General features: G+C 43.4%; 182 protein-coding genes, 2 tRNA genes and 5 pseudogenes (1 of these 189 cut by a window edge). 98 read left to right on the forward strand and 91 right to left on the reverse strand.

From position 1 onward, the window contains the following. Positions 1-175, reverse strand: a pseudogene (locus B1A85_RS26255) (photosystem II q(b) protein); the annotation flags it as partial. Between the two features lie 267 nt (positions 176-442). On the opposite strand from B1A85_RS26255, the gene B1A85_RS16730 reads away from it, so the two are divergent. From B1A85_RS16730 to B1A85_RS24795, 3 genes are all read left to right on the forward strand, one after another. Then, entirely contained in the window at positions 443-679 is a 237-nt protein-coding gene (locus B1A85_RS16730) for a hypothetical protein (RefSeq protein ID WP_104548064.1), read from the forward strand. Between the two features lie 100 nt (positions 680-779). Then, a complete protein-coding gene (ppc, locus tag B1A85_RS16735; protein WP_104547888.1) occupies positions 780-3,854 on the forward strand; it encodes a phosphoenolpyruvate carboxylase in 3,075 nt (1,024 codons plus the stop codon). Continuing rightward, complete coding sequence (locus B1A85_RS24795; RefSeq protein WP_210404528.1) at positions 3,854-4,507, forward strand: hypothetical protein; 654 nt, start codon at positions 3,854-3,856, stop codon at positions 4,505-4,507. The genes ppc and B1A85_RS24795 overlap by 1 nt, the downstream gene beginning before the upstream one ends. A gap of 55 nt (positions 4,508-4,562) precedes the next feature. Here B1A85_RS24795 and B1A85_RS16745 read toward each other — a convergent pair whose 3' ends face one another. Beyond that, positions 4,563-4,949: a hypothetical protein gene (locus tag B1A85_RS16745; RefSeq protein WP_104547889.1), complete on the reverse strand. Its 387-nt coding sequence runs from the start codon at positions 4,947-4,949 to the stop codon at positions 4,563-4,565. 145 nt (positions 4,950-5,094) lie between these two features. Here B1A85_RS16745 and B1A85_RS16750 point away from each other — a divergent pair, with 145 nt between their 5' ends. From B1A85_RS16750 to B1A85_RS16775, 6 genes are all read left to right on the forward strand, one after another. Continuing rightward, complete coding sequence (locus B1A85_RS16750) at positions 5,095-5,394, forward strand: DUF4090 family protein (RefSeq protein WP_104547890.1); 300 nt, start codon at positions 5,095-5,097, stop codon at positions 5,392-5,394. Between the two features lie 154 nt (positions 5,395-5,548). Next, positions 5,549-6,706 carry a glutamine-hydrolyzing carbamoyl-phosphate synthase small subunit gene (gene carA, locus B1A85_RS16755; RefSeq protein WP_104547891.1) on the forward strand — a complete coding sequence of 386 codons (1,158 nt, stop codon included), beginning with the start codon at positions 5,549-5,551 and terminating at the stop codon, positions 6,704-6,706. A gap of 161 nt (positions 6,707-6,867) precedes the next feature. Further along, complete coding sequence (locus tag B1A85_RS16760) at positions 6,868-7,188, forward strand: STAS domain-containing protein (protein WP_210404529.1); 321 nt, start codon at positions 6,868-6,870, stop codon at positions 7,186-7,188. 304 nt (positions 7,189-7,492) lie between these two features. Beyond that, positions 7,493-7,927, forward strand: coding sequence for a Mini-ribonuclease 3 (locus B1A85_RS16765; protein WP_371681687.1), 435 nt, complete (start codon positions 7,493-7,495; stop codon positions 7,925-7,927). Positions 7,928-8,021: 94 nt separating this feature from the next. After that, the gene (gene rlmB / locus B1A85_RS16770; protein WP_104547894.1) at positions 8,022-8,963 is read left to right on the forward strand and encodes a 23S rRNA (guanosine(2251)-2'-O)-methyltransferase RlmB; all 942 of its coding nucleotides are present in this window, start codon (positions 8,022-8,024) and stop codon (positions 8,961-8,963) included. 104 nt (positions 8,964-9,067) lie between these two features. After that, the gene (locus tag B1A85_RS16775) at positions 9,068-9,367 is read left to right on the forward strand and encodes a DUF1816 domain-containing protein (protein ID WP_104548065.1); all 300 of its coding nucleotides are present in this window, start codon (positions 9,068-9,070) and stop codon (positions 9,365-9,367) included. A gap of 94 nt (positions 9,368-9,461) precedes the next feature. On the opposite strand, the gene B1A85_RS16780 is transcribed toward B1A85_RS16775, so the two are convergent. Continuing rightward, entirely contained in the window at positions 9,462-10,310 is an 849-nt protein-coding gene (locus tag B1A85_RS16780; protein WP_104547895.1) for an alpha/beta fold hydrolase, read from the reverse strand. A 277-nt stretch (positions 10,311-10,587) separates the two neighbouring features. Here B1A85_RS16780 and gatA point away from each other — a divergent pair, with 277 nt between their 5' ends. The 8 genes and pseudogenes from gatA (at position 10,588) to B1A85_RS16825 (ending at position 26,284) form a co-directional block, all read left to right on the forward strand. After that, positions 10,588-12,039, forward strand: a complete 1,452-nt coding sequence (gatA, locus tag B1A85_RS16785) for an Asp-tRNA(Asn)/Glu-tRNA(Gln) amidotransferase subunit GatA (protein WP_104547896.1) — start codon at positions 10,588-10,590, stop codon at positions 12,037-12,039. A gap of 91 nt (positions 12,040-12,130) precedes the next feature. After that, positions 12,131-13,012: an alpha/beta hydrolase gene (locus B1A85_RS16790; RefSeq protein WP_104547897.1), complete on the forward strand. Its 882-nt coding sequence runs from the start codon at positions 12,131-12,133 to the stop codon at positions 13,010-13,012. A gap of 78 nt (positions 13,013-13,090) precedes the next feature. Next, a complete protein-coding gene (locus B1A85_RS16795) occupies positions 13,091-13,681 on the forward strand; it encodes a Uma2 family endonuclease (protein WP_256387473.1) in 591 nt (196 codons plus the stop codon). 38 nt (positions 13,682-13,719) lie between these two features. Then, positions 13,720-14,337: pseudogene (locus B1A85_RS26260) on the forward strand (Type 1 glutamine amidotransferase-like domain-containing protein). Between the two features lie 235 nt (positions 14,338-14,572). Further along, a complete protein-coding gene (locus tag B1A85_RS16810; protein WP_104547899.1) occupies positions 14,573-18,130 on the forward strand; it encodes a DNA polymerase III subunit alpha in 3,558 nt (1,185 codons plus the stop codon). A gap of 594 nt (positions 18,131-18,724) precedes the next feature. Beyond that, complete coding sequence (locus tag B1A85_RS16815; RefSeq protein WP_104547900.1) at positions 18,725-21,532, forward strand: Ig-like domain-containing protein; 2,808 nt, start codon at positions 18,725-18,727, stop codon at positions 21,530-21,532. Between the two features lie 34 nt (positions 21,533-21,566). Next, entirely contained in the window at positions 21,567-23,714 is a 2,148-nt protein-coding gene (locus B1A85_RS16820) for a kelch repeat-containing protein (protein WP_104547901.1), read from the forward strand. Between the two features lie 62 nt (positions 23,715-23,776). Next, positions 23,777-26,284, forward strand: coding sequence for a malectin domain-containing carbohydrate-binding protein (locus tag B1A85_RS16825; RefSeq protein WP_104547902.1), 2,508 nt, complete (start codon positions 23,777-23,779; stop codon positions 26,282-26,284). A 228-nt stretch (positions 26,285-26,512) separates the two neighbouring features. On the opposite strand, the gene B1A85_RS16835 is transcribed toward B1A85_RS16825, so the two are convergent. From B1A85_RS16835 to B1A85_RS16865, 7 genes are all read right to left on the reverse strand, one after another. After that, on the reverse strand, positions 26,513-29,050 hold the full coding sequence (locus B1A85_RS16835) for a type I secretion system permease/ATPase (protein ID WP_104547904.1): 2,538 nt from the start codon (positions 29,048-29,050) through the stop codon (positions 26,513-26,515). A 268-nt stretch (positions 29,051-29,318) separates the two neighbouring features. Then, positions 29,319-30,077, reverse strand: a complete 759-nt coding sequence (locus tag B1A85_RS16840; RefSeq protein WP_104547905.1) for a peptidylprolyl isomerase — start codon at positions 30,075-30,077, stop codon at positions 29,319-29,321. A gap of 740 nt (positions 30,078-30,817) precedes the next feature. After that, positions 30,818-32,620, reverse strand: coding sequence for a glycosyltransferase family 39 protein (locus B1A85_RS16845; RefSeq protein WP_104547906.1), 1,803 nt, complete (start codon positions 32,618-32,620; stop codon positions 30,818-30,820). A 333-nt stretch (positions 32,621-32,953) separates the two neighbouring features. Further along, positions 32,954-33,262, reverse strand: coding sequence for a DUF6464 family protein (locus tag B1A85_RS25300; protein ID WP_104547907.1), 309 nt, complete (start codon positions 33,260-33,262; stop codon positions 32,954-32,956). A gap of 240 nt (positions 33,263-33,502) precedes the next feature. Further along, on the reverse strand, positions 33,503-33,970 hold the full coding sequence (locus tag B1A85_RS16855) for a hypothetical protein (RefSeq protein WP_210404530.1): 468 nt from the start codon (positions 33,968-33,970) through the stop codon (positions 33,503-33,505). 399 nt (positions 33,971-34,369) lie between these two features. Beyond that, positions 34,370-35,713, reverse strand: a complete 1,344-nt coding sequence (locus tag B1A85_RS16860) for a glutamine synthetase family protein (protein ID WP_104547908.1) — start codon at positions 35,711-35,713, stop codon at positions 34,370-34,372. Between the two features lie 14 nt (positions 35,714-35,727). Then, entirely contained in the window at positions 35,728-36,372 is a 645-nt protein-coding gene (locus B1A85_RS16865) for a pentapeptide repeat-containing protein (RefSeq protein ID WP_104547909.1), read from the reverse strand. A 132-nt stretch (positions 36,373-36,504) separates the two neighbouring features. Here B1A85_RS16865 and B1A85_RS16870 point away from each other — a divergent pair, with 132 nt between their 5' ends. Then, on the forward strand, positions 36,505-38,247 hold the full coding sequence (locus B1A85_RS16870; protein WP_104547910.1) for an ABC transporter ATP-binding protein: 1,743 nt from the start codon (positions 36,505-36,507) through the stop codon (positions 38,245-38,247). A gap of 245 nt (positions 38,248-38,492) precedes the next feature. Here B1A85_RS16870 and crtD read toward each other — a convergent pair whose 3' ends face one another. The 3 genes from crtD to fmdA all read right to left on the reverse strand — a co-directional run bounded on the left by crtD (position 38,493) and on the right by fmdA (position 41,630). Continuing rightward, positions 38,493-39,998, reverse strand: a complete 1,506-nt coding sequence (crtD, locus tag B1A85_RS16875) for a C-3',4' desaturase CrtD (RefSeq protein WP_104547911.1) — start codon at positions 39,996-39,998, stop codon at positions 38,493-38,495. A 71-nt stretch (positions 39,999-40,069) separates the two neighbouring features. Further along, positions 40,070-40,330 carry an FmdB family zinc ribbon protein gene (locus tag B1A85_RS16880; protein ID WP_104547912.1) on the reverse strand — a complete coding sequence of 87 codons (261 nt, stop codon included), beginning with the start codon at positions 40,328-40,330 and terminating at the stop codon, positions 40,070-40,072. A 124-nt stretch (positions 40,331-40,454) separates the two neighbouring features. Continuing rightward, entirely contained in the window at positions 40,455-41,630 is a 1,176-nt protein-coding gene (fmdA, locus tag B1A85_RS16885; RefSeq protein ID WP_104547913.1) for a formamidase, read from the reverse strand. Between the two features lie 444 nt (positions 41,631-42,074). On the opposite strand from fmdA, the gene B1A85_RS16890 reads away from it, so the two are divergent. Then, on the forward strand, positions 42,075-47,720 hold the full coding sequence (locus B1A85_RS16890; RefSeq protein WP_104547914.1) for a PAS domain S-box protein: 5,646 nt from the start codon (positions 42,075-42,077) through the stop codon (positions 47,718-47,720). A gap of 1 nt (position 47,721) precedes the next feature. Here B1A85_RS16890 and B1A85_RS16895 read toward each other — a convergent pair whose 3' ends face one another. Then, on the reverse strand, positions 47,722-48,138 hold the full coding sequence (locus tag B1A85_RS16895) for an anti-sigma regulatory factor (RefSeq protein WP_104547915.1): 417 nt from the start codon (positions 48,136-48,138) through the stop codon (positions 47,722-47,724). 148 nt (positions 48,139-48,286) lie between these two features. Between B1A85_RS16895 and B1A85_RS16900 the strand changes: the two genes are divergently transcribed. Continuing rightward, the gene (locus B1A85_RS16900; protein WP_104547916.1) at positions 48,287-49,459 is read left to right on the forward strand and encodes a PP2C family protein-serine/threonine phosphatase; all 1,173 of its coding nucleotides are present in this window, start codon (positions 48,287-48,289) and stop codon (positions 49,457-49,459) included. A gap of 132 nt (positions 49,460-49,591) precedes the next feature. Here B1A85_RS16900 and B1A85_RS16905 read toward each other — a convergent pair whose 3' ends face one another. After that, positions 49,592-49,915 carry an STAS domain-containing protein gene (locus tag B1A85_RS16905; RefSeq protein ID WP_104547917.1) on the reverse strand — a complete coding sequence of 108 codons (324 nt, stop codon included), beginning with the start codon at positions 49,913-49,915 and terminating at the stop codon, positions 49,592-49,594. A gap of 424 nt (positions 49,916-50,339) precedes the next feature. Here B1A85_RS16905 and B1A85_RS16910 point away from each other — a divergent pair, with 424 nt between their 5' ends. The 4 genes from B1A85_RS16910 to B1A85_RS16925 all read left to right on the forward strand — a co-directional run bounded on the left by B1A85_RS16910 (position 50,340) and on the right by B1A85_RS16925 (position 53,071). Next, the gene (locus tag B1A85_RS16910) at positions 50,340-51,206 is read left to right on the forward strand and encodes an urease accessory protein UreD (RefSeq protein ID WP_104547918.1); all 867 of its coding nucleotides are present in this window, start codon (positions 50,340-50,342) and stop codon (positions 51,204-51,206) included. A gap of 6 nt (positions 51,207-51,212) precedes the next feature. Further along, entirely contained in the window at positions 51,213-51,515 is a 303-nt protein-coding gene (gene ureA / locus B1A85_RS16915) for an urease subunit gamma (RefSeq protein WP_104547919.1), read from the forward strand. Positions 51,516-51,797: 282 nt separating this feature from the next. Further along, on the forward strand, positions 51,798-52,109 hold the full coding sequence (locus tag B1A85_RS16920) for an urease subunit beta (RefSeq protein WP_104547920.1): 312 nt from the start codon (positions 51,798-51,800) through the stop codon (positions 52,107-52,109). 302 nt (positions 52,110-52,411) lie between these two features. Continuing rightward, a complete protein-coding gene (locus B1A85_RS16925) occupies positions 52,412-53,071 on the forward strand; it encodes a response regulator transcription factor (protein WP_104547921.1) in 660 nt (219 codons plus the stop codon). Here B1A85_RS16925 and B1A85_RS16930 read toward each other — a convergent pair. The 4 genes from B1A85_RS16930 to murC form a co-directional block, all read right to left on the reverse strand. Then, a complete protein-coding gene (locus B1A85_RS16930; protein WP_104547922.1) occupies positions 53,063-53,545 on the reverse strand; it encodes a low molecular weight protein-tyrosine-phosphatase in 483 nt (160 codons plus the stop codon). The two genes, B1A85_RS16925 and B1A85_RS16930, sit on opposite strands and share 9 nt — an antisense overlap. Before the next feature lie 349 nt (positions 53,546-53,894). Beyond that, positions 53,895-54,245, reverse strand: a complete 351-nt coding sequence (locus B1A85_RS16935) for a YbaB/EbfC family nucleoid-associated protein (protein WP_073550002.1) — start codon at positions 54,243-54,245, stop codon at positions 53,895-53,897. A gap of 143 nt (positions 54,246-54,388) precedes the next feature. Further along, positions 54,389-55,408: a UDP-N-acetylmuramate dehydrogenase gene (gene murB, locus B1A85_RS16940; RefSeq protein ID WP_104547923.1), complete on the reverse strand. Its 1,020-nt coding sequence runs from the start codon at positions 55,406-55,408 to the stop codon at positions 54,389-54,391. A gap of 88 nt (positions 55,409-55,496) precedes the next feature. Then, the gene (gene murC / locus B1A85_RS16945; RefSeq protein WP_104548067.1) at positions 55,497-57,017 is read right to left on the reverse strand and encodes a UDP-N-acetylmuramate--L-alanine ligase; all 1,521 of its coding nucleotides are present in this window, start codon (positions 57,015-57,017) and stop codon (positions 55,497-55,499) included. Positions 57,018-57,309: 292 nt separating this feature from the next. Here murC and nadD point away from each other — a divergent pair, with 292 nt between their 5' ends. Next, complete coding sequence (nadD, locus tag B1A85_RS16950; protein WP_104547924.1) at positions 57,310-57,960, forward strand: nicotinate (nicotinamide) nucleotide adenylyltransferase; 651 nt, start codon at positions 57,310-57,312, stop codon at positions 57,958-57,960. A 127-nt stretch (positions 57,961-58,087) separates the two neighbouring features. Continuing rightward, on the forward strand, positions 58,088-59,101 hold the full coding sequence (locus B1A85_RS16955; RefSeq protein WP_104547925.1) for a type I glyceraldehyde-3-phosphate dehydrogenase: 1,014 nt from the start codon (positions 58,088-58,090) through the stop codon (positions 59,099-59,101). Positions 59,102-59,172: 71 nt separating this feature from the next. On the opposite strand, the gene thiL is transcribed toward B1A85_RS16955, so the two are convergent. The 3 genes from thiL to B1A85_RS16970 all read right to left on the reverse strand — a co-directional run bounded on the left by thiL (position 59,173) and on the right by B1A85_RS16970 (position 62,580). Further along, the gene (gene thiL / locus B1A85_RS16960; RefSeq protein WP_104547926.1) at positions 59,173-60,183 is read right to left on the reverse strand and encodes a thiamine-phosphate kinase; all 1,011 of its coding nucleotides are present in this window, start codon (positions 60,181-60,183) and stop codon (positions 59,173-59,175) included. Next, positions 60,167-60,865 (reverse strand): 2-C-methyl-D-erythritol 4-phosphate cytidylyltransferase, encoded by a 699-nt coding sequence (gene ispD, locus B1A85_RS16965; protein ID WP_104547927.1) that lies wholly within the window; start codon positions 60,863-60,865, stop codon positions 60,167-60,169. Before ispD ends, thiL begins: the two co-directional genes overlap by 17 nt. 197 nt (positions 60,866-61,062) lie before the next feature. Beyond that, on the reverse strand, positions 61,063-62,580 hold the full coding sequence (locus tag B1A85_RS16970; protein ID WP_104547928.1) for an AGE family epimerase/isomerase: 1,518 nt from the start codon (positions 62,578-62,580) through the stop codon (positions 61,063-61,065). Between the two features lie 580 nt (positions 62,581-63,160). Here B1A85_RS16970 and smpB point away from each other — a divergent pair. After that, entirely contained in the window at positions 63,161-63,625 is a 465-nt protein-coding gene (gene smpB / locus B1A85_RS16975; RefSeq protein ID WP_104547929.1) for an SsrA-binding protein SmpB, read from the forward strand. Between the two features lie 210 nt (positions 63,626-63,835). Beyond that, a complete protein-coding gene (locus B1A85_RS16980) occupies positions 63,836-64,141 on the forward strand; it encodes a WGxxGxxG family protein (RefSeq protein ID WP_104547930.1) in 306 nt (101 codons plus the stop codon). 163 nt (positions 64,142-64,304) lie between these two features. Here the strand turns inward: B1A85_RS16980 and B1A85_RS16985 are convergent, their stop codons facing one another. From B1A85_RS16985 to B1A85_RS16995, 3 genes are all read right to left on the reverse strand, one after another. Next, on the reverse strand, positions 64,305-65,711 hold the full coding sequence (locus B1A85_RS16985; protein ID WP_104547931.1) for an IctB family putative bicarbonate transporter: 1,407 nt from the start codon (positions 65,709-65,711) through the stop codon (positions 64,305-64,307). 201 nt (positions 65,712-65,912) lie between these two features. Continuing rightward, entirely contained in the window at positions 65,913-67,481 is a 1,569-nt protein-coding gene (locus B1A85_RS16990; protein ID WP_104548068.1) for a GAF domain-containing sensor histidine kinase, read from the reverse strand. A 184-nt stretch (positions 67,482-67,665) separates the two neighbouring features. Then, positions 67,666-68,382: a GUN4 domain-containing protein gene (locus B1A85_RS16995; RefSeq protein ID WP_104547932.1), complete on the reverse strand. Its 717-nt coding sequence runs from the start codon at positions 68,380-68,382 to the stop codon at positions 67,666-67,668. 366 nt (positions 68,383-68,748) lie between these two features. Here B1A85_RS16995 and B1A85_RS17000 point away from each other — a divergent pair, with 366 nt between their 5' ends. Both B1A85_RS17000 and B1A85_RS17005 read left to right on the forward strand, forming a co-directional pair. After that, positions 68,749-70,170, forward strand: a complete 1,422-nt coding sequence (locus B1A85_RS17000; protein ID WP_104547933.1) for an NADP-dependent isocitrate dehydrogenase — start codon at positions 68,749-68,751, stop codon at positions 70,168-70,170. A 105-nt stretch (positions 70,171-70,275) separates the two neighbouring features. Next, positions 70,276-70,611 (forward strand): four-helix bundle copper-binding protein, encoded by a 336-nt coding sequence (locus B1A85_RS17005; RefSeq protein ID WP_104547934.1) that lies wholly within the window; start codon positions 70,276-70,278, stop codon positions 70,609-70,611. 180 nt (positions 70,612-70,791) lie between these two features. Here B1A85_RS17005 and B1A85_RS17010 read toward each other — a convergent pair whose 3' ends face one another. Continuing rightward, positions 70,792-71,034, reverse strand: a complete 243-nt coding sequence (locus B1A85_RS17010; protein ID WP_210404531.1) for a hypothetical protein — start codon at positions 71,032-71,034, stop codon at positions 70,792-70,794. A 71-nt stretch (positions 71,035-71,105) separates the two neighbouring features. After that, positions 71,106-71,240 (reverse strand): hypothetical protein, encoded by a 135-nt coding sequence (locus B1A85_RS25680; RefSeq protein WP_256387471.1) that lies wholly within the window; start codon positions 71,238-71,240, stop codon positions 71,106-71,108. A 265-nt stretch (positions 71,241-71,505) separates the two neighbouring features. Between B1A85_RS25680 and B1A85_RS17020 the strand changes: the two genes are divergently transcribed. The 6 genes from B1A85_RS17020 (at position 71,506) to B1A85_RS17045 (ending at position 78,139) form a co-directional block, all read left to right on the forward strand. Further along, a complete protein-coding gene (locus B1A85_RS17020) occupies positions 71,506-72,156 on the forward strand; it encodes a Uma2 family endonuclease (RefSeq protein ID WP_104547936.1) in 651 nt (216 codons plus the stop codon). A gap of 44 nt (positions 72,157-72,200) precedes the next feature. Then, a complete protein-coding gene (locus B1A85_RS17025) occupies positions 72,201-72,914 on the forward strand; it encodes a Uma2 family endonuclease (RefSeq protein ID WP_104547937.1) in 714 nt (237 codons plus the stop codon). Positions 72,915-73,127: 213 nt separating this feature from the next. Next, positions 73,128-73,628: a 2-oxo-4-hydroxy-4-carboxy-5-ureidoimidazoline decarboxylase gene (gene uraD, locus B1A85_RS17030; protein ID WP_104547938.1), complete on the forward strand. Its 501-nt coding sequence runs from the start codon at positions 73,128-73,130 to the stop codon at positions 73,626-73,628. A gap of 14 nt (positions 73,629-73,642) precedes the next feature. Beyond that, on the forward strand, positions 73,643-74,452 hold the full coding sequence (locus B1A85_RS17035) for a xanthine dehydrogenase family protein subunit M (protein WP_104547939.1): 810 nt from the start codon (positions 73,643-73,645) through the stop codon (positions 74,450-74,452). A gap of 2 nt (positions 74,453-74,454) precedes the next feature. Beyond that, a complete protein-coding gene (locus B1A85_RS17040; RefSeq protein ID WP_104547940.1) occupies positions 74,455-77,172 on the forward strand; it encodes a molybdopterin-dependent oxidoreductase in 2,718 nt (905 codons plus the stop codon). Further along, entirely contained in the window at positions 77,165-78,139 is a 975-nt protein-coding gene (locus tag B1A85_RS17045) for an XdhC family protein (RefSeq protein ID WP_104547941.1), read from the forward strand. The genes B1A85_RS17040 and B1A85_RS17045 overlap by 8 nt, the downstream gene beginning before the upstream one ends. Positions 78,140-78,200: 61 nt before the next feature. On the opposite strand, the gene hisC is transcribed toward B1A85_RS17045, so the two are convergent. From hisC to B1A85_RS17060, 3 genes are all read right to left on the reverse strand, one after another. Then, positions 78,201-79,250 (reverse strand): histidinol-phosphate transaminase, encoded by a 1,050-nt coding sequence (gene hisC, locus B1A85_RS17050; protein ID WP_104547942.1) that lies wholly within the window; start codon positions 79,248-79,250, stop codon positions 78,201-78,203. Positions 79,251-79,323: 73 nt separating this feature from the next. Beyond that, positions 79,324-80,589, reverse strand: a complete 1,266-nt coding sequence (locus B1A85_RS17055) for a bifunctional sterol desaturase/short chain dehydrogenase (RefSeq protein WP_104547943.1) — start codon at positions 80,587-80,589, stop codon at positions 79,324-79,326. 138 nt (positions 80,590-80,727) lie between these two features. Beyond that, positions 80,728-81,510 (reverse strand): Uma2 family endonuclease, encoded by a 783-nt coding sequence (locus B1A85_RS17060; RefSeq protein ID WP_104547944.1) that lies wholly within the window; start codon positions 81,508-81,510, stop codon positions 80,728-80,730. A gap of 144 nt (positions 81,511-81,654) precedes the next feature. Between B1A85_RS17060 and B1A85_RS17065 the strand changes: the two genes are divergently transcribed. Then, the gene (locus B1A85_RS17065) at positions 81,655-82,254 is read left to right on the forward strand and encodes an NTP transferase domain-containing protein (protein ID WP_104547945.1); all 600 of its coding nucleotides are present in this window, start codon (positions 81,655-81,657) and stop codon (positions 82,252-82,254) included. On the opposite strand, the gene B1A85_RS17070 is transcribed toward B1A85_RS17065, so the two are convergent. From B1A85_RS17070 to hslO, 3 genes are all read right to left on the reverse strand, one after another. After that, positions 82,251-84,026, reverse strand: coding sequence for an ABC transporter ATP-binding protein (locus tag B1A85_RS17070; protein WP_104547946.1), 1,776 nt, complete (start codon positions 84,024-84,026; stop codon positions 82,251-82,253). The two genes, B1A85_RS17065 and B1A85_RS17070, sit on opposite strands and share 4 nt — an antisense overlap. A 227-nt stretch (positions 84,027-84,253) precedes the next feature. Then, a complete protein-coding gene (locus B1A85_RS17075; protein ID WP_104547947.1) occupies positions 84,254-86,272 on the reverse strand; it encodes a chromosome segregation ATPase in 2,019 nt (672 codons plus the stop codon). A 187-nt stretch (positions 86,273-86,459) separates the two neighbouring features. Next, positions 86,460-87,365 (reverse strand): Hsp33 family molecular chaperone HslO, encoded by a 906-nt coding sequence (gene hslO / locus B1A85_RS17080; RefSeq protein ID WP_104547948.1) that lies wholly within the window; start codon positions 87,363-87,365, stop codon positions 86,460-86,462. Between the two features lie 185 nt (positions 87,366-87,550). Here hslO and B1A85_RS17085 point away from each other — a divergent pair, with 185 nt between their 5' ends. Together B1A85_RS17085 and B1A85_RS17090 are read left to right on the forward strand one after the other, a co-directional pair. Continuing rightward, entirely contained in the window at positions 87,551-87,937 is a 387-nt protein-coding gene (locus tag B1A85_RS17085; protein WP_104547949.1) for a hypothetical protein, read from the forward strand. A 1,205-nt stretch (positions 87,938-89,142) separates the two neighbouring features. Further along, entirely contained in the window at positions 89,143-89,379 is a 237-nt protein-coding gene (locus tag B1A85_RS17090; protein ID WP_104547950.1) for a HetP family heterocyst commitment protein, read from the forward strand. Here B1A85_RS17090 and B1A85_RS17095 read toward each other — a convergent pair. Then, positions 89,376-90,632, reverse strand: a complete 1,257-nt coding sequence (locus tag B1A85_RS17095; protein ID WP_210404532.1) for an HlyD family efflux transporter periplasmic adaptor subunit — start codon at positions 90,630-90,632, stop codon at positions 89,376-89,378. The genes B1A85_RS17090 and B1A85_RS17095 overlap by 4 nt on opposite strands. A gap of 496 nt (positions 90,633-91,128) precedes the next feature. Here B1A85_RS17095 and B1A85_RS23995 point away from each other — a divergent pair, with 496 nt between their 5' ends. Next, a complete protein-coding gene (locus B1A85_RS23995) occupies positions 91,129-91,296 on the forward strand; it encodes a hypothetical protein (RefSeq protein ID WP_168192421.1) in 168 nt (55 codons plus the stop codon). Positions 91,297-91,471: 175 nt separating this feature from the next. Further along, positions 91,472-93,619 carry a peptidase domain-containing ABC transporter gene (locus B1A85_RS17100; RefSeq protein WP_104548069.1) on the forward strand — a complete coding sequence of 716 codons (2,148 nt, stop codon included), beginning with the start codon at positions 91,472-91,474 and terminating at the stop codon, positions 93,617-93,619. A gap of 77 nt (positions 93,620-93,696) precedes the next feature. Here B1A85_RS17100 and B1A85_RS17105 read toward each other — a convergent pair whose 3' ends face one another. Together B1A85_RS17105 and hisD are read right to left on the reverse strand one after the other, a co-directional pair. Further along, complete coding sequence (locus B1A85_RS17105) at positions 93,697-94,125, reverse strand: universal stress protein (protein WP_104548070.1); 429 nt, start codon at positions 94,123-94,125, stop codon at positions 93,697-93,699. A gap of 29 nt (positions 94,126-94,154) precedes the next feature. After that, positions 94,155-95,495 carry a histidinol dehydrogenase gene (hisD, locus tag B1A85_RS17110; RefSeq protein WP_104547952.1) on the reverse strand — a complete coding sequence of 447 codons (1,341 nt, stop codon included), beginning with the start codon at positions 95,493-95,495 and terminating at the stop codon, positions 94,155-94,157. 211 nt (positions 95,496-95,706) lie between these two features. Here hisD and rpsT point away from each other — a divergent pair, with 211 nt between their 5' ends. The 5 genes from rpsT (at position 95,707) to B1A85_RS17135 (ending at position 106,950) form a co-directional block, all read left to right on the forward strand. Continuing rightward, positions 95,707-96,012 (forward strand): 30S ribosomal protein S20, encoded by a 306-nt coding sequence (rpsT, locus tag B1A85_RS17115; RefSeq protein ID WP_104547953.1) that lies wholly within the window; start codon positions 95,707-95,709, stop codon positions 96,010-96,012. Positions 96,013-96,062: 50 nt separating this feature from the next. Further along, on the forward strand, positions 96,063-96,845 hold the full coding sequence (locus B1A85_RS17120; RefSeq protein WP_104547954.1) for a TatD family hydrolase: 783 nt from the start codon (positions 96,063-96,065) through the stop codon (positions 96,843-96,845). A gap of 706 nt (positions 96,846-97,551) precedes the next feature. Further along, positions 97,552-100,851, forward strand: a complete 3,300-nt coding sequence (gene rpoB, locus B1A85_RS17125; RefSeq protein ID WP_104547955.1) for a DNA-directed RNA polymerase subunit beta — start codon at positions 97,552-97,554, stop codon at positions 100,849-100,851. A 110-nt stretch (positions 100,852-100,961) separates the two neighbouring features. Beyond that, positions 100,962-102,836 carry a DNA-directed RNA polymerase subunit gamma gene (locus tag B1A85_RS25685; RefSeq protein WP_104547956.1) on the forward strand — a complete coding sequence of 625 codons (1,875 nt, stop codon included), beginning with the start codon at positions 100,962-100,964 and terminating at the stop codon, positions 102,834-102,836. A 64-nt stretch (positions 102,837-102,900) separates the two neighbouring features. Continuing rightward, a complete protein-coding gene (locus B1A85_RS17135) occupies positions 102,901-106,950 on the forward strand; it encodes a DNA-directed RNA polymerase subunit beta' (protein ID WP_104547957.1) in 4,050 nt (1,349 codons plus the stop codon). A gap of 357 nt (positions 106,951-107,307) precedes the next feature. Here the strand turns inward: B1A85_RS17135 and B1A85_RS17140 are convergent, their stop codons facing one another. Further along, a complete protein-coding gene (locus B1A85_RS17140) occupies positions 107,308-108,999 on the reverse strand; it encodes a cellulase family glycosylhydrolase (RefSeq protein WP_104547958.1) in 1,692 nt (563 codons plus the stop codon). A gap of 568 nt (positions 109,000-109,567) precedes the next feature. On the opposite strand from B1A85_RS17140, the gene B1A85_RS17145 reads away from it, so the two are divergent. Beyond that, positions 109,568-110,296, forward strand: coding sequence for a hypothetical protein (locus B1A85_RS17145; RefSeq protein ID WP_104547959.1), 729 nt, complete (start codon positions 109,568-109,570; stop codon positions 110,294-110,296). A gap of 163 nt (positions 110,297-110,459) precedes the next feature. Here B1A85_RS17145 and B1A85_RS17150 read toward each other — a convergent pair whose 3' ends face one another. Then, positions 110,460-111,269, reverse strand: a complete 810-nt coding sequence (locus B1A85_RS17150) for a hypothetical protein (protein ID WP_104547960.1) — start codon at positions 111,267-111,269, stop codon at positions 110,460-110,462. 316 nt (positions 111,270-111,585) lie between these two features. On the opposite strand from B1A85_RS17150, the gene B1A85_RS24800 reads away from it, so the two are divergent. The 5 genes from B1A85_RS24800 to bcsA all read left to right on the forward strand — a co-directional run bounded on the left by B1A85_RS24800 (position 111,586) and on the right by bcsA (position 123,122). Continuing rightward, on the forward strand, positions 111,586-113,796 hold the full coding sequence (locus B1A85_RS24800; RefSeq protein ID WP_210404533.1) for a carbohydrate porin: 2,211 nt from the start codon (positions 111,586-111,588) through the stop codon (positions 113,794-113,796). After that, positions 113,793-116,093, forward strand: a complete 2,301-nt coding sequence (locus tag B1A85_RS17160; RefSeq protein WP_104547961.1) for a tetratricopeptide repeat protein — start codon at positions 113,793-113,795, stop codon at positions 116,091-116,093. Before B1A85_RS24800 ends, B1A85_RS17160 begins: the two co-directional genes overlap by 4 nt. Positions 116,094-116,677: 584 nt before the next feature. Continuing rightward, a complete protein-coding gene (locus tag B1A85_RS17165) occupies positions 116,678-117,973 on the forward strand; it encodes a glycosyl hydrolase family 8 (protein ID WP_104547962.1) in 1,296 nt (431 codons plus the stop codon). Between the two features lie 24 nt (positions 117,974-117,997). After that, entirely contained in the window at positions 117,998-120,571 is a 2,574-nt protein-coding gene (locus B1A85_RS17170; RefSeq protein ID WP_104547963.1) for a cellulose biosynthesis cyclic di-GMP-binding regulatory protein BcsB, read from the forward strand. A gap of 4 nt (positions 120,572-120,575) precedes the next feature. Further along, entirely contained in the window at positions 120,576-123,122 is a 2,547-nt protein-coding gene (gene bcsA / locus B1A85_RS17175) for a UDP-forming cellulose synthase catalytic subunit (protein ID WP_104547964.1), read from the forward strand. Positions 123,123-123,383: 261 nt separating this feature from the next. Here the strand turns inward: bcsA and B1A85_RS17180 are convergent, their stop codons facing one another. Continuing rightward, positions 123,384-124,565 (reverse strand): HhoA/HhoB/HtrA family serine endopeptidase, encoded by a 1,182-nt coding sequence (locus B1A85_RS17180; RefSeq protein WP_104547965.1) that lies wholly within the window; start codon positions 124,563-124,565, stop codon positions 123,384-123,386. Positions 124,566-124,901: 336 nt separating this feature from the next. On the opposite strand from B1A85_RS17180, the gene B1A85_RS17185 reads away from it, so the two are divergent. From B1A85_RS17185 to B1A85_RS17205, 5 genes are all read left to right on the forward strand, one after another. Then, positions 124,902-125,741 carry a carbohydrate ABC transporter permease gene (locus B1A85_RS17185; protein WP_246841456.1) on the forward strand — a complete coding sequence of 280 codons (840 nt, stop codon included), beginning with the start codon at positions 124,902-124,904 and terminating at the stop codon, positions 125,739-125,741. A gap of 10 nt (positions 125,742-125,751) precedes the next feature. Beyond that, on the forward strand, positions 125,752-126,585 hold the full coding sequence (locus tag B1A85_RS17190; protein WP_104547967.1) for a carbohydrate ABC transporter permease: 834 nt from the start codon (positions 125,752-125,754) through the stop codon (positions 126,583-126,585). A gap of 75 nt (positions 126,586-126,660) precedes the next feature. Further along, complete coding sequence (locus B1A85_RS17195) at positions 126,661-127,413, forward strand: YebC/PmpR family DNA-binding transcriptional regulator (protein ID WP_104547968.1); 753 nt, start codon at positions 126,661-126,663, stop codon at positions 127,411-127,413. A 73-nt stretch (positions 127,414-127,486) separates the two neighbouring features. After that, positions 127,487-128,728, forward strand: coding sequence for an FAD-dependent hydroxylase (locus B1A85_RS17200; RefSeq protein ID WP_104547969.1), 1,242 nt, complete (start codon positions 127,487-127,489; stop codon positions 128,726-128,728). Positions 128,729-128,773: 45 nt separating this feature from the next. Next, the gene (locus B1A85_RS17205; RefSeq protein ID WP_104547970.1) at positions 128,774-129,625 is read left to right on the forward strand and encodes a DUF72 domain-containing protein; all 852 of its coding nucleotides are present in this window, start codon (positions 128,774-128,776) and stop codon (positions 129,623-129,625) included. 685 nt (positions 129,626-130,310) lie between these two features. Here B1A85_RS17205 and B1A85_RS17210 read toward each other — a convergent pair. From B1A85_RS17210 to B1A85_RS17220, 3 genes are all read right to left on the reverse strand, one after another. Continuing rightward, positions 130,311-131,021, reverse strand: a complete 711-nt coding sequence (locus tag B1A85_RS17210) for a M15 family metallopeptidase (protein WP_104547971.1) — start codon at positions 131,019-131,021, stop codon at positions 130,311-130,313. 20 nt (positions 131,022-131,041) lie between these two features. Continuing rightward, entirely contained in the window at positions 131,042-132,661 is a 1,620-nt protein-coding gene (locus B1A85_RS17215; protein WP_104547972.1) for a malectin domain-containing carbohydrate-binding protein, read from the reverse strand. Positions 132,662-132,763: 102 nt separating this feature from the next. Further along, on the reverse strand, positions 132,764-133,831 hold the full coding sequence (locus B1A85_RS17220; RefSeq protein WP_104547973.1) for a WD40 repeat domain-containing protein: 1,068 nt from the start codon (positions 133,829-133,831) through the stop codon (positions 132,764-132,766). A 650-nt stretch (positions 133,832-134,481) separates the two neighbouring features. Here B1A85_RS17220 and B1A85_RS17225 point away from each other — a divergent pair. Then, positions 134,482-136,617 carry a serine/threonine-protein kinase gene (locus B1A85_RS17225; RefSeq protein WP_104547974.1) on the forward strand — a complete coding sequence of 712 codons (2,136 nt, stop codon included), beginning with the start codon at positions 134,482-134,484 and terminating at the stop codon, positions 136,615-136,617. A gap of 5 nt (positions 136,618-136,622) precedes the next feature. On the opposite strand, the gene yidD is transcribed toward B1A85_RS17225, so the two are convergent. Further along, on the reverse strand, positions 136,623-136,838 hold the full coding sequence (gene yidD / locus B1A85_RS17230) for a membrane protein insertion efficiency factor YidD (protein WP_210404534.1): 216 nt from the start codon (positions 136,836-136,838) through the stop codon (positions 136,623-136,625). Between the two features lie 61 nt (positions 136,839-136,899). Between yidD and B1A85_RS17235 the strand changes: the two genes are divergently transcribed. Both B1A85_RS17235 and B1A85_RS17240 read left to right on the forward strand, forming a co-directional pair. Beyond that, the gene (locus B1A85_RS17235) at positions 136,900-137,595 is read left to right on the forward strand and encodes a diacylglycerol/polyprenol kinase family protein (protein ID WP_104547976.1); all 696 of its coding nucleotides are present in this window, start codon (positions 136,900-136,902) and stop codon (positions 137,593-137,595) included. 118 nt (positions 137,596-137,713) lie between these two features. Continuing rightward, positions 137,714-138,676 (forward strand): aldo/keto reductase, encoded by a 963-nt coding sequence (locus tag B1A85_RS17240; RefSeq protein WP_104547977.1) that lies wholly within the window; start codon positions 137,714-137,716, stop codon positions 138,674-138,676. A gap of 442 nt (positions 138,677-139,118) precedes the next feature. Here the strand turns inward: B1A85_RS17240 and B1A85_RS17245 are convergent, their stop codons facing one another. Further along, a complete protein-coding gene (locus B1A85_RS17245; protein WP_104547978.1) occupies positions 139,119-140,048 on the reverse strand; it encodes an alpha/beta fold hydrolase in 930 nt (309 codons plus the stop codon). A 112-nt stretch (positions 140,049-140,160) separates the two neighbouring features. Here B1A85_RS17245 and B1A85_RS17250 point away from each other — a divergent pair, with 112 nt between their 5' ends. Beyond that, positions 140,161-141,024: a shikimate dehydrogenase gene (locus tag B1A85_RS17250; RefSeq protein WP_104547979.1), complete on the forward strand. Its 864-nt coding sequence runs from the start codon at positions 140,161-140,163 to the stop codon at positions 141,022-141,024. A 23-nt stretch (positions 141,025-141,047) separates the two neighbouring features. Here the strand turns inward: B1A85_RS17250 and B1A85_RS17255 are convergent, their stop codons facing one another. Beyond that, on the reverse strand, positions 141,048-141,668 hold the full coding sequence (locus B1A85_RS17255) for a hypothetical protein (RefSeq protein ID WP_104547980.1): 621 nt from the start codon (positions 141,666-141,668) through the stop codon (positions 141,048-141,050). Positions 141,669-141,801: 133 nt separating this feature from the next. Here B1A85_RS17255 and B1A85_RS17260 point away from each other — a divergent pair, with 133 nt between their 5' ends. Then, a complete protein-coding gene (locus B1A85_RS17260; RefSeq protein WP_104547981.1) occupies positions 141,802-142,233 on the forward strand; it encodes a hypothetical protein in 432 nt (143 codons plus the stop codon). 15 nt (positions 142,234-142,248) lie between these two features. Here the strand turns inward: B1A85_RS17260 and B1A85_RS17265 are convergent, their stop codons facing one another. From B1A85_RS17265 to upp, 3 genes are all read right to left on the reverse strand, one after another. After that, the gene (locus B1A85_RS17265) at positions 142,249-142,521 is read right to left on the reverse strand and encodes a YggT family protein (RefSeq protein ID WP_104548071.1); all 273 of its coding nucleotides are present in this window, start codon (positions 142,519-142,521) and stop codon (positions 142,249-142,251) included. 118 nt (positions 142,522-142,639) lie between these two features. Further along, positions 142,640-142,978 (reverse strand): hypothetical protein, encoded by a 339-nt coding sequence (locus B1A85_RS17270; RefSeq protein ID WP_104547982.1) that lies wholly within the window; start codon positions 142,976-142,978, stop codon positions 142,640-142,642. A gap of 145 nt (positions 142,979-143,123) precedes the next feature. Continuing rightward, a complete protein-coding gene (gene upp, locus B1A85_RS17275; protein ID WP_104547983.1) occupies positions 143,124-143,774 on the reverse strand; it encodes a uracil phosphoribosyltransferase in 651 nt (216 codons plus the stop codon). A gap of 11 nt (positions 143,775-143,785) precedes the next feature. Here upp and B1A85_RS24000 point away from each other — a divergent pair, with 11 nt between their 5' ends. Continuing rightward, positions 143,786-143,935: a hypothetical protein gene (locus tag B1A85_RS24000; RefSeq protein ID WP_168192422.1), complete on the forward strand. Its 150-nt coding sequence runs from the start codon at positions 143,786-143,788 to the stop codon at positions 143,933-143,935. A 379-nt stretch (positions 143,936-144,314) separates the two neighbouring features. Here B1A85_RS24000 and B1A85_RS17280 read toward each other — a convergent pair whose 3' ends face one another. The 3 genes from B1A85_RS17280 to B1A85_RS17290 form a co-directional block, all read right to left on the reverse strand. Further along, positions 144,315-145,934 (reverse strand): bifunctional diguanylate cyclase/phosphodiesterase, encoded by a 1,620-nt coding sequence (locus B1A85_RS17280; protein WP_210404536.1) that lies wholly within the window; start codon positions 145,932-145,934, stop codon positions 144,315-144,317. A 415-nt stretch (positions 145,935-146,349) separates the two neighbouring features. Continuing rightward, on the reverse strand, positions 146,350-148,557 hold the full coding sequence (locus B1A85_RS17285) for an ATP-binding protein (RefSeq protein ID WP_104547985.1): 2,208 nt from the start codon (positions 148,555-148,557) through the stop codon (positions 146,350-146,352). A 154-nt stretch (positions 148,558-148,711) separates the two neighbouring features. Beyond that, positions 148,712-152,395, reverse strand: coding sequence for an NB-ARC domain-containing protein (locus B1A85_RS17290; RefSeq protein ID WP_104547986.1), 3,684 nt, complete (start codon positions 152,393-152,395; stop codon positions 148,712-148,714). An 819-nt stretch (positions 152,396-153,214) separates the two neighbouring features. Here B1A85_RS17290 and B1A85_RS17295 point away from each other — a divergent pair. From B1A85_RS17295 to mnmA, 5 genes are all read left to right on the forward strand, one after another. Then, positions 153,215-154,348, forward strand: coding sequence for a HetZ-related protein 2 (locus tag B1A85_RS17295; RefSeq protein WP_210404537.1), 1,134 nt, complete (start codon positions 153,215-153,217; stop codon positions 154,346-154,348). Positions 154,349-154,520: 172 nt separating this feature from the next. Further along, a complete protein-coding gene (locus B1A85_RS17300) occupies positions 154,521-155,474 on the forward strand; it encodes a hypothetical protein (RefSeq protein WP_210404538.1) in 954 nt (317 codons plus the stop codon). 92 nt (positions 155,475-155,566) lie between these two features. Then, positions 155,567-157,354, forward strand: coding sequence for a M61 family metallopeptidase (locus B1A85_RS17305; protein ID WP_104548074.1), 1,788 nt, complete (start codon positions 155,567-155,569; stop codon positions 157,352-157,354). A 200-nt stretch (positions 157,355-157,554) separates the two neighbouring features. Continuing rightward, on the forward strand, positions 157,555-157,992 hold the full coding sequence (locus B1A85_RS17310; RefSeq protein WP_210404539.1) for a DUF1622 domain-containing protein: 438 nt from the start codon (positions 157,555-157,557) through the stop codon (positions 157,990-157,992). A gap of 68 nt (positions 157,993-158,060) precedes the next feature. Next, entirely contained in the window at positions 158,061-159,128 is a 1,068-nt protein-coding gene (gene mnmA / locus B1A85_RS17315) for a tRNA 2-thiouridine(34) synthase MnmA (RefSeq protein ID WP_256387474.1), read from the forward strand. 4 nt (positions 159,129-159,132) lie between these two features. Here mnmA and B1A85_RS17320 read toward each other — a convergent pair whose 3' ends face one another. Further along, positions 159,133-160,485, reverse strand: coding sequence for a nitrate/sulfonate/bicarbonate ABC transporter ATP-binding protein (locus B1A85_RS17320; RefSeq protein ID WP_104547988.1), 1,353 nt, complete (start codon positions 160,483-160,485; stop codon positions 159,133-159,135). A gap of 12 nt (positions 160,486-160,497) precedes the next feature. Next, positions 160,498-162,222, reverse strand: a complete 1,725-nt coding sequence (locus tag B1A85_RS17325; RefSeq protein ID WP_104547989.1) for an ABC transporter permease subunit — start codon at positions 162,220-162,222, stop codon at positions 160,498-160,500. A 176-nt stretch (positions 162,223-162,398) separates the two neighbouring features. Here B1A85_RS17325 and B1A85_RS17330 point away from each other — a divergent pair, with 176 nt between their 5' ends. Further along, positions 162,399-163,775, forward strand: coding sequence for a DUF2252 domain-containing protein (locus B1A85_RS17330; protein WP_104547990.1), 1,377 nt, complete (start codon positions 162,399-162,401; stop codon positions 163,773-163,775). 112 nt (positions 163,776-163,887) lie between these two features. On the opposite strand, the pseudogene B1A85_RS26265 reads toward B1A85_RS17330, so the two are convergent. The 9 genes and pseudogenes from B1A85_RS26265 to B1A85_RS24005 all read right to left on the reverse strand — a co-directional run. Then, a pseudogene (locus tag B1A85_RS26265) lies at positions 163,888-163,962 on the reverse strand (UPF0016 domain-containing protein); the annotation flags it as partial. A 337-nt stretch (positions 163,963-164,299) separates the two neighbouring features. Beyond that, positions 164,300-164,863 carry a Crp/Fnr family transcriptional regulator gene (locus B1A85_RS17335; protein ID WP_104547991.1) on the reverse strand — a complete coding sequence of 188 codons (564 nt, stop codon included), beginning with the start codon at positions 164,861-164,863 and terminating at the stop codon, positions 164,300-164,302. 10 nt (positions 164,864-164,873) lie between these two features. Next, positions 164,874-165,254 carry a hypothetical protein gene (locus tag B1A85_RS23670; protein WP_146087194.1) on the reverse strand — a complete coding sequence of 127 codons (381 nt, stop codon included), beginning with the start codon at positions 165,252-165,254 and terminating at the stop codon, positions 164,874-164,876. 51 nt (positions 165,255-165,305) lie between these two features. After that, complete coding sequence (locus B1A85_RS17340) at positions 165,306-165,698, reverse strand: magnesium transporter MgtE N-terminal domain-containing protein (protein ID WP_104547992.1); 393 nt, start codon at positions 165,696-165,698, stop codon at positions 165,306-165,308. Positions 165,699-165,766: 68 nt separating this feature from the next. Next, the gene (locus tag B1A85_RS17345) at positions 165,767-166,318 is read right to left on the reverse strand and encodes a hypothetical protein (protein ID WP_104547993.1); all 552 of its coding nucleotides are present in this window, start codon (positions 166,316-166,318) and stop codon (positions 165,767-165,769) included. Between the two features lie 389 nt (positions 166,319-166,707). After that, positions 166,708-168,081, reverse strand: coding sequence for a magnesium transporter (gene mgtE, locus B1A85_RS17350; protein WP_104547994.1), 1,374 nt, complete (start codon positions 168,079-168,081; stop codon positions 166,708-166,710). Between the two features lie 433 nt (positions 168,082-168,514). Then, on the reverse strand, positions 168,515-168,853 hold the full coding sequence (locus B1A85_RS17355) for a magnesium transporter MgtE N-terminal domain-containing protein (RefSeq protein WP_168192424.1): 339 nt from the start codon (positions 168,851-168,853) through the stop codon (positions 168,515-168,517). A gap of 27 nt (positions 168,854-168,880) precedes the next feature. Continuing rightward, complete coding sequence (locus B1A85_RS17360; RefSeq protein ID WP_210404541.1) at positions 168,881-169,150, reverse strand: hypothetical protein; 270 nt, start codon at positions 169,148-169,150, stop codon at positions 168,881-168,883. A gap of 647 nt (positions 169,151-169,797) precedes the next feature. Then, positions 169,798-169,935 carry a hypothetical protein gene (locus B1A85_RS24005; protein ID WP_168192425.1) on the reverse strand — a complete coding sequence of 46 codons (138 nt, stop codon included), beginning with the start codon at positions 169,933-169,935 and terminating at the stop codon, positions 169,798-169,800. 988 nt (positions 169,936-170,923) lie between these two features. On the opposite strand from B1A85_RS24005, the gene B1A85_RS17370 reads away from it, so the two are divergent. From B1A85_RS17370 to B1A85_RS17385, 4 genes are all read left to right on the forward strand, one after another. Then, a complete protein-coding gene (locus B1A85_RS17370) occupies positions 170,924-171,211 on the forward strand; it encodes a hypothetical protein (RefSeq protein ID WP_104547996.1) in 288 nt (95 codons plus the stop codon). Between the two features lie 142 nt (positions 171,212-171,353). After that, positions 171,354-172,532: a sulfate adenylyltransferase gene (gene sat, locus B1A85_RS17375; RefSeq protein WP_104547997.1), complete on the forward strand. Its 1,179-nt coding sequence runs from the start codon at positions 171,354-171,356 to the stop codon at positions 172,530-172,532. Positions 172,533-172,674: 142 nt separating this feature from the next. Continuing rightward, positions 172,675-174,945, forward strand: a complete 2,271-nt coding sequence (locus tag B1A85_RS17380; protein ID WP_104547998.1) for a caspase family protein — start codon at positions 172,675-172,677, stop codon at positions 174,943-174,945. Positions 174,946-175,081: 136 nt separating this feature from the next. After that, a complete protein-coding gene (locus B1A85_RS17385) occupies positions 175,082-175,864 on the forward strand; it encodes an ABC transporter ATP-binding protein (protein WP_104547999.1) in 783 nt (260 codons plus the stop codon). Between the two features lie 649 nt (positions 175,865-176,513). Here the strand turns inward: B1A85_RS17385 and B1A85_RS17390 are convergent. The 4 genes from B1A85_RS17390 to B1A85_RS17405 all read right to left on the reverse strand — a co-directional run bounded on the left by B1A85_RS17390 (position 176,514) and on the right by B1A85_RS17405 (position 181,371). Beyond that, a complete protein-coding gene (locus B1A85_RS17390; RefSeq protein WP_104548000.1) occupies positions 176,514-177,197 on the reverse strand; it encodes a hypothetical protein in 684 nt (227 codons plus the stop codon). 385 nt (positions 177,198-177,582) lie between these two features. After that, positions 177,583-178,665: an ABC transporter ATP-binding protein gene (locus B1A85_RS17395; protein ID WP_104548001.1), complete on the reverse strand. Its 1,083-nt coding sequence runs from the start codon at positions 178,663-178,665 to the stop codon at positions 177,583-177,585. A gap of 17 nt (positions 178,666-178,682) precedes the next feature. Continuing rightward, complete coding sequence (locus tag B1A85_RS17400; protein WP_210404542.1) at positions 178,683-180,281, reverse strand: iron ABC transporter permease; 1,599 nt, start codon at positions 180,279-180,281, stop codon at positions 178,683-178,685. Positions 180,282-180,579: 298 nt separating this feature from the next. After that, positions 180,580-181,371 (reverse strand): RNA methyltransferase, encoded by a 792-nt coding sequence (locus B1A85_RS17405; RefSeq protein WP_104548002.1) that lies wholly within the window; start codon positions 181,369-181,371, stop codon positions 180,580-180,582. Positions 181,372-182,182: 811 nt separating this feature from the next. On the opposite strand from B1A85_RS17405, the gene B1A85_RS17410 reads away from it, so the two are divergent. From B1A85_RS17410 to B1A85_RS26275, 3 genes and pseudogenes are all read left to right on the forward strand, one after another. Beyond that, the gene (locus B1A85_RS17410) at positions 182,183-182,821 is read left to right on the forward strand and encodes a Uma2 family endonuclease (protein ID WP_104548003.1); all 639 of its coding nucleotides are present in this window, start codon (positions 182,183-182,185) and stop codon (positions 182,819-182,821) included. A 337-nt stretch (positions 182,822-183,158) separates the two neighbouring features. Further along, positions 183,159-183,254 (forward strand): annotated as a pseudogene (locus tag B1A85_RS26270) (DUF2281 domain-containing protein); the annotation flags it as partial. A 13-nt stretch (positions 183,255-183,267) separates the two neighbouring features. Next, positions 183,268-183,622 (forward strand): annotated as a pseudogene (locus B1A85_RS26275) (hypothetical protein); the annotation flags it as partial. A 54-nt stretch (positions 183,623-183,676) separates the two neighbouring features. Here B1A85_RS26275 and B1A85_RS17430 read toward each other — a convergent pair. Beyond that, positions 183,677-183,758: transfer RNA gene (locus B1A85_RS17430), tRNA-Leu, on the reverse strand. Between the two features lie 353 nt (positions 183,759-184,111). Between B1A85_RS17430 and murA the strand changes: the two genes are divergently transcribed. The 4 genes from murA (at position 184,112) to B1A85_RS17450 (ending at position 187,949) form a co-directional block, all read left to right on the forward strand. Beyond that, on the forward strand, positions 184,112-185,455 hold the full coding sequence (gene murA / locus B1A85_RS17435) for a UDP-N-acetylglucosamine 1-carboxyvinyltransferase (protein ID WP_246841457.1): 1,344 nt from the start codon (positions 184,112-184,114) through the stop codon (positions 185,453-185,455). A 185-nt stretch (positions 185,456-185,640) separates the two neighbouring features. Next, a complete protein-coding gene (locus tag B1A85_RS17440) occupies positions 185,641-186,516 on the forward strand; it encodes a M48 family metallopeptidase (RefSeq protein WP_104548005.1) in 876 nt (291 codons plus the stop codon). Next, a tRNA-Leu gene (locus B1A85_RS17445) sits at positions 186,495-186,578 on the forward strand. Before B1A85_RS17440 ends, B1A85_RS17445 begins: the two co-directional genes overlap by 22 nt. Before the next feature lie 705 nt (positions 186,579-187,283). Next, positions 187,284-187,949, forward strand: a complete 666-nt coding sequence (locus B1A85_RS17450; RefSeq protein WP_104548006.1) for a M23 family metallopeptidase — start codon at positions 187,284-187,286, stop codon at positions 187,947-187,949. 193 nt (positions 187,950-188,142) lie between these two features. Here the strand turns inward: B1A85_RS17450 and ftsH are convergent, their stop codons facing one another. Next, positions 188,143-190,032, reverse strand: a complete 1,890-nt coding sequence (gene ftsH, locus B1A85_RS17455) for an ATP-dependent zinc metalloprotease FtsH (RefSeq protein WP_104548007.1) — start codon at positions 190,030-190,032, stop codon at positions 188,143-188,145. Positions 190,033-190,427: 395 nt separating this feature from the next. On the opposite strand from ftsH, the gene B1A85_RS17460 reads away from it, so the two are divergent. Continuing rightward, on the forward strand, positions 190,428-190,973 hold the full coding sequence (locus B1A85_RS17460; RefSeq protein WP_104548008.1) for an NADPH-dependent FMN reductase: 546 nt from the start codon (positions 190,428-190,430) through the stop codon (positions 190,971-190,973). Positions 190,974-191,507: 534 nt separating this feature from the next. Next, a complete protein-coding gene (locus tag B1A85_RS17465) occupies positions 191,508-192,089 on the forward strand; it encodes a Crp/Fnr family transcriptional regulator (RefSeq protein ID WP_210404543.1) in 582 nt (193 codons plus the stop codon). A gap of 28 nt (positions 192,090-192,117) precedes the next feature. Here the strand turns inward: B1A85_RS17465 and B1A85_RS17470 are convergent, their stop codons facing one another. The 4 genes from B1A85_RS17470 to B1A85_RS17485 form a co-directional block, all read right to left on the reverse strand. After that, on the reverse strand, positions 192,118-193,251 hold the full coding sequence (locus B1A85_RS17470; protein ID WP_104548009.1) for a ferrochelatase: 1,134 nt from the start codon (positions 193,249-193,251) through the stop codon (positions 192,118-192,120). Positions 193,252-193,441: 190 nt separating this feature from the next. Next, positions 193,442-194,836 carry a magnesium transporter gene (gene mgtE, locus B1A85_RS17475; RefSeq protein WP_104548010.1) on the reverse strand — a complete coding sequence of 465 codons (1,395 nt, stop codon included), beginning with the start codon at positions 194,834-194,836 and terminating at the stop codon, positions 193,442-193,444. A gap of 257 nt (positions 194,837-195,093) precedes the next feature. Beyond that, the gene (locus tag B1A85_RS17480; protein WP_104548011.1) at positions 195,094-195,444 is read right to left on the reverse strand and encodes a hypothetical protein; all 351 of its coding nucleotides are present in this window, start codon (positions 195,442-195,444) and stop codon (positions 195,094-195,096) included. 45 nt (positions 195,445-195,489) lie between these two features. Beyond that, positions 195,490-196,761 carry a cell wall metabolism sensor histidine kinase WalK gene (locus B1A85_RS17485; RefSeq protein WP_104548012.1) on the reverse strand — a complete coding sequence of 424 codons (1,272 nt, stop codon included), beginning with the start codon at positions 196,759-196,761 and terminating at the stop codon, positions 195,490-195,492. A gap of 118 nt (positions 196,762-196,879) precedes the next feature. On the opposite strand from B1A85_RS17485, the gene B1A85_RS17490 reads away from it, so the two are divergent. Next, a complete protein-coding gene (locus B1A85_RS17490; RefSeq protein ID WP_104548013.1) occupies positions 196,880-198,031 on the forward strand; it encodes an MFS transporter in 1,152 nt (383 codons plus the stop codon). A gap of 9 nt (positions 198,032-198,040) precedes the next feature. On the opposite strand, the gene rppA is transcribed toward B1A85_RS17490, so the two are convergent. Beyond that, positions 198,041-198,733 carry a two-component system response regulator RppA gene (gene rppA, locus B1A85_RS17495; protein WP_104548014.1) on the reverse strand — a complete coding sequence of 231 codons (693 nt, stop codon included), beginning with the start codon at positions 198,731-198,733 and terminating at the stop codon, positions 198,041-198,043. Positions 198,734-198,823: 90 nt separating this feature from the next. On the opposite strand from rppA, the gene B1A85_RS17500 reads away from it, so the two are divergent. Both B1A85_RS17500 and B1A85_RS17505 read left to right on the forward strand, forming a co-directional pair. Further along, positions 198,824-199,225 carry a hypothetical protein gene (locus B1A85_RS17500; protein WP_104548015.1) on the forward strand — a complete coding sequence of 134 codons (402 nt, stop codon included), beginning with the start codon at positions 198,824-198,826 and terminating at the stop codon, positions 199,223-199,225. A gap of 101 nt (positions 199,226-199,326) precedes the next feature. Then, positions 199,327-200,721: a glycoside hydrolase 100 family protein gene (locus B1A85_RS17505; protein ID WP_104548016.1), complete on the forward strand. Its 1,395-nt coding sequence runs from the start codon at positions 199,327-199,329 to the stop codon at positions 200,719-200,721. Between the two features lie 55 nt (positions 200,722-200,776). On the opposite strand, the gene B1A85_RS17510 is transcribed toward B1A85_RS17505, so the two are convergent. Beyond that, positions 200,777-201,115 carry a J domain-containing protein gene (locus tag B1A85_RS17510; protein WP_104548017.1) on the reverse strand — a complete coding sequence of 113 codons (339 nt, stop codon included), beginning with the start codon at positions 201,113-201,115 and terminating at the stop codon, positions 200,777-200,779. 56 nt (positions 201,116-201,171) lie between these two features. Here B1A85_RS17510 and B1A85_RS17515 point away from each other — a divergent pair, with 56 nt between their 5' ends. Beyond that, entirely contained in the window at positions 201,172-202,293 is a 1,122-nt protein-coding gene (locus B1A85_RS17515) for a tocopherol cyclase family protein (RefSeq protein ID WP_104548018.1), read from the forward strand. 213 nt (positions 202,294-202,506) lie between these two features. Here the strand turns inward: B1A85_RS17515 and B1A85_RS17520 are convergent, their stop codons facing one another. Beyond that, positions 202,507-203,244: a hypothetical protein gene (locus B1A85_RS17520; RefSeq protein ID WP_104548019.1), complete on the reverse strand. Its 738-nt coding sequence runs from the start codon at positions 203,242-203,244 to the stop codon at positions 202,507-202,509. 813 nt (positions 203,245-204,057) lie between these two features. Between B1A85_RS17520 and B1A85_RS17525 the strand changes: the two genes are divergently transcribed. Next, positions 204,058-204,585 (forward strand): YdcF family protein, encoded by a 528-nt coding sequence (locus tag B1A85_RS17525; protein ID WP_210404544.1) that lies wholly within the window; start codon positions 204,058-204,060, stop codon positions 204,583-204,585. Positions 204,586-204,684: 99 nt separating this feature from the next. Here the strand turns inward: B1A85_RS17525 and B1A85_RS17530 are convergent, their stop codons facing one another. From B1A85_RS17530 to plsX, 6 genes are all read right to left on the reverse strand, one after another. Next, on the reverse strand, positions 204,685-204,978 hold the full coding sequence (locus B1A85_RS17530) for a DUF2288 domain-containing protein (RefSeq protein ID WP_104548021.1): 294 nt from the start codon (positions 204,976-204,978) through the stop codon (positions 204,685-204,687). A gap of 116 nt (positions 204,979-205,094) precedes the next feature. Beyond that, positions 205,095-206,132 (reverse strand): AI-2E family transporter, encoded by a 1,038-nt coding sequence (locus tag B1A85_RS17535; protein ID WP_104548022.1) that lies wholly within the window; start codon positions 206,130-206,132, stop codon positions 205,095-205,097. Between the two features lie 35 nt (positions 206,133-206,167). Continuing rightward, the gene (locus B1A85_RS17540; RefSeq protein ID WP_104548023.1) at positions 206,168-206,806 is read right to left on the reverse strand and encodes a 1-acyl-sn-glycerol-3-phosphate acyltransferase; all 639 of its coding nucleotides are present in this window, start codon (positions 206,804-206,806) and stop codon (positions 206,168-206,170) included. A 65-nt stretch (positions 206,807-206,871) separates the two neighbouring features. Continuing rightward, positions 206,872-207,750 carry an ACP S-malonyltransferase gene (gene fabD, locus B1A85_RS17545; RefSeq protein ID WP_104548024.1) on the reverse strand — a complete coding sequence of 293 codons (879 nt, stop codon included), beginning with the start codon at positions 207,748-207,750 and terminating at the stop codon, positions 206,872-206,874. Positions 207,751-207,780: 30 nt separating this feature from the next. After that, positions 207,781-208,773, reverse strand: a complete 993-nt coding sequence (locus tag B1A85_RS17550) for a beta-ketoacyl-ACP synthase III (protein WP_104548078.1) — start codon at positions 208,771-208,773, stop codon at positions 207,781-207,783. Positions 208,774-208,883: 110 nt separating this feature from the next. Beyond that, the gene (gene plsX, locus B1A85_RS17555) at positions 208,884-209,930 is read right to left on the reverse strand and encodes a phosphate acyltransferase PlsX (RefSeq protein ID WP_104548025.1); all 1,047 of its coding nucleotides are present in this window, start codon (positions 209,928-209,930) and stop codon (positions 208,884-208,886) included. 310 nt (positions 209,931-210,240) lie between these two features. Between plsX and B1A85_RS17560 the strand changes: the two genes are divergently transcribed. After that, positions 210,241-211,551: a D-alanyl-D-alanine carboxypeptidase gene (locus tag B1A85_RS17560; RefSeq protein ID WP_104548026.1), complete on the forward strand. Its 1,311-nt coding sequence runs from the start codon at positions 210,241-210,243 to the stop codon at positions 211,549-211,551. 24 nt (positions 211,552-211,575) lie between these two features. Here the strand turns inward: B1A85_RS17560 and lptC are convergent, their stop codons facing one another. The 3 genes from lptC to metG form a co-directional block, all read right to left on the reverse strand. Further along, entirely contained in the window at positions 211,576-212,733 is a 1,158-nt protein-coding gene (lptC, locus tag B1A85_RS17565) for an LPS export ABC transporter periplasmic protein LptC (protein ID WP_104548027.1), read from the reverse strand. Between the two features lie 24 nt (positions 212,734-212,757). Continuing rightward, positions 212,758-213,411, reverse strand: coding sequence for an NYN domain-containing protein (locus B1A85_RS17570; RefSeq protein WP_246841459.1), 654 nt, complete (start codon positions 213,409-213,411; stop codon positions 212,758-212,760). Between the two features lie 162 nt (positions 213,412-213,573). Then, complete coding sequence (gene metG, locus B1A85_RS17575; protein WP_104548029.1) at positions 213,574-215,172, reverse strand: methionine--tRNA ligase; 1,599 nt, start codon at positions 215,170-215,172, stop codon at positions 213,574-213,576. Between the two features lie 395 nt (positions 215,173-215,567). On the opposite strand from metG, the gene B1A85_RS17580 reads away from it, so the two are divergent. Further along, a complete protein-coding gene (locus B1A85_RS17580) occupies positions 215,568-216,317 on the forward strand; it encodes a 1-acyl-sn-glycerol-3-phosphate acyltransferase (RefSeq protein ID WP_104548030.1) in 750 nt (249 codons plus the stop codon). Positions 216,318-216,403: 86 nt separating this feature from the next. Beyond that, positions 216,404-217,222: an alpha/beta fold hydrolase gene (locus B1A85_RS17585; protein WP_104548031.1), complete on the forward strand. Its 819-nt coding sequence runs from the start codon at positions 216,404-216,406 to the stop codon at positions 217,220-217,222. 87 nt (positions 217,223-217,309) lie between these two features. Here B1A85_RS17585 and B1A85_RS17590 read toward each other — a convergent pair whose 3' ends face one another. Then, positions 217,310-218,782: a CIA30 family protein gene (locus B1A85_RS17590; RefSeq protein ID WP_104548032.1), complete on the reverse strand. Its 1,473-nt coding sequence runs from the start codon at positions 218,780-218,782 to the stop codon at positions 217,310-217,312. A gap of 101 nt (positions 218,783-218,883) precedes the next feature. On the opposite strand from B1A85_RS17590, the gene B1A85_RS17595 reads away from it, so the two are divergent. From B1A85_RS17595 to B1A85_RS17610, 4 genes are all read left to right on the forward strand, one after another. Continuing rightward, positions 218,884-219,327 (forward strand): MarR family winged helix-turn-helix transcriptional regulator, encoded by a 444-nt coding sequence (locus tag B1A85_RS17595; protein WP_104548033.1) that lies wholly within the window; start codon positions 218,884-218,886, stop codon positions 219,325-219,327. 50 nt (positions 219,328-219,377) lie between these two features. Beyond that, complete coding sequence (locus tag B1A85_RS17600; protein ID WP_104548034.1) at positions 219,378-219,977, forward strand: hypothetical protein; 600 nt, start codon at positions 219,378-219,380, stop codon at positions 219,975-219,977. Between the two features lie 130 nt (positions 219,978-220,107). After that, entirely contained in the window at positions 220,108-220,986 is an 879-nt protein-coding gene (lipA, locus tag B1A85_RS17605; RefSeq protein ID WP_104548035.1) for a lipoyl synthase, read from the forward strand. Positions 220,987-220,989: 3 nt separating this feature from the next. Continuing rightward, positions 220,990-221,955: an NAD(P)H-dependent glycerol-3-phosphate dehydrogenase gene (locus B1A85_RS17610; protein WP_168192428.1), complete on the forward strand. Its 966-nt coding sequence runs from the start codon at positions 220,990-220,992 to the stop codon at positions 221,953-221,955. A gap of 314 nt (positions 221,956-222,269) precedes the next feature. Here the strand turns inward: B1A85_RS17610 and B1A85_RS24810 are convergent, their stop codons facing one another. After that, positions 222,270-222,476: a hypothetical protein gene (locus B1A85_RS24810; protein WP_104548037.1), complete on the reverse strand. Its 207-nt coding sequence runs from the start codon at positions 222,474-222,476 to the stop codon at positions 222,270-222,272. A 703-nt stretch (positions 222,477-223,179) separates the two neighbouring features. On the opposite strand from B1A85_RS24810, the gene B1A85_RS17620 reads away from it, so the two are divergent. Beyond that, on the forward strand, positions 223,180-223,914 hold the full coding sequence (locus B1A85_RS17620; protein ID WP_104548038.1) for a glutathione peroxidase: 735 nt from the start codon (positions 223,180-223,182) through the stop codon (positions 223,912-223,914). Between the two features lie 68 nt (positions 223,915-223,982). Here the strand turns inward: B1A85_RS17620 and B1A85_RS17625 are convergent, their stop codons facing one another. Beyond that, positions 223,983-224,426: a protein tyrosine phosphatase family protein gene (locus tag B1A85_RS17625; protein WP_104548039.1), complete on the reverse strand. Its 444-nt coding sequence runs from the start codon at positions 224,424-224,426 to the stop codon at positions 223,983-223,985. 140 nt (positions 224,427-224,566) lie between these two features. Next, positions 224,567-225,385, reverse strand: a complete 819-nt coding sequence (locus B1A85_RS17630; protein ID WP_104548040.1) for an NADPH-dependent oxidoreductase — start codon at positions 225,383-225,385, stop codon at positions 224,567-224,569. 550 nt (positions 225,386-225,935) lie between these two features. Between B1A85_RS17630 and B1A85_RS17635 the strand changes: the two genes are divergently transcribed. Both B1A85_RS17635 and B1A85_RS17640 read left to right on the forward strand, forming a co-directional pair. After that, entirely contained in the window at positions 225,936-227,183 is a 1,248-nt protein-coding gene (locus tag B1A85_RS17635; protein WP_104548041.1) for a nuclease-related domain-containing protein, read from the forward strand. Positions 227,184-227,416: 233 nt separating this feature from the next. Beyond that, entirely contained in the window at positions 227,417-227,983 is a 567-nt protein-coding gene (locus tag B1A85_RS17640) for a Uma2 family endonuclease (RefSeq protein WP_104548079.1), read from the forward strand. Positions 227,984-227,995: 12 nt separating this feature from the next. Here B1A85_RS17640 and B1A85_RS17645 read toward each other — a convergent pair whose 3' ends face one another. After that, positions 227,996-228,676 (reverse strand): DevA family ABC transporter ATP-binding protein, encoded by a 681-nt coding sequence (locus tag B1A85_RS17645; RefSeq protein ID WP_104548042.1) that lies wholly within the window; start codon positions 228,674-228,676, stop codon positions 227,996-227,998. Positions 228,677-228,738: 62 nt separating this feature from the next. Between B1A85_RS17645 and B1A85_RS17650 the strand changes: the two genes are divergently transcribed. After that, positions 228,739-229,101: a four helix bundle protein gene (locus B1A85_RS17650; protein ID WP_104548043.1), complete on the forward strand. Its 363-nt coding sequence runs from the start codon at positions 228,739-228,741 to the stop codon at positions 229,099-229,101. A 139-nt stretch (positions 229,102-229,240) separates the two neighbouring features. Here the strand turns inward: B1A85_RS17650 and devC are convergent, their stop codons facing one another. After that, positions 229,241-230,401 carry an ABC transporter permease DevC gene (devC, locus tag B1A85_RS17655; protein WP_104548044.1) on the reverse strand — a complete coding sequence of 387 codons (1,161 nt, stop codon included), beginning with the start codon at positions 230,399-230,401 and terminating at the stop codon, positions 229,241-229,243. 97 nt (positions 230,402-230,498) lie between these two features. Continuing rightward, on the reverse strand, positions 230,499-230,686 hold the 3' end of the coding sequence (locus B1A85_RS17660; RefSeq protein ID WP_104548045.1) for an N-acetyltransferase. The gene runs 427 nt beyond the window's last position; only the last 188 of its 615 coding nucleotides appear in the window; its start codon lies off the right edge, out of view; it ends in the stop codon at positions 230,499-230,501.

Below are 230,686 nucleotides of genomic sequence, written 5' to 3' on the forward strand. Positions count from 1 at the left end.
CTACTGGCGGTGCGGCGATGAAGGCGATGATGAAGCAGGTTGTTGCTGCTAACAGTGTTGGGATCATCAGTACGCCAAACCAGCCTACGTATAGCCGGTTGTCTGTTGATGTTACCCAGTTGCAAAATCGCTCCCACAATGATGCGCTTTCGCGTCTTTGTAGAGTTGTTGTCATCTTTCTATGATTGCTTTTGATAACTACAAGTGAGTTATGAAGAAATAATCAGACAAGATGAATTTGCCTGTTCCTACAATTTACATTACTTTACTCGATTTAATCTATATCAAAAGGATTAATTTGTTAAATATAGATAATAAGATTGCATTATGAGTTGTAATATTTGCAAAAGTACAATGACATACAAGGCGAGTTCGAGTTCTATCAAGAATGCCAGCTTCGCGAGAGCACACTGAGAGAGATTAACCAGGAATGCAAGCAAATATGACACTTCAGCGTCAGGATAGAAAACAACAGGGAATAGATTTATTCTTTGTGAGTCTTAGTCCTAAAGTTTTGTTACAAATTAGTACGGGGCCAGTATTGTTGGCAATGTTAGGTGCCAAAGCCTACTTAGAATTGATTCAGTCGCTCGGACAAGCAACCGAAGAAATTTTGCGCGGCGATCGCTTGCCAGTACTACCATTTCCAGAACCGCAGAAAACTGAGCAAATTGAGTAGGCGCATAACTCAATTCCAAAGTTTGTTGTTTGTGCAACTACTTGAGGGGAATTTGCCCCATAAAATTATTTATATTCCTGGCTTTACTAGAACAGACACTATGAGTTCGCTCATCAACCTATCCTCTGATGAGGCATTGACTGTGCCTTCACCCCTAGATTTATTTCTCCGGCAACGCCTCGATTTGGTAGAGGACTTATGGGAGTCTGTGCTTAAACAAGACTGCGGTCAAGAATTAGTTAATCTTTTGGGTCAGCTACGCGATTTGTGTTCTCCAGAAGGACAAGCGACAAACGATCGCGCAGCAGAAGTGACTAAGTTGATTGCACAACTCGATCTCAATGAGGCAATTCGAGCTGCACGCGCTTTTGCTTTGTATTTTCAGCTGATAAATATTGTCGAGCAACACTACGAACAGCGGCTGCAACTCGCGCGCGCATCGCAGCTTACAGCGCTTAGCAAACAAGCAGCATCAATGAATGGTCAGTTGCTTGACTCGGAAAAAACGCTCAATGGGCAACCAGGAGCGGATATGCTCGAAAAAAGTTGGCAAGCAATTCAGTTGGACGATCAAAAATATAGTACCTTCCACGCTTTATTTCCGCACTTGAAAAAGCAGAATGTACCACCTCAGCAAATTCAACGTCTGATTGACCAACTCGATGTGCGTATGGTCTTTACGGCACATCCAACCGAAATCGTGCGCCCGACGATTCGCGAAAAACAGCGGCGCATGGCAAAGTTACTTCAAAAGTTGGATCAGCTAGAAGAAAAGCAAGGTCTCAACAAAGCAACTTCTTGGGAAGCCGCACAGCTACGCGAACAGCTTACCGAAGAAATCCGCCTGTGGTGGCGGACAGATGAATTGCATCAGTTCAAACCTACTGTGTTAGATGAAGTCGAGTATGCACTGCACTACTTCCAAGAAGTTCTCTTTAGTGAGATACCCCAGCTGCATCAACGATTTAAACACGCACTTGCTAGTTCTTTTCCTCGACTGAATGCACCGAAGCACAATTTCTGTAAGTTTGGGTCGTGGGTAGGTGCAGACCGCGACGGAAATCCTTCTGTGACTTCTCAAGTGACTTGGCAAACCGCTTGCTATCAACGGCAAATGGTTTTAGAGAAGTATATTCAGTCGGTGAAGAACTTAATTAATTTATTAAGTTTGTCGCTGCACTGGAGCGATGTCTTGCCAGAATTACTCGAATCGCTAGAGCAAGATCAATCGCAAATGAGTGAAGTTTACGAGGCACTAGCAGTACGCTACCGACAAGAACCGTATCGCCTCAAACTATCCTATCTACTTAAGCGTTTAGAGAACACGCGCGATCGCAATAGTCGTTTGTATAATCGCGATTTACGACAACGCGAAATAGTTGAGAGTGAAAGCGACGCGCGGGGAATTTATCGCTCTAGTGCAGAATTTTTAGCAGAATTGCGCTTAATTCAGCGTAACCTAGAAGCAACAGGCTTAACTTGCCGCGAGTTAGAAAATCTCATTTGTCAAGTCGAGATCTATGACTTCAACTTAGCACATCTTGATATTCGCCAAGAGTCGTCGCGTCATGCGGATGTATTAGAGGAAATTTTACAGTATTTGCAAATAGTACCGCGCTCGTACAAAGAACTATCGGAAGCTGAGCGCGTTGCTTGGTTAGTCTCAGAATTGCAAACGCGTCGTCCACTCATTCCTGCTGAATTGCCTTTTAGTCCGCAAACAACCGAAGTTATCGAAACATTTCGGGTTGTGCGCTCGCTACAACAAGAGTTTGGTCCTAGTATTTGCCAAACTTACATCATTAGCATGAGTCATGAAGTGAGTGACCTCCTCGAAGTTTTACTTCTTGCCAAAGAAGCAGGATTGTACGACCCTGCGACAGGCACAAGCACCCTACAAGTCGTGCCACTATTTGAAACTGTTGAGGATTTATTGCGAGCGCCAAGGGTAATGCAACAGTTGTTTGAACTACCCTTGTATCGTGCCTTACTAGCAGGTGGCTATCACGCGCAGTCATCAGAAAGCTCGTCAACCGCTACAGCACCACCCCCACCACCTTCAACATTAACGCCGAATCTCCAAGAGGTGATGTTGGGGTATTCTGATAGCAATAAAGATTCAGGATTCTTAAGCAGCAACTGGGAGATTCACAAAGCCCAAAAAGCACTTCAACAAATTGCCGAACAATTCGGCTTGCAGTTGCGGATTTTTCACGGACGCGGTGGCTCAGTTGGTCGTGGTGGCGGTCCAGCTTACGAAGCTATTTTGGCACAGCCTGGACACAGTATTAACGGTAGAATCAAAATTACAGAACAAGGAGAAGTCCTCGCTTCAAAATATTCTTTGCCTGAATTGGCGATCTACAATTTAGAAACGATTACAGCTGCTGTTGTACAAGCAAGTTTATTGCGGACTGGATTTGACAATATTCAACCCTGGAACGAAATTATTGAAGAAATCGCCGCGCGATCGCGCAGTCATTATCGCGCTTTAATTTACGAGCAGCCAGACTTTATCGACTTTTTCCATCAAGTAACGCCCATCGAGGAAATCAGCCAGTTGCAAATTAGCTCTCGACCAGCCCGTCGTCAAGGTGGTAAAAAAGACCTAAGCTCATTGCGTGCTATTCCTTGGGTCTTTAGCTGGACGCAAAGCCGTTTTCTTCTACCCGCATGGTACGGCGTAGGAACTGCATTACAAGAATTTGTGAACGAAGAACCCGAAGAACATCTCAAGCTGCTGCGCTATTTTTACCTCAAATGGCCTTTCTTTAAGATGGCGATTTCTAAAGTCGAAATGACTCTAGCAAAAGTAGATTTGCAAATGGCAAAGCACTACGTGCAGGAATTATCTCGACCCGAAGATTTAGCTCGCTTTGAAAGACTATTTGAGCAAATTGCTAATGAATTTTACCTAACGCGAGATTTAGTGTTGACAATCACTGGTCATAAACGCCTTCTTGATGGCGATCCTGTTTTGCAAAAGTCTGTCCAGTTACGCAATGGCACGATTGTACCCTTAGGCTTTTTACAAGTTTCTCTGCTCAAGCGGCTGCGTCAATGCACGAACACAACATCAGGAGTCATTCACTCGCGTTACAGTAAAGGAGAACTGCTGCGAGGTGCATTGCTCACAATCAATGGGATTGCTGCTGGTATGCGGAATACGGGTTAATGAGCAAATTTTGGCAACCAAAACGAGTTTTAGCTTGTACTTTAGTAGCGCTGACCTCTGGAATTATCAGCGCTTATTTTGGAAGTCAAATCAGCTTACAAATTCAAAGTCAAAAATGCCAAAACCAACCTTGGGGCTTAAAAACAGCTTGTCATGCTTGGGTGACACCTGGTGCAGTTTGGCAAGGCGGTATAACAGGACTTTATTTAGGAACGCTGCTAGGTGGAATTATTAGTATCTTAGGAACGATTACAGCAGACTGCACAACAAAGACAAAAAGTCAAGACCAAATAAATGAAAATTTAGCATTATTTGCAGATGAATTAGAACTAACACCTACTCAACGAGTTGTACTACAACGCTTCCTAGTACTAATTACATTAAAATTAGCGGCATCTAGCCAAACAACTTCTCAAGAAGACACGGTCTTATCGATAGAAGAGTTACAACAACTGCTGGCGATCGCCAAGCACAAGCAACTACTCAAGCACCATTTGACCTCAGCACAAATTGCTCAATTATTAGAAGAGATAAGCATTGGCTCTAACACGTCAAGCGATTCTCCTTTTAAGAAGTCTATGCATATCCCTTCGCAGGCTCAAGACAACTCATTAAAGCCGATAAAATCTACCCAAAATACTTCAGCATTTTGAGGTAACAATTCTATAAAAACTTGACGAAAAGTTAATAACACTATTTTTGCAAAAATTAGCTATCGGTCGAAGCTGTGGGAAGTTGTAAATTTTCCCACGTTTTCCAACTATTACTTTCTGTATCAAAACATCGCCAAGTCGCAAGCGCACTATCTTGATAACAAATCAAAACTCGCCTACTTGCAGGGTAACTCGAAGAAAAGCCCTCGCTAAACTGCTGTAAAGGATAGGTTTTGCGGCTGAGGCGTCTAGCAACTGCTTGATTTGGACACTCGATCGCTAAAGCAGTTTTTCCCCCGATGTGAGTGAGTGAAAAAATACACATTCTCAAAATTGCCCGCAGCCAGCTTTCAGAGTAATCAAAATACTCGTCAATCAACTTGTTAGTAAATGCTTTTTGCAGCGATCGGTCTTGTGAGTCGGGAATAGGAAAGTCAGACATAGCAGAACTGTTGTGAGGGTACGTAGTTGGCTTGAGGTTAGATCAAAAGCTTTGACAGTGACAAGTGTTTGAATACCCAATTTTGCCAAAAAAAGAAGCGATCGCTTTTGATAAAATGCAACCGTAGCTGTGATTACTGCAAACCATGAATTCGCAAAATTCTCCGTCTCAAACAACAGGTGCTGATGCTGTTGATGTCGCGATTGCCTCAGGAATCGATTTTGATGGTACCCCGATTCCTCCTGCCAAACTCGAACTCTATCGCCAAGTAATGGCACTTGAAGCAGGCAGACAACGTAGCGGTGTTTCCAATACAATGCGATCGCGAATTGTACGGATTGGCGCGAAACATATTCCCCAAGATAAATTAAATCAAATGCTCATTGATGCGGACTTTGCGCCGCTTAAAGATAAAGAAATTGCTTTTTATTACGGTGGGAAGTAATAAAAACTTACGCAATATCAAGAGAATTTTTATGCGAGTTTTATACGTTTCAGTCGCGAAAATGCGATCGCATTCTTACATAGTCATACCAAGACATAATTGACTCGTGGCATAATTAGCCTGATGCCAGTCAGAGCCTTGAGATTAATTGCTTATGTCCCTATTTGACGCTAAACCAGCGCTGCTTGTCCTTGCTGATGGAACTACTTATCGTGGTTTTTCGTTCGGCGCTACCGGAACCACAATTGGGGAAGTTGTTTTCAATACTGGCATGACAGGCTATCAAGAAGTTTTAACAGATCCCAGTTATTACGGACAAATTGTTGTCTTCACCTATCCTGAACTCGGTAACACAGGCGTAAATCCAGACGATGAAGAATCGCATAAACCGCAAATCCGAGGCGCAGTAGCGCGCAACATCTGCTACAAACCGAGTAATTGGCGTTCGACAGCTAGCTTGCCAGATTACCTACAACAGCATAACGTTCCTGGCATCTACGGAATTGATACTCGCGCCCTTACTCGTAAAATTCGGGCTTTAGGTGCGATGAATGGCGGAATCTCTACCGAACTAGACGAAGCTGAGTTACTAGAGCAAGTTACCGCAGCACCTAGCATGAAAGGCTTGAATCTCGTGCGTGAAGTAACCACGGCTAACGTTTACGAATGGTCCGATCCCACAACGGCAATTTGGGAATTTAAGCCAGTTAATCAAGAGGCTACAGAACCTTTAACAGTTGTTGCGATTGACTTCGGGGTGAAGCGTAACATTCTCCGCCGTTTAGCCAGTTATGGATGTCGGATTGTTGTTGTGCCTGTCAGCACTCCTCCTGAAGAAATTCTTAAATACAACCCTGATGGAATTTTTCTTTCTAATGGTCCTGGCGATCCCGCACCAGTCACTGAAGGAATCGAAACAACAAAAGCACTCCTCGCTAGTCAAAAGCCAATGTTTGGCATTTGTATGGGACATCAAATTTTAGGTCACGCACTCGGCGCAGAAACCTTTAAGCTCAAGTTTGGGCATCGTGGTTTGAACCAACCGGCAGGTTTAAAGCAACGTGTAGAAATCACAAGTCAAAACCACAGCTTTGCGATCGACGCTAATTCCTTGCCGGATGCAGATATTGAGATTACTCACCTCAACCTCAACGACTTAACAGTTGCGGGATTGCGACACAAATCATTACCGCTATTTTCCGTGCAATATCACCCAGAAGCTAGTCCTGGTCCTCATGACGCCGATTATTTATTTGAGCAGTTTGTAAAATTGATGCGCGAAGCCAAGCAGAAATCAGCAACCAAGCGCTAGTTCTTTTCGCTCCGCAATTTCTGCCTCATGATAGTAGACAACGCCTCAAAAAACGCTCTATACTTGAGCCTCGACTTTAAACATCGCATTTAAGGTAGTAAGAGGAGGGTATTATTGCTGAACCACTGAATATTACGGTTAGTCTGCGAGGAACCCGTGAAGTGCGAGACAATTACCAATTGTTTCGATTTACAGGGTTACTAGATGCTTTCTCTGAGCCAACCTTTCGTAAGGTTATCAGCAAATGTATCGAAGAGGGACCAAAAAATATTATTTTGGATCTTTCCCAAATCGACTTTGTTGATAGCTCAGGTTTAGGAGCATTGGTTCAACTTGCCAAACAAGCACAAAGTGCTGGCGGCACTTCACAAATTGTGACTAATGCCCGCGTGACTCAAACAGTTAAGCTAGTTCGTTTAGAGCAATTTCTCTCGCTGCGTCCCTCAGTGGAAGTCGCGCTAGAGAACGTTAAACAGTCATGATCTGGCAACAGAAGCAAGGCTGATATAGCTATCCGGTTGTATTATCTGGGTAGCTTGATTTTTGCTTATAAAAAATGTTTATTAAAGCAGAACGGGGGAACTCGCTGCTAGACAAATCCTGTCTATCACGCAGCCAACTGCGATCGCATTAACTTAAGGAGAATACAGGGATCGAAGATAAAAAGAAGTTACTAAAACTAGCTCGGTAGTTTTGCCAAATTTATAAACACTACCAATCCAAAGAGAAAGGAAAATCCTAGTTGTGAATCAAAAGGAGGAAGAGCTACTCGATGGCTCATCTATAATAGAAGGCGAACTAACTGTTAGGTTAGAGCAACTGACACCAACCTTGGCTGAAGACTTATCACAGCTACAGCAGGTCTCTCCGAGTGCTTTGGCATATTTAGGAGATGCAGTTTATGAACTTTATATTAGGCGTTATTACCTACTGCCACCAAAGCGCTCGCGTGTTTATCATCGTTTAGTAGTGGCACAGGTAAGAGCCGAAGCACAAGCATTACATTTGCGCTCGCTGACTCCCTACCTTACCAATACCGAGTTAGATATAGTTCGTCGCGGTCGAAATGCGACAACGAAGCCGCCAAAGCGGATCGAACCTGAAATTTATCAACAAGCATCAAGTTTAGAAACCTTAGTCGGCTACCTATTTCTCACTGATTGTCAGCGTCTGACTCAGTTGTTGCACAAGCTACACTTTGAGCAAGATAAAAATGAGTGATAGAAATTGTCTTTCTATACTGAAATTGGCTATTCTTCTCAGTTAAAGTCGAGAAGTAGGGATGCCCAAAGAATTTAACACTGTAACTATATAAATGGCGAACAAACAACAAAAATTTAGATCTACGGGCAAAGCAAAGCATGACAAGCCAGTCAGAATCAGACAAAGCTCCAAGCCTTTGCTGAAATCTCTGAATCAGAGTCGCACTGCATCAACAAAACCTTCAGTTAATTATGCTGTCAATAGTACGCACTCACAACCTTTAGCAGAAGAAAGCGATCTTATCTACGGTCGTCACCCTGTTTTAGCTGCTTTAGAGAATCAAAGACATCTGAATCGGATTTGGATTACATCGCGATTGCGCTACGATCCCCGTTTCCATTCTTTGATTTCCCAAGCTAAAGAAAACGGAACAGTGATTGACGAAGTTGAACCAAAGCGTCTAGATCAAATTACGCATTATGCGAATCACCAAGGAGTCGCAGCGCAAATTGCACCCTATGCATACACCGATCTCGATGAACTGATTGCTCGCGCCAAAGCAATCGCCGAATCACCCGTGATTGTAGCAGCAGAAGGTATTACCGATCCCCACAACTTAGGAGCAATTATTCGGACGGCTGAAGCGATCGGAGCGCAGGGACTTGTTATCCCCCAAAGACGAGCCGCAGGAATTACATCGAGTGTGATGAAAGCAGCTGCTGGTGCTTTGGAGCAATTTCCTGTCGCGAGAGTCGTTAATTTTAGCCGCGCTTTAGAAGAACTCAAGGAAGCAGGATTTTGGATTTATGGTACAGCCGCAACCGCAAGCCAACCATTGCATACTGTCCAATTTACAGGACCAATCGTTTTGGCGATTGGTGCTGAGGGTGAGGGCTTGAGTTTGTTAACACAACGCTGCTGTGACGTGCTAGTGTCCATTCCACTTTCGGGAAATACTCCAAGCTTAAATGCCTCAGTCGCAGCAGGAATGGCTTTGTACGAAATTTTTCGCCAACGTTGGTTAAATATGCTTCATTTAGAAAAATTAAAATAAGATAATTTGAAAAAAGAAGCGTAACAGAGTATAACAAAGTGTGAAGTAATTAGAAGCAGCAGCAGACCGCGTCACATCTGTAACCAATGGACAAAACAGCAAATATGAAAACATTTTGGGATAGTTTTAAAGAAGTTTTAACTAATCTCTTTCACAGCATTGGCTGGGCTTGGTGGGTAGAAATTGTTACACAAAATCCGCGCTGCACGTACTACTTTGGTCCTTTCTTGAGCGTTAAGGAAGCAAACGCTGCTAAGACTGGGTATCTTGAAGATTTAGAACAAGAAGGTGCGCAAGGAATTACAGTGAAAGTCAAGCGTTGCAAGCCCAAGAATTTGACAATTGCTGACGACTTGGGAATGATTCAGCCGAAAGCGACACCAATATTTAGCGGTCAGATGTAAAAGCAAGTCAAGTTAGTGGCGGGTGTTCGGTGCCAAAGACGAAACTAACTTAAATATAGACTCTGCGGCTTGCTGAGCGCTCGTCACTGGCAATTTATTTAAACTTGACAACATCGGGATACTGCGCAATCCACTTATCAATATCGCTGAGTACCTGCTGGGGAATTTCCCAAGGGAAAAGATGGGCGGTATTGGGATAGCATTGCCATTGACAGTTTTTCAAGTACCGAGCAGTTTCATGACTTGATTGGGCAGTGATATGGCGATCGCTTGCTCCAGCGAGCATCAAGCTTGGACAAGTAATTTTGTGTAAGTCGGCAAGGCGATCGTAACCGGATCGCAACGCTGTATTCAACGCGCGTTGTGCAGCAGCAGAAGTTTGCAGGTACGCGGCGATCGCATCAGTGGCAAGATAGCGATAGGCAGTCGGCGAGTGTTGTTGAATCAGGTAGCGATAGAGCGATCGCTTACCAAACGTTTCAATATTCCACTGCCAACTTGGTTGCAACCAATTAAGAATAGACGCTACACCAGTATACACATTATCTTGCCAGCTAATTGGTGGATGATTACCTCTAGGACGCGCTGCAGTGGCGACAAGGATTAACCCGCTAACTCTGTCAGGCAATTTGAGTGCGAGTTCCATTGCCAATATTCCTCCCAACGACCAACCAAGGACTAAGCAGCGCTGAATTTTGAAGCTATCTATCAGTGCTTCTAAGTCAAGTAAGTGGTCGTTCATGGCAAAATTTTGTTGCGTGCGACTGCTACCATAGCCGCGGAGATCGGGAGCGATCGTACGGAAACGCTGCGATAAATGGTCAGTAAAAACTGATAGACTGCGCCCTGAACCTGGATGACCGTGTAAGCAAAGAATGGGAAAGCCGTTTCCTTGAATGCGAACGTTGAGCTTGACAGGTTGAGAGTTTTGAGATGTGGACACTAGATAAAAATTAACCGCAATATATTTACTATAAGATTTATAGAAGTCAGTCAGGGAGACAAGAAAATATAAAACTTACAATAAATATCACTAGAGCTTATTTATCGATGAAGCTTCCTCGAATACCTTGCACAGAAAGCAGAAAGAGGAACGACAACACTTATCAATCGTTCTCTAGCCTCCGATCCCTGACATCCGATCCTTTTGAAGAAGTCACTTTTTACGTAAGTCCTGAATTAAACTAAATAATCTGGATTACAAGTCAAAGGAGCAAACAATGGCATCCATCCGCGAGTTGCACCAACAACTGGTGAGCAAAGAACGCTCTGCGGTTGAAATTACTCAAGAAGCCTTGCAGCGCATTGCAGCATTAGAGCCGAAATTACATAGCTTCATATCGGTAACAGCAGATACGGCGTTAGCACAGGCGCAAGCAGTGGATGCCAAAATTGCTGCGGGAGAGGAAATTGGGTTACTCGCAGGAATTCCAATTGGCATCAAAGACAATCTGTGTACCAAAGGAATTCGGACAACGTGTGCTTCTAAAATTTTGGAGAACTTTGTCCCGCCGTACGAATCAACCGTGACGCAAAAGCTAGCTGACGCAGGTGCTGTCATGGTGGGAAAAACGAATTTAGATGAATTTGCGATGGGCAGTTCTACAGAAAACTCCGCGTTTCAAGTCACCGCCAATCCTTGGGATTTAGAACGAGTCCCTGGTGGTTCTTCTGGTGGTTCGGCTGCGGCGGTAGCAGCGCAAGAATGTGTTGTTGCCTTAGGATCTGATACCGGAGGCTCAATTCGTCAACCCGCGTCGTTTTGTGGTGTAGTAGGAATGAAACCTACTTACGGATTGGTATCGCGTTACGGTTTAGTCGCGTTTGCTTCATCGTTAGATCAAATTGGACCATTTGGGCGCACTGTAGAAGATGCCGCGATTTTACTCGGCGCGATCGCTGGATACGATCCTAAAGACTCGACAAGTCTCAAAGTCGAAATTCCAGACTATACGCAAGCTTTAAAACCCGACGTGAAAAACCTCCGCATTGGCATTATCAAAGAAACCTTTGGCGAAGGGTTAGATCCGGCGGTGGAACAAGCTGTCACCAAAGCAATTGAACAACTTAAGGATTTAGGCGCAGAAGTTCAAGAAGTTTCCTGTCCGCGTTTTCGCTACGGGCTACCAACTTATTACATCATTGCGCCCTCAGAAGCTTCGGCAAACTTAGCGCGTTACGACGGTGTAAAATACGGTTTCCGCGCTCCAGATGCCGAAAACCTCCTCTCGATGTACAACCGAACTCGTGCTGCTGGTTTTGGTACTGAAGTCAAACGGCGGATTATGGTAGGAACTTACACGCTGTCGGCAGGCTATTACGATGCGTATTATTTAAAGGCACAAAAAGTCCGCACGCTGATTAAGCAAGACTTTGAGAATGCGTTTGCGAAGGTCGATGTTCTAGTGTGTCCGACTGTACCAACAACAGCATTCAAAGCAGGAGAAAAGACGGACGATCCCCTAAGCATGTATTTAACGGATTTGATGACAATCACCGTCAATCTAGCTGGTTTACCAGGAATGAGTGTTCCTTGTGGTTTTGATGACAAGGGTTTGCCCATCGGACTACAGTTGATTGGCAACGTATTGCGCGAGGATTTGCTATTTCAAGTCGCGCATGCTTACGAGCAAGCAACAGAATGGCATAAAAAGACTCCAAAGTTGATATAGCGATCGCCACCCTTAGGGCTAATCAACTGATGCACAGTGCGGAGTTCTTATCATTGAAGTTGTGTATTTGTACGCGCGTAGAAGGATATCTATGCTCAACAAATTCTCTTTGAGGTGGCTGCTGAGTGCTGGGCTAATGGCTGCACTTTTTTATATCGGGACTAGCATCTATCTGTTTTTCCAGCAAACTCGCTTCATTTTTTTTCCTTCACCTGTTATTCAAACGACACCAGAGTTTTTCAATCTCCGCTATCAAGAAGTGTGGCTACCTGTCACTACAACCACAGGGCAAATCGAACGCATTCATGGTTGGTGGATTCCCGCAACTCAAGCGAATGAAAAAGTTTTGCTCTATCTGCACGGTAACGGTATTAATATTGGTGCAAATGTCGATCGCGCCCATCGGTTTCACCAGATGGGCTTTTCAGTACTCCTCATTGATTATCGCGGCTACGGACGTAGTGAAGGAGCTTTTCCGTCAGAAGCGACTGTTTACCAAGATGCTGCAGTAGCGTGGGATTATCTCGTTAATGAACGACAGATCGATCCAAGCCAGATTTTTATTTATGGGCATTCTTTAGGCGGTGCGATCGCCATTCACTTAGCACTGCAACAACCCAACGCCGCTGGATTAATCGTCGAAAGTTCGTTTACTTCGATCCGTGCCATGATCGATTTTCAACGTGCCTACCGCATATTTCCCGTCGATCTAATTTTACGCCAGCGCTTCGACTCAATCAGTAAAGTTAGCGCACTACAAATCCCTGTCTTATTCATTCACGGAACGGCAGATTGGCAAGTTCCCGCGCAAATGAGCGAACAACTCTACGCTGCTGCACCCGAACCGAAGCAATTAATTCTGATTCCTGGTGCGGGACACAACAATGTCGCGGAAGTTGCAGGTTCTCAATATTTTCAAGTCGTGCAAAACTTTGTTCGACAAGTCTCAACTCAACAGATGGCGGAACGCTGAAACATAGGAAGGTAAAAAGTGCAACTACAACTAAATCAGTAAGATGTTAAGCCAGGGCAAAGAGTACTACTACGAAATATTAACTGGAGCGAGTTTGAGCAGATTTTAGACGAGTTAGGTAACTCGCGTGCTTCTCGGCTTGCCTACTACAGAGGAATCCTAGAGATTATGGTACCGCTGGCTGAACGCGAAGATGGTAAAATCCTCATCAGTAACCTAGTCGAGATTTTATTAGAAGAACTCGATATTGAATTCAGAAATCTCGGTTCTACTACCTTTAAGCGTCGGGACATGGCGAGTGGTGTAGAACCTGATGCTTGCTTTTATATTCAACATGAAGCAGCAATTAGAGGTAAAAGTAAAATCGATGTTAACTTCGATCCACCGCCTGATTTAGCTATTGAAATTAATATTACAAGTGCTTCCGAAATCAAGAAAAGTAGCTATGAAGCTTTAGGCGTTCCTGAGTTGTGGATTTATGACGGGCGATCGCTACAAATACATACACTGCAAAATCATCAGTATGTAGCAACAAATCAAAGTCAGATTTTTCCCAACTTGCCAATTATAGAAGTTATTCCCCAGTACGTTGCCGAAAGTAAAATCCAGGGAAGAAACACTGCAGTTAAAGCTTTCCGCGCTTGGGTACAAAAGGTGTCATTTCAGTGAGGCGATCGCCTATCGTGTTATGCCGACAAATTATAGCCATGGGTGGCGGTGTCTCAAAAGAAAAGCCAAAATGCTTCCTTCCTACCGCGAGTGGCGATGCAGCAGATTACATTGACAGATTTTATGCCTTTTACTCAACATTACCATCCACATCATCGCATTTATCACTATTTAAACCGCCAAACACTGACATAAGAACTTTAGTGCTAGAGCAAGACATTATTGATGTAAGAGGCGGAAGTACCAAGAACTTACTGGCGTTTTGGTAAGAATGGGGACTCGACACAGTTCTCAAAGCAGCTTGGGAAACCGGTGTCATCCTTACTGGCTTAAGAGCAGGTTCGATTTGCTGGTTCGAGCAAGGAGTTCCCTCACTTTTTGGAGAATTTTAACCGTGTTACTTTGTCTTAGCTGGCTCCAGGGCAGCAATTGCCACCATTATGATGGAGAATTAGAAAGAAAACCTGCTAACCCTCGTTTATTTTCTCTAGGAAAAATTATTGACGGATATGCCGTAGATGATGGCGAGGCGCTGCATTCTATTAAGAATAGACGAGAGCAGTAGTTCTCGCCCTTATGCAAAAGCTTATCGATTGCAAAAGTTGAATGGAGCAGTGCAAGAAACTCCCCTATCTCTAGGATACTTGGGTACGTGACAACGTTAAAGTAAAGAATACGTCTAGTGCATGCCTATGAGTCTTTCTGAGGGGGAGCGTTTTGTCATACTCGCGGAGATACCTGTGAAGAAGTGCTGAAAAATGCTCGAGAAGTGTTAGAGGTTGTGGTTGAATCGGCATAGAAGATGGTGAAACTTTGCCAGAACCTTTAACCGTAGGCAAGTCTTTTGAAGTGGCTTGAAGTACAATCTTTAATTCTCTGATTATAAAGTTTATGTCTTTCGTAGGTTTACATATTCATAGCGATTACAGCCTACTCGATGGTGCAAGTCAAATACCAGCACTCGTTGAGCGAGCTCATGAGTTAGGAATGAAAGCGATCGCACTTACCGATCATGGCGTGATGTATGGTGCGATCGAACTTATTAAAATTTGCCGAAATAAGAACGTCAAACCAATTATTGGCAATGAAATGTATGTCATTAATGGAGATATTGAGGAAAAGAAACGTCGTCCTCGCTATCACCAAGTTGTTTTAGCAAAAAACACAAAAGGTTACAAAAATCTTGTTAAGTTAACAACAATCTCGCACTTGAAAGGTATTCAAGGCAAAGGAATTTTCTCGCGTCCTTGTATCAACAAAGAGCTATTAAAAGAGTATCGTGAAGGATTAATTGTTACGAGCGCTTGTCTAGGAGGAGAGGTTCCGCAAGCGATTTTGCGAGGAAGATTAGACATTGCACGTAAAGTTGCACAAGAATATAAAGATATCTTTGGAGATGATTACTATCTAGAAATTCAAGATCACGGTTCGCAAGAAGACAGAATTGTTAATGTTGAAATCGTTAAAATTGCCCGAGAATTAGGAATTAAATTTATTGCGACAAACGATTCGCATTATATTTCTTGCTTTGATGTAGAAGCCCATGACGCGTTGTTGTGCATTCAGACAGGAAAATTAATTTCGGAAGACAACCGCATGCGCTACAGCGGGACAGAGTATCTCAAATCAGCAGAAGAGATGAGTCAACTGTTTCGCGATCACCTACCCGATGACGCGATTCAAGAAGCGATCGCAACGACAGTAGAAATTGCTGACAAAGTAGAACCATACCATATCATGGGCGAACCGCGAATTCCCAATTATCCGGTTCCCGCAGGACACACCGCCGATACTTTTTTAGAAGAAGTCGTCTGGGAGGGAATGCTACAACGATTTAATCGGCGATCGCGTAATGAAATTGACCCCACATATAAAGAAAGGTTGGATTATGAACTAAAAATGATTCAACAAATGGGCTTTTCTACTTATTTTTTAGTTGTTTGGGACTATATTAAGTACGCGAGAGATAATCAAATTCCGGTTGGTCCTGGGCGAGGTTCGGCTGCTGGTTCTTTAGTTGCTTATGCTTTAAGAATTACAAATATTGACCCTGTTCATCATGGCTTGTTATTTGAGCGGTTTTTGAATCCTGAGCGTAAATCAATGCCGGATATTGATACAGATTTTTGTATCGAAAGGCGCGATGAAGTTATTGAATATGTTACGCGAAAATACGGAACAGAGCGAGTTGCTCAAATTATTACTTTTAACCGCTTGACTTCCAAAGCTGTCTTAAAAGACGTGGCGCGGGTACTAGATATTCCCTATGGTGAAGCCGATCGCATGGCGAAGCTGATTCCGGTTGTGCGGGGTAAACCAACTAAACTTTCTGTGATGATTTCTGATGCTACTCCAGCACCAGAATTTAAAGAAAAATATGAAAACGATCCCAAAGTCCGCCACTGGGTTGATATGGCAATTCGCATAGAAGGAACTAACAAAACCTTCGGCGTTCATGCAGCGGGAGTAGTCATTTCTTCTGAACCGCTAGACGAAATTGTTCCACTACAAAGAAACAATGATGGTTCAGTGATTACCCAGTATTTCATGGAAGACTTGGAATCGCTGGGATTACTGAAAATGGACTTTTTGGGATTGAAGAATTTAACACTCATTCAAAAAACCATTGAATTAATTAAACAAAATCAAAATATTGATATTGACCCCGACTATTTACCTTTGGAAGAAAGAAAGGTTCAAAAAATCTTAGCCAAGGGCGAAGTCAAAAAAATGCCAAGAGAAGTCGAAAAAACCTACAAAGTTCTTGAAGAAGGTGAACTTGAGGGGATTTTTCAACTTGAATCTTCGGGAATGCGACAAATTGTACGCGATTTAAAGCCTTCGTGTATCGAAGATATTTCTTCAATCTTAGCTTTGTATCGTCCTGGTCCTCTTGATGCTGGGCTGATTCCCAAATTTATCAACCGCAAGCACGGTCGCGAAGCAATAGAATACATCCATCCACTTTTAGAGCCAATTTTAAACGAAACTTACGCGGTCTTGGTGTATCAAGAACAAATCATGAAAATGGCTCAAGATTTGGCAGGATATTCCTTAGGACAAGCAGATTTGTTACGCCGCGCTATGGGTAAAAAGAAAGTTTCCGAGATGCAAAAACATCGAGAAGCTTTTGTGGATGGTGCAGCTAAAAATGGTGTCAGAAAGCAAGTGGCTGAAGAATTGTTCGACCAGATGGTCAAATTCGCAGAATACTGTTTTAATAAATCGCACTCGACGGCTTATGGTTATGTCACCTATCAAACTGCGTATTTAAAAGCAAACTATCCTGTCGAGTACATGGCAGCTCTGCTGACGGCAAACAGTGGCGATACCGATAAAATTCAAAAATACCTGTCTACGTGTCTGAATATGAATATTCAGATCGAGCCACCAGACATTAATCGCTCTGGCGTCGATTTTACACCGGTAGCAGGCAAAATTTTATTTGGCTTATCAGCTGTAAGAAATGTCGGACAAGGTGCGATCGCGTGTATTTTAGAAGCCCGTGAAAAGGGCGGTGAGTTTCAATCGCTCGCTGATTTGTGCGATCGCGTTGATTTACGCGCTGTCAACCGTCGTACTTTAGAAGCTTTGATTCATTGTGGTGCGTTTGACAAACTCGAAGCAAATCGCAAGCAACTGATTGCAGATCTTGATTTGGTAATCGACTGGGCGCAATCGCGGGCGAAAGATCGTGCTAGCGGTCAAGTTAATTTATTCGATTGGAGCGGGATAGCAAACAATGACAATAACACTAATTACGAATTAGCACCCAAAGCCCCACCCGTAGCAGACTATCCGCCAATGGAAAAACTGCGATGGGAAAAAGAACTTCTTGGTTTTTACGTTTCGGATCATCCGTTGAAGTCACTGCGAGCGCGTACGCGACTTTTATCACCGATCAGTTTATCCCAACTCGGCGATCAGCACGATCGTACTTTACTTTGTGCTGTCGTGATGTTGACCAGTATTAAACCAGTGGTCACTAAAAAAGGCGATCGCATGGCAATCTTACAAATCGAAGATTTAACCGGACAAACCGAAGCTGTTGTTTTTCCGAAAGCTTACGAACGAATTGGCACATCACTTGTAGCCGATGCCCAAATGGTAGTCTGGGGTAAAGTCGATCGGCGTGACGATCAACTTCAGTTGATTGTAGAGGATGCTGAACCGATTGAGACGGTACAGTTAGTTATGGTAGAACTCGATCCTCAACAAGCAGCGACGCTTGATTATCAACACCGTTTAAAAAGCATCTTGCAAGAACAGCTAGGAGAGAAAGACAAGGCAAAAATCCCAGTTCTGGCGTCTGTGAAATTGGGCGATCGCAGTCAATTAGTACGCTTTGGGCGACAGTTTTGGGTTCAAAACAGCCAAGAAACCGTCGAAATGCTCAAATCAGCTAGCTTTTCTGCTTATACACGACCAATTAGTCAAATATTAAGCTAAGTATTGATTGCCGCATGTTCTTTGCTAGTTGGTGGTTGAGCGTTGGTCGATCGACCATTAACAGCCCTGAGGCTATGTTTGTTCGCGTACCAACTTATAAAGTTTTTGTAAAGATCTTTCAGCTTTATGCTATTTAGAATACTAACTCTATTGAAATTTTAAGTAATTTTACTGGTAAAATGTCAGGAATGTGTAAAGTTACCAGGTATTGCGCGACAAAAACATGAAGATTTAGTAAAGATTTCTCGAAGATGGTGCGACGTTTTTGGTCGCTCTGTGAAGATTCAGTGAAGATTGCGCTCATAAGGCTATATTTACTCTCTGCATAGAGGAGTATCTACGTCAAAATACTACGTATGCCCTATCGGGTTATGTGAAATTAAGCTAACCATAATTGGTAAAACCTGAGCTTACGTCAAACAAAGATTATTTGGCGTGGCTGAGATCGACGGATTGAAAATGAGACATCAGCGATTCAAAACCTGAACTTATCTTACTTTTTTCAAAGCCGTAATCGTGGCTTACTCATCATGACACTGCCCTAAAAAATCAGCCAAAGCAGTATCAGCTATGTCAAATAATTAGGAATTTGTGATGCTAAACCTTGATTTTTCTTTTGCTCTTCCTAACACAATCCCAGATAAGGATGGTCAAGGCACCGGATTTACTTCTGTCAAAAAAAACAGTAGTGGAGATCAATACCAACCTAGTGATATCGATCTCGATACTGCTGCGAAAACTCTCACACTCACTGCAAATAAAGGCAGTAGTGCTTGGTCAAGTAATTCGCTAAAAAACGCACTCCAGCATGGAATTGACGACACTAAGCCCTTTGTTATTAGTACTCGGTTGAAAGGATCGCCACAGAAGTTAACAACCGCATTCCAGCAAGGTGGAATATTCTTTGGCTCGGATCAAGATAACTATGTCAAGCTTGTCTTAATTAATACTGGCGGTACTAACGGTTTAAAGCTTCAGTTTTTTAAAGAGGAAAACGGAAGTGGCTCAAGCATCAGAGAAATTAATCATTTTCAGTGGGGCAAGATTAATACATTCGATCTTTTCTTGATTGGAGATCCTGCAACTAGAACGTTTCAAGCAGCATACCGCGTTAACTCCAACACAGCACCGCCGATTGTTGTCAACAAGTCCACGACGATTAACGCAAGTACGCCCTTCTTTCTAGAGAATTCCAACAATACCGCTGCGGGAATTCTCGCTTCAACAACAAACGCCCCGAAAGTGGCAGTCACATTTGATAACTTTGGGATTGCTCAAGAGATCAAAGTCAACTTTCAGCCAAATGCCGCCAATCTGCCATCAGGTTATATCAAAGATAGTGGTGCTGCGTTTAGTAATGCTCGCGGCTATGGTTGGGTAAAAAGCGGCACGCGCACGCCTTTAAATATTGCGCAATTTGCTCGCGATCGCAATCGCCCAGGGGTTGACCAACGCATCGATACGTTACTGCACATGCAGTACTTCAACAATCCGGCGGCGGCGTGGGAAATAGCAGTTCCCAATGGGACGTATAGCGTGACTGTCAGCGTGGGTGACGGACCAAACCCAAATGGCGTTTATGACAGCAAACATACAATTCGAGTCGAAGGCGTAACTGCCATCGACAAATTTCAGAGTACTCCACAGCAAGAGTACAAATTAGAAACCGTCACAGTTAATGTCAACGATGGTAGGCTGACAATTGACGCGATCGGCGGGACAAACACGAAGATCAACTTTCTAGAAATCTTCAATGTCACTCCAGGTAAACATCCTACGGTTACGGGATTTGCTGTTGACCGCGATCCTCAAGGTAAAGCTTATCTCAACACATCAATTAATGTAGATATAGCACTGGCACAATCAGGGATTGGCGTTGAACCCACTAGCTTAAATTCATCGACTGTCAAGCTATATCGCACAAAGGATGGTCAACAAGTTTCTGGAATTGTCGGTACGAGTGGCGGCAATGATGTCATTGTCTTTCAACCAAACCAGAACTTATCGCCAAACACTAACTATACCTTTATTGTCACAAATAACGTCAAAGACGAATCTGGAACAAGATTCAATACCAATAGCTTTACATTCAATACCGGTAACACTACGACCAATCCAATTGACTCGAAAGTCAACTTCACCAAACAGTCTGTATATCAAGGTGCACCGCTAGCAAGTTTAACGCTTGGTCCTGATGGCAAACTCTACGCTGCTGGACTTGACGGTAAAATCCGCCGTTGGAACATTGAGGCTGGATCGGGTCAGCTATCAAACCTCCAGACTTTTGCCCCAGCGAAGCTAGATGGTCGCGCAATTATTGGTATTACCTTTGACCCCAAAAATCCGAACCATCTTTGGATTTCGCATAACGATCCGCTATTTCCGCAACCAGCCAAAGATTTTACAGGAGCAGTCTCCAAGCTTGTTCTTAACTCCAATACAAACTCATTTAATGCAAGTATCCAAGACTACGTTGTTGGCTTACCCCGCTCAGCTAAAGATCACCTCAGTAATAGTCTTGCCTTTGGTCCAGATGGTAAGCTTTACCTGACGCAAGGTAGCAATACTGCTGTGGGAGCGCCAGATACGGCATGGGCAAATCGCCCTGAGCGCTTGCTGAGTGCGGCTATTTTGCAAATTGACCCCTACAGAAATGCGCCAGCGGGCGGCTTTAATGTTCAGACAGAAAACTACGGCGGTAAGCAGGGTAACTACAATCCCTTTGCTGTCAATGCGCCCGTCAAAATTTATGCAACTGGCATTCGTAATGCCTATGACTTAGTTTGGCACAGCAACGGTAACTTATACGTTCCTACAAATGGAAGTGGTGCCAACGGCAACACTCCCAATGACCCGCGAACCTCAATAAATGAAGCACTGCAGAAAGTTGGTACGCAAAATGACTACTTATATAAAGTAGAGGAGGGCGGTTATTACGGTCATCCTAATCCCAAACGCGGAGAGTACATTCTCAATGGCGGTAATCCAACAAGTGGAGTCGATCCAGCCGAAGTTGTAAGCTATGTCGATCCTGTGACCAAGGTGGCGTATGCTGGCTATCCGGTAGGCGTCAAACCAGATCCTAACTATCGCGGTTATGCGTACGATTTTGGCAGAAATAAATCACCTAATGGTGTCATTGAATACCAAAGTAATACTTTTGGGGGTGCACTGAAAAACAAGCTACTCGTGACGCAGTACAGCGGTGGTAATGACATTCTTGCCCTTGAACCTGGTGCAAATGGCAATGTTCCCAGAGGAAATGTGACCCGGATTGTTTCTGGGTTAAACGATCCTTTGGATTTAGTAGAAGACACAAAGACTAATGCGGGCAACTTGTATGTTGCAGAACTTATTAAGGGGGGTGTTGCAGGACAGATTTCCCTACTAAAAGTAAGCTAGCGAAAATACGGCGATCGTCAAAGGAGTATCTATCATGCCTGCTGATTTGAGCTTTGATTTTTCAACACCAATTCCTGGAACGTTAGCAGACAAAAATGGTCTAGGCACTGGATTTACCTCCGTACAACCCAATAGCACGGGTGATGCTTATGACTTAAGTTTGATTAACCTAGATACAGCAAGCAGCAGCCTCGTATTAACAGCAACACAAGGTAGCAATGCCTCAGCTAATAATCTCAAAAATGCACTGCAAGTCGCTGTTGATACCATTACTCAGCCATTTAGAATTAGTACGCGCATTAAAGGTCCGGTGACTGGACTCGATGCAGCTTACAAGCAAGGCGGTATTTTCCTAGGCTCAGACCAAGATAACTATGCCAAACTTGTGGTAGTGAATGATGGTAAAAATCTCAAACTGCAGTTCTACAACGAGCAAAGCGGCGTAGGAACAAGTGTTGGCGAACTTACAGGCTTAAACTGGGCAGGCATTAATACTCTTGATTTATACTTAACAGGCGATCCGCAAACTAAAACGCTGCAAGCAGCATACCGCGTTAACTCTGATACAGCCCTACCAACGAGTCTACAAACTTTGCAGCTGGTCAGTCCTCAAGGTTCATCTTTGTTTGCAGACTCCACAACTTCGCGAGCAGGTATTCTGGCTTTTACAGGTCAGTCATCAAACGTCAATGTCACTTTTGATTACTTTGGGGTGAAACCAGTGACCGGTATCAACCCCGACTTTAATCAAATTAATTGGAGTAGTGGGACAGCGATGCCAGTAGGCAGAACTGAACCTGGAAGTGCGATCGCTGATGGCAAATTATTCGTCTTTGGCGGCTACAGTGGTCAATGGCAGCCGAGCGTCCGCTCAGATGTCTACGACCCCCAAACTAACACCTGGTCGCGAATAGCAGACTTGCCTAAGCCTGTCAATCATATTGTCCCAGCCGTAGACGGCAGAAATATCTACATCGCAGGTGGCTATGTCGGAAAAGAACCAAGCGGACAGATTTATGCCACTAAAGATGTCTGGAAATACAATATTGACACCAATTCTTGGTCGGCAATGCCAGCACTCCCTGCAGCACGCGCATCGGGTGGGTTAGCCGTTGTTAATGGCAAGCTTCACTTCTTTGGTGGTGCTAACATCAATCGTCAAGATCGAGGCGAGCACTGGTTTTTAGACTTAAACGGAGGAACCAACTGGCAATTAGCAACTCCTTTACCCAATCCCCGCACGCACTTAGGAGTTGCCGTTCTTGGAGGTAAAATTTACGCAATTGGGGGTCAGCATGATGTTGACGAGAACTTAGTGACTCAAAGTTCTGTACACGTGTGGGATCCTGCGAATCCTAACCAATGGAAAGAAGTTGCCAGCTTACCGAAAGCGCGATCGCATATTTCTAGTGCAACTTTTGTGATGAACGGTAAGATTATTGTGGCTGGAGGCGAAACCGCACACGAAGCTTACATTGCTGACGTCACCGCATACGATCCTTTGTCCAATTCGTGGCAGGAACTTACGCCATTACCACAACCAAGGCTGGCAGGCGTTGCTGCCAATTTTGGTAACCAGATTTTCTTTACCGGCGGACACCCAGGTTTTAGTGCAACTTCCTTCCAGGGCATACCGGTCACAAGTAATCAACAAGCCTTGTATCGCATCAACGTAGGTAGCAGTACGCCATACACGGATAGCAACGGCAATACTTGGTCGCCAGATACAGGACTATTCCAGCCTCAGAATGCGGTCGCACTCAATGGCGGTCCAATTAACCCCACTCCCGCGATCGCTAATACAGTTGATGACACGCTATATCAAACGTTCCGAGGCAAAATTGGTGACAGTAGTACCCCCATGGCATCGCGCGTTTTGTCATTGAACTTACCAATTAGCACGCCCCAAAATGTAGATATCCGGTTACACTTTGCTGAGTTGTATCATGGTGCACCAGGACGGGCACCTGGAGGTTCAGGTAAACGAGTTTTTGATGTAATTGCGGAGGGCAAAACTGTACTCAATGACTTTGATATTTTTGCTGCAAGTGGTGGTGCACTCAAAGCAGTTGTTGTGCCAATTAACGGAATTCCAGTCAACGATGGAACATTAAATTTGCAGTTTAAAGCTGAAAAAGATTTTGCTTCGATTGCCGCAATCGAAGTTTTAGCAGCTACCTAAGCTGCAGCCAGTGAAATTTTGACTACCGTATACTTTTTTGGCACTTTACAGTCGAGCAAACCATGGCGACCGATCTACTCAATCCTTCTATTAATTCAACAACTGATCTCACTCTCAATCATTCAACGAGTTACAGTAGTTTGCAGGCAACTCAGGCAGATCCCTATAACTTCAGTAGCTTCAACCAAAGTAATGCCAGTGGGAGTAGCCTACAAGTCCTGACCCCAGATGCTAATATCGTCCCCAACAGAATGGTATTTAGCACTGTTGCAGGAGAAGTCCGAGCCCCAAAAACCTTAACGCTGACCAACACAGGAAGTACACCGCTAACCGTTACGCTAAATCTTGGTGATTCGCAAGAAAAAAGCAATGCTGTTAGACCGCTAGACCATCAAAGGGCTGCCGATTTTCAGATCTTAGATGCCCCTACAGGGCAACCGTTTGTCCTAGGAGCAAATGAAACGCGCAATATTGCAGTTCAATTCGCCCCGAAGCGACCTGCAAAATTAAGTACTACCCCCACAACACACACCTTTAATGGGGAAAACTACGCATCGCTGACAATTAACACCAATGGTCAGCCAGCAAAAACGGTCAATCTTGCAGGATTGAATACAGCAAACTACGAAGGAAATAATGAAGCTTCTGTCGCTGAAATTACTCGGATCTTTGGCTGGACAACGAATATCGGTAGTGAAAGCAATATTTTGGGCGGTCAGAAAAGCCTCCTAGGAGATGAAGTGTACTCGCCTTATTGGGTACGTGCTGACAATTCCAAACCAGTTCAATTGTGGCCTTTAGCAGTATATAGCGGTCGTAGCGATGGCTCTCATGACCCTATTCGATTTCAGGCAAAACCTGGTAGTGGTGGAAGAAGCGGTCTACTTTATCAACATGCTGGACGATTGCAGGCTGATAACGTACCTGGTAGCAACGATTTAAGTGGTGGTGAAAATCAAAAACTACTCCCTAAAATCTTAGTTGGCAACGCAAGTATCACTCCTACACCTGAGAAAGTAAGCTTCATTCCTAACAGTCCCTTTGCACTAAACCGCAGTTTTCAATTTAATAGTAACGAAGGTGCTTGGACAGATTACACCCAAAATCTTCCTGACCAAACGCACAACTGGCGAATGTATCCAATTCGCGATGCTCAAGGTACCTTGATTCCTCATACTTGGCTAGCTGCTTCCGATCCTGGAAATAGCCTTGTTGGTCTAGGTAAAAACTTCGACTACAACGACAATGTTTATTTGTTGGTCAACGCTAAACCAGAAAACCCAGCGTTAGATCCCTCAGTAGGCGGTAGAGTTCCTGGTTCGCCTGACTTGCTATTTTACTTCAACAAAACTTATGAGAATGTCTTTGCTAACGGGTTGAAGGACAAAAATGGCAAGAATATTGGATTTACCAAAACACAACTGAATAAAAACGATACTTTTACCTCAATAACTTCTTATAACCCGAACCTGATAGACCTCAATACAAGTGGTTCAGGAACATTGAAGATTACAACGACCAGCGGTAGCAATGGCGGTCAGGACAATACACTCGTCAACGGATTGCAAACTGTCTTTGATGGTCGAGCAAGTAAAGCGGTGATTAGTACCAAACTACTCGGTCCATTCAACAACATTCAAGCAGGTTACCAGCAAGCAGGCGTGATGCTTGGTCCAGATCAAGATAACTATATTAAAGTCGTCGCGATCGCCCGCCAAGATAACCAATTGGGTATCCAATTCTACCAAGAAAACAGGGGAGTCGGGCAAACAATCGGGACGGCAGCGATTCCTAATCCTGGTAATTTGCAGTCTTTAGAGTTGAAGTTGTTTACCGATCCACAAGCTGGAACAGTCCGCGCTGGCTATCGCGTAGGTAATAACAATGTTGTTCTCCTACCAGGTGTTGTATCGCTCAAAGGCGGTCAAATTGGTAGCTTTTTTGCTGCTCAGAGTAAAGCTGGGCTAATTACTACTAATAAAGGCTCGACACCATTCACGGCAACTTTTGACAACTTCTTAATTTCCTCGAATGAAACCACAGCACAACGGCAAGTTCTCCATCGCATTAATGTAGGTAGTAACTCGCAATACAAAACTCCTGGTGGTTTTGTGTGGTCAGCAGATACAGGTTTATTTAGTCCGTCAAATGCCTCGCCCGAAACAACGCTAGGCACACCTAATATTCAAAATACAGTGCTCGATCCTGTTTACCGTACCTATCGAGCAAAAATTGGCAATGGTTCAATCCCGATGTCTTCTCGCGTACTTTCCTTTGCATTACCTGTTCAACCAGGTAAGGTTGACCTCCGGTTACACTTCTCCGAAAACTACTGGGGTGCGCCAAATCGCGTCCCTGGAGGTGTTGGCAAACGCGTGTTTGATGTCATTGTGGAAGGTAAAACAGTACTCCACAACTTTGATATCACAGCTGCTGCAGGTGGGGCTTTGAAGGCAGTAAGAGTACCAATTGAAGGCATACAAGTCAATGACGGTCAACTCAATATTCAACTCAAGGCAAAAACGGATTTCGGTGCTATTTCGGGAATTGAAGTTTTCCGTTCGGTGTAGAGTGTTTGAGTATTAAGTACAACATTGCGTTTGTCTTTAGATTGAACAGTCTCTCAAAGAGTGCGTGACTTCTAGCTAGCTCTTTGAGAGATTTGACTAAAAGCCATAGCAATTGCTCTTTAATAAGGTTTGCATTTTGCGGAGGAAGCCTGCGCCCCTCTTCTAGCTTTTCTCCCTGAATCCTACTATCTATAATAGGCAGTAGTAGCTTGAGAGTTGTCATTGGACTCAGTGATTTTGTTGACGCTGGTACAGCGACCAGTACAATCCTTTTTTCTGCATTAACTCGGCGTGCGTTCCCTGTTCCATCAATACACCTTTTTCTAGAACCAAAATCAAATCTGCTTTTTTGAGTGGTTCAAAGCGGTGGGCAATCATAAAAACAGTACGGTTTTTGGCAATATCTTGGATATTTTGTAAAACTTGCTGTTCTGTTTCACTGTCTAAGGCAGTTGTTGCTTCATCTAAGATGAGAATGGGAGCGCGTGATAAAAACATTCGTGCTAACGCAATTCTTTGCCGTTGACCTCCTGATAATCCGGTACCGCGTTCGCCAATGGGAGTTTCGTACCCTTGTGGTAATTCACTGACAAAATCATGGGCGGATGCCATCCGCGCTGCTTTGACAACCTCCTCCGCAGTAATATCAGGATTACCTAAAGTAATATTTTCTAGAATCGAGCCATTGAATAAAAAGTCTTCTTGAAGAACGACACTAATTTGTTGACGTAATGAGGCAATATCAGCACTTTTAATATCAAAGCCATCGATGAGAATGCGACCAGACTCTGGGAGATAAAGGCGTTGTAACAGCTTAGAAAGCGTGCTTTTGCCCGAACCACTACGCCCGACAATCCCAACAAACATTCCGGGCTGGACATTAAACGAGATCCCGCGCAAAATAGGTTCTTGGTTAGGGCGGTAACGGAAAAATACTTGGTCAAAAGTGACTTGTCCTTGCAACGCTGGTAGAACCAAGCCAGAACCAGGTTCAGCTTCGGGTGCAACGTTCAAGACGTCTCCAAGGCGATCTACCGAAAGAAAAACCTGCTGTAAGTTTTGCCACAGCTGTACCAAGCGCAATAGTGGACCTGTAACCCTAGCAGATAGCATTTGAAATGCGACCAATTGACCGACTGTCAGCTGCTGATCGATCGCTAATCTTGCTCCAAACCAAAGAATGAGTAAGTAGGACAAACTTGTCAAAAAAGTACCAATATTACTCGTAATTTTGGAAGCTGTCGATGCTTTAAAATTAGTGCGGATATAACGGGCAAAAAGTCCTTCCCAGCGTTCGCGCGAGGTACGTTCTGCGCCGTGCGCTTTTACCGAATGAATTCCTGTAATCGTTTCGACTAAAAACGATTGGCTATCAGCACTTTGATTAAAAGCTTCATCAAGCCAGTTGCGCAGAATAGGAGTAGATGCCAGAATCAACAGCGCAAATAGCGGAATGACAGCAAGCGCTACCCAGGTGAGTGGGATACTGTAGTAAAACATCAGCGCTAAATACATCACCACAAATAAGCTATCGAGAACCACGGTTAAAGTCGTCCCCGTAAGAAACTCGCGGATATTTTGTAATTCCTGAACGCGTGCGGCTGTATCTCCAACGCGTCGCGACTCAAAATAAGCTAGCGGTAAGCGCATCAAATGACGAAATACTTGCGCTGATAAACTTAAATCGAGTCGGCGGGCAGTATGCGTAAAAATAAATATTCTGAGAATACCGAGAATTGCCTCAAATAGCGCGATCGCCAATAGCGCGATCGCCATTACATCTAGAGTAGAAAGGCTTTCTTGCACTAAAACTTTATCGATGATCACCTGGGTAATGACAGGTGTCGCTAAGCCAAATAGTTGTAACGTAAACGAAGCTAAGAGAACTTCCCCTAGTAGCCTGCGATAACGCCATACTGCTGGCAAAAACCAACTGAGATTGAACTTATCGCGTTTTTGAATCAGTTCTATCTGCCAAAGTTGCCCATTCCATGCTGTCTCCACAATGCTGCGCGGAATACTTTCGCAGGTTTGACTCGGATTAAGCGGATTCGCAATTATCAAGCGATCGCCTTTAACGCCGTACACAACAACCCATGACTCTTGTTGCCAATGTAGCAAAGCTGGAAATGATAGCTGCCGTAAGTCACTCCAACTGACTTGGATTTTTTGTAATTGCAAACCAACTTTTTCTGCGGCTTCCACAATATATTTAGGGCTTTGTCCGCGTGTTTGCCGTTGTACCCACTCTAGCTGCGCCGGATGTTGCAGGTGTTGTGTCACCATTGTCAAACACGCCGCTGCTGTATTCAAACTGGCTACAAAGGGATAACCCAGTATTGGCTGCGGTTGCGGTTCTTGCTGGGGTTGATAGCGCGATCGCACTGCTGCCCAAAACTGCTTTACTTGAGGCGATGCAACTGTTGTCCAAAAATCTGCCTTCCAGTGTAAAACAACGACCTCTCGACTTGATACTCTGGCTTTCCACCTTCCTGAAAGTTCTAACAAATCGCCTAGCCAATCTCCTTGCTGCAATATAATTGATTCTCCGTGCTCTGGTACTAGGCGCACCTTGCCAGCTAAAATCAAAATTTGGCTTCCAGAACCTTGAATTCGCTCTTCACCGTCAGTAGACCAAATAATTTCACCGACGACATAGCTGCGCGTTTCAGCTTGATGTTGGAATTGAACTTGTTCTTCAGAAGTTAAACACGATAAGGGCACTTTATCCCACATCAAGTTTTGAATTTCATCTGTTGTAATCATATAAACCTCACGGAAGCTGAAACCTGCGATCGCAGTCAAGGAAAGTCACCTAAAATACAATTGACTGTAGCAAACTTGAAAAGTTTTTAGAGCTACTCAATATTTCCAGTTTTGCCAGTAGTTAAGTGCGTTGCAACTAGGGCTACAAAACTTATTTTTTGAAATTCTTCCATTGAGTTCCGCATTATCCTTTAGAGATTAGTCACCCTAACAAAATTTATTCAGTTTCAAGCTGTTAAGTATGCTATAATAACCTGATATCTGCCCTTTATGAATTAACTTGCAGCTTAATATTTAGCTTTTGCATTTTCTCACCAAGCCATTGTTCAAAAAGCTGATTTTCTAATTCTTGTTTTACCGCTCCCTCCAAGCTAGCAGGAATAAATTGTTCCACGCGAAATAAACAATACCATCCATCAATTTCTATAGGACCTACGACTTCGCCAGGATTGACCAACTCAATTAAAGCCCGCAGTGCGTCAGGTAGTTGACCGCGACTAATTGGTCCCATCATTCCATTGACAATGCGATCGTCTGTTACCGAATATTCTTGAGCTAGTTGCTCAAATCTAGCCCCTTCCAAAATCTGGCTTTTCAGTTCTTCTGCTAATTCCTGTTCCTTCACCACAATCCGAGAAAGCACTACGCGATCTAGAAAAATCTTCTGCTCGATAAAGTACTCTTGAATTCGCGGTTCAGTAATAATATTTCTCAGTTTTTCTAGTTTGAAGTTAAAAACTACTTGTTGATGAAAAGTTGGATAGTCCAAACCATTATTTATTAACCACTCTTGAAAGATATTTGGATCGGTAAGTTGCTGTTGCAAGCGAAAATCAATGATGGCTTGCTCAATGACTCCAGGATTGATTTCAAGATCTTCGCGCGTATTTAATTCTGTTTCCAAAATTCTTTGTCGGAGGATTTCTAAGATAAAAGGTTGGAGCTTGCCAGATGTTTGTAGATATTTCAGAGCTTGAGAAAGAGTAATTGGTTGGTCGTCAACTATTAAAAATGATGTAGATTCCATGTTTTGCTTACAATGAACAGTATTTAAATAGCTTCTATTTGAGGCTGAAGTCTTGCCCTTGTCAAAATGTAAGAAGTAGTAAATCAGTTACTTATGGTTGTATTAATCTAGTTTCTCATATAACATAGCTACTGCTAATCAGATTAAGCTTAGTAATAAAATCAATAGACCGAAATCTTTTCATTTTGTTGCTATTTACTTTGTGTTTCTATAATTTCTTGCACGTCAATATATCCTGTTGTCACAATATATAGTTGATTTAGTCTAGCTTGAGCCTGATACTTCTCCAATAACCTAAGCAGCGAACACATGAGCTTCACAAGTAGTCACGTATTTACAACGATCGTACAGCGGCATGGAATTATCGAATCCAACAGAATCATTCAGACATAACTAAAAGTTGACAGGTAACAAAGCATATATACGTATATTAAAGTATATTTTATAACTCGATATTCGCTGTGGCGAGTACTATACAGATTTTTGATGAAAATACTGAGTTCCATGAAGTAGGTTACTAAAAAAACACAGTTACATAATTGCTAGGTGCGGTAGAGACTAGGTAAAAGAATAATTGTTCTTAAATTTCACCTGTGAATTCTGACACTAGAAACATAAAATAGCAAAATAGTTTTTTTACAAATTTTGATGATAGATGCTTAATATTTACTTGATGATTCTCATTTTTATGTATAAGCAAAACTCATGGTATATCCCACATAACTTAAGAATAAGATAATTTATAAACAATGGTAAAGTCGATATTTATAACCGTTCATTTTCGGTCTAGCTTCAGAGTCGATTGAGCAACCTTTTAGTTTTGGTTCTATAGTAGGAAAAAAATTAACTACCCATAAAGTTAGAGGCTTTGGTAATTGTAATATAGTTTTTTCCAAAACTTTAATAGATGAAGGATTTTGTTCTAGGCAAGCTAGAAGAAATAAAGGAGAATTAGTAGCAGAAAATTGATAAGAATAATAATTTTTGAACTCTAACGCCAACCCCATCATTTCACCGATTTGCTCGTGAGTAAAGTGAGTTGTCGCAATGAGAGTAGAATTTTGCGAGTCTTTATTTATAATAGGAATTAATAGATCGGGGCGATCGGGTTTTTGATAAGCAAAGTTGTAAATAACTGTAAGACTTCCTAACAATCCTGCGAAAAGTAGCAAAATAACTATTTTTTTGCCTTTTAATTTTGGCGAATACACGAACAGTATTTGGCGAATTCTTACTGATAATGAATAATTTAAAACTTTATTAGAATCCCAATAAATAGAGATTGCTGCTGCCAATAAAACTAGAACAACAGGAAAGTAAAAGAATTGATATCTTGCGGCAATAGTTAAATCGGCATCAAAGATAAAAGAAATAATATAAACAAGTGCGATCGCGGCTAAAAGAAATTGCAGTAAAGCTAGACATGCCCATCGAGTTGGAGGATAGCTAATTTGCACTTGAATACCTTGTATAATAGCTGGAAGCAGCCAGATAAAAAATCCGAATAATAACGCACCAAAGAAAAGTATTATAAATATATTGACACCCTCAATAGGCAGCAAGGCGAACATTGTAATTATCCAAGCTAGAAGTTGAAGAATACTTTCTAGAAGATTGAAGGAATTATCGTCAAAAATCCATTGAGTTGTTTGTTTATTTGGGATACTTTGCCATACTGGAAGCCAAACAAAACTAGCAATCAAAGTACCAATGACTACGGCAAATAGACGGTACCAATGTGCAAAAGAAAAGTTTTGAAGGTGATTTTTAGATTTAATCCAATTATAAAAATCTGCAAGCCAAAAGCTCAGAAGCACTAGCGTTATTGCACAGATGAATAAGAAAAAGAAGTAGTGAACTGCAATACCCAAAGCGTTAATAAATACCCAAAGTAATGCTACCCAGCCTGCCAAACATTCGCGGCGCTGAAGATGACGAATAGCTAAGATGAAACAATACAAAGATGCAATAACAAGTAGAATAGCTAAAGTATAATGACGGGCTTCTTGCGCTTGATAAATTCCGTACGGCGAAACTGCCATCAGCGCAGCCGCAATTTGTCCGACAATTAACGAACGAAAAGCTAAATAACCTAAACCAAACATTGCTGGAATCGCCGCAACTCCGAAAAAGACACTCAGCGATCGCGCTACCCAAAATAAAGCGAATTCATCACTGGGAGAAAATAATTTCATCCACAGGTGCGTTAAAACAAAATAGACTGGTGGATGCGTGCTTTCAATCATTAAATGCTGAATGACATGACTAACTTCAGCATTCGGATTAAATTGTAGCGGTTGTAAGAGAGTGTCTAAAGCGATCGCTTGGTTGAGGGGAACAGTACGAAAACTATTTCCTAGGCTAAACACCGCAGTAGCAAATTCATCGTTCCAGGGGGGTTTTGTTGCTAAATTGGTCAACCGCAAAACACTGCCAATGATTACCCATCCCACTAAAAGAAATACTTGCAACTGAATGGGAGAAGCTTGAAAAAGCCGTTGATATAAATTAATATCCTGAGGCTGGCGAGATTGTGGTTTCATCAAATTCAACTATTGCAGTAAGAGCAAGCCGAAAATTTTGATTTTTGGTCTTGTTAGCAAAGTTTTCTCACCATTGTTGCTTATTATTGCAGTATATTATGGTATGAAGTCTCAAGTGAAATGCTAAACGCGTGACAGAATGTAGTTTACCGGCTTAATAGCTAGCTTTGACAAAAACATTAAGATATGATACTGCCATATACGTGTTTTTAGCATTACAATTTTGAAAATTACCGCGATTTCTAGTGTGCTTTTATTTTTGAGCGTTTGATGCTAGGTGTCGGCGATTGCAGACTATACAGTCCAGGTTATCTTTTTAGCTTCTGCTATAATTTAAAGTCCCTTGTTTGGTTCGTAGTGACGACATCTTTGACACGGACCTTCCGGATTGACAGCGCAGCGAATATAGCGAGATCTTGCATTAAATTTGCAACTAATATCACCAATGAGATATCCAACTCCTTCTAAGTAATAGCTGTCTAGAGGTGAAGAAACTGGGTAGCGCCTAGCCCTCATTCTGTTTGTCACTGTCATTGCCCGTCTCAACTGAGCTTGCACTCTTTTTTGAGTACGGCGCACGATCCATACTGAAAGTAAAGGCGGGATGAAACCTACAGCAATAATCCAGAGTAGCGCTAACACTGTATACCTCAAAAGGCTTCTAAGCTCCGTGTCGTCGTTTCTTCTTGTATCTAGGATAGATAAATTTTGCTCAACAGTGGTTATAGAAGTTGAAGGGGTGCTTATGACATGTATCTTAACTTCCGACCTCTGACCCATACTATAGTAACTTGTATCCTAGCGATCGCTATCTCATACAAGGTTGTTTGCATTACATAATTGCGAATAGAGTCTTTTAGCTTTGGTACAGAGCTTGTTTCGCTACGGTACTGTTGACACGAGTTTTCCACGCTTTTTGGCAAAGCTGCGTAATGAGTTTGCTAATTGTGTCGCTTCGCGTTCTGCACGAAATAAATCAACTTGGCGAGTTGTGAGCACAAATGTACCAGCTTTGCGTTTAACACAAGGAACCGATGCTTGATGGTATTCGCAAGAACTTTTAATTTGATTTTTGTTAGCAAGGCGATCGCAATTCACTTCAGTGGCGATCGCTTTCAGTTCTAATATTGCATCTTCTAACTCTGCCGCTATTTGATTGATTCGTTGGGCTTGTGCGGCTAAGCGCTGCCATCCTGTTGCCCGTTGTGATATTTGTTCGTGTACTAGCTGCAGTTGTATAGGTTTGATAGCGTTGTTTTGCTGCGGTTGGCAGATTGGTAATTGAGGCGATCGCTTACAGGGCGTGCTTTGCCTAAAAAGGTATTTGCGTCTTGCTCTAATTTTTCTCATGCTAGCTGAAGACAAGATTAGGTAAATTGCTGAGTCATTGCTATAGTAGTACAAATGAACTATTACGTCACGCTTAAAAGCTGAAATTTTCGAGATTTAGGCAGAAAAGACCTTAGGAGGTATAAACTTCATCGACAGTTTGTAAATAGTGTAAATCTAGTCATAAAAATTCTTGCCATCACAATAACGCTGTCAAAGCTAGTTTCTACGTGTTTTAAACGAGTTTTAAGTTGTCCATTACGCACCCCTACTATGCGCGTCAATAGCACCAGTCAATACATCTTTAGTTGTAGGAATTTCCGATCGCCCTATAACAAACAAAAAACCTCTAGCTTTAATTGCATAAGGAAATGGACATCAAGGCGGTAAAGTACCATTCGAAATGGGGGTTGACATTATCTAATATCGCTCTAATAAAAGCTTGACTTCTGTGGCTAAATCGAAATCTTGCATTGCTTCGCATTCAGCTTGACGTACGGCTAAAAATGCCTGCGCTAATTTTGGATTTAAGGAAGTAATGAGCGTGGTATTTTGTTTGAGGTGGGCGATCGCTTCGCCCAAATTTTCTGGTAGTCGGTCAATACCGCGTTTTTGTCGTTCGGTTGGAGATAAATTTCCAGGATCGACATTAATTGCTTCTTGAAGAGTCAAATTACGGCGTACGCCATCAATTCCAGCCGCGATAACAGCACCCAAAGCTAAGTAAGGATTCGCCGCAGCATCCACAGTTTTGAGTTCAAAATGAGTCGGATATTTGTGTAATGGATCGCTAGGAACTCGAATGGCAGCTTCGCGGTTATCAATTCCCCAACAACGAAACGCGCCACTCCAACTGTGCGGACGTAGGCGACGATAAGAATTGGGACTAGGAGTTGCGATCGCCATCAGTGCTGGAAGATGGTATAAAATTCCTGCAATAAATGCTCTTGCCACAGGTGATAGACCGTCTGCATCATGGGGATCTGGAAGTAAATTTTTACCATCACGCCACAAGCTTAAATGTAGATGACAACCACTACCTGCAGCATCGGGAAAAATTTTAGGTAAGAATGAGGCTCTGAGGTTGTGTTGGCGGGCGATCGCGTGCACTGTCGCGCGAAAAGTAATTTGGCGATCGGCAGCAACTAGGGCTGGGCTATAGCGCATCGAAATTTCGTGCTGTCCAGGACCCGATTCAGGATAATATTGCTCAACAGGAATACCTTGCGCGATTAAAGCTTCCGCAATGTCATCAATAACCTCGCGGTTGATATCCATTGCTAAAAGCGCGGCAAAAAGCGTTTTGTCTACGGGTACAATATCTGCGTGCTGTAATAAATAAAACTCATTTTCAAACGCGGCTTGAATTTCGATACCCTCACGAGCTGCACTAGCAATTCTTTGTTTCAGGAAATTACGCGGACACAATGTCCAGGGTTGTCCGCGGTCGATCATATCTCCGATCGCTTGAGCATGACCGCGCGCATACGGTAAATGTGTCAAATTAGACCAATCTGGAACTAAACGAATTTCTCCTACAGGACCTAGCCCACTTGCTGATATAACCGCATCATACATCGCAGGAACGCCTTGCTGCCCCGCAGAGATCCCGATACCGTGCTCGATGTAATGTGATAGGATATCTACGTGTAAAGCTTTGCTGCGAATAATGTTGGCATTGTCACACCAGAGAATCCGCACAAATCGGATACCATCAGCTGCAAGCGATGCGATAAAGTCGTGACTTAGGCTATTTATAGGCATTTACTAATTACCCATTACTGATGAACTGTACCATCAGGCATAATCGTTCCTCTTAAACACGCACCAGTAAGCTTTACCAAAATGCGATCGCCAACTTTGATCCGCGCCCCGCGCAAATCAGCACCGCTCAAGTCAGCACCACTCAAGTCAGCACCCACTAAATTGGCTTCTCGAAGATTGGCATGGCTGAGGTTAGCTTGCAAGAGATTTGCGCGAAACAAATTAGCTTGAAACAAATTTGCTCCACTAAGGTTAACTTTGTGCATAAACGCATCGCTCAAGTTCGCACCTGTAAAATTTGCATTGCGAAAGTCTCGACCTGAGAGATCTTTTTCTTTCAAGTTAGCGCGTTTAAAATCCGCACCCCAATAGCGAGTATCTGTTGAAGATGGGCGAGGCGGGCGATATGACGGTGGTGGTGAGGGGGGAGGTGGAGTAGCAATTTTCTGTTTTTGTTGAAGATGCGATCGCAGGCGATCGCGTGCTGTATTAATTTCTTTAAGAAACTCGTTTGCTTTTTGCTGCAGTCGCGGATTATCTTTAGGAATCCGATCCGGATGCCAAATAAATGCCAAATCTTTATAAGCTTGGTTAATTTCTTCGAGTGTTGCCCCTGGTTCTAGTCCTAGAACTCTGTAGTATCGCTCGTTGGCACTCATCTGCGTTCTTTACCCTGCGTGTTGCTATTTTTTATCTAGCATGATTTATTCGTGCAGCAATCATCGATCGCTCAACTTGCCCGAAGCGGCTCGCATTTCATTATAAATATAAGGTGTAATACACTTTATTTTATGCAATCTCTTAACCGCGTTCTCGGAAGTCTCGCACACTACTGGCTCATTGCCACTGGGGCATTAATTAGCTTACTACTGCTGACAGCAGCAAATGCTATTACTCCACAACTCTTTCGCTGGGGTATCGACCAAGGTATTGCTCGCTTTGACTATCAAGTTATTTTTGAAGTGGCTGGCGCGATGGTGTTAGTCGCGATCGGGCGCGGCTTGTTTAATTTTGGACAAACTTTTTGGGCAGAAAAGGTTTCTCAAGGCGTCGCCTACGATTTACGCAATAAAATTTTTAGGAAGATCCAAAATCTCAGTTTTAGCTATCACGACCAAGCACAAACTTCGCAGTTACTGACGCGGATTACGAGCGATGTCGAACAAATTCGGACTTTTATCGGTACAAGTTTGATTCAAGTGGTTGGTGCTGTCGTCACGTTAGTAACCATTGCAACAATTCTGATTGTGATGAACTGGCAATTGGCATTAATTACTTTGGGTTTGGTTCCGATTGCTGCCACGATCTTGGCACGGTTTCTCATTAAAAATCAAAAGTTGTTTGGTCAAGTGCAAGAACGACTCGGAGACCTCAATGCGGTTTTGCAAGAAAATATTTTCGGGGTTCGTGTTGTCAAAGCTTTTGTGCGCGAACCGATAGAAATGGCGCGATATACCAAGCTCAACGATGACTTGATAAAAGTCAATATGAAGACAATTTCCGCAATTCGCAATACCTTCCCGTGGATCTTTTTACTCAGTAACTTGACTACCGTCGTTGTTGTTGGTGTTGGTGGAATTCAGGTGATTGGCGGAACGTTTTCGATCGGTGAATTGGTTGCATTTAATTCTTATTTATTGTTTATTCTGCAACCAATTTTACTTATCGGTTTTGCCGCCCCTGCGATCGCCCAAGCTGCTGCTTCTGCTGAACGCGTCTACGAAGTTGTTGACGCAGAAATTGAAATTCGCGATCGCCCTCATGCTGTGCCGTTTGAAAAATGCGGGGGTCGGATCGCGTTTGAAAATGTCCATTTCCGCTACCCAGGAGCGACGACAGAGGCTCTTAAAGGCATTTCGTTTGAAACCAAACCTCAAGAATTAATTGCCATCCTTGGCATGACAGGTTCGGGTAAAAGTACGATTATGAATCTAATTCCTCGCTTCTATGATGTCACCGCCGGTGCAGTCCGCATTGACGGGCGTGACGTGCGCGATTTTCAGCTAGAAAGCTTGCGATCGCACATCGGTATTGTCTTTCAAGAAACAACACTGTTTTCTGGGACAATTCGCAACAACATTGCCTACGCAGCACCCGATGCACCATTAGAAAAAGTTATCGAAGTTGCTAAAACGGCTCAAATCCATGATTTTATCGCAAGTTTACCTGATGGCTACGACACCATTGTCGGCGAACGCGGCGTAGGATTATCAGGAGGACAAAAACAACGAATTGCGATCGCGCGGACTCTCCTGACCAACTACCGCATTCTCATTCTTGATGACAGTACCTCAGCAGTTGATGCCAAAACAGCGGCTGCTATTCAAGAAGCTTTAGACGATTTAATGCGCCGCAAAACTTGTACTTCATTCGTAATTGCCCAAAGAATCAGCACTATCCGTAACGCGGATCGCATTTTACTGATGGATAAAGGACATTTAGTTGCACAAGGAACGCATGAGGATTTGATGCGTACAAGTCCACTTTATGGCTCAATTCTCGAATCGCAAATGAAGCAACCGACAACAGCCTAATGAGGAGTGATAAGTTTTGAGCGATGAGTTTTGAGTAATTAGTGAGTAATTAGTGGCTAGTGAATAGTGATAAATTTTGAGTGATGAGTTTTGAGTTATATAAAATACTATTCTTCCTCTGCCCCTCTGCCCCTCTGCTTCCTCTGCACGTCTGGCTCTCTGCCCCTCTGCCCCTCTGCTTCCTCTGCACGTCTGGCTCTCTGCCCCTCTGCTTCCTCTGCACCCTCTGCTTTTCAAAACCCTCTTCAGCCAATCTGCCTAACGACTGTTAATGCCGAGTAACTGACACCCGCAGTTCCTTCACCAGGATGCGTTGAGTCGCCGACTAACCACAAATGCGCGATCGGCGTCCGATTCGCAAAGCCAAATGGACCAAAAGTCGGTATCCGCTGACCAATACCGCCAACAATACCTCGATCTCGTGCTGTATATCGGGCAAAAGTGCGCGGTGTCGCGGCTTCTACGTGAATAATCGTTTCTGGTGTTAAATCAAAAAATTGACCAAGTTTAGAAATTGCCTCTTGCGTATACTTCGCTTTCATTGCTGTATAATCGCGACAGCGCCACCACGGTAACGGATCGACAAACGAAGAAGCAATAATCGTTCTTTTACCTACAGGGGCGCGACCATCCCCAGGACGACTAACCGAAACAAACAACGAGTTATTCTCTCCAATCGGACCATCAGCATCATACATAAATTGCAGATGCGGCGGACATCCAGCCGGAATCGCATTTTCCTCGACGCCCAAGTATATGACAAATGCACCCGATGCTTGTGGCAATTTATCTACGCGTTTTTTGTAACCACTAGGAGCATTTTCACCCAACAACTGTACTAAGTTTTGCACCGTAACATTAGCAACAACATGGTCAGTTGGTTCTGTCCAGGTTTCACCCGTTTTTTGGTCGCGGATAACGACACCAGTTGCTTTATTATTTTCTACTTGGATTTTTTCTACTGTATGGCGCATGAGGAGTTTGCCGCCATCTCTTTCTAAAGCAGTTACGAGGCGATCGCTCAACACCTGCATACTGCCTTCTAGATGGTACAATCCTTGTGGTAGCTGCGATACGCTCAACGCTGTCGCGGCATAAAGTAACGCGGTTTCTTCTGCCTCTACCTGCGAATAAAGCTTGAGTTGCAAATCTAAGAATGTTCTCAATCTTTGATCGTTTCCTAAGCCATATGCCCGCAACGCATCGCCTACCGTCATCAAGGTAAATGGTAAAGTGACTAAAGTTCCAGGACGTATCGCCGTTGCGAGTTGCCACAAATCCCAAAGATTGCGCGGAGGTAAAACCGGATCGCGTCCCTGAAATGCCCAGCTTGCTTGAAATAAAGTTGCGATTAACTGCCAAAATGGTTCGCTACCAGGAAATTGTCGTTGACGTTCGATTTGCCACTTTTCGGCATCGCGCCATACGTTAATTGGCTGGGTTTCGCCTGGAAGATAAACTGCACAAGCCGGATCGCAAGGCGTTGCGTGTGGTAAATCAATTTCAAGTTCGCTAAAAATGCGATGATGAATTCCACCAGGTTCGAGTCCGGCTACTTGCGTTGCACCTACATCAAACGTGAATCCTTTGCGCTTAAATGTAGAAGCACAGCCTCCTGGAACCAACGCCTGATCGACGACTAAAACTTGATAGCCGCGATGCGCTAATAATGCACCTGCGGTGAGTCCACCAATTCCAGCACCAATTACAACAATCCGAGATTTGCTATTGCCTTTCTGACGGCTTGGCATGGGTTGAGCGATAGTATGAAGTTACACTATCTTAATATTAAGTTATGTTGCAAAGATTAATCTTCTCCTCGCTAATGACCGATCATCCAAGGACGCCCTTGTTGATGGTTGTGATGATGCGAGTGCGAATGACGCTGTTGAACTTTCGGTTCTGCACTTTGTTCAATCCGGCGGCTCAACGCCGAAGGCGTAAAAATCAAACCTGCAACAGAGTAAATTCTTTTTGCTAAAGCATCACAACTCGGACACAGCATCGGTTCGCTAGCTTGTGCCATACTGCGCCAGGTTTCAAAAGAGCCACAGGTATCGCAACGAAATTCGTATAACGGCATAAATACTTCTCTGGAAATGGGTAATAGGTGATGGGTAACGGGTATATTTGCCAATGACCGATGACCAGTTACCAATTACCAGCCTTTAAGTTGTTTAAATTACGTCTATTTCTATCTATTTAGCTTATGATGGCAAAACATTTCTTTCAAAAATTGCGGTAGGAATGGCGATCGTGCAGCAAGCATTGGGAATATCAACAATTCCGCTAATTCGTCCTTCAACAGGCGCAGAACCTAGCAAAAGATAAATTTGTTCGCCAGTGTAGCCAAACTTTTTAAAATACTCGATCGCATTTAAACAGGCGCGGCGATAGGCAACGTGCGCATCTAAATAATACTGTTCCCCCGAAAATTCATCGACAGAAATACCTTCAAATACTAAGTATTCAGAATAGCGCGGTTCAACTGGACCTGGTTTAAAAATAGGATTTGTGAGTCCGTATTTAGCAACACCGCCTTTAATTAAATCGACATGAAGATCGAGATACCCTGCCATTTCAATCGCGCCACAGAAAGTAATTTCGCCATCACCTTGCGAAAAGTGAATATCTCCCATCGAGAGTTTTGCGCCCTCAACGTACACAGGGAAGTAAATCCGCGAACCTTTTGATAAATTCTTGATATCGCAGTTACCGCCATGTTCGCGGGGTGGGACAGTTCTTGCGGCTTCTTGGGCTACTCGGTCATATTCTGCACCTTTAAGCGAACCGAGAATTGCATTTTTTGGATTGGGTAAATTTGCTAAAGGTGGAATGCGGTTCGGGTTGGTGGCGACTAGATCGGCTTCGCGCTTATTCCACTGGGCAAGTAATTCTGCTGACGGGGCGCACCCGATCAAGCCAGGATGCGGAATTCCGGCAAATCTGACATCAGGAATGTGACGCGATCGCGCGTAAATCCCTTGAATATCCCAAATTGCTTTTTGCGCAGTGGGAAAGTGTTCTGTCAAGAAGCCACCGCCATTTTCTCGTGCAAAGATTCCCGTAAAACCCCATTCGTAATTGGGTAGCGTTCCTACATCAAGCAAGTCAACGACAAGAATATCTCCAGGTTCTGCGCCATTCACCCAGATTGGTCCGCTCAAAACATGAACCACACTCAAGTCAACATCGCGCACGTCGTCGGGACTATCGTTATTGCCAATTTGCCCGTCAGTCCAGTCTTTGCACTCAATCCGAAATACAGACCCAGGATTTACCGAAGCAACAGCAGGAATGTCAGGATGCCAGCGATTATGACCTACTAAATCTTGCTCAGTAAATGGCTTGTTTAGGTCAACTTTGAAGAGAACTTCTGGCATAGCATCCTCCACCAAACACTGATGAAAACGTGATGGAGATAATCGTGCAGCAATCAACACTTGTAAACCGTAGCTTTAGTTACCAAATATTGCAGAAAACTTTTGATTTAACCGCGAATTGTGCTGCAGCAATCTCGCAGACAGAATTTATTTGATTTAGATGTGAGAAATTAACAATTTAAGGGAATTATGAACTTGTTAGTGCCAGTTTTCGCCTCTGACTGTGAATTTACTGACTGCCATGCAACCACCTCGTTTACTGCTCTTATTATCGCGTGAAATTGGTATAGCTCGCACTTGTCTCGTTCATCAGCTATCGATTACAAGCCTTAATTTGAGCACATTGTATAGCTATGGAAATAAAGGCTAGGACATTGTAGAAGTTCCGATATTATTGCTCCCTACAAACTTTTACGCCGGATCTCTGCTATACATAAAGGTTTCATGAAAGCACCACTACCTCACAACGAAGCACAACGAATTGAAGCACTGTTGCAATATAAAATTCTGGACACGCCTAACGAAGCTGCGTTTGATGAACTGACTCGTCTGGCTGCGTATATTTGCGGTACTCCCATCGCGTTAATCAGCCTTGTAGATGCCGATCGCCAGTGGTTCAAATCAAAATTCGGCATAGACGTGGAACAAACACCACGCGATCTTGCTTTTTGCGCGCATACCATCTTAGAAACCGACATCTTGCTTGTACCCGATACGCTAGCTGACGAACGCTTTGCCACTAACCCATTTGTCACATCAGACCCAAATTTAAGGTTTTATGCTGGCGTACCCTTGACAAATACTGAAGGATATGCATTAGGTTCGCTTTGCGTGGTCGATCGAGTACCGCGCGAACTTAGCCCCGAACAAGTAGAAGCACTCAAGTTACTCGGTCGCCAAGCCCTCAAATTACTGGAACTGCGCCGCAACTTAGCTGATTCATTATTGGTTCGCACTCAAAATAAAAAAACTAGTTTGCATAAAACTCGCCAACAGTTATTCAAAAAAGTTGCTGGCGGGTTTGGCTTGGCATCTTTAATTCTCGTTTTAATTGGTGCTGTTGCATACCAAAGCATCAAAGGATTGATTGACAATAGCGATCGCGTAGCGCAAACTCAAGTAAAAATTTACACTCTAGAAGAACTACTTTCTTACGCCAAAGATGCTGAAACTGGGCAACGCGGTTATATTCTTACAGGACAAGATGCGTACCTAGAGCCATACTATACGGCGCTCGAAAAGGTACCGCAAAAAATTCAGGAACTAAAACAGTTAACAACTGAGCAACCTGAGCAACAAGCACAAATTTACAAAGTTGAATCGCTGATTACTCGCCAACTAGATTTATTAAAAACAACGATTGACTCGCGCCAACAGCAAGGATTTGCAGCAGCTTCAAAATTACTGGCAACAAATCAAGCCAAGTCTGTTATGGATGCAATTCGCGCGTCTGTTCGTGAAGTCGAAAATATGGAAAAAATGCGATTGCAGCAACAAGCAAATGCTGAACAAGCGAGTGTCCGCAATACATTAATGACGCTGGCGATCGCCATCTTTGTCATTTTCGCAATCCTTGCCTATGTTTACTACTTAATCTATTGCGAATTTACGCAGCGCAAGCAAATCGAAGAGTCACTCGAAACAGAACGTAACTTTATTTCTGCGGTGGTTGACACGGCTAGCGCATTAGTTGTCGTTCTCAACTCGCAAGGGCAAATTGTGCGCTTCAACACTTCCTGCGAACAGATAACCGGTTACTCCTTTGATGAAGTCCGAGGTAGATATTTCTGGAATGTACTGCTGTTACCTGAAGATGTTGAAACGCTCAAAGCTGCCTTCAACACTATCAAAGCAGAGCAGTTTCCCAATGAATACGAATGCTGCTGGATAACAAAAGATGGACGTTACCGCTGGATCGTATGGTCGAGTAACGTGCTGCTTGATTACCAAAATGAAATTGAATATGTTATCAGTACTGGTATCGACATTACCGATCGCAAGCGAGCCGAACAGAGGTTATTCATACAACATGCTGTCACGCAAGTTTTGGCAGAGTCGGCAACACTGAGTATAGCGGCTCCCAAAATTCTGCAAGCAATCTGTGAAAGTGTTGAGTGGGATTTCGGTGAATTGTGGAGCGTAGATTCACAGACAAGTACACTACGCTGCGTGCAAACTTGGCATTCACCATCACTTGCAGCAGCAAAAGAATTTGCCGCGATCGCACAGCAGACAACATTTACCGCTGGAGTTGGACTCCCAGGAAGGGTTTGGGCTTGTGGAGAAGCGATTTGGATTAAGGACGTCAGCCAAGAACCAGCATTCTGTCGTACAGAAATTGCACTCAAAGTAGGGTTGCGCAGCGCGTTAGCTTTCCCAATTCACAGCGGTAGCGAACAGCTTGGCGTTATGGTTTTTTTTAACCGCAAAATTCAGGAACCAGATGCAGATTTGCTACAAATGATGACTGCAATTGGTAGCCAAATCGGTCAGTTTATCAAGCGTAAATTAGCAGAGGAAACGCTGCAACAAACAATGACACTGCAACGTGCAATTTTAGACAGCGCCAACTATGCGATTATTTCTACTGATTTAAATGGCACAATTACGACATTCAATAAATGCGCGCGGCAATGGTTAAAATACACTCCTGCAGAAGTCATCGGTCAAACAACACCTATTATATTTCACGATGTCTATGAAATTGCCCAATTGATTGGCGAGTCTTCTGAATCGACTAATGTCATGAGTTTATTGTTTGATGAACTCTTAACCAAAGCACGGCATGGCGAAACTGAGGAATACAAGCTATCTTACATTCGCAAAGATGGCAGCCGCTTTCCAGTTATGTTATCCATCACGCCCTTACGCGATTCTAGAGATAATATCACTGGGTTTGTCACAATTGCGAGCGATATCACCGAACGCGAACAAGCTTTAGCAGCACTGCGTGAAAGCGAAGAACGCTTCAAAACCTTTATGAACAACAGCCCTGTTACTGCATTTATTAAAGATGCCCAGGGTCGCTATCTCTACATCAATGAACCACTGGAGCGAGCATTCAACGTCAAACTTAGTGATATACAAAATATGATAGATGCCAATTGGCTGCCCCCAGCAACAGCACAACAGTTGCGGGAAAACGATCTTGCAGTTCTTGCCATTGGGCAAACAGTTGAGTTCATCGAGTATATTCCTACTCCCGACGGACAGTGGCGCTACTGGCTATGCTTCAAGTTTCCGATGAAAGATGCATCCGGACAGCAATTAGTAGGCGGAGTGGCAATTGATATCACCGAACAAAAACAAACTGAGGAACAACTACAACTGCAAACGCAGCGATCGCAACTTTTCACCGAAATCACGCTCAAAATTCGTCAGTCGTTACAAATTGAAGACATTCTGCAAACGACCGTTACGGAAGTCCAAAAGATTCTCCAAACTGACCGCGTTCTCATTTACCACGTTACGCCCGATGGTATTGGTAACGTTGTTGCTGAAGCTGTTGTTCCTGGATTACCGACGATTCGCGGGCAACATCTTACTGATTCCTACTTTCAAGAAGAATATCTCCAGCAGTATCACCTTCAGCAATATCGTCGAACAAAATTACAAGGCATCACCGATGTTGAAATTACCGACGTTCAACCGAAACATATTGAACTCCTCGAACAATTTGGTGTCAAAGCCAATTTAGTTGTCCCGATTCTTTTAAAAGAGGAATTGTGCGGCTTGCTGATTGTTCATCAATGTTCGGAGCTCCGACAATGGAATCGCTTTGAAATCGATCTGCTCAACCAACTTGCCGATCAAGTAGGTATTGCCCTTGCCCAAGCCCAGCTTCTCGAAGCTGAAAAGCATCAGCGTCAAGAACTCGAAATCGCGCATCGCAAAGCCGAGTTAGCATCCCAAGCAAAAAGCTCTTTTCTTGCTAATATGAGTCACGAAATTCGGACTCCGATGAATGCAGTGTTAGGGATGACAGGCTTACTTTTGGATACTCCACTGACACCCGAGCAGCGAGATTTTCTCCAAATAATTCGCACGAGTGGCGATGCACTCCTCAGCTTGATCAACGAGATTTTGGACTTGTCAAAGCTCGAAGCTGGCGAAATGGAATTAGAAACACTCAATTTCGATTTATCCACGTGTATCGACGAAGTACTAGAACTACTGGCACCGCAAGCCCATGCAAAGAACTTAGAAATTGCCGGACTTATTTATCGCAATGTTCCTACACACCTTCAAGGTGATGCTGGAAGGTTAAGACAGGTTTTAACCAACTTAATTGGCAACGCCATCAAATTTACCAGCAAGGGAGAGGTTGTCGTCCGCGCTGAGTTACAATCAGAAACTTCTACTACGGCGAGAATCCGCTTTACAGTTGCAGACACAGGAATTGGAATTAGCCTGGAAGATCAACGCAAACTTTTTTCCCCATTTACCCAAGTTGATGCTTCTACAACGCGCAAGTATGGTGGTACAGGATTAGGACTTGCGATTTGTAAGCAGCTTGTCAATTTGATGGGCGGAGAAATCGGCGTTGAAAGTCAATTAGGGCTAGGCTCAAAGTTTTGGTTTGAAATTCCTTTTACTAAACAAATCGATCCAGTTCAACCACTACAATGCCTCAAGGATTTGCACAAACTGCGCTTGCTCGTTGTTGACGATAATGCAACCAATCGTAAAGTGATTTACCATCAAGCAACGCGTTGGGGTATGCACGTCGATGAGGCAGAAAATGCTGCGGTTGCCTTAGATATCTTACACTGTGCCTTACAGCAGAATACTCCGTACGATTTTGCCTTAATTGATATGCAAATGCCCGAAATTAATGGGTTAATGCTGGGCGAGCAAATTAAAACTCACCCTCAATTGGCAGATTTAACACTGATTATGCTCACTTCTACAAATCAGCATGATGAAGTACAACGGGCAAAAAAAATTGGATTCGCAGCTTATTTGGTGAAACCTGTAAAGCCTTCGCGTTTACTTAACACAATTATTAATTTAGTTGAAAGTAGATGTCATCTTGGTAGTGTCATAAATTCTGTTTTGCCTTCTCAGGAGAATTCAACAATCGCTATTCGTACCAATCCTCAACCAATTCTTCAGCAATTCCACAGTTTGAGTTACACCGCAGATATTGCTACAAACAGCAAAGAAATGTTAGCACTACTAGAAAAAATTCCCTATAAATTGCTGAATACTATTGTGAATTGCTGGGAAAATCAAAATGAACTAAGGTGTTTCATTAGTGCCAATAATACTATTACCTGTTTACAGTCGCCTACAAGTGCATTACCACATAACTCTAAACCTAAGCTCAAAATTTTACTAGCCGAAGACAATCTAGTTAATCAAAAAGTCGCTCTGAAGCAACTTCAATCTTTAGGATATACGGCTGATGTTGCTGCTAATGGACAGGAAGTTTTGGAATTACTAGAAAAAATTCCTTACGATTTAATTTTGATGGATTGCCAAATGCCTATTCTTGATGGTATCGCAGCAACGTTAGAAATTCGGCGCTGGGAAAAAAGTCGTTTGGCTAGTCAACGTCAACCGATCATTATTGCAATGACAGCTAATGCAATGCAAGAAGATCGACAAAAATGTTTAGATGTAGGAATGAATGATTATCTTAGCAAACCAGTTATTAAAGAAAAATTAGCTACAGTTTTAGAGCGATGGAATTGTCATTTAAAATCAATAGAAACTGAACAAATAGAAACAATTGCTCGTGATGATTCTCTTGAGAGCTTAATTAATTGGCAACAATTGTACCAACTTTCAGAAGGTAGCAAAGAGTTTGAAATTGAATTACTGCAAATGTTCGTCGAAGACACTCAAGCACGTTTAGAAATTTTAAAAGCGGCAATTGCTAACGCTGATTTACAAAAAATCGAGCAACAAGCCCATCATCTTAAAGGCGCTAGTGCTAATGTAGGAATAATACCTGTGCAAAAAGTGGCTGCCACGCTTGAACAAAGAATGCGCGATCGAGATATGACAGGTGCCGACCAGCTAGTCACAGAAATAGAAGAATTTCACAAGCAAATTCAAGATTTTTTAAGGCAACAAACTGTTTGAGTTAGGTGTTTTTTTTCATATACAAGCAGTAGCGATCGCCTGCTATTTGTTTATAGCTGATTTCATCTGCAAGCAAAGACATAATTTTTAAACCGCGTCCTCTTTCACCCTCTATTTCTTCAATATCAGGAAGTTCTTTCAGTTTTTGTTCTAAGTCAAAAGCTATACCAAATGCCCAAATATAAATTTCTATTGCCTCGCTATTTCTAATTGCTTCAAGTATAATTGGAGTTTCTTGTGGAAGTCCTCGATGTGCATGTTCGACAATATTTGTAAAACCTTCTTGCAGCAATGTTTGGCACTGCCACCATATTTTGATATCAGTAACTGGCGGATGATTTAATTGCTCAAACCATGAAATGACCTGCAATGTAGCTGCAAGATCTGTATTAACTTGAAGCTTTATTTTCTTAAACAATTGTCAACCAACCAAAAATTAAATTAATATCAATATATAGAATATAGCAAATTAAAGTAAAAATATTTATTTTAACAAAAAAGATAGTATTTGAATCTATCAATAAAGTTTCAAGCTAAATACCTTTAAAATTACCTAGCCAATTCTTATGTTTAAAATTCTGATTATTGATGACGATCCGACAATGCGGGCAATACTCAAAAGAGCATTACAAAATCAAAGCTACGATGTGACGGTTGCTAGTGATGGTGAGGTGGGAATTGCACAAGCACAACAAATACAGCCAGCATTGATCGTCTGTGACTGGATGATGGAAGACTTAAATGGACTTGATGTCTGTCGTCTAATTAAAGCCAATCCAAAACTAGCAACAACTTTTTTTATTCTGCTTACTGCACGCCAAGAAGTGGAAGATCGAGTTATGGGACTTGATGCAGGAGCCGATGATTTCTTAGCTAAACCAATTGATATTAATGAATTAAAAGCCAGAGTACGAGCAGGATTGCGCTTGTATCAACTCAATCAAGACTTACAAGCTCAAAAACAAGCTTTAGAAACACTCAATCAAGATTTACAACATCAAAAACAACTTTTGGAAACTGAGTTAGCCGAAGCTAGTAGCTACGTGCGATCGCTTCTTCCCACACCCTTGATAGGATCTGTAACAACCGAAAGCTTGTTCATTCCATCTGCACAACTTGGTGGCGATTGCTTCGATTACTATTGGCTAGATAACGACCATTTAGTATTTTATTTACTCGATGTCTCAGGACATGGAGTCGGTTCAGCGTTAGTATCTGTCTCAGTACTTAATATACTGCGATCGCAATCTTTACCTAATACAAACTTCTATCAACCTAGTGCAGTTTTAAAATCACTTAATGATACGTTTCAAATGAGCGATCGCGACGATAAATACTTCACCATTTGGTATGGAGTATACAATCGCGCTCAGCGTCAACTTTACTATGCTAGTGCTGGTCATCCACCTGCTATCTTATTAGCAGGTACTACAAATCTGCAAGTTAAGCACTTAGATTCATCAGGTTTACCCATTGGCTTTTTACCTGATGCTATGTTTGAACAAGACGTTATATCTTTACCAGAAAGTAGTACCATATACATTTTCAGTGATGGCGCTTACGAAATTCCGCAACCTGATGGTAGAATTTGGGGAAAAGAAGCTTTTGTCCAGTTGCTCGTTACTTCACATCAACAGAATACATCTTTAAAACACCTTCTGAGCCAGCTACAGGTACTTAATCATACTCATAATTTTGCTGATGATTTATCTATAATCAAAATTCAATTTAATGTTTGAAATATTACTTCGAAAATACAAATTATTAACTCCTGAATCGATTTTCTAATATCTTTGCTAAAAGCACTCACAAGCAAGATAACTGGTTTGATTTATAAGTTAATTTTCTTAACTTGAACCATTAAAAATTAATTATTTGGTCGCTAAAAATTTTTGATTAAACTCATTTTGATTATCAAAGATTTCAAAAACTCGATCCATTTTAGTTAGCTCAAATAACATTTTTACTTGATCGTTCACTGAACAAATAAATAACTTGCCACCAGCGCTGCGCACTATCTTCATTGCAGAAACTAAAGCTCCCAAACCAGAACTATCAATAAAAGTGACTTCTTGAAGGTCAATTAAGACAATATCAGCACCAGCAGCTACCACATCACTAACTTCACGTCGAAATTGATTGCCTTTCATACCATTTAAAATTCCAGAAGGCTGCACAACTTTAATAGTACTCATTTTGTCTCCTTTATTGAAATTATTTTGTTTTGCTATTTTGGCAATTTATTTAAGTTGGCGACAAGGTATAATTACGGAATATAGGCAGTAAAAGTCTAAATCAACTATGAAGAAAAAAATAATATATAACTAGCAAAAAACCTAATAATTAATCAAAATAGCGAATTAGCAATTGCCCGCGTACTACCGAAAGGTAAGCTACAGAGTTAATCAAATTGCTAAGCATAAAATGATAGAGATCTCAGGAACAGTTAATTGTGATACGATTAACATTCACCTGAATAGGTAAAGTATGCAACCGAATTTTTACTGAGAGATCGCGATCAGTTGATAAGTGTCAACTCTTAATTAAGTGAACTTACGCTATAGAATTTAAACAATTTATGTTTTACATGTCACGCTACCTGCATCAGGTTATCCAAAAATGTCACGTTTGCTAGGACTCAAAAATTCTCAGAAGCCTAATTCTTGGCACGGTAGTTTAAACATGGTATATACCAGTGTCGGCGGTACTACTACGGTGACTCACCAGCAAATGCAAGCACCGTTGAAAGTCCAAAGACCGTTTTATCCAGAAGGCACAGAAGTGTGTCATAGCATCATTTTACACACTGCTGGTGGTGTTGTTGGTGGTGACAAGCTTTCCCTGAATTTGCACCTGCAACCACAAGCTCATACACTGATCACAACCGCCGCAGCAAGTAAGATTTATCGTAGTAATGGATGGGAAGCTAGACAGAATATTCAGGTAACAGTAGATAGTCATGCTTGTTTAGAGTGGTTTCCGCAAGAAACAATTGTATTTAATGGTGCAATCTATCGGCAGGATTTACGCATAGAATTAGCACCTGGTGCTACCTGGGTAGGCTGGGAAATTACCCGCTTTGGTCGCAGTGCAAGAGGAGAAAAGTTTTTACAAGGAAACTGGCGATCGCATACCGAAGTTTGGCAGCAACAACGTCCTTTGTGGATAGACCGCCAGCGGTTGCGCCCAGATGCGGAAGTTATCAATAGCCCCCACGCATTAGCTGGAAAACCGATAATTGGCAGTTTTGTTTGGATTGGACAATCTGTACCACCTGACGTGGTAGAAAAGGTGAGAATGCTATCCACGCTAGACCAAGGCGAAGCAGGCGTTACGCGCTTAACGACAGGTTTATTATGTCGCTATCGCGGTGACTCGACAACTGAGGTGCGCCAATGGTTTACTGAGATTTGGCATTTGCTACGATTATCTTTTCTAGGAAAACCAGGCTATCAATCGCGAGTCTGGCAAATTGAAAGGAACTGACATTTTATGCAACTGACACCACAGGAAAAAGATAAGCTACTTATTTTCACTGCTGCTTTACTCGCCGAACGACGCAAACAACGAGGATTAAAATTAAATTATCCCGAAGCTGTAGCTTATATTTCTGCGGCAATTTTAGAAGGCGCGCGCGACGGACGTACAGTTGCAGAATTGATGAGTTTTGGCACAAATTTATTGACCCGCGAAGATGTTATGGATGGTGTTGCAGAAATGATCCTAGAGGTACAAGTTGAAGCCACTTTTCCTGACGGAACTAAACTGGTCACCGTTCACAATCCCATTCGCTGATAGAAACTGTACGCATTTGTTTTTTTAAACTGAATGACATAAGAAGGATAATTGCATGTGGAAGTTTCCTCTAACTTTGAATTTTTGTATTTCCTAAAATAGGAAATTGATTAATTACAGCAAGTAAATAGTTGTAACAAAGTAAAATACTCTCCTGATATAGTGGAGATAAAGTAGTTTTGGGCAAAAAAGCACTATTAGTTAATTAAGTGCTATGAGTTTGTACTGAAGTAAATACAAGAGTAGAATTCAAGAACGTCAATATTATTAATTACCAAAGCAATGATTCCAGGAGAGTTGTTAGTACAACAAGGTGATATAGAACTCAATGCGGGACGTCCAACTGTACGAATCAAGGTTGCTAATCGTGGCGATCGCCCAATTCAAGTAGGTTCGCACTTTCATTTTTATGAAGTCAATCAAGCATTAGACTTCGATCGCGATCGCGCGCGCGGGATGCGGCTTGATATTCCAGCAGGTACAGCAGTACGCTTTGAACCAGGAGATGAGAAAGAAGTGGTATTAGTTCCTGTTGTTGGTACTCGTCACATCTATGGATTCAATGGCAGAGTCAACGGTGCGTTAGACGACTAAACTGTACATTCAATAATTGAGCGCAATCATATCAATCAGCTTTCCACTTGATTTTTGTATTGATTTTTATCGAGTGGTAGTTTTTTATTAAAGTATCACTCGCGACTATGAGCGGAAACGATCGGCGTGAAGAGTGATTTTTAGTTTAATTTTCAAACCTAACCTTCGTTAGAAGATGAATTATTCGCTTTAGTTTAGGATTGTTAATACAATGTATGAACAACCTTTATATTTATTTACGGTTGTAGAATGCAGCAATATCAATTTGTTCCTTGGTTAGAAATGCTAACTACGTATTATCCATGCCTTTGACGCTTCTCGTTGTTGATGACGATCTCGGAACTCGTTTATCGATCAGCGACTACTTGGAAATGTCTGGCTATTCAGTGCTAACAGCAGCTGATGGTCAAGAAGCGCTGGCGATGGTAGAAACGTACCATCCTCACTTGATGGTGACAGATATTGTCATGCCACGAATGAATGGCTACGAGTTAGTGCGTCACGTGCGTCAGAATCCCAAGTTTCGCTTACTACCAGTTATATTTTTAACAGCAAGAAACAAAACAGAAGAAAGAATTGCAGGCTATCAATCAGGTGCTGATTTATATCTACCCAAACCTTTTGAGTTGAAAGAACTAGGGGCGGCGATTCGGAATTTACTAGAGCGATCGCAAATTATTCAATCAGAGGCGCGTTTATCGTACGAAGAAGGTTTGCGGGCTAATTCGCACACTGTAGGACAAGCAGGGGAAACGCTAGAAGTTCCCATCAAGTTAACTCAACGCGAACAACAAGTCGCCGTTTTACTAACGCACGGTCTTTCTAACGCTGAAATTGGTAGTCGATTGCATCTTAGTCCGCGTACGGTTGAAAAATATGTAAGTAGCCTATTTCGGAAAACCTCTACGAGTAATCGTGCCGAATTAGTTGGTTTTGTGATGAAATATCGCTTATTACAATGATTGCACGTCTTTAACTTCTTGAAGTAAGCCAGTGCAAGCATCGAGGAGAATATCGATCGCGTAATTAAAGCCTTGTGCGCCTCCATAATACGGGTCTGGAACTTCTTTGACGTTATGCTGCGAGCAATAGTCACAAATTAACCGTACCTTCTCGCGATACTGACCAGTGCGGTCGAGCGCGAGGATATCTTGGTAATTTTCGCGATCCATTGCCAAAATCAAATCAAACTTTTCTAAGTCAGACTTTTGTAACTGCCGCGCACTACCTTGGAGTTTGATTCCCAGCTTACTCGCTGCGGCGATCGCCATGCGTCGATCCGGTGGACTACCGATGTGATAACCACCTGTACCTGCTGAGTCACAGATAATACTTCCGTTGAGGTTTTCCTTGTCAAGTAAATGATTCATGATATTCTCCGCCGCCGGAGAACGACAGATATTTCCAAGACAAACAAATAGCAGTTTGTAAGGCATTTTGAGGAGTCAGAGGTCGAGGGTTAGAGGAAGCGGAGGATACTGGTTAGAGTGATGAGTTATACCGTTTCGCTTTAAAGTTTCTACAAATAGACCGCAGAAGAAGCAGAGGAAGCAGAGGGGCAGAGGGGCAGAGGGGCAGAGGAGAAATTAATTGTAGTTCTTATTTAGAGAAATGGAGTTACTCGTTAAGTAGTGATGAGTTTAAGAGAGTTAAGAGTTAAGACACTTCTTTTAATAAAGGTCTTTGGCACCTTTTTTGCTTTCCAAAACTCAAAACTTAAAATTTAAAACTCTTTCACTAGCCACTAGCTACTCTTTCACTCATCCCTTGCTCCTCGCCCTTAGTTTACATTCCCATTCCTGGCAATTCTAAGCCACTTGTCAATTCTTCCATGCGTTCGCGCATTGTTGCGGTAGATTTGTTGTATGCGTCCTTCATGGCAATAGTTACCAGATCCGAAAGCACTTCTGCACCTTCATTAAGTGCTTCTGGTGCAATTTCAACACTCTGAGGCTCTTGATTACCGCTAAGGACGACCTTAACTAGCCCACCGCCAGCTTCTCCAGCGATCTGCATTTGCTCAAGTTCTTCTTGAAGCCTTTTAGCACCTTCTTGTACTTGTTGTGCCTTTTTGAAAGCATCGGCTAGTTCTTTCATTTTTCCTATGCCGAAGCCAAAACCTTTTCCTTGTGTCATATAAAACCGCGTTGCAAATTGGATACAAAGTTCCATTAAATTATAGATGCCCTGATATCGAGTTGAGAGGATCTAGTAAGGGGTCAGAGATCGAAGGTCAAAGGTCAGGGATTACACAAGCGTCAGGAAAGTGATTCTTGCTTTTACTCAAATTCACCCAAAATTTTTACTTCTGGCTCTAACAAAATTGACCAATGCTGCTGTACTTGGTCTTGAACGTAGTTAATTAGCTGCAAAATGTCGCTAGCTTTAGCTCCGCCACAGTTAAGAATAAAGTTAGCGTGGCGTTCAGCGATTTGCGCACCACCAATTTTGTAGCCTTTGAGACCTGTTTGCTCGATTAACCATCCAGCAGTGTACGGCAAAGGATTGCGGAACACGCTACCACAACTTGGGAGATGGTACGGTTGAGTCTTGCGGCGTTGTTCGAGATGTTGGCTAGTCGTTGCTAAAACTTGTTCAGGGTCAGCACCTGGTTGCAGTTGAAAGGTGGCTTGAGTTACTAAACGCAAAGGTTTACCCAAACTAGCAGCAATGTTTGCTTGTAGTGCAGATGTCCGATAGCGGTATTCTAGTTGCTCTGGCGTAAGCGTTTCTACCTCACCGTTAGGAGAAAGAACCTGAGCGCTTACTAAGATATCAGCGATACAGCTTTTATGCGCGCCAGCGTTCATCACTACCGCGCCTCCAACGCTACCAGGAATACCCACAGCCCATTCTAAGCCTTGCCAGCCACGTTCAGCTGCTTGCCATGCTAAACGCGGTAAAGGTTCTCCCGCAGCAACTGTGACTTGACCAGTTATGAAGTTGAATTCAGTATGACGCAAATGGCGCGTACCAATGACTAATCCAGGAATACCGCGATCGCTGACGAGTAAATTAGAACCTGCACCTAATAGTGTTACTGCTAAACCTTCGGCGTTAGCCCATGCAAAACTTGCTTGTAACTCTTCTAGATTACGCGGTGCTACATACCATTGTGCAGGACCGCCAACGCGAAACGAGGTCAGCGTTGCTAGCGGAATTTGCGATTTTATAACACAGTTAGTATTAGGTAAATATATAGATTTGACCTCACTAGCGCTTAATTGCTGCACTTTAGTCACAATTAAAGGCGAAGCCTTGCTATCGATAGAATTCAGATTTGCTTGCGAAATATTCATAACAGCACAATAATTCGAGGTGGAGGTATGAGGAGAATGAATTTAAACCACGAAAGCGAACAATTAATACGTCAAGTTTTCTTGCGGATCAAAGCTCCTCGGCTCCCCTAGATAGGCGAATCGAGTTCATCACCTCTGGAATAACTTGATTCAAGTTTCCAGCCCCAAGAAATAGAGCCATATCTCCTGGCTGTAAAGTTTGAGTGAGGTATTCACAAATTGCTGTTAAAGTAGGCTGAAAGCTAACGTGCGGATGATTTTCAGCAACCATCGCTGCAAGTTGCTCCCCACTAATTTGCCCTGGATTCAGTTCGCCTGCACTGTAAATTTCGCTGATGACTGCAATATCAGCATGGTTAAACGATCGGGCAAACTCTGGTAAAAATGCCAGCGTGCGGCTGTAGCGGTGCGGTTGAAATATCGCCACAATCTTGACGTTTTCTTTTGCCTGTAAACGAGCCGCAGCTAAAGTAGCGCGAATTTCGCTTGGGTGATGCGCGTAGTCATCGATAAACAAAATACCGTTTATTTCTCCGCGCAGTTCAAAGCGACGGCGAGCGCCTGTAAACGAGGCGATACTGGCGGAAATCGTGGCAAAGTCTAATCCCAGTAATCTACCAACTGCGATCGCAGCTAGCGCATTGCTAAGGTTATGTTGACCTAATAAACGGAGGTTAAGGACACCTAGTACTTCTCCTTTTTCCCAAACGCGCGCAATCGTACCAGATGCACCATACTCGATATCGGTAACAGTATAGTCGGCGTTGGTATCAGGATTGAGGCTATAGCTAATTGCGGGGTGGAGGCGATCGCGTACAGTTTCGCAATCAATGCACCCGACTAACATTTGACAGCGATCGGCAAAAACTTGGAACGTCTGCACAACTTCTTCCAACGTCCCGTAGTGATCCGGATGATCTAATTCGATATTAGTAACAACACCAATCGCTGCAGAAAGCTTAATGAGCGAACCATCAGATTCATCTGCTTCAGCGACAAGATATTCGCTTTGTCCTAATCTGGCATTCCCTTCCCAAGCATTCACTTCGCCACCAACCACAATTGTTGGGTCAAGTCCTGCTTGCAGTAGCATATAACCAATCATGCTACTTGTTGTTGTTTTACCGTGCGTTCCCGCAACAGCAATACTTCGATAATCTTTAATAAGTGCTGCTAAAAGGTCTGCGCGATGAAATATAGGACACCCTAAATCAAGGGCGGCGCGATATTCTAAATTACTTGTATTAATAGCAGTTGAACAAATAACTTGCGGTAAACTCGTGCGTGTATCGGTCACTAGACTTTCTAGTGAGCTATAAGGTGTTAGTAGTACTGAAGTACTATTTGCTCGGCTTCGTGGCGTTAACAATTCTTGACAATCGGGCGAATTTTGTGGCAAGAAAAATGTCAGATTTGTTGCTTCTTGCTTGTCAAAAATATTGACTCCTAATGCCTGCAATCGTTGCGTTATATGACTTGAACGAATATCCGAACCTGATACAGGTATGTTCCGCTTAGCAAGAATATACGCAAGAGCAGACATACCGATGCCGCCAATACCAATAAAATGAAATGGCTTACCGCTAAAATCAACAGAATTCAGTAGCATTTTTGCTCCTTCCACACCACACCACAGCATACTGCACAAATGTTAGGCGATATCATATCAAGAATTTCTTTTTTTCGGGAACTCTCTTACTTGAGATTTCTTACTCTACGTAGAGTTATATTTATTGCTACTTTTTCGGCTTCAGTACACTCCTTAAGAAGTACGAAGTCACTTTTCTGGCAGTTCAATAGTTATTGCTATACCCCGAGCTAAATCATTTGCCCTGTATTAAATCACTAAAGTTAAAAATTAGCGATACTAACTTTTGAACCTTAATGCGCTACGCGATTCAATGCAGTACTCAAGGCATAAAGTAGGAATTTTGGGAGGCACTTTCGATCCAGTACATTGGGGGCATTTGCTGATTGCAGAAGCTGCTGTCAGCCAAGCTAATCTCAAGCAAGTTATTTGGGTTCCTACGCGCTATCCGCACTACAAAAATGCAACAGCATTCGAGCATCGTTGGCAAATGGTGCAGATGGCGATCGCTGATAATCCCGCATTTAAGATTGCTCCAGCAACGGTAAATAGTACTGAAAAATCCTATGCGATTCAGACTCTCATCGACCTCAAAACGCTTTACCCCAACAATCAATGGTCTTGGATTGTTGGTTTAGATGCATTTGAAACTTTGCCGCGTTGGTATCGTCGCCAAGAACTCATCACTGAGTGTCAGTGGTTAGTAGCCCCTCGACTGCCAGCGACACTTAAGCTAGAGCAGTCTAAAGCGATCGCCACCCACAGTCAGTTATTTTGCGAACAAATTGTGCAAAAATTAGAATCGCAAGGATTAAGCATTGACTGGCAAATTTTGCATCTACCGTATGTCGGAATTTCATCGAGCTTGATTCGGTCACTGTGCCGCGATCGCTTATCAATTCGGTATCTGGTGCCAGAAGCCGTACGGCTCTATATCAACAAATACAAGCTCTACTCGCGTTAATTTTTGATAAATTCTAATATTTCTTATCGTCTTGCCGCGCGCAAGTTATAATGTATCACCCTTTGCGATATGATCTGCTTCAAGAATAGGTAATCATTGTTTAGTAGATACCAGAGGGCAAGACGCTGTGATTAGAGTCGCGATCAACGGTTTTGGACGCATCGGGCGTAACTTTATGCGCTGTTGGATAGGTCGAGAAAATAGCAATATCGATCTCGTCGCTATCAACGATACTTCTGACCCACGAACCAACGCTCACCTGCTGAAGTATGACACTATGCTGGGGACGTTGAAAGATGTCGATATCAGTGCGGATGACAATTCGATCGTCGTTAATGGCAAGACCGTTAAATGCACATCGGATCGCAATCCAGAAAACTTGCCTTGGAAAGAATGGGAAATTGACCTGGTTATTGAATCAACAGGTGTTTTTACCAGCAGAGAAGGGGCAACGAAGCATTTAAACGCTGGCGCCAAAAAAGTTCTAATTACTGCTCCAGGCAAAAATGACGATGGTACTTTTGTTGTTGGTGTAAACCATCATGAATACGACCACGACCAACACACTATTATCAGCAACGCGAGTTGCACAACAAACTGTCTTGCGCCGATCGCCAAAGTTCTCCATGAGAAATTTGGCATCATTAAAGGCACAATGACCACCACGCACAGCTACACTGGAGACCAGCGTTTACTTGACGCGAGTCACCGCGACGTGCGCCGAGCCAGAGCAGCGGCAATGAACATTGTCCCGACTTCGACAGGAGCTGCTAAAGCAGTTGCACTTGTCTTGCCAGATCTCAAAGGTAAGCTCAATGGCGTTGCATTGCGCGTACCCACTCCCAACGTATCCATGGTAGATTTTGTCGTTCAAGTTGAGAAAGAAACTTTTGCAGAAGAAGTTAACCAAGCGCTCAAAGACGCTGCGGAAAACTCGCTCAAAGGTATTTTGGCATACAGTGACTTACCACTTGTTTCCTCGGACTATCAAGGTCATGATGCCTCATCAATTGTCGATGCTAGCTTAACCTTGGTTATGGGTAGTGATATGGTGAAAGTGATGGCATGGTACGACAACGAATGGGGCTACAGCCAGCGCGTATTAGACTTGGCTGAGCTTGTTGCCCAAAAGTGGAAATAGGTAGTGTGGGAGGTCAGAGGTCGGGGGTCAGAAATCAGAAAGAACCGTGATATCGACCTTGACTGAAAGACCTAAAAATGTTGAAATCCCCGTTTGAGGCTAAGAACTTCATCGGGGATTTTTCTTGTTTGGTCGATGAGATAAACTGCAGGATCGTTGGTTATCTCTCCAACAATAGCAGCACCGTTACCCAAGTGCTGTACTAATGCTTGTGCTGAATCGCGAGGCAAACATAAAACTAACTCAAAATCTTCACCACCGTACAACGCCCAATCTAAGGCTTGTTGAGATGACCAATTTTTAAGCTCGTCGGGAAGAGGAATTAAACTGCGTTCTACTCTTGCGCCTACTTGACTCATCTGACATATTTGCAGTACAGCATCTGCTAAACCATCACTACTATCCATTCCCGCAACACGAATGCGATCGCTGGTATTTTTGGTTTGACATATTACCTCCCATAAAACCGGTAGCACGTCTAATCGAGGTTGGGGGCGTTGATGCGCTTGAATGAGCCTTTGTTGAGCGCTATTACTTAACGTTTGTCTTAATTCTGGCTGTAGCAATAGTTCTAATCCAGCACGTGAAGCACCGTGTACTCCAGTAACGACGATCGCATCTCCGACTTGAGCAGTGGAACGACGAATAGTATACTTAGGATCGACTTCGCCAAATGCTGTAATTGCGATAGTCTTGACGGGAGAACGGCAGACATCGCCGCCAATTACGGTAGTGGCAAATTTTTGCAAGCATTGAGTGATTCCTTGATAGAGTTGCTCGATCCAAGTAATAGATGTATCGCCAGGAATGCCCAAAGCAATTGTAATTCCTAAGGGGTAAGCACCCATTGCTGCTAAATCGGATAAGTTAGCCGCAGCCGCCCGCCAGCCCGCATCTTCCGGTGAGGTTGTGCGATCGCTAAAATGAACTCCATCAACTAACATATCAGTTGTCACAACCAAAGATTTTCCTGGTTGCGTGGCGATGACTGCTGCATCGTCTCCCACAACGTCTGGCGGACAAAATTGCTGCAACCGCTCTAACAGCGCTTTTTCCCCTAATTCTTTAACGAGTTGTGACATTTTGTAGCCTTTGTTGCAGAATAAATTCTGCGATCGCTAAATCGACCGGAGTTGTCAGCTTGAGGTTTGTTTCTTCGCCTTCTACAATTTTGACGGTTAGCCCGCATTTTTCAAACAACGCAGCATCATCGGTCACTTCCCACGCTTGGCGGCGTGCTTCTTCATGACATTGTTTGAGTTTTGCCACATCAAACGCTTGTGGAGTTTGAGCTGCCCAAAGATGCTGCCTTTCTGGTGTACTTTGAATATTACGCGCTGCATCGACGACCTTAATCGTGTCCTTTACTGGAACTGCTGCAATTAAACCCGAACAATGGCGAATTTCCTGGGCACAGCGATCGAGCAATTCCGGAGTTGCCAAACACCGCGCCCCATCATGAATCAGAACTTGTTTTGCGTCGCTTGGCAGCGCCTGTAAGCCGTTATAAACTGATTCTTGACGTGTTGCCCCTCCCGCGATCAGTTGCGTCGGTTTTGTTAGCGATACATTAGCCAAAATTTCTTTGATATCTAACCAATCGGATGGCTGTGCAATAATACCTATCCAACTAATTTGTTGACTGGCTTCGGCAGCAAGCAGTGTCCAAGAAAGTAAAGGTTGCGATCGCAACGACAAAAACAGTTTATTGCGATCGCTTCCCATCCGACGTCCTATTCCTGCGGCTGGAATTAATAAATGCACAGTTGTCCTCGTGTCTTAGTTTAAATGTTGCTCAAATATCCATATTTTTGCACTTTTCCTTCAACAATTAAACTTCTTTTGCTCTACCGATCGTTTTTAAGTAAAAATCTCTCAATATAGGTTGTAGAGCTTTTGCTAACAACAATTCCTACTGCTAGAAAACTTATTCAATCAGCGATACCAGCTACAATTAAATTCTACTGAACGTTAGTAAATGTAATTTTATATCTTTTACGATTTGGAAAAGTATTCAAGTTGCTAACTTGTTGATTTTGAATTAGTCCTGTATAGAAATAAGGACGAATACTTGCTGTGGATGATTGCCCTGGAAAAGCGTAATGAAGAACAACGGGTTTATTTTGCAAAGCTTGAGTTGTTATATAAGCAACTAATGCTTGTTCTGTAGCATGATAACCATGATTCCACGCATCTATTTTAGGACGATATTGAACTTTAGCTCCTGATGCTGTTACTTCAGGATAAGTTTCATAATATTGATAATCTACCATATTGTTTAACCAAAAATTATAGGTTTTTACTAAATATTCAGTTAAAGCTGGATTTCTTAAACTCAAGGTAGCTGTCATCTGATTCATCTCGTTATACATCCACGCAACTTTTTTGCCATTAACATCTACTGAGCCATCAGGTTTTAGGAGCGTTGCCCAAGAACCAGTACTATTAACATAAGCTTTTTGTAAAACTTTAGGAGCTTGAATTTCTGCGAAAGCCATTAACCCTGTGTTGTTGGTCATTTTTCCTACTAAATATATGAACCAAAAAGCTTTACAGGTATGACCCAAATCTACATTTGAAAAACTTCCTCCCACATCTCCTTGTCGCCAAAACAAATTATGTTCGCTACTGTAGAATTTGTCATTCATAATTTGCACAATTCGCAAGGCATCTGCTTTCCATTGAGATTGGAGAGGTTCTGGTAATAAAGGAGTTACTAGAACCATATAAGTATTTAGCTGATCCAACTGTGCTGTCAAACTCTTTAAGTTTGATACTTTACTCCACTTCAGCATGCCTAAATTAGGATCGTAGTAATTGTTAAATATATTATTTTTTAGTTTAATAATATCTTGCAAAACACTTTCGTCGCGAGTTAAATAATAGTAAAATGATAAACCTAAGCCAGCATATGCCAAGTGCTGAGTGTCTCTTTGCGATTCTACAGGTTTAGGAATACCATTTTCTAGATAAGTTGCTACACTTCCATTAGACTCAAACGCATTTTTTCTAATATAATTTACTCCACTTCTAGCAAGTTGAAGCATTCTTTCATTACCAGTAAGATGGTAGGCAACGCCATAAACATAAGTTTGCCGAGCTTTAGCTACAATATATTCTTTGTTAAGATCGTTTTTGATCCATGGTGATGCATTTAAAATTTCTGGGCAGGGTTTACTAGGATTCCAAAGCGAACCATTGTTACAACGAAAGGTAGGAAAATTGCCCACTGGATTGCCGAGTGCAGATGACATTGTCCAAAATGGCATAATTTCTTGGTTGACGTGTCGTAGCCATCTTTGACCAGAAGGTAAATTATTGATAACCCCTGGATTAAACGCTGCGAGTTTTAATTCGTTTTTATTAGCTCGTGTTTCAGGAGTAAGTTTAATAGATTGTCTAGCGTAGATTGCTGGTGCTATTCCAAATAAAAAACAGAGACTAAAAACAGAAGTTTTCAACAATAAACTACGTGCCATATTTCATCTCCTTGAATACTTATAACTTATAAAAACTGATTAGAATTAATCAACTACATAAAAAGTAATTGGAAAAAAGCTTTTTGCTCGTGCAACAAATACAGTTAAGTAAGTAGCTAAAACAAATATGTAGTTGAGAAGCACTGACAAGACATTTATTGCAAAACAAAAGAATTAAAAAAATCTTTTAATATGCAAATTAAAAACTTATCGTACTCGCGTAAGGTTTAATTAACAAATATTTGTTGTTAAAATCAGGAAGAATAAATGGTAGGGAACTAACTACACCACTAATATATAAGCAAGAAATAAAGCTCTCTTAAGTTGTAAAAAAAATTATTTTATCTATATAAAATTTCTGCAGACTATTACGAATTAATATGATTTAATAATTTTTATTCGCTACTATTGATTATTTAAAAATGAATCATTCTGGTTAAAATTCTAAAAAGAAAAAGTAGTATCAGCAGACTTGATAACTACAATCTTGCTAAAGTATGCCCAAGCGTTGCAGAAAAGTGCTAACTTCAGTTAGAGAAAGGTAGTGTTCATCTACCATTGGCAGTGAGAAAAGTGTTCAATGAGTGACAACGACGGTTATAAAGTTATTAGCGAAAATCGGCAGGCACGCTTTCTTTACGAGATACTAGAAACCTATGAAGCAGGCATTCAACTAACGGGAACAGAAGTCAAGTCAGTGAGAGAAGGCAAGGTTAACTTACAAGATGGCTATGCCTTGATTCGTAATGGTGAAGCGTGGTTGCTTAATGTCAATATATCGCCTTATACAGGTAGCGGACAGTACTTTAACCACGAGCCGCGCCGGACACGCAAGCTGTTGTTGCACAAAGAAGAAATCCGCAAGCTCATCGGAAAAGTAGAACAGCAAGGCTTAACCTTAGTACCGTTGAAAATGTATCTGAAACGCGGTTTAGTCAAAGTTAGCATTGCGCTTGGCAGAGGGAAGAAACTTCACGATAAGCGAGAAGCTCTAAAGCGCCGTCAAGACCAACGCGATATTCAAAGAGCAATGAAGAACTATTAGGCGGATATTGCCTTAAAATAGAAGTGAACAGTACATGCCTTGTGAAACTCTAGTAATTTACTGCCTTCTGCGGTAAATTAGCTTGCATGTAGGCACGTACTTCTTGAGTAGTATATTCAGGCAAGAAAGGTTTATAGCTCAAGGGTGATTTTACTTAATTGCTCAATCGTTAAGGTAGGGATTGAGAGATGAGACAAGGAGCTTGTAGCTATGAAACGTTCTCAGTTATCCAAAGTATTTGGCGCTAGTGTACTAGGTCTAAGCTTAGCCTTTCTACCTTCTGCGCTTCCAGTATCAGCACAAACAACAAATACTGCACCAGGAGCGACAGGGACTACCACAACTGCACCGACGACAACTACTGAAACAAACGGTGGGTTTGACTGGGGTTGGCTAGGCTTAATCGGTTTAGCAGGATTAGCAGGCTTAGCTGGTGGTCGTAAATCAGAACCCAATCGTTACCGCGAACCTGATACAGTAGGAACCACAACTTCCTCTACATACCGAGAGCCGTAAGATATTTTTACTTCTACTCTCCGGTCTTTAGGGTGCGTTGAAAGAACTAAAAAAAGCGTGATAGAGAGCTACAGAAAAGTAGATAAAATACGTTGAATAACAAAAAGCCTTGGGAATTGGAAATCCAAGGCTTTGTTTTGTTATTGAATAATGTGTATGAGGTTTATTGTGTAACTGTTGCCAGATTAGTTTGTGTTGGTTCGGTTGCTGGAGCATGAAGGTAACTTGTAATGAGAGCAACGGTGAACCACCACAGCGTACTCACCTCAGGTCGATACCAAACAGTATCTACTGTACCGTGGGCTAACATGCCAACTACGATCGCGATCGCAGCTATTAACCAAAATCCTTCTCGATTGTTTTGCTGACGCAATCGGTGCAACTGCGTCAATCCTTGGCTGAAGAGGACGATAACTAACCAGAGAAAACAAAATAAACCAATGAAGCCCGTTTCCACAGCAATTTCCAAAGGTACTGAGTAAGCACTTAAAGCTGTATATCGCGGTTGCTGGTAAAGTGGGTAAATTCTGTTAAAAGCCGTGTTTCCTGGACCAATTCCTAAAATTGGGCGATCGCGAATCATTTCAATGACAGCAAGCCAAACATTGATACGAAAGTTGTTGCTGCTGTCGCCGCGTCCTGCAAAAATACTCAACACGCGATCGCGCACAGGTTCGACAAATAACATCGCCAAAATTAAAACACCCAACATCCCTGCTAATAAAATTGGCAATGACCACTTGCGCCAAAATGGTGGTAGTTGAATACTCAGCCAATACACCAGCAATACCAACAAAGTAACAACTAATGCAAGTAAACCAATCCAGCCGCCGCGACTAAACGTTAAGACTAAACAAATAGTATTGACTAAAAACATCGTAAGTGCTAAGGCTTTAGGAATCCAGCCGCGCCAAGCAAAAATTGCCATTGCACTCAAGGCGATCGCGGGTAATAAATATCCTGCCAGTAAGTTTGGATTGCCTAAATAGCTGTAAACGCGAGTTGTTTTTGATAAAGGCGACTCAGGATCTACCCAAGTGGCGAGTGCCGTTGCCCCAAAAAACCATTGTCGCAGCCCATAGACGCTGACGATGAGTGCTATATGTAAATAGATGGCAATCATCCAACTACGAATTCGCGGCGATCGCAGAACTCGCGCGGTTAGGGCAAACAATAGTAAGTACAGCGTTAGCTTTGTCCAGCCTACAAAAGCTGCGGTTTTGACAGGTGATAGCGCTGTTGCGACAGTTGCAATTCCCCAGTAGAGCAAAACAAGTAAGTGAACTGGCGTTAGTTTCGGCTGATCGCGGAGATCGGTAAGAGTAATCAATAACCAAAAACCACCACAAGCAGCTAAAAGCAAGCCAATAAGCGTACTCGACACAAAAGGTGCTAAAACAAACACTAAGCTCAAAAGTACGGCAGCAATTTCATCCGCCCATTGCATCAGCAGGCTACTTTGTCGCCAAGAACGCAATATCCCAACTACTGATCGGTGCAAGTAACTTCCACTGCGCCAATTTTGCAGCGGTATATGAGTTAACGTGAATTGTTGCCAAAATGCATTCATGATGATCGAATCGTTTGGGGTGTTAAGGTTCTGATATGCTTATATGCTTAAGTCCAACAAGCTTTGCAGAATGTTGCCTGCTAAGAATTTTTGAGGCAGCAACCGCCTAGTAACGATATATTCGTTAAAAACTTGCCTAAAAATATAAGCTTGCAATTATAGCGATTTAATTCTTTATACACAACACCCCCCAACTGAATGCTAAATAGTTTCTTCTGTTGTGGGAGCTGTAAGCTCAGGTAGCACAACGACATAACGATATCCTGATTCTGGCGATCCTTGAAGATTTATTGTTCCTCCATGTAATTTTGCCAGATCGCAACTTAGGAGCAAGCGCAGACTGTTACTAGAGTGATAGAGTCCTTCTAGTGGATTGTGCTTTTGTGCGACTTCTGCATCAGCTGAATTCATGGCATGTGCAGCATTTAACACTTGAGTGGCGAGAACAGGCAGGCGATCGCCATCTGCTGACTGTGCCTGAATGCTATCAGCTGTGGTAACGCGATCTGCAAAAGAAGGTAAAATCTGACGAAGTGCAGGTTCGGCTTGAGTTAAACCTTGTTCTAGCCAAGGATGAGACGCCCAAATGGCAAAATGCAATCCATTACTTTTATGTGAAACATGAATATGAATTATGCTGCCAGTAGCGGCAATTTGAGTGATATAAAATATGAGCTGATATAGCAATTGCTTGATTTTGTCTTTGTCTAAAATCCAGGTGCGACTGCGTCCTGGTTCTAAGGATAAATCAATTTGTTGTTCGCGCCGTCTCGCTGTCTCCGACAAAGCACTGATAACTTGCTGACATAACATTTCGATCTCTACAGAAGTGAGATTCAGTGCAGCAAAGTTACTGTCTAATGTTCCTAGCTCGGAAATTTCGTTCACTAGACTTAACAAGTGGCGTCCGCTATTCTCAATAATCTCTAAATACTCCTTTTGCTTCCTTGTTAAAGGACCATAAATTTCGCGACTGACAACGCTTGCCATTCCTAATACTGAGGTCAGGGGTGTTCGTAATTCTTGTGTTAGCTGTGATAGTAGTTCAAGTTTGACTTGATTAGTAGAAAGATATTCGCTGTTTTCTTGTTCAGTAGATACGGCGTGCGTTATGCGTTCGTCATTGTGAGTTGATGTAGCAACAGGCGAAGAATTGGCTTGGGTGTTCGTAGGAACCATGCCAGCAGTGTTTGTCGATTCTAAAGGTGCTGCAAGACAAGGATTATCCGGCGGGTGAATGCCCTTAAGCAATTGGTAACGCTCAAGTTCACTCATACTCCAGCATGCCATAAGTTCTAGAAACTTCATGTCTCGCAGCGTAAAATTACGGGGTTTGAGATCCATGATGGCGATCGCACCCAAACACTGTCCTGATAAATTCACCAAGGGTGCACCTATATAAGCACGGATACCATATTGTTGTACTAAGACGCTATTAGCAAAAACTGGATTGAAGTTGAGTGTGTCATCAATGGCCAAAATTTTTTGGTTTTCTACTACGTGCGCCACAAAAGCCTCTTGCCGTGAGAGTTGACGCTCTTGAGCAATTTTACTTCGCAATCCTAGGCGCGACAGACCGACTGCTGATTTGAACCAAAAAGTATTCTGATTTAAAAATCCGAGAATGCAAATCGGCACTTCTAAAAAATCAGCAGCTGTTTGAGTAGCTGCATCAAAGATAGGAATTGTTTGAGTTTCTAAGCTACCTAAATCTGAGAATATTTTTAAATGCTGTTCTAGTTCCTGTGTTATTTTTCTCTCAGGCTCCACTGTGACCACCCCTAGCTCAATATTTGAACGTAAATGTGTTTGATCTAACCCTGGTATTCGGGATTCTACTTTCTCTAAGATTCCCAATCCGCAATAGAGATGAACAATCTTAGAAAGAACGCTTGCGCCGAGGTGAGAAGCCTGAAAGAAGCTCCAAAAAACAAATTCTATCTTTTCAATGCGCTCAACGCTCCCAAGCCGGATGTGCTAGCAATGATGCCATAACGCGCACGCCGCGTAGTTGATTAGATAAAGGTAGGTGACCTCTAGGAGCACTGAGATTCCAAGTAAACTCGTTAGGATAGCGAGTCCAGTTATTGCCTGATTTCCAACCGATTTTAGGCCAAAGCTTTTCCCAGTTTTTGCCGACACCAAGCCAAATTTCGCGTTGGACTGAAAAACCAAATTTACCCTCAGAGTGAATTAACCACAACTTATTGATGGTTTGGAGGTCAGTATTGGTAAAATTTTCTACTTCGGTAAAATATAACCATTTTCTTTGAATTGCAGCAGGTCCTGCTAATTCGCAAAGCTTTTGTAAGGTGAGACGATCGGCAGCTTGAAAATCTTGGTCTGCTAAGAGTTTTTGTAATGGCGTGTAGTCAATACCTTGCTCGGAGTTGAGTTGTACAATACCCGTCGGGAAATTTGTTTGGAGAAACTCTTTTGCAGCTGGCGATTCAGCGTTGTAAAGCACCTGATAAGCTTTACCATCAATCCAGGTGGGTGGGTGAGATTGGCGTTGCAGTAAAAATTTCATTAGCAGTTCTTCACCCGCAGTGCCAAGTATCGCTAGTTTCTCAATGGTTTGCGCTTGTACTTTTTCCGACCCTGTAGTTAACTGCAAAGCTAAAGCAGAAACGTCGAAATTTGTGTCGAAAGCGGTAGTTGGATCAGTCATGCCCTTATAAGGATCGCGGTTACGGCTCGATCATTAATGTAACCTGACAGTGCATGTCTACGTAACATAGCAGAGGTCAGGTTTTTTTAGACTAGATGAGAAATACTACATTACTTCCAGCCTTGAACTATTAGCTGTAGGCGATCGCCACAAGTTTACAAAATTGGTGATTGAACTCATTTCTTACCTGACACGCGCTAAAGTTTTTCATTCTCCAAGTCAAAATTGCTCAAGCTTGTCAGAACTTGGTGAAAAATGCTGTTACATCAAACGTGAAATCTGGTAGCCTTCCAAAGAAGGATTTTTTGTAGCGGTGTTCATCACCTAGCATCTATAACAGCAGCCACCCTCTAGGAGTTTGAGATCATGTATGAGAAGATTACGCCACCTGATACAGGTTCGCGCATTACGTTTGAGAATGGCGAACCGATAGTGCCCGATAATCCCATTATTCCCTTTATTCGCGGTGATGGTACAGGTGTTGATATTTGGCCCGCGAGTCAAAAGGTTATAGATGCGGCTGTGCAAACTGCCTATCAAGGAAAGCGACAAATTAGCTGGTTTAAAGTCTATGCCGGAGATGAAGCGTGTGACGTATATGGAACGTATCAGTATCTTCCGGAAGACACGTTACGAGCAATCAAAGAATACGGCGTCGCAATTAAAGGACCCTTAACAACCCCTGTAGGCGGCGGAATTCGTTCGCTCAATGTCGCCCTACGACAAATTAACGATTTATATGCATGCGTACGTCCTTGTCGCTATTACGAAGGCACACCTTCACCGCACAAATATCCAGAAAAGCTTGATGTCATCATCTATCGCGAAAATACTGAGGATATTTATCTCGGAATCGAGTGGCGTCAGGGTACAGAAATGGCCGAACGGATTATTAATTTACTCAATAATGAGTTGATTCCTGCTAGTCCTGAACATGGTAAAAAACAAATTCGTCTCGATTCAGGAATTGGAATTAAACCAATTAGTAAAACAGGCTCTCAGCGCTTGATTCGTCGGGCAATTCGACACGCCTTACGCTTGCCAAAATATAAGCAAACGGTAACTTTGGTGCATAAGGGCAATATTATGAAATACACCGAAGGTGCCTTCCGCGATTGGGGTTACGAATTAGCAACAACCGAGTTTCGTAATGAATGCGTTACCGAACGCGAATCTTGGATTTTGAGTAATAAAGAAGCCAACCCTGATATTTCAATTGAAGAAAATGCTCAACTCATTGAACCAGGATATAATGCGCTAACGGCAGAAAAGCAAGCCGTAATTTGTCAAGAAATTGAAAAAGTTCTTAATGCAATTTGGTCGACGCACGGTAACGGGCAATGGAAAGATAAGGTAATGGTAAACGATCGCATTGCCGATAGCGTTTTCCAACAACTCCAGACACGCCCTGATGAATACTCGGTATTAGCAACGATGAACCTCAACGGTGACTACGTTTCGGATGCTGCAGCAGCCGTCGTTGGTGGGCTCGGTATGGCACCAGGAGCTAATATTGGCGATGAATGCGCAATTTTTGAAGCTACGCACGGTACAGCGCCAAAACACGCCGGATTAGACCGAATTAATCCTGGTTCGGTTATTCTGTCGGGGGTGATGATGTTGGAGTATATGGGTTGGCAAGAAGCCGCAGATTTAATCAAACAGGGAATTAGCGATGCGATCGCCAACCGTCAAGTCACTTACGATTTAGCGCGATTGATGGACCCACCCGTCGAACCACTCAAGTGTTCCGAGTTTGCGGAAGCGATTATTAAACATTTTCAGTAACGTCTTGACTCATAGCATCTCTCAGGGTGAATTAAACCAGGATTCATCTTGATTTTATGCGCTTATGTCACGCTGAAATAAGAAGAACGCTATCGGAGGTTGAATATGACAACTGCACAGTCTCAACTTGACACTTGTATTCAGGCGTGCTTGGATTGTCTGCGCGATTGTGAATACTGCGCTGACGCTTGCTTGAGTGAAGACATGGTGCAGATGATGGCTGAATGTATTAAGCGGTGTCGTGATTGTGCTGATACTTGCGCCCTCTGCGCCCGATTGATGTCGCGTCGTTCGGAACTTCACAAGCAAATGTGTGGTGTTTGCGCGCAAGCGTGCGATCGCTGTGCTAGCGAATGCGGTAAACACGATGACGAACACTGTCAGCGTTGTGCTGAATCTTGTCGTCGCTGCGCTCAACTTTGTCACGAAATGGCAGCATGATGCGAACATAAAAGGTGTAAGTTTTAATAGCTTACACTTTTTTGTGAAAAAATGAATGATTATAGTAGTTGGCAAGATTGGTTAACTGTATTATTTTATATAGGTTTTACAGTTTTTGTTATGTGGCGAGTATTTGCCACACCGAAGAAGTAGAAATTTGTACTACCAATGTTTACTTTACTAATAATTTTTGAAAAAACTACATATTAAATAACCAGGGTCATTGCTACTAAATTGTACGAATTTTTTATCTTGTAATTTGAGGCGATCGCGGCAATTATATATTGCTATTGGTTGCTTCACACCATCCACACTAATCGCCGCTTTATATTCCCAATAATTCTTTGCACTGCGCTCTATACTAACAATACAAATTTGATGACCGCCGTAACTACGACAAATAGATGCCCAGGATGCAGGCATAAACAATAAAGTAAATAGTAATAGCAGTATAAAAAATAGGCTATCTCGGATTAGTAAAAATACTTTTTGCATTAATTCCTACGCCAGAAATCTACTTTTAAACCATCGCGAGGATGCGGCGTAGGTAGCATAACCATATTAAGATTTTGTCCTGGAACGAGTTCCCAATTGTAATCGCGAATTAACAATACTGCAAATAGCTTCATTTCTAGCTTAACGAACTCCTTACTAATACATTCTCGTACTCGACACCAAAAGAAATATAACTAATTGGTTTTTGCTTATGTCAATGCTGTATAAAATTTGGATCGCGCAAAAAACTGAGAGTTTCACCAATGAAAGGTAAACCAAAACTTCCAGGAGGTAAAGGAAGCGATCGCATATCTGTTGTCATATTCTCTCAAAGCCTTGTAGCAAACAGTTTACTCTAATCAATTCGCTAAAATACATCTATTTAAAAGCCACAGCGATATGGTCACACTGCAACTCAAGCAAATTCGCGTTTTGCCAGGCGAACGCTTAATATTAGAGGACATTAGTTGGCAAGCGTTTGAAACAATTCTTATTGAGCTAGGAGAACATCGCGGTAGTCGAGTTGCATACATTCAAGGTTTGTTAGAAATAATGGTTCCCCTTCCAGAACATGAAAAGGCTAAAGTCATCATTGGGGACTTAGTAAAAATTTTACTGGATGAACTAAATTTAAACTGGGAACCTCTTGGTTCAACCACCTTCAAGAGTGAAGATAGGACAGCGGGGGTAGAACCAGACGATTGTTTTTATATTCAGAACTATAAATTAATGATAGGAAAAGAGCGAATAGATTTAAGCGTCGATCCTCCTCCTCCTGATTTAGCAATTGAAATCGATGTTACTTCAAAAACTAAACTGAATGCCTATCGAGCGTTGCAAGTACCAGAAATTTGGCGTTACGAAAATAATTTACTAGAAATAAATTTACTCGAAGGTAATGAATATATTAAGTCTGAAGCCAGTTTAATTTTTCCAAATTTTCCAATTAAAGATGAAATTCCTCGATTTGTACAAATGGCAATGACAAAAGGAACAACTCTTGCACTTAAAGCCTTTCGTAAAAGGGTGCAAGAATATCTTAGTCAATAAGCTTGTTTTAGAATAACTGTTAAGCACAAGATTGGTAGCTAACTATGTCACAATCAATAGCGACAGATTTCTTTTCCCCAGAAGAACAAGCTGAGTGGGTAGAAGAACCTGATATTAGCCATTTGGTGACAGAAGACGATACACTTATCAACCTGCTTGCAGAAAAACAGCAACGACTTTTGACGAGTTGTTTATACAGTTCGTGGAAACCAGGTATTCCGTTTTTAGTTACCGCTAATGTTGGCTTGTTTTATGCAATCAACAAACCAGCCATAGTACCCGATATCTTACTCAGCTTAGATGTAGAGGTTCCTCAAGATTGGCAACAAAAGAAGAACCGTTCTTATTTTACCCGGATTATTGGTAAGCCACCGGAAGTTGTCATTGAAATAGTCTCTAACACAGTGGGTAACGAACTGGGCAGTAAAATGAAGGACTATGCCCGTATTAGTGTTGCTTACTACGTTGTTTACGATCCTTTGCAGCAGTTAGGCGATCGCCTCCTACGAGTTCATGAGTTGAGGGCTACAAGTTACACCGAGTTAGAAACAACTTGGATGGAACCAGTGGGTTTAGGATTGACTTTGTGGGATGGAGTGTTTGAAGGAAAACAAGATACTTGGTTGCGGTGGTGCGATCGCGATGGTAATTTAATCGCAACAGGCGATGAGCGTGCAGAAACTGAACGTCAACGCGCGGAACGCTTAGCAGAAATATTGCGTTCTCAGGGTATCGATCCTGACGAGTTATTGAGTTAAAATTTTTACTCAACAATTACATCGCTTCAAAGCTGGTAACTGGTAATTGGAAAAAATATTTATCAATAATTATTTGTTATCTGTTACTCACTACCCAAAATAAAAACTTGAGTAGCAAACTGTATAAAATTATCCAAATAAATCATGGCTTTTGATGTAGAGTCAAACCTTGGATGTCAAAAACAACATTGATAGACATCGGGGTTATTGTGGATGAATTTGCTATCTGAGTTAAATCAGATGAATCAAGATGACTTTGTAGCAGCGTTAGGGTGGATATTTGAGGATTCACCTTGGGTTGCAGCGAAAGCTTGGGCTAAAAAACCATTTACTGATGTAGAGAAACTACATCAAAGTATGGTAGATGTGGTTCGCGAGGCGAGTGATGCAGAAAAACTTGCGCTCATTTGCGCGCACCCTGATTTAGGTGCTAAAGCGAAGATGGCTGAAGCCTCTGTAAAAGAGCAAGCTGGAGTTGGTTTAGATCGATTGTCTCCACAAGAGTACGATAAATTTAATTCGCTCAATCAAGCATATAAAGAAAAATTTAACTTTCCTTTTATCGTTGCTGTCAAGAATCATACAAAAGAAAGTATTTTAGCAAGCTTTTCTCAAAGGTTAGAAAACACAAAAGAGACAGAATTGCAAACAGTTTTAGCAGAAATAGAAAAAATAGCTTTGTTTCGTCTTCAGGAAGTTATTGACGATCGATAATACGTAGTAATTAAATGGATTTACATAATATTCAAACTTACCTACGTCCTCAAAGTTTAGATAAAGTCGAAAATTGGTCGCAAGGCTGGTCTTGGCTAGCTGGAGGAACGTGGATTTTTACACAAGCACAACCTGATTTAAAAGTATTAGTCGATTTAGAAAAGTTAAATTGGTCAGAAATTGAAGTCACTTCAGAAGGATTAAGTATTGGTGCAACTTGTACGATGGCAAAGTTGCGTCAGTGGAATTTTCCAGAAAATTGGACAGGTGTCAAAGCTTTGTTTCGCGCGGTTGACGAACTTGCTTCTTTTAAAGTGACCAACATGGCAACAGTCGGCGGAAATATCTGTTTAGCGATACCAGCAAGTACGTTTGCTCCAGTCATGGTAGCACTAAATGCAAACTACGAAATTTGGCATCCGCAAGCTGCACCGCGTTTTGTTGCGGCTAAAGATTTTCAAACTGGAATTCAGCAGACAGTATTACACCCAGGCGAAGTTTTGCGTAAAATCTGGATTCCGCAAGCAAGTTTAGAATGGCAAATTAGTTATCAACGAGTTTGTGTCGCAACGGCGGGAATCGCCATATCGCTTGTTGTTGCAGCTTATAATCCGCAAACATCACAACTTCGATTTGGTTTAGGTGCTTGCGTACCAACACCACAAATTGTTGAATTTTCCTATATTCCTACCGCAGATGAAATTGGGGAAGTTCTTGACGCACAGTTACCGCTGGATTGTTTTATCGAAGACTATGCCGCAAGTGCGACTTATCGGCAACACCTGACTAAAGTTTTGATGCAGCGATCGCTTTTGGAATTTTAGATATGCAAGAACCAGTAACTTTTCAAGTTAATGGCAAAACCTACACCGAACACTGTCCCCCAGGAACAAGCTTATTAACTTTACTGCGCGATCTTGGCTGGGTAGGCGTACACCGCGTTTGTGAATCGGGTGATTGCGGAAGTTGTACAGTCTGGGTTGACGATCGACCTGTCCATAGTTGTATTTATCCTGTAATGAAGCTAGAAGGACACGACGTAACAACTATTGAAGGACTTGCAACAGATGAATTAGCACCAATTCAACAAGCTTTTCTCGAAAAACAAGGTTTTCAGTGTGGTTTCTGCACTCCAGGAATGATTATGAGTGCAGCAAAGTTGCAATATACTTCACTAGCCGAATTACGTAAAGCTTTAGATGGTAACTTGTGTCGCTGTACCGGATACGAAGCAATTGTTGAAAGTATTCTCGCAGCTAAAGAACAACGATCGCAACCTTGTTTAGGTCAAAATCCTGTCGGAAAAAGTGTTCCCAAACAAGATGGACCAGCGATTGTTAAAGGTGCAGCAGACTATACGGCAGATTGGTCGCCACCAGGATTGTTACATATTAAAGCGCTGCGATCGCCTTATCCCCACGCGCGTATTCGTACAATTGACACCGAAAAAGCAAAAGCCCTTCCAGGCGTTCACGCAGTTTTTACCTATGAAGACGTTCCGCGTAAACCTTATACAACAGCAGGACACGCCGATCCAGTACCCGATCCACTCGATCATTATTTGTTAGATAATAAAGTTCGGTTTGTGGGCGATCGCGTTGCAGCGGTTGTTGCAGAATCAGTGGCGATCGCAATTCAAGCGTGTCAACTTATCGAAGTCGATTACGAAGTTCTGCCTCATGTTATCGATCCTGTCAAAGCAATGAATGGCGGGATTGTGATTCACGATGAACCCGAATCATCACAAATTTACGATCCTCAACGCAATATTGCAGCTAAAGTTACGCTGGGAACGCACGATCTTGAACAAGGATTCACCGAAGCAGATTTAATCGTTGAAAATACATATTACTTACCAGCCGTACAACACGTTCATTTAGAACCGCATATCAGTACAAGTTGGTTAGAAGAAGATGGAACTTTGGTAGTGCGATCGAGTACGCAAGTTCCATTTCATACGCAAAGAGTGCTATCACAGCTATTTGATTTACCAAAAGACAAAGTTCGCGTTTTCAAAACTCAAATCGGCGGAGGATTTGGCAACAAACAAGAAATTCTCACTGAAGATTTATGCGTTTTAGCAACGTTGCGTACTGGAAAGCCTGTGCAATGGGAATTTACCCGCGAAGAGGAATTTACAGCCACCAATAGCCGTCATGCAATGCAGATTCGAGTTAAAACTGGAGTCAAAGCGGATGGTACGCTAGTCGCCCAAGAAATGGAAGCGATCGCTAATACAGGGGCGTATGGCAATCACGCGCCTACAGTTGTCTTCCTGACAGGTTGCTATCCCCTCGGTTTATATCGATGTCCGCATCAGCGATTTATTGGGTTATCAGTTTACACGAATACAATGCCTGCTGGGGCGTTTCGCGGCTACGGCGCAACGCAAGGAACCTTTGCAGTTGAGTCGCAAATGGACGAAATCGCCGAGAAACTGGGAATTGATCCAATAGAACTGCGGCAAAAAAATATTATTCAACCTCAAGATATCATTCGCCTCGGACGCGAAGAAGCGCACGACCATTTTCACTTGATTGGTAGCTATGGCGTACCTGAATGTTTTGCTAAAGTGACGCAAGCCTTCAACTATGTTCCTGGAATGAAACCTACTGTTGATGGTCATCTGCGGCGCGGTGTGGGATTTGCCGTTTCAATGCAAGGAAGTGGTTTGGCAAAAATTCATAGCGCAGGCGTGAAGCTATCCTTAAAAAACAATGGGAAATACGAATTAAGAACTGGGGCGATTGATGTTGGTACGGGCGCTGATACCTCATTACGACAAATTGCGGCACAGGTTTTGGGTGTTACAGTTGCAGATATAGAACTGATTGCAGGTGATACGCACCATACACCTTTTGATGCAGGTTCGTATGCGTCAGCAACGACTTATATATCGGGTAAAGCTGTGAATAAAGCTGCTATTGCCATGCGATCGCAAATTTTACAGTTTGCAGCTAAAGTTCTTGACACTCAACCAGAAAATATCACACTCACCGCAGATAAAGTACTTGCCCCACAACAAGAAATAACACTACAAGAACTTGTCGCTCATAATCAACAACCTTTTGTTGTCGAAGTCGAACACGCTGCTAATGAATCATCTTTGACGTTTGCAGTGCAAGGTGCAGAAGTCGAAGTTGATATCGAAACAGGTAGAATCACTGTTCTGCGTTGCGTACAAGCCATTGATGTTGGTACAGCAATTAACCCAAGAATCTGTCGCGGACAAGCAACAGGTGGAATTGTCATGGGCTTAGGCTATGCATTATCTGAGGAATTACTCATCAATGATGCAGGGCGAATTTTAAATCCTGCACTGCGAACATATCGCTTACCTACTGCTAAAGATACACCGCAAATGGAAATCTTTTTAGTCGAACAGCCCGATCCTTATGGTCCATTTGGTGCAAAGGGTATCGGAGAAATTGGCACTAATTGTACCGCAGCTGCGATCGCTAATGCTGTCGCCCATGCAACAGGTGTGCGGCTAACGCAAATTCCGATGACACCCGAACGAGTGTGGAAAGCCTTGAATGCTTGAATTTTACCAACAAATGGCGCAAGCCTTACAACAAAGTTCAGCGGTTCTTGCCACGGTGGTAAGTGTTACAGGTTCAGTTCCGCGTGAAGTTGGAGCAAAAATGCTTGTGTGTCGCGATCGCACAATTGGCACAATTGGTGGTGGCGCTGGGGAAGCTAAAGTCATTCGCCAAGCTTTAGAAGTTTTGGCGACGGGTGAAAAGCAATTTGTGGAAATCGATCTATCTGGGGCGTCGCAGCGCGAAACTCAGGGTGTTTGTGGTGGCGCAATGCAAGTTTGGCTAGAACGTTGGAGTGGAGGTGAGGCAGTCGAGTTAGTAATGCAAATTATTGAGATTTTGTCAAGTGGTGGATGTGGAACTTTGGTGACGCCGTTTTCAGAAGATTCGCAGCCTTATTTGGAGATAGAGGATAACGAACCACAAAGACACAAAGAGAATGAAGCTTTTAGAGAGGTTTTGATGCCGTTACCAACGCTGTTGATTGTGGGGGCGGGTCATGTTGCCGTTCCTTTGGCAGCGATCGCAGCGATGATAGGGTTTCGGGTCACCGTAGTTGACGATCGCGCTGAATTTGCTACACGCGATCGGTTTCCACAAGCAGCTGAGGTGATTGCCCAACCCTTGACATTTGCGCTAAAGTATGTCTCAAATTCGCAGTATGTTGCGCTAGTAACCCGAGGAATCCAACATGATTTAGAAGCTTTGCGGCTTTTGTTACAGAAACCACCACAATATATAGGCACGATCGGTTCGCGCAAGCGCGTGCGGATGATACGTCAGCAGTTGCAACAAGAAGGATATCCCTCAGAGGTATTAGCATCACTCTACGCGCCCATTGGGTTAGATATCGGTGCTTTGACACCCGAAGAAATCGCAGTCAGTATTTGTGCTGAATTAATTAAAGTGCGGCGTGGTGGTACAGGTAAATCTTTGTCAGATCTAGTAACTACAACCGTTCTCACTTAAATAAACAACACATTTTTGTGTTCTTTGTGGTTTACTCCTCAAAAAGCCGGAAGTGACATTGCTACATTAAACTCACCAATGCCTCAATCAGAGTTTGATTTTGTTCATCCGTTCCAACAGTAACTCGCAACTTATCTTCTAATCCAACTTGCTGAAAATACCTGACTAAAATTCCCCGTGCTTTCAGTGCTAAATATAACTGTTCAGCGTTTCCCTGCGGTGGAGTTGCCAAAACAAAATTTGCTTGCGAATCAAGAACTTGGAAGCCTAAATTCTTAAGTTCTACTGTGAGTTTAGCGCGTGACTTTTTCACTTTTTCAGCACAAGCATTTTTATAAGCTTGATCGCGCATAGCAGCAGTACCAATAGCAGTTGCGATCGCATCAATGTTGTAGCTGTCTTTAATTTTGAATAATCCTGCAAGTAACTGCGGATTTGCAATGCCAAACCCCATACGCAATCCCGCTAGCGAATATCCCTTCGATAGTGTTCGCAGAATAATTACATTTTCAAATTCTTGCACAAGGGGTAAAGCCGAGTACTCGGCAAAGTCGGTATACGCTTCGTCAATCACTAATATTCCTGAAAGTTGTTCTGCTAATATGCGCAAATCTGCCAATGGAACCAAATGACCCGAAGGACTATTTGGTGACGCTATAAATGTCACTGCACCCTTAGCCTGCACAAGTTCATCAATCGGTAACTGAAAATCTGCGGGATAGTTAATTTCCACAACCTCTGCAGGTTGCATCGCGGCTAATGTGCGATACAAAACATACGTAGGTATCGGATAAACAACTTTGCGATCGCTTCCCTCAGCACTCGCCCGTACAATGACATTGAGCAACTCATCGCTACCATTGCCCACAATTACCCACTCCGCAGGTACACCCAAAGCCTCACTGACAGCACAACAGAAATCTTTCGCAAATGGGTCGGGGTAGCGGCGCAACCACTCACTATCTAGATTGCGTAGTACTTCGATTGCTTGCGGCGAAGGTGGATAAGGATTTTCATTAGTGTTAAGCTTGACGATCGACGTTCCTGGTTTAGGCTGTTCCCCAGGAATGTAACCTGTCATTGCATCAACAGCAGCACGAAAGAAACTCATAGATGATATCAACTTTGATTGAATAGCCAGACCGCGAGTAATAGGTAATTGGTAATTGGAAGAAAGAAGACTATTACCTATTACCTATTACCTCATTCTGCGTTCCTACTTCTGCAATAGTATTTTCTGCACGACTGAAGAATCTGAAATACATTGACGTGCAAAATTCTTTAATTGGAAATAGTAAATAAGTCAACGGATTAACTGTAACGATAATGTTACGGACATCGCGCTTTACTAAAGAAATAATTTGTCGCGCGACGCGATCGCCTGACATGATTCCAATCGGATTTAAATTACTCTTAAATGGTCCTAAAATCAGTTTTCTGACTACACACGGTGCATCTAAGCGGCGTAAGGTCACTAAATCGCCCAGAGCACGTTTAGAAAGTTCATACAAAGGGCTAAACGCTGGGCTAACTTCGGCTTCAGACGTATTCACCCACACTTCTTTCAATGCAATGTCTTCATTGGTGCGGATAGTCGTAAAAAACAATTCCATCAGCCGCCAACTCGAAAAAGTATTCACTTCATAAGATTTAGAAATGGCTTCAGGAGTTCTTTCGCCGCGAACGTTAATACCGTGATTTAGAACAAGAATATCGATTTTCTTTAAGAAGTCTGCAAGTTCCGCTTCTTGTCCTGTTTTCCAGGTAATGGTTTCTATAGCGAAAGGTTCATCGTTAATTGTCAAAGTAATCGGTTCAGATTGCGAACTCAGGGCAAATACCTTCGCGCCTGCTTGATGCAAATGAAGTAACAAAGCTTTCCCTAAAGTTCCCGAGGCGCCGGTGACTGCAATTTTCTTGCCTTTGAGCGCGAGTGCTGTACCCATTAACTTATCCACCAAAGTGAAAGTACCACAATAATAAGCTTGGTCATCATCAAAGTGATGTCGCCAGTGATAAGGACGATTCACGAACCAAGTTGCAGGAGGCGATAAAAAACGTCCAGGTTTATGCGTGACGTCGGTGACTTCTCGCGCCCATTCACTACCACTACCACGCGCTATACAGCTAACTAGAAATCCTAATGTATAAATCGCTCCTGCCAAAGCTGCCCATTGATACGCAGGCATCCATACGAAGCATACCCACCACAATGCTAGAGTGAGTGTTAACATCACAAGGCATTCAGGAAAATCATTGCGCCACTGTGCCTGACGATAAACCATCGCATTCGCAAACGTCAAATCCCGCCGAAAAACACGATGATGCCATACGTGCTGTCGGTACAATGCTGGCACGCGGTGCGATAGTACGTGATACAGATCTCGTACGATTTCTGCCCAGAGAATCGAACCTACTCCCCAACCAATCGCTGTTACCCAATACACCATAAATTTATTGCGCTAACACTCAACTAATAATCTTTGCCGCCTTCTTGGGCAAAAGTAGCACTATCATTCATTATCTTAGAGTGCAGCTTACTTTCGCTGTCTAGAATTTACGTGCCAAGTGCGATCGCCTGCTCGACATCAGTTTAACGCGTCTGGATCGACACCTAATTCACGTAATTTAGCTGCCAAAAAGTCAGCACGTTGTCGCTCTTGTTCGGCACGTTGTCGCTCTTGTTCAGCACGCTGTCGCTCTTGTTCAGCACGCTGTCGCTCTTGTTCAGCTTGTTCAGCACTCCACAACAGCAGATTACCTTCTACATCCCACCAGCGGAGCCAATTGGTTGTCTGGCGCAGTCGCTCGCCGTACCAAATTCCTAAAAATAACTCTAATTGCGGAATCCAATAGCGTCCATTAGCATCAGGTCGATGTAAAACGTACTTGTCTTCTTCTAGATATCGTACCTCTAAACTTCGTTCGTACGGGTCATAAGTGACATAAGTAGGTACTTGCAGAACCTGTTCGTAGAAATAAAGCTTGCCATAGGGCGGTGTTGAGCGGATCGATAACTCACCGCCTTCCTCTTGCGAGAGGAACTCCATGACAACAGCTACTGCATCGCCTTCGAGATGGGGCGTATAGCTGTGACGAATGATTTCTGGCGGGACAGGTTGAACGTGAGGCACGTAAAACCAATCAGGCGCTTTAACGACAATTTTTTTATTGACCGTAGCAACTAAGCCAAAATTTGAGCCGATGAGCATATCCGGTTGGATATATCCTGCGGCTCCTAACGCGTCTGTAAGTGCCGCAGCAAGCAATGGTTGTTGAATATTCTCCACAGGATCGTCAGGTAACACAAAGTCATCTGGAAGAGGCTCCCAGGTGATTGTGAGTTCTTTTGTTGGCTTTTGCAGAATCATATGATGACTCTAAAACAACAAACATTTGCGTGTAAATCGTAGCTAAATTTCAGAGTATTGAATGTTGAATCGCAAATACTTTGGGCATTGGATAATTAAAGATGTTCGTCAGCGAGCAATTACCAACCTTCACGCTCATTAACAATGCCGCAGCAAACCTTTAGTTACTTTGCATTAGTTTTGGCAGCAGGTGCATCAAGCCGAATGGGGACTTGTAAAGCTAGCTTACCATGGCGAAATGGTAAAAGTTTGTTGTCGTATCAAGTTGAGCAATTATCTCTTGCCAAAATCGTACCTATTGTTGTATTAGGGTTGCATAATTTCCAACAAACGCAAGTTCCAGAAGGAACTATCGTAGCAATTAATCATTATCCCAGTGCTGGAAAAGTCAGTTCGATTTTGACAGGATTAAAGCACGTACCACAATTTGATTGTTTGTTGATTTCAGCTGTCGATCAACCTAGAAGTAGCTGGATCTATCAACAATTACTGAAAACACACCTGTCTTCTTCTGAAGTCCCTATTACTGCACCCAGCTATCAGGGGAAATTGGGGCATCCACTATTATTTTCGGCGTCAGTGCGATCGCATCTAGAAAATATAAGTGAAGCCAATTTAGGTCTACGTCAAGTCGTCCAAACGTTTTATCCGCAAATTCAGCGCGTCAACTTTGACACTTCAGAAATTTTGCTCGATCTCAACACGCCAGAAGCTTATCAAGCTGCATTACAAATGCAAGCTTAGGCTGCACCTAATTGCAGTGCGTAGAGATTGGCATAAACTCCACCTTGCGCCATTAACTCAGCGTGCGTACCGCCTTCAATTATTTGTCCTTGTTGAATGACTAACACTTGATCCGCTTTGGTAACCGTGCTGAGACGATGAGCAATAACAAAGCTGGTACGTTTTGTCAGCAGACGATCGATTGCCTCTTGAACTAAAGCTTCAGTACGCGTGTCAATGCTGCTTGTCGCTTCATCTAAAATCAAAATACGCGGGTCGACTAAAACAGCACGTGCAATACTTATTAATTGTCGCTGTCCTTTGCTGAGGTTTGCGCCTCTTGCCCCTAACAGCGTTGAGTATCCTTGCGGCAAACTGGTAATAAATTCATGAACGTTAGCAACTTGCGCAGCAGCTTCGATTTCAGCTTGGGTAGCATCAGGACGACCAAAAGCAATATTTTCGGCAACTGTGCCACTAAATAGGATATTGTCTTGCAAAACGAATCCAATTTGTTTCCGTAAGCTTGCCTGCGTTACTTTACGGATATCGATGCCATCAATTTTGACGGCTCCACTCGTCACATCATAGTACCGCAGAATTAAGTTAATAATGGTACTTTTTCCTGCTCCTGTAGGTCCAACTAATGCGATCGTTTGTCCTGGTTTTGCACGCAGATTGACGTCTTTAAGAACAAGCTGATTCGGATTGTAACCAAAGGAAACTCGCTCGAAGGTCACCTCCCCCTGAATTGGTGGCATTGCGATCGCATCGGGGGCGTCCTTGAGTTGAGCTGGTTCGTCGAGCAATAAGAAAATGCGCTCGACTGCGGCTAACGCTGATTGGGCTTGCGTATAAAACTGACTCAAAATTTGAATCGGGCGGAAAAACTGCTGTACGTAAAGCAAAAATGCAGTTACAGTTCCGACTGTCGCTGCTCCTGTCACCGCCAAATAGCCACCATAAGCGAGAACTCCGGCTGTGGCTAGTGTATTCAAAAAGTCAATTGACGGCAAAAAAGCAGCGGTAATTGCCACTGCGTCAACGTTGGCATCGCGGTTTGCCGCATTCAAGGCTTTAAATTCTGTAATATTTAGCTGTACGCGATTAAAGGCTTGGGCTTCGCGCACGCTACTGATATCTTCCTCTATTTTGGTCGAAAGCTCGCCAATTGTCTGTCGCGTCACGCGAAATCGTTTCCTTGCCCAGCGCGAAAATAAGCCGGTAGTAACAAGCATCAGCGGGACAACTAAGTTACTCACTAAACCCAAGCGCAGGTTAATCAGGAACATCGCAATCACAATGCCTGCCAAGCTAAATAAGTTACCTAACATTTGGGCGATCGTTTGTCCAAACGCTTGATTCACAACACTCACGTCGTTGAGCAAGCGGCTCATTAAGTCGCCAGCTTCACTTTGATCGAAGAAACTAATCGGTAAGGTTTGAACTTTTGTAAAAATATCTTGACGCAATCGTGCAAGTAGGCGTTGAACGATCCAGCCCACACGGATAATTTGGGCACGAATTGCCATGATTCCGCCCACGTAGACGCCTACAAGTAGTACAAGCATTAAAAGTAAGCCTTGTAAGTTACCTTGGGCAATCAAATTATCAATTGACCAACCCACTAAAAAAGGACCGATTGATTGCGAAGCTGCGCCAATAGCAACTAAGCTGAGGGCAATAGGAACTTCTTTTCGATAGGGTTGCAGATACCCAAGAAAACGTCGTAGTGTCGGTAACTGTTTACTCGCTTTCTGCTCCGGTGCAACAAGCGAACCAGGGCTTCTCATGCCGATTGTTTATTCTGAGGTTATGCCGTAGCCATAAGGCAACTTTGTGAATCTTAATTCATGCAACTTCAGAAGGGCAACTACTGCAAATAATTACAGTGGGGGTCACGCGTCGAAGTTAAAAATGATGTAATGCTTCTCAGCCTCTTTGATGAATGGCTGAGCCGTCGCGCGCCCAAACAGGTCTTCAGGCGAGCGCTCGCATACGTGTCATCGTGCCGCTTTACCTATTGTGGTAATTGTGTCGGAGTTGAAGTTGGTGTTGGTATTGTGGGTACGACGACAGGCTCAGGATTTAAAATTTTCTCCCAGGCAGTAATTTGCTGTTGCGCAGCACGATAAGCATCGGTTCCAGGAGGAATTCTTCTAGCGATCGCAATTCCACCAGGAATATCATACTGACCCCGACTTAACGCTAGATTAAATAGCTGTTGACTCCATTGCGCGATCGCCGGATTGACCTCCGCACGTAGTGGGCTAGTTCGCGGGACGCGATTTGCCAGTCGGATTGCTTGTGCCAATGCTTCTGGCGTGCCTTGTAGTGCTGTGCGGCGTGCTTCTTGCCAGTTTTGGCGCGCGCGGATTTGTCCTTGCCAATCGTTGATTGCCGCTTGGGCTTCTCCGGAAAGTGCCCTTCCTGGAGCGATTCTTTGCGCTGTTGCGATCGCTGCCGGAAGATTGCCACTACTAGCAAGAAATCTTGCTTCATCAAGAATAGGCTGGTCTTGCGTTCGCTGAATTCGGCTTGTCCAATTGCGAATTCGACTTTGCGCTTCGCGATACAACGCACGTCCGCTACGAATTTGACTTGCCTCGTTAATTGCGGCTTGCAACGAAGCAATGTCGCCTCCGGCAGCTAAGTCTTCGGCACGGTTAAGTAGTGGTCTATCCTCAATCGTCTCGACTTGTCGCCGCCAGCGATTAATCTCGGTACGCGCTTGGGCAGCACGCGGATTTGTATCCGAAATCAATTGTGCTTCGGTGATTGCTGCAGTTAAATCTCCAATAGTACCGCCTTGGGCAAGTTGTCGCGCCCGATCGAGACGCGCTACAGCTTCAATTTCTAGCTGCCACTGCGCGATTAATTCTTGCGCTCTACTATAAAGTGGTCGATCGATAGCAATTTTTTGGGCAGTGGCGATCGCCGTTTCTATATCTGGAATTTCTCCCATCCAAGCACTTTGCTGTGCTGATGCTAACGTAGTAAAGTCTTGGGCTTCTGCACGTAAGCCTGTACTTGCCGGAATGCGATTGGCAATCTCAATTGCTGTATTAGCATCGCGTCTATCCAAGGCTGCTTGCGCGAGAGCCATCATCTGCCGTCCCAAGTCCGGAATCAGCGATCGCGCTTCTTGGTACATATAGCTATTGACGCCGATTGATTCCGCAATTTTAATGGCTTCTACTAAGTTGTCTGCACCGCCTCTTTTTGCCAAACTTTCAGCTTTTGCTAACTTGCTGGCATCTTCGCGGGCAATTTCAATTTTTTGATTGAGTTCTGCGTATTTTGTTGTTGCCCAATATTCGTTACCAACACTTAATAACCGCACCGTTTCCATAAATGCTTGATGCCAATGGCGGGCGCGTAAGTTGTCTTCTACTTCTGCATAAATAGCTTCTGCTTTCGACCAAATCGACCGCCAGTTGGCAATTGTACTTGCTACGTTTTGATACGCAGGTACGTCTCTAGGAATTTGCTGTGCTGTGGCGATCGCTTGTTCTAATCTTCCTGCTTGAAAGTCTTGCTCGGCTAAAGCTAAAATGTCTAGCGACCACTGTTCGAGTAAACGATTGATTTCTGGGCGCAGTGGGTGATCGTCGGGCAAGGCTTCAACAAGCGCGATCGCCTGTAATAAGTCTTTTACTGTTTGCTTATTGGCGGCTACCTGCGCGCAATGCAGACGTACCGAGGCTGAAGCTAAAGGCCAAAAAATGGCAGGACAATTTGGTGCTGCTGGTGACTTTAGTAGCATCGCTAGCGCAATAAGACTCGCTCCACTTGTGATCGAGCCTCCTAATCCTACCCAAAAAACCCAATTTTTCGACCATCCTTGTACTTTTCGCTTCGGCGATAATCTTTTAGGGGCTTTTGGTTGCGGTCCTGGAGTGTTGCCACCTTCATTCAATCTATGCTTTCCTACTCCAGAAGCACCAATTTTCGCAACGGAAGGTAAAGACTGGCTACTATCTTCGCAGCTAGAAGCTTTGCCAACAGACCAATCATCGGGAATACCTTGCTCTCTCATTGCTTATACCCAAATGTCTTTACCTGGCTTTGATTCTGTTTATAACCAGTCTTGTTTGTCAACCCAGTTTATGTGTAAAGACGTGTATTTTAGCACGAAATACGCTTCCAAAATATTCAAGCATCCACAAGCTTTTTAAGACTAACTCATAATTAATTCTTCTTTCCTACACCCTTGCACCTCTGTCTCATTTAGCTGAAGCTTCAGACTGCAGATCGGCAATTAACTGGCTCAACTCAGTGCTACTTGCTTGGTAAACTGTCCCGCAAAAATGACACGTTGCTTCAGCGCCGTCGTCTTTTTCAATCATGTCTTGTAGTTCGGCTTCACCGAGCATTTTTAATGCTCCAAGCATCCGCTCAAATGTACAACCACAATGAAAACGTACCAACTGCGTTTCTGGCAAAATCTCTAAACCCATATCTCCGAGTAGTTCCCCAAAGATTTCAGGTAATGTTTTTCCAGCCTGCAATAGCGGTGTAAATCCTGACAAGGCGGCGACGCGAGATTCTAGGGTCTGGATGAGTGCTTCGTCCCGTGCAGCTTTTGGTAAAACTTGGATCAGCAACCCGCCTGCGGCTTGTACTCCTTCACTTCCCACAAATACGCCGAGAACTAATGCTGATGGCGTTTGTTCAGAGGTTACCAGGTAGTGAGTAATGTCGTCACCGATTTCCCCAGAAACTAGCTCTACAGTACTCGTGTAAGGATATCCATAGCCAACATCACGCACAACATATAAGTAGCCGTCGTTTCCAACTGCACCCCCTACATCTAGTTTTCCTCTAGGATTGGGAGGTAGTTCTACAGTAGGGTTATCCACATAACCGCGTACAGTACCATCTAACCCAGCATCAACAAGAATTCCATCAAGCGGACCATTGCCTTTAATTCGAATGTTGACTCGCGATTCGGCACGTTTCATATTTGATGCTAGAAGCAGTCCTGCTGACATCGTACGTCCCAAAGCTGCCGTGGCTACGTACGAAAGCTGATGCCTCTGTCTTGCTTCCTCGGTGAGGCGAGTGGTAATGACGCCCACCGCCCGAATTCCTCCCTCAGCTGCTGTGGCACGAATTAACTGATCTGCCATGTCCCTTACATTTCTTTACATATCCTTTTTTATTCTAAGGTGGAGATAAAGCAAACGACTGAGAAAATTAGAGCAATGATAGTTAACTCGATCGCATAGTAGCCACTAGTAACTATTCACTCACCCCTCATGCATAAGTTCAGTCATACTAAAAATAAATTGATTAGGCGATCGCAACGATTATCATGCTAGGTACTTTTCAACAAAGCCAACTGCGAATAGAAATAGAAGCGTCAGCAGCCGCAATTCGCGACAGTATACTGCGTCCAGAACAGCTACAAAAATGGCTGTGGTTCCAACGCCTAGCGCCAGGAATGCCCGAACAACTACACTCAGGATTTACTTTCACAAGTTGGACAGGACCAATTGCCATTCGCCATCAAGTAGAAGTCGCAACACCTGTTTGCGTGCGCTTTTTACTAAGTCAAGGCATTGATGGATATCACGAATGGTACTGGGGCGAAGGCTGGGTACAATCCTCTTTGGCTGGCATCTCAGTTTTACCCCTCAACTTGGCACAAACGATAAGTCTACTCAGTCTCCGTCAGTTTCTAGCAACGAAATCAGCTTAGCCTTGCATTTGGCTTTTCTTCAGACATAGCATATTGACTGCCCTTCTGACGCACTTGCTATGTCAAGTCACTTTAATCGTGTAGCTTTTTAAAAATAAAAATATTGTATTAAAAAATAATAATAGATATAAAATTCTTATAAATATAAGTCAATTTTTCCCCAGCTTAATATTTAAAAACAATACTAAAAAACAACTAAAAGCCACACTAGAAACCGAATTTGCCTATTATAGGCTTTTTATCTGTATCAAAGTATAAAGTATGTACGCTCAGAAAACTGTACTTCATGATACTAGATGATTAAAATGTGTAGCAAAATCAACAAAAAATTTTCCGCAAAAGCGGTTGCTTTCAGTGAAGTTATTGGTAAGCTGAATAATCAATAATTCAACTATGCCTAAAGCAAACTATGCAGGTATGATAGTCTGCAATAGTAAAAGTGTATTATTTGGGAATAACTTACTCCTAGCGAGGAAAAAGCACTGTCAAAAATCACTTTACAAAATTCTGTATACCATCTCTTATCAAGTTTTAAGAAGCTCGTGCAGAAACTATGCAAATATTAGCGATCGCTTTAATATAGTTGCTATTTCTTAGTTAAACTATTTATTTTGAACTTTTATGTCGCTCAGTCGCCCTAAAATTAATAGTTACATACAATGAGTCAAAGGAGGAGATGCTTACTGATAAAGCTTTTTCTGAGTGGATATTAGAGCTATTTGATTATATTAATTGCTAATATTTACACCTTAATTTCTGATACAAGATGCAAATTTCAGCAATTAATCGACTGTGAATTTATTGATAAAATTTTGTCTTAGCGTACGACAGTATACTTTGCTTGAGTAGCCCTGACTTTAATCGGAGGGCATCTATGATTCGTGCTTTTTCAAATTTATCTTGTAAACAATTGTGCGATCTACTTTTCTACTTTAGGCAATTGAGTTGACATAAAGCAGAAAAACTTATCTCTTCTCTTGATTTTATTGTAAGAAGCAAATGAACAACTGTTCGTCAGTAACATAACTAAGAATTTTTAAATTAAGGTTCTTGGCTATCGTAGCTGCACTACAGCCAGTAATAACTTATTTTAATTTGGAGTTTTTAATGAATGAAAATAGTGCATAAACAGCTAAATACACAATGCGCTCTATATAAAGTTAAGCAACTAATGAACCAGGTAAAATTAAGGAGAATAAATTGTGATGAATCAGCCAAGCCATCCTATCATGAAAAGTAAGGAAGCGATCGCACAAGAAGAAGTCGCAAAAATTCTTGATGCAATCCTTGCTGGAAAGTACTCTTGGGCGTGTGTATTATTTCTACATCTTTATGGTTACGAACCTTTAGATTACATTCCATACAATACTTACAATCGACTAATAAAACAAAACCGTAAAATAGTCAGCTCGAGTTGCCAGAAAATTGATAAATGTAATTAAAAATCTACTAGCAGTCTTGCCTTACGTAGCAAAAATGTTAAAACTGTTTCTTCTCTGGAGATAATATCTGCGATAGCTTCCATTCCTGGTTGAATAGGATAAGATTGCTCGCCCCGAACAAAGTAAGGTCTTTCTGGCTGGATTGTCACTTCGTAATACGGCGCAGCAGTAACACCATTATTTTCAGAGACAATCACATCAGGTGCGATCGCCCGTACAACACCGCGCAGCGTGCCGTAGTCTGGATAAGGATAAGCAGAAAAGCGCAACTGCACTTTACCTTCATTACAGTTTAAAATCTGTGCTTGTTCGCAGATGCTTACTTTAGCAATGTCTTCGGCTGCCACTCTTGCTTTAATGACAATTGGTGCGTCACTCGGAGCAATTTGGGCAATAGCATCTCCTAAGCTTACCACTTGACCGGGATTGCGTAAATTCAACTTTAGGATAGTACCCGCAACAGGTGCTATGATAATGGTTCTACCAAGTTCAATCCCTAATTGTCTCAGTTCTTCCTCGTCGCGTTCGAGTTGATTTTGGATTTCGACTTGGCGTTGCAATAGTTGTTCCCGTTCTTTGTTTAATGTCGCCAAAGTTGCCAAACCTCTAGCACGTTCTTGGGCAATGCGTTCGTTTGCAATTGTTACAGAAGCATTACTAGGATTGAGTGCAGCTTTAGCACGCGATAATCTTGCCAGGGCAACTTTAAAAGCTTGTTCTTTCTCCTTGACTTGTAGCGTAGCGATCGCACCAGTGTTTGCTAGTTGCTGATACCGCTTCATTTCCTCACTAGCCAATTCCACCGCAGCTTCGGCTTCTTGTACTTCCGCTTGCGATACGACTAGTTGATCTTTATAACCTCGTTGATTAAGACTCAAGTCAGCTTGAGCAGCGGCAATATTACGGCTGATTAAATTACTCTCCGAGTTTTGCTGAGCATCAAGGGCTTTAATTTGGGCAGCAATGCGCTCAAGTTGTCGTTGGTTTTGCTGAATATTAGTTTGGAGTTGGCGTCTTTGAGTTTGCAAGCGAGAACTATCTAGCGTGGCGATCGCATCTCCCCGTCTTACTTCCTGATTTTCTTTAATTAAAATATTCTTGTCAGTGCCGTTGGTAGTGCTGGTAGCGGTAGAGGTACAAGAAGTCGTGTAATAGGTGGATCTGGTTCTGGTGTAGTTATCATAGTTGCCGATTTTCTGACTCAGGTGATGCCGCAGATCCAGTAAATTTGGTTCGGAATAAGTTAATCGCAAACAGGATAAAAGTTTGAATTTTATTCAAGCTCAAAAAACTTTACATCTAGATTTATAAAGCAATGAAACTCTACTAAGTAAGTGAGTAAGAATAAATATAACTTAAGTCCTGGTAACTGCTAATTTGTCAAGCAGTATCTATTACCTATTACCTAACAAATGTTAAGTGTGATATTTAATTATGCCCACCTACATATTTAAGAATAAGTAAACACTTATACAGGAAACAAACCCTGTATTTTCTTCTTTTAAGAATAAGTAAACACTTATACAGGAAACAAACCCTGTATTTTCTTCTGATGTTTTCTATAATACATTTTTCAAGAAAGATTCAAGTAGTTTTAACAATGTATATCGACTAAGATTTATTGCATTAATAATACTGAATATATAGATAAATGGCGTATATTTTAATACCCATTGAATGGAAAACAAGAATATGGTAACTAATTAAATCAGCTTACTTTTTACTGAAATCTCTACTGATGAAGAAAGCTTGTTTGGAGGAAAACAGCGAAATCGTTCTTTGCTGCCAAAAGGCGGTAGTAAAAACTTTACCATTACCTTTGATTTCTTCCCTATCTTAGGTACAGGTAGCGGTAGTGCCATCAGTGGTAAGTCCGGTGATGCAATTGGTAGAACTGCCGTAGTATTTATCTTCTAGTAAGTAGAATCACGCCTAAACGCCAGAGTACACCTTGCTAATGTCCTGAGATTTGAGAACACAACTAATTACACCAGAACTTCACCTTTAGGATACCGCTATGTTGCCATTAGCGGTTGAGCAGAGAATAAAACCTGCTATTTTTCCTTTTTATCCCTTGCAAACAAAGTCCGAAATGAAATACCAAGTTGTTCGACAGCATAGTGAAGAAGACTGTGGCGCGGCTTGTATTGCCACTATTGCCCGACATTATGAGCGAACTTTTGCTATTAACCGTATCCGAGAGGCTGTAGGTACTGGGCAACTGGGAACAACGTTATTGGGACTAAGACAGGGGGCAGAAGCACTCGGTTTCAACGCACGTTCTGTCAGGGCATCAGCTGAGATCTTAGACCAAATGCAGGAAGCGCCATTACCCGCGATTATTCACTGGCAAGGCAATCACTGGGTTGTTTTATACGGACAACGAGGTAGGAAATACATCGTTGCCGATCCTGCGACAGAAATTCGTTATCTCTCCAAAAAAGAGTTGATGGAAGGCTGGAAAAATTATGTCATGCTTTTGCTAGAACCAGACCCTATCCGTTTCTACGCCCAAAGCAACGATAAGGTCAGCCATTTTGGACGCTTTTTCAAGCGCCTCTGGACATATAAAACTGTAATCTTGCAGGCTTTGCTCTGCGCTATGGTTATTGGTTTATTGTCGTTAGCGTTTCCTTTCTTAATTCAAATTCTTACCGATGACGTGTTAGTACGAGGCGACACTAGGTTGCTTGCTGCTGTAGCCTTAACAGTTGTCGCCATGAACATCGTCAACAGCATTCTCAAACTAGTTCAATATAACCTTGTTGCTCACTTTGCCCAACGACTGCAGTTAGGACTGATTCTAGAATTTGGGCGACAAATTTTGCGATTGCCACTAACTTACTATGAATCTCGTCGTAGTGGCGAAATTGTCAGTCGCTTAGAAGATATTCAAGAAATTAATCAGTTAGTCTCTCAAGTTGTTGTCAGTTTACCAAGTCAGTTTTTTATTGCGGTCATTTCTTTTAGCTTCATGCTTTTTTATAGCGGGAGGCTGACGCTACTTGCGATTTTTATCGCCGTCTTCATGACTTTATCTACAGCTGTATTCTTACCAACACTACAGCAAAAAGTCCGTAGTGTCCTCGTTTTAGATGCTGAGAACCAAGGTATTTTAGTCGAAACTTTCAAAGGTGCATTAACCCTCAAAACGACAACTGCAGCCCCTCAATTTTGGGAAGAATTTCAAAGTCGCTTTGGTCGCTCTGCAAATCAAACTTTCCGCACGATTCAAATTGGTATTATTAACAATACATTTTCTGGGCTAGTCTATGGCATTGGCAGCGTCACCTTACTCTGGTTTGGCAGTACCCTTGTCATTAGCCAGCAGTTGAGTATTGGTCAACTACTTGCTTTTAATGCCATGAATGCTAATTTTCTAGCTTTCATTAGCACTGTCATCGATTTCGTCGACGAATATACCCGCGTGCAAACCGCTACCCAGCGTTTAACTGAAGTTATTGACGCTACGTCAGAAAACCAAGGCGATCGCAAAAAGTCTTTCGATCCGATAATTCGCGATAATGCAGACATCATCTGCACAAATTTAAACTTCCACTATCCAGGTCGAGTTGAATTACTTGAGGATTTTTCGCTGACAATTCCTGGCGGTCAAGTTGTTGCCTTAATTGGAAAATCAGGCTGCGGCAAAAGTACCTTGGTAAAAATCATTGCCGGTCTATATTCACTGCAATCTGGTAATATCCGCATTGGTATCTACAACCTGCAGGACTTAGCTTTAGATTCTTTACGACAACAAGTTGTGCTCGTTCCGCAAGAGGCTCATTTTTGGAGTCGCTCAATTGTAGAAAACTTCCGCCTAGGTTCTCCCGCAGTTAAATTTGAGCAAATTGTGAAAGCCTGCCAAATGACAGAAGCTGATGATTTTATTAGTAAACTTCCTGATAAGTATCATACTATTCTCGGCGAATTTGGGGCTAATATTTCCGGCGGACAACGCCAACGTTTAGCCATAGCCAGGGCAATTGTTAATGACCCACCAATACTAATTTTAGATGAGTCAACTGCCGGACTAGACCCAGTAAGTGAAGCTCAAGTTTTAGACCGCCTTTTATCTTATCGTCAAGGTAAGACGACAATTTTAATCAGCCACCGTCCGCGAGTCATCAATCGAGCCGATTGGATTATACTACTAGAGCAAGGTAAACTAAAACTTCAAGGTTCAATAGAAGATCTCCAATCATTACCAGGAGAACATTTAGAATTCATCACTCCTTAAAAACACAAAACAGTGGTGACTTGCGTCCCCGCATCCCTATGTCTCCCCTGCTCTTTGAACAATAAGTTTTTAAGTTCTTATATCATTGGCTTAACTACCAATACTGAACAATTTGCACTCTCGACAACTTGACTACTAACTGAGCCTTGAATGATGCGCTTCACACCTTGTAAACCGCGACTACCAATCGCAATTAAATCAGCTTGGTAGATATTCGCAATCCGCACAATTTCCTCTGCCGGATCGCCGCTGACAATTTCTACCTGACTTTCTCTGGGTAACTTATCGCGATAAGCTGCGAGCTGCTTTTCTATGTTTCGGTAAGGAACTTCTGCTGCATAGGCGTGAGGTAGATCGGCAACCATGTCGAGATCGGATATCGGTGGCGGAATCACGTGACAAAGGATAATTTGGCTATCAGGTGGCAGTTGGAGTTCTTGTACAGTTTGAATAACATGTTCTGACAGGTCTGAACCATCAACAGCGACCACAATTGTTTTTAACACAAGCTCTTCTCCTTTGTGCTGCACTGAGGCTAAGACTTTGGCTGCTCCCCATCATTTATTCCCCAAGGATCGCCTTTAGGCTGCGTCCTTAAGCGTACCGATGCAGCATGAGATGGCAATCCTTCAGCTTTTGCGAGAACTTCGATTGCTCCTGCAACTTTTTGGAGGGCGATCGGTGAATACTGAATGAGACTGGAGTGTTTTAGAAAAGTCTCTACACCCAACGCTGACGCATAACGTGCGGCTCCCGAAGTAGGTAGCGTGTGGTTTGGTCCTGCTAAGTAGTCTCCCACAGCTTCTGGTGTTGAAGAACCTAAGAAAATCGCCCCAGCATGACGAATTTTTTCGAGCAACTCCCAAGGTTCTGCGACTTCGAGTTCCAAATGTTCTGGCGCAAACTCATTTGAAAGTTCGGCAGCTTGCGCTAGCGAATCGACAATCACAATCAAGCCATAATGCGCGATCGCTTTTTCGGTTAAAGTTCGGCGCGGATGATTTTCGAGTTGTCGCTCAACCTCAGCTTGTACTTTCTTGGCTAACTCCGCATCCGTCGTTAACAAAATTGCCGCCGCCATCGGATCGTGTTCGGCTTGTGCTAATAAATCAGCGGCGACATAAGTCGCGTTCGCAGTTTCATCGGCAATGACAAGCACTTCGGAAGGTCCTGCGAGCGAGTCAATACCAACAGTTCCATAAACAAGTTTCTTTGCCAAGGTAACATAGATATTGCCCGGTCCTGTAATTATGTTTACCTTGGGAATCGTTTCCGTACCATAGGCTAATGCCGCAATTGCCTGCGCTCCGCCTACACGATAAATTTCTTCTATCCCAGCTTCCTGCGCTGCTACCAATACTGCTGGAGTAATTGATTTCCCTACACCTGGAGGTGTCACCATAATCCGCCGTGGGACTCCTGCGACTTTTGCCGGAATCGCATTCATCAGCACAGTGCTTGGGTAGGCGGCTCTGCCACCAGGCACATATAGCCCTGCTCTGTCTACAGGCGTGTAGCGTTTGCCTAAGACCACATCATCGTCGCCAAAGTGAACCCACGATTTGGGGACTCTTTGGCGGTGAAAAGCTTCAATTTGACGGCAGGCGAGCCGAATCGCATCGAGCAGTTCTTTCGACACTTGCTGGTAAGCCGCATCTAATTCTGAACCGCTAACGCGTAGCTCTTCTTGTTTGAGGTTTTGGTGGTCAAATTCTGCTGTGTAGTGCAGTAAGGCTCGGTCGCCTTGGCGCTTCACTGCTTGAAGCACTTCCCGCACTGTCGCTTCTTTGTGAACCACTTGGTCATCGTGAGTGCGATCGCAGATGCGTTGTAGCTCTGCTCGTACCTCGGCTTGCTGAGTAATTATTCGCAGCATGAAGTTCGGACTGTGGCTTTCTAGGAATTACCAAATCGAGTACAATTTCTTTTTTATCGCTTAACCCTAACCAGAAGGCAAAGCTAAGCTATACTCGTTTCTCTAGCTTAACCTGGATTTTCCGGATAATCGCAATATTGCTAAATTGAATGCTATATTAGTACATCTAGGATTTTGTCATTATAACTTTATTGTTTTCCTGGGTTTAACTGTGGCGAATACAAAATCTGCTATCAAGCGTATCAAAATTGCAGAACGAAACCGACTCCGTAACAAAGCTTACAAATCGGCAGTCAAAACTTTGATGAAAAAATACTTGACCGCTGTAGATACTTATGCTGCCAATCCTACTCCAGAAGCTAAGCAAGAAGTGCTTTCGCGTATGGCAGCAGCCTACAGTAAGATAGATAAAGCTGTAAAACGCGGCGTGCTGCATCCCAACAACGGTGCCCGCAAAAAATCGCGTTTAGTGAAACGATTGAGACAGTACGAACAAGCAGAAGCATCAGGGAACTAAGCAATAGGGAATAGTAGACAATATCTCTTCTGTTACCCCTAGCTCTAAAAATGCAACTCATAGACTCTCACGTTCATCTCAACTTTGATGTGTTTGAACCAGACTTGCCAGCGGTGCGCTCGCGCTGGCAAGAAGCTGGCGTGGTACATTTAGTTCACTCGTGCGTGGAACCAGCAGAATTTGCTAGTATTCAATTACTTGCGGCAAAAATTCCTGAGTTGAGTTTTGCGGTTGGTTTACATCCCCTTGATGCGGATAAGTGGAACGCAGAGACGGCCTCTCAGATTACTGCCTATGCTCGCTCAGATCGTCGAGTTGTAGCGATAGGAGAAATTGGGTTAGACTTCTATAAAGCGGAGAATCAAGCACGTCAAAAAGAAGTATTGGCGCGACAGCTAGCGATCGCAGACGAGTTAGACTTACCTGTGATTATTCACTGCCGCGACGCAGCAAACATTATGCGCGATATTTTACAAGATTTTAGACAACAGGGTCGTCGAATCAAAGGAGTTATGCATTGCTGGACGGGAAATCCAGAAGAAACACAATGGTTTCTTGATTTAGGGTTTTATGTGAGTTTCAGTGGTATAGTCACATTTAAAAATGCTAAGCAAATTCAAGAGTCCGCAAAAATGGTCTGGAGCGATCGCCTGTTAATCGAAACTGACTGTCCGTTTTTATCTCCGGTTCCAAAAAGAAGTCAAAAGCGCAATGAACCAGCGTTTGTCCGGTATGTAGCCGAAGCTGTAGCAAATTTACGTGGCGTGACCTTAGAAGATATTGCTACGCAAACAACAGCAAACGCTTGCAAGCTGTTTGGGCTTTCGATATAAACTTCAATCTAGCTAGCAGCTAAACCTAGCACATTTCAGTTGAGGTTGGCAAAAGCTGTCAGAAAAACGCCATAATATTTAATGAAGTAAATATGAAACTATTTTTCAGGCAGTTGCTTATCATTCACCCTTTTCGGCACTCGACTACCTTGGCGATCGCCAACCATCTTAAGATAGAGCTAACTGAAGTTATACGTAATTGCTGTTAAGGCTTTGCAGTGCTATTGCTGCGAAGTCTGCTTGTTTTCGACACATTACTCTTCAAAAGCATTCAGCAAACAAGGCAATTCATCTCTCCTGTGGAGAACGACCCACTTTCCTAAGAAAGGAGTGTCATGCGACAGACCAAAGCAAAATCCGCAAAACTTGATGCTTAAAAAGCAAAGAGTAGCGTTCGAGCTTAGATTAGAATATTCAAGCCTATTGATGTTGTAAGTGACTAGCCACCGAACGGAGAACTCAAGTTGTTATGGCAATATCAACCATGGCTCTAACCCAGAGCCTCCTGACTTTCAGAGCGATGCAGCTTTTCTATCAAGCCTAAGCTTATACCTTTTGTGTTTATTGTACAAACAATGCAATCAAAAAGGCACAATTTCTTCTACGACGCTTGTCCCTTAGCTGTTGAACGCAATAGCGAATGTATGAGAAGCGTTGCCCAAAACCGAGAAGTTTGACTCCATAAAGTTAAGTACGTATAAGAAGCATGACAAACGAAACCTATATAGAACCCACCTTCCTGTTACCTGACTTAATCGAAATTCAGCGTTCTAGCTTCCGTTGGTTTTTAGAAGACGGTCTCATTGAAGAACTTAATAGCTTTTCCCCAATTACAGATTACACAGGCAAACTAGAGTTACATTTTATTGGTCAAAACTACAAACTTAAAAGACCAAAATACGATGTAGATGAGGCGAAGCGCCGTGATAGTACCTACGCAGTACAAATGTACGTACCTACACGGTTGATTAACAAAGAAACAGGCGAGATCAAAGAGCAAGAAGTCTTTATCGGCGATCTCCCCTTAATGACAGATCGCGGTACTTTTATTATTAACGGTGCAGAACGCGTTATTGTCAATCAGATCGTCCGCTCGCCAGGAGTTTACTACAAATCCGAAGTCGATAAAAACGGTCGTCGTACCTACTCAGCGAGCTTGATCCCAAACCGAGGTGCGTGGCTCAAGTTTGAAACCGACCGGAATGATTTAGTGTGGGTACGCATTGACAAAACGCGCAAGCTATCCGCACAAGTGCTGCTGAAAGCACTCGGACTTTCAGATAATGAAATTTTTGATGCACTGCGCCACCCAGAGTATTTCCAAAAAACCATCGAAAAAGAAGGGCAGTTTTCCGAAGAAGAAGCCTTGATGGAGTTATACCGCAAGCTACGTCCTGGCGAACCACCTACTGTACTTGGCGGTCAACAGTTATTAGACTCGCGCTTTTTCGATCCCAAACGCTACGACCTTGGTCGTGTAGGACGCTACAAGCTCAACAAGAAACTTCGCTTGAGCATTCCTGAAACGACACGAGTTCTTACCCCTAACGATATTCTCGCAGCAGTTGACTATCTGATCAACTTGGAGTTTGACATTGGTACCACAGATGATATCGACCACTTGGGCAATCGTCGAGTCCGCAGCGTTGGCGAATTACTTCAGAACCAGGTACGCGTGGGTTTAAACCGCTTAGAGCGAATTATTCGCGAGCGCATGACTGTATCGGATGCCGAAGCTTTAACTCCTGCGTCTTTGGTTAACCCCAAACCGCTTGTTGCGGCAATTAAAGAATTCTTCGGTTCGAGCCAATTGAGCCAGTTTATGGATCAAACAAATCCGTTAGCTGAACTCACACACAAGCGCCGCTTGAGTGCATTAGGTCCTGGGGGATTAACGCGCGAACGTGCGGGATTCGCAGTGCGCGATATTCATCCTTCGCACTACGGACGAATCTGTCCAATTGAAACCCCAGAAGGTCCCAATGCTGGTTTGATTGGTTCTTTAGCAACCCACGCTCGTGTTAACCAATACGGTTTTTTAGAAACACCATTTCGAGCCGTAGAAAACGGACGCGTCCGGTTCGATCTATCGCCAGTGTACATGACAGCAGACGAAGAAGACGATTTGCGCGTTGCTCCAGGCGACACTCCCGTTGACGAAAACGGTTATATTTTGGGACCGCAAGTACCTGTCCGCTATCGTCAAGACTGGACAACGACGACACCAGAGCAAGTAGACTATGTTGCGGTATCGCCCGTGCAAATTGTGTCGGTGGCAACAAGTATGATTCCCTTTTTAGAGCACGATGACGCAAACCGCGCGCTCATGGGATCGAACATGCAACGGCAAGCAGTACCCCTGCTCAAACCAGAACGTCCTTTGGTGGGAACTGGTTTAGAAGCTCAAGCCGCACGCGATTCTGGGATGGTGATTGTCAGCCGTACAGATGGAGTGATTTCGTATGTTGACGCTAACCGCATTCGCGTTCGTCCTGACGGAAACGGAACCGAAATTGAGTATCAACTCTCAAAATATCAGCGCTCCAACCAAGATACGTGTTTAAACCAAAGACCTTTGGTGCACAAAGGCGATCGCGTCGTTGCGGGTCAAGTTATCGCAGATGGCTCAGCTACCGAAGGCGGTGAATTGGCACTCGGTCAAAATATCATGATTGCCTATATGCCGTGGGAAGGTTACAACTATGAAGATGCCATCTTAATCTCGGAACGACTCGTTCAAGAAGACATTTATACTTCAATTCATATTGAGAAGTATGAAATTGAAGCAAGACAAACCAAACTAGGGCCAGAAGAAATCACGCGAGAAATTCCCAATGTTGGTGAAGACGCACTCCGGCAACTTGACGAACAAGGGATCATCCGCATTGGCGCGTGGGTAGAAGCTGGAGACATTCTTGTTGGTAAAGTCACTCCCAAAGGCGAATCAGATCAACCTCCTGAAGAAAAATTATTGCGCGCCATCTTCGGCGAAAAAGCTCGCGATGTCCGCGATAACTCCTTAAGAGTACCGAATGGGGAAAAAGGTCGCGTTGTTGATGTACGGGTATTTACTCGCGAACAAGGTGATGAATTGCCACCAGGCGCAAACATGGTGGTGCGCGTCTATGTAGCGCAAAAGCGCAAGATTCAAGTCGGTGACAAAATGGCAGGACGTCATGGCAATAAAGGCATTATTTCGCGCATTTTACCAGTTGAAGATATGCCGTACCTAGAGGATGGCACCCCTGTAGACATTGTGCTCAATCCCTTGGGTGTACCTTCGCGGATGAACGTCGGTCAAGTATTTGAGTGCTTACTCGGTTGGGCAGGACACAATTTAGGCGTGCGATTCAAAGTCACGCCATTTGACGAAATGTACGGTGAAGAGTCATCGCGAACCGTCGTTCATGGCAAACTGAGCGAAGCAAGCAAGCAGACCGGTAAAGATTGGCTATTCGATCCGGAAGCCCCAGGTAAAATCAAGGTATTTGATGGTCGTACGGGAGAGCCATTCGATCGCCCAGTTACTGTGGGAATTGCTTATATACTGAAACTCGTACACCTCGTCGATGATAAGATTCACGCGCGGTCGACCGGACCGTACTCCTTGGTCACGCAGCAACCGCTGGGTGGTAAAGCACAACAAGGCGGTCAGCGCTTTGGCGAGATGGAAGTATGGGCATTAGAAGCCTTTGGTGCAGCATATACCTTGCAAGAATTGCTCACTGTTAAATCAGATGATATGCAAGGACGTAACGAAGCACTCAATTCGATTGTCAAAGGCAAAGCGATTCCGCGACCCGGGACGCCAGAGTCCTTCAAAGTGTTGATGCGCGAACTGCAATCGCTGGGGTTAGATATTGCTGTCCATAAAGTCGAAACGCAAGCAGACGGCAGTACTACAGATGTCGAAGTCGATTTGATGGCAGACACTGGCAATCGCCGTACGCCTTCGCGTCCTACTTACGAATCCTTAACGCGCGAGGCACTAGAAGACGATATGTAATTTAAGTCTAGGGGTGAGAGGCAAAGTGTATATCTGTTCTCACCCTAACCTCTCTCGCTCCCTAACCTCTTATATATCCCTATTCCCTTCCAATTTCCAACTCCTTTGATATGAGACACGCGCAAACAACGCAGTTTGACTATGTAAAGATTGGCTTAGCTTCGCCCGAACGTATTCGGCAGTGGGGAGAACGTACCTTGCCTAACGGTCAAGTCGTAGGAGAAGTTACCAAGCCAGAGACCATTAACTACCGGACACTCAAGCCAGAGATGGATGGGCTATTTTGCGAGCGCATCTTTGGTCCAGCAAAAGACTGGGAATGTCACTGCGGTAAATATAAACGAGTACGGCATCGTGGAATTGTCTGCGAGCGCTGTGGAGTAGAAGTTACAGAATCGCGCGTTCGCCGCCATCGCATGGGATACATCAAACTTGCTGCACCCGTTGCACATGTTTGGTATCTCAAAGGGATACCTAGCTATATCTCAATTCTGCTCGATATGCCCCTACGCGATGTCGAACAAATTGTGTACTTCAACGCTTACGTTGTTCTGTCTCCTGGTAATGCTGAAACGCTAACCTACAAACAACTGTTAACCGAAGACCAGTGGCTCGAAATCGAAGACCAAATTTACAGCGAGGATTCGCAGCTTACTGGTGTAGAAGTTGGTATTGGTGCGGAAGCATTAGCACGCTTGCTATCAGATATCAATTTAGAAACTGAAGCCGAAAAACTGCGCGAAGAAATCGCGAATGCCAAAGGACAAAAACGCGCCAAGCTGATTAAGCGACTGCGGGTAATTGATAACTTTATCGCCACTGGCTCTAAACCAGAGTGGATGGTCATGACAGTCATCCCAGTCATCCCTCCTGATTTGCGCCCGATGGTACAGCTTGATGGCGGTCGTTTTGCGACTTCTGACTTGAATGATCTCTATCGTCGCGTTATTAACCGCAATAACCGCTTGGCAAGATTGCAAGAAATTTTGGCTCCTGAAATTATCGTTCGCAACGAAAAGCGGATGTTGCAAGAAGCCGTCGATGCGTTAATTGACAACGGGCGTCGCGGTCGAACTGTGGTAGGTGCCAATAACCGACCGCTGAAATCGTTATCCGACATCATTGAAGGTAAACAGGGTCGCTTCCGGCAAAACTTATTGGGTAAAAGAGTTGACTACTCAGGACGATCTGTCATTGTTGTCGGACCAAAACTTCACATCCACCAATGCGGTTTACCCAGAGAAATGGCGATTGAGTTGTTTCAACCTTTCGTCATTCATCGGTTGATTCGGTCAGGGTTAGTCAACAATATTAAAGCTGCTAAAAAGCTAATCTCGCGAGGCGATCCGAGCGTGTGGGATGTTCTGGAAGAAGTGATTGAAGGTCACCCCGTGTTACTCAACCGCGCTCCAACGCTACACCGCTTAGGAATTCAAGCCTTTGAACCGATTCTTGTGGAAGGGCGTGCGATTCAACTGCATCCACTTGTCTGTCCTGCGTTTAATGCTGACTTTGATGGAGACCAAATGGCGGTTCACGTGCCATTGTCCTTGGAGTCGCAAGCTGAAGCACGATTACTGATGCTGGCGTCTAACAATATCTTGTCTCCAGCAACAGGTAGACCAATTATTACTCCTAGTCAGGATATGGTCTTGGGGTGCTATTACTTGACAGCAGACAATCCTCATAGCCAGAAAGGTGCTGGACGTTTTTTTGCTTCGCTAGATGATGTGATCGTGGCTTACGAACAAGAGCAAGTCGCGCTTCATGCCAAAATATGGATGCGGTTTGATGGCGAAGTTGAAACAGCAAAACCAGATACCGAGCCTATCAAGGTTGAACAAAATGACGATGGCACAGTCACGAAACACTATCGCGAACGGCGTACCCGTGAAGATGCTAATGGAAATTTGATTTCTCAGTTTATCCAAACAACTCCAGGTCGCGTTATTTACAACAAGGTAATTCAGGAAGCGTTGCAGTAAAGCGGTAGGCTGAGCGCTTGCAGCTAATGACTGAATGCTAATCGCTAATAGGGATAGTAGAGAAATGGCAGAACAAAAGGGAATGATTTTTCGCAATCGGGTTGTTGACAAGGGGCAGCTAAAAAATTTAATCGCTTGGGCTTTTACTAATTATGGAACAGCTCGCACAGCAGCGATCGCTGACCGTTTAAAAGACTTGGGATTTCGCTACGCCACAAAAGCGGGTGTTTCCATTAGCGTTGATGACTTGATGGTGCCTCCCAGCAAGCGGGCTTTACTAGAAGCCGCCGAGGCAGAAATTCGCGCGACTGAAGAACGCTATACGCGCGGCGAAATTACGGAAGTCGAACGCTTTCAGAAAGTGATCGATACCTGGAATAGTACGAGTGAAGCGCTCAAAGATGAAGTTGTCGATCACTTCCGCGCGACGAATCCGTTGAACTCGGTGTACATGATGGCGTTTTCTGGGGCGCGGGGTAATATCTCCCAGGTGCGTCAGCTGGTAGGAATGCGCGGTTTGATGGCCGATCCTCAAGGTGAGATCATCGACTTACCGATTAAAACGAACTTCCGCGAAGGATTAACCGTAACCGAGTATATTATTTCTTCGTACGGAGCGCGCAAAGGGTTAGTAGATACCGCACTCAGAACCGCTGACTCAGGTTATTTGACGCGTCGTTTAGTAGACGTTGCGCAAGATGTGATTATTCGCGAAATCGATTGCGGTACAACGCGAGGAATATCCCTACGCGCAATGCGCGATGGCGATCGCGTGATAATTCCGCTGAGTTCGCGATTGTTGGGCAGAGTTGCTGCGACTGATGTTGTGCATCCACAAACGCAAGAAGTCTTGCTAGAGCGAAATCAGCCGATCTCTGACGAAGTAGCGACACAGATCGAGAAAGCAGGCGTTGAAGAAGTTATTGTGCGATCGCCACTGACGTGCGAAGCCGCGCGATCGGTATGTCAACACTGTTACGGCTGGAGTTTAGCTCACGCCGAAATGGTCGATCTCGGCGAAGCTGTAGGAATTATTGCGGCGCAAAGTATTGGCGAACCTGGAACGCAGCTAACGATGCGGACATTCCACACGGGAGGTGTATTTACAGGTGAAGTCGCTCGCCAAGTACGTAGTGAAGTAGAAGGAACTGTGCGCATTCCTAGCCGTTTACGGACTCGACCTTTCCGCACGCGTCATGGTGAAGATGCGTTGATCGTCGAAGCGAATGGTTCGTTAACGATTGAAGTAACTTCTGGGGAGAAAGTCACGATTCCAGTAACACAAGGTTCAACGCTGTATATTACCGACGGTCAAAGCGTAAAAGTGGGAGAACTTTTAGCCGAAGTTGCGATCGGCGGTCGTAATACGCGAGCGCATACTGAAAAAGCTACGAAAGATGTTGCTTCAGACTTAGCAGGCGAAGTTAAGTTTGCTGATGTAGTACCTGAAGAAAAAACAGACCGCCAAGGCAATACGACAACTACCGCTGCGCGCGGTGGCTTGATCTGGATTTTATCTGGAGAGGTTTACAACTTACCACCAGGGGCAGAACCATCAGTTATCAATGGTCAAAAAGTAGAAGCCAACAGCGTCCTAGCAGAAACACGACTCAACACAGTCTATGGCGGTACAGTGCGCATACCTACAGGAAACGTCAACAACGGCAAAGGTGGGCGAGAAATTGAAATTATCACCGCCTCTGTTGTTCTAGATACTGCCAAAGTACGTGTGGAACACAGTCAAGGTCGCGATCATTATCTGATCGAAACCAATAACAACCAAATGTTCTCGCTGCTCGCAACCCCAGGCACAAAAGTGCAAAATAATCAAGTAGTTGCCGAGTTAATTTCTGATGAATATCGCACTACGACTGGTGGCTTAATTAAGTATTCTGGCATTGAACTTGCGAAGAAAGGTAAAGCCAAGCAAGGCTACGAAGTTGTCAAAGGCGGAACAATCTTGTGGATTCCAGAAGAAACCCACGAGGTCAACAAAGACATCTCGCTATTAATGGTCGAAGATGCTCAATATGTTGAAGCTGGCACAGAAGTAGTTAAGGATATCTTCTGCCAAAACAGTGGCGTAGTCGAAGTCACTCAGAAAAATGATATCCTGCGCGAGCTAGTTGTGAAACCTGGTGAATTACTGATGGTCGACGATCCAGAAGCTGTGATGAGTCGCGATGGCACGTTCGGTCAACCAGGTGAGGAGATTTTACCAGGTCATACGCTCTCAGATTTACGTTACATCGAGTATGTCGAATCACCAGAAGGACCCGCATTATTACTGCGCCCTGTCACTGAGTTTGCGGTACCCGATGAACCCTCGGTACCTAGCACGCAATCAAGTGCCGGGGCAGGTCGCTCAATTACGCTACGAGCCGTGCAACGCGTTCCTTACAAAGACTCAGAACGGGTTAGATCGGTCGAAGGCGTAGAACTGCTAAGGACTCAATTAGTATTAGAAATCGAGCAGATGCAGTCACCTGAACACACAGGTTCGCCTATGCTGGCTGACATTGAGTTAGTTCCCGATGAGGAAGATCCCAATGTTCAACGCTTGCAGTTAGTGATTCTTGAATCCTTAGTGATTCGTCGCGATATTGCGGCGGATGCGACTCAAGGTAGTACTCAAACAAGGCTCCTCGTCGAAGATGGACAAACAATCGAACCTGGTGCTGTTGTCGCCCGTACTGAGATTCAGTGCAAAGAAGCAGGAGAGGTTCGCGGTATTCGTGAGGGAGCAGAAGCTATTCGGCGGATCTTAGTAGTTCGCTCTTCGGATCAATTTACAGTAACCACGAAAGAAAAACCTCACGTCAAGGTTGGTGACTTACTCATTGCTGGTCGCGAAATTGCTCCAGGAGTCGTCTTGAAAGAATCTGGTCAAGTCCTGGAAGTTAAAAGCCCAATGACAGCAAGTCAAGGTGCTACCGACGACACTGCTTTAGCAAGTAACAATTACGAAGTTGTTTTGCGCATTGCACGTCCTTATCGCGTTTCACCAGGTGCTGTCTTACAAGTTGAAGATGGCGGCTTAGTTCAACGTGGCGATAACTTAGTGTTACTTGTATTCGAGCGAGCTAAGACTGGAGATATCATTCAAGGTTTACCAAGAATTGAAGAACTCTTGGAAGCTCGTAAACCGAAGGAAGCTTGCGTTCTTGCACGTAGACCAGGAACAGTTGAAGTTGGTAGGTTAGAAGATGAAACAGTTGCGATTCGAGTCGTTGAAGACTCTGGCGCTGTGACAGAATATCCAATTGGACCTGGGCAAAATGCTGTCGTACATGATGGCGCAAGGGTAGAAGTCGGAATGCCGCTCACCGAAGGACCAGCAAATCCGCACGAGATTCTGGAAATTTTCTTCGAGTATGGCATGCAGCAAGGTACTTATGCAGCTGCTTTAGAAGCACTACAGCAAGTGCAAACCTTCTTGGTGAATGAAGTACAAACAGTTTACCAATCGCAAGGAATTGATATTGCTGATAAGCATATCGAAGTAATCGTGCGACAAATGACCTCCAAAGTCCGCGTAGATGATGGTGGCGATACGACAATGCTTCCTGGCGAGTTGGTTGAACTGCGACAGATTGAGCAAGTTAATGAAGCTATGAGTATTACCGGAGGTGCCAAAGCACAATATACGCCAATGCTCCTCGGTATTACCAAAGCATCGCTCAACACCGACAGCTTTATTTCAGCCGCTTCCTTCCAAGAAACGACGCGAGTTCTTACAGAAGCCGCAATCGAAGGAAAATCTGACTGGTTGCGCGGTTTGAAAGAAAACGTGATTATTGGACGATTAATTCCTGCTGGAACAGGTTTTAATGCCTACGAGGAATTAACAAGTCCCATGAGTGAAGATCTCTCGCTTGAGTCAGGAAGTGTCTTTGACGATGGCGAAGATTCGCTCGATGTCGTGCTTGATGACCGTACGGCTCGCGCCTACAACTTGGACGGTGGTTTGGGAGATAGCTTTAGCTTTGACCGTAATTCCTTCATCCAAGATGATGATGAGGACTTGATGATTAGTGATGAAATCGAGGACTTTGAAGCAGATGAGGATGATGACGAGGATGATTACGAAGAAGAGGATGATGACGATATCTAAGCAATAACAACCTCTCATCAGCTAATCTCAAGCTAAGATAGAAAGACCCTCTAAGCCAATTTTGGTTTGGAGGGATTAATTATAGTAAGGGTTAGGGACTATACCATTTCGCTTTGAAGTTTCTACTAGACCGCAGAGGAAGCAGAGAAGAAATTGATTGTAATTCTTATTCAGAGAAATGGTATTAGATTAATTGCTATAAAGCTTATGGCATTGCTGAATCAATGTATGAATCGTTAAGCAACCACGTTTGTATAAGCCTCCTAAATTCCCACAGGTAAGGAACTTTGGAACTTTGGGTTTCCCCAGAATTGAGGGTAAGGAGGCAAATCACACTTCTATTCAGCAACGCCAAGCTTATCGGCTCGAAACAGAAACTTGCTGTGGCTGATAGTTCGCACCTTGCTTAGTGGCACAAAAACCAAGCTCTCGCGTTTGATTTGGCGCGATATTTTTTGCCCAATTTTCTGGAGAAAGGATATAGTGCAATCGCTGCTTTTGGAATGTCGCGTTCCAAATATTGTTAATCGTTGCATCGCGCATCTGGAAATTAACTCGCCAATCGTCTATCAAAGTAGAACTTTGATTGGTGACTTGGAAACTTACACAAAACCCTGTTTGCCAATTAGATTGTAATTGAGTTGTCACTTTTAGCTTGCGAGAAGGACTTTGACGCGGATTGTTAGATGCGATCGCGTCTCTTTCTACAGCTGGAGCAAAAGGAATCTTTTCTAATAACTGACTTAGTAAATTTTGTTTGGGTACATTGATACTTTGCCAATCGTCTTGCAGAATCCCGCCTGTATCTTCACTATTAGGATTCCAACTCCAGTAGGTAAAGCTCAAATGATTATTTTGAATGTATTTTACAAACCGCTGCTGCCAAATACCTTCTTTAGATAAATTATCAACATAACGACCGCCAAACTCCCCAACTAAAATTGGGGCGATATTTTCCCTAGCAATATAATTAAACCCAGTTTCCCAACGATAGTAGAGATTATCAGGAAAAGTCCGCTCTGCAAACCAAGGCTGATTGTAAACTCCAGGACCGTATTCATGCGGAGAATAGACTAACTGACGAGGACGCGACAAACGCACAGGATAACGTCGTACGCCTTCAAGATTACCTCCTTGCCAATGTCTTGATAATCGTTGTCCAGGAACATTATTCTCGACACCTTCCACAACAATTAACCAGTTGGGATTGATAGCAAGAATCGCATTACCTGCACGTTCCGCCGCAAGTCGCCAATCTGTTGCTAAATCGTTAGTTCCCCAACTTGCACGACCGTGAGGTTCATTTTTTAAATCAGCACCGATGACATTAGCTTGATGCTGATAACGAACAGCTAGCATTTTCCATGTATCAATCCAGTCTTGTTCAGTAAATCCATCGCCATACCACAATTCAGGAATTCGCCGATCGTTTAACCGATGACTGTCTAATAAAATGAACAAACCTTGACGCTGTGCTTCTTGGATAATGCAGTCCATGACTTCTAAGGGCGTTTTCCCTTCAAGTTTTTGATTAGCACCAAGCTTGTAATCAATTCCACTAACAGTTGAACTTCTCAATGATTGTACGGAGTAGGGCAAGCGAATTGTGTTATATCCTAAACGCTTGATTTGAGCTAACATTTCTTGATAATCGCGCAGCCATAAACCATGCGGTGCATGTATCTCAGTTTCAATTCCAAACCAATTTACACCTCTAAGCAAAACTTGACTTCCTTTTGCATCAACAATTTTTGAGCCTTGAGTGGACAAAGGAAGCTGAATTGTTGAACTTGCGTGAGTTATTATTTTTGGATCTTGCCACAGTGCAGGAATCGCCAACACAGTTGTCGCCGTTAGCACGAATAAACATAGCAGTACAAATGTTGGCTGACTACGGCGTTGGTAAAATCTTGCCCTTCGTAAAAATTGCCGGACAAAACTTAGTTTGAATGGGTAAGCGCTGGCACGTAAAGCTTGAACTAATAGAGTCAATATAGAGACTAAAATGCGTGCTAAGTAAGGAAAATGAACTAAAAGGGGTTTTGTCATATTTATATATGTGCAGCAACTTAGTTACAGTTTTGTTAAGCATGAATTACGGATGCGCTTTGAATGAAATCAGAAATTTCTCGAATGTAAAAAAAATATCCGTGAAAACTGGTAACTTAGTAATTTTACTTAAATTTTTAAAGCATAACTAGCGTAAACTGAGCGCAAAACTCGCTACTAAGTATGACAAGCTTGAGTATCAAAAAGTGCCTGTATTTCAGAAGAGCGATCGCGCACTATTATCTTTCTATCGTACTTCAAACTCTGAAAACATAAGTATTTACTAAGATTTTATCATGTAGTAGCTAGCTAAACCACATAAAAATCCTTACAACAAATTTAAGTACTTACACGTAACTTTACTTTTTCTATACAGACAATCGCGTTGCGAAAGCTAAACTTGGTATAGAAAACAACGAGGCAATTAAATAGTAAAGCTAAAAATGCATCGCACGAGTAGCATATATATTGATAGATAATCGCTTAATTAGAGCCTAGTCTTTACTTTAGTTTTCCAAACATTCTTTCATTTTCTTATTTCTAACAACATCACTCACAAGTATTCAACATGACTGCATCTATCTTCAAAAAATTTGTTTTGCCCCCTGTACTTCTTTCAGCTGGAGTTTTTGCAACGCTGACATTACCGTTAGCTTTATTAGGTTCTAAACCTGTAGCAATTCAGTTACAAGAAGAACCAGTTTTTCACGGTCAACTCAGAGATATTGCGACTCCTTATCTTGGCTTAGCAAGCTTACTGAGTTTAGGGACAGGAGTTGCAAGTGTTGCAGTTGCGGGCTGGCAACAATCCTCACGTAAATCGGCGCAAGTAGAGCAGCAGTTGTCTGGATTGCAAAAACATTTACAAGAAAAAGAAGAATTATTAAAAGAACTCAAACTTTCTGAATCGCGTTTAGCAACTTTCGGATTAGATTCCTTCTTAGACGGTGAAATACCTAACACTGCTTCAGAAAAGGCGCCGTCTTCACCACAGCATTCATCGCAGCCCTTAGACGCTATCGAACCTTTCATTGTCATTGCAGAAGAACCAAACTCAACAGTTCAAGCTGCTACGGCACAATTTGCCCTAGCTCAAACATATCTTGCATACACGCAAACAACTTCTACTCAAAAGCAGCAACCACATGCTTCTGAGTCAGCCCCTGCGCCGGAAGTACCACCAGTAGAAGAACTGCAAGAGCAGTTACAGCAAATTATGGCTCAAATGGAAACTTTACATAAAGCTTTACAAACGAATACTTCAGCAAATTCTTCTACCTTTGCTACTCATTCCTGAACAATAAATGTTCGCAGGTGAAAGACAAACTTCTGCTGAGAATCTGATTTTGTGAAAAGCTACTTGGCAAACGAAATCAATCATTATTGACGCCAATAAGGCGTCTTTTTGTTTATGTATTAAGTATCATAAATTATGGCAACTACCTAAAAAAAATATTTAGCTAACGTAAAAATTCAGAATGCGAAAGAGGTGCATTTGATTGACTTGTTCTAATGACTTTTGGACGTGTTGTAGTACTAGAATTATCTAATGTAAGTTCTGAGCGATTTCCCCAACCGCCATTGATATCTTCTGGTTGAATCCTTGGAGGATTTGTTTTTCCAGAAGCCAAAGCAACAGGTAAAGATTGACTTGCTTGTACATACTCTTCTCCATCGGTACTAAAGCGAACTAAACTTCCTTGTAATTCTGGAGTTTGTTGCTGTTGTGTTGGTGTTAGTTGGCTTGAAGGTTTGTAAGTTGCAATAAAACTAACCGTTGTTGCTGGCTGTAGCAAATTTTGCAATGGGACTTCCATCTGCCAAGCTTCTTGGAAGCGACCATCTGGTGCAACTTGCCAAAAGTTGAGCGTAGTTTGCCATTTTCCAGCAGATACGAGTGCACTTTGCCGTGCCAAAATTGAGTAGGTGTTAGACAAGTTAAGATTCGATTGCTCTTGTGCAGGACGAAGGTAACGCACTGCCGTGACAACAATTCGACTATTGTCGGGTAGATTCGTGCTACCTGCGACACTGTAAACACCTGGACGACTTGTTGCTTTAATTTCATCGATCTTGAGTTCTACATCAGGTGACGAGGAACGGTACGAGCAGCTAACGCACAACAGAAGCAGTAAACTATAAGCTGTCGTCCGAGGGACAAGTTTAATTTTTTGTAAAATAAATTGATATAAATGGGTAAGCATAGCGCGATCGCCACAAATAAACGTTAATTTTTCCGTATTTTGCTCAAAAGTTTCAAAATAAGGCAAAAAACATTGGATACCAGTAGGTAGAGTTGTTTCTCAAGAGACAAAACAAACCACTGTTCCAGGATAATCTTGCTTTTTCAGTTCAACAAGAGACTTTGACAAAGAATTTTTATGAAACTTTGATGAACTAATTTAGTAGTCTTATTTACCTTCGTTGGGGCGCTTATTCTGCTAAATCTACGGTTACAAGCTATCGACTCAAACTTTTGTAGCAAGAATATCGACTCGCGAGATCTCGTCGATCGAAATAAGGTTTGTTAAAGTGGCGACAGTCTGCCTCTGAAAAATTAATAATCAGCCAAGTAACTAGGGTGTGATGAGCCAAACCGTACCTGATCGTCCTTTATTTGCCTTTTTGCATCGATTCAAGTTAATCAGCTTACTGAGTACAAGTGCGCTAGCTGCGTGCCTATTTGAAATCAGTGCCACACAACTCGCTCAAGCCGGTTTTGTGGAACAAGGTAAACGTCAAGTAGCACAACTGCCAAATTTACCACTGCAAAATCTCTCGCCATCCAATTTTACAGATTTTCAAACTCAGCAAGGAAATCCTACTCCTAGCACTGGCAATACTCAATTTTTGCCAATTCCTACTCCAATGCCAAATGGAGTTGTGCAATCTCCATCGGTAGTTCCAGTCAGAACCTGGCAGGAAGAACTTTCAGCGCGAAGTCAAAGTCCTTATCAGTTTCCGGTTGCGACACCACAGCCTTATACGCAAGGTATTGGAAATGCCCCAGGTGTCATACAGCAACCGCCTTATGCACCACAACAAGTTCCGAGCCACAATGCTTACCCTTATGGTGCGATCGGACAACCACTTTACGTCCAAACACCACCTACACCACTGCCAGTTCCTGCGAGTCCTGGAATTCCGCAGCCAAATTCCAGCAATGGTAATGCACTACCACCAGCACCAAGCAATAGCTTGAACGGCACAATGGTTCCTTATGCACCTGTGGGACAAGTACCGTACTTACCTCCAGCAATGCCGCAACCGAATGCGATCGCTGGTACAGCCGTGCCACTACCACCAGGCAATAATTCAAACGGCATGATGGTTCCTTACGCGATGATTCTCTATGCACCCGTAGGACAAGTACCGTACTTACCACCAGTAATGCCGCAACCGAATGCAATCGGCGGTACAGCCGTGCCACTACCACCAGGCAACAATTCAAACGGCATGATAGTTCCTTATGCACTGCCAGGACAATTGCCGTACTTACCACCGCCAGTAATGCCGCAACCAAATACTGTAGGAAATGCTGCGAGCCAAGGTAGTTTGACATCCTACTATGCTCCAAGTGGTATCCCTGTCGCCAATCCGAATCCAGCAATAGGGCAACAGCTACCGATGCAGAGTAATGTCTTTCCTCCTGTTGGTTCCTACGCCGCCCCAGTCACAACGCAATTACCTGCACTCCCCAATACAGCACCGCCGAGTGCGCCTAATCCAAACTTAGCGCCCATTCCGCAAACACCTGCCAACCCAGTTCCAGCACCACCAGCAACACAGCCTACGTTGGATAGCCAACCAGTCAGCGCTTCCGCTTTACAGTTACAAGGAGTCTATTCCTATCAAGGCGATCAGTCTTCAGCACGCGCCCGCGTTGGTGCAGTGTATCCTCTTGCGCCACGAGTTTTAGTAGGGGCTACAGTTGATTTAACTGATGGTACAGCGTTTGCTGATTCGCGTACTCAAGGATTGAACCTCAATGAGTTTTATTTAGCAACTTCGCTAGAAAACGTGCCTAACTTGCGGTTTGTGATTGGTCAACTTGACTTGACTTCATACTTTGACCGCAATAGCTTTGCTAAAGACGGAGCATCGCAGTTTTTTAACTCTGTGTTCCAAACCAATCCAGCGTTAGTAAGTGCGGGCGTCAACTCGCGTCCTGGAGCTTTGGTCAACTGGTCGATCTCGGACAACATTGAGGCTAAAGCTGCAGTGTTTTCCTCTGCGCGGGCAATTGGGGATTTTGCCCTCGATGGATTTGCCACCGAAGTCGGAATTCGCTATGGCAACGCGATTATTCGCGGGACTTATGCGACAGCGCGTGATGCGGGAACTCAAGACGGTTTCCAAGAAGCATTTCAGGTAGTAAGAAGTGACGGTGAAACAGGAATTTTGCGTGCCGATCGCGAAGAATCATACGGTGTCAACGCCGAAGTTTATATTCCGAATCTCAAAATGGGAATATTTGGTCGTTACGGTCGTTATGAAAACCGCGATTTAGACCTCGGAGGCGATACTTATAGTCTGGGTGTTAGCTTTTTGGATGTTTTTTCCCCAGATGATAGGCTCGGCTTAGCTTATGGGAGAAGTCTGTCGAATGATAAACTGCGTCGCCAAGCTGGGAATGATAGACCTGATGTGCTGGAGTTGTACTATGATTTTCGCTTTCTCTCCAATTTGCGATTGGGTTTTACATTTCAAGAACGCAACGACTTCTCCGAAACAATTTTCGGATTTCGACTTAAAACCGAGTTTAACGTAAGTCCCATCGAGAGTATATTCCAATGAGGCAGCTTTGTTCTTATCTAGTACCTTTGGCGCTGTGTGCAGGATTAATCGGCACTCCAGCTTTAGAAGTTGTGAATCTCGGTGTTCTTGTCGCGCAAGCACAAGCGCAACCACCCGAAGTGCGTAGAGGATATACGCTTCTGGATCGGGGTTTAGTCAAGGATGCGATCGCTGCTTTCCAACAAGCTGTCCGCCGCTATCCACAATCTATTCCGGCAAAACTCGGCTTGGCGATCGCCTATAGGCGACAAGGAGAAATTTCTGATGCGTGGGATACTTACCAACAAGTTTTGGCACAGGAACCTAATAATCAATTAGCGCTCAAAAGTGTTGGTCTTCTCGGTAGCTATCGCCCTGAGTGGCAAGTAAGTGGGATTGAAGCACTTACAACGTTGCTAAGTCTTAATCCCAACGACACCGAAGCCCGCGCGCAACGTGCGTTACTGTACGGCTACCAAGGGCGTTTTGCCGAAGCTTTAGCAGATTATCAAACTGTCTTAGCAAACAATCCATCACCAGAGATTTTACTGGGTGCAGCAGAAACTTATACCAACAGCGGTAACTATCAACAAGGTTTAGAATTGTTTAACCGCTATCGTGCGACTGGAAAATCCATTTCTGGCTATGCAGCGATCGCCTACGCGCGGGCTTTACGCCAAACTGGTAATGCCGCAGGTGCAATTCAAGTCCTCGAACCACAAGTGCAGGCTGCCCAAATTGACGATCGCATCATTCAAGTACGCGCTGAATTATCGTTAGCCTATTTGGCAAATCAACAGTTTACCGAGGCGCTGGCAATTTTAGATCCTTTGCAAGGTCGAGTTGATGCCATTTTACCTTTAGCGCGATCGCTCAATGAAATTCGTCTGCGAACGAATGCAGCCGGACTTGCAGAACGCGTTGGCAGCCTTTACAATCAAGCACTCGCGCAAGCTGTAACTCCTAATCCGCAACTTTTACGCGAAGCTGCTGATGTGTTTCGGGGTTTACCGCAAGGACAGCAAACCGCACTACAACTGTATCGTCAGTTAGCAACGAGTCAACCGAATGACCCTAGCGTTCAAATTCAAATTCTCTCGCTCGAACGCCAACTTGGATTCATCTCCCCTGCCGATCTCAAGGGAAGGCTGTATCAAGTTTTGCAAATTTTACCAACTGACCCTGCGCAACAACAACAGTTAGCACAAGCTTTAGCACAAATTGAGCCTCCAGGACCTGAATTTCTGCCTATCTATCAAAACTTACTGATAGCAGGTGTCAATCAACCGTTTCTGAACTTCCGCATCGCGCAGCTATTATTGCAAAACAACGACTTAGAAGGTGCAAAACGCGCTTTAGCCGCTTACGCAGCGACTCCCGCAGGCGCAACCGATCTTGCACCACAGTTACTTGCAGCAGAAATTGAGCGACGCGAAGGAAACTTAGCCGCAGCACAAACACGTTACCAAGCTTTAATTACAGGCAATATTCAAGATGGTGACGTTCTTAATGCCGCCCTGCAAGGACTCGCTGGCATTTACCTAAGCCAAAATCAACCTGAGAATGCACTAGTGCTTTACGATCAACTCCTCGCACGTAATCCACAAGATGCTAATGTGCAACTAGGACGGGCGAGTATTGCCTATCAAGCAAACCGAATCTCGGAAGCCCAAGCAGAAGTTGTACTTAATAGCTGGCTGCAAACGCAACCTACGAGTAACGCACCTGCTGAGTTATTTAGTTTAGTGGCTGCTCTACCTGCAAATCCGCAGCGCGAAAATCTATACAACGCGCTTTTGGCAATTGACCCGAACAATATCCCAATTCAAACGCGATCGCTCCAACTTCTTGCCTCCCGCGATCCCGCACTAGCACGCGCGCGAGTTGCGCAAATTGTTGCAAATAATCCAAACAATGTTGGCGTTTATTTCTTGCAAGGACAGCTAGCGCAGGCGATCGGCGATTTAAGTCTGGCGGACAAAGCTTATCAAACGATCTTGACAGCACAACCCTACAATGCAGACGCGCTATCTGCTCTAGGTGGTATTCGGTTCCAGCAACGACGCTTTGACTCTGCCCGACAGCTATATTCTCAAGTTTTGGCGCTCAATCCTAATGATTTAGCGATCCGTCGTACACTCGCAAGCTTAAGTGCTGCCCAAGATAAACCTTTGGCTGCGCTCGAACAAGTAGAACAGTTGCAAGTACAGCAAATTGCTAATGGAACACCAGATAACGAGCTATCGCGTCAACGGCAACAACTCCAAGAAAACTTCCTCCGACGACGCGGTTTTCAACCTTTCTGGGAACGGTATTAATAAAGTCGCAAGCAGTTCTTATTTAATGAAATGGTATGATGTCAAATTCGGTTGATTAGCGATAAAAAAATGGTCAACAAAGGTGACTAGTGACTAATAACTAGCAATTAACACTAATCACTAGCAACAATACTACTATTATGATTATTTAATTAATAAAATTTTTTATTGAATACTATAGCAATTAAAGAGATACGGATAACATGGTAAAAGAGTAATTCTGTTACCATAGCTTGCTTTTAACTTGAGATCTGATTTCTGACCCCTACTATACCACCGCACAATTACTGAACTCGAGCTTTATCTATTAGAAACTATATCAAAACTCTCAGTAAATTTGCGATTGGATATTGCCAAGAAGCAAAGCTAGATTTCAGTTATAGATTTTTATTTAATATTGAAAAACTAAGTTAGAGTATTCTAGCTTGAAACGTGCTATGAAATTTTTCAAAGGAGGAAAGTTTGTAATTTTATTATTTATTGATTATTAATTAATCAGCAATTTTATCGCGGATCGCTATTCTACATCAAGCAGAATTTATAATTTACGAACTTTTGTATTTATATCTTAGGTATTCAGTAAGATGCAGCAACTTGCTCAGGGTAAAAGTCAGATTCAAAATATGAGCTTTTTGCCTTTAAGTTCTGCACTTGCTGTCATTTTTGCTTTCATCGGGTTAAGTGTAAGTGGTTGTTTTTCTGGTTCATCAGTAGAACAATCCAAGTTACCACTGCATAGCACGCCAGTAGCGACGCCATCTCAATCACCTGTTGCAACTCCTGCAAGAGAAATCGACTTGGACAATTTACTGCAAGAAAGCTGGAATGCTTATCGGCAAAGATTTATTCAAGCTGATGGGCGGGTAATTGATCGGGAAGATAGCGATCGCTCTACCTCAGAAGCCCAAGCCTATGCCATGTTGCGGGCGGTGTTTGCGGACGATCCAACGACATTTGCTCGCACGCTCAATTGGAGTGAAAACAACCTCCAGCGTACGGTTGCTGGTAAACGCACGGATCAGTTGTGGGCATGGAAATGGGGTCGTGATGCGCAAGGAAACTGGGGAATTAGCGATCGCAATTTTGCAAGTGATGCCGATATTGATGCGATTACGGCATTAATTTTTGCATCGCGCCGTTGGCAACGTCCTGATTATCTACAGTTAGCACAAAGCAAGCTGCAAGATTTATGGAACTTGTCTACGGTTGCCATTCCGCAAGGGTCTCGTTATCTCATCCCAGGTCCTACCGACGCCTTTCAAGAGCGATCGCACCTGCTCATTCTCAATCCTTCTTACTTTGCACCTTACGCGTTTCGGATTTTTGCGCAAGTCGATCCTGCCCGTGATTGGCTGTCGCTTGTTGATAGCAGTTACCAGGTGTTAGAGGATTCTGCCAAATTATCTCGAGTTAATTTACCGAGTGATTGGGTCATTCTAGATACGCAAACAGGTGACTATCAAGCACTACCTGTATCGCATTCTTTGCGAACCGAATACAGTTTCAATGCGTATCGAGTTTGGTGGCGTTTGGCTTGGGATGCAGTTTGGTTTCAAGAACCACGAGCAACTCAATTTTTACAAAATCACCTCAAGCATCTGCAACAAACGTGGCATTCCACAAAGCGAATTCCCGCAAAAATCGACTTGCAAGGAAATCCGTTAGTTAATTACGAAGCAACGTCGCAGTATGCCATGCTCTATGCTGCCTTTCGCTTAATTGAACCAGCAATTGCAACTGAGATTCTGCAACAAAAACTTTTACCGCAGTATCAAAGTGGCATCTGGGAGCAGGATTCTGCTTACTACACGCAAAACTTGGCGGGATTAGGGTTACTTCCGCCTACCGAGTTCGCACAACTTTTACAACCTACCAAATAATATCGCACTTAATACTCACCGCTCATGCATAGCTTTCGTCGCGATCGACCGACTCGCCCCAAAACAAAAAAAACCTTCCCCTCATCTAGCAATGTCTCACCACGGCTTCTTTGGCTAGTGGTGTTAGGCTGTAGTACTGCCGTTCTTGCTTCAACAACGACTTTAACGCAAGCGCAAAGCGAAAGCACGCTGCGGCAAGCAGAACAGCAGTTAATTCAAGAATATGCGTTGCCTAAAGCACCGGCAAAACCGCCTGTGTATCGACCGCAACGCGCTACTCCAGCCCCCGCCCGCTCTGCACAACCGCGATCGCAACCACCTGCACCTCGTGCAACGAGACCAGCACCAGCACCTACGCGACAAGTTACGCGATCGCAACCACCTGCACCCGCTGCAACTCCTGCGACTCCTCGTCCGCGTCAAGCACCAAAATCTAATCCCACAACACCGACTTCTGTTGCCCAAACTACTGCACCTCCAAGTCAATATGTTTTGGAATTCAACCGCAGTCCAGTTGTCGGCAACCGCTTTCGTTTACGAGGTATTTACTCTGAAGGACGACTGGGGTTTACTCGCCCGCGTGGTTGGCAGGTGCAATCGGTTAAAGCTTTAATTCGCTTTCAACATTCACCAGCGTTGTTTGCAAATCGCTCAAATTTAACACTACGAGTGAATGGTACGAGTGTCGGTAGCGTTCCCTTAAATCGCAAGCAATCGCAAATTGGCAGCGTGCTGTTTGACATCCCACCAAATTTGCTGCAAAACTTCAACGAGTTAACAATGGTGGCGCAGCAGCATAATTCGGCAACGTGTAGCGAACCGAATGACCAAACACTGTGGACGGAAATTTTACCCGACTCCAAATTAATCTTTAACTATACTCCGCAGCCCGTTCCGATTAACTTAAGTCGTTATCCTTATCCTTTCTTCGACGAACTCAGTCTTGAGCCAAATCAAATTGCGTATCTGCTACCGCAACAAATGAGCGAGACGTGGCTAACAGCAGCGGCTCGTTTTCAAACATCTCTGGGGAGATTTGCCGAGTTTCGCCCGATTGATACGAGTTTAGTTGAAAGTATCGATGATGTTGCAGGACAGCGATTAATCATTATTGGGACGCCAGAAGAACAACCAGCGTTAAGAACCCTCGATTTACCGTTTGCGATCGCTGGCAATCAAGTTCTTGATGGCAATCAAGATCCGCTTCCTGAAGATGTGGGGGTTTTGATGGTCACTACGACCAAAGATAGCGGTGTTCCTGTTCTCGTTGCAACTGGGAATGGGGCTGATGGCGTCACAAAAGCGGTGCAAGCACTCGTGCAGTCGCAACAACGTAAACTTGCTACCGGACAGGGAATGATCGTTTCGCAGTTAACGGAAGCACCTACACCAGGGTTGCGTCAATGGCCGCGTTATCTTCCTGAGCAAAATTCGTTTGAACTTAAAGATTTACCAACAAGTAATAACCAACCGTTTGAAGATGTGACGGTTCGCGGTTCTGCTGCGCCACCAATTGAGTTTGACTTTCGCGCGTTGCCGAGCGATCGCTTTAATCGCGGTAACTCGATGACTTTACGTTATAGCTACGGTCCGCAAGTTAACCCACGAACTTCAGCGGTAGAAGTTTTACTCGATGGCGTGTTTATTGGTGGAGAACGTCTGACTTCAGAGCAGGGAGAAGTCAGAAAAGCACTCAACATTAACTTACCAGAAAATCTGATTACACCCACATCGAAAATTCAAGTTGCCTTCCGCTTGCACTCGAAAGAACCACCGGACAGGTGTAGTGGTATTGTTGCCGATCAACAACTTTCTGGTACAGTTCATGCAGATACAAGCTTTCGTCTCAATCGCGAAACATCGGTACAAATCCCTGACTTGAAACTTTTGCAAGCCGGTTATCCTTTTGCTGCACCGCAAGATCTTTCGAGTACCGCAATTGTTTTACCTGACACGCCTTCAGAAACTGATTTGCTCACGATGCTGGAATTTAGCGAACGCATGGGGCGGTTAAGTCAAGCCGAGTCAGTTGCGTTGCAGGTTTATACCGCAGGGACTTTTCCCAGCCAAGACCAAGGCAAGTATCATTTGGTAGGAATTGGTACGCGCGAACAGTTTCCGTTTCCAGAAGTGTTTCAAGCAGGTGGCTTTTTCCTCAGTGATGTCTTTTCTCGTGCTTGGGGTGGTGCTACCGTGCAAGCGTTACCCGATGAAGATGGAGTGATTAAATCAATCATTTCACCTTGGAATCGCGATCGCGTTATTTTGGCACTCAGCGCGCAAACCGAAACTGGCTTAGAACGAGTCCGTCAGATTCTTGATAAAGATCCTTGGTTTTTCCAACTGCAAAAAGATACCGTTTTGATTTCGAGCAATCAGCAAGATCCTGCGGCGTACGATCCTGAAGGCTACGAACTCAAGTTTCTTCAAAGTTCGCCACAGCGGCGCATTGAAAACGCAAGTTTGTTAAGCAAGGCATCGCGTTTCCTACAAGAACATTGGTACTTATTGCCCTTAGGAATTTTGGGTATTGCAGTTGTGCTTTATGGCATCACGCAAGCGTATCTCAAGCGGATTACGGTGGAGGATAAACAGTAGAGCTATGGCTTTATTTAGTATTTCACTCACAAATTGGCTGGTTGAAGGTCTGCCGCAACGTTTCGATCGCGCGCTGGAAAAATTAGAAATCCGCCATCTCAAGTGGCTAATTTTACCGCTGTTGCTGCTATCAGTACCGTTGATTACAACGCCACTCCAAGTTTGGCAGCAAGGTGTTGTGACGGTATTTTTGATTGCGATCGGTCAAATTGTCGTGCGTGCCGAGCAAAACAATCCCTCAAAATCGCGCAGTGAATATTTGCACTTATTCATGGTGTGGCTCAGTTTAGTAACAACGCTACGCTATCTTTACTACCGTACTTCTTATACGCTCAACTTTAACAACTGGATTAATGGCATTAGTTGCATACTACTTTATGGAGCCGAGTTGTACGCGGTTTTTACGCTTATCCTTGCTTATTTTCAAACGCTGAAGATTAAAGATCGCAAACCTGTAGATTTGAAGACAATTCCTCAAGAGCAGTGGTTTACAGTTGATATTTATATTCCTACTTACAACGAAAGTATAGAAATTGTTCGTAAAACTGCGCTTGGGGCATTAGCGACAGACTATCCAGCAGATAAAAAACGCGTTTATATTCTCGATGACGGTCGTAAATTCCCTGAACGCAGAGCCGAGTTACGCCAGATGTGCGATGAAATTGGTTGTACGCTGCTAACGCGCGAAAACAACGATCATGCAAAAGCAGGAAACATTAATACTGCGTTTCGCCGTACTCAGGGCGATTTGGTGTTGATTTTGGACTGCGACCACATTCCGACGCGGGATATTCTGCAAAACACGGTGGGCTTCTTTTACAATCCGAAAGTTTCTTTGGTACAAACACCGCACTGGTTTTATAACCCCGATCCGTTTGAACGGAACTTGTTGACGGGAGGCAAAGTTCCGGTAGGTAATGAACTGTTTTACAAGGTATTGCAAAAGGGTAACGATTTCTGGAATGCTGCGTTTTTCTGCGGTTCGGCAGCGGTAATTCGCAAAGAACACGTCATGCAAATTGGTGGCATTGCGGTAGAAACTGTTACTGAAGATTGTCACACATCATTGCGCTTGCATTCTTTGGGGTACGAAACGGTTTACTACGACAAGATTATGGTTGCGGGCTTAGCGCCAGAGAAGTTTTCGGCGTATGTTGGACAACAAGTACGTTGGGCGCGAGGAATGGCGCAGATCTTGCGAATTGAAAACCCGATGTTCAACCCAAAGTTGAAGCTAACGTTACCGCAACGAATTTGTTATTTTTCGGCAACATCGCACTTTTTCTACGGGTTTCCGCGATTGATGTATGCGATCGCGCCTACGCTATTTTTACTGTTCAGCATTAACCCAATTCGCGGTTTAGGTTTAGAAACCCTCGCGTACGCTTTACCCCATATCCTTTTAGCTTTAAACACGAACCACATAACTTATAAACACGTCCGCTTTTCATTCTGGAACGAAATTTTTGAGTTTGTCATGGCGTACCAAGCGGGAATTGTCACGTTTTTAGCACTACTTAACCCGAAACTTGGTTCTTTCAACGTTACGGATAAAGGGCAAACTGTCAATAAGCGCACTTTCGATTGGCAATCGGTTCGTCCATTGTTGATTGTGACTGCGCTAGTTGTGGCGTCGCTGCTGGCGGTTCCTTTCTGGTTGTTGCTGCGTCCAGAAGATAGCGAGGCGGTTTTAGTTAACGCGCTGTGGTGCGTTTTTAACTTGATATTATTAGTAGCTGCTTGCCTTGTTGCTTTTGAACAGCCGCAGTTACGTTCAGCACACCGCTTGCAGCGCCATCTTGGTGTGGTAATTTATAGCGCAAATCAAAGCGTTCCAGGAATTACAGTCAATGTTTCAGAAACTGGCGCGCTGATTGCACTCGATTCTTGGGCTAACTTACCTGATGAAGTTGAGGTCGAAATTATTGGCGATTACGGAGCGCGAGCATTTCTCAATGGTAGAATTGTCCGCTGGACGCCGATTAATGATACTCAAATTCATGTCGTCGTTGATTTCATCAATCCGACTCGCGCGCAGTTAGATAATTTAGTGTTAGTTCTCTACTCGGATGTGAAAGAGTGGTATGGGCAAAAGCGCGAAATTGTCGATCAGCCGTTTCAGTCATTTAAGTTTCTGGCTACAAGCTTGACACGCTCGTTTCGAGACTTTAAGCCAGAGCGTAGCGTTAAACAAGTACGCAAACGCGTTCAAACGACAGCACAAATTTACTGGGAAGGACAATTTTATTCGGGAGAAGCAACTGAAATCGGCGCGAGTAGTTTGAGGCTTGAGCTAGATCGCAATGCTACATCTTCTGGAAAGCAGCTACAAAAGCAGGACATTCTAAAAATGAAGCAAGAAAAGCCACTTGTGGGTTTACTTGTTGATAATCACAATAGTGCAAACCGTTTGTTAGCTCAAATTGCGCATGTAGAAATTTGTCCTAACGATAGCGAGTCTGACTCATCACTGACAATCGAGTTACAGTTCCCTGAGCAGTTTAAACAAAAACAAGGCGAGAAGATTAAGGAATTGTTACTTACTTTGTAGGTATAGCAGAGGTCAGTAGGTCAGGGTAAAATTCTAGTTAGGGAAGTGAACAATACACTGGCGTTAAACTCCAGTACCTGTATTTACCAGAAATCCCCCATGCTGGGGGACTTTGAGTTTTTTAGTGGTTTAGAAACCTTACGTGTCCTCTCACTACACTGTATTAACGAAAACTGGAAGTATCAGGGTATTGAAGATTGGATTTATGCGGGAGTTTCATAATGTGGTAGGACTTACGCTATAGGTAAGTCCCTTTTACAATTAGTAATTGTTTTCTAGTTCGCCAGTGCGGACTGATAGTTGTTGCGTTTGTCTACCGCGCTGAACTTTGATCTGTAAGGTTTGACCGACTTCACTACTATCTACGATATTTTGTAGTTGCTCGGCTGTAGACACAGGTTGACGGTCAACTTGCACAATAACATCTCCGCGACGTATTCCTCCAGCTGCGGCGGGAGAGTTGGGGATGACTCGCACGACAAGTACGCCGTTAATTTCTGGTACGTCAATTGGGGAATTCGGATCGCTGTTATTTTGTTTTGCTAGCTGTGGAGTAAGCGTTACCATTTGCACGCCTAAATAAGGATGCGCGATTTTCTCTCCGCGCATAAGCCGATCTTTAATTGCTTTGGCTTTATTAATTGGAATTGCAAAACCAATTCCTGTCGCATCTGCGCGAATTGCAGTATTAATTCCGATGACCTCGCCGCGATCGTTTAATAATGGTCCTCCAGAGTTACCAGGATTAATGGCTGCGTCGGTTTGAATAAATTCTAGGCGTTTATCGAGAATACCCACTTCGCGACTCGAACGTTTCAACGTGCTGACAATTCCGAGGGTAACGGTATTATCTAATCCTAAGGGATTGCCAACAGCGATCGCCCAATCGCCTACTTGTACCGTGCTAGAATCACCTAACGGTGCAACAGGAACATCTCCACCAGCATCAATTTTAACTACAGCCAAATCAGTTACTTCATCAATTCCTTGTACAGTGCCTTCGAAAGTACGTCCGTCTTTGAGTTGTACTGTGACTCGATCCGCTTGGTTGACGACGTGGGCGTTGGTAAGAATCTCACCGCTAGGATCGATGATTACACCAGAACCAAGTCCGCGTAAGGTTTCTGGGGGCATTTGTTGCGAAAAACCGTCGCCAAAGAAACGGCGGAAGAACGGATCTTCGAGAAATGGTTCCGGAACCCGACGCGTTACTGTACGCTCGGTATCAATGCGTACTACAGCAGGTCCAACGCGATTGACTGCGGCAGTAACAAAGCTATTTGCGGTTATTGGAGCTTTAGCTTGCGCAATGCTAGTGTTATTTTCAGCAATGGGTGCTGCTTGACACGGTAACACTCGCAAAGTGCTAAATGTCAAAATAACTCCTAGTGCGATCGCTAATATGTAAGTACGAAGGCGCATCAACCATGATTTCACATGCATACCTGTATAGTTTCCACCAGCTTTTTATGTAAGACTACTCTGTTTTGATTTTGACCTAAGTTTGAGCCATTGTAACGTTTGACTGTTTTTGATTTATCATCCTCCTCAATAATTGTACGGCTTTAAACCTGGAGTTGAGAAATTCAAACATCAGACTATAACGACTATTCTTCCCACTTTTTGGTAGTTTTTCTTCTCTTCACTCAAAACTCACTGAGTTTATTTGAGTCACTCGGTTCTCAAAAAATTGTCTTAATTTTCTATCCTATGAATGTCTTCTCAAAAAAAAAGCCTCCTATACATATTGATGATGAAACTATTAATGGCTATATATTTATGACTCCCACTTTCTTAATTATGGGAGTTTTCTTACTTTTACCAATCTGTTTAGCAGTTGTTTTGGCGTTTTATCGAGTTCAACCATTGGGAGATGTTAGTTATACCTTTAGAGGTTTGCGTAACTTTTGGCGAATGTTTAGCGACGAACGTGTCAAAATTGCTTTAAGAAATACAGTAGAGTATGTAACAATCGTTGTTCCAACACAAACTTTACTCGCGTTAAGTTTAGCCTTGGTTCTCAATACACAAATTAAAGGAAGAAACTTTTTTAGAGTACTATTTTTTTTACCAACAGTTACTTCATCTGCTGTTTTAACATTGATTTTTATGTGGATTTGTAACTCTAATGGGTTACTCAATCGCTTTCTTGCTTTTTTAGGTTTACCTACGTACAACTGGCTAGGCGATCCGAGTGTTGCACTCAAAGCGATTATGCTTATGAATATTTGGGCAACTGCGCCGCTTTTTATGGTAATTTATTTAGCAGCTATGCAAGATATTCCAGAAACGCTCTACGAAGCAGCAACGTTAGATGGCGCAAGTGCCTGGGATAAGTTTATCTATATTACTTTACCTTTTCTACAGCCTGTCACTTTTTTTGTTATTGTTATGGGAATAATTGGAACCTTTCAATTATTCGATCAATCTTATATTTTTTCGCGAGGTTCAGGAGGTCCTAATAACTCTACTTTGACAGTTGTATTATTAATTTATCAATATGCTTTTAAAAATCTTGATATGGGTTATGCAGCCGCGCTTGCTCTCATGTTAGCACTTGCAATTATGATTGCAACTTTGCTTCAGCGATTGTGGATTAAAGAAGATAAGTTTAATTGAACAAGGATTTATGTTGCTTAAAAAAACTACTTTACTTGCACCTATTTTATATATCATCTTAATTTTGTATGCGATTTTGACTTTTATACCTTTTGCTTGGGCGTTATCTGCTTCATTTAAACCTCTATCAGAAATTGTATCAGGTACAGATGGTTTTATTCCGCAACAGTTTACGCTAGAAAACTACCAGCAGATTTTTGTCCAAGAACCGTTATTTGGTAGATGGTTATTTAATAGCGTGTTTGTTGCTGTATGTGTAACCTTAGGTAACTTAATCTTTAACTCAATGGCGGGCTATGCTTTGGCTCGACTTCATTTTCCTGGAAATCAACTATTCTTTTTTTTGATATTAGCAGTTTTGATGGTTCCTGGACAAGTAACTTTGATTCCTACTTTTTTAATTTTGAAGTCTTTAGGCTGGCTGAATTCTTATCAAGGACTTATTGTTCCTAGTCTTGTTAATGCAACTTTTATTTTTATGATGCGACAGTTTTTTATTAACTTCCCTAAGGAATTAGAAGAAGCAGCAGCGCTGGATGGACTAGGGTATTTAGAAACTTTCTTTCAAATTGTGTTGCCGTTAGCCAAACCAGCTTTAGCAGCACAAGCAATTTTTATTTTTATGGGCTCTTGGAATAATTTTTTAACTCCCTTACTGATTTTATCAGACAGTGAAATGTTTACTCTACCATTAGGATTAAATACATTTAAAGGACAATATATCAGCTATTGGAACTATATTATGGCAGCATCAATGATGTTTACTTTACCAGCTTTGTTGATTTATGCCTTTTTTAATCGGTATTTTATTCGCGGAGTTACGTTTACAGGCGGTAAAGGGTAAAGACTAGCCCTACATTGTCACAAATTAGCTGTCAATGTTTAAACTGAAACTAGGTTGTGAAGATTTTTTTTCGTTATGGCAGGACATAGTAAATGGGCAAATATTAAGCGCCAAAAGGCGCGTGTAGATGCAGTTAAAGGAAAGACTTTTACGCAATTATCGCGGGCAATTATTGTAGCAGCAAGAAATGGCGTACCCGATCCGGCGGGTAATTTTCAGCTACGAACAGCGATTGAGAAAGCAAAAGCAGCTGGGATACCGAATGAAAATATTGAACGCGCGATCGCTAAAGGTGCAGGTACTTACGCAGACGACTCGGCGCAGCTTGAGGAAATTCGCTACGAAGGCTATGGACCGGGCGGTGTCGCAATTTTGATTGAAGCCTTAACCGATAACCGCAATCGTACTGCTGCTGATTTGAGAGCCGCGTTTAGTAAAAATGGTGGTAATCTCGGTGAAACGGGTTGTGTTAGTTGGATGTTTGCCCAAAAAGGAGTCGTCATACTTTCTGGTGCGGTTGATGAAGAAAAGCTGTTAGAAGCATCATTAGAAGGTGGTGCTGACTCGTATGAACTTGCAGATGGTACGGCTGAAGTATTTACAGATGTAGGTAATTTGGAAAACCTCAGTCAATATTTGAAAAATGAAGGTTTTGTTGTCAGTGATGTGGAGTTGCGCTGGATTCCTAGTAATAGTGTCGAAGTGAGTGACTCGGAACAAGCGCGATCGCTACTGAAGTTAATTGATACGCTGGAATCTCTCGATGACGTACAAAACGTTACGGCTAACTTTGAAATGGCTGATGAATTAATGGCGTTGAGTGTTTAAGCAAATATACCTTGATTCCCAAAGCTCGATCGCGTAACAATTAAGAATAAACGATGTTTTAGCTAGTTATACAATGGTGCTGGAGCAGTTGGAACAAGCAATTTGTCCTCAGTTGGACTGTGACTATGACTTGGCGATCGTCGGTGGTGGTATTGTTGGACTGACGCTGGCGTGTGCGTTGAAAGACTCTGGATTGCGCGTTGCAGTGATTGAAGCTAAACAGCATTCTGTCGCAGCGGCGAAAGGACAAGCTTACGCAGTTCACCAACTTGCAGCACGAATTTTCCAGGGAATTGGCGTGTGGGATAAGATGTTACCCAACATTGCACATTATCGCCGAGTGCGGCTATCTGATGCAGATTACCCTGGGGTCGTTGAATTTCAAACAACAGATTTAGGCACAGATGTCATCGGTTATGTCGCGGAACACCAAGCGCTGCTAGCACCTTTGCAAGAATTCCTGCAGGAATGCGCTAACGTCACTTATTTGTGTCCGGTAGAAGTTGTTGAGACAGAATATAAACCAGATTTCGTCGAGATTTCAGTTGCCATTGAGGGAAAACTGCAAACAATCCGCACGCGATTACTTGTTGCTGCCGATGGAGCGCGATCGCGTATTCGTACCGCCGCCGGTATCAAAACTCGTGGTTGGCAATACTGGCAATCTTGTATTGTCGCCTTTGTGAAACCAGAAAAGTCTCATAATGATACCGCTTACGAGCGATTTTGGTCGAGCGGTCCCTTTGCGATTTTACCTTTACCAGGGAATCGCTGTCGGATCGTATGGACAGCACCGCATGAAGAAGCAAAGGCTTTACTCGCGTTGGATGACGCGCGGTTTTTGCAAGAGTTACAGCGTCGCTATGGCGATCAAATGGGGAAACTCGAACTAGAAGGCGATCGCTTTATTTTTCCAGTGCAGTTAATGCAGAGCGATCGCTATGTCTTACCGCGCCTTGCTTTGATTGGTGATGCAGCGCACTGTTGTCATCCGGTGGGTGGTCAAGGGTTAAACTTAGGCGTACGCGATGCAGCAGCTTTAGCGCAGGTGTTGCGAAATGCGCATGAGAATAGCCAGGATATCGGTAGTATTCAGATACTACAGCAATACGAACGTTGGCGCAAGCGGGAAAATTTAACAATTTTGGGTTTTACTGATTTGTTAGATCGGATGTTTTCTAACAATTGGTTGCCGTTGGTGGCGATTCGCCGGATTGGTTTGTGGATGTTACGACGGATTCCAATGTTTAGAGTTTATGCGTTACAGTTGATGATTGGTTTGCGAGGACGGATACCAGAGTTAGCGCAGAGGTAAAGAAGAAGCACAAGAGACATAGACAATTAGGAATTACAAATTAGTATGTTTCGGATTGGGTGTGCGGTGTGGTCGTATAAGGGATGGGTTGGTAATTTTTATCCGTCGGGGAGTCGAGCGAGTGAGTTTTTGCAGCTTTATAGTCGGCGGTTGACAACGGTGGAGGGAAATACGACTTTTTATGCGACACCTGATCGAGAGACGGTAGCGCGGTGGGCTGCGGATACGCCGTCAGGGTTTGAGTTTTGTTTGAAATTACCGCGAGAGTTAACGCATCAGGGATTGTTAAAACCTTCAATTTCTGGCGCGTTGAGTTTTTTGGAACAGGTGCGGGGATTAGGAAGTCGCTTAGGACCAATTTTTGCACAGTTACCACCGCGCTATGGACCTGAGTTTTTGGAAGATTTGAGGGCGTTTCTCGGTGCTTGGGTGCAGGAAGATGCGGAATTGGCGTTGGAAGTGCGCCATCCTGACTGGTTTACGGAACCTTATAGGAGTCGACTGAACAGTATATTAGAAGAGTTGGGAATTGGGCGAGTTTTGCTCGATTCGCGTCCGATTTACGATACGCCGGAAGATGTGCAGATTCTTTCGGAACGTCGCAAACCGCAGTTACCCTTGCAATTGAGCGTAACCGCACCTTTTAGTTTGATTCGTTTTATTAGTCATCCGCAGCGCGATTTGAATCAAAGCTTTTTGCAAGAGTGGGTAAGTGTGGTTGATGCGTGGTTACGTCAAGGTACGCGCGTGTATTTTTTTGTACATTGTCCGCAAGAAGCGCGATCGCCTGGTACGGCACGTTACTTTTATCATATGTTAGAAAAACACGGTGTTACAGTTTTGCCGCTTCCTTGGGATAGTATTGGGGAATCGCCTACGCAGCTTAGTTTGTTTTAGATAAGCTTGGCGAATAAATTCGCAGCTCAAAAACTAAGTCCACCTCCGCGGACTAATGCGAAAATCAGAGCGATCAAAACCTATAAAGACAGGTTTTATTTGTGTAGCTGCGGTTTTAACTGCTAGGCTAAAAAATTAGCGAATAATTTTTACGACATCGTAAAGACCGCGTTCGTTATCAGCGTAAGCTTGCCAGTTTAGTCTCTTGACTCATAAATTGTTGTAGACGTCTATAAAATTAGTTTTTTTGGATGATAGCGTTAAGAATAAAGCATAGAAGCACGGAAAACACAGAGGAAAGTTTAGGAGAGGTTCTTGCGAGCATAATATTACTCTAGTTTTTTAGAAGAAAACGAGCTTCATATCAAAGTATGATTAATCTTTATACAGTTACCTCAAAAGAACTAAAAATTCTTATATTGCTTTATATTTAAAGACAGGAACAGTAGCATCAGGAAGTACTAAAGAAGCGATTTTCGTCACCTCAAAGCAATTATAAAAAAACTCGAACAGACTTCTAATTATCGCAGTGAAATGGATTCTGCACCAAACTAGTGACAACAAATATATGAGTTTTTAGTAGTAGGGTGCAAATGTTTTGAGGAATAAAATTTGTTTTGAAAAATCTCTTTTTATACCTTCTCTTTGTGTCTTTTGTGGTTCATTAAATTTCACTCATAGCTTTTCAACTAACACGACCGTAACGCGCAACCACAGAATTATGTGGATTAGCTTGATTAGTTAAATACGCCCACAATTGATCTCCTAGGGAAAAATGCCACCATTCACTAGGATGACGCTGAAACCCAGCCGAATGCATTGCCTCAAACAATACCTGGCGGTGGAAGTGGTATTTTTGTGCTTCAGCATCAGTGCTATTGGTATAGTAATCGGGATGCGATCGCGGCGATAATTCATCAATCGCAGAACCCATATCAACCGTCTCGCCAGTATCATTGATGAGTGTTAGATCGACAGCAGCCCCTGTACTATGTGGTGGCGGGTAGCGATCGTCTAAACTCGGTACTGCCCAAAGCTGATAAACTTGTTGCCAAATTTCCTGACGCTGAGTTGCAGATAAATTATCAACTTGCAACTCGGCAGCGCGCACAACTTGCTCAAACGTGTAATCTACCATAAATTGCTGCACAGCTACAGGGCGATAGGCATCAAAAATGAGTAACCGCCACGCAGGATACTGTTTTTGCAGTTGAGTTTGCGCGGCGAGTAAAGCTGATACGACACCTTGACGTAAATAATACGGCGAGCGATCGCCATAAACTGCACCCAATTGCTGATAAGGATGCGGAGAAACCACCGCCAACTTTTCTAGAGGAATCAAAACGAGGGGTTCGTGACACTCTAGAATGGGAACTTGCTGATAGGGCTTCTCCATAATCGGTAAGTAATTCCCTGTTAACCTCGTAACACTTCAATGGCAGAAATTAAAGGAAAGTCTTTCTCCGCCTTAAAAGTTAAGTTGAGCTTACCATCAGTAACTTGTACGCCTCTAATTGATACCATCGTTGCGTTTAAAGCACCACCAGCCGCTTTTGTGATGTCGTAGTTATTCATCACAAGCTTACCCTCAGCTAAAACGTCAAAGACGCGTCTACCAACGCCGCCAGGACCTTTACCAGGCGCACCCCAATACGTTTCAGCAAAATGCAATCGCACTTCGAGATTTCCTGAAATGTTAATTGGCAGGTTAAAGTTGACAATCCGCGATGCTAGAGGAGTTGTGTTTGTAATTTTTCCACGATAAGTTTGGTAAAGTTTATCATTCGTTGTGTTGGCGATCGCAACGTTACCTGCATTTTCTGCTTGTGCGTTTGCTGGCGAGAACCAGCCTTTACCAGAATCAGAAGTCCAGACTTTACCCGTATTATCGGTGTAAGAAACGTTACTACCTACATTTATGCGATAGAGTGTAGAGCGCGTTTCTGGCTTGATGTTACTTATTAAATAGACATTATCCTGATAGTCATAGTTGATTCCAGAATAGTCCATTGCTAGAATCCAAGTGTTGGGGATAATTTGCCCTTGACGATTTCTCGCTGTCCAAAAGCGAACGTGATGTCCACTTGGTCCTGGACTACCTTTTTGTTGGTCGATTAATTGATTATTTTTTGTTGGATCGCTCCACTCTTGATCGATTTTAAAGCCGAAAGTTCCATTTGGATTAAACGAACCTTGTGCAAGTTGCGATAAATTTTGTTTGCGCGGGAGTAGCGTTTGTCCGTCAATTCCTGCATGAGTAAAAACGACTTTAGTGGCGTTGCTACCTTTGCTATGCCAGAAAATTGTTGCAGTTTTTCCTTGCATGTGGTAGGCAGCTAATTGTTTTACGCTCACTGGTTGCGACGGATTTGCCTTTTGCCAGTAAGCTGAAAGTACTTCGTCACCGACGGCTTGCACTAAACCATTTTGATTGAGTTTTTGTCCAGGACCGGTAACTTTTGTTTGATAGCCGAAAACTTGGAGAATTTCGTTTAAACTGGGTTCTTGATTACCTTCGGATACCGATTGCCAGAAGCCGGAAAGCTGAACGACTTTGCTCGCCTCGTCGGCATCGTTGGATTTGATCGTTAAAGTACCATTATGAATGCTACCACTCGTTGCTTTAAAGCGGATGCGTAAATCAAGCTGTCCTCCAGGGACGATTGTTACAGGAACTTTGATATTGTTGAGCAATTCCCACGGACCTGTAATAGGCAAGCCGGTGATTCTAAGCGGGCTAGTTCCTAAGTTTTTAGTTCGCAGCGTAACCGTGTCATGAACTCCGTTGTCAGGCGGGTTATTCAGACTACCAATACGACTGAAGACAAGGCGATCGCTGTATGGTACGTTATCGAGGTTTTGAATATCAATTTCTGGACCACTGACTGCTGCTTGTATTGCAGAATGCTGCTGTAGAGGAGACAGCGTGCTTAAATCTGTTTGCGTGTGATTGAAGTTGTTATGCAGCGTACTAGTGTGGTTGTTTGGAGTAACAGACCCACTAGCTAAAGTATCCAATTGATAGTTGATCGCCATTGCCGACCTGAGAGGTTATATAGAGGTAAAAAATTGTACTGACGAGCTATATAAAATCTTTACCATGTTTTTCTGCACAAGACGTCACAAATATCATCTACCTTAACTAACAGGTACAGAATGGGGAGAAACCCGCCAAATCTTGATTGTTCGATCTTTGCTCCCAGTTGCAAAATTTAAACCGTTGTGACTAAAGGCGACGCACGTAATTCCTTGAGAATGATCTGCAAGATTGCGGACAACTTCTCCATTTTTGATATTCCACAGTCGAATCACTCGGTCTTCACTAGCAGTTGCAAAGGTTTCGCCATCGCTGCTAAAACTAATTGCTGTGACTTCTTTTTTGTGTGCGGCGATCGTGCGGCGGAGTTCGCCGTTGCTCGTATTCCAAAGCTTGACTTCTCCAATATTACTACCACTTGCGAGCGTTTTGCTATCAGGGCTAAAGGCAACAGTGTATACTGGTCGTGCATGTCCTGCTAGCGAGTGCAGTAACTTACCTGTTCGCATATCCCAAATGTTGGCTCTTTGGCGATAAGTACCACTCGCAATCATTTGTCCGTTGGGACTAATCGCGATCGCCGCTACGCCTCCTTGATCCGCAATTGTACGTAAAAGTTGTCCTGTGCGCGCGTGCCAGATTTTGATTGTGCGATCGCCACTTCCACTCACTAAAATCTCGCCGTTGGGGCTAAATGCGATCGAACTCACCCAATCTTTGTGCCCTGTTAACGTGCGGATGTTTTTGCCCGTTTTGAGGTCCCACAGTTTAATTGTTTTGTCCCCACTGGCGCTGGCTATTATCTGACTATCTGGAGTAAACGCGACTGAACTAATCCAGTCTTTGTGTCCTGATAAAGTGTGTAGCAGCTTTTTTGCACCCAAGTCCCACACTTTTACGGTGCGATCGCCACTTCCACTTGCTAGAACTTGTCCATTCGGGCTAAATCCTACTGTATAGATTGCCCGTGCGTGACCGCCGCTAATTGTATCTACTGATAATTTACCGCGCCACGCATTCGCTGCGGCTTGCAGCAGTTCGGTTTGTAATGATTTTGAACTAACGGCATGTGGTGTTACTTGTACTATAGATTGCGGCATCGCTGCTAAGGGCATGACGCCAAAAGTTAATAATGGAAGCGCGGTAAACACAATTTTTCGCGAGCGCATAAAGCTATCTTTTCAGGTGATTTCACAACGAACTTCATCAGCCGATTGAGGCTTTTGGCTACTTGTTGGTAAGGTCTACAACCTTCTCAAGAGCAAAATTGTCTTTCCTTGTGCCAGCTATTTTAAATCAAGAATCTACTGTCATACTGCCTAGTTTGTCGTATTTTCTTCCTCAATTTGTATATTGAAGACAAATATATTGACTAATTCTTAGCAAATTCAGCAGAAAATATTGTCATTTTATGTCAGAATCATTATGGAAACTTACATCTCTTAAATAAAATCAGCAAATTCTGAAAAGCTCTATACAAAACTAGCGATGTTGACAAATAGCGGTGGACGCGAGTAATTAAAGATTTTGCAGATGTTTTTTGCCTCACCTAACGAATTTAGGTGTTGTGGATTGTTGAATTGAGAGAGCCAATGAGACGTGTAGAAGCTGCTAAATGCATTTTTGTTCCCGACCTTTACAAAAAGAAACACTGCGACAATTCTTGGCATTTTTCACCGCATCATCTGCGCTCATTAGCAACTATTTTTTAATTTGTTTAAACTGAGATCTAAGCTGCTAAATGAATTCAAATTGGCAAAAGTGACGATGTAGTTGTAACTTTTACCAAGGCAATTCAACTCTTGGGGAGAGTCAAGCGATGATAGGTAAATTGCTCGGTGGGCGATACCGAATTGTAGATATTTTAGGAACTGGGGGCTTCGGTCAAACCTACGTTGCTGAAGATATACACCGCCCTGGTCATCCTAAATGTGTTGTTAAACACCTCAAGCCTACTAGCAGTAATTCTAGTTTTTTAGAAAATGCGCGACGTCTCTTCCAATCGGAAGCTCAAACGTTAGAAAAGTTAGGAAATCACGATCAAATACCTAGATTACTCGCTTATTTTGAAGAAAACGAAGAATTTTATCTAGTCCAAGACTTTATTCAAGGTCATCCTCTAAGTGCCGCATTACAAAGAGATAGTCGCTGGAGTGAAGCCAAAGTCTATCAGATGTTGCGGGAAGTTTTAGAAATTCTAGAATACGTCCACAGCCAAGGAGTTATTCATCGTGACATTAAGCCAAACAACTTAATTCGACGCCATGAAGACGGCAAATTAGTTTTAGTTGATTTTGGTTCGGTAAAGCAAGCATGGACGCAAGTTGTAACAGCATACGGGCAAACAAAAACAAGTTTTGCCTTGGGTAGTCCAGCAACGATTGGTATTGGTACTCCGGGATATATGCCAACTGAACAAGGACGAGGTAGACCGCGTCCGAATAGTGATATTTATGCACTAGGAATTATTGGCATTCAAGCGCTTACTGGACTTAGTCCGATGTGTTTTCAAGAAGATATCGATACTGGCGAAATTTTGTGGCTACACGCAGCAGCCGACGTTAACCCAGCGCTGGCTAGTATCCTCTCCAAGATGGTGCGCTACCACTTTAAAGATCGCTACCAAACTGCAAGCGAAGTTTTGCAAGATTTAGAGCGCATCAATTTACCAGCAGTAGAACATCCCACCAATTTAATATTTGAACAAGTACCTTTACCGAGTCCGTCACACAGCACCATCATTTTTACCGAAGATAATACAGCAAACGCGGAATCTCAGCGCGTCATTCCAGTAACTTTAGCAGGTTCTACCGAGCTTTATACAGGAGGTCAAATTCCGCGGTTGCTCGCCCCCACGAGCGATCTGATACCTACACCGCCTCAAGTAACGTCTAGCCAGCCTACTATTGCTACACCACAAACAGCTTCTTCAGTAAAAAAGACCTCTGTAAAGCCACCTGTCAGCAGTCACGTCAAAGACACGAGTGATGCAGCGCCGAGTCAACACAAAATTAGGATTGGTGCGGGCATTACCGCGATCATTCTCAGCTTAGTTGCAGGTTATGCAATTTACTGGCAACCGCGTCCCAGTGTTTCTAGACCTTTAGAGCACATGAAATCTCTCAAAGCCGAAGGAAGGTACGAAGAGTGCGTTGACCAAGCTTCTACCTTATTAGCAGAACCTAGCGACTACACAACAGATGCGCAATCAATTTTACACGAGTGCCAAATTGCCCAAGCAATTCGATTTGCTGGAGAACGTAACTTCCGTGCAGCGATAATGGAAGCCAACAAAATTCCATCGTCTGCGCCTTTTTATCAAAATGTGCAGCAACTGATTGCACAGTGGTCGAATAGTATACTCGAAACGGCGACAAACGAATATCAATCAGGCGATCTCAAACAAGCGATCGCAATTGCCCAGCAAATTCCTAACTTAAGTCCTGTCTACCTAGAAGCGCAGACATCCATCAAGCAATGGAATAGCGAATGGGAAAGTAACACGCAACACGTTGAAGCTGCACAAAAGGCTTTAAAAGCTGAAAAATGGGAAGAAGCAATTGCCGAAGCCAATAAAGTTTTAGATACTGTTTACTGGCAACAACAAACACAGCCGATTATTCAAACTGCCGAATCGAAGCTAGCAGAAGTTAAGAAAACTACTGTTGCTAACCAATCCACAACCACCCCTCCTCAGAAAACAACACCTGTTGTTCGGAAGACGGCGATCGCAAAGCCTAAATCTACAACACCAGCCCCAAGACGCACTGTTGCAACTTCTACAGTAAAACGCGTCACTACTCCGACAAGGCAGACTCCAGCAAGACGCGTGCAGCCACGCACTGTCAACCGAACACCACCACAAAGAACCGTTCGCCGTCCCGCAGCGACTCAACCACGTCCCGCGACTCCTGCTAAACCATCGTATAGTTGGACAACGAAAACCATACCCTAATAAAGTTAATTTTTTGGTACTGGATCGTAACCACCTGGATGCCAAGGATGACAGCGCAACACTCGTCGCACTGCCAAAATTCCGCCGTGCCATACTCCAAAGCGCTCGATGGCTTCGATTGCATACTGCGAACAGGTAGGATGAAAGCGGCAACTAGGAGGAAACAGCGGTGAAATTAAAATCCGATAGCCGCGAATTAAGAAAAGAATCAGACGTTTCATCAAAGAGCCAATTCTCGATAGAGTGTTACAAGAATACTTCTGTTCAGCTTAAGTCAAGACCTTGCTTACTTTAACCTGGTTAGAATCGGTGCCAGATGTATGGCAGCAGATTATTATTGTAGGAACGTGGATCGGTACAATCTTATCAATAGCATTAATTGCTAATCGCTACACAAATGCCGACTCAGAAATCACGCGTAAAATTGTGCACATCGGTACCGGTAACATCATTTTGTTTGCTTGGTGGTTAAATATTCCTGCAAGTGTAGGTATTGGGGCTTCAATTGTAGCGAGCATCGTTACCCTGCTATCGTACAAATTTCCGCTGTTACCTGGAATTAACAGCGTGGGACGTCAAAGCTTAGGAACATTTTTTTATGCAGTAAGTATTGGTGTCTTAATCGCCTGGTTTTGGTCTATCGAACAACCGCAATACGCCGCTTTAGGCATTTTGGTAATGACGTGGGGCGACGGGTTAGCAGCATTAGTTGGTCAAAGATTCGGTAATCATCGCTACAAAGTTTGGGGAATTCAAAAAAGCTGGGAAGGTTCTTTAGCAATGGCTGCTGTCAGTTACATCGTCAGTAGCCTGATTTTGCTAAGCGTCCAAGGTAGCATTTGGCAAACTTGGTTGATCTCGCTAGTTATTGCCCTCGTGGCGACAAGTTTAGAAGCTTTCTCGAAATTTGGTATTGATAATTTGACTGTTCCTCTTGGTAGCGCCGCGATCGCTTTTGCTTTGACTCAGTTGCTGTAGGTTAAGTAACTGGTAATTGGTCATTGGTAATCGGTAATCGTATAAATATACCACCTGTTACCTATTACCCATTACCCAACTGCATTGCACAATAAACAAAGAACACTAGGAGGTGGAAATGGAGAAGCGACGCTTAGGCACAACTGATATTCAAATTACTCCGATTTTGCTGGGAACGTGGCAAGCAGGTCAAAAACAATGGGTTGGCATTGAGGATGAAGAAAGTATCAAGGCAATTCGCGCTGCGGTTGATGCGGGAATTACGACAATCGACACGGCAGAAGTGTATGGTAATGGTCACTCCGAACAAGTCATCGCGCAAGCCCTAACTGATGTTCCACGCGAGCAAATCGTTTACGCTACAAAAGTTTTTGCCAATCACTTGAAATATGACCAAGTTCTCGAAGCTTGCGATCGCTCGCTGAAAAACCTAAAAATTGAGTACATCGACCTTTACCAAATTCATTGGCCTTCAGGTTCTTTCAATACCGAAATCGTGCCGATTGAAGAAACAATGCGTGCTTTAAATCAATTAAAGCAACAAGGTAAAATTCGCGCGATCGGAGTGTCTAACTTCTCCCGCGCCCAGTTAGAAGAAGCCGCGCAGTATGGACGCATTGATAGTATTCAACCTCCTTATTCACTATTTTGGCGTTGGGTCGAGAAAGACGTGATGCCGTACTGTATTGAGAATAATATCTCGATTCTTGCTTATTCTCCGCTGGCGCAAGGATTATTGACAGGGAAATTTGGTCGCGGACATCAATTCGACCCCCAAGATAATCGCGCAAAAAATAAGCTATTTCAAGGAGAAAACTACGAACGAGCGCAGCAAGCTTTAGAAAAACTGCGTCCGATTGCTGAACGTCATCAAATTTCGCTAGCAAATTTAGCAATTGCGTGGTTGATTGCGCAGCCCCAAACCCAAGCGATCGTTGGTGCGAGAAATGCTGAACAAGCTGTGGGTAACGCTAAAGCAGCAGAAGTCAAACTCACTTCTGAAGAATTAGCTGAAATTGATGCTATTGGTCGCATTGTTACCGATCATCTTGATGAAAACCCAGTGATGTGGAATTTTTAGGAACAGAGGTCGCAGATTGGGGGATTTAGAAATATGAAGGTGATTGGTATGTTGCTAAGTTGTTGGCTGTTGTTGCGAAATTCAAAGACTTTTAAACTTGAGTAAATCACTAGTGGCGATGTGAGAATCGCGTGATAACTTAAGTATTAAGACACCGGATAGATATAAATCAATCTAAAAAGTTCTCGGCGCGGTGTCTCCTGTCGTAGAACTACTATTAGCACATACCAAGCATAGCTTTAGAGGCAACACACCTTAAACAGGTAAAGCCTAACCTAGGTCTGGAATGACACTTCTATGCTGGAGTTGCAAACCTCGTAAACCTTAGTTTTTCTACTTAATCTCTTTAATTCCAAATTCAATTTGAAGAAGTTGAGTCTTATTTCCTCAAGGGTCTAGTCAATCTGTTCTTGGCTAGACCCAAATTGTTTTAACGTGGCGGTTAGGTTAGTGAGAGTACCCACTCTTTTAAAAGCGAGTTAACTTGATCTGGTACTTCATCATGCGGGCAATGTCCGGCGCGTAAGAAATATTCTGTTAGTTGTGGATAGTACTTGCGAAACTTAGGCGATCGCTCTCTTGCATTCATCCAAGGATCCGCTTCTCCCCATAAAAGCAGTAACGGACACTTTAGCTGTTGTAGCAGCGTATCAACTTTTTCTCCTTGAGGAGTACTAAACACCGAGGCAAAAACATCAACCGCACCAGGATCGCACGAGGGACGATAAATGTCTTCCACAAGCTGGTCTGTAATCGCACTTTTATCAAGATAAACTTTTTCTAAAGTTTGGCGGATTACCCAAGGTTGGCGGATGTACTGAAACAGTAAAAAACGCCCTAAAGGTTGCTGAAAGAACCATTTTGCTGACTCTTGCAGAAATTGTTGTACCCAGTCGGGCTGTTTTGGTGGTTGAATTTCAGATTGTACAGCTTCCGATTCAGCAGTCGGTCGATCTTCATTAAAAGGACCTGCGCTATTGAGTAAGGCTAATCCTGCGGCTGCGTCTGGTCGCTGGGCTGCAACACACAAACTCGCATACCCGCCCAAAGAGTTACCTGCTAACACGACTGGCTGACCAATGACTTCTTGAATAAAGTCGTATAGCTGATCGCGCCATAAATCTCCGCTGTATTGCCACTTTGGTTTAGCTGAACGCCCAAAACCTAATAAATCAATTGCCCATACTTCAAAATCACGCGATAACCCAGCAATATTTTTGCGCCAATGGTCGGTTGAAGCGCCAAATCCGTGTACTAATAATAATGGAGGATGCTCTGAGGATTGTCCGGCGCACACATAATATATTGACTGTCCTCGCCACTGCCTATATGCGCCAGGAATCGAGCTAGTAGCAGCTGGAGTCGCCTGCATAATCTCAATAAATGTTAAGTTACTTTAATAATTCTATCGCAGAGCGTTATGGCATGTGAGCGTGTAGCTCAATAGAGGTCAGGGGTCAGAAATTTGGTTTGGGTATTGGTAAGTGATTACAGGAAAAACTCAACTGCTTGGCGTTATAGGACATCCAGTAGAACACTCGTTGTCGCCAGCGATGCATAATGCTGCGATCGCGCATTTGGGACTTGATTATGTTTATTTGCCACTATCAGTGAAACCTGAAGCTTTAGCAACGGCAATAGCTGGGTTGGCAGCAATTAATTTCACAGGCTTTAATGTTACAATTCCGCACAAGCAAGCAATTCTACCTTTACTGTCAGAAATATCTCCTGTAGCTCAAGCAGTAGGAGCTGTTAATACAGTTTGGCGTCAAGGCGATGCTTGGGCAGGTACTAACACGGATATTGCAGGTTTTTTGGCTCCGCTACAAGCTCAAAATCGCGATTGGTGTAGTGCTGTAGCAGTAATTTTAGGCTATGGAGGAGCCGCGAGGGCAGTCGTAGCTGCGTGCGCTCAACTAGGTTGCCCAATAATTCATATTATTGGTCGTAACTGGCAAAAGCTACAGCAGTTTTACGCTAGTTGGAACGATGCGGATATCAGCAGTAAACTGCAAGTTCATGCTTGGGATAAACTACCACAATTGATTCCGCAAGCAACCTTATTAGTCAATACGACTCCTGTAGGAATGCATCCGCACGCTGAAGCCTCACCATTAAGTAATGCACAAATGAAGCTTTTGTCGCCGGAAGCGATCGCATACGATTTAATTTACACTCCCAGTCCTACCGAGTTTTTGCAACAAGCAGAAAAACAAGGCGCGATCGCCATCGATGGACGCGAAATGCTCGTTCAACAAGGAGCCGCAGCGCTACAAATTTGGTTAAAACAACCTGTACCAGTCGAGGTGATGCGTCAAGCATTGCATCAGCAACTACAGCGGGAGTAACGAGGTTTGACCTCTTAGTTCGTTCACGCTTGTGGCCAACGCCAATTATAGCGATTCCAACTGTACACGCCTTGAATTTCGTACTCTGCACCATTACTTAAGCGAACAATACAGCTCGTTGTAGTATGATTTCCTTCGCATGCTTCTTTGATTTGCAATACAGTGCAGCTATACCACTCGCGCTGACACGGACCTGTTTCTTGCACCCATTCCCATAAGCCATTTGATACTTCAATGCGATCGCCAACCTTTAGTCTTAAAGCTTCTTGCGCTTCACTTTCAGCATACTCGGCAATATGAACGGGTTTGATGCGATTGAGCCATTGCAAGCCGTAGCGATCGCGGATAAACTGTACTTTTCCTGAATCGCGACTCATTAACCAATCATTCAACAGTTGAATCTTCCAATCGCGATCTTGTTGTTGTTGTTCTTTAATATATTCCCAAAAGCTGCGACGTTCTTCGGCGGTGAGTTCTTGTAAGGGATTCGTCGCAGTTCCATCGAGAAGGGTGTCAGCTGAATTTTGCTGATAGGCGATCGCTTGGATGATAATTTCTTTTTGCTGTTCTGTGAGAGCGCAGCCAGCTGCTTCACAGTTTCTAAATGCTGCTTGCAGGGTTGCTTCGAGCTCTGCAGGGTTCATAGCAAGTTAAGTCGCGATTCCCTATTTTACGATAAAACCTGAATACAAAACTTTTAAAACGCTTGTCCCTTGGAAAATCTCAGCTTAAGCTGAGGTTGGTCACAATTACTTTTAGTGTTTAGTGTTGTTGTTTATGCATCGTGGTTTTACTGTTCTCCTCTTAACTTGTCTGATTGGGATCGCTACTTGTTTGTGGAGTCCCCCAGCATTAGCACTCACTCAAATCAAACTCTCTAATCTTACGTATCACGAGTGTCCTCAAGAACTCGCCGAAGGAGCAGTAACGAGTGGTGGTACTACAATGGCAGCCAACTGCTTTATTGTTACTGGAAAGGCCGAAAATGCTTCTAATAAACCAGTTTACGACGCTGATATTTTTGGCAGAATCTACGACGCTAACAATGAACCCGTTATGCAAAACCGCACTCGCTTGGGTTCGATTGCCGAAGTTCCACCAGGTGTTAGTGATTTTGAACTAAGAATTTCTGTACCGGCAAATCAGCCTACTCCTTTAAAGCTAAAGCAGTTTAAGGCAGCCGGTTTTAGCGGTCAAGTCCGACGGTAATTTCAGTAACCCAGCTTAGTAGTAAGCAAATGCTCCTGGCAAACCACCGATGAGGCTTCCTGCTACTTGTAATAGTAAAATAGCCAAAATCGGTGAGATATCAATTCCACCTAGTGGAGGAATGAATGAGCGAAACAGGTTGAGATAAGGATCGGTTATTTGGCTAATTGCAGCAAAAGGTTGCGAATACCAGTCAATATTGGGAAACCAGGTAAGGAGTACCCGAATAATGATGATATAAGTATAAATTGTAATAAACGTAACTAGCGTATTTGTCAGTAAGTAAATGGAACTCATAGATCGAGAGTGAGTTACTAAATTGTACTTCAACAAAGAATGATTTTAATTTAGCCGATATTAGCTCTTTTGGGATCTTTAGTAAGAAAGATCCGCCAATAATGTGTTGCTATGAGTCTTGGGGCGAGCGCTCGCTATCGGGCTGATTGCTGTTGACTTGTCCCAAGGTGAGGCGGACTTCATCAATTGTTTCATTGAGTTGAGCAATTTTATCTTCTAAACTACGCCGTGCAGTTTCAATACTCTGATCCGAGTAAGCCGCTTTGATTTGGCGACGCTTAAGACGATTGTTGTCTGATAGTTTTGAGTTGCGCTTTTCGGAGAATTCTCCCGTTACTTCATAGTTAGCATTTTGGCTAGCTAACAAAGCGCCAATCACACCTCCTACGATTCCTCCTACGATTGTGCCAGTTAGAAAACCACTAACAAACCCATCACGCTGATTCATGTCGATCTTGCCCTCTTGGAATGCGCTGTTGCTTATTCAAATGGTAGGCGATGTAGCCTTGTGTGGAGAGTCTAGATTAATCTTTTCTGGGTAAAGGCTTTTGTAGCAGTAGTCAAAATCGTCACTTTGACCTCTGACCCTAACATTATGTTCCAAACGTGCGATCGCCTGCATCGCCTAATCCAGGAACAATAAAGCCTTGTTCGTTAACAAACTCATCGACGGTTGCTGTGTAAATCACTAATCCAGGATAAGCTGCACCGATTTTTTGCAATGCTGGAGGAGCAACAACGACGGAAATAATCCGCGTCAAACTTGGATCGACTCCGCGTTTTTCTAATTCGGCTAAGGTCATCATAATCGAGCCTCCTGTCGCCAACATTGGCTCAGTAATTAAAACTCGCGTTTCTGGGGCAAACCGTTCGGGAAGTTTATTTAGGTAGCAACTAGCTTCTAAAGTTGTTTCGTCGCGTACCAAACCCAAGTGATAGACTGATGCTAATGGTAGCAACGTTTGCGCGCCTTCGAGCAAAGCTAATCCAGCGCGTAAAATTGGAACAACGGCGATCGGAACTTCAGGATTAATTAACGTGGCTGGCGCAGGTGCTAACGGAGTATCGATAGTTACTTCTTGCGTTGGTAGCCAATCTCGCACGGCTTCATAAGTCAACCAGCGCCCTAGTTCTGTCATGGCGCTTTTGAATAGAACCGACGGCGTCGCTGCATCGCGAGCAACGCCTAACCAATGCTTAATTAATGGATGGGGTGGAACATAAACACGCAATTGCAGCGTCATAGCTCGATCAAATGACTGGTAGGTACATTACTGGTCTGCATCATCATACTCTCTTCCAGCGCGGCTGGGGAGGTCATACGACTCGGACTGCTGCAAAAATCGCTAAAGTCGTAGCTGCTGGACAAAAGAACTCTCAAACTGTTGAAAATAATTTGCATTAACTATTGACAACATTTATCAATCAAGTTTATAGTGACATTCAGTGTTCTCCTCTCTTTTAAAGATCGGCAGACGGGGTTGGTCAGCAGTAGCAGACTGATCCCTATTTTTTTTGAAAGTGAACGGGCAGAAAATCTATGCGATTGATGGGATGATGGCTTTGGAGGGCTGAAAGCGCTAAAGAAGGCGCTCGCTGCGATTTTGAAACTCTATCAACCTTTGGCTGCCAAACTTAAAATTACCCCGTGCCTGAGAAGTCTGACAAAACCGTGAGAAATTTTTGCAAGAATTTAGAAAGAACTTCGCGTCAAACGCCAAAGCTAATTCTACAATCAAGGCTGGAAAGTTGATAACGGCGGTAATGAGTTAAGCATCTGCAGCTCAAACGGCTAAGGTTAAAGTCCTACCCTCCTGTAGTAATTGAGTAAAGAAATTTGCAGGAAGAGGGCGGCTGAAGTAGTAGCCTTGCACTTCGTCACACCCTCTAGTTTGCAGGTAATTTAATTGTTCTTGGGTTTCGACACCTTCGGCAATCACGCTTAAGTTGAGACTATGCGCGAGCGAAATGATAGCATCGACAATTGCGGCATCATCCGAGTCTACTACCAAGTCGCGTACAAAAGACCGATCGATTTTCAGCGTGTGAATCGGAAATCGTTTGAGATAGTTTAACGAAGAATAACCCGTACCAAAGTCATCAACCGAAAGCACAATTCCCATGCTGTGCAATTGTTGCATGATACTTATTGATTGTTGAATGTTATCAACCATCAAGCTTTCAGTGAGTTCGAGTTCAAGGTAACTGGGATCTAACCCTGTTGTATTGAGAACTTGAGTTACGGTTTCGACTAAATTTTGTTGCTTGAATTGACGCGCTGATAAATTAACTGCCATCTTCAATGCTGGAAATCCTTGGGCTTGCCATGCAAGGCTTTGCGCACAAGCAGTACGTAACACCCACTCACCAATTGGCACAATCAAGCCAGTCTCTTCAGCAATTGGAATAAATTTAGCTGGAGAAACTAAGCCGCGTGTGGGGTTTTGCCAGCGAATCAGTGTTTCTACACCAATGATCCGTCCGGTGTGCAAGGAAATTTGCGGTTGATAGTGCAAAAGGAGTTCTCCGCGATCAAGCGCGTAGTAGAGTTCATTTTCTAATGCTAGTCGTTCTTGTAAACTGTTATTAATGTCGGCTGAATAAAACTGATAGTTTGACCCTTGCCTTTGTGCTTGATGCATGGCTGTATCAGCATAGCTGATAAGATTTTCGACACTTGTGCTGTCATTGGGGTAGATGGCGATTCCTAAATTAGCGCCAGTCGTGATTTCGTGCTGGGCGATCGCAAAAGGTTTAGCAATCGCATGACATAGTTTTTCAGCTAGGGTGACAATGTCGTCAACAGCGCGCAGGTGAGTTTGCACGATCGCGAACGTGTTACTGCCAAAGCGTGCCAGAATGTCATTGTCACTCATGCAACTTATAAACCTTTGAGCCGCATTTCGTAGTAGAGCATCACCCGCTTGATAGCCTAATGTATCGTTAATATTTTTGAGGCGATTTAAGCGAAGTACAATAACCGCCAACATCTGGTGACTATTTTGGGCTTGTGCTACTGCCTGTTGCAAGCGATCGCGAAATAAATCGCGGTTTGGCAATCCTGTTAAGTCATCGTAGTTTGCCATGTAGTTGATGACTTGATCGAGTTTTTTCAGCGTATGTGCTGTATCTGCCATCAAAATCCCAGCTTCATCGGTAAATTCTGTTGGCAAATTTGGTAGTTGTCCGTGCAGTAAGTATTTTCTTAAACTTAAAAAGGTCAGCGATATTGGTGCGAGTAAATTATGTAAAGCGTATAGTGTTAGTCCTGTACCAATTAGAGTTGCTAATAGGGCAACGATCGTAATGTGCAACTTTAATTGCAGCGCAAAAGATGTTGAGTAAACGAAATAAATCAGTAAAGATAAAAGCGGTATATGCGTGCCGATAAAGGCAATTACCACGATCTTACCCTTATAACTTTTTAATAAGGGAAAACGCGATAAAAATGAGTATAATTGGAGGTTAGGAGAGCGCAATTTGGCAATTATTCCCATATTTTATATTTTTCAAGCTACTCGTTTATTCAAAATGCAAAATACTTCATGGGTGCATTGTTCCTAACTCAACAACTAATATCGCATTTCCATCAAATTTGTGAAGTTCAATTTGAGGTTACTTATTAATAATATTAATTAACCAGAATTTACTAAAAAAATATTTAAAATTGCTATAAACAGATAATTTTTATTAGTAATTAATTGTGTCAATTCAGCACTATTAAAACAGAAAGTGTATAGCCAGTATCTTAATCAAAAAAAAGTTTGGCTACCGCAGTGAAATTACTGAAAAACTTGAACTTCAAAAGTTTTGTAACTGCTAGACTTTGATTAAAGCTTGCAGTGTAGTTTGTAAATTTGTCAAACTGAGCGGTTTACTCAGATAACCATCTGCACCTGCAGCAAGACAGCGCTCGCGATCGCCTGTCATTGCCATTGCAGTCAGCGCTACGACTGGTACTGATTGCCAATAAGGACTAGATTTAAGTTGCTGGATTAGTTTAAATCCATCGACTTTAGGTAATTGGATATCCATGAGAATCAAGTCGGGTAAAGCTTTAGCAGTTGCAGCGTACAAGTGAATCGCTTCCATCATCGCCCGACCGTCTGGAATTAACTCGACTCTGTAACCTTGTAATTCCAGCATTTCGAGAATGAGAGCTTGGTTGTATGGCTGATCTTCTACAACCCAAATCCATTTTCCTTCGCCAGTGGCGATCGCGCCATCTTGCGCCGCAGAAGCTGCAACTTGATGCGGATGACGTGCGAGTTGCTGGCGCATTTCCGTTAACGGTAGCCAAACGCGAAAGGTACTTCCTTGATTTTCTACTGATTCTAGCGAAACCGTGCCACCATGAAGTTCTGCGAGCCGTTTTGTCAGTGCTAGCCCCAAGCCAGTTCCTTCGTGTTGCCGAGTTAAAGATGCATCGACTTGTTGAAAAGGACGAAATAGTAAATGCCACTTTTCGGGCGGAATACCAATTCCTGTGTCTTCTACGGCAATACACACATACGGCGTGCTTAAATTAATGGGACTGCAATCAGGTCGAAAAGTTTCTGATAGTAATTCATTGCCATACGCGATCCGATAACTTAGTTTAATCTGACCGCCTTCGGGTGTAAATTTAACCGCATTCGAGAGTAAGTTAATTAAAATCTGACGAACGCGACGCTCGTCTAAATTAGCGTGTTTTAAGCGAGCGTCCAAATCGAGAGAAAGTTTTAACCGCTTCTTATTGACGCGGGGCTGAATCATCTCCTGACATTGAAGACACAGATCGGGAATTGAGACAGGTTGTAATTCTAATTCAGCTTTACCTGATTCAATTTTCGATAAGTCGAGAATATCATTAATCAGTTGCAACAGGTGTTGACCGCTTTCTTCAATCACCTGCAAATATTTTGTTTGACGCGCAGTTAAAGACGCGATATCTTGGCGTAGCAGTAAATCGGAAAAACCTAAAATACTATTCAAAGGCGTGCGTAGTTCGTGCGACATCGAAGCTAAGAATTCGGACTTCAGCTGCGAGGCTTGCTCTAAATCTTGGTTAATTTGACGCAGGCGTTCTTGGGCTTGGGCGCGTTCAATTGCCACTCCGAGCATTCGACAAGCTGCCATGAGCATATCTTGCTGTGGGGCATCTTGTAACTTTTGCAAGCTGCGAGATTCTAGAGTTAGTACACCGATGATCGTGCCGTCGGCTGCGGGTATGGGGAAGATACCTAATTGACCGATCCCAGGGTGGCGAAATGCGGATACTGCTTTTGGGTGTTTGAAATAATCTTCAACGAATAGCGGTTTAGCCGTTTCCACGACTTGCCAAAGTAGTCCTTGTCCGTAGGGAATACCGCGATCGAGCAAGTTTGCCATTTCTGCTACGACAGCTTCGCCATACGTCGCCACAAATTGCCCAGAAATTTCATTAGTAAGGACGTGCGCTAAAGCCTCTTGCCCTCTACCGGAAATGACTTTGACATCACCAAACGCTGCTCCCATTGCTTGCACAAGATAGCTCAGTGCAAAATGTCCGATTTCTTGTAGTTCACTCGCCGGCTGAATGCGTTCCATCAAACCCAAAAGGAAGGCTTGTCGTTTGAGTTCGGCATTGAGATGCGCTTGAGAACGTCGGTGTTCGGTAATATCTAAAAAAGTAATGATGCTGCCGGCGTTGGATGTCTCGCTACAATAAACTTCTAGTGATGTTCCGTCGGTTTGCTCAACATAAATTGGAAAAATTGTCTCAGGCGATGCAGTGGCGCTGAGGAATTGAGCGTACTCTGTTTGCGACCAGTAGCCTTGCTTAACAATTTCCGCAAAAATTTCTTCGTAGTGGGGTTTTTGTTTGAGCCAGTCGGCGTATAACCCCCAATTTCGACAAAATTGTTGATTGAAGACAACAAGGCGATTTGTAGCATCAAACAACGCGATCGCTTCACCATGAGGATCGAGTTGTGCTTGCTGGCGACCATTGATATTGGGTTCTGATTCTGATGGCTGTGTTGGCGATTGCACCCGTAGTGGCAGCATTCTTTCGACAAGACGACAATTCTTGCTTAAGTTTATTTAAAAATCTATTGAAAAAGTTAATTACGTTTAATGATAAAAATTACATGAAATTTGTGATGCAAAACACAAAACTGAGAGTTTAGGCAATTCCTGCCGAAAATAGAGTCTTCCTTAATTAAACGCGGTAATTTCTCATCTCTCCTGCACCTTTGCCCCTTGGCTCCTCTACTTCTTCAGTTGCTCCAAGGGCTTTGAGCATAGCAATTTGAGCTTCAGTTAAGCCTGTGACACCAGTGATATTCATGCCTTCATAAGGGCGTTCGCTACGGATGGTGGTTATGCACTCGCCGGTATCGAGATTCCAAAGTTTGATTTTTTCTTCTTGTTCGCCACTTGCGAGGAGTTTTCCCTGAGGGTGAAAACTAACGGATGTGACGCGATCGCTATGTCCTTGTAAAGTTTGTAAACACTTACCTGTGCTGACTTCCCAAAGTTTCAATGTTTTATCATCGCTTGCACTGGCAAGGAGTTGTCCGTCAGGACTGAATGCAACTGACCAAACGCCATTGCTATGTCCTTGCAAGGTTTGTAAACATTCACCTGTGTCAACATTCCATAACTTTACAGTATAGTCGTCGCTCGCACTTGCTAGAATTTTGCCTTGCGGATGAAAAGCAACCGACCACACGCCGTTAGTATGTCCTTGGAGGACTTTGATACATTCTCCGGTAACAACGTCCCATAACCTAACAGTTACATCACCGCTACTTGCTAAAATCCTGTCCTGGGGATGAAACGCCACCGACCACACCCAGTTTGTATGTCCGACAAGCGTTCGCAGACAACGCCCTGTTGCTACATTCCATAACTTCACAGTACGATCGCCGCTAGCACTTGCTAATATGTTGTCTTGAGAATGAAAGGCAACGGACCATACCCAGTTTGTGTGTCCTTGCAATGTTCTCATCAGCTTACCTGTTGCAACGTTCCACAAATTAATTTTTTCGCTGGCGCTTGCGAGAATTTGCCCGTTGTGGCTAAAGGTCGTCGAAAGAATACCACGCGTATGCCCTTGAAAAGCTTTGACAACTTTACCTGTGTGGATGTCCCACAAGCGTACGGTGCGATCGCTACTTCCTGTAGCCAATAAGGTTCCGTCAGGACTAAAAACAACGACTCGAACGAGATTCGTGTAACCCGAGAGTGTTGTGAGCGCTTTACCTGTTTCTACGTCCCATAGTCTTAACAAGCGATCGTCACCACCACTAACTAAAGTTTGTCCATTAGAACTAAACGCAATTGCCCAAACCCGACTTGCGTGTCCTTGCAGAGTTTTTATGCATTGTCCGGTGGTCAAATTCCATAACTTAATCGTTTTGTCGTGACTGCCACTTGCAAGTGTTTGGCGATCCGGGCTAAATGCTAAGCTTTGAACTAGATAGGTATGTCCTTGTAAGCACAAGCAGCTGCTGCTATTAATATCCCAAAGTGTAACGTTGCCATCATCACTACCACTGGCGAGCAGCGTACCATCAAGATTAAAAGCGATCGCGCGGATTGGCTGCGTCGATTCGGTTGATTGGATAACTTGACCGTTAGTCACATCCCATAACTTGATACTTCCGTCATTGCTACCACTTGCTAAGATTGTTCCTTGTGGATTAAAGCTGACAGACTCAACGCGATTGGTGTGTCCTAAGAAAGATTGTCGAACTTCACCTGTGGTAACGTCCCAAAGTTTGACAGTGCAATCGTCGCTTCCTGTTGCTAATGTTTTACCATCAGGGCTAAAAGCAAGTGACCATACCCAACTTGTATGTCCTTGTAGCGTTCGCAATAGTTCACCTGTGCGTGCGTCCCAAAGTTTGACAGTGCGATCGTCGCTTCCTGTTGCTAAAATCGTGCCGTCAGGACTAAATGATATGGCTAAAATCCAGCGGATATGACCTTTCCATGTTGAAATAGGTTTCATGTCTGCAACGCGCCACAAGCGAATTTGCCCCGCTTCTCCCGCAGTCGCAATGATTTCTCTGTCTGGGCTGTAGGTCAGTGCTAAAATGCAACCGAAGTTTTCGCTAAATGCAGAGTTGGTTAAATCTGCGTGTTGCAAGTTAACGTGCTGCAAGTTAGCGTTTTTGAGATAAGCTTGCCAAACACTCATCTCTGAAAAGTCGTAGTGACTTAAATCAGTTTGCAAGTGAATGAGTAAGTTAAGAATGTTTCCGCCACCGTATCCGGAAGCAACTGATATCCGCAGTTCATGGAGAATGCGATCGAGATGTTCTGCAATTCTTTTTTTATTTCTGAAGCTTGCGAGAAGTTTATCGACTAATGGTTGAACGAGCAGTCGCGCTTGCGCATCGCGAATGTAATCTTTCGTTTGTGCTTTAATTAACGCATGGCTATTGAAAAGTTGAATATTTATTGTTGTAATTTCATCACAGATTTGAGTCACGAATTGATCGGTGACGTATTCCATCACTACTGGTTGTTGCGTGAAGCTTGCAGTATTTTTGAGTGTTATTGATGTAGCTTTTTCAATTAAAGAGCGCTGTTGTAGCGATTCGAGTGCTTCTAGAACCTCGCGCGGCGATATGAGTGGTAGGATATCTTGCTTGAGTTCTGCTAATGTAACAGGTTCGCGATTGATTGCTAACCAATACATAATTTGCTGTTCTGCTACCGACAACCGCGTAAATTGTTGTGCGAGCAGATCCCAGATATCGCCAAAAACAGCAGTACCTTGTGCGAGAAATTGCGCAACATCACCATCAAACAATTCCTGGATATTTGTCGCAACTATTTTTAAGGCTAACGGATTGCCGCGATAATGCTCTAGCAAGAGTTGCTGTTGTCGTGTCGAACAAACAAGTCCTTTTGCTTGAAAGATTTCTTTCGCTTCGACTTCGGTTAACCCATTTAAATGTAGCGATCGCACGGGTAACGTAATTCCTTCATAAGATGCTAAGCCGCGCGGCTTCTCGCGGCTTGTGAGAATAGCACAGCTTTGATGCGGCGTTTGGGCAATACACCGCAAAAGTTGACCGTATTCTTCATATCCTTCAAGATAATAACCTGCACGTTCACCCTGACGTAAGATTGTTTCGGCATTATCAAGAATCAGTAAACACCGCGCAGTACGTAAATAATCAATTAAATGTGAGATTTTAGCTTCAGTACTTTCAGGTAAGTCGTCGATTGTTTCTTGTTGATTTGAGAAAAATAAAATTAAGCTTGTTAATAAATCTTGAATCGGTGGTGCATTCCGCAAACTCCGCCAAATTATATACTCAAAATCGCCTTGCAATTGTTGGGCTAACTTGACTGATACGCTGGTTTTACCAATTCCACCCATTCCTAACAACGCTACTAATCGACAGCGATCGGCAACAATCCATTGTTGTAGTGTTGCTAATTCTTCTGTTCTTCCATAAAAAATTGATACATCTGGTGCATCTCCCCAGTCATGTTTAATTGTAGTTTTGTTTTGAATTGGTACTAATTTAGTACTTAGTGAATGAAGAGATGAAACTTTAGGAAGTATAGTTTCACTTGTAGTGCTTGCACGCCACTTTACTGTCGTTAGATTGTTTAACTCTTTAGGCACCACTTTTGCATAGCGTAATACAACAGATTGAAAGTTATTTTTAGTAACTTTTTTACCAAATACTTTGGTCAGTAGCTGCCATAAATGAGAACCAGTATCTTTAATATAACCAGTATCATAACCAGAGGCTTTAGCAATCTCCATGTACGATTTTCCTTCCCAAGATTGCCGAAATACTATTTCTTGAGCCTTGTTTAAGCGTCCTTCTTCGAGAAGTTGCTCGACAACATCTATTGCTTCTTCTACGTTCATCTAGCGGCACTCCTTATTCGTTGCTGTTGCCGTGCTGTACTAAGCGATAGATAATAAACTTATCACCGATTTAAATTGGCTTCATATCCGTAGATTAAGTAGTAACGGTGTAAATAACAATACTAATTACTTCCGGCAAGTTTAGCTAGAAAGGTAGCAGCAATCGATTTTTTCGCTTCAGCAACATCATTCTACTATTTCTGCATGCAATTCATGCTTGCCTTAATACATTTTTATTACTTTTAGCTGACCTTCTGGTGTCTTTTCCTGACTGACAAGGAACGTATGATAACGGTAAAGTATGTTTCAAGTAAGCGACCGAGACAAAGAACTTTTCTTTGATTTGAGCAGAAACCTTAACAAAAAATAAAAAAATGGAGTAATTAAATAGTGGATACTAAAAGCGTATCAAATTTTTAAAAGTTATTCTGCACTTAGCGATCGAGCACGCAAAAGATAGTTGTATCAAACTGATATGCAAGTATTAGCTAAATCGTCAAGAATTAAAAATGAAGTTTGAAAATTTGGTAAAGGCTGCATATTTTTGAAAATTTTTGCTGATGATTCAATAAACATTAATTTTAGTGAATAAAAAGAGCTGCCATGAATAAAGCAGTAAATTAAAGTAGTCAGCAATAGCAAAATAAACGATGTGCAAATAATTCATTTTTGAGTGAAAAAGTGAGGAGAGTATAGATAAGCTAATTTGCACAATTTGAAGAATTAGGGGCATCTACTACATAAATCAATTGAGTGCGACATATATAAGTGCAGGTTGTCATACAAACTTTAGAGCAGGTATTCGAGGAAGACAATCTCATGATTAAGTGGACAGAAGATCTCACACAAAGTTGGCGATCGCGGCTTTGTCTTGAATTACAACAATATCCAGAAGTGTTCCAAGCGAGTATTGTACGTTGGCTGATTGGTAATGATATTGAAAGAATCGAGACACTGCTTCCTCATGAACTAGAACTCGTACAGCAAGGAATGGAATACCGCTATCGCATCTTACTGCATCGCTATTTAGGACAAAGTCCAGAACGCGCTTACCGAAACTTAACAACGCGCTTGAGTAGTTTGGTGATTCTCCGCAACAAGATTCGCACTTGGGTGTCACTCAGTCGCGATCGCGCAACTACAGTACTTGATGTTTTACAAGAAGTGATTCAAGAACTATTGCAAAGCGATCGCTATATGCAGCAACAAATGAACTGGATTGCGCAATGCACTGATGATGCAAAACTGCGGAACGCTCTATTATTTGCGAGTTTGGAGGAATATAGCCTGCGACGAATTCGCAATCAACCGTTGATTGTCTATCGGTTTGTTAACTACTTACGTCGGGCTGCGCGCGGTGGGTTAACGCAAGTTCCCGCCCAAGATCTTGTTAAGCTTGTATCGGAGAATTTTTGTACCGAAGACAATGACGAGCCAATTAGTTTATTTGATACCCAAGCGATCGCCAAATTTCAGGATCGACAAACGTATATTGAGCAACAAGCTTTAAGAATCAAAGTTCAAAAAAAATTCTCAGATTATTTAGCCCAGAAAGTGGGGACAACCGCAGTTAAGTGGCTAGAGCTATATCTGCAAGGAAAATCACCTGAAGCGATCGCTCGTTGTTTAAATTTGCAAGTTAAAGAAGTATACCGCCTGCGCGAGAAAATTACTTATCATGCCGTACGCGTCTTTGCAGCAAAAGAACAAACTGAACTTGTGGGAAACTGGTTAGAAACTTCTTTACAGGAACATAGTTTTGGTTTAACGCCACAGCAATGGCAAAATTATTGGGAGAAGCTTACTCCTACTCAGTGTCAGCTAGTTGAGTTGTTAAGAGATGGCAAGGATACAACAACAATTGCGCGCGTGATGCGCTTGCAGGTGCACCAGGTAGTCAGCGAGTGGACTAAGCTATACCTAGTTGCTCAAACAATTCGTACTCAAGGATAAAATGATTCCTACCTGTATCGTTTTTTTTGAAATAGTCCAGCGAAATTAACCAGAACAATCCTCTCATCTTCCACTATACTAATTTAGTAGGAATTAATACATAAACTTAAGTAAATTTACGATTATTCGATTGTGAGAGGTAGCGATCGCGTACTTCAACGGGGTGGTACAGGTGGATATTCAGCAAATGTTTTGGCTTATCGATAATGTGATATCTCTTGAAGCCTGTTTGTATCATCAAGTACTGCCTTTGTCTTTAGCAGAAAATGTTCTTCGGCTAGGCATGGTCAATCTTGAAGACACCGCAGCGAAAGATTATGTTAGTTGTATTGTGTCTCATTTGAATTACTCGCTGGTATCGCAACCACTTGGTTTGAATACGCATCGAGCAATGCTTTCTGCGTACTTAAAACACAAAGAAACGACGCAGCAAGCACAACAACAGGCAATTCCTCCTTTAGCTGTAGAAAAGACATCCTCCGCAACCGAGTTAGAATCAACAGCGGAACAATCATTAACGCTACCCGCATTAGAAGTCAATGCACAGCATCTTGAAAGTTCTGTAGAACTACTAGCTACTTTATCTGCCAAAGAGCTACTGCAAGAGCTACTCGGGAGGATACTGACTGAAGGCATTGGTAGGCTCTATTTTGAGCGACAATATCCTCAGTACGGTCGTATTCTTTGGAGTCTCAATGGTGTCGTGCAGTCTTTCTTAGAAAAACTTCCTGCTCAACGATTTCAAGAAGTTATCGACGAACTTAAGCATTTAATGCATTTAGCGATCGCACCTGTCGAAGATCAAACACAAGTAGAAATTGAACGTCTTTACCAAAATAGCCGCATACTCTTACGCTTACAGATTATGCCTGGTGCTTTTGGTGAAGAAGCCACGCTCCAAGTTTTGCGCGGTGCAGCCTTAGAGTTTTATCAACAGCAGCAATTAACGTATCTCGGTCAAGATGCATTATCCATTGCGCAACAACTACAGCAGAAGTTACGGGAACTGCACAAGCGAGCTAAAACGCATCCTAACTTGAGTCGCGAACAATTAGAGGCGCTACCAGTGCTCAATCAATTGCTGGTAAATGTCAATAACCAATTAGAAAAGCTGAAAGAAATTTAACGATACCTACTGTCTACTTTCAAGCCTACATCATGCCTTCTTAGCTAATTACCTGCTACATTGGCTTTTAAGACTCCACAGCCAAGATGACAATGACGGAAGCAACTGCTGTTCGCCCCGATAGCAAAATTAATACAACGCCACAGATAGTGTATCAGGTAGCCATGTCGCAGCCTGAATCGCACTTATTTGAAGTCACTTTGAACCTTACAGGTTGGCGATCGCCACTCCTCGATCTCAAGCTACCCGTTTGGACACCTGGTTCGTACTTAGTTCGAGAATACGCTAAGCACATCCAAGATTTTACCGCAACAGCAGGAGAAACATCCTTATCCTGGCGCAAACTCAGTAAAAATCACTGGCAAGTTACAACTACAGACATAAACACAACAATTACAATTCAATATCGGGTATTTGCGCACGAATTATCAGTCCGCACAAATCACTTAGACGCAACTCACGGTTACTTTAATGGTGCAGCACTATTTTTTAGAATTCCTGAGTGGGAAAAACAAGCGATTGGCGTCACAATAGTACCGCCCAAACCTGAATGGCGAGTGACAACTCCTTTACCAGTCTCCACAACTCCTTACACTTTCATCGCCTCTGACTATGACACCTTAGTTGACAGCCCCTTTGAAATAGGCTGTCATACGTTACATCATTTTGAAGCCTTAGATAAATCTCATGAATTAGCCATTTGGGGAAAGGGAAATGTTGATGTAGCAAAGACGATCTCTGACATCCAAAAAATTATTCAGGTAGAAGCCGAGATCTTTGGTGGTTTACCTTACGAAAGGTATGTCTTTTTGTTGCACCTTTCTTCGCAAGGTAATGGCGGTTTAGAACATAAATATAGTTGTTCGTTAAATTATCCACGCTTAGGATTTCGGGCGAAAGAGAAATACGATCGCTTTATGCAATTGGTAGCGCACGAATTTTTTCACTTGTGGAATGTCAAGCGAATTCGTCCAAAAGCGTTAGAAGTATTTGACTACGACCGCGAAAACTATACGCCGTCGCTGTGGTTTTGTGAAGGGACGACAAGTTATTACGATACTATCATTCCTTTGCGTGCGGGAATTTATGATGTTAAGTCGTTTTTAGATAACTTAAGTAAAGATATTACGCGCTTACAAACGACGCCAGGGCGCTTAGTGCAACCTCTATCCGAATCAAGTTGGGATGCTTGGATTAAGTTGTATCGCCCTGATGCCAATAGCGGTAATTCTCAAATTTCTTATTACCTCAAAGGTGAATTAGTGTCGTTGCTGCTCGATTTACTAATTCGCGATCGCCATAATAACACGCGATCGCTTGATGATGTAATGCGGCAAATGTGGCAACAATTTGGTATATCAGAAATTGGCTTTACTCCAGAACAGTTGCAACAAGTTATTGAAACTGTCGCAGAAACGCATTTGAGTGATTTCTTTAATAAATTTATCGATGGTGTTGAAGAATTACCCTTTGACCGGTATCTTGAGCCCTTTGGTTTACAAGTAGCAATAGATAACGAAGAGGATTCCGCACCTTATTTAGGAATTAGGGCGCAGACAGAAAACGGAAGGGAAATGATTAAGTTTGTCGAAGCAGGTACGCCAGCAGCTGCTGCAGGGATCGATCCAGGAGATGAGTTACTTGCGATTGATGGCATTAGAGTACAAGCTAATAATTTAAGCGATCGCCTGCAAGATTATCAGCCGCATGACACTATCCAAGTGACAGTTTTTCATCAAGATGAATTACGCACCTATGACGTGAGACTTGCTGCGCCTCGCCCTAATAAATATCAGATTGTAGCAGTAGATCGTCCTTCTTCAACTCAGCAGCAGAATTTTCAACAATGGTTGGGAGTTCCTTTAAAGACGCTTCAGTGACGTCATGTCTTACTAGGTGTTAGCGATTGGCAATGAGTGCTAATCGCTTTCACAACCTAAAGGAGATCAATTCTCTCAGTGAAATGCAATAAATTTCCTCTCATTATTATCAGAAATCATACCCGTACGGGATGACAAAAAATAGATTCAAAACTAGTATAGGGATTTTGTAGTTTGAAAAAATATTTGGGCGCTCGCTAATGGTGTCAACGGTAAGTTGGATAGAAGATTTTCATTTATTAATAGATGTAGAAACCATTGTTCGGATCTTAGACCGGCAAGTGGTAAGCCTGATTCAATTACTTGCGCTTTTTGTTATTTCTATAGGAATCGTTAAAGCTTTACTGATTTTTGTGCAACAAGCTTTATTTCAATCGCATTCCGGTACTGCTTTTCAAAAAAGCCGCTTAGAAATGGGATATTCTTTTTCGTTAGGACTCAGCTTTTTAGTTGGTGCCAGTATTTTAAAAACAATCATCGCGCCGACTTGGGATGATATCGGTAAACTAGGTGCAATTATCTTGATTCGGACAGTTTTAAACTATCTTCTTTTACAAGCAATCGCTAAACAATCACTGACGAACAACACCGATATGAGTAACAGCCAACCGCAAAAGGCGATCGCAAGTGCTAAGTAGTCACCGAGATGCGCTGCCAAAACACAATCAAGATTGCCTTCGTTTAAAATTGAGATCTGGGCAATTGTATTGAAGCCACATCCATGAAAAAAGTCGTAGTTGGTCTATCTGGTGGCGTTGATAGTTCCACAGCTGCTGCCATTTTACAGCAACAAGGTTATGAAGTTGTAGGGCTTACCCTTTGGCTGATGAAGGGTAAAGGTCAGTGCTGTTCTGAAGGTATGATCGATGCGGCTTACATTTGCGAACAGTTGGGGATTGCGCATCACGTTGTCGATATTCGCGAAGTCTTTCAAGCCAATATCATCGATTATTTAGTTGCGGGTTACAGCGCAGGAATTACACCGCTACCGTGTTCGCAGTGCAACAAAACAGTTAAGTTTGGTCCTATGCTAGATTATGCCCGCGAACATTTGGGCATTGATAAAATTGCTACAGGACACTATGCAAGAATCGCTTACGATGCTGCAACAAATCGCTATCAATTGCGTCGGGCGGTAGATCGTAATAAAGATCAAACGTACTTTTTATACGATTTGTCACAAGATTTACTTGCAGGCACAGTTTTTCCATTAGGAGAAACGACGAAAGCTCAAACACGACAGATAGCCGCGCAATTTGACCTAAAGACAGCTAACAAGCCTGAAAGTCAAGATTTATGCTTAATCGAAGCTAACGGCTCGATGCGGCAATTTCTTGATAAGTACATTACACCGAAAAAAGGTGAAATTGTTGACGCTACGGGAAAAGTCTTAGGACAGCACGACGGCGTACATCATTATACAATCGGACAGCGGAAAGGCTTAGGAATTGCTGCGGCTGAACCGTTGTACGTGATTGGCTTAGATGCAGTGATGAATCGAGTGATTGTGGGCGATCGCACCAGCGCTACGCAATCCGAATGTACTGTACAGCGCGTCAACTGGGTTTCCATTGCTGAACCGACTGCACCAATTCGGGCAGAAGTTCAAGTACGATATCGTTCGCACCCTGTTGCTGTTACAGTGATTCCCTTAGAAAACTCGCGTGTCAAACTCGTCTTTGACGAACCGCAATTTAGTATCACCCCAGGTCAAGCTGCGGTTTGGTACGATGGCGACACAGTATTAGGTGGCGGCGTCATTGAAAAACAGTAGAAGTTTACACGCTACTTTCTTCAACAACTTTATCAGTTTGTAAGGGAAGATATAATCGTTCTTCGCTAGCATCATATTCAAATAATTCGGCATAGCGTCCCCAGTCTACTGCTGTTGCAAATTGACGCTCGGCTTCTATGTGAGGAAAATACTCATCCCACAAATCGAGGAAAAAATCTGCCCGCATAGAGCCACTTCTTTTTTCTCGCAGAGTTTGTACAATACTGCCAATGACAGGAACGTGTTTTAGTACCTGTTGTCGAAACAAATCTTTACTCCGCAAAATTGTTGTTGTGGCAAAATCTCGTCCAATTTCTGTTAATTGAACATCTCCCTGTGAAACTTGAGCAAAATTTAGTAAGACAGCAGCATCTAAAATGGGTAGTAAGTCATCTACAGCAAGTTGAAGACGTTCTGCAAGATGTGGCAAATCGTCTGTGCCTTCAGGTCGATCGGCAATCAGTTCTAGTAAACCACTAATACCACCAACGCGAGCATGAGGTAGCGGTTTGGCATAGGGAGACTGCGATGCTACAGGCACTTGGGGAGATTCAAAGGCAACTTCTGTTACTTTGATCTCAGGATTTGTCATGATTGTATAAATGTAGTCCACCAAAGATTTGAAGCGAGAACTTGCGCGATCGTGAGGACGCGGTAAGTCAACAACAACCTCACCCCGCACTTTTCCAGGATTTGCCCCTAAAATTACAACGCGATCGGCAAGAAATACCGCTTCCTCAATATTGTGGGTGACAATCAAAATACTTTTAGAAGGAAACGATTTAGCATTCCACAAATCGTCAATTTCACCCCGTAGGTTTTCTGCAGTCAACACATCTAGTGCACTAAAAGGTTCATCCATAAATAAAACTTGCGGTTCCAGGACAAATGCTCGTGCAAAACCGACACGCTGTTTCATTCCACCAGATAATTCTTTAGGATAGGCACTCTCAAAACCATCTAAACCGACAAGATCAATTGCTTTCAATGCTCGTTTTCGGCGTTGTTCGCGGCTAACACCCTGCGCCTCCAGTCCCAATTCAACATTTTCTTGTACAGTTAGCCAAGGCAGAAGTGCAAAGCTTTGAAACACCATTGCTACATCGCGATTTGCACCTCGAAGTAACTTGCCATTGCTCAAGACTCGTCCCTGGCTAGGAGGAATTAAGCCTGCCATGATACGTAGTAGCGTACTTTTACCACTACCACTGCGTCCTAACAAAGCAACGACTTCACCCGATCGCACGACCAAGCTAACGTCGCTTAGCACCGTGAATTCACCTTTGCCTTCCGGTAGGGGAAAACTTTTGTAAACCTGTTCAACGGTAATCAGAGGCTCCTCGTGACTCGCGACCATACTTTTTTCCTTTTACAAATGATATTTAGCTTCTGCTAACTGATACAATCGCCGCCAAAACAAACGATTTAGCCCAACCACAAATAAACTCATCATCCCGATTCCCAGCACGATCCGCGACCAGTCTCCGACTGCGGTAGCTTGAGCAATATAGGTTCCTAAACCCGTTGCCGTAAGTGTTGTTTGTCCCCAAGAGACAATTTCTGCAACAATACTGGCGTTCCAGGCTCCACCGCTAGCCGTGATGCCACCTGTCACCCACGCTGAAAAAATCCCTGGAATAATCAACCTTTGCCAACGTTTCCAACCTTGTAATCCAATATCGCTTGCCATTTCTCGCAAGTCAGTTGGAATGCTTTGCGCGCCCGCGATCGAGTTGAACAAAATATACCACTGAGCGCCCAGTGACATTAGTATAATGCTTCCCCACTCGATACTAATATGAGAACGGATGAAAAATAGTGTTGCAAAGGGAAAAATAAAGTTTGCTGGAAAAGAAGCGAGAAACTGCACCACAGGTTGTAACAAACGTGCCAACTTAGGGTTAAAGCCGATCGCAACACCAATCGGAGTCCAGATTAGCGTAGCAAATATCAATAGCACCGTAACGCGCAGCAAAGTCAGGACGCCGAGCCAGAAGGTTTTGAGAACTTCAGCAAAACCAACGGTAGTTAAAATAAAATGCAATGCCCAAGCGACTAACGCTCCGATAATCAGCAATAAGATAAAGTTGTAAAGGCGATCGCCCATCTTTTGCTTCTCAGTAACACTTGCAGTAGGCTTGGGTCGCGTTAATCTGGATAAAACCTGATTGACTGTTTCTCGCACTGGAATCAGGGCGTTGCCAATCAGTCGCGGAATTCGAGCCGCTTTCAACAAGTCATACACCCACGATTCTGGAGCTTGTGCCGCAGCACTTTGCTCCAAGCGAAACTTATCTGACCAGGCAATCAGTGGTCGCCAAAATAACTGATCTACTAAGATAATCACAATGGCAATTGTGAGCAATGCCCACCCTAAAGCCGGAAGATTTTCTGCGGCGATCGCCGTTGCTACATACGACCCAATTCCTGGTAAGGTATATTCTTGGTTTAGGACACTAATCGCTTCACTCGCTGCGACAAAGAACCAGCCCCCACCAAAGCTCATCATTGCATTCCATAGCAACCCAATCATTGATGCAGGAACTTCTAGTTTGGTAAATCGTTGCCAGCGCGAGAGTTGGTAAAGGGTAACAGCTTCATCGAGTTCTTTTGGTACAGTTCGCAAAGACTGGTAAAACGAAAAAGTCATATTCCAGACTTGGCTAGTAAAGATTGCAAAAATAGATGCCGCTTCCAATCCCAACAAACTACCAGGAAACAACGCAATAAAGCCTGTGACTGTAATCGAAAGAAATCCTAAAACTGGAACTGATTGCAAGATGTCCAGCAACGGAATCATCACCTGTTCAGCGCGACGGCTGTTAGCAGCGACATAACCGTAAACAAGTGTGAAAACAGTTGAGCACAACAACGCAATAAACATCCGCAAGGTCGATCGCGCTGCATAGTACGGCAAGTTAAGCGGATTGAGATCGATTCCAGGCACAATATCTGGAGGCTGAAAACTCACCAAAGTTCCAGCCCCTACACGCGCAATAAGTGCGAGTAAAACTAAGGTGCCAAGAATAACTGCAATATCAGCCAACCCAAATGGCAAGCGTCGAAGTGCTTCAGGGGAAGGAAAAGTTTTCATTATTGAATTGGATAATAAACGTGGGTGATAGTTGTATTAGGCACAGCGCTTGAGTCTTTTACTTCCCGCTTCGCGAAGTTACTCATAAAGTATTATGAGTTATGCAAGTATCAGAAATTTTAATTCACAACTCAAATCTCAAAACTGGTGAACCAATATTTTACAAAATTTGAGTTATGCCATTGCCTGCATCTGAACCTACACCTCCTGCTATATTGTGTCGCCAGGAACGTCGCTTGGCAGGTAAACAACTGCGACAACAGGTAGCGCGATCGCTCCATAGCTGGTGGCAACCAACGCGCGATCGCCCCGATCCCATTGACTTAATCGAACAATCTAATCAGCGCCGCATTCCTGAACTTGTTCCAATTCGCCACTGGCGGATGATGCAGTCTCCCTTTACCTTTTTGCGTGGTAGTGCGATCGTCATGGCAGCAGATTTGGCGACGACTCCGACTACGGGTATTATGGTGCAAGCTTGTGGGGATTGCCATTTGCTCAACTTTGGCGGCTTTGCCACTCCAGAACGGAATCTCATTTTTGACCTGAATGACTTTGATGAAACGCTGGTTGCTCCCTGGGAATGGGATGTAAAGCGCCTAGTCACAAGTATTGCGATCGCTGGACGAGATCTCTGCTTATCGGAGCGTGATAGTTTAGACGCAGCACAAGCAGCTGCCCAGGCGTACCGATTGGCGATCGCCCGCTACAGCGAAATGCGAACCTTGGAAGTTTGGTATGCACGACTCGATGCTCACTTACTGATCGAACACGCTCCTGATGAAGATACCCGCCAGCAATGGGCACAAATGGCAACTAAAGCCTTTAACCGAACGTTAGATCGAGCAGTGTCGCAGTTGACGGAACTTGTCGATGGGCAGCGTCGCTTAATTGACAATCCACCGTTACTTTATCATCTACCCAACCAGAAGGAATATTTTGAGGAAATCCAGGCGTTGTTTGAGGAATATCGAGATACCCTCCAGGTCGATCGTCAGTTTTTACTCGATCGCTATCGTCTTGTAGATGTCGCGCTCAAAGTCGTTGGCGTGGGTAGTGTAGGTACTCATTGCGGTGTCGCATTACTGCTCGATGACAATGACGATCCCCTATTGTTGCAATACAAAGAAGCGAGACCCTCGGTACTAGAACCTTATGCAGGCAAGAGTTTGTACCCCCACGAAGGACAACGAATTGTGAGTGGACAGCGGTTGATGCAGGCAGCTAGTGATATCTTTTTGGGATGGACTAGCAATTCGCAGGGGCAGGACTTCTATTTTCGTCAACTGAAAGATATGAAGACTTCTATCAAATTGAAAGGTATGTCTGCTCGTAGATTAGAAGATTACGCCGAGATTTGCGGGGCGGCTTTAGCCCGTGCCCATGCCCGTACAGGCGACTCGGTTTTAATTAGTAGCTATTTGGGTAAAAGTGATGCTTTCGATCGAGCTGTGACGGATTTTGCTGTAACTTATGCATATCAAGTTGAGCAAGATTATCAAGCATTGGTAGAAGCTGTGCGATCGGGGCGAATAGAAGCAAAAGCAGGTTAGAGTTACTTCAGTTGTTGCTCAAAGCAGTTTAGGATAATTAAGCACCCTCCCAAATTGCGACAACTGCAAAGACTAAAAACAGCAACCCACCGATCGCACTCAGCAACCGTTCAGATACAAAGAAGGTTTTGTCACCTAATTCGGAAACGGTAATTAGTAACAAACCTGCGGTAAATGCTGTTAACACTCTCAGCCTCCTCAGAATTTACAACAATACATCTGAGTGAGCCTGATGAGCATAACAACATTTCACCAAGCCACAGCAGATGTGAACTTAGTGAAGGTCTCGCCTCTCAAGCTTAAGTGTTTAGTTCAGCTTAAACATATTACAGAACTTGCTACCCAAACCAGGCAAATTGCCAGTGTGTTGATTTGGGTGACTGATTACTTGAGTAACCAGCAGCGAGTGGGACGAAGTCTGCGCTCGGTCATTCGGTTGAACATATTCATGAATTGATGTAGGCGATCGCCCCCGTGTTGGTTGTCAGTGAGGCGCAATCGTCTGCGAATCTGCTACTTGGGTCTTACGAGCAATGCCACAAAAAACCGCGCTTACCTAATCGGCTGATTGCACCTTCTTGCTCAAACTGCTGTAGTAAGCGTGTCACGCTTACTCTTGTGGTGCCGATCGCATCTGCCATGTCTTGGTGCGTCAGACGGATCTCGACCAGAATACCCTGCTTCGTTTCGCTGCCAAACTTATGAGCTAGCCATTTCAAGAATTGCCATAGACGTTGTGGAACTTGTCCACTGCGCATCTGAAGTAGCTCTTGCATTTGATAAATGTGAGACAGCATCACCTGATTGAGACTTTCAAACTGTCCAAAATCTAGAGTATGCGCCTTTACATCTACTAAACACTCAATTTGGCAAGGATAAATACGAACAAGGGGCTGACCAACAATATCTCCTGTACCCCATAAACCCAGGGGGATCGCTACTCCATTTTCAGTAAAAGTCAATATGCGAACGGCTCCGGTTTCAATTCGCCAGAGTGTAGTTTTGCTAAGTGGCAAAAACTCTCGCCGTTTAAACGTTTGGATCGCTGAATAATCGTATTGAGACAGCATGAGGCTAGTATTAATCATGAGTTTTTTACTATAAGCGATCGGTAGATCTGGAGAGAGTGCGCCATTTTAACACCAGAAAGGCGTGTAAATCCTTGATACTGCGTTTCTCTAGCCACCTTAGCCAAGCAAGTGCCCAGCGCAAAGGGCAGTGTGACAATAACCAGCACCAGAGACGATCTCTAAGCGAATATTGGTTCGATGGCAGGCTTCCTCCTATACGAGATAGCCGAATCGCATAACGAACTGCCGATCGTTCAGCCTTCAGCGCTAACTGCTGGAAAATTTCCCGATGCAGTTCGCGGGATTCGCGTTTAGCTAATGTCCAGTAAATTCGGGATGACATCCAACTGCGGCGATAAGAACGCTGAAATACTGCAATCAAGCGCGATTTTAGAGTTCGTTTGCTCAAGCTTCACCTCCCGCAGGCAGAGCCGTACAAAAATAAGGCAAGTCTACCTGTCTAATCGCCACAGTCATTCTTATCAACCATTGCAGCAGGTTGAGTCATCAAATTACCAAACAGCCAGTGGAGAGTTATCTGAAATTCTGCCCTCAGATTTGCCATCAATTGTTCTATCACCTCAGTAGGCAAGCCAGCTAACAGACGATATCGCCTTTCGGGTTCCATTGCTTCTAGCACCCCAATTAACTCTGATGCTTCCATCGCTTGGAGTATCTCAGCCTGTTCCTTTGGTGGTAAATCATCGAGAACGATTGCTGCCAAACCTTCTCCTAAAATCTGAAGTGCCAATATGCGCTGCTTTAGGTCTTCGGTCAATGTCCGTGCTGTTGCAGACACACTGAGGTAACTAGCAAGCTGTTGTGTAAAAGCTTGAAACGGCATTTGAGACATGATTCACCTCTTTTGTTGCTGAACAATGCTGCTCGATCTTGTTAAAGCCATTGACGGTCATTTGCCCATCAAACTGAACGATCTAGCGCGCGGATAAAAGCATCTTGAGGTGGAATGCCGTGCTTGAGCAGCTTGACATACTGCAACTCTGCCTGTCGAGCGCATAATTCAGCCCATTGCGTATCCAAAATTGCCAAGTCGATGCAGGCTTGCGGTGGAATAGTGATGGTGGAAAGCGCCTCACACTTATTATGCTCAGCAGACAGCGAGTTCTGATGGTGGAATGATGTCAGATGGATATCTCCCACCCGATACCATGCAAAACTTTGATACATTATATAGCCCCGCCAACTTATGTAGCTCTCTAACTCTGAGTGATGGATTCTCCATTCATCTATCCCACATTCCTCGGTTGGCGTGACGTACCTGGCAACTAGAATAGCCTTACCTGCAAGGCAAGAAACAAGAACGCAGCTATTGACAATCAGCCAGTCGTACCATTCTGCTTTATTTTGTGCAATTTTGGAGGTTGAGATGATTACAGCGGCGATCGCGCTACCAATGCCAATTGCAGCGCCCAATTTCCAAAGATTTCTCTGATTGTTAGGTCTAAACACCATTGTTCATATCTCCTGTCTTTTTTCTTTACCCATCAGGAGGAGCAGGATAGAGTAGACAATCTCTTCAGGATGCTCTCTACTACATAGACTGAGTTTCGATGAGTGTATTACCACCAGGGTTCATACCGTTTCACTTTAAAGTTGATACAAATAGGAAGCAGAGGGGCACAGGAGAAATTATTTGTAGCTCTTTTTTAACGAACTGGTATCACACACCCAATAGCAAGCTCATAAGATAGAAGTAGAGAAACAGCCCAACGAAGTCTTTGTAGTTGCTAGGGATTTGGGTTGGTATAGTAAGTCATTGAAAATATTTCGTTGGCATGGGCTGCTTTCTGAATGAGTAAGTTAATCTGAATTCACGAAGGTGAAATAGGCATAAAAATACCTCAGGTTTGAATGTCAAGCAGCAAGGATACTAAATAGAAATAGAGCAACAGCCCAGTGAAGTCTTTAATCGTTGTAATAAAGGGATCGGCAGCTGGACCATGATCGAACCCCACTTTCAACAAAAGCCAGGGTAGCAGTGCCCCTAAGACCGCTGCCAGGCTGATAACTGCAAACAGGGAAAGCCCGACAGCCAAGCCGAGTTGGGGTACTCCGTTGGGGGCTCCCTGCCACACGTAGGCAATTAAACCACCTGCAACACCCAAGATTGCACCCATGATTACACCAATGCGGAATTCTCGGAATAAGTAGCCGCCGTAATGCCGGATGTCAATATGCTGCCATGCCAGTCCACGAGCAAAAACAGTCGTTGATTGAGTGCCCACATTTCCACCCATATCCATGACTACCGGAATAAAAATGGCAACGACAACAACTGCTTCCAAAACTTCCTCAAAGTTTTGAATCACACCCCCCACAATCATGCCGCCAATTAGGGTAATAATTAAACAGACAATCCGCAGCTGAACAGCATAGCGAATGGGACCCCGAACCAGTTTTTCGCTCCAAGCTCGATCGCGACCTAGTAGATTACCGACCCCAGCTTGAGCAAGGGCAGTAGCGGAGGCTTCTTCTTCAATCAGGTCAATCACGTCATCAAAGGTAATATCTCCCACCAACCGTCCTTCGCTATCAAGTACAGGAATGGCAGGCAGATTATAATCTTTAAGCAAACGGGCAGCTTGCATTTCAGGAGCAGTAACGCTGATGGCAATGTCTTTCCCGTCGATTAACCGCTCAATCGGCATTTCAGGATTGGCTTTAATCAAGCACACTGTGCGAATAAAGCCGCGATAGAATCGCTGTTTATCAATTACAAAGACCATATCCAGTTCATCATCCCGCAAGTTTGATTCCCGCACCAAAGCGAGCACCTCCCCTGCTGTGGTTGTTTCTCGTACTGCCAGGTAGCGCAGGCTCATCCGCCGCCCCACACTGCCTTCGGGATAGCCTAGCAGCAAGTCAACAGCTGCACGCGATTCAGGACTAAGTTGGCTTAACAGTCGTTTGGTGACTTTGGCAGGCAGTTCTTCAAACAGCCGCACCCGCTGCTCTGGATCGAGCGCTTCCAAGAGCGGTACTATTTCGGGGTCTTCCATAGCTCGAATCAGATCTGCCTGTGCATCAGGATGGAGAAATTCAAACACAGCGATCGCCTTATCCTTCTCTAATAATCGAAACGCCAGCACCCGCTTTTTTGGTTCAATTTCGAGGAGCGATCGCACCAATTCAGTCACGCTCAGCTGATTTGCCGTTCGTTTTGCGGCTCCAAGTGCCTTGGGTCGCAGTAAGTCATTTAGTGCGTTGCGTTGCATATTATTCTCCTATTATTGAATGTTCAGTTACGCGTGAGAACGCGATAAGTAGATGGGCAAAATCAGAAGAAACACTTTTTTATGTCGGGTAATGAGTACTTGGAGAATGGATATGCTTTCTGCGCTAACTAACTGCCAGCCATTAAGTTACGTTGATTTTCACCCATTTACTTAGCTGTTCCCATTGTTGAATCTGCGCGTAAGCGTCTTACAGATCGCCTAAAAAACCTATTACTTTGGACTTAACCACACTGCTCGGAACCAACATGATGCCAAGAATAATAGCCAAAGTCAGGCAAGCTGCAATGACTAAGAAAATCATGTCAGTGCTCATAGGCGTTAAACCTCTTGGTGTAGAGTTGTTTTACTTGTCAGCGCATGATTCACTCTGCTTACCAGTGCCATCACCTCAAATGTCAGAACAGAATCATCCTTAAGTCCTAGCGGTTGCATAGCTAAGGCGGAATTGTCCTCGGCGTAAAATGGTTAGCAGTACTGCCTGCTCATCTGGCTCTAACAGATTTAAAAGCCAATTTTGCTCTGAAGTTTCCATGGCATACAGCAAAATGAGTTGCTCCTCGAAGCGAAGACCTCTAAAGACATTCAGTGCAGTTGGTTCCTCCAGCAGCAAAAAAAGCAAGACTCGTTTGTTAAGTGCGACCGTGGGAAGCAAATTGACTAACTCACCCACGTTTAGTTGATTGACCGCTTGCTTCATTGCTTCTAGCGTCGGCTGCTGCAAAATATCTCGCAGCAAATTTTGTCGAGTCATGGCTGTATCTCCTTGGTGTAGATGCATCTAAACTTCTTCAATCTCAATTTGATCGAGCGTTGCTTCATGACTATTCAAATCACTAAGATTTAGTGCGGTATATTCCTCAAACTGTTGCCAAAGATCTACTAATCTGTGATATGCCTCAATTGGTGAAACCTTACCATTCGTCTGTAGACCGCACAGTAGTGACACTTGGTGAGCAAAATATTGGAAGTGAAGATTAAACGCGATATGTTCTGGAATGAATTCTCCCCGATAACGAGAGCGGGGATAGAAGAAATCAAGCTTATTCATAGCTACCTCCTAATTTGCTGCAACGAGCTAGTTGAGTTCTATAGCCTGTTCGGTTGACATTCCACTGCAACTAATGGTGTAGTGCAATTTGACAAGGTAACAAACAGCCATTAGAACAAATGGTGCTAATTTTCTAAGTTAAAAACATAGGACATTCATCCATTGATGAACTACTGAATAGTCAAAGCCAATGGAAAATAAATCTGCGTAAATGTATGCTCAATTCCTAGATTGAAGTCACAGAAAGATAGCCTATTTATGAACTACTCAAATTCAGATTCAATAGGAATTGTTATTGTTATTTACTGGTGCAATTTCAACCGATTTCATTAGAGTTTTGAATGTTGGTTGTCAGCGTATCGCAACGCAAGTATTATCTGCGCAAGCTAGAAGCTTGAATTGCAATTTTCACCAAAAATCCAAGAGAATCAAGGAATGCAATGATTCTATCCCTGATTCATCTCCATGCAAAACTCTGATGGCTAAAAATTTGCCAGCACTTCAGCATTCAACTCTTTAACTTTTGGTCAGTCCACCAAAAAACCAAGTAGCACAAATAATCATTGCTATGGAAATCCTCGCATGATTCATCTCCTTATCTTCACAGTCGCTGTGCCAGCCAACGACCAGAGATGAATCTAGTGGCTCTATGCTAGAACCAACACTGGCAAATTCATCAAGGCGGTCGCTCGCTGACCCCAACTTAAATGCGGTTCAGGGTCTTCGTCTAATACGATGGTTTCTTCAGTGGCAGCTAGATAGCTACTACTACCAGAAGCCTCCATTTGGGTTTCTCCTTATAAAAAAGTGAAAAAATAGTGAGCGAGCGGTTAGAAATGAATTTCTAACTGCCATTTGCTACTATAATCCTGACAAAGGTTCCTTGTCAATCTATTGAGAGTTAAGATTGGGTTAAAAAAGAGATATTGAGCAGATGATATATACAATATTGACGCTGAGTGAATCACCTCAATAAGCTACAACCACCTATTAAGTGCCAGCTCATGTATAAATAAAAAATATATGCCAAAGAAGAATGTCTAGCTTTTCATAAAATTTTCCTAAGCGATTGGCTATTGGCTTTATCGAGACAAAATAGGTTGTTTTATATAAGTAAGGATGTAAAGAAGAAAACTATATCAACTTATTCCTAAACCTAGACGCTGACCTGTTCTTGATAGTAGTGGCGAGACCATTTGATTGAGCAGTTTAATTCAATTGATAACCCCACAATCTTTTTAGTTCAATGAGCTTGTTCTCTGTATAGCTGTTCGCGTTGATATTTTTCGATCGCCGCTTCGCGTAACCAGTCGGACGGCGATTTTCGCGATCGCACATAAGCATCAAGTTCAATCGGTAATTTTACCCCAACCGCTTTTTCGCTACTTTGTCACTGTAGTTTGACTTAAAATACGTGTTTGGATCTCCACCTTATTCTTGCCATAAATGCTTGTAATATTCCGGTTAACCGCATGAAATAACTAAGACAAAAAAGTCAAAAGCGCGTTTATGCTAGATGCCTTCGACTCAACCCCAAATATCCTAGTAAACGCGAATTTTGTATTTTAGATGCATTTTATCGAAGATACAGGCAGGATCGCAACACCTGCACTGCAATGCACCGAATTAACCACCTTGCTAGCGCGAGGTCTCACAAAAGTAGAACGAGTCGGAATGTGACGAGAAATGCATCGCGCACGCCGCATGTCGTGTATTGGGTTAGTTGCTCGCCTACAGTACAATTAGCACAATCAAAAGTGTCGCAGTGACCGAATGGGGCAGGTTGTAAAGTTAAAAACGCAACAGCACAATGGATACTCGCTAGAAGTTAATAAGTTCTTCTATAGTTATCATCAAGCCGTAAAAGAATACGCTGTCATCTTGGATCGCAGTGGTAGAGCAAAGACAATGACTCCCAACAACAATCGCGATACTTGTTCGTGCCAAGATTTGTATGTTTCTTGTTTGCATCGTTTTGTTGCAACGCTAGCACTTTTGCCGTTAGGCTTGACGACAGTGACTGCATACCTAGATCTCAAAATGAGACGAATTGCATGTTAGAAGATAACTGGATTCATTACAGTAGTGCGATCGCTACGCGATAAAAAAGACAATCATCGGTTTGTTACTTGAATCGCTTCTCTATTGGGCGACATCTTGCTACTATATGCTTGCAGCGCAAATCTAAATAAAATCTAAAAAGATGAGTTATCGAGACGGCATTGCTCCCCACGGAATGCAATTGATCAATCGTGTCGCCACACCGGAACAAAAGCAAGAATTTTTAGACAAAGCGGATTCTTTACCGCGCGTTCAACTTGATGAGCGAGCCGTTTCTGACTTAGAAATGATCGCAATTGGTGGCTTCAGTCCGCTTAGTGGATTCATGGAACGCGAAGACTACGAACGGGTAGTTGCAGAAATGCGGCTAGCAAATGGTTTACCCTGGTCAATTCCAATTACACTCTCAGTGGATGAAGCGATCGCCGAACCGCTCAAAGAAGGTAGCTTAATCCGCCTGGACGATCCTCGCGGTCAATTTATTGGTGTCTTGCAACTCACGCAAAAATATCACTACGACAAAGCGAAAGAAGCCGTTAACGTTTATCGTACGGATGACATCAAGCACCCTGGTGTTAAAGTTGTCTACGATCAAGGATCGGTAAATCTTGCAGGTCCAGTTTGGTTATTAGAGCGTCAACCTCATCCTTTATTTCCTAAGTACCAAATCGATCCAGCACAATCGCGACAAATGTTCAAAGAAAAAGGCTGGAGAACTGTTGTCGGCTTTCAAACTCGTAACCCCATCCACCGCGCGCACGAATACATTCAAAAGTGTGCGTTAGAAACCGTCGATGGATTATTTTTGCATCCTTTAGTCGGCGCAACCAAAGAAGATGATATTCCAGCCGATGTGCGGATGCGCTGCTACGAAATTTTACTTGAGCATTACTATCCACAAGACCGCGTTATTTTAGCAATTAACCCCGCAGCAATGCGGTATGCGGGACCCCGCGAAGCAATTTTCCATGCACTAGTTCGCAAAAACTACGGTTGTACTCACTTTATTGTCGGTCGCGATCATGCAGGTGTAGGCGATTACTACGGTACTTATGACGCACAGTACATCTTTGACGAGTTTGAGCCAGCAGAATTGGGCATCACGCCGATGATGTTCGAACACGCGTTCTACTGCAAGCGCACGCAGCAAATGGCAACAACAAAAACGAGTCCGAGTACACCGGAAGAGCGCGTTCACCTTTCGGGAACTAAAGTGCGAGAAATGCTGCGTCGTGGAGAATTGCCACCGCCAGAGTTCTCGCGTCCTGAAGTCGCCGCCGAGTTGGCAAAGGCAATGCGTATACCTGTAGAAGCGAAGTAGCAAAACTGCAGGGAATGCAGAGGTGCAGGGGAGAATGAACAATTCACAACTCACAACTGTTCTACTAGCCACTAATTACTAACCCCTCACCCCTTGCTCCTAGTCTCTGTTAGGCTAAAAGCTGATGGCTAATAGCTAAAATATGAAGCGGCGGGATTTTTTTAAAGCAGTTGGCGGCATCGTTACCGCGTTAGGAATCAGTGAGTTGGATGTGTTAAGGTTGAGCGATCGCTACGGCTCAGCTTTGGCACAATCTACCTCGCGAAAATTAGCACTATTGATTGGTATTAATGAATACTCAGCTACACCGCTTAACGGTTGTACGACTGACGTTGAACTTCAAAGCGAACTTCTTATTCACCGCTTCGGCTTTCAACCAGCAGATATTGTTGTCTTGCGCAATCAACAAGCAACTCGACAGCAGATTGAAGCTGCATTTATGCAGCATCTAGTTGAACAAGCACAACCAGGCGACATTGTTGTATTTCACTACAGCGGTTACGGACGTCGCATTCAGTTAGATGAGAAACACTCAGACGAGCAAAATCAACAAGAAAATAGCGACCAACGGCTAGCACCTAAAACTTTAGACTCCACAATCAGTAGCTTAGTGCCTGTGGACAGTCCGATCGCGTCCTCAGCAGAATCGCTCGTTAATGACGTGCTAGAAGAAACGCTGTGGTTAATGTTGCGATCGCTACAAACAGAAAATGTGACAACAATTCTCGATACAAGCTTTTATACGCCCCCTACAGCACTATTACCAGGTAACTTGCGCATTCGTTCATTACCACAAATCGCATCAGCACAAATTCATCCTCTCGAACTAGAACTTCAGCAACAGCTTATCAATAGAATCGCACCTTATCGGTTGCTCGTACCACCCCATGCCGCACTCAATTTACCAGGATTATTCATCACCGCATCGCAAACAGATCAACCTGCAGCCGAGACACAGTGGAGTGGTTTTAGTGCAGGGTTATTTACCTATGCCTTAACTCAATCGCTGTGGGAAGCGACTCCAGCCACAACAATTCACGTGAGCTTAAGTAAAGCAAGTAGTGTTGTTGAACAAGTTGTTGGTAAACAGCAGCCACAACTGTGCGGGCAAAAAAGTCAACAACAGGCTGATGTCGCACTTCACTTTATGCCTGATATTAATGTTAGCGCTGATGGTGTCGCGATCGCGGTAGAAGATAACGGCAAAGCCGCACAGTTATGGTTAGCAGGATTGCAGCCAACGCTTTTGCAGTACTACGGCGTCAACTCGCGATTTAAAGTTGTGTCACCGTCTAGCAGTGAGGCTACTACTTCTTCTGCGCAACTCCAAATGCGATCGCGTACAGGGTTAACCGCAAAAGCCTTACTGATTGCAGACAACGAAAATACCAACGCGATACAACCAGGTCAATTAGTTCAAGAAGCGATCCGCATTATCCCGCGTAATATCAATCTCAACGTTGCCTTAGATCCTGGACTCGAACGCATTGAGCGTGTCGATGCTACCAGCGCGTTTGCTACCGTTTCTTTTGTAACGTTAGTTACTTCAGGAGAACAACTCGCAGATTGCTTATTTGGGCGAATTCAAGATGATACCCAATCAACAACTGCTAGCCGTTACGGATTATTTACATTAGCCCGCGAATTAATTCCGAATACTGCGGGTGATGCTGGAGAGGCTGTTAAAGTCGCCGTACAGCGGTTAATTCCGAAATTACAAACACTTTTAGCAGCAAAGTTGTGGCGGCTAACGAGCAATGAAAGCTCTGACTTAGATATTAAAGCAACTCTTGAAGTTGTCAGCGCGCAAAAACAAGTCATTATTGAGCGCGAAACACAGCACTTTCAGACAGATCGCCAAGTCGAAAAGACGACACCAACTGCTGTTTCTTCTACTTTAGGTATTCCATCATTACCAATCGGCAGCCGCATTAAGTATAAAATAATCAATCATAGCGATCGCCCCGTCTACTTATTACTGCTAGGTCTAGATAGCAGTAAAAATCCGATTGTCCTTTATCCAGGAAAAGCCCTGGCTGCTTCTGGTACTAGCGATACCGCATCGACACAAGAGTTGGCGATCGCACCAGAGTCAACTTTAAGTGTACCTCGAACCGAGATCGATTTTGAGTGGATACTGCACGGACCACCTGCGGTTTGCGAAACGCAGCTAATTTTGAGTAGAGGTCCATTTACGCAAACCCTTGCGGCTTTGGATGCTGTGCGCGAAGACTTGCGTGGCGAAGAGTACATTAGTATCTTGTCAAATCCATTAGAAGTTACCCAAGCCCTACTACGCGACTTACAAACCGCGAGCGCGATCGCTCTAGAAACAATTGGAGCCGCCCCTGATACCTACGCTCTAGACGTCAATGCCTGGGCAAGCTTCAACTTCATTTATCAGGTAACTTAAAATTGAGGGGTGAGTGGTGAGAGATTAGTTTTGAATTCTCATTTTCAAGAGTTTTGGAGAGCACAGCCTCCCGGAGACACTATACGATCTCATAACTACAAAACTCTCCTGACCCCTGACCCCCGACCTCGCAAGAATGGCTGAGCCAATTATTGAACTTAAAGGTGTGAGTAAAGCATTCGGCAACAATGTCGTTTTAGACAAAGCCGATCTAACACTTTATCAAGGAGAAGCCTTGGCGATTATTGGTCCTTCGGGTACAGGTAAGTCTACCATATTACGCATTATTGCTGGATTGTTAGCACCAGATGCAGGAGAAATTTATATTCAAGGACACCAGCGTAAAGGACTCATCGAAGATGCTGCCGATCCTATTAGTATTGGGATGGTATTTCAGCAGGCAGCGTTATTTGATTCATTGACTGTCGAAGAAAATGTTGGCTTTTTACTTTATCAACATTCGCGGCTATCGCGATCGCGGATTCGGGAGCTAGTCAATCAAAAATTAGAGATGGTTGGCTTAAGTGGTGTTGGCGATCGCTATCCTAGTGAACTTTCCGGCGGAATGCGCAAGCGTGTCAGTTTTGCTCGTGCAATTATGTCTAATCCTGATAATATTGAGGACTCTCCAGCCGTTTTACTTTACGATGAACCTACTGCTGGTCTCGATCCAATTGCATCTACAGTTATTGAAGATTTAATTCGACAACTACAGTGTACAACTGGTGTGTGTAACACCTATGCGATCGTCACGCATCAGGATAGTACTATCCGCCGTACCGCCGATCGCATTGTCTTTCTCTACCAAGGAAAAGTTCAGTGGGAAGGTTCTGTTAACGATATTGATGCTTCTGATAATCCCCTCATTCAACAGTTTTTTAGTGGTAATGTTGACGGTCCTATTCAAGTTATTGGCTAATGTGAACTGACTCATATCGCAGGGGAGTAAGAAAGTAGAGGATTTGGTATCACTCTATTAACTATGGCTATAATTCTGATATCAAATCTAGCTCTAAAGCCTAATGTAATTTGCATAAAGTTAACCCGCTAAGTCACCGGAATGAGTGAGTAACTTACAGCGGGTATTGGAAGTTTTATTGTCTTGAGAGTTTGCGAATGTAGAAATAAAGTCAACTAATTTTCTTTACTACTGCGGACATTATCTGCAATTAGCCTCATTAAACTTCGCACATCCAAACATATCCAAATAGTTGTTTCAGCTGTACGTTCAAAAACCTCCAAAGCTAACGATAAACAACAATAAAAACTGAATACAAGGGTGAAACTAAAACCAGATGAATGTAACGAAAGTTGAGGTGTATTGCAGTGTAATTAGTACAGGAGGCACAGGTACTAATTCCAGTTAGTTGTTTCTGTTCATCTCTATTAGTGCCTTGATTTATAAACTAGCACTCCTTTTTTAGAAAAAAGCCTCCGATTGAGTAAAATTTATCGACATTCATTTTTTGTAATAGTTGTGTAAACTAGTTTACAAAAATAGCGGCAATAACTTCAACGAGCCTGGGCGATTGCCCCTGTGTCGAGCGCGAACATTGTTGGCAAGCGGTTTACTGAGCATTAGTATTGCTAGTCTCTCCAGAACCACCCTCGGTTGCACTTGTTGCTGGCGTACTTTCCGGTGCAGCAGCGGTATCGCCACTACTTTGTGCATCTTGTGCTGGAGCATTACTGCTTTCTTGTGACTGCGATGACTGTGCAGGTTCTGGTTGTGTTGTTGGTGCAGGTGCAGCCGCCGGACTAGGAACAGTAATATTAATATCTGGCGCTTGCGGGGCTGGGGCTTGTTGCTGGGGAACCGGAACTGGAACGGGAACTTCAGTTGTTCGTTCAATAATGGTCGTTTGGTTTTCAGGTGCGGGACTTGCTGCGGGCGACGGTTGTTGAGTCGGTGCGGGAACGACAATATTTGTGTTGGTAGGTACAGGTTCTTCGCGTTGATTGAGTAACCAAATTCCGCCTGCGGTTAAAGCTGCAAGTGAAGCAAGGAGAATACCCAGAAGTAAACCGCGCGAGGCGTTTTCGTTGTCTCTTGCTGCTAAAGCTTCTTCTTGATAGAGGTTTTCGGATATTTGACCTTGAACATATCCTTCGCAGTAAGCATCTGCATTGCTACTAGCATTGTTGCTTACAGTTTCGTGGGTTCGTGTTGTGTGAGTATTGCCATGCGCGTCAGTACGTGTCTCTTGGCGATCGCGGTGATAACTTTTGTAATCGTTAGGGTTAGTAGACATAGCTTTAAAAGTACTCTCCTCGCAGGGATAAAAATGAGTTGTTATGCGGTATTTACGTAAGTTAAAAGTATTTTTTATTACTTTAACTCTGAGTTATCTATAGAGTAGCTTTTGCGATCGCGCACTCGGCTCTGTCTGCAGTAATGCTTTTTTCTTCTATCTAGCGATATATTTCGTCAAGCAATTCCTGCTATTTAATAAATTTCCTAGTAATTACGCTTGACACTTACAAACACCAAAGGATAAGCGGAAACAAGCGTAAATATAAAGTTGATTGCTCAGTAACTGATCGTTGGCAATTGGAACGATTGCTTACCCATTACCCAACTTTGATATACCCAACAAGGCGAGTATGCATTGAAACACGCAATTATGCTTTACCAAATCAATGCGAACCAACCGAATTCATCACTAAATTATCTGACGTTGTATTAGCTGGAAAAAATCTAATTGCTTGTTCAGCAACGGCTAGCTCGACTCGCGTTCCTACTGGTAAGATAACTTCGGCGGATGTCCGCGCGTGTAATCTTTTACCCGATGCAGTTTGCAAGCAGTAACGGTATTCGCGTCCTAAAAACCTACGCGTGTGAATAATAATAGGAGCGCTATCCGCAGGCTGTAAGATTAAATCCTCTTCGCGAATCATTAAGTCTGCCACTTCGCTTTGTCCCATTTCTTTTCGTACAGTAAAACAGCCAATTTCTGTTTCCCACAGGTGTCCGCGACGCTTGGCTGGTAAAAAGTTAGCGCGAGTGACAAACTCTGCGACAAAGCGGGTTTGTGGATGCGAATAAACGTCTTCAGGGGTACCGAGTTGTTCGATTTTTCCTTGACGCATCACAGCAACTCGATCGGCGATCGCTAAGGCTTCTTCTTGGTCGTGCGTCACAAAAACGCCGGAAATTCCTGTCGCTTTGAGAATTTCGCGTAACTCCTCGCGCAGGCGCAAGCGGACTTGCACGTCAAGGTTACTCAACGGTTCATCGAGTAAAATTAGCGCAGGTTCTGGTGCTAAGGCGCGTGCCAAAGCGACACGTTGCTGTTGTCCGCCAGATAGTTCGTGCGGGTAGCGTTTTTCTAATCCAGCTAAGCCAACAAGTTCTATAAGTTGCGCGACGCGATCGCTGCTTTTTTTGCTATATCGCAAACCAAACGCAACATTCTCACCGACAGTTAAGTGCGGAAACAGGGCATAATCTTGAAACACCATGCCTACCGAGCGTTGTTCTGGCGGTATCCAGTTCGCACCGGCGACAGTCTTTCCTGCGATTTCGATTCTTCCTGATTGCGGACGTTCAAACCCTGCGATTAACCGTAACAGCGTTGTTTTGCCACAACCTGATGGACCCAGTAAACCAAGTAAATCGCCTTGCACAAGACTCAGGCTGACATTTGCAACCGCTGGTGGTGGTTGATCGAATTGTTTCGTCACGCCATCTATGCGAAGAATAACTTGCTCCTGCTTCATAAAATGCAACAAACCTCCTACGATTGCTCTTGAGAAAGCATAAATAAAGTCGATCCGAAGGAAACTAACAACATCGTCAACGCTGCTGCTGCGGCATCGCTAAACGCAACGTTTTCTGTTGCTGACCAAATTCTGGTGGCGAGTGTTGAAAAACCAATGGGCGCGAGTAACAATGTTGCAGGTAGCTCTTTAATTGCGGTTAAAAATACCAATATTGCCCCACTTAGTATTCCTGGGCGGACAAGTGGTAAGGTAATTTCTTGCAAAGTTTGCCAAGGTGTTCTGCCTAAAACTTGAGCAGATTCTTCGAGTTGTGGATTGACTTGAAGCAGCGAACTCCGCACTGTACCAACTGCTTGCGGTAAAAATAAGACTAAGTAGGCAAAAACCAGGATTGGTAAAGTTTGATAAATCCAAGGCAGATAATTAGCACCTAAAAACACGAGTGACAAGGCAACAACAATTCCTGGCAAGCCAAAGCCGATATAGCTACAGCGCTCGATTATAGCAGTTATTCGGCTGGGAAAGCGTACTGCTAAAATTGCTACAGGTAAAGCACAAGCCGTCGCCGCAATCGCCGCGAGTGCTGATGCCCAAATTGAGTTAATTGCAGGTTGTACCATGTCTTGCGCAAGGTTAACTGCATCTCCAGCACCAACTGTTAAGCCGCGAATCAACCAAAATAAAGTTACGCCTATTGGTAACGCTAAACTAAGCGACGCGATCGCTGCGCAAAATAAAAGTGCTGGAAGTTTCCAATATCCCAGTTTTATTGGTATGGTACGGCGGGACGTACCGCGACTGTAATACCTTGCTCGCGATCGCGCCTTGTGTTCCAACCACAAAATTCCTAACACCAACGCAACCAAAATTAAAGCTAAAGCAGCGGCTAAATTGCGGTTAAAACTCGATCTGTATTGCAGAAAGATGGCGCGCGTAAATGCATCAAACCGCATTAGTGAAGGCGTGCCGAAATCGCGTAGCGCATACAATGCAACTAAAAGCGAGCCAGCAACAATCGAAGGACGCAACTGCGGCAAGATGACGCGAAAAAAAGTATCTCGTCTACTATATCCCAAGCTCCGTGCAGCTTCTTCGATCGCGGGATCAATTCCGTGTAATCCAGCACGAACACTCAACAAAATATACGGATAAGTAAATAAAGTGATGGCTAAAATCGTGCCAAACCAGCCATAAATGCTTGGTAGTTGTTGTACTCCCAATGGTTCTAGTAATATTTGTAACAAACTGCCTCTTGGTCCAAACGCCGCAATTAAGGCGAAGCTACCTACATAACTAGGAACGGCTAAAGGAAGAGTTGTTACGATTAACCAAAATCGCCGCCAAGGCAAATCTGTCCTGACGGTTAAAAATGCAAGTGGAATTGCAATTAAGGCAGAAAATAGCGTAACTGCGGCTGCCATTCCCGCGCTGTTGAATAAGATAGTTACAGTTCGCGGGCGCAAGAGCAAATTTGATAGTTCTTCTCCTCCGACACCTGCTGTCCGAATGACCAAATACGTCAGTGGAACCGCGATCGCAAAGGCAGTAATTGCACCTGTAATGAGTAGAAATAATGGTGGTCTATGTGCTGAGATGCTCCTAGAGATTTGCATAAATCATTGATTGATGTATCAAACTGTCAAATTTGCTTTGATAGGTGCGAAGTTGTGCTATTGTGTTAGAGTTGATTTTGAGAATTAATTTCTACTTACTGCGCTGTCAAATAAGAAATTTTCTCACTACTTTTTAGAATCATAAAACAATACCTCAACAGTACGGCGGGAAAAAACTTGTTGTTTCTATACATTTATTGAAAATGATTATGCTTATCTTGCCAAGGGCGCGTGCGAAAAAAAGCAACTAAAGAAGTAGATATTGCAAATAAGTTGCAAACACGTAAGGCAATCCAGTTCACTGTGCCGTGGAAAACCGCTTTTGGCGTTGCGCTTCGTACAACAGCAAAGCAGCAGCGATCGCGACATTTAATGATTCGACTTCAGCATTTTGCGGAATTCTGACGCGAAGGTTGCTTTGGGCAACTAAGTCAGCGGATAAGCCCGCGCCTTCATTTCCCAGTAAGATTAAACTTGGACGCTGCCAATCGACTTCCCAGTAAGTTAACGGCGCATCTGCCTGTGTGGCAATAACTTGCATTCCTGCTTGTTGACATTTGCTCACCGTTGCCCTTAAATCGGGGCTGATAGCGATCGGCAAACGAAACCACTGTCCTGCTGTGGCTCTTAAAACTTTTGGGTTGTAAATATCAACGCTATTGGCACTCAACCACAATCCACTCGCACCAGCTGCCATAGCTGTCCGAATAATTGTCCCCACATTGCCTGGATCTTGCACGTTTTCTAAAGCTAAGGTTAAACCATTGCATGGAACTTGGCTGCGTTCTAAACAGCGGGGCGCGGTTGCGACAACGCCATCAGGGTTGACTGTTGTGGCGATCGCTTGCAAAACCTCTTCACTGACAATTTCCCCGCGTTGTGCTTGCTGAGAGGCTTGTTGCCATAGCAGCTGATTGCGACTTTGCCACTGTGGAGTACAGCAGACGGTTGCCAATGGGTATTTTACGCGACAAGCTTCTTGTAGTAAGTGCGTTCCTTCGATTATGAACACGCCCTGCTCCCGTCGTTCTTTTGCGGAATGCAATTTCCGTAGTTGCTTGACCAGCGGGTTTTGCAAACTAGTGAGCATACACGTTGTAGCAGGCGATCGCTAAATGAATTTAAAGTTATCAGCTACAGTGTACTTTTTCAAGCTAATTTATACTGCGCTCTGTAAACCGCGAGCGCGATCGCACTCCCTAATCCCCCATGGAGACTTTTACTTTCATCCTATCGTCACAGATAGGCAACGGCACTGGGTAAGTAATCGGATACATTGATATCTTGCACCAATTTCATCTATTTCCCACTCTCCCACCCTGCACTATAAGGTGCAGGCTAACAGCTAAAGTCTGATTTATCAGACTGAATTAGCCTTGTAGTCCACTTTGAGTGGGGTTGAGCTATGAGCGTGGGAATTAATTCCTAGGCGGGCTGTCGGGTTAACCGAGAATGATGCAAGCTCTCAGTTAAACAAGAAGTGCGATCGCATCGCTTTGCAGTCTACCTGCCACATCATGATAACCTTGCACTCGCTCAAACTCAGTGTAGAGTTGCGTTCTCCTACCGATGACTTAAAGCATCTGCAGTTAAAAGTACAGGAATATATGGAGCAGGACACAGTGACTATTCTAATGAACGCCATCTATGGCTTGCTAAAGTAACCTTAATGGAATTTTTGGCAGACGTAAAACAGCTACGCAAGGAAGAATCTACTACTCAAACTCAAGGAAGCGATCGATGACAAAAATTGATATAGCTATTCCTAGCTTCCCTTTTTACTCATTATTCATGAGTGAGGAATTACCAGATATGCGATGCAAAAGCGCGTATCTGGAGTAGATACGGAGGACGAAGCTACGCTTCTAGGATAGAAACATAACCTACACTCATCAATCGTTATGACCCAAGCCTTACCTAAAATAGTCACCTTTGACGAATTTATCGCGCTTTATCCCGATTCCTCTGGGGTACGCTACGAGCTGCATAACGGGGAAATTGTCCAAATGGCACAGCCTACAGGGAGACATGAAAGAATAAAAGGATTTTTGGCGGCTGAATTAACTTTAGAGTTTAGACGATTAAATCTCCCCTACTTCATCCCCAATCAAGTAATAGTAAAACCACCAGAAAGAGAATCAGGTTATTTTCCAGATGTATTAATACTAAATGACACTGCTTTGGTTAATGAACCGCTTTGGGAAAAATCTTCTGCTGTGACTCAGGGTACATCAATTCCTTTAGTTATTGAGGTTGTCAGTACCAATTGGCGCGATGATTACTATCTAAAACTCGCCGATTATGTTGGGCGAAGCCCTTCCCGAAGGGTAGAGATGAACATTCCCGAATATTGGATTGTTGACTATGCAGCATTGGGAGCTAGGAAGTTTATCGGCGATCCCAAACAACCCACTATTTCAGTCTATCAACTCATTGATGGGGAATACCAAGTCAGTCAGTTTCGTGGTAGCGATAAAATTATATCTCCTGCTTTTCCTGAGTTCAATTTGACGGCGGAACAAGTTTTTAATGCTGGTTAATGAGTGGTTAATTCCATACTGAATATGCACTTTCGTGGAAAATAATTATGAAAAATCTAATTTTGTTTGACCGCGCCTTATAGACAAGCAATGATGAAGTAGTCAAGCGACACCGTTTGGAATTGAAAGGAGAAAAAGCTTTTTACAAATGAGAACCATTATTATTTTCCGAAAAGTTAGAAGCAGCGATCGCAAAAATTATAGAAATTCTAGGTGACAGCGATCGCGCGAGAAAAGCAAATTAAAGGGTGGCTGAGAGTCAAAAAAATTGCTTTGATGGAATCAGCTAATCCACAATAATACGAATCAAGTACTGAGTAAAACACAATGTTTGCTTATGACTATTAAAAAACAACTACTTCAAGAAATAGAATCCACTCCAGATACTCTTTTGGCTGAAACGCTAAACTTTCTACGCTTTTTAAAAACAAAACGAGATCTAGCCGTTTCTCGAATTAGAACGCGTCGTTGAAGAAAAGACTTTACTTGCAGGCACCTTCATCGAAGTTCAACGCGATCGCCGCAAATTCAACTTACCAGACGAACTAGAGAAATACCATACCTTCATCAGTAACGTTTTAGAACGCAGTCATATCTATCGGCGATCGACAGCTTATTTTGACAGTGGGGTACTCAAACTCTACGAAGAACCCCTGCTAAACATTATTCAAAACGAAGGCGAAATTCGTTTGTTATTAGATTGGCACGGCTTCACCAAACAAGCAGATATCGAAGAATTAGAAAAACTACACAGATCCCAACTACCGCGCTCAATACTTCCGTCGTACCTTAAAAGAATTCTAATCGTCTGCTCCTCTGCCCCTCCCTAGAGAGCCTTCAAGCAAAATATAAAAATGCGGAACCCGGGACTTGAACCCGGAAGCCTTGCGGCACTAGAACCTGAATCTAGCGCGTCTGCCAATTCCGCCAGTTCCGCTTATACGTTTTTTACGCAGTTCTTTATTTTCGCTCAAATTTGCTTAAGTGTCAAGATAGCTGGTCTAAGTGCAGAACACCGGTACAACATGGCATTCACCAAAGTGTTTTGCTTCTATTTTTTAGCTGCAGAAGTTCTCAAAACTCTATAAGCTACCATTCACTGAAAGATAAAACAAGCGTGTAAGTACTCTTTTGTTTCAGCAATGATGAAATTAATATGCGATGACTCAGAAGGTTTAACTTTTGCAAATGTCAATGTAGAATCAAAACCAACTTTGAACTTGTAAAAGTACCGAATTCTTTACGGAGGATAGACCTATTACTACCTCTCACGGCTTACCAAACGCCCACGTGTTATCTGATGCTGACACTTCTGTTCTACAGATTTGGGGCAAGCATCCATTAAAAGGTCATGTCAAAATCAGTGGCGCAAAAAACTCAGCACTAACTGTCATTGCCGCAGCCTTACTTTGTCCTGAAGATTGCCGCATTCGCAATGTTCCTAACCTTGTTGATGTGAAGCGAATGGGACAAATTTTAACCGCTTTAGGAGTTAAGATTGAGCATCAAGGCGATGTTTTAGACATTAATGCGAGTACGATTAGTCACTCAAAGGCTCCTTACGAGCTGGTTAGCCAGCTACGAGCAAGTTTCTTTATTATTGGACCGTTACTGGCAAGGTTAGGAGTCGCACGCATTCCCCTACCTGGTGGGTGTACAATTGGCGCTCGACCAGTAGATCTCCACGTACGGGGTTTACAAGCAATGGGAGCCGACGTGCAAATTGAACATGGTATCGTTCACGCTTACGTCGCTGGTAATCAACGCAAACTCAAAGGTGCAAAAATCTACTTAGATTACCCCAGCGTTGGTGCTACCGAGACAATTATGATGGCTGCTACCTTAGCAGAGGGGGAAACAACGATTGAAAACGCTGCACAAGAGCCAGAAGTCGTAGACTTAGCTAATTTTTGTCGAGCGATGGGGGCGCGTATTCGCGGAGCCGGAACGAATACAATTACAATCGCCGGAGTTCCTCGCTTGCATTCCACAGATTACACTATTAATCCCGATCGCATCGAGGCTGGCACTTTCCTAGTTGCTGGAGCGATTACGCATTCCGAAATTAGTTTGTCTCCGGTTGTTCCAGAGCATTTGACTGCGGTGATTGCGAAACTTCAGGAAACCGGCGCGCAAGTTGTCACCGAAGCTCCGGATTGCTTGCGAATTGTTCCTGGAGACACAATTAAAGCAACAGATATTGAAACCTTGCCCTATCCTGGCTTTCCTACCGATATGCAAGCTCAGTTTATGGCGTTACTCACGCTCAGTGAAGGCGATAGTTTAATAACTGAAACTGTATTTGAAAACCGAATGCGTCACGTCGCAGAGCTAAATCGCATGGGGGCAGACATTCGGATTAAGGGCAATCATGCACTTGTACGCGGTGTTTCGATGTTATCTGGCGCACCAGTCATAGCAACAGATCTTCGTGCTTCCGCAGCGCTTGTTTTAGCTGGATTGGCAGCAGATGGCAAAACGGTTATTCAGTGCTTGCATCATCTCGATCGCGGTTACGAGCAGTTGGAAGTCAAACTACTTTCTTTAGGGGCAATCTTAGAGCGCGTTCCAGGTAGTGCCGATACTAGTAGTGCAAGTTTAACGAGTCATTCTGTTTTATTAGAGAAAGACTAAGCAACAATTGCGTTGAAGTGACTCGCGACTTGAGTCATCGCGCGCAAAGGTAATGATTGCCAGCCGCAGTGCAAAAGCTGTGATTCGTTATACTGAACACATAGCGCGTTAGTTCACAACGCGATCGCATCACCTGATTATTACCCACTGTAACTTTTCTATTCCTTTGTAAGCGAAAACGGCGCATGTCTTTCTCTAAAACTCAGCTAATTGGTCTAAAAGCCGACGAGTTTCGTCATCCATTAGATTTAGAGGCAACTAAAGCTCTCAAACAAATCCCTGGCGCTGATATCATCATACGTAACCTGCTAGGGCAAATGGCGGAACAGTTTTTTTATGTAGACAATATTGCCTCTAGTATCCTAGTCAGCGAGCAACAACTGCCTCAGTTCCACAAGCTGTTAATCGAAGCTTGTCGAGTGTTGGATCTAGAACCGCCACAGTTGTATGTCCGTCAGCATCCAGTTCCAAATGCTTATACATTTGCTATGCGTGGCAAACAGCCCTTTATTGTCATGCATACTTCTTTGTTGGATTTGCTGACTCCTGAGGAAATTCAGGCAGTAATCGCGCACGAATTAGGTCATCTGAAGTGCGACCATGGAGTGTATCTCACATTAGTCAACTTGGTTGTTTTAGCCGCAGGACAGTTGCCTAATTTAGGTGGCTTTGTCGCCCAAGCGCTGCAAGCACAGCTTTTAGAGTGGGTGCGATGTGCAGAGTTTACGTGCGATCGGGCTGCCCTCCTTGCGACTCAAGATCCCAAAATCGTGATGTCGCTGTTGATGAAGCTTTCAGGAGGTTCGCCAACTCTTGCATCGCAACTCAACTTAGATGCCTTTCTCGCGCAAGCCCGTGCCTATGACGATATTAGCAACACCGAGTTAGGGGAAGTCCTTAAATCAGCGCGGATATCACAACTCACTCATCCGCTACCTGTACTACGCGCTAGAGAAATTGACCGCTGGGCATCGAGTCGAGATTATCAAAACTTGTTAGAAAGTCACGCTATGGATTATAATCATAAAGCTGCTCACAAGGGCGGGTGGCGAAACTGGTAGACGCACCACACTCAAAATGTGGCGACCTTGCGGTCATAGGAGTTCGATTCTCCTCCTGCCCATTCAATTTGTTAGGGTCGAGCGATGTTTAACGCTGGCAGTGTATTAGTATCGCTCGTCAATGCGCGCTCGGAAATTAGCTTAAAGCAGTGTTTTTAATGTGACGCACTGCTTTTTTTTGCGAGCGCCTGTTAATTACCTCAATTTCAAGTTCAAGATGGACGTAGCGTCAGCGCAACGATCAATCTATGCGATCGCCAAACGGAGATAGACGGTGTAAATTACCCAGCTTTGACCTTCGTCAAGAAATTCAGTCAATTTCTTCAACCGCATGCACATATAAAGCAACTATGACTACCGTATATTTTCTGATATTACAATAATTTTTTAGTGTAAATTGCTCGCAATATATCAGTAAAATTGCGCTTGGATTGTCAGGAGCTCTGGCGCTAACTTCTTTTAATGTTTGTTATAGCAGGGAGCATAAGTAAAACTAAGAGTAGCCTAGTTTATAAAAACACATTATTAAAAAAAGCTTAAAAATATTTTTCGTAGAGGAAAGAACTTTTACCTTGTGAAAAAAACTTAATCGTTCTTTCGATTCACTTGTTGTAGAGAAGGAAATCGCCTGCGATCGCTGCGCGCAAAATCCCAAGAATAATTGTTTTAGCTCAGCAAGCGATCGTATTGCCTAACTAGAAACTAAAGACCGATCAATTGTCTAAGCCACTAGCCGAAGACCAATGTCTATGTTGAGGAGTGAATATATGAAGCAAGCATCTGCATCTAGTTATCAACCCAAAAATCGTATTCGTTGGAGAAAAAGTCTTCTTCTAGCTGTGCTAGGGCTCGTAAGTGCATCAAGCATAATTTGGCAACATTACACGACTCAAGTTGTAGCTGCTGAAGAAACTCAGGTTGCAGCTAGTAATTCTTGGCAGAATGCTTCATTTCCTGTAGAAAATTTTCAAGCTTACACTTCCCCATTTGGGTATCGTCGCTCGCCGACTGGAGGATCGGGATGGGAATTTCATCGAGGACTAGACTTTGCGGCACCGCAAGGAAGCTACATTCGTAATTGGTGGTCAGGGAAGGTTATTAAAGTTTCAGACCGCACTGCTTGTGGAACGCATATTGTTGTGCAATCGGGTGACTGGGAGCATATCTATTGTCACATGCAAGGTCACGTTGAAACGCAAGGTGGCAATCGCTACTTAATTGACCGCGAAGGTGGAATTCAAATTTGGGAAGGTCAATATATTCATAGTGGTGCGCGAATTGGTCGAGTAGGAATGACAGGACGCACTACAGGTCCGCATCTCCATTGGGGACTCAAGTACGCAAACAACTATGTAGATCCGGCTCTTGTTCTCAGAGCAATGTACGCTCAGCAATCGGGTAGAACGCTACAATCTTCTGCAAGGATTCAATAAGAATATTGGGAAGTTTGCATTATGTAGCGTTAATTTTTCCTGTGCTTTCTCTGCGGTCTATTTGTAGAAACTTTAAAGCGAAACGATGTAACTCGACTGCTCAACGTCAGCATCTCAATAAAAAGCCGATAATTGCTACTTGCGTTGTGGTAAATTATCGGCTCTGCAGTTTAGAGTACTGCTACCACTATAACTAACTAGTAACCAACGCATCTCGCTCGTGAGATTGCTTGTATTCTGCTACAATCTTGCGAAATTCATCGCCGTCAATTGTTTCTCTTTCAATCAATAAATCGACTAAACGATCCATCAAAACGCGGTTCTCTTGAAGAAGTTTTAATGCTTGCTCGTGACAGTGAGAAATAATTTGTCGAACTTGAGCATCCACGCGTGCTGTAATCTCTTCAGAATATTCCGATCGCGTCATGAGATCGCGCCCCAAAAACACTTCGTTATTTTGGTTATCGAGGGAAAGCAAACCTAAGTCAGACATTCCGAAACGAGTTACCATCTGGCGCGCTAAGTTTGTGAGTTGTTGCAAATCTTGACCCGCACCAGTCGTGACTTCTTCTTTACCAAAGACAATTTCTTCGGCTGCTCTACCGCCAAGTGTCGCTGTAATTCTTGCTAAGAGTTGCGCGCGCGAGATTAACCCTTGATCTTCACTTGGAGTAAACCACGTTAGTCCGCGTGCTTGTCCGCGTGGAATTAGCGTGACTTTCTGTACTGGGTCGTGGTCTTTGAGTAGTGTTGCTAACAAGGCGTGACCTACTTCATGGTAAGCAATGAGTCGTTTGCTCTTGCTGTCTACAAGTGGCGTTCCTTCCATTCCGGCGACAACGCGGTCGATCGCATCATCAATTTCCAACAACGTGATTGCCTCTTTGCGTCGGCGTGCGGTCAAGATCGCCGCTTCGTTGAGCAAGTTGGCTAAATCTGCGCCGGTAAATCCTGGTGTTCGCCGTGCTACTGCATCCAGAGATACGTTAGAATCAAGTTTTTTGTTGCGGGCATGAACTTGCAGAATTTCTCGCCGTCCTTTGAGATCGGGAGCATCGACAATCACTTGCCGGTCAAATCGACCAGGACGCAGAAGTGCTGCATCCAGAACGTCCGGGCGGTTGGTTGCGGCAATAATAATGATGCCTGTGTTGCCTTCAAAGCCGTCCATCTCGGTGAGTAACTGGTTGAGCGTTTGTTCGCGCTCGTCGTTTCCGCCACCAATTCCAGTACCGCGTTGTCTTCCTACGGCGTCGATTTCGTCGATGAAGATCAAGCACGGTGCGTTGTCTTTCGCTTTTTTGAATAAGTCGCGCACGCGCGAAGCACCAACACCGACAAACATTTCGACAAATTCGCTACCAGAAATACTGAAGAATGGCACTCCGGCTTCACCGGCGATCGCTTTGGCTAACAGAGTTTTTCCGGTTCCTGGCGGTCCTACTAGTAAGACTCCTTTGGGAATTCTGGCTCCAATTGCTGTGAAGCGTTCGGGTTGCTTGAGGAAGGTGACAACTTCTTGGAGTTCTTCTTTCGCTTCTTCGATTCCAGCGACATCAACGAATGTTATCCCTGTTTTCGCTTCCATCTGAAATCGAGCGCGGGATTTCCCAAAGTTCATCGCTTGATTCGACGCGTTGCTCGAACGTCGGAGGAACAACAACATCAATGCCATCAGTGGTAATATCCACAGCAAGTTTGCCAAAATTCCAATTGCCACTCGACCATCCGCAGAGGAGACGACTTCAAATTCAACTCGGTTGGCTCGCAGTCTTTCAATGAGTTCGGGATTTTGATCGAGAAGCGGTACTTCTTGCGGTGGTGCATCGGCTTGTTGTCCTTCGAGTTGAACTCGCGCCACTCTTTGCGTTGGGTCAATTTCAACGCGTTCGACTTGACCGGCATCAATTCTTTCGATTAATTCTCCATATGTTAGAGCATTCGGCTCTCTTCGTTGCGCTAGTGCCGGGCTTGCCACAAACGTAGACTGTAAGATAATCCAACCTGCGGCGATCGCCCCAGTGAAAGCCAAACCGCTTGCTGGTTTTTGGCGCATCAATGCTTTTTTCTGCAAACCTCTCATATATTGACTGCCCTTTGTCTACTGCCTTAACCCAAGCACTTGCATCTGAGCGTTCTGCCTGAGCATGAATAAAAACTTACAATTTATCTTGCCAAGATCTAGTTTAGCCTTCCCACCACTACCTCTAGTATTACTGATAACTCAAGTTCTATCGCAGACAAAACTTCGAGTTTGACACAATCTCAGCATATTTATTATAATTTAAGTCATACTCATTACGACTACGTTTTTCTATCTACTATAACTAACTATTTAGTCGCTACGAGAAGTACATAAGTTGCATATATTTAGAGTACTTTGTAGAGTACTTTGCTCCACAACAAGACTGGATGACCGTAATTCAGATTTGTTGAGAATAATTAATGTTTAATTAGATGCCCTTAAGGAGCAACTCAATGGTTAAAATTGTTGGAATTGGTGGGAGTTTAAGACCAGACTCTTATAGCCAAAGTGCTTTAAAACTAGTAGCAAAGCGCGTAGCAGCTTTGGGAGCCGAAGTAGAAATCCTCGACCTCAGGCAAATGAAACTACCATTTTGCAACGGTGAAGATAGCTACCCTGATTATCCTGATGTTGTCAAACTGCAAAACACAGTTAAGCAAGCGGACGGTCTAATTTTGGCAACTCCAGAATATCACGGAAGTGTGAGCGGTGTCTTAAAAAACGCGCTCGATTTAATGAGTTTTGAGCAGCTAGATGGCAAAGTTGTCGGACTCATCAGTGTATTAGGCGGTCAATCGAATAGTAATGCGCTAAACGATTTACGCGTAATTATGCGTTGGGTACACGCATGGGTAATTCCCGAACAAGTTGCAATCGGACAGGCGTGGAAAGCTTTCAGTTCCGATGGCAAAATTTTAGACGAAAAACTTGCCCAACGTTTCGATCAGTTTGCTCAAAGTTTGGTAGAAAATACACGGAAGCTGCAAGGCGTCGCCTAGCATCATGGTTCGTAATTCGTAATTAATATTAAGTAATTAATATTAAATTTAGGAACTTGAGAATTGAATGACGTATTGCTGAATTATAATGTACGAATTGTTCAGCAACTTTATCCCCGATCGCCCCAAAATCTACAACTTCTGGGAGAATCAAATGGTTTAGTTTAAGGTTTTCGATCTTGGGGTTTTTAGGAAGTTGGAAAGCCTTGCACCAAAGCCTATCAGGAAGATATGGAAAAACCTTGGTTCGTACTAATGAACTTGAGTCTCAATACCTAAATTAATTCATTACGAATTACGAATAATTCATATGAATATATTGCTAAGTAGGTTTTTTCCCGCGAAGCAAAAGTTTACTAATCTTTTATCTTATCACAAAAAATAGATGATTCGCACTCGTATATTTAAGGCTTTTACAAAGGAAATCTCAGGTTTTCTCAAACATTTTCCGTAAAATCACCCTTGCTTGTTGATATTAAGTGCAATAGCGTACTGAATAGTGTAGAAACCTGTAACTTTTTGCAGTAAGAGGATATGGCAATACCCAACGCAGGTTCAGCGTTTTTTTTGCCTGTACAGAAGTGCAGGTTTCGTCGCAGAAAACTCATTCCGCTGCAAACAGATATTTTGTGGAGAATTGAATGCGGTGCCGTACGTACATCTACTTGGACAGAAGAGGGAACTTCGATTGTCCTGGGTTACTGGGGATCTGGTGAAATCGTAGGCAAAGCCATATCGCGAATTCAACCTCTTCAAATCGAATGTTTAACTGATGTAGAGTGTAGTAGCGTGCCGTCCAATTTATGGCAAGGCATATTGAATGATGTTGTAGAGCAGATGCAACAAACGGATGAGTTAATCTGTATCATTCGCAGAGAATCAGTTGTGTTAAGGCTGTGGGAGTTTCTGCTTTGGCTAGACAAAAAATTTGGTTGTGATGTCGAGCAGGGGCGGCTATTAGATTTACCGATTACTCATCAAGATATAGCCGATACGATTGGCTCGACACGGGTGACAGTAACGCGAATGCTGCAACAATTAGCACTAGAAGGGAAAATACTACGCCAAGGGTGGAGCATTATTATCACTGAGCCTCATTGCATGAGAGCCTTGTGAGGGCAAGGCAATGCCTTACCCGTATTTTTTAGTGATGATGTTCGTGGTGGTGATGATGGTGATGCGCTTGCGCTACAGCTAGTTGGGGATTGACGGCGATCGCTTGTTCTGAAAGTAAAGCCGCGATATGAGGGTTAGCCCACTCGGCTGCCATTTTTAGAAAGTCTGGATGGTCATTAACGCAGGGCATTTGTACGTAAGTAATATCTTTACGCTGGCGCTGTAGTGCATGAATAATATGATCGACGTCGAGTAAAGTTTCATGATTTTCGGTGGCAAAGCCAATTGGCATAAATATAATTGCTTTAGCACCAAGTTCGATCAAGTTTTTTGCCGCTTGTGTGGCGTTGGGCTGTGTCCATTCAATTAGCGGCGTATCGTGGTTCAGCCAGCCAACAGAAATCAGTGGATAGCGGTCGATTAATTGTTCTCTTACCTGTTCGTATAGTGCTTCACTTTCTGTAATTCCAGAGGTGAATCCTTTGGCTTTATGCGGACAACCATGATTCATTAACACGATACCTATTTGGGAAGGTAGGTAAGCTGCAGCTAAATCAGTTGTAATTTTTTCCTCAACAAGACGCGCCATTAAATTGATATAGGCAGGTTCGTTATAGAAAGAAGGAATATAGCGTTGTCCTTTTACCCAATGCTCGTCACCATCTGCAAGCTTTGCTAAAGCTTTATTAACTTGCTCAACCGCGATCCCACTTGTGAAGATCGAATCGACGACGAGTAGCGGGTAAATGAGAATTTTGTCAAAGCCTTGAGCTTTGATTTCTGCTAAGACTTGTTCAGGGAGAAAGGGCGCACAGAAATTAAATGCTTTAAAGACTTGAACGCGAGTACCCCACCGTTGTTGCAAGTGCTGTTCAATACCGGCGCGCTGCTGCTCAAAAATCGCATTGTGGGGTGAAATGAAGCGATCGTGTTGATGACCCCATTCATGTCGGTCAAATAGCGCTAGTATTTTGGCTAAAGGTGGATAAATCCACGTTGGTACTGGAGCAAATTTAGCTGTTAGCAGATTTAACGCTTGTTCGTTATAGTTAGCAAAATCTTCGTAATTTTCGACTTCGCCGTAGCCCATCAGCAAGACGGCAACTCGGTCGTTGCTAGAATGAGCAGATGCTTGTTGCTGTTTTTCGGGGATGGCAACCAATTTACATTCCTCAAATAGATGAGCTTGTTGGTTTTGTAGGTACTTGGAGCGCCCAACGATGCCGTGTATAGCCCGCGAAGTACCGACACCATTCTTAGGTTAGCATCCCCATAGGGGGCATAGCTGCCTTTGGCTGAAAGTTGGTTAGCTTCTGTTGGCAGGGAGGTAGGGGAAAAGAGAGAATGACAAACTACAATCCCAAAATAATTCTTGCCGTCCACAAGTAAATTAAAACCCCCAACACGTCAACCGCAGTTGTAATGAACGGTGCTGACATCAAAGCCGGATCGAGTTTGAGCGAACGAAACAAAAACGGTAATGCTGAACCTGCGAAAGAAGCCAAAATCGCGATCGCAAATAAACTGACTCCAACCGCGATCGCCACGGAAAGATCGCCCTGGAGAAAGTAAGCCCATACAGTCACGACAATAGCTAACATGACTCCTAAGATGACTCCTGCAATTGTTTCTCGGGATATGACTCCTAGGAACTTCCCTGTTTGGACTTCATTAGTACTTAACCCCCGAATGACTACAGTAGAAGACTGTGCTCCTACATTACCGCCGGTATCAATCAATAAAGGAATAAATGCTGCTAATGCAACAACTTGCTCGAGAACTTCTTCTTGATTTTGAATAACAACTGCCGTTGCTGTATTTGTAATCAATAGAACAAATAACCAAACAACACGTTTGCGCGCAACAGTAAACAAGTTAGTTTGGAAATAGTTACCACCACCGGCTTGCACGCCACCCAGCGTATAAATATCTTCGGTTGTTTCTTGCTCTAAAATATCAATAACATCATCAACTGTCACGATTCCAACGAGCCGTTGCTCAGCATCGACAACCGGTACTGCTAAGAAGTCATAATCTTTAATAACGCGGGCAACTTCTTCTTGATCCGTTTCAGTGTATACGTGTACAACATCGCGTGTCATAATCTCGCCAATAGTCTGGTTAGGCTGAGCTGTCACGAGATCCCTAAGAGATAGAATTCCTACTAATCTCCTTGCCGCATCTGTAACGTATAGGTAGTAGATTGTTTCAGTAATATTGGCAACGCTACGAATTCGCTCTAGTGCTTGCGCAACCGTCATTCCTTCTTTAAGCGAAATATACTCTGGGGTCATAATGCGCCCAGCAGTATTAGGTTTATAGCCTAAAAGTAAAGAGGTGGCTTGTCGTTCTTCCGGACTTAACTGGGTGAGGAGGCGACGGACAATTTTTGCTGGTAATTCATCAAACAAACGCGCGCGATCGTCCGGCGACATTTTGTCAACAATGTCCAAGACATCTTGGTGTTTGAATTCCTCAATTAATTTTTGTTGAACAACGGGATCGAGATATTCGTAAACTTCAATCGCTTCATCTTTAGATAGCAAACGAAATGCGATCGCCTGCATTGCTTCTGGTAAACCTTCAATTGCTTCGGCAATATCTACGGGTTGTACGGGTACGAGTAAAGCTTTCGCACCTTGAAAGTTTTGTTGTTCAAGCAATGCTTGCAATTGCATCTGTACGAGCTGGCGCAGTTCGTCTCGCGATACAGTTTGAGAGCGATTAGCATTGTAGTCTTCAGTCAAGGTGAACCTCCTAAGTAGTACTATTAGCTTTAAGGTTTATATGTGAATCAGCAGAAAAGCAGGGGTACAAGGGTGCAGGGGAGAGTAGAGAATTATAAAATCCAGCTTGTACAAGAGCAAAGCTTTTTGTGCTTGCAAAATTAGAGAACCCAAGTTCAAAGCAAAAAACAAGATAAAGATTGCTAGAATTCTTAGTTTTATTTTCTTAACCTTGGCATAACACTGTATTCCTTAATGCATCTTATCAACTTCCTTTCCTAATCAGTCAAGAATGGGGTTTCGAGAAGACCAAATTGCACCAGTAATAGAATAATAACTGTATAAACCGTAGAGGAAATCAAGCCAATTAGTAAATCTTTTTTGAAATTTCGTTTTGACTGACTGAGAACATCTGTAGCCCCAAATTGCATTAGCAAAAAACCAGCAACGTTAGAAAGCCAGTAGCCTGCTATTGAAAAAGGTAAAAATAAATCTGTACGAAATAAACTAAAAACATAGCCAATAAAGTAGGCAATAGGTAGATTAAAAAACAAATCATTCCACCACGATAGCGGTGACAGCATATATCCCAAAATGAAGACCAAGCTGCCTCTAAGCTTATTTAACATTAACAACGACCTTCTTGTGACAAGAAAACAATAAGTTTAGTAGGGTTAAAGCGGTAATTTGATTGTAAAAGTAGACCCCTGAGTGTAGGTACTGCTAACACTAATTTGCCCGCCATGTGCTTCGACAAGTTGCTGAGCGATCGCAAGTCCTAAGCCAAATCCACCGTTTTTCCGAGCGCGTTCGGTATCTACGCGATAAAACCGTTCAAACACGTGCGGTAAATCTTCTGCAGGAATACCGATGCCACTATCTTCGACTTCAATAACTGCCCAACGCGATTGGGTAGTAAGACGTAACTGAATTTTGCCGCCAGATGGAGTATACTTGAAGGCATTATCGAGCAAGTTCATAACGGCTTGCTGAATCAAACTGGCATCGCCAACGACTTTAACTGGATACGATGGAAAGTCGGTTGTAAAATTAAGTGTATCTGCTTTGTGTTCAATTTGACGACGTGCTAACGCTTGTAACAGTTGAGTTAAATCGATTTCCTGCAAGGCTTCAGGCGCTATTGTTCCCTGCTGTCGAGCGAGTAATAACAAATTACTGACTAGGTTGCTCATTGATTTGGCAACTTCAACAATTTTCTCTAGACGCAGCCGTTGCCCAGCAGGATCTGCTGAAAGTAACCCGACTTGTGCATTGCTTAAAATCGCGGCTAAGGGCGTACGTAATTCATGCGAAGCATCAGCCGTGAAGCGCTGTAGTTGGAAGTAAGCCTGACGAATTGGCTGCATCGCCAATCCTCCCAAAAACCAACCTGCCAGTGCAATGATAAAGATTGTGATTGGGACTGCTAGAGCTAAAAACAATCGTAGTTGACTCAGTGAATTTTGGGCTGCGGCTAAAGAGGTTGCAATTTGGAGATAGCCAATGACTGTCCCATTTTTCTCAACGGCTAAAGTCACTTGACGCAGCCAGGGCTGAAATCGCGTTTGCGCTGCTAAGTCATCAGTGTCTTTGAGCGTGTGAAAACCGACCTCTGATGTGAGTTGTGGTGGTGGGGGAGCGCCAAAAAAACGAACAATTTGCTTTTGCGAGTTATACCACCGAGCGTAGACTAACTCGGTATCCACAGGTAAAGGACTATTGCCTAGCCAAGGGACGTTGTCTAGATCTATACGCTGCTGTCCTTGTTCGTAACGATAATCAATATTAGCCGCGATCGCGCGCGTTTTTTTGTAAAGTAGGCGATCGACAACTTCAAGTTCGTCTTCGACTTCTTGATAATACACAACCGCAGCAAAAATGACGAGAATACTGCCCATTGAGAGCGTAAACCAACGCGCTAAATTTCGACGACTGCGATTGAACATTAACTAGATTTTCGCGAATTCTTGACAAAAACTTGCAGTTATTATTAGATAACCTCAACAGTTAGCTAAGAGGTTGTATTTTTCCTATGATATACTTTCTGACTCAGAGTTTCGGGCAATGAGAACCACCTCAAATGCCCTCAAATTTGTCATTCTATTAGGTATTGTGAGTTTATGTGCTGATGCGACTTATGAGGGTGGACGGAGCATTGCAGGCGCATATCTTAATGTATTAGGTGCGAGTGGAGCAATTGTCGGATTAGTCGCAGGCGCAGGCGAGTTAATAGGTTATGCACTGCGGCTGGTCACCGGGTATCTCAGCGATCGCACGCAGCAGTATTGGGGAATCACCACTCTAGGATATGCGATTAATACCCTCGCAATTCCACTATTAGCCCTGACAGGGCGCTGGGAAACAGCTGCAGCACTTTTAATTGCCGAACGCGCAGGGAGAGCGGTACGATCTCCGCCACGCGATGTCTTATTATCACACGCTGCAACGCAAGTCGGTGGAGGCTTTGGCTTTGGCTTGCACGAAGCTTTGGATCAAATCGGAGCCGTCGCCGGACCACTTGCTGTTGCTGGAGTTCTTGCTTGGCAACAAAGTTATCAACAAAGTTTTGCAATTCTACTCGTTCCAGCTTTGATGGGATTAGGCGTGCTACTTGTAACGCAACGACGCTACCCAAATCCACGTGAATTTGAAGCAAAAACGATCGAACTAACGGGTGTAGGTTTACCCCGTCGTTTCTGGATTTACTTAGCTGGTGTGATGCTCATCGCTTTTGGTTTTGCTGACTTTCCGCTGATTGCATTCCATTGGCAAAATACAGGATTGATACAAACGACAACTATCCCGTTGTTTTATGCTGTTGCTATGGGAATGGATGCGATCGCCGCGTTAGTTTTGGGGAGATTGTTTGACCGCTATGGTGTTGTGGTCTTCGTTTTCGCCGTCGTGTTGTCTGCACTTTTTGCACCTTTAACTTTTTTGGGTAATCCTCCGTTAGCACTGTTAGGTATGGCACTATGGGGGATCGGTATGGGCGCGCAAGAATCGATTATGAAGGCGATCGTTGCCGCAATGGTTCCTACAATGCAACGAGGTTCTGCGTTTGGCATCTTTTACCTGTGCTATGGTTTGGCGTGGTTTCTTGGTAGTGCGTTAATGGGACTACTCTACGATCGCTCGGTTATCTTAGTGGTAGGTTTTGCCGTTGCCTTTCAATTTGCTGCTGTTCCCGCAATTACATCAGTGATTCGGCGATAAATTTGGTAATTACTCTTTGGTAAGGTCTTCTTCTGGTGGATTCAAGCGATATCCCATACCATAAATTGTTTCGATCCAATCGGCGGCATTAATCGTTTGTAACCGTTGGCGAAGGCGGCGCACTAAGGTTGTTACCGCGTTGCTTTCGGGTTCTGTACCCCATTCCCATAACGCTTCTTCGATTTGATCGCGGGTAAGTACCTGACGCGGATGACGAAAGAAGTATTCTAGTAGCTGAAATTCTCGTGTAGATAGTTGCACAACTGTATTATTCCGTTCGACGGCGAGACTATTGAGGTGCAATTGCAAATCTGCCATACGCAGTGTATCTCCCTGCCATAGTGGCGATCGCCTGCCTAAAGCCCGCACTCGCGCTAAAAGTTCTACAATGTCTGTCGGCTTGACTAAGTAGTCATCTGCACCCGCATCCAAACCTGTGACTTTATCGGCTGTCGTATCTTTGGCTGTGAGCATCAATACAGGAGCCGTTTTACCCGCCTGACGAAACTGTTGACATAAACTTAAACCGCTAACGCGTGGTAGTAACCAATCTAAAATGAGTAAATCGTATTCTTTTTGCGACAACAGCCACTGTGCAGTTTCACCATCCTCAACACCATCAACAATATGTCCAGCTTGCGACAAAGCAGCATATAGTGGTTCTAATTGCGCGGGGTCATCTTCTACAAGTAAGATTCTCATACAGCGCGATCGCCTACGAATGATGCTCATAGTAGAAAAGCTACACTCCAGCACGCGTCTGCCATCGGCAAGATCCCTCCAGTCCTTCTTATGCGCCGCCGTCTGATTTCACTTCGCTCCTTAAGACCATTGTATTCGCTGGGGCTAGAGTTTTGGCTAGCTCTACCGCTACTGGGAGGTGCTTTTTGGTTTGCCACGAGTGCGCTAACAGATCGCGTACTAAGTCGTCCTTATGGTACAACGACTCAACTCGAAGCTGATACTCAACTTGAAGTTCATCTTTCAGTCACGGTAGTGATGATTTATGCGGAAATCAACCAGCAGCAAGGTTTTACTAAAGTTGAAGTCTTGACGAAAAATTCTGTACTAAAAAAATTAGATTTCATTTTTCCTGTTACTGACTTTCATCAAATCGAGACGACAATCGCATCTGAACTTGGACTGTCACGCGAAAATGTGCGCAGATTAGTGCGCTATCAAGTCAAAACTTAGACAAGGATTTAGAGCTTTTACGACTAAGTGAAGATGATTGACTGCAACTGAACAAGGTAAAAAATCATCAGTTCACACTTCATCCAGATTTTTCTAAAAAGATGACAGCTAGCAACATGAGCCATGAATTAATGCGAGAGGCAAGAGAATTATTAGATAAATCACTTCTGTATTATCAAGGGCGTCCAGTTGGTACAGTTGCGGCAAACGATCCTGATATGGAAGCACTCAATTATGACCAGTGCTTTGTACGCGATTTCGTTGTTTCCGCGATCGCTTTCTTAACTGAAGGACAATTTGAGATTGTGCGTGATTTCTTACTTGTAACGCTACACCTCCAAAGTCATGAAAAGCAAATGGATGGCTTTAGCCCAGGACCTGGATTGATGCCTGCAAGTTTTAAAGTAGAACACATTGATGGTGAAGAACGCTTAGTTGCTGATTTTGGCGAACACGCGATCGCCCGCGTTCCCCCAGTTGATTGCTGTTTGTGGTGGATTTTGATATTACGCGCCTACGCTAAAGCAACCGGAGATTGGGCGCTAGCGCATCAAGCTGATTTTCAAGAAGGAATCAAACTTATTCTCGACTTGTGTTTGGTACATCGGTTTGCGATGTATCCGACGATGCTAGTTCCCGATGGCGCTTTTATGATTGACCGTCGCATGGGTGTTTACGGTCATCCTTTAGAAATTCAAGTTTTATTTTATGCGGCGTTACGTGCGGCAAAAGAGTTACTTCTACCTGATAACAATGGTGACGAGTATCTTGAGGCTGTAAAACATCGTCTAGGTACGTTAGGTTATCACGTACGCGAATATTACTGGCTAAATCTGCAACGATTAAATGAAATTTATCGTTTTTCTGGTGATGAATTTGGTCAAGAAGTTGCCAATAAATTTAATATTTATGCTGATTCAATTCCACCTTGGTTAACCGAATGGTTACCAGAAAATGGCGGTTATTTAGCAGGTAATTTAGGACCTGGCTGGATGGATTTTCGCTTTTTTGCTTTGGGAAACTTGATGGCAATTTTAATTTCATTAGCCAGCGAAGAAGAAGCGCAACAAATCATGAATTTGATTGAAGCCTGTTGGCACGATTTAGTCGGATATATGCCGATGAAAATCTGTTTTCCTGCGGTTGAAGGTGCTGACTGGCGAATTATTACTGGATGCGATCCCAAAAATAGACCTTGGTCGTATCACAATGGCGGAAACTGGCCGATTTTACTCTGGATGTTAACCGCGGCAGCAATAAAAACAAATCGCCAAGAAATTGCCCAAAAAGCGATCGCAGTCGCAGAGGAACGTTTAGGTAAAGATTGCTGGCCTGAATACTACGATGGTAAAAATGGACGGTTAATTGGTAAAGAATCACGAAGATATCAAACCTGGAGTATTGCTGGATATTTAGCCGCAAAAGATCTTCTGGCTAATCCAGCAAATCTCAATCTCATCAGTTTTGACGAAAATCCTGAATTTATACCGAGTTAAACAAATAATGTTATTAATATTATTAAGCTTGTAGAGCAGTAGAATTTCACAAAAACTACTGTTGATAACTACTAAGTAAAACTAAAATAAACCATGAAAATATCCAGGAAAATATGACGATCTTATAGTATATCTCTCGGTCTAAAGAATTGCTTATATTAACTTGTTCTAAACAATGTTGATGCTCGGAAAAAGTTTGACATGATTTAAGAATTGTGTAGGCTTCATTAATAATCTTAATTTTCTCTTGGGCTTGTTGCTGTAGTTGCGGATGATGGGGAAAACGATCTGGATGCCAAGCCATGGCTAAGTCGCGGTAAGCCTGCTTGATCTCAGCAAGCGACACACCAGGTTTCAAACCAAGAATTTCATAGTATTGACTGATGTTGTTCATTTCAACTCCGACGGGGGCGATCGCGCATACTGGTAAAGGATCAGCTTGTTGCTTTTATGCTTAGTATTCCCAACAATTTTCTGAACTCAACGCAAACACCGCACAGTGGTTACCATTGGGACGGTAGCGATCGCCGTTTTTTTGAAGGCTGGTACTATCGCGTCACATTGCCCGATTGCGGTCAAACGTTTGCGTTCATGTACTCCATCGAAGACCCCATCGGGGGTAAACCTTACAGTGGCGGTGCAGCACAAATTCTCGGTCCTAATGACGAGTATCTTTGGCGGACTTTCCCTGATGTTCAAGGTTTTTGGGCAAACAAATCCAAACTCGAATTAGGACATTGGGGTAAAACAGATTTACGCACGCCGCCCAATTTATTACCTCCTGCTGAGTTTGACCGTCATGTTCAAGAGGGTTACCAAGCTACAGCCTCGTTAAATCAAGGAATTTTTCACGATCCGGCGAAGGGATATTGTCGTTGGCAGTACGAAATTCAGCCAGTTTATGGCTGGGGAGACAAAGGTGAACCGCAACAATCAACTGCGGGTTTTTTGTCGTTTCTGCCCATCTTTGAACCTGGATGGCAAATTTTGATGGCGCATGGGTTAGCCTCTGGTTGGATTGATTGGAATGGTCAGCGCTATGAGTTTACCAATGCGCCCGCGTACGGAGAAAAAAATTGGGGTGGTGCTTTTCCCAAAAAGTGGTTTTGGGTGAATTGCAATTGTTTTGAAGGCGAACCTGACTTAGCTTTAACTGCGGGTGGCGGTAGGCGGGGTGTGTTGTGGTGGATGGAATCGGTAGCGATGATTGGCGTCCACTATCAAGGTAAGTTTTACGAATTTGTTCCCTGGAACTCGCAAGTTTCTTGGCAAATACAGCCTTGGGGTAGGTGGCAAATGCAAGCCACAAACTCGGAATACGAAGTAACTCTCACAGGAACCACTGATTTGCCTGGGACTCCTTTACGCGCGCCAACAGCAAATGGTTTGATCTTCGCGTGCAAAGATACGATGCAGGGTGAAGTACGGTTAGAATTGCGATCGCGCTATTCCAACCAATCAATCATTACTGCCTACAGTTCGCTGTGCGGTTTAGAAACAGGTGGCGCTCCTTGGGATACAACTTGGTTTTCACACTACAACAGGGGAGAGGAATCACAAATCAGAGATTAGGGTTAGGGCTAGTTTGGACAGCACTGAAGGAAGCGTACGCGTACAAAGGTTGTCTCCAAAAAACGCATTTACAAAACAATAGTTCTGAGCTTCTCCTAGCCCATACTTCGATCCCTATAGGGTAAAGCTCAGAGTTGTTCAAAAAAAAGAAAGTCCGCATCGTAGCGGACTTTTCATCTAAAAGGGGAAGGAGATGTTGGAGGGTCTTAAAAATTACTGCGGCTGACCACAAGCTTGTTGGGCTTGGATTCTTTCTCGAGTCGCTCCTCCGCTAGGGCTTGCCATAGGAATAGGTTCGCACGCTACAGTATCAGAGCTACTTGGACTGGTAGTCGTTGCGTCTGGAGTTGGGTTCGTAGAACTATCGGGCGTTGTTGTCGAGTCTTCGGTTTCAGGAGTCGCAGGTGTTGTCCCAGCATCCGGTGTTGTAGGCTCAGAACCTGGCGTTGTCATGCCGTCTGGTGTTGTTGTGGCATCTGGTGTAGAAGGCGTGACCGATCCGTCCGGAGTCGCAGGTGTTGTCCCAGCATCCGGTGTTGTAGGCTCAGAACCTGGCGTTGTCATGCCGTCTGGCGATGTTGTGGCATCTGGTGTAGAAGGCGTGACCGATCCGTCCGGAGTCGCAGGTGTTGTCCCAGCATCCGGTGTTGTTGCATCAGGAGCAGGAAGCGTAGAATCATTAGACTCAGGAGTTGTTCCGGTATCAGGAGCTGTTGGAGTGCCCGGTGTAGGAGAGGTTATGGAACCATCAGGACTTGGAGTCGTGGTGCCAGGATTAGGGCTTGTACCAGTGCCAGGAGGAGTTGTGGAGGCATCCGGTGCAGGAATTGTGGTCGGTGTTTCTTCCAATTGAGCCTGCAACATCAGTTCTTTTGGTCTTGCTTCTACAGTGACACTGCTTGCTATCAAAAAAGCAAGAACAGAACTACTTGTCAAAAGTTGCTTGAGCATTTCGGTTGTCTCCCTAGTATTTGCCTGCCTTGCCAGAAATTGGGAATGACGGCTTAGCACGGCACCTCTAAGTTGGATCAATTCCTAGTACCTTAATGCAATTTCCGAATTATGCATACCGAAGGTTTTTGGCAAACTATCAAGTAGCAAAAAATACTAGTAGTAAGTTAAACATTGAGTAGCTTTCGCTGTTGAATACAACTGTGAAGTTAATTTACTTACTAAATTTTTGTATTAAAAAATGCATTTTTCTCAAAAAAGTCTTAAGAAAAGATTAGAAAAACAAATGACTTATACCTGCTATCGATAAAAATTTTCTTAGTAGTTGGTTAGGACTATAATGGTTAAAAAAATGGGGCTGTAGCTCAGCAGGATAGAGCGAGCGCCTCCTGATATATCGGGCATCATAAGGGAAACCTTATGTATGAATGCGGTCAAAGTCGGTGAATCCTAAAGAGCTAGCTGTAGTTGTTGGCATCTATGGAAACACCGAGCCAAGCCCAATGTGTTAGATTCGCGGCTTTAGCTTTGAGATTGCTCTCAATCTAAAATGATGCGAATCAAACAAGGGAAGGTGTAGAGACTAGACGATCGCCACCTACGAGCTTTTCAGCTTATGGTGAAGGTATAGTCCAGAGAGTGAGGAAACTCACACAAATCTGAAGCGCTAGGTCGCCGGTTCGAATCTGGCCAGTCCCGTTGCCTGCTAATCTAAATAATCGTGCTGTTGAGTAAATATATAGCTCTTTGAGAAAGCAACGTTATTCGTCCTGGAACAGACGTAAATCTAGAAGTAGGTTCTTTCCATATCTCATGCTGGTGCTACCGCTGATTCTTTTGTGGGGCTACAAAGAAATCAAAAGCCAATTAGAGCCACCGCAAGCCATATTAGTGCTTGGTGGTTCTACGAAACGCGAAAAATTTGCTGCGCAATTCGCACGGAAGCATCCTGATATTCCCATTTGGATTTCTGGAGGAACTCCAAAAGATTATGCAGAAGGAGTCTTTACTGATGCAGGCATCGATCTCGATCGCTTGCATCTAGATTATCGTGCAGTAGATACAGTGACAAACTTCACAACATTGGTCGATGAGTTTCAAGCTCAAGGAATTAACAAAATTTATCTAATTACTTCTGACTACCACATGCGCCGCGCTAGGGTTATCGGCAGTATTGTCTTAGGAAGCCGAGGAGTTGAGTTTGAACCAGTACCTGTACCATCAGGCCAATCTCCTGAACCAGTTGAAAAGGTTCTAAGAGATGGCGCGAGAGCTTTGCTTTGGTTAACAACTGGGCGGACTGGTGCGTCACTTCCGAGTTTGGGAAGAAGGGAGTCGTGAGTAGTTACTTTTGAGTGTTGAGTTTTGAATAGATAGAAATACAGTATTCTTCCTCTGCTCCTAAAGCCCCTCTGCGTCCTCTGCTTCCTCTGACTTTTACTAAGCAGGTAATTCCTGGATGAGAACAAAGGGTTGGACAATTAAGCTATTGAATCGCTTTGTGCGATCGCCGTTCCAGTCTGATATCTGAGTGACTGAGGGTTTGTGAATCAGTTCGTCGTCAATCCAGCTTTGTACTGATGCTACATTGTCACTCGCCAGTGCGACTCCTACATCGACTAAATCGAGTTGTTCTGCGACAAAAATCACTGCATCGCGCTGGACGTGAGGAATTAACCAATTCCACTCAGCTTCGTCTAAACATTCTGCTAATTCTGCTCTTAAATCTTGCATTATTTAAAAGTTATGTGCGTTTGTGCTTATATTTTAACGTTGGTAACTGGTAATTGGTCATTGCCTCATGTTAGGTGATAACAAATTTTTTATTACCTCTTACCCTCTTTACCTATTTATACTTCAGCTTTCATTTCATCAATCTCGAATAAAGTCACAATAACTCCTGCCAACGGAATAGCAATAAAAATTCCTAAAATTCCCGCAACTCTTGCTCCTACTAATAAAGCAAAAAAAACAACAACAGGATTAAGATTAAGTGAATCTTGCATCACGCGTGGCGCAATCAAGTTATCTTGAATTTGCTGCAAAATAATGCAAGCAGCTAATACTTTTAGCGCTAGCCACACACTTTGTGATAAAACAATAAGGGTAATAATGCTGACTCCTAAAGTAGCTCCAATACCTGGGATAGCGTCAAAAACCCCAACAATAATTGCTAACACTAAAGAGAAAGGTACGCCTAACATAATAAAAACTAAAAAGCTAGATATTGTTAAGAATACCATTAAGAGAAATTGACCTCTAAAAAAACCCAAGAACTTACGCTTAATTACTTTTGTCAAACGCGATCGCTGTTGTATTGGTACAAACTTTAAGAGCAATTGCCAAAGTCGTTCGCCATCAAGTAGCATAAATAAGGCGACAACTGCAATGAGTATCAGCGTGACAAGATTCGCTAGAAAAATCTGTAAGGTAGCTAAACTAGAAAAGATTAATCCTAAAGCTTGATTGCGAATTTGTTCCTCAATTCCTTCTAAATTTACTTGTAAGTTACGTTCGCGTAAAAAAGCCTCAGCTTGATTTACTAGGGGTGCTAAAGAATTTAAAAAAGCCGTAACACTATCAACTAATTGTTGACCTTGATAGAGTACAGCCAAGCCTACAGTAATTGTCAGAGCAGCAATGACGACTAGACTGAATAAGAAAACAACAACAACAGCTAAACCATGTGGTAAAAAATGTCGCAGCCATTGAACTGGATAGCTCAGTAAAAAAGCCAAGATGGCTGCTGACGTAAAAATGACAATAACAGTTTGAAAATAGTCTAAAACTAGAATTGAAGCCCAACCACAAGCAAACAGTAACAAAAAGCGAACGAGAACAGAATTGTTGAGTCTTTCCCAAAAATGTTTTGCCGGTGGTTCGCTCATGAATAAAGGTCAGGAGATACTAGAAATCATCAATGCTAGCGCCCCAAATCGTGTAGAGAAGCGATCGCATTTGCACATTGTTGCGTAACTGCGAGTAGTTCTGTTTTGTCTGTTGAACTTGGTGGAGGTATAACTTGACCAATTCGGACTGTAACAGGTACCGAACGCGGTATTACCGAGCCTTTTTGCATGATTTTATGAGTTCCCCACAAACTCACTGGTAGAAGCGGTGCTTTTGTTTTAGCTGCTATCAAAGCTGCGCCCAGTTTAGGATCGGTAATTTTGCCATCGGGTGTGCGAGTTCCCTGCAAAAAAACACCCGCAGCCCATCCCTCTTCTAGATACTTTACAGCTGCGCGAATCGCACTACGATCCGCCGAACCACGCTTGACTGGATAAGCACCATACAACTCAATTGCACGATTAAAAATAGGAATGCGAAATAATTCTTCTTTTGCCATATAAGCAACTGGTCTACGCACGCAACAAGAAAGAATCGGCGGGTCAAAATCACTTGCGTGGTTGCTAACTACGACTAATGGTCCTTTCTGCGGGACGTTCTCTGCGCCATAAACACGTCCTCGAAAGTAAACGCGCAGCATAGGATTAACCACTGACCACTTGAAGGCGTAGTAGAGGAGTAGACTGACGAAAGGTTCGCGGCTTCGAGCCATAATGAGGGGTCAGGGAGCGGGAATCGAGGTTCAGAAGGGTAGGCTCATTACGAGCTACTGAGCAGCTAACTAGAAAGGTCTGCTGCACTACTAATATTCTTTAAGATTAAGTCAGAGTGGGTGCGTTTGATCAAACCAGTCAAAACATTACCAGGACCAATTTCTATAACTTGCTCAATTCCTGCTTGGCGGAAGCATTCACAAGTTTCGCGCCATCTAACAGCGCCAGTAATCTGACGTCGCAGGCGTTCTTTAATAACTTCACTATCTACAGAGGGAGTGGGTTCGACGTTTGATATTACAGGAACTTGCGCGGGTTTAAAGACAACTTTTCGCAGAATTTCCTCAAATTCAGATGCCGCCGCCGCCATTAAAGGAGAGTGAAACGCGCCTGAGACATTTAAGGGAACCGCACGCTTTGCTTTCACTTGCGACAGAACTGCGTTCACAGCTTCAGGAGTTCCTGAAATAACCACCTGCGCGGCACTATTGTCGTTTGCCAGGACAACGTCGGGAGTTTGTTGAATTTGCTGTTCAAGTTCGTCGCGATCGAAGCCGATTAAAGCTGCCATCATTCCACCAGCCGCATTGTCCATTAATTCGGCTCGCCGTTTTACTAAAGTTAAGCCTGCTGCCCAATCGTAAACGCCTGCCGCGTAGAGAGCAATATATTCTCCTAAACTGTGCCCAGCAACAAGATCGGGGTGTTGACCTTGTTGATGCATCAAATCTACGAGTAGGCTTTCCACAACGTAAAGACAGGGCTGCGTGTAAAGCGTACGCGAGATATTCTCTTCACTTTGACAAACTTCGGTCACTGACCAGCCTAAGATCTCTTCAGCTTGGGCAAATTTGGCTTTGGTTGCGTCGAGCTCTATTAAATCGATTCCCATACCAATTTTTTGGGAACCTTGTCCTGGAAATATCCATGCAGTCTTAGTCATGTTTTTAGCAATTAGCGATTGACAAGTGGCTTATCTACCCCATGAAAAAATGGCTGCACCCCAAGTTAAGCCCGCACCAAAACCGGAAGCTGCGATAATATCACCGTCTTTGATTTTCTTAGCACGTATAGCTTCATCGAGTGCTATGGGAATCGAAGCGGCTGAAGTATTGCCATAGCGAGCAAGATTGCTGATAACTTTATGCTGAGGTATGTGCATGCGCTCGGCTACAGCATCGAGAATACGTTGATTTGCTTGATGTAGTAGCAACCAATCAATTTGGTCTGCCTTGAGGTTAGCCCGAAACAGTGCTTTATCAATGACCTCAGGAACGCGCTGTACGGCAAAGCGATACACTTCTTTACCGTTCATGGTGATGGGCTGGTAATTGCCTTGAGCAACACTAATATCGTTGACGAGGGGTTGTGACTGAGGTTGATAAGTAAGGTTGAGACATTGATTTTGCGTGCCGTCACTTTTAAGTTCAAAACCGAGTAAGCGATCGCGGTTACTCGTTTGCATCACAACTGCACCCGCACCGTCGCCAAATAGAACGCACGTTCGTCGATCTTTCCAATCAACCCAGCGGGAAAGAATATCTGCTCCGATTAAGAGAACATTTTGGTAAACACCCGTGCGGATGTACTGTGCGGCAGTAACTAAGCCAAAAACAAAGCCTGAACATGCTGCCGTCATGTCGAAAGCGACGGCTTGCGTTGCTCCCAAAGCCGCTTGAATTTGACACGCACTACCAAACAAATCGTCAGGGGTTGAGGTTGCCAGAATAATCAAATCGATGTCTGTTGGTGCAATTTTTGCCATGGCGATCGCCTGCCAAGCTGCTTGAGTGGCGATCGCTTGCAAAGAATCATTTGCTGATGCTAACCGTCGCGAACGAATGCCCGTCCGTGTTGCAATCCATTCATCTGAAGTTTCCACTAACTGAGTGAGTACTTCGTTGCTAAGGGAGTTAGTCGGTACTGCTGAACCACTCCCTGTAATTGCTACCCCAAAGTTTTGCAACATTCTTCTCCATAGTTCAGATGTGGTTTTTGAGGATTTAGGAACTCGCGATCGGTGGTTAGTTGCTAGAGGAGCAATGCTTGTTATCTTCATGTCTCCTCTAGGGCAATTTATCCCCTGATCCCCGATTCCTGATCCCTGACCTCTAGATTTGCACCTCGATTTTTCGACTGAATTCGCTCAAGAACTTGATTATCAATTGCTTCTTTAGCTAAGCGAATTGCATTGAAGATTGATGGTGCTTGAGAACTACCATGACTAATAATGCATATTCCTGCAACACCCAGGAGCAATCCTCCACCGTGTTCGGCGTGGTCGATCCGCTGCTTGATCCGTTTCAAGTTTGACTTGAGTAAGGCGGTGCCGATTTGTCCGTGTAGCCCTTGCGGTAGTTCTTCGCGCAGGATTTGAATCGCTACCTCTCCCACAGCTTCAGCAAACTTCAACAGAACATTACCGGCAAAGCCGTCACATACAATCACGTCAAAGCGACCAGAAAGAACGTCTCGCCCCTCAGCGTTGCCAATGAACGAGATTTGCTTATTTTCTTTTAGCAGTTGGTGAGTTCTGATCGCTAAGTCATTGCCTTTAGATTCTTCCTCACCGATGTTGAGTAGCCCTACTTTTGGTTCTGCAATACCCAAGACGTACTGGCTGTAAACCGTTCCCATTAGCGCGAACTGCTCTAAAAATTTCGGACGACAATCGACATTTGCCCCGACATCTAGAATCAGCACCGGCTTACTTGCGATCATTGTCGGCAAAACTGCTCCAATCGCTGGGCGGTCAATGCCGCGTAGGCGTCCCAAGCGGAGCAACGCAGCTGCCATTGCGGCTCCTGAGTGACCCGCAGAAACTACCGCATCAGCTTGTTTTTGCTTCACCAAGTCCATCGCCACATTAATCGAAGCCTTGGGCTTGCGTTTGATAGCACTGAGCGGCTCCTCATGCATTTCTACCGTTCCTTCTGCCGGAACGATGGAAATTTGATCCAAACGATTGTGATGTGGAATAGATTTAATTTGCTGGGGATCTCCCACCAATAAAACTTCTACACCTAATTCTTCCCGTGCTCGCAGTGCGCCAGCAACAATTTCGATAGGGGCATAATCCCCCCCCATAGCATCAATTGCGATCCGTGCGCGAGTCGCTCCCATTGCTCAAAGTTCTAGAAACCTACCAAATTCTATCAGATTAAGCGTTATAGATTGGAGATTAAATATCAGACAGATAATTAATATTGGCGTTAGCTGCCTACTGCGTGCAAGTTCAAGCATTTTAGTGTTAGAGAAAAGTCAGAGGTAATCGGTAGTTGTTGCGCAATTTTCTTTTCGATGACCAGTTACCAGTTACCAGTCTTTAAATTATGTTGATTTTTACGCCCTCAATAGAGTTAGAATCGTCTCCTGAAATTGAAATTCATTTTTTGAGTTTGATATTTTTAAGCATCGGTGAGGCAAGTCAAGAATGCTGCAACTATTTGGTTCAGGACTCATTTCATTGTGGTTAGAAATGGCGGGGGTGCAACCTAAACCTGTCGATGCTTTGGAGTTTTTGACATTAAATAGCCGTCCTGGGTTAGTCCTGGCACCTGATTCTCAACCTTTTGCTGCTGACACAGTACAAGAATATTTAAAGCAGTTGGAAGCAGCAGGCTTATTGAGAAGCAATCAGGGAATTTGGTTGCAGTCTGGACCTGTATTGCTGGCAAATAATCAAGGAACTGAGCCTTTACCTGCGGCTTCGATTACCAAAGTAGCAACGTCGCTTGCGGCTTTAAAAACATGGGGACCTAATCATCAATTTGAAACGCTCGTTGGCGCAACTGGACCAATTAACAATGGAGTTTTACAAGGAGACTTGGTGATTCAAGGCGGAGGCGATCCATTTTTTGTGTGGGAAGAAGCGATCGCCCTTGGAAATAGTCTCAACCGCATGGGGATCAAGCGGATCGCTGGCAACTTAGTGATTAGTGGCAATTTCGCCATGAATTATAAAACAAACCCATTACAAGCAGGTCAACTGTTACAACAAGCGCTCAACGCCACAACATGGTCGCGCGAAGCCACTGCACAATACTTAACAATGCCCCAAGGAACGCCGCGCCCGCAAGTCGCGATCGCCGGTACCGTCCAAGTTACACCGTTACCCAACCCCAAACAAATCTTGCTCGTGCGTCATCGTTCGTTACCCTTGTCAGAAATTCTCAAGGAAATGAACATTTACAGCAACAACGAAATGTCAGAAATGCTAGCCCAAAATCTCGGAGGCGCGCGCGTTGTTCAGTCTATAGCAGCAAATGCTGCGCGAGTTCCGCCGCAAGAAATTCAATTGATCAATGGTTCCGGTTTAGGAGTCGAAAACCGCATCTCGCCAAGAGCCGCGTGCGCGATGTTAATGGCAATTCAGCGCGAGTTAATGCCTGCGCAACTGAGTGTTGCTGATTTATTTCCCGTGTCAGGACGCGATCGCCGAGGCACAATGGAAGCACGACGCATTCCTCAAGCAACGGTGATTAAAACGGGGACGCTACGCGATGTTAGTGCTTTAGCCGGAGTTTTACCGACACGCGATCGCGGGTTAGTTTGGTTTGCCATTATCAATCGCGGTACCAATATTGAAGGTTTACGTGTTCGGCAAGATCAACTCTTACAGCGCTTATTAAAACAATGGCAAGTCACCGCCACAGTTCCTGCGGCGATCGCTCCCAAATCATCAAATAGCACCCCCATTTCACTTGGTGCAGCTAGCCGTAATGAGATCTTATACGGAGGCTAATCAGGATTTGCTAATGCCGAACTCTTAAGGAATGATCTCTGTTACAACTCTATTACCACCACTACTACTGACAACTAGACTTTCATCTTGAAGTTTCCCGACAGCTTTATCACCCGTAAAACTGACTGGCGGTTGCGTTTGACGATAAACAACATTACCTTGGGCTTCAACTAACTGCGTCGGAATCGTCCATGTCAGCCTTTGTGAGTTGATTGTTTGACCTTTTTGTCCAGCTCCCACAACGTCACCGTCAAGATAAGCAATTTGCTTTCGTAAATCCATCCGCCCTCGTCTCGCCGTCATCGTCATTTTTTCTTGATGATGCACGACGCGTACTGGCTGATCTGTCGTGACAATTTCTGTATTTAAATCCCAGACGGCAAAGTTACTGGCAACTTGTACAGGTGGAGTGACGAGTGCAAGTTGCACATTTTCTTTCAACGTGGCAATTTTGGTTTTTAAGTTGAATTCACCTGAATTCGCCGTCGATCTTGCGGTGATTTTTTTGTCTTGATAGCGATCGATTGCGATCGCGCGATCGGCAATAAATCGTTCTTCTGAAATTAACCACGTCAATTGTTCCGCGCGCAGTTGCGTAGCAGGTTCAGTTGTATTAGCAACAACGTTCCCTTGCAACTCAACGCGCTGTTTGCGGCTGAAAACTCTTGCTTCTTGCGCTACAGCTTGCACTTGTTTATGGCTACCAGTTAATTGGTTGCGGACGATCAACAAATCTTCTTGGGGACGCCATTCTAACTCATTACCGCGCAGTACCAAGCCACTTTTGGGATCTGTCGCTACAATTTGTCCTTTCAGGAATAGCTGTTTTCCGTCTTGATGAACTTCGCCTTCTTGGGCTTGAATGCGATATACAGGTTTACCATCTTGGAATAATTCTCCTGTCGGATTTTTGACTTGTGCGACTTGCTGGTCTTGACTGTAGGTTGCTTGCGTCGCTTTGACTTTCCAAACCGTTTGTCCTTGTTCGTCTGCTTGTTCTAAATCGACGTTGTTAAAAGTCAACTCAGTGTCAACTTTTTGGACAGTTGTTGTGTCTTCAGACAGTTTTTGTGCAGTTTGGTTTTGATTTTGGCAGCCTGTTGCGATCGCTACCAGCACAATTGCCAATAGAGATGCTGTGACGTTACGGCGAATAGAGAATAAAAGATAGAAACGATTCATATTTCTATCTTCGCTCGCGATTCTTCACTCTTGTGAAGTTGGCATAATATTTGGTATACCATCAGGTGTAATGATTCCTTCTTGTGGTGGTTGCTCAATAATCTCCATTGTCGGAATTGGGCGATAGAGATAATCTTGTCTTGGTGTCTTTTGGATATCGTCTTTAATTGACTCTAAATCAATGTAGCGATCCGAGACATTAATCAAACTATCACTTGTCATCGTGCGCAAACTGACGACTTCTACCCGCGAACCGCGATAGCTAACCGCATTTGCTGCATAAGCAAGATCGCCATCGCCACTCACCAATACTGCTGTATCGTACGAGTCAACGAGTGCCATCATATCAACGGCGATTTCAACGTCCAAGTTCGCTTTCTTTGAACCATCGGGTAATTGTACTAAATCTTTGGCAATGACTCTGTAGCCATTACGCCGCATCCATAATAAAAAGCCTTGTTGCTTTTCATTCGTGCGGTCTACACCAGTATAGAAAAACGAACGCAGCAGCCGAGAACCCGCTGTTAACCTGCACAATAGTTTTGTGTAGTCAATCTCGATTCCCAGTTGTAGTGCCGCATAAAACAAATTGGAGCCATCGATGAAAATCGCGACTCTACCTCGATTTTCTAGCACCTGTTCAGGCGTGAAAATCGAATCCGATTCAAAATTCAACATAATTTATTATGCCTCGATGTTATTAAGATTTTTTATAAAAGAAATGATTGTTTTAGATAAAGTATGTTACACCAGATTGTTATATTTGACGCGACAACTTATGTTAAGACTTGATTAACTTAGCCATTCGTAAGCTGTCAGTAGGGTTTTATCAGCCGATGACTAGATTGCTTGGAGCAATTCGAGTCTTTGGAACACAGGTTTCGGAGTGCCTAATTGTTGGTTTACGCTTAATAGCCCCCATTGTGCGTGAATATTAAACGGTGTCGCAGCAAGCTGTGACTTTTCATTAAAATTGATGGAAAAACCAAGTTGTTGATAAATTTTGCTGGACACGTTTGGAATAATTGGCGATAGCAAGTAGGCTGCTAATCGAATCGATTCGAGTACAGTATAGAGCACTTGTTCTACTTGTTGCTGCTGTCCTTGTTTGTAAAGCGTCCAAGGGGCTTGCTCGTCGATAAACTTATTACCTGCTCTAACCAATGACAAAATAGCATCACACGCTTGGTTAAAGGCTAGGGCTTCGTAGTTGTATGCAACTTTTTCACCTAAAGTTGAGCCAATCGCCTTTAATGGGTGGCTTGAGGGAATATCGTCGCTTGAGCAATTAGGAACATTTCCGTTACAGTATTTCTTCACCATGTTTAAGGTACGGTTTAACAAGTTGCCCAAGTCGTTGGCTAAATCCGCGTTGAGCACGTTGATAAAGCGCGTTTCGTTAAAATCTCCGTCTTTGCCAAACTCAATTTCTTTAAAAAAGTAATATCGTACCGCATCCGCACCATATCGTTCAACTAAAGCAAAGGGATCGAGCGTGTTACCCAAACTTTTGCCCATTTTTTGACCGTCTTTTGTTAAAAAACCATGCCCAAATACTTTATGAGAAATTGGTAGTCCAGCAGACATGAGCATCGCCGGCCAGTAAACAGCGTGGAAGCGTAAGATATCTTTACCGATTAGATGTAAATTGATTGGCAACCACTGACGGAGGACATTTTCTAAGTTTGGTTCGTCGTCAGGATTGAGTAGCGCAGTAAGATATCCTACTAACGCATCAAACCAAACATAAATTGTTTGCTTGGGGTCAACTGGTATAGGAAAGCCCCAATCTAGGTTGACGCGTGAAATGGAAAAGTCTTGCAGTCCTTGGCTAACAAAGCTGAGAACCTCATTACGGCGACTTTCTGGTTGAATAAAATTTGGGTTTTTTTGATATAGTTCTTCTAGTTGCGACTGATAGCGCGACAGGCGAAAAAAGTAATTTTCTTCATCGCGCCACTCGGCTTGCTTGTTAGTATGAATTGGACAGCGATGTCCATCTAAGAGTTCGCGTTCTTCTTTGAATTCTTCACATGCAACGCAATACCAGCCTTGTTGTCTACTTTTGTAGATATCGCCTCGCTCCCAAACGCGTTGAAAAAAATCTTTAACGATCGCTTCGTGTTTAACGCTTGTTGTGCGGATAAAACTATCGTACTGGATATCAAGTTTTTCCCACAGTGCAACAAATCCTGCGGCAATTTCATCGCAGTAAGCTTGCGGCGATCGCCCTTTACTTTCGGCGGTGCGCTGAATCTTTTGACCGTGTTCGTCGGTTCCTGTCACGAACATGACAGATTTACCTTGTAACCGCGCAAATCTTGCTAGTATATCCGCAGCGATTGTTGTGTAAGCACTACCAATGTGTGGTAGGTCATTTACATAATAAAGTGGTGTTGTCAGTGCAAATTTTTCTGTTGTTTTACTCGCAGATATCATGCAAAGTTTATAAATTATCTTAAATTTTCTTTATCATACCGCAGAGACTCTGGGTATGTATTTTTGTTACCGAATTCTAAATAGCTAAAACTATCTTCTCGCGCTTGACGAATGTAGTAACCAATAAGATAAAGCAGTTAGAAACAGTGACGAAGTATCTCGATGAATTTTGCCTAAAACCTCAGCAATTAGCTGATTATACCAAGTATATGGTTCTTTTTCTGAGCCTACTCGCGCATCATACCAGATTTGCTCAGACGCTAACTAAGACAGGCATATCTACTCTAGTTCTTACTTCTGGTACTCGCCGCAAAAAATAAACAAATGTAACATTTTAGTGAAGTAAAGCTAATTTGCTTACAGATATCCTAAACGCACAATTGAGATGGCAAAGCATGAGTGCAAATAACGCCTTGCAAGTTTCTCAAGGGTTTCTCGCTTCGGTAGGAACTCAAATGTTTCGCTACTACGAGGATCGCATTCCTCGCAATGGTCCTGTGCTCGTGGTGAGCAATCATCGCAGCTTTATGGACGCGCCGATTCTCATGGCAGCTTTGGATCGACCAATTCGCTTTGCCTGCCATCACTATATGGCTCAAGTACCAATTATGCGGGAAATTGTCACAGGTCTTCTTGGATGCTTTCCGCTAGAGGCAAGGGAAAAGAGACAGCAAGGTTTTTTTCAGCAAGCTTTGCATTTGCTGAGTAGTTCCCAAGTCGTGGGTGTGTTTCCAGAAGGGACGAAACCGATGGTGACGTTTACGCAGCCGGATCACTTAGGTAACTTTCAGCGGGGGTTTGCACATTTGGCTTTGCGTGCTACGACACCTGGTATATTGTCAAAGCCTGTTACAGATTTAACGATTCTGCCGATGGCGATCGCGTCTTTGGAAGAAGTCAACACTTCCGCAGTGCCTTTAAAGCTACTCAGCTTATTCGATCCTTCGGAACCTTTGTTCGATCAGTCGGGTTGGCATCCGTTAGTGATTTATCGTCGCGTTGCGGTTTTAGTCGGACGTCCCTATTGGATTTCACGCCAGCAGCAAATGGAGTATCAAGGCAAACAGGCAAAAAAAGCCGTGAATGAATTAACACATTACTGTCAGACGGAGATTGCGCAATTATTACGCCAAGGATTCTACTAGGAGTCCTTTTAAGTTTTCAATATAAAAGTTCATAAATAAATATTAAACATTTTTTCCTTGATCCCTATTTATTTACAGCAGATTCAATGTCAGAAATTGAGAGCAAACCTGTTTTCTTGACACCGAACAAAGTTCAGTCGCAGTATCCCTTGTTTGTATTTTTACCAGGAATGGATGGAACTGGGCGATTGCTGCGATCGCAAACTGAGGGCTTAGAAGTTGCGTTTGATGTTCGTTGTTTGTCAATTCCGTTAGATGATTTGACAAGCTGGGCAGATCTCAGCCAACAAGTCGTCGATTTAATTGAAATAGAAATTGCTAAAAATCCACAACGTAAAGTTTATTTGTGTGGTGAATCGTTTGGCGGTTGTCTCGCGATCAAAGTCGCGCTGCACTCACCACAACTTTTTGACAGAATTATTTTAGTAAATCCTGCGTCTTCTTTTCATCGCCGTTCGTGGTATAGTTGGGCATCGCAGTTGATTCACATCGTTCCGCGCTGGGTTTATCCGTTTGGGGCGTTAGGGCTACTTGCCTTCATTGCTTCCCTAGATAGAATTGCGCCAACTGAACGTAAAGATCTCCTTCACGTGATGCGATCGGTTCCACCAGAAACTGTTTTGTGGCGGTTGTCTTTAGTTAGAGAATTTGATGTCAGTGATGCGCAGCTACGCCAATTAACTCAACCAATTTTGGTTGTAGCAAGTAGACGCGATCGCCTTTTACCATCGGTTGCTGAAGCAAGACACCTAGCTAGAGTTTTCGATAACGTCAAAACGGTATTTTTACCTTATAGCGGACACGCTTGCCTCATAGAAAAGGACATTAATCTTTACGAGATTATGCAGAAAGAAGATTTTCTCGATGATTCGACTAAAGTAGTACCGTATGTAGTCGATCGTTAATTACTTGCATACAGTTCGCGTCGATTAACGCTTACTAAAACAGACTGGTAATATTTTTTGATGACTAAGCATCGATTACTATCAATATCAATCAGGTTGCAAGCTGGCAAAATCCGCACGAGCATTTGCAATACTATCTTCTGCTTTTACTTCAAACGTGACATTACAAGCTTTGGGCTGTTCTAACACTTGCAAGCAAAGTTCAGCAATTGAATCGCGACTGACTTTACCTTTGATATTATCGCCTTGAGCGAAAACTAGCGGTTGAATTCCAGATTCCTCAGTTAAAGCACACGGTCGAATGATTGTATAAGGAATACCACTGTGTCTTAGTGATTCTTCACCGCGCCACTTCCACGTTAAAATTCCACCTAGTTGATCGTTTAATCTGACTGCGGGCGGTTCTTCTTCTAAGTTGATTCCTGGACGTCCAGGACGCGTGACTCCTGCCGAACTGACTAAGATAAACTGTGGCAACTTAGCACCACCATAAGCTTTAATCGACTCGACTTGTAACGCAAAACCTCCTGGTGTAAATCTAGGGTTGAGTTCGCCATCGTATTCAAACTTACTCAACATCAGTTGCAACGAGGCGATTCTACTAGCATCAATCGCCGGCGCATCTTTTAAAGTTTTGGCACGAAACACCGCAGTTAAATCCGCAAAAGGAATATAGATATCCATCCAAGTGTTGCTGACCGTGTCAAACGAATACGAGTAAGCTGTACCGTCCCACTTAGTATCGGTGCGGATGAAGCACTTGTAGCGTTTTCCGTCGCCTCTCACGCGCAGTTTAATTCCTTGATAACCTGATAAATTTAACTGTGGTTCCAAGTTTTTGGTTCTCACAGAAGCAAAGCCGCCTGAATTTGCAGTAGAGACGTTACCAGTAAATAAGGCGGTATCTTCCACAAATCGAATTTCACTTTGACTGACACCACCCATCACAACATCGTCTACTGCACCCCAAATGCGTTTTAACTCTTCGGATGGATGCGTAAAATCAAAAATGAGTTTTTCATCAGCAGGAACTGTCGCAAAGTGTTTTGCTGCTACTTCAACTAAGTTTTTGACACCTATATACTCTACTGATTCTGGAGTATCGCCAACGATTTCGGGCTGATAGAATTTAATACCTTGATTGTACTTGGCACGGTCTGGGGTATCTCCGCCCACAGGTTGCACGCGCACCGCAGTGCAGCAAATCACTGCTGTGACATCTGCCATCATTTCTAGAGTTAGTGTTTCTGGCTTTGTGATGTCACCGACATACAGTTCAACGTTGTCACCGAGGATTTCTTTGGCTTTTTCAGCATCGCGAACAAGCGATCGCACTTTGTAACCGCGATTCATTAGCCGTTTTACCACGCGCCTACCAACACCACCCGTCGCTCCAGCAACTAACACAACTCCCACTCGCTTTTCTCCCGTTGGTACGATCGCAGAATCTTGAGATCCTGGAATCAAGCGCTGTAACCACCCGATAAAAGGAATCACCTCAAAAAAGGTTAGGGTTTGGACAAACCTACCCAAATCCCATTGAGAACGATTTTCACTCATAAGTCGCGTCCTCTCTGCTGTTTTTAGTTTAACTGTTTGTGGAGGGGTGAGTTACTAGCAACCCACTTGACATACTATATAAGTGCATATACACTAAAATTATGCAAGACCAACTAATCAAAACCGTCGTTAGTGACTGTACCTGCTTCAATCTGCGTAAAGCGTCGCGCGTAATTACCCAACTGTTCGATCGAGTGTTGCAACCGAGTGGAATTTTGGCGAATCAGTTTACACTACTAGCCGCCCTCAGTGTTGCAAAAAGCGTATCAATTACGCGCTTAGCGCAAGAGTTGGTGATGGATAGAACAACGCTAACGCGCAACCTCAAACCGTTAGAACGCGAGGGTTTAATTTGTATTGAGCCAGGACAAGATCAGCGAGTACGGGTTGTCAGTTTAACCCAGAAAGGTCAAGCAGCCTTAGCCAAAGCACTACCATTATGGCAACAAGCACAAGCTAAGGTTATTGAGGAGCTAGGTCAAGACCGTTGGCAGACGTTATCATCCCATTTGTCTGACACAGTATCTTTACTTCGCGAAAGCTAATTTTTTTTGAGTTTTACGTGTATATACACTTAAATGCCAAGGAGTTTAAAATGGCGACGAGTCAACATTCGATTACCCAGCGTTGGTTTTTTCTCGTACTCTCTCTTTGGGGGATTGCGGTTTTAATTGCAGGTTACTGCGGTTTTTTCACCAAGATTGACTTAATTTGGATTGCGTTACTTGTCGTGACGGGAATGACAATTCCGGTTGCGGTGTATTACTCGAACGCAGATTTTCATGCTTACGTGCGATCGCTCGACTTGAAGTATTTAACTTTATTTCATCTATGGCGGATTCCGGCTGGGTTGTGGTTTCTGTACTGCGGTCAAAATTTGCTTCCAGAAAGGTTTGTTGCCAATGCTGGTTATGGGGATATAACAGTAGGATTATTAGTACCTGTGGTTCTCTTACTAAGGTTTCGCGGTAAGTACGCGATGTTTCACCTTTTTAGCATCTTAGACTTTGCGATCGCCGTAGGCACAGGTTTAACCTTTAATTTATTGCAAGTTCCTCTGATGGAGAATATCGCGACATTTCCAACAGTGATGATTCCACTGTTTGGTGTTTGTGTCACCGGCGCACTCAGTATTATGACATTAGATCGACTCTTAAAAGGTAGCGCTTACACTGAAGCGATAGGCAACAACTAACAAATCCTAAATTACCCATTACCAACCTGCACAAACAGCATTATTCAGTCGCCCTGTAACTTGCTATTCATAACTAGGGCGTTTTTGCCTGTTAAGATGTAACTGATTCACATATATACAATCGTCAATCGTGACTGTTAAGCCAGATTGGTTGCGAGTCAAAGCGCCTCAATGGGAGCGTGTTGGCAGCGTTAAAGAAATTCTCCGAGATTTAGCACTCAATACGGTGTGCGAAGAAGCATCTTGCCCAAATATTGGCGAGTGTTTCAACGCAGGTACGGCAACATTTTTAATTATGGGACCTGCGTGTACTCGTGCGTGCCCGTATTGCGATATAGATTTTGAGAAAAAACCTAAACCCCTCGATCCGACCGAACCAAAACGCCTTGCAGAAGCGGTACGCCGGATGCAACTCAATCATGTTGTGATTACCTCGGTAAATCGCGATGATTTACCTGATGGTGGCGCGTCGCAGTTTGTAGAGTGTATTACTGCAATTCGCGAAGTATCGCCACAGACAACGATTGAGGTACTGATTCCTGATTTGTGTGGCAACTGGGATGCGTTAGAAATTATTCTACAAGCGCAACCAGAAGTATTGAATCACAATACAGAAACGATACCTCGGCTGTATCGTCGGGTACGTCCGCAGGGAAATTACGATCGCACTTTAGAATTACTGCGCCGTTCTCGTAATCTTGCCCCTTGGGTTTACACTAAATCAGGATTAATGGTCGGGTTAGGAGAAACTGACGAGGAAATTCGCGCGGTGATGGCAGATCTGCGTGCGGTCGATTGCGATATTCTCACGCTAGGACAATACTTACAACCAAGTCAGAAACATCTGAACGTCGCTCAGTTTGTTACGCCAGAACAGTTTGATGCTTGGAAACAGTTTGGAGAAAAGTTAGGTTTTTTGCAAGTTGTCTCTTCTCCCTTAACCCGCAGCTCTTATCATGCTGAACAAGTCAGAGAATTAATGCAACGTTATCCACGCAGTCGATTGTAGGTGATTACGAGTGAATTTGATTCCCCTACAAACAACGGGGAAAAGCAACCAAAATTATTAGCAGTTTTGGGCGCTGGTGCTTGGGGTTCAACTTTGGCAAACCTGGCATCGGCAACAGGGCATAATGTCCGTTTATGGTCGCGTCATCTTGACCGTAGTTTAGCAGAAACTGTCGAAGGTGCAGATATTATTGTTTCGGCAATTTCGATGAAAGGCGTGCGATCGGTTGTCGAACAAATTCAATCTTTATCGTTTACACCAGAAACTATTTTTTTAACAGCGACTAAAGGATTAGAACCAACGACGACGTTAACTCCCGCGCAGATTTGGCAAGCTGCATTTCCCAATCATCCCATTGTTGTACTTTGCGGTCCCAATCTATCAAAAGAAATTCAACAGGGTTTACCTGCTGCAACTGTTGTTGCAAGTACAAATATTACCGCAGCAGAAACCGTGCAAGCGGTATTTTCTTCCAATCGATTTCGCGTTTATACAAATTCCGATCCGATTGGAGTCGAACTCGGCGGGACAATCAAGAACGTAATTGCGATCGCTGCGGGTGTCTGTGACGGTTTACACTTGGGAACGAATGCTAAAGCCGCACTAGTAACGCGAGGACTTACCGAGATTATTCGCATTGGTGTGGCTTGGGGTGCAAAAATTGAGACTTTTTACGGTTTATCAGGATTAGGCGATTTACTTGCAACGTGTAATAGCCCTTTAAGTCGTAACTATCAAGTAGGTTATCAACTCGCGCAAGGTAAAACTTTAGCAGAAATTCTCGAACATTTAGAGGGAACAGCTGAGGGAGTGAATACGACGCAAGTTTTAATTGCTAAGGCAAATCAACAGCGCATTTCTGTACCAATTACAACTCAAGTTTATAGATTATTACAAGCAGAAATTACACCGCGACAAGCGTTAGAAGAATTGATGTTGCGCGATATCAAGCCAGAGTATAACTTTTAAGAATTGCTTGGTAACTAAAATAACACCTCACTTTATCGCGCCATTGACGATGACTGCACTTTTTGCAAAACTAACTCAAAGCTGTAGCGCTGTAGAATGTGCTCAAGATCAGCACTCATTCGTCAAATGCGAATCTAATACTAACCTCTCGAATAATTGCTCCAAGAGCTAATTTAAATTATTTTTTTACCTAGCTGTTCTTGTAAATACTTCAGTATACTGATTATTGAGGATGATACTTACAAGTTGCTCAGTGGTAATCTGAACTGGGTTATTGTAGTTGCTATTCCAGCACGACACTCCGCCACCGAAAGCTATGCAACGATTAACATTATAACCCCGTCTCTTAGTTCGAGATTATCAAGGTTAGTATCCAGCATATTCTTGATAGTATTACAGAATTGAAATGTCTTTATAGTTTCTGGAGTGAAAATTTGAGCATTTGCTTTAAGAGCAAAATTGATAATAGAAAGCGCAGTTATAGATAAAGCTGCTGCCAATTTTATGGATAAAGAATTCATGTTTTATATCTTTGTGTATTGGTAGATATTCTGTTTGCGTAACCATTAATAGAAAGAATAAAAAAAGTAGTCTAAAGAAGTACTACTATTTTGCGCCTATCAGAATGCTGTTTTCGCAAAAGCTGATCTCCAAATTCTGCTTGCAAAATACGGCTCAAGCTCTGTTCGGGGACTGGGCAATGAGTTTACTTTATTAATTTCAGTATTAGAATCTGGAAAGTCCTTACTTGGCGATGCTTGTTGAAAAGGAGATTGACTTCAACCTCAAATATGACCTTGAGTTTCATCGGTTCTAAGTCTTGGAATACTGTAAGCAGTATCCTTGCCATCAAAACTGTAATATTCTATAAGACTGCCGATAGAGGGCAATTTGAGGCTTGGTAGCGGTACTTGAAATACTCCTCCACATCCCCGCAATGCGGTCAAATACCAAGAACGTTACCAGAATAAGGCTACCAATTCTCGTCTTGTCCAAACTTGACTTGCTTGCAGAAGAACAGTGCTTGCACTCGCTCTGGAAGACTTGAAATTAGCCTTACTTCCAAAGACATACGAGCTCAATACCGACCTGTTCGTAATGTACTAACCATAACATTTGCAGCGCTGAAGATTATTTGTTAAGTTACCGTCAGCAGTTTGCCCTTGACAAAGCATAGTCATAATGAGTACGCTTTACTTGTTACGATTTGTAAAGGGATAAGCGATGTTACCAAACCGAGAAGGACAAAAAGTTCCTAACTGCACCTTTCGTACTCGTCAAAACGATGAGTGGGTCGATATCACAACCGATGATTTGTTTAATGGTAAAACTGTTGTTGTCTTTGCCTTGCCAGGTGCATTTACTCCCACCTGCTCGTCGACTCATCTTCCTGGATACAATCAGATGGCAAAAGCTTTTTACGAAAACGGTGTAGATGAGATCGTATGTATTTCAGTTAATGATGCTTTTGTAATGAACGAATGGGCAAAGTATCAAGAAGCAGAAAATATCAAAATGATTCCTGATGGTAATGGGCTGTTTACCGAAGGAATGGGAATGTTGGTCGATAAAACAGAATTAGGATTTGGTAAGCGTTCTTGGCGCTATTCGATGTTAGTCAAAGATGGCGTGATTGAAAAGATGTTTATCGAACCTGAAGAACCTGGCGATCCTTTTAAGGTATCCGATGCGGAAACAATGCTTAACTATATTAATCCAAAAGCTGCTAAACCTAAATTAGTCTCCTTGTTTGCTAAAGTTGGTTGTCCTTTCTGCGCTCGTGCGAAATCAATGCTCAAAGAACGTGGCTTAGACTACGAAGAGATTGTTCTTGGTAAAGACGTTACCACTCGTTCTTTGCAAGCTATTGCAGGTGCAACCACGGTACCGCAAGTGTTCATCGATGGCAAACTGATCGGTGGTTCAGAAGCATTAGAAGCTTACTTTGCGGCTTTGTAAAGTTTTTAGGAAAAGCCTATATTTTATAAATTCGTAGTTCGCATTTTGACATAAGACGGATTACGAATTTATTTTTGATAATATGCAATGACTTTATCAATAAATTGCTGCCAAGTGTCATTTGGTTGCCAAATCTGTTGTAAGTCTTTTTTTGCTTCTTCTACGCTTGTTTGTTTGTGGATGATGCGATACAAGTACATGAATGCAGAAACTCGCATATTCATCGCACAGTGGACAAATACTTTCTTATCTGCATTTGCTTGCATCACATTAAAGAAGCGTTCAATGTCTTCGAGGGTAGGCTTTTCCCAGATTACAGGAATGTGTATATAGTTCATTCCTAGATCTTCTACTATTTTTTGCTCGTTGGCGATCGCATTTGTGGAAGTTGGTAACGCCAGGTTGACAACCACTTCATAACCATCGGCTTTGATATCTGCAAATTGTTGTGCAGTGGGTTGTCCGGCGGTTGCGATTGAATCGGATAATTGAAGAAAGTTGTAGATTTCCATTTGTTGCCAGATCGAGTAATATTGTTTCGCTTAAAAGTTGATGCATATAGGATCAAGAGCAGAGGAAGCAGGGAAGAAATTATTAGTGGTTCTTTAATCACCAATTACCAATGACCATTTACCAGTTTTGAAGTTAAGAGTTAACGTAGCTCAAAACCAAGATTTTTTAATGCTTCGCGCAGGCGATCGCGCCCTGATAAAGATTGTGGTGTCGCAATGCGCTTGACAGAATGTTCCGCCCAATCACCAGCGACGTTCATTTGCTGTTCGCGATAGAAATTCTGCATAATTTCGTTGTATTGTGCGATCGCGGCATCTTGAACCGTTAAATCATAACGTTCGCGGTGTAGTATGGCAGATTGCGGTAATCGCGGTTTAATCGCAGTGGGTGGTGAGTCGGGATAGCCTACACACAACCCAAATACAGCAAATACACGTGGAGGTAATTTAAGGATTGCGGCGACTTTTTCAGGGTGATTGCGCATCGCCCCGATGTATACGGTTCCCAAGCCGAGAGATTCTGCTGCTATTGTGGCATTTTGCGCGGCTAGTGCAGCGTCTATTGTTGCTGTGACGAACATTTCTAAATAGTCTAAACCCGCAGAGGACATTCCGCGACTTTCCGCAATGTGCGCCAAACGTGCTAGGTCAGCTAGCCAAACTAAAAATAACGGACACTGCTGGATATGTTTTTGGTTTCCTGCTAACGCCGCTAATTGGGCTTTACGCTGTACATCTTCGATTGCAACTACACTCCAAGTTTGCAGATTTGACGAAGTTGCCGCAGATTGCGCAGATGCTATGATTAGCTCTAAAGTTCCTGATGGTAGAGGATCGGGACGATAAGCACGAATTGAACGATGTGATAGTAATGTCGTTAAGCACTCATGCCATTCACTATCAAAATCAAGGCTTTGACCGTAGCGCGATCGCAGTAACTCAATTCGGTTAATTGTCACTTTTACTTCCTTATTCGGCAATTATGTCACAATATAGACGCTAGTCGGATTCTGTAAACTGCGATCGCTGTCTAAATTAACGCTTTAAGTATAAACACTAATACCAATTTATCCAAAATTCATCTTTGTAGATGGATCGATGGAAGCACCGCTACTATACTCTTTGTGCCACACTGAGTTTAATTTGCCCCAATTAGAGTCCGAGTTTTTGGAGATGATTGATTCTGGTTTGTAAAGTTTTTCAGTTTATCAATGAGTCGCTCTAAGCGTTTAACTTAAAAGCTATTTTATGATAGTAAATTTAAAGATTGCATTTCAAGGATGACTCCCATAGTCATTACAAAGCTACAAATATAAAGATGTCATCATAGTTTGGCATCTTAACTATATGAAAATTATAAATTTACTCAGCAATTTTAGCAGCTGCATCTCGGTAAAACATTGCCCACAACTAAATTTATTGTAAATTGCGTAGTTTCATCGTTTTACAGCTATATTTTGCATGAAGAAAATTGAAGTATGAAGTACTTCAATAAGGAGTCAGACAATTATGAGTTTTGAGCGTCGTTGGTTACGACAAACCGAATATACCTTAGTAACGCTCTCAGCAATAGGAACAATAGTAACAGCTATAACACAACAAGCCATTTACGCAACAGTCCCATTAACAGTAGCTCTTTCTCTTAATATTACTAATAATAAACGATTACAGCAACAACTTCAAAATGCGAGTGCTGAGGTTCATCAAGTAAAACAAGTATTAAACCAAACAGAGAAGAAAGACAATGATGAAGTAAATAATGTTACCAAACAGCTACAGCAGCAGTTTGAAGAATTCGCTATTAATGAACGCAATAATTTAGCTTCATTAACACTTCAGATAACAGATATCTATCGTACTGTCGATGAACTGAATCAAAATAAAAGTCAAGATTTGTGTCGCATCTACAAGGATATACAAGCACTTCAGGAAAAGAATCAACAGCAAGCCCAAGCTGTTGAAAAACTTCAGTTACGCTATCAAACGATAGGTTATTTAAGTTCAGAAATCAGAAAATTAAAACAACAAAAACTTCAAGAAGAGCATCGTCTAAGTCAGAGTTTGCAAGAATTACAAGACCAAATCAAATCTTTAACTACAAGTGACGAAATAAACACAGATTTTCAGGTAGAAAAATCTCCTCTAAATTATTCTATTGACAGTTTAGAACAAGCCAATAACCGCAAACTATACATCCTAAATAATTTTGAAGAATTGGTTTTAAATGAATTACAAAATAACTTTCCCCACCAAGCGCTTTTGACACAATTTGACATTGGCAGAGGCAATGAATCTAGTAAAGTTATAGATTTTGCTGTCATTATGCCTAGTTGTATTGTTATTATCGAAGCAAAAGGCTATACGGGTAAAATAATAGCACAAAAAGAACCTCGCAACACTGCATGGATTTGTCAAAAAGACAATCAAAATATTAGAATTAATGCTTGTTGGGGTGTAAATCCATATAGGCAATTGAAAGTTTATATTGATAGTTTTTTACAAGTTTTAAGAAATGCAAATTTAACTTCTCTCAATCATCTACCTATTTACGGAGTAGTTGTATTTCCTCAAGGTACCCAAATTGCTCCAGAGATAAGAAAGGGTGTTGGTAGTTATCATAGAGTGACTACGTTAAATAAGCTATCAGAAACTATCGAGACTTTGAATGCAAATGCTAGTTCTAAAAATCGTAGCAGGATATCGTATCAACTTGTTTTAGAAGTTCTTCATGGTACACGCGAGCGTAGTGCAGCTTAAACAGTAATTTAAATTTTACTTTAACTCTAAGTTAAAGAGAATCCCTCTCTTTAACTTTTTTGTATAATAAGCAAAATAAATAGCTATAGATTAAATTGATTCGACTTTATCAAGTGTGAAACAGTACTACCTAACAAAATAAAGCTTGCATAAATAATAAAAGTGATACAGTGCAATTCCGACGTAGAAATAACAGAGTATATAAAGTTAATTAAAGAAGGAAGGTAAAAATGATGCTATTGAATCTTAGGGCGATCGCACCGATTAAAGAAGAGCAGTATCTTAAAATTTGTGAAGATAATCCTGATTTAAAGCTTGAACTCGATCAGTATGGTACTTTAATTGTCATGCCACCAACAGGAGGAATTACAGGCAATCGTAATTCAGAAATTAACTATCAACTCCAAGCTTGGAATAAGCGAAAGAAACTAGGTAAAGTGTTTGATTCTTCTACAGAGTTCAAGTTACCTAATGGTGCTTTTCGTTCTCCTGATGCTGCTTGGATTAGCATAGAACGCTGGGATAATCTTACGAAAGAAGAACAAGAAAAGTTTCCTCCGCTTGCGCCTGATTTTATCATTGAATTACGCTCTAGTAGCGATCGCCTTAAATCTTTACAAGAAAAGATGCAAGAGTACATTACCAATGGCGTTCGCTTAGGTTGGCTGATCGATCCGCAAAATCGACAAGTAGAAGTTTATCGTTCAGGAAATTCTGTTGAAATACTATCATCGCCTACCTCTTTATCCGGAGAAGATGTATTACCAGAATTTTTACTTGATTTAAATGAAATTTGGTGAAGCTTACACTAGCTACTTATCTACTAAAGACCCATCTTCCATGTAAAGAATGCGATCGGCAATATCTAAAATGCGGTTATCGTGGGTAACAAGTAAAATTGTGGAACCTTGTTCTTTAACTAACGTTTGCATAATTTCGACAACATCGCGCCCAGATTTTTTATCAAGTGCGGCGGTAGGTTCATCGGCTAAAACAATTTTTGGATAACTAATTAAAGCCCTTGCGATCGCAACTCTTTGCTTTTGTCCTCCTGATAGCTTTTCTGGATAATAATCAACGCGATCGCCTAAACCCACAGCCTCTAACATAGCGATCGCTTTTGCATCTAAATCTTGATTGAACATGTCATCGTGCAATTCTAAAGACATCCGCACGTTTTGTTTTGCGGTGAGAAATGTCATTAAATTGTGTGCTTGAAAAATATAACCAATGTTGCGTCGAATCTCAATTAATTGCCGTTTGTGAGCGCCACACATTTCTTGATTGAGAATTTTTAAACTACCTTCTTGGGCAGATCTTAGTCCACCCATGAGTGATAGTAAAGTTGTTTTACCAGAACCCGAGGGTCCTGTCATTATCACAATTTCGCCTGCTTGAATTTCTAAGTTGATGTTAGATAAAACTTGCTTGCGTAGTGTTCCTTCACCAAAGTAATGGTTGAGGTTTTTGATGGAGATGACGGGGGGGTGCATGGTAATGGGTAATTGGTAATGGGTAATGGGAATAATTAGTGTGAAGGTTGTGGGGCTTATGGATGGGAAGACCTGATTTTGAGAGTTTGGATGTGTATAGGTTGGCTGAAAGTTTGGCAAATGAAGTTTGGCAAGTTGTTAAACATTGGGACATTTTTGCTAAAGATACTGTAGGGAAACAAATCGTCAGATCAGCAGATAGTATTTGTGCCAATATTGCTGAGGGACGTGGTCGTTACAACTTTAAAGACAATCAACGATTTATTAAAATTGCCAGAGGTTCACTCTACGAAACTATTAGTTGGTTGCGATTGGCATATGCTAGACAATTAATTAATAGCGAACAGTCACTTAAGCTAAAGCAAATCATTGATGAACTATCGCCGAAATTAAATGCGTATTTGAGGTCATTAGATAATAGGTAATAGGTGATGGGTAATGGGAAATTCTTAATCGGTTTTTTTCCAATAACCAACGATCAGTTACCAGTTACGCTTAAAATACATCAGCAGGATTAGCAGCTTGTTTTCTTCCAATTACCGATTACCAGTTACCAATTACCCCCTAAAACACGTCAGCAGGATCGGCGGATTGGAGTTTACGCATGGCGATCGCACCGGAAACACCGCACATAATAATTGTGAGTAGTAACACAAAGGCGGCGCGTTCTAGCTTCATTGCAATTGGTAGCAACGTCGCCATGTATGTGATTTGATAAAGTCCTACCGATAAGAGGAAACCAGGAATAAAACCTAGAAAAGCTAAAAGTAAAGCTTCTTGCATTAATACAGTGAGTAAGTAGCGATCGCTGTATCCCATCGCTTTTAATGTCGCGTACTCTGGTAAGTGGTCGGAAACGTCGGAATACAGAATTTGGTAAACAATCACAATCCCAACAATAAACCCGACGACTACACCCATCCCAAAAATAAAGCCGATACCGCCACTTTCCCAGTAGTTAATTTCAATTTGCGCAAATTCTTCTGGTGTGAGTACGTTAACATCATCAGGTAATCCTGCTTGCAGTTGGGCTTGTACAGTTTGTGGATCGACTCCAGGTTGTAGCTGAATCAACCCGACATTGATTTGATTTGGTTGGCGTTGGGGAAATAGCTTTAAGAAAGTCGAATCACTGGTGATAATATTGCCATCTGCACCAAAAGACGCACCTAGCGTGAATAAGCCTATAGTTTGAACAGTTTGATCGTTCACTTGTGCGGTGAGGGTTCCTTGTTGCAGTAAATCTGCAATTGGTCCATACTCAGGACGCGATGCGCGATCGAAGAGAACGCGATCGAGTTGTTTTAACTGGTCTAGATAAGGGTTAACTTCGGGAAAATCAAACGCTGGATTTGCTGGATCGATACCCCAGACTAAAATACCTCGATTCATTAACGTTTCTGGGCTACGCCACTGCGCGGTATCGACATACAAAGAACGCACTGACGCAACTCCGTCGTAGGATAAGGTTTGGAGTAATCGCTCTCTAGGAAAGTTTTTGACGTAAAATAACGTTTGAAACTGGGGATTGATTAAGACAAGATCTGCTTGTAGGTTTTGATGCGATTTTGTTGCAGAATCGAATAGTGAATCGAGTAATCCCAGCTGTACGAAGATCAGCATATCTGCAAAGCCTATTCCAGCTAATGCTACTAGTAGGCGAGTTTTTTCTTTAAGGAGTTGTCGCCATGCTAAGGGTGTACGGCGCAGCCATTTGGGAAGCATAGTGATACCATTTGGGTGATGGGTAATGGGTAATAGGTGATAGGTAATGGGTAATAGATATTCTTTTACCAATTCCCAATTACCAATGACCCGTTACCTATTGTGGTTCTCTATTGAGTGTCCAGTATGGAATGTTTATTTCAGCGAATGTACCCGATCGCAGTACTTTAAACCCTTGTCTTTGGTAGAAGCGTGCGCCTCTTTCAGTGAAGGTTTCGAGATAGCAAGGGAGTTGTTCGCGATCTGCTTGTTTAAGAATTGGTTGTAGGAGTAGACTACCAACTC

Origin of the sequence: Chroococcidiopsis sp. TS-821 (assembly GCF_002939305.1) — a bacterium.
Taxonomy (GTDB): Bacteria; Cyanobacteriota; Cyanobacteriia; order Cyanobacteriales; family Chroococcidiopsidaceae; genus Chroogloeocystis.

Coding starts and splice junctions, on each gene's coding strand:
- B1A85_RS17135 (WP_104547957.1), top strand. CDS start 102,901: ATGGCAGAACAAAAGGGAATGATTTTTCGCAATCGGGTTGTTGACAAG.
- ureA (WP_104547919.1), top strand. CDS start 51,213: ATGCAACTGACACCACAGGAAAAAGATAAGCTACTTATTTTCACTGCT.
- devC (WP_104548044.1), bottom strand. CDS start 230,401: ATGCTTCCCAAATGGCTGCGCCGTACACCCTTAGCATGGCGACAACTC.
- metG (WP_104548029.1), bottom strand. CDS start 215,172: ATGATATCTGCGAGTAAAACAACAGAAAAATTTGCACTGACAACACCA.
- B1A85_RS17600 (WP_104548034.1), top strand. CDS start 219,378: ATGGCGACGAGTCAACATTCGATTACCCAGCGTTGGTTTTTTCTCGTA.
- yidD (WP_210404534.1), bottom strand. CDS start 136,838: ATGAAACGTCTGATTCTTTTCTTAATTCGCGGCTATCGGATTTTAATT.
- B1A85_RS17480 (WP_104548011.1), bottom strand. CDS start 195,444: ATGTTAAATAAGCTTAGAGGCAGCTTGGTCTTCATTTTGGGATATATG.
- B1A85_RS16860 (WP_104547908.1), bottom strand. CDS start 35,713: ATGCCTATAAATAGCCTAAGTCACGACTTTATCGCATCGCTTGCAGCT.
- B1A85_RS16900 (WP_104547916.1), top strand. CDS start 48,287: ATGTTTAAAATTCTGATTATTGATGACGATCCGACAATGCGGGCAATA.
- B1A85_RS17170 (WP_104547963.1), top strand. CDS start 117,998: ATGCATAGCTTTCGTCGCGATCGACCGACTCGCCCCAAAACAAAAAAA.
- B1A85_RS17045 (WP_104547941.1), top strand. CDS start 77,165: ATGCTTGAATTTTACCAACAAATGGCGCAAGCCTTACAACAAAGTTCA.
- B1A85_RS16985 (WP_104547931.1), bottom strand. CDS start 65,711: ATGAATGCATTTTGGCAACAATTCACGTTAACTCATATACCGCTGCAA.
- gatA (WP_104547896.1), top strand. CDS start 10,588: ATGGCATCCATCCGCGAGTTGCACCAACAACTGGTGAGCAAAGAACGC.
- B1A85_RS17560 (WP_104548026.1), top strand. CDS start 210,241: ATGCTGCAACTATTTGGTTCAGGACTCATTTCATTGTGGTTAGAAATG.
- B1A85_RS17580 (WP_104548030.1), top strand. CDS start 215,568: ATGAGTGCAAATAACGCCTTGCAAGTTTCTCAAGGGTTTCTCGCTTCG.
- B1A85_RS16845 (WP_104547906.1), bottom strand. CDS start 32,620: ATGAAACCACAATCTCGCCAGCCTCAGGATATTAATTTATATCAACGG.
- B1A85_RS17245 (WP_104547978.1), bottom strand. CDS start 140,048: ATGCAGGCGACTCCAGCTGCTACTAGCTCGATTCCTGGCGCATATAGG.
- B1A85_RS17505 (WP_104548016.1), top strand. CDS start 199,327: ATGACAGCTAGCAACATGAGCCATGAATTAATGCGAGAGGCAAGAGAA.
- B1A85_RS25685 (WP_104547956.1), top strand. CDS start 100,962: ATGAGACACGCGCAAACAACGCAGTTTGACTATGTAAAGATTGGCTTA.
- B1A85_RS17405 (WP_104548002.1), bottom strand. CDS start 181,371: ATGCTCACTAGTTTGCAAAACCCGCTGGTCAAGCAACTACGGAAATTG.
- B1A85_RS17460 (WP_104548008.1), top strand. CDS start 190,428: ATGGTTAAAATTGTTGGAATTGGTGGGAGTTTAAGACCAGACTCTTAT.
- B1A85_RS17165 (WP_104547962.1), top strand. CDS start 116,678: ATGCAGCAACTTGCTCAGGGTAAAAGTCAGATTCAAAATATGAGCTTT.
- B1A85_RS16745 (WP_104547889.1), bottom strand. CDS start 4,949: ATGTCTGACTTTCCTATTCCCGACTCACAAGACCGATCGCTGCAAAAA.
- B1A85_RS17640 (WP_104548079.1), top strand. CDS start 227,417: ATGCTATTGAATCTTAGGGCGATCGCACCGATTAAAGAAGAGCAGTAT.
- B1A85_RS17255 (WP_104547980.1), bottom strand. CDS start 141,668: ATGAACCCTGCAGAGCTCGAAGCAACCCTGCAAGCAGCATTTAGAAAC.
- B1A85_RS17200 (WP_104547969.1), top strand. CDS start 127,487: ATGGTGCTGGAGCAGTTGGAACAAGCAATTTGTCCTCAGTTGGACTGT.
- B1A85_RS17100 (WP_104548069.1), top strand. CDS start 91,472: ATGAAATACCAAGTTGTTCGACAGCATAGTGAAGAAGACTGTGGCGCG.
- B1A85_RS16905 (WP_104547917.1), bottom strand. CDS start 49,915: ATGAGTACTATTAAAGTTGTGCAGCCTTCTGGAATTTTAAATGGTATG.
- B1A85_RS16790 (WP_104547897.1), top strand. CDS start 12,131: ATGCTCAACAAATTCTCTTTGAGGTGGCTGCTGAGTGCTGGGCTAATG.
- B1A85_RS17090 (WP_104547950.1), top strand. CDS start 89,143: ATGAATCAGCCAAGCCATCCTATCATGAAAAGTAAGGAAGCGATCGCA.
- B1A85_RS17070 (WP_104547946.1), bottom strand. CDS start 84,026: ATGAGAAGCCCTGGTTCGCTTGTTGCACCGGAGCAGAAAGCGAGTAAA.
- B1A85_RS17635 (WP_104548041.1), top strand. CDS start 225,936: ATGAGTTTTGAGCGTCGTTGGTTACGACAAACCGAATATACCTTAGTA.
- B1A85_RS17010 (WP_210404531.1), bottom strand. CDS start 71,034: ATGCCTGCATCCTGGGCATCTATTTGTCGTAGTTACGGCGGTCATCAA.
- B1A85_RS17590 (WP_104548032.1), bottom strand. CDS start 218,782: ATGAGTGAAAATCGTTCTCAATGGGATTTGGGTAGGTTTGTCCAAACC.
- B1A85_RS16750 (WP_104547890.1), top strand. CDS start 5,095: ATGAATTCGCAAAATTCTCCGTCTCAAACAACAGGTGCTGATGCTGTT.
- B1A85_RS17485 (WP_104548012.1), bottom strand. CDS start 196,761: ATGTTCAATCGCAGTCGTCGAAATTTAGCGCGTTGGTTTACGCTCTCA.
- B1A85_RS17310 (WP_210404539.1), top strand. CDS start 157,555: ATGGTGTCAACGGTAAGTTGGATAGAAGATTTTCATTTATTAATAGAT.
- murB (WP_104547923.1), bottom strand. CDS start 55,408: ATGAATATTTCGCAAGCAAATCTGAATTCTATCGATAGCAAGGCTTCG.
- B1A85_RS17345 (WP_104547993.1), bottom strand. CDS start 166,318: ATGGTGTTTAGACCTAACAATCAGAGAAATCTTTGGAAATTGGGCGCT.
- B1A85_RS17185 (WP_246841456.1), top strand. CDS start 124,902: ATGACTCCCACTTTCTTAATTATGGGAGTTTTCTTACTTTTACCAATC.
- bcsA (WP_104547964.1), top strand. CDS start 120,576: ATGGCTTTATTTAGTATTTCACTCACAAATTGGCTGGTTGAAGGTCTG.
- B1A85_RS17005 (WP_104547934.1), top strand. CDS start 70,276: ATGACAACTGCACAGTCTCAACTTGACACTTGTATTCAGGCGTGCTTG.
- B1A85_RS17215 (WP_104547972.1), bottom strand. CDS start 132,661: ATGGCGATCAACTATCAATTGGATACTTTAGCTAGTGGGTCTGTTACT.
- B1A85_RS16970 (WP_104547928.1), bottom strand. CDS start 62,580: ATGGCACGTAGTTTATTGTTGAAAACTTCTGTTTTTAGTCTCTGTTTT.
- plsX (WP_104548025.1), bottom strand. CDS start 209,930: ATGGGAGCGACTCGCGCACGGATCGCAATTGATGCTATGGGGGGGGAT.
- B1A85_RS17260 (WP_104547981.1), top strand. CDS start 141,802: ATGCATCGTGGTTTTACTGTTCTCCTCTTAACTTGTCTGATTGGGATC.
- sat (WP_104547997.1), top strand. CDS start 171,354: ATGAGTTATCGAGACGGCATTGCTCCCCACGGAATGCAATTGATCAAT.
- B1A85_RS17025 (WP_104547937.1), top strand. CDS start 72,201: ATGTCACAATCAATAGCGACAGATTTCTTTTCCCCAGAAGAACAAGCT.
- B1A85_RS17355 (WP_168192424.1), bottom strand. CDS start 168,853: ATGACTCGACAAAATTTGCTGCGAGATATTTTGCAGCAGCCGACGCTA.
- B1A85_RS16930 (WP_104547922.1), bottom strand. CDS start 53,545: ATGCCTTACAAACTGCTATTTGTTTGTCTTGGAAATATCTGTCGTTCT.
- B1A85_RS17400 (WP_210404542.1), bottom strand. CDS start 180,281: ATGCAAATCTCTAGGAGCATCTCAGCACATAGACCACCATTATTTCTA.
- B1A85_RS17360 (WP_210404541.1), bottom strand. CDS start 169,150: ATGAATAAGCTTGATTTCTTCTATCCCCGCTCTCGTTATCGGGGAGAA.
- B1A85_RS17140 (WP_104547958.1), bottom strand. CDS start 108,999: ATGACAAAACCCCTTTTAGTTCATTTTCCTTACTTAGCACGCATTTTA.
- rpoB (WP_104547955.1), top strand. CDS start 97,552: ATGACAAACGAAACCTATATAGAACCCACCTTCCTGTTACCTGACTTA.
- B1A85_RS16815 (WP_104547900.1), top strand. CDS start 18,725: ATGCTAAACCTTGATTTTTCTTTTGCTCTTCCTAACACAATCCCAGAT.
- fmdA (WP_104547913.1), bottom strand. CDS start 41,630: ATGCCAGAAGTTCTCTTCAAAGTTGACCTAAACAAGCCATTTACTGAG.
- B1A85_RS16870 (WP_104547910.1), top strand. CDS start 36,505: ATGCAATCTCTTAACCGCGTTCTCGGAAGTCTCGCACACTACTGGCTC.
- B1A85_RS17585 (WP_104548031.1), top strand. CDS start 216,404: ATGTCAGAAATTGAGAGCAAACCTGTTTTCTTGACACCGAACAAAGTT.
- B1A85_RS17510 (WP_104548017.1), bottom strand. CDS start 201,115: ATGAACAACATCAGTCAATACTATGAAATTCTTGGTTTGAAACCTGGT.
- carA (WP_104547891.1), top strand. CDS start 5,549: ATGTCCCTATTTGACGCTAAACCAGCGCTGCTTGTCCTTGCTGATGGA.
- rppA (WP_104548014.1), bottom strand. CDS start 198,733: ATGAGAATCTTACTTGTAGAAGATGACCCCGCGCAATTAGAACCACTA.
- fabD (WP_104548024.1), bottom strand. CDS start 207,750: ATGACTAAGACTGCATGGATATTTCCAGGACAAGGTTCCCAAAAAATT.
- B1A85_RS16865 (WP_104547909.1), bottom strand. CDS start 36,372: ATGAGTGCCAACGAGCGATACTACAGAGTTCTAGGACTAGAACCAGGG.
- hisD (WP_104547952.1), bottom strand. CDS start 95,495: ATGCTGCGAATAATTACTCAGCAAGCCGAGGTACGAGCAGAGCTACAA.
- B1A85_RS17410 (WP_104548003.1), top strand. CDS start 182,183: ATGACCCAAGCCTTACCTAAAATAGTCACCTTTGACGAATTTATCGCG.
- B1A85_RS16835 (WP_104547904.1), bottom strand. CDS start 29,050: ATGATTACAACAGATGAAATTCAAAACTTGATGTGGGATAAAGTGCCC.
- B1A85_RS17645 (WP_104548042.1), bottom strand. CDS start 228,676: ATGCACCCCCCCGTCATCTCCATCAAAAACCTCAACCATTACTTTGGT.
- B1A85_RS24000 (WP_168192422.1), top strand. CDS start 143,786: ATGACTGGTAGGTACATTACTGGTCTGCATCATCATACTCTCTTCCAG.
- B1A85_RS16840 (WP_104547905.1), bottom strand. CDS start 30,077: ATGGAATCTACATCATTTTTAATAGTTGACGACCAACCAATTACTCTT.
- B1A85_RS16935 (WP_073550002.1), bottom strand. CDS start 54,245: ATGACACAAGGAAAAGGTTTTGGCTTCGGCATAGGAAAAATGAAAGAA.
- B1A85_RS17220 (WP_104547973.1), bottom strand. CDS start 133,831: ATGCGCTCGCGAAAAATTGTGTTTACCGCGCTTCCATTATTAACTTTT.
- B1A85_RS17595 (WP_104548033.1), top strand. CDS start 218,884: ATGCAAGACCAACTAATCAAAACCGTCGTTAGTGACTGTACCTGCTTC.
- B1A85_RS17020 (WP_104547936.1), top strand. CDS start 71,506: ATGGTCACACTGCAACTCAAGCAAATTCGCGTTTTGCCAGGCGAACGC.
- B1A85_RS17145 (WP_104547959.1), top strand. CDS start 109,568: ATGACTGCATCTATCTTCAAAAAATTTGTTTTGCCCCCTGTACTTCTT.
- B1A85_RS16825 (WP_104547902.1), top strand. CDS start 23,777: ATGGCGACCGATCTACTCAATCCTTCTATTAATTCAACAACTGATCTC.
- B1A85_RS17225 (WP_104547974.1), top strand. CDS start 134,482: ATGATAGGTAAATTGCTCGGTGGGCGATACCGAATTGTAGATATTTTA.
- B1A85_RS24810 (WP_104548037.1), bottom strand. CDS start 222,476: ATGAATTCTTTATCCATAAAATTGGCAGCAGCTTTATCTATAACTGCG.
- B1A85_RS16775 (WP_104548065.1), top strand. CDS start 9,068: ATGAAAACATTTTGGGATAGTTTTAAAGAAGTTTTAACTAATCTCTTT.
- B1A85_RS16890 (WP_104547914.1), top strand. CDS start 42,075: ATGAAAGCACCACTACCTCACAACGAAGCACAACGAATTGAAGCACTG.
- B1A85_RS17490 (WP_104548013.1), top strand. CDS start 196,880: ATGAGAACCACCTCAAATGCCCTCAAATTTGTCATTCTATTAGGTATT.
- B1A85_RS25680 (WP_256387471.1), bottom strand. CDS start 71,240: ATGAAGCTATTTGCAGTATTGTTAATTCGCGATTACAATTGGGAACTC.
- uraD (WP_104547938.1), top strand. CDS start 73,128: ATGAATTTGCTATCTGAGTTAAATCAGATGAATCAAGATGACTTTGTA.
- B1A85_RS17335 (WP_104547991.1), bottom strand. CDS start 164,863: ATGATTAATACTAGCCTCATGCTGTCTCAATACGATTATTCAGCGATC.
- B1A85_RS16810 (WP_104547899.1), top strand. CDS start 14,573: ATGTCTTTCGTAGGTTTACATATTCATAGCGATTACAGCCTACTCGAT.
- lptC (WP_104548027.1), bottom strand. CDS start 212,733: ATGAATCGTTTCTATCTTTTATTCTCTATTCGCCGTAACGTCACAGCA.
- B1A85_RS17000 (WP_104547933.1), top strand. CDS start 68,749: ATGTATGAGAAGATTACGCCACCTGATACAGGTTCGCGCATTACGTTT.
- B1A85_RS17270 (WP_104547982.1), bottom strand. CDS start 142,978: ATGAATCAGCGTGATGGGTTTGTTAGTGGTTTTCTAACTGGCACAATC.
- B1A85_RS17160 (WP_104547961.1), top strand. CDS start 113,793: ATGAGGCAGCTTTGTTCTTATCTAGTACCTTTGGCGCTGTGTGCAGGA.
- B1A85_RS17195 (WP_104547968.1), top strand. CDS start 126,661: ATGGCAGGACATAGTAAATGGGCAAATATTAAGCGCCAAAAGGCGCGT.
- B1A85_RS17450 (WP_104548006.1), top strand. CDS start 187,284: ATGAAGCAAGCATCTGCATCTAGTTATCAACCCAAAAATCGTATTCGT.
- B1A85_RS17515 (WP_104548018.1), top strand. CDS start 201,172: ATGCTTAGTATTCCCAACAATTTTCTGAACTCAACGCAAACACCGCAC.
- crtD (WP_104547911.1), bottom strand. CDS start 39,998: ATGCCAAGCCGTCAGAAAGGCAATAGCAAATCTCGGATTGTTGTAATT.
- B1A85_RS17625 (WP_104548039.1), bottom strand. CDS start 224,426: ATGGAAATCTACAACTTTCTTCAATTATCCGATTCAATCGCAACCGCC.
- smpB (WP_104547929.1), top strand. CDS start 63,161: ATGAGTGACAACGACGGTTATAAAGTTATTAGCGAAAATCGGCAGGCA.
- B1A85_RS17500 (WP_104548015.1), top strand. CDS start 198,824: ATGCGCCGCCGTCTGATTTCACTTCGCTCCTTAAGACCATTGTATTCG.
- B1A85_RS17240 (WP_104547977.1), top strand. CDS start 137,714: ATGGAGAAGCGACGCTTAGGCACAACTGATATTCAAATTACTCCGATT.
- B1A85_RS24800 (WP_210404533.1), top strand. CDS start 111,586: ATGAGCCAAACCGTACCTGATCGTCCTTTATTTGCCTTTTTGCATCGA.
- hslO (WP_104547948.1), bottom strand. CDS start 87,365: ATGGCAGATCAGTTAATTCGTGCCACAGCAGCTGAGGGAGGAATTCGG.
- B1A85_RS17190 (WP_104547967.1), top strand. CDS start 125,752: ATGTTGCTTAAAAAAACTACTTTACTTGCACCTATTTTATATATCATC.
- B1A85_RS17210 (WP_104547971.1), bottom strand. CDS start 131,021: ATGGAGAAGCCCTATCAGCAAGTTCCCATTCTAGAGTGTCACGAACCC.
- B1A85_RS17305 (WP_104548074.1), top strand. CDS start 155,567: ATGACGGAAGCAACTGCTGTTCGCCCCGATAGCAAAATTAATACAACG.
- B1A85_RS17075 (WP_104547947.1), bottom strand. CDS start 86,272: ATGAGAGAGCAAGGTATTCCCGATGATTGGTCTGTTGGCAAAGCTTCT.
- B1A85_RS17065 (WP_104547945.1), top strand. CDS start 81,655: ATGCCGCAGCAAACCTTTAGTTACTTTGCATTAGTTTTGGCAGCAGGT.
- B1A85_RS17380 (WP_104547998.1), top strand. CDS start 172,675: ATGAAGCGGCGGGATTTTTTTAAAGCAGTTGGCGGCATCGTTACCGCG.
- B1A85_RS17540 (WP_104548023.1), bottom strand. CDS start 206,806: ATGGCTCGAAGCCGCGAACCTTTCGTCAGTCTACTCCTCTACTACGCC.
- B1A85_RS17060 (WP_104547944.1), bottom strand. CDS start 81,510: ATGATTCTGCAAAAGCCAACAAAAGAACTCACAATCACCTGGGAGCCT.
- mgtE (WP_104547994.1), bottom strand. CDS start 168,081: ATGCAACGCAACGCACTAAATGACTTACTGCGACCCAAGGCACTTGGA.
- B1A85_RS17290 (WP_104547986.1), bottom strand. CDS start 152,395: ATGAACGTAGAAGAAGCAATAGATGTTGTCGAGCAACTTCTCGAAGAA.
- B1A85_RS17180 (WP_104547965.1), bottom strand. CDS start 124,565: ATGCATGTGAAATCATGGTTGATGCGCCTTCGTACTTACATATTAGCG.
- hisC (WP_104547942.1), bottom strand. CDS start 79,250: ATGAGTTTCTTTCGTGCTGCTGTTGATGCAATGACAGGTTACATTCCT.
- B1A85_RS17040 (WP_104547940.1), top strand. CDS start 74,455: ATGCAAGAACCAGTAACTTTTCAAGTTAATGGCAAAACCTACACCGAA.
- upp (WP_104547983.1), bottom strand. CDS start 143,774: ATGACGCTGCAATTGCGTGTTTATGTTCCACCCCATCCATTAATTAAG.
- B1A85_RS17620 (WP_104548038.1), top strand. CDS start 223,180: ATGTTACCAAACCGAGAAGGACAAAAAGTTCCTAACTGCACCTTTCGT.
- B1A85_RS16855 (WP_210404530.1), bottom strand. CDS start 33,970: ATGAGAAAAATTAGAGCAAGACGCAAATACCTTTTTAGGCAAAGCACG.
- B1A85_RS24795 (WP_210404528.1), top strand. CDS start 3,854: ATGAGCAAATTTTGGCAACCAAAACGAGTTTTAGCTTGTACTTTAGTA.
- B1A85_RS16880 (WP_104547912.1), bottom strand. CDS start 40,330: ATGCCGTTATACGAATTTCGTTGCGATACCTGTGGCTCTTTTGAAACC.
- B1A85_RS17395 (WP_104548001.1), bottom strand. CDS start 178,665: ATGAAGCAGGAGCAAGTTATTCTTCGCATAGATGGCGTGACGAAACAA.
- B1A85_RS17320 (WP_104547988.1), bottom strand. CDS start 160,485: ATGGTCGCGAGTCACGAGGAGCCTCTGATTACCGTTGAACAGGTTTAC.
- B1A85_RS17520 (WP_104548019.1), bottom strand. CDS start 203,244: ATGCTCAAGCAACTTTTGACAAGTAGTTCTGTTCTTGCTTTTTTGATA.
- B1A85_RS17530 (WP_104548021.1), bottom strand. CDS start 204,978: ATGCAAGATTTAAGAGCAGAATTAGCAGAATGTTTAGACGAAGCTGAG.
- B1A85_RS17340 (WP_104547992.1), bottom strand. CDS start 165,698: ATGTCTCAAATGCCGTTTCAAGCTTTTACACAACAGCTTGCTAGTTAC.
- nadD (WP_104547924.1), top strand. CDS start 57,310: ATGCAGTACTCAAGGCATAAAGTAGGAATTTTGGGAGGCACTTTCGAT.
- B1A85_RS16925 (WP_104547921.1), top strand. CDS start 52,412: ATGCCTTTGACGCTTCTCGTTGTTGATGACGATCTCGGAACTCGTTTA.
- B1A85_RS17390 (WP_104548000.1), bottom strand. CDS start 177,197: ATGTCTACTAACCCTAACGATTACAAAAGTTATCACCGCGATCGCCAA.
- B1A85_RS17535 (WP_104548022.1), bottom strand. CDS start 206,132: ATGAGCGAACCACCGGCAAAACATTTTTGGGAAAGACTCAACAATTCT.
- B1A85_RS17370 (WP_104547996.1), top strand. CDS start 170,924: ATGGGGCAGGTTGTAAAGTTAAAAACGCAACAGCACAATGGATACTCG.
- B1A85_RS17325 (WP_104547989.1), bottom strand. CDS start 162,222: ATGAAAACTTTTCCTTCCCCTGAAGCACTTCGACGCTTGCCATTTGGG.
- B1A85_RS17570 (WP_246841459.1), bottom strand. CDS start 213,411: ATGTTGAATTTTGAATCGGATTCGATTTTCACGCCTGAACAGGTGCTA.
- B1A85_RS17440 (WP_104548005.1), top strand. CDS start 185,641: ATGTCTTTCTCTAAAACTCAGCTAATTGGTCTAAAAGCCGACGAGTTT.
- B1A85_RS17295 (WP_210404537.1), top strand. CDS start 153,215: ATGATTAAGTGGACAGAAGATCTCACACAAAGTTGGCGATCGCGGCTT.
- B1A85_RS16920 (WP_104547920.1), top strand. CDS start 51,798: ATGATTCCAGGAGAGTTGTTAGTACAACAAGGTGATATAGAACTCAAT.
- B1A85_RS17035 (WP_104547939.1), top strand. CDS start 73,643: ATGGATTTACATAATATTCAAACTTACCTACGTCCTCAAAGTTTAGAT.
- B1A85_RS17205 (WP_104547970.1), top strand. CDS start 128,774: ATGTTTCGGATTGGGTGTGCGGTGTGGTCGTATAAGGGATGGGTTGGT.
- B1A85_RS16730 (WP_104548064.1), top strand. CDS start 443: ATGACACTTCAGCGTCAGGATAGAAAACAACAGGGAATAGATTTATTC.
- B1A85_RS16820 (WP_104547901.1), top strand. CDS start 21,567: ATGCCTGCTGATTTGAGCTTTGATTTTTCAACACCAATTCCTGGAACG.
- B1A85_RS17085 (WP_104547949.1), top strand. CDS start 87,551: ATGCTAGGTACTTTTCAACAAAGCCAACTGCGAATAGAAATAGAAGCG.
- B1A85_RS17120 (WP_104547954.1), top strand. CDS start 96,063: ATGCAACTCATAGACTCTCACGTTCATCTCAACTTTGATGTGTTTGAA.
- B1A85_RS17055 (WP_104547943.1), bottom strand. CDS start 80,589: ATGGTGTATTGGGTAACAGCGATTGGTTGGGGAGTAGGTTCGATTCTC.
- B1A85_RS17385 (WP_104547999.1), top strand. CDS start 175,082: ATGGCTGAGCCAATTATTGAACTTAAAGGTGTGAGTAAAGCATTCGGC.
- thiL (WP_104547926.1), bottom strand. CDS start 60,183: ATGTCACAACTCGTTAAAGAATTAGGGGAAAAAGCGCTGTTAGAGCGG.
- B1A85_RS16995 (WP_104547932.1), bottom strand. CDS start 68,382: ATGACTGATCCAACTACCGCTTTCGACACAAATTTCGACGTTTCTGCT.
- ppc (WP_104547888.1), top strand. CDS start 780: ATGAGTTCGCTCATCAACCTATCCTCTGATGAGGCATTGACTGTGCCT.
- B1A85_RS17465 (WP_210404543.1), top strand. CDS start 191,508: ATGGCAATACCCAACGCAGGTTCAGCGTTTTTTTTGCCTGTACAGAAG.
- rlmB (WP_104547894.1), top strand. CDS start 8,022: ATGGCGAACAAACAACAAAAATTTAGATCTACGGGCAAAGCAAAGCAT.
- B1A85_RS17525 (WP_210404544.1), top strand. CDS start 204,058: ATGCTGGTGCTACCGCTGATTCTTTTGTGGGGCTACAAAGAAATCAAA.
- B1A85_RS16910 (WP_104547918.1), top strand. CDS start 50,340: ATGTCACGTTTGCTAGGACTCAAAAATTCTCAGAAGCCTAATTCTTGG.
- B1A85_RS17285 (WP_104547985.1), bottom strand. CDS start 148,557: ATGCTGCCACTACGGGTGCAATCGCCAACACAGCCATCAGAATCAGAA.
- ftsH (WP_104548007.1), bottom strand. CDS start 190,032: ATGAGAGGTTTGCAGAAAAAAGCATTGATGCGCCAAAAACCAGCAAGC.
- B1A85_RS17650 (WP_104548043.1), top strand. CDS start 228,739: ATGGGAAGACCTGATTTTGAGAGTTTGGATGTGTATAGGTTGGCTGAA.
- murC (WP_104548067.1), bottom strand. CDS start 57,017: ATGCTACTGAATTCTGTTGATTTTAGCGGTAAGCCATTTCATTTTATT.
- B1A85_RS24005 (WP_168192425.1), bottom strand. CDS start 169,935: ATGGAGGCTTCTGGTAGTAGTAGCTATCTAGCTGCCACTGAAGAAACC.
- B1A85_RS16980 (WP_104547930.1), top strand. CDS start 63,836: ATGAAACGTTCTCAGTTATCCAAAGTATTTGGCGCTAGTGTACTAGGT.
- B1A85_RS17330 (WP_104547990.1), top strand. CDS start 162,399: ATGCCATTGCCTGCATCTGAACCTACACCTCCTGCTATATTGTGTCGC.